The organism is Allobosea caraganae (genome assembly GCF_003351345.1).
GTDB lineage: Bacteria > Pseudomonadota > Alphaproteobacteria > Rhizobiales > Beijerinckiaceae > Allobosea > Allobosea caraganae.
The window spans coordinates 221,998-445,599 of the sequence record NZ_QQTO01000033.1 but is presented as its reverse complement, the minus strand read 5'-3'; the positions used below and the strand labels follow the sequence as shown (position 1 = coordinate 445,599).

Annotated in this window: 206 protein-coding genes and 1 tRNA gene (2 of these 207 cut by a window edge); 86 read left to right on the top strand and 121 right to left on the bottom strand. The window is 67.6% G+C overall.

What is annotated here, in order from left to right; translation table 11 throughout:
- Together DWF00_RS22995 and DWF00_RS22990 are read left to right on the top strand one after the other, a co-directional pair.
- Positions 1 to 23: the 3' end of a hypothetical protein gene (locus tag DWF00_RS22995; RefSeq protein ID WP_114831267.1), read on the top strand. The gene continues 1,753 nt to the left of window position 1, outside the view; the window shows 23 of its 1,776 coding nt (coding positions 1,754-1,776); its start codon lies off the left edge, out of view; its stop codon occupies positions 21 to 23.
- On the top strand, positions 13 to 726 hold the full coding sequence (locus DWF00_RS22990; RefSeq protein WP_114831266.1) for a CatB-related O-acetyltransferase: 714 nt from the start codon (positions 13 to 15) through the stop codon (positions 724 to 726). Before DWF00_RS22995 ends, DWF00_RS22990 begins: the two co-directional genes overlap by 11 nt.
- On the opposite strand, the gene DWF00_RS22985 is transcribed toward DWF00_RS22990, so the two are convergent.
- Genes DWF00_RS22985 through aspS form a run of 5 tightly spaced genes read right to left on the bottom strand, consistent with a single transcriptional unit; the run spans position 698 to position 5,179 of the window.
- Entirely contained in the window at positions 698 to 1,759 is a 1,062-nt protein-coding gene (locus DWF00_RS22985; protein ID WP_114831265.1) for an acyltransferase family protein, read from the bottom strand. The two genes, DWF00_RS22990 and DWF00_RS22985, sit on opposite strands and share 29 nt — an antisense overlap.
- The gene (locus DWF00_RS22980) at positions 1,756 to 2,676 is read right to left on the bottom strand and encodes a glycosyltransferase family 2 protein (protein WP_114831296.1); all 921 of its coding nucleotides are present in this window, start codon (positions 2,674 to 2,676) and stop codon (positions 1,756 to 1,758) included. Before DWF00_RS22980 ends, DWF00_RS22985 begins: the two co-directional genes overlap by 4 nt.
- Positions 2,677 to 2,719: 43 nt before the next feature.
- On the bottom strand, positions 2,720 to 3,022 hold the full coding sequence (locus DWF00_RS22975) for a hypothetical protein (RefSeq protein WP_114831264.1): 303 nt from the start codon (positions 3,020 to 3,022) through the stop codon (positions 2,720 to 2,722).
- A gap of 9 nt (positions 3,023 to 3,031) precedes the next feature.
- The gene (locus DWF00_RS22970) at positions 3,032 to 3,397 is read right to left on the bottom strand and encodes a hypothetical protein (RefSeq protein ID WP_114831263.1); all 366 of its coding nucleotides are present in this window, start codon (positions 3,395 to 3,397) and stop codon (positions 3,032 to 3,034) included.
- Positions 3,398 to 3,403: 6 nt separating this feature from the next.
- Complete coding sequence (aspS, locus tag DWF00_RS22965) at positions 3,404 to 5,179, bottom strand: aspartate--tRNA ligase (protein ID WP_114831295.1); 1,776 nt, start codon at positions 5,177 to 5,179, stop codon at positions 3,404 to 3,406.
- A 180-nt stretch (positions 5,180 to 5,359) separates the two neighbouring features.
- On the opposite strand from aspS, the gene DWF00_RS22960 reads away from it, so the two are divergent.
- Complete coding sequence (locus DWF00_RS22960) at positions 5,360 to 5,629, top strand: hypothetical protein (protein WP_147283766.1); 270 nt, start codon at positions 5,360 to 5,362, stop codon at positions 5,627 to 5,629.
- A gap of 156 nt (positions 5,630 to 5,785) precedes the next feature.
- Complete coding sequence (rnd, locus tag DWF00_RS22955) at positions 5,786 to 6,925, top strand: ribonuclease D (protein ID WP_114831261.1); 1,140 nt, start codon at positions 5,786 to 5,788, stop codon at positions 6,923 to 6,925.
- A gap of 12 nt (positions 6,926 to 6,937) precedes the next feature.
- Here rnd and DWF00_RS22950 read toward each other — a convergent pair whose 3' ends face one another.
- Positions 6,938 to 8,356 carry a Ppx/GppA family phosphatase gene (locus DWF00_RS22950; RefSeq protein WP_245974225.1) on the bottom strand — a complete coding sequence of 473 codons (1,419 nt, stop codon included), beginning with the start codon at positions 8,354 to 8,356 and terminating at the stop codon, positions 6,938 to 6,940.
- A 91-nt stretch (positions 8,357 to 8,447) separates the two neighbouring features.
- Entirely contained in the window at positions 8,448 to 10,637 is a 2,190-nt protein-coding gene (locus DWF00_RS22945; protein ID WP_114831293.1) for an RNA degradosome polyphosphate kinase, read from the bottom strand.
- A 254-nt stretch (positions 10,638 to 10,891) separates the two neighbouring features.
- Between DWF00_RS22945 and DWF00_RS22940 the strand changes: the two genes are divergently transcribed.
- A complete protein-coding gene (locus tag DWF00_RS22940) occupies positions 10,892 to 12,124 on the top strand; it encodes an acyl-CoA desaturase (RefSeq protein WP_114831260.1) in 1,233 nt (410 codons plus the stop codon).
- Positions 12,125 to 12,139: 15 nt separating this feature from the next.
- On the opposite strand, the gene DWF00_RS22935 is transcribed toward DWF00_RS22940, so the two are convergent.
- The 4 genes from DWF00_RS22935 to DWF00_RS22920 all read right to left on the bottom strand — a co-directional run bounded on the left by DWF00_RS22935 (position 12,140) and on the right by DWF00_RS22920 (position 15,017).
- Entirely contained in the window at positions 12,140 to 12,493 is a 354-nt protein-coding gene (locus DWF00_RS22935) for a gamma-glutamylcyclotransferase family protein (RefSeq protein WP_114831259.1), read from the bottom strand.
- A gap of 14 nt (positions 12,494 to 12,507) precedes the next feature.
- On the bottom strand, positions 12,508 to 13,221 hold the full coding sequence (locus tag DWF00_RS22930; RefSeq protein ID WP_114831258.1) for a P-loop NTPase family protein: 714 nt from the start codon (positions 13,219 to 13,221) through the stop codon (positions 12,508 to 12,510).
- Positions 13,214 to 14,323 carry an AI-2E family transporter gene (locus tag DWF00_RS22925; protein WP_114831257.1) on the bottom strand — a complete coding sequence of 370 codons (1,110 nt, stop codon included), beginning with the start codon at positions 14,321 to 14,323 and terminating at the stop codon, positions 13,214 to 13,216. Before DWF00_RS22925 ends, DWF00_RS22930 begins: the two co-directional genes overlap by 8 nt.
- Before the next feature lie 163 nt (positions 14,324 to 14,486).
- On the bottom strand, positions 14,487 to 15,017 hold the full coding sequence (locus tag DWF00_RS22920; protein ID WP_114831256.1) for a CDP-alcohol phosphatidyltransferase family protein: 531 nt from the start codon (positions 15,015 to 15,017) through the stop codon (positions 14,487 to 14,489).
- A 333-nt stretch (positions 15,018 to 15,350) separates the two neighbouring features.
- On the opposite strand from DWF00_RS22920, the gene purM reads away from it, so the two are divergent.
- Together purM and purN are read left to right on the top strand one after the other, a co-directional pair.
- Entirely contained in the window at positions 15,351 to 16,424 is a 1,074-nt protein-coding gene (purM, locus tag DWF00_RS22915) for a phosphoribosylformylglycinamidine cyclo-ligase (protein WP_114831255.1), read from the top strand.
- Between the two features lie 53 nt (positions 16,425 to 16,477).
- The gene (gene purN, locus DWF00_RS22910; RefSeq protein WP_245974223.1) at positions 16,478 to 17,041 is read left to right on the top strand and encodes a phosphoribosylglycinamide formyltransferase; all 564 of its coding nucleotides are present in this window, start codon (positions 16,478 to 16,480) and stop codon (positions 17,039 to 17,041) included.
- Here the strand turns inward: purN and DWF00_RS22905 are convergent.
- Complete coding sequence (locus tag DWF00_RS22905) at positions 16,969 to 17,766, bottom strand: helix-turn-helix transcriptional regulator (RefSeq protein ID WP_114831253.1); 798 nt, start codon at positions 17,764 to 17,766, stop codon at positions 16,969 to 16,971. The two genes, purN and DWF00_RS22905, sit on opposite strands and share 73 nt — an antisense overlap.
- Before the next feature lie 218 nt (positions 17,767 to 17,984).
- Here DWF00_RS22905 and DWF00_RS22900 point away from each other — a divergent pair, with 218 nt between their 5' ends.
- Positions 17,985 to 18,707: a glutathione S-transferase family protein gene (locus DWF00_RS22900; RefSeq protein WP_114831252.1), complete on the top strand. Its 723-nt coding sequence runs from the start codon at positions 17,985 to 17,987 to the stop codon at positions 18,705 to 18,707.
- Here the strand turns inward: DWF00_RS22900 and DWF00_RS22895 are convergent.
- Both DWF00_RS22895 and DWF00_RS22890 read right to left on the bottom strand, forming a co-directional pair.
- Entirely contained in the window at positions 18,691 to 19,050 is a 360-nt protein-coding gene (locus DWF00_RS22895; RefSeq protein WP_114831251.1) for a hypothetical protein, read from the bottom strand. The genes DWF00_RS22900 and DWF00_RS22895 overlap by 17 nt on opposite strands.
- A 106-nt stretch (positions 19,051 to 19,156) precedes the next feature.
- A complete protein-coding gene (locus DWF00_RS22890; RefSeq protein WP_114831250.1) occupies positions 19,157 to 21,244 on the bottom strand; it encodes a molybdopterin-containing oxidoreductase family protein in 2,088 nt (695 codons plus the stop codon).
- Here DWF00_RS22890 and DWF00_RS29170 point away from each other — a divergent pair.
- The 3 genes from DWF00_RS29170 (at position 21,218) to DWF00_RS22880 (ending at position 23,000) form a co-directional block, all read left to right on the top strand.
- Positions 21,218 to 21,484, top strand: a complete 267-nt coding sequence (locus DWF00_RS29170) for a hypothetical protein (RefSeq protein WP_147283765.1) — start codon at positions 21,218 to 21,220, stop codon at positions 21,482 to 21,484. The two genes, DWF00_RS22890 and DWF00_RS29170, sit on opposite strands and share 27 nt — an antisense overlap.
- Positions 21,484 to 22,305 (top strand): MipA/OmpV family protein, encoded by an 822-nt coding sequence (locus tag DWF00_RS22885; protein ID WP_114831249.1) that lies wholly within the window; start codon positions 21,484 to 21,486, stop codon positions 22,303 to 22,305. The genes DWF00_RS29170 and DWF00_RS22885 overlap by 1 nt, the downstream gene beginning before the upstream one ends.
- Positions 22,306 to 22,703: 398 nt before the next feature.
- Positions 22,704 to 23,000 (top strand): hypothetical protein, encoded by a 297-nt coding sequence (locus DWF00_RS22880; protein WP_147283764.1) that lies wholly within the window; start codon positions 22,704 to 22,706, stop codon positions 22,998 to 23,000.
- Between the two features lie 49 nt (positions 23,001 to 23,049).
- On the opposite strand, the gene ndk is transcribed toward DWF00_RS22880, so the two are convergent.
- On the bottom strand, positions 23,050 to 23,472 hold the full coding sequence (gene ndk, locus DWF00_RS22875; protein ID WP_114831247.1) for a nucleoside-diphosphate kinase: 423 nt from the start codon (positions 23,470 to 23,472) through the stop codon (positions 23,050 to 23,052).
- Between the two features lie 221 nt (positions 23,473 to 23,693).
- Between ndk and DWF00_RS22870 the strand changes: the two genes are divergently transcribed.
- Complete coding sequence (locus DWF00_RS22870) at positions 23,694 to 24,086, top strand: DUF2147 domain-containing protein (protein ID WP_181832801.1); 393 nt, start codon at positions 23,694 to 23,696, stop codon at positions 24,084 to 24,086.
- A 159-nt stretch (positions 24,087 to 24,245) separates the two neighbouring features.
- On the opposite strand, the gene DWF00_RS22865 is transcribed toward DWF00_RS22870, so the two are convergent.
- From DWF00_RS22865 to gatB, 4 genes are all read right to left on the bottom strand, one after another.
- On the bottom strand, positions 24,246 to 24,953 hold the full coding sequence (locus DWF00_RS22865) for a glutathione S-transferase N-terminal domain-containing protein (protein ID WP_114831246.1): 708 nt from the start codon (positions 24,951 to 24,953) through the stop codon (positions 24,246 to 24,248).
- Between the two features lie 114 nt (positions 24,954 to 25,067).
- Entirely contained in the window at positions 25,068 to 25,556 is a 489-nt protein-coding gene (locus DWF00_RS22860) for a GNAT family N-acetyltransferase (protein WP_114831245.1), read from the bottom strand.
- 69 nt (positions 25,557 to 25,625) lie between these two features.
- Complete coding sequence (locus DWF00_RS22855) at positions 25,626 to 26,132, bottom strand: GNAT family N-acetyltransferase (RefSeq protein ID WP_114831244.1); 507 nt, start codon at positions 26,130 to 26,132, stop codon at positions 25,626 to 25,628.
- Positions 26,133 to 26,136: 4 nt separating this feature from the next.
- Positions 26,137 to 27,618 carry an Asp-tRNA(Asn)/Glu-tRNA(Gln) amidotransferase subunit GatB gene (gene gatB, locus DWF00_RS22850; RefSeq protein ID WP_114831243.1) on the bottom strand — a complete coding sequence of 494 codons (1,482 nt, stop codon included), beginning with the start codon at positions 27,616 to 27,618 and terminating at the stop codon, positions 26,137 to 26,139.
- Positions 27,619 to 27,865: 247 nt separating this feature from the next.
- On the opposite strand from gatB, the gene DWF00_RS22845 reads away from it, so the two are divergent.
- The 3 genes from DWF00_RS22845 to DWF00_RS22835 all read left to right on the top strand — a co-directional run bounded on the left by DWF00_RS22845 (position 27,866) and on the right by DWF00_RS22835 (position 33,250).
- Positions 27,866 to 29,038: an efflux RND transporter periplasmic adaptor subunit gene (locus tag DWF00_RS22845; protein WP_114831242.1), complete on the top strand. Its 1,173-nt coding sequence runs from the start codon at positions 27,866 to 27,868 to the stop codon at positions 29,036 to 29,038.
- A gap of 251 nt (positions 29,039 to 29,289) precedes the next feature.
- Positions 29,290 to 32,484, top strand: a complete 3,195-nt coding sequence (locus DWF00_RS22840) for an efflux RND transporter permease subunit (protein WP_114831241.1) — start codon at positions 29,290 to 29,292, stop codon at positions 32,482 to 32,484.
- A gap of 49 nt (positions 32,485 to 32,533) precedes the next feature.
- On the top strand, positions 32,534 to 33,250 hold the full coding sequence (locus DWF00_RS22835) for a glycine-rich domain-containing protein (protein ID WP_181832800.1): 717 nt from the start codon (positions 32,534 to 32,536) through the stop codon (positions 33,248 to 33,250).
- A 302-nt stretch (positions 33,251 to 33,552) separates the two neighbouring features.
- On the opposite strand, the gene gatA is transcribed toward DWF00_RS22835, so the two are convergent.
- From gatA to DWF00_RS22820, 3 genes are all read right to left on the bottom strand, one after another.
- A complete protein-coding gene (gatA, locus tag DWF00_RS22830; protein WP_114831240.1) occupies positions 33,553 to 35,067 on the bottom strand; it encodes an Asp-tRNA(Asn)/Glu-tRNA(Gln) amidotransferase subunit GatA in 1,515 nt (504 codons plus the stop codon).
- A gap of 84 nt (positions 35,068 to 35,151) precedes the next feature.
- Positions 35,152 to 35,439, bottom strand: a complete 288-nt coding sequence (gatC, locus tag DWF00_RS22825) for an Asp-tRNA(Asn)/Glu-tRNA(Gln) amidotransferase subunit GatC (protein WP_114831239.1) — start codon at positions 35,437 to 35,439, stop codon at positions 35,152 to 35,154.
- Between the two features lie 198 nt (positions 35,440 to 35,637).
- On the bottom strand, positions 35,638 to 36,336 hold the full coding sequence (locus DWF00_RS22820; protein WP_114831238.1) for a metal-dependent hydrolase: 699 nt from the start codon (positions 36,334 to 36,336) through the stop codon (positions 35,638 to 35,640).
- A 123-nt stretch (positions 36,337 to 36,459) separates the two neighbouring features.
- Here DWF00_RS22820 and ade point away from each other — a divergent pair, with 123 nt between their 5' ends.
- Genes ade through DWF00_RS22805 form a run of 3 tightly spaced genes read left to right on the top strand, consistent with a single transcriptional unit; the run spans position 36,460 to position 38,798 of the window.
- Positions 36,460 to 38,160: an adenine deaminase gene (gene ade, locus DWF00_RS22815; RefSeq protein WP_114831237.1), complete on the top strand. Its 1,701-nt coding sequence runs from the start codon at positions 36,460 to 36,462 to the stop codon at positions 38,158 to 38,160.
- Positions 38,161 to 38,218: 58 nt separating this feature from the next.
- A complete protein-coding gene (locus DWF00_RS22810; RefSeq protein ID WP_114831236.1) occupies positions 38,219 to 38,497 on the top strand; it encodes a type II toxin-antitoxin system ParD family antitoxin in 279 nt (92 codons plus the stop codon).
- Complete coding sequence (locus DWF00_RS22805) at positions 38,460 to 38,798, top strand: type II toxin-antitoxin system RelE/ParE family toxin (RefSeq protein WP_114831235.1); 339 nt, start codon at positions 38,460 to 38,462, stop codon at positions 38,796 to 38,798. Before DWF00_RS22810 ends, DWF00_RS22805 begins: the two co-directional genes overlap by 38 nt.
- A gap of 1 nt (position 38,799) precedes the next feature.
- Here the strand turns inward: DWF00_RS22805 and DWF00_RS22800 are convergent, their stop codons facing one another.
- From DWF00_RS22800 to DWF00_RS22780, 5 genes are all read right to left on the bottom strand, one after another.
- Positions 38,800 to 39,780, bottom strand: a complete 981-nt coding sequence (locus tag DWF00_RS22800) for an Ldh family oxidoreductase (RefSeq protein WP_114831234.1) — start codon at positions 39,778 to 39,780, stop codon at positions 38,800 to 38,802.
- Positions 39,777 to 40,706 (bottom strand): hydroxyacid dehydrogenase, encoded by a 930-nt coding sequence (locus tag DWF00_RS22795; RefSeq protein WP_114831233.1) that lies wholly within the window; start codon positions 40,704 to 40,706, stop codon positions 39,777 to 39,779. Before DWF00_RS22795 ends, DWF00_RS22800 begins: the two co-directional genes overlap by 4 nt.
- Positions 40,707 to 40,708: 2 nt before the next feature.
- On the bottom strand, positions 40,709 to 41,764 hold the full coding sequence (locus tag DWF00_RS22790; RefSeq protein ID WP_114831232.1) for a YeiH family protein: 1,056 nt from the start codon (positions 41,762 to 41,764) through the stop codon (positions 40,709 to 40,711).
- Positions 41,765 to 41,857: 93 nt separating this feature from the next.
- Entirely contained in the window at positions 41,858 to 43,048 is a 1,191-nt protein-coding gene (locus DWF00_RS22785; RefSeq protein ID WP_114831291.1) for a UxaA family hydrolase, read from the bottom strand.
- Positions 43,049 to 43,358: 310 nt separating this feature from the next.
- The gene (locus tag DWF00_RS22780) at positions 43,359 to 43,646 is read right to left on the bottom strand and encodes a UxaA family hydrolase (protein WP_114831231.1); all 288 of its coding nucleotides are present in this window, start codon (positions 43,644 to 43,646) and stop codon (positions 43,359 to 43,361) included.
- Positions 43,647 to 43,733: 87 nt separating this feature from the next.
- Here DWF00_RS22780 and DWF00_RS22775 point away from each other — a divergent pair, with 87 nt between their 5' ends.
- The 3 genes from DWF00_RS22775 to ruvX all read left to right on the top strand — a co-directional run bounded on the left by DWF00_RS22775 (position 43,734) and on the right by ruvX (position 46,110).
- Positions 43,734 to 44,498 carry a GntR family transcriptional regulator gene (locus DWF00_RS22775; protein ID WP_245974206.1) on the top strand — a complete coding sequence of 255 codons (765 nt, stop codon included), beginning with the start codon at positions 43,734 to 43,736 and terminating at the stop codon, positions 44,496 to 44,498.
- Positions 44,499 to 44,562: 64 nt separating this feature from the next.
- Complete coding sequence (locus tag DWF00_RS22770; RefSeq protein WP_245974204.1) at positions 44,563 to 45,567, top strand: tripartite tricarboxylate transporter substrate-binding protein; 1,005 nt, start codon at positions 44,563 to 44,565, stop codon at positions 45,565 to 45,567.
- 54 nt (positions 45,568 to 45,621) lie between these two features.
- The gene (ruvX, locus tag DWF00_RS22765; protein ID WP_114831229.1) at positions 45,622 to 46,110 is read left to right on the top strand and encodes a Holliday junction resolvase RuvX; all 489 of its coding nucleotides are present in this window, start codon (positions 45,622 to 45,624) and stop codon (positions 46,108 to 46,110) included.
- A gap of 62 nt (positions 46,111 to 46,172) precedes the next feature.
- Here the strand turns inward: ruvX and DWF00_RS22760 are convergent, their stop codons facing one another.
- Both DWF00_RS22760 and DWF00_RS22755 read right to left on the bottom strand, forming a co-directional pair.
- Positions 46,173 to 46,490, bottom strand: a complete 318-nt coding sequence (locus DWF00_RS22760; protein WP_114831228.1) for a hypothetical protein — start codon at positions 46,488 to 46,490, stop codon at positions 46,173 to 46,175.
- Between the two features lie 128 nt (positions 46,491 to 46,618).
- Positions 46,619 to 47,050 (bottom strand): hypothetical protein, encoded by a 432-nt coding sequence (locus DWF00_RS22755; protein WP_114831227.1) that lies wholly within the window; start codon positions 47,048 to 47,050, stop codon positions 46,619 to 46,621.
- Between the two features lie 310 nt (positions 47,051 to 47,360).
- On the opposite strand from DWF00_RS22755, the gene DWF00_RS22750 reads away from it, so the two are divergent.
- From DWF00_RS22750 to DWF00_RS22740, 3 genes are all read left to right on the top strand, one after another.
- Complete coding sequence (locus DWF00_RS22750) at positions 47,361 to 48,284, top strand: AEC family transporter (protein ID WP_114831226.1); 924 nt, start codon at positions 47,361 to 47,363, stop codon at positions 48,282 to 48,284.
- A gap of 121 nt (positions 48,285 to 48,405) precedes the next feature.
- Positions 48,406 to 48,702 carry a hypothetical protein gene (locus tag DWF00_RS22745; RefSeq protein WP_114853076.1) on the top strand — a complete coding sequence of 99 codons (297 nt, stop codon included), beginning with the start codon at positions 48,406 to 48,408 and terminating at the stop codon, positions 48,700 to 48,702.
- Positions 48,703 to 48,888: 186 nt separating this feature from the next.
- On the top strand, positions 48,889 to 49,146 hold the full coding sequence (locus tag DWF00_RS22740; protein WP_181833311.1) for a hypothetical protein: 258 nt from the start codon (positions 48,889 to 48,891) through the stop codon (positions 49,144 to 49,146).
- A 109-nt stretch (positions 49,147 to 49,255) separates the two neighbouring features.
- On the opposite strand, the gene dprA is transcribed toward DWF00_RS22740, so the two are convergent.
- The 6 genes from dprA to panB all read right to left on the bottom strand — a co-directional run bounded on the left by dprA (position 49,256) and on the right by panB (position 54,522).
- Positions 49,256 to 50,461 carry a DNA-processing protein DprA gene (dprA, locus tag DWF00_RS22735; RefSeq protein ID WP_114831289.1) on the bottom strand — a complete coding sequence of 402 codons (1,206 nt, stop codon included), beginning with the start codon at positions 50,459 to 50,461 and terminating at the stop codon, positions 49,256 to 49,258.
- Positions 50,462 to 50,476: 15 nt separating this feature from the next.
- Positions 50,477 to 51,100, bottom strand: coding sequence for a glycerol-3-phosphate 1-O-acyltransferase PlsY (plsY, locus tag DWF00_RS22730; RefSeq protein ID WP_114831223.1), 624 nt, complete (start codon positions 51,098 to 51,100; stop codon positions 50,477 to 50,479).
- Between the two features lie 32 nt (positions 51,101 to 51,132).
- A complete protein-coding gene (pyrC, locus tag DWF00_RS22725; protein WP_114831222.1) occupies positions 51,133 to 52,425 on the bottom strand; it encodes a dihydroorotase in 1,293 nt (430 codons plus the stop codon).
- 1 nt (position 52,426) lies between these two features.
- The gene (locus DWF00_RS22720) at positions 52,427 to 52,669 is read right to left on the bottom strand and encodes a hypothetical protein (RefSeq protein ID WP_114831221.1); all 243 of its coding nucleotides are present in this window, start codon (positions 52,667 to 52,669) and stop codon (positions 52,427 to 52,429) included.
- A 5-nt stretch (positions 52,670 to 52,674) separates the two neighbouring features.
- On the bottom strand, positions 52,675 to 53,619 hold the full coding sequence (locus DWF00_RS22715) for an aspartate carbamoyltransferase catalytic subunit (RefSeq protein ID WP_114831220.1): 945 nt from the start codon (positions 53,617 to 53,619) through the stop codon (positions 52,675 to 52,677).
- Between the two features lie 81 nt (positions 53,620 to 53,700).
- A complete protein-coding gene (panB, locus tag DWF00_RS22710; RefSeq protein ID WP_114831219.1) occupies positions 53,701 to 54,522 on the bottom strand; it encodes a 3-methyl-2-oxobutanoate hydroxymethyltransferase in 822 nt (273 codons plus the stop codon).
- Positions 54,523 to 54,724: 202 nt separating this feature from the next.
- On the opposite strand from panB, the gene topA reads away from it, so the two are divergent.
- Entirely contained in the window at positions 54,725 to 57,403 is a 2,679-nt protein-coding gene (gene topA / locus DWF00_RS22705; protein ID WP_114831218.1) for a type I DNA topoisomerase, read from the top strand.
- Positions 57,404 to 57,423: 20 nt separating this feature from the next.
- On the opposite strand, the gene DWF00_RS22700 is transcribed toward topA, so the two are convergent.
- The 6 genes from DWF00_RS22700 to DWF00_RS22675 all read right to left on the bottom strand — a co-directional run bounded on the left by DWF00_RS22700 (position 57,424) and on the right by DWF00_RS22675 (position 65,226).
- Positions 57,424 to 57,663: a hypothetical protein gene (locus tag DWF00_RS22700; RefSeq protein WP_245974202.1), complete on the bottom strand. Its 240-nt coding sequence runs from the start codon at positions 57,661 to 57,663 to the stop codon at positions 57,424 to 57,426.
- Positions 57,664 to 57,751: 88 nt separating this feature from the next.
- The gene (locus DWF00_RS22695) at positions 57,752 to 58,837 is read right to left on the bottom strand and encodes a DUF2778 domain-containing protein (RefSeq protein ID WP_114831216.1); all 1,086 of its coding nucleotides are present in this window, start codon (positions 58,835 to 58,837) and stop codon (positions 57,752 to 57,754) included.
- A gap of 435 nt (positions 58,838 to 59,272) precedes the next feature.
- Positions 59,273 to 59,998 (bottom strand): endonuclease/exonuclease/phosphatase family protein, encoded by a 726-nt coding sequence (locus DWF00_RS22690; protein WP_114831215.1) that lies wholly within the window; start codon positions 59,996 to 59,998, stop codon positions 59,273 to 59,275.
- Between the two features lie 20 nt (positions 59,999 to 60,018).
- On the bottom strand, positions 60,019 to 61,449 hold the full coding sequence (locus DWF00_RS22685; protein WP_114831214.1) for a phospholipase D-like domain-containing protein: 1,431 nt from the start codon (positions 61,447 to 61,449) through the stop codon (positions 60,019 to 60,021).
- A gap of 283 nt (positions 61,450 to 61,732) precedes the next feature.
- Positions 61,733 to 62,680 (bottom strand): ring-cleaving dioxygenase, encoded by a 948-nt coding sequence (locus tag DWF00_RS22680; protein WP_114831213.1) that lies wholly within the window; start codon positions 62,678 to 62,680, stop codon positions 61,733 to 61,735.
- A gap of 221 nt (positions 62,681 to 62,901) precedes the next feature.
- Positions 62,902 to 65,226, bottom strand: a complete 2,325-nt coding sequence (locus DWF00_RS22675; RefSeq protein ID WP_114831212.1) for a bifunctional salicylyl-CoA 5-hydroxylase/oxidoreductase — start codon at positions 65,224 to 65,226, stop codon at positions 62,902 to 62,904.
- 228 nt (positions 65,227 to 65,454) lie between these two features.
- Here DWF00_RS22675 and DWF00_RS22670 point away from each other — a divergent pair, with 228 nt between their 5' ends.
- Genes DWF00_RS22670 through DWF00_RS22645 form a run of 6 tightly spaced genes read left to right on the top strand, consistent with a single transcriptional unit; the run spans position 65,455 to position 70,888 of the window.
- Complete coding sequence (locus tag DWF00_RS22670; RefSeq protein ID WP_114831211.1) at positions 65,455 to 66,210, top strand: SDR family NAD(P)-dependent oxidoreductase; 756 nt, start codon at positions 65,455 to 65,457, stop codon at positions 66,208 to 66,210.
- Positions 66,211 to 66,213: 3 nt separating this feature from the next.
- Positions 66,214 to 66,756, top strand: coding sequence for a MarR family winged helix-turn-helix transcriptional regulator (locus tag DWF00_RS22665; RefSeq protein WP_114831210.1), 543 nt, complete (start codon positions 66,214 to 66,216; stop codon positions 66,754 to 66,756).
- Positions 66,753 to 67,586, top strand: coding sequence for an enoyl-CoA hydratase family protein (locus DWF00_RS22660; RefSeq protein ID WP_114831209.1), 834 nt, complete (start codon positions 66,753 to 66,755; stop codon positions 67,584 to 67,586). The genes DWF00_RS22665 and DWF00_RS22660 overlap by 4 nt, the downstream gene beginning before the upstream one ends.
- 1 nt (position 67,587) lies before the next feature.
- Positions 67,588 to 68,787 carry an acyl-CoA dehydrogenase family protein gene (locus tag DWF00_RS22655; RefSeq protein WP_114831208.1) on the top strand — a complete coding sequence of 400 codons (1,200 nt, stop codon included), beginning with the start codon at positions 67,588 to 67,590 and terminating at the stop codon, positions 68,785 to 68,787.
- A gap of 1 nt (position 68,788) precedes the next feature.
- Positions 68,789 to 70,432 (top strand): benzoate-CoA ligase family protein, encoded by a 1,644-nt coding sequence (locus DWF00_RS22650; protein ID WP_114831207.1) that lies wholly within the window; start codon positions 68,789 to 68,791, stop codon positions 70,430 to 70,432.
- A 54-nt stretch (positions 70,433 to 70,486) separates the two neighbouring features.
- The gene (locus DWF00_RS22645) at positions 70,487 to 70,888 is read left to right on the top strand and encodes a RidA family protein (RefSeq protein ID WP_114831206.1); all 402 of its coding nucleotides are present in this window, start codon (positions 70,487 to 70,489) and stop codon (positions 70,886 to 70,888) included.
- Positions 70,889 to 70,974: 86 nt separating this feature from the next.
- Here DWF00_RS22645 and cysN read toward each other — a convergent pair whose 3' ends face one another.
- The 4 genes from cysN to DWF00_RS22625 all read right to left on the bottom strand — a co-directional run bounded on the left by cysN (position 70,975) and on the right by DWF00_RS22625 (position 75,300).
- Positions 70,975 to 72,606: a sulfate adenylyltransferase subunit CysN gene (cysN, locus tag DWF00_RS22640; RefSeq protein ID WP_114831205.1), complete on the bottom strand. Its 1,632-nt coding sequence runs from the start codon at positions 72,604 to 72,606 to the stop codon at positions 70,975 to 70,977.
- On the bottom strand, positions 72,606 to 73,508 hold the full coding sequence (gene cysD / locus DWF00_RS22635; RefSeq protein ID WP_245974199.1) for a sulfate adenylyltransferase subunit CysD: 903 nt from the start codon (positions 73,506 to 73,508) through the stop codon (positions 72,606 to 72,608). The genes cysN and cysD overlap by 1 nt, the downstream gene beginning before the upstream one ends.
- A 4-nt stretch (positions 73,509 to 73,512) precedes the next feature.
- Entirely contained in the window at positions 73,513 to 74,346 is an 834-nt protein-coding gene (locus DWF00_RS22630) for a phosphoadenylyl-sulfate reductase (protein ID WP_114831203.1), read from the bottom strand.
- A gap of 168 nt (positions 74,347 to 74,514) precedes the next feature.
- Complete coding sequence (locus tag DWF00_RS22625; RefSeq protein WP_114831202.1) at positions 74,515 to 75,300, bottom strand: SDR family oxidoreductase; 786 nt, start codon at positions 75,298 to 75,300, stop codon at positions 74,515 to 74,517.
- Positions 75,301 to 75,638: 338 nt separating this feature from the next.
- Between DWF00_RS22625 and DWF00_RS22620 the strand changes: the two genes are divergently transcribed.
- The 6 genes from DWF00_RS22620 (at position 75,639) to DWF00_RS22595 (ending at position 81,460) form a co-directional block, all read left to right on the top strand.
- Positions 75,639 to 76,820, top strand: coding sequence for an ABC transporter substrate-binding protein (locus tag DWF00_RS22620; protein ID WP_114831201.1), 1,182 nt, complete (start codon positions 75,639 to 75,641; stop codon positions 76,818 to 76,820).
- A gap of 116 nt (positions 76,821 to 76,936) precedes the next feature.
- Entirely contained in the window at positions 76,937 to 77,791 is an 855-nt protein-coding gene (locus tag DWF00_RS22615; RefSeq protein ID WP_114831200.1) for a branched-chain amino acid ABC transporter permease, read from the top strand.
- Positions 77,792 to 77,794: 3 nt separating this feature from the next.
- Positions 77,795 to 78,826 carry a branched-chain amino acid ABC transporter permease gene (locus tag DWF00_RS22610; RefSeq protein ID WP_114831199.1) on the top strand — a complete coding sequence of 344 codons (1,032 nt, stop codon included), beginning with the start codon at positions 77,795 to 77,797 and terminating at the stop codon, positions 78,824 to 78,826.
- Positions 78,823 to 79,575 (top strand): ABC transporter ATP-binding protein, encoded by a 753-nt coding sequence (locus DWF00_RS22605; RefSeq protein ID WP_114831198.1) that lies wholly within the window; start codon positions 78,823 to 78,825, stop codon positions 79,573 to 79,575. The genes DWF00_RS22610 and DWF00_RS22605 overlap by 4 nt, the downstream gene beginning before the upstream one ends.
- Positions 79,568 to 80,338, top strand: coding sequence for an ABC transporter ATP-binding protein (locus tag DWF00_RS22600; protein WP_114831197.1), 771 nt, complete (start codon positions 79,568 to 79,570; stop codon positions 80,336 to 80,338). Before DWF00_RS22605 ends, DWF00_RS22600 begins: the two co-directional genes overlap by 8 nt.
- Positions 80,339 to 80,353: 15 nt before the next feature.
- On the top strand, positions 80,354 to 81,460 hold the full coding sequence (locus DWF00_RS22595; RefSeq protein ID WP_114831196.1) for a 5-methyltetrahydropteroyltriglutamate--homocysteine S-methyltransferase: 1,107 nt from the start codon (positions 80,354 to 80,356) through the stop codon (positions 81,458 to 81,460).
- Between the two features lie 194 nt (positions 81,461 to 81,654).
- On the opposite strand, the gene DWF00_RS22590 is transcribed toward DWF00_RS22595, so the two are convergent.
- From DWF00_RS22590 to DWF00_RS22555, 8 genes are all read right to left on the bottom strand, one after another.
- A complete protein-coding gene (locus tag DWF00_RS22590) occupies positions 81,655 to 83,226 on the bottom strand; it encodes an ABC transporter substrate-binding protein (protein ID WP_245974197.1) in 1,572 nt (523 codons plus the stop codon).
- Positions 83,227 to 83,243: 17 nt separating this feature from the next.
- Positions 83,244 to 83,999, bottom strand: coding sequence for a polysaccharide deacetylase family protein (locus DWF00_RS22585; protein WP_114831195.1), 756 nt, complete (start codon positions 83,997 to 83,999; stop codon positions 83,244 to 83,246).
- Positions 83,996 to 84,808 carry a polysaccharide deacetylase family protein gene (locus tag DWF00_RS22580; protein WP_114831194.1) on the bottom strand — a complete coding sequence of 271 codons (813 nt, stop codon included), beginning with the start codon at positions 84,806 to 84,808 and terminating at the stop codon, positions 83,996 to 83,998. Before DWF00_RS22580 ends, DWF00_RS22585 begins: the two co-directional genes overlap by 4 nt.
- Before the next feature lie 226 nt (positions 84,809 to 85,034).
- Entirely contained in the window at positions 85,035 to 86,702 is a 1,668-nt protein-coding gene (locus tag DWF00_RS22575; RefSeq protein WP_114831193.1) for an ABC transporter ATP-binding protein, read from the bottom strand.
- Positions 86,702 to 87,517: an ABC transporter permease gene (locus DWF00_RS22570; RefSeq protein ID WP_114831192.1), complete on the bottom strand. Its 816-nt coding sequence runs from the start codon at positions 87,515 to 87,517 to the stop codon at positions 86,702 to 86,704. Before DWF00_RS22570 ends, DWF00_RS22575 begins: the two co-directional genes overlap by 1 nt.
- Complete coding sequence (locus tag DWF00_RS22565) at positions 87,514 to 88,458, bottom strand: ABC transporter permease (RefSeq protein ID WP_114831191.1); 945 nt, start codon at positions 88,456 to 88,458, stop codon at positions 87,514 to 87,516. The genes DWF00_RS22570 and DWF00_RS22565 overlap by 4 nt, the downstream gene beginning before the upstream one ends.
- Before the next feature lie 29 nt (positions 88,459 to 88,487).
- Positions 88,488 to 90,044, bottom strand: a complete 1,557-nt coding sequence (locus DWF00_RS22560; RefSeq protein ID WP_114831190.1) for an ABC transporter substrate-binding protein — start codon at positions 90,042 to 90,044, stop codon at positions 88,488 to 88,490.
- A gap of 39 nt (positions 90,045 to 90,083) precedes the next feature.
- Positions 90,084 to 90,959, bottom strand: coding sequence for an alpha/beta hydrolase (locus DWF00_RS22555; protein ID WP_114831189.1), 876 nt, complete (start codon positions 90,957 to 90,959; stop codon positions 90,084 to 90,086).
- Between the two features lie 131 nt (positions 90,960 to 91,090).
- Here DWF00_RS22555 and DWF00_RS22550 point away from each other — a divergent pair, with 131 nt between their 5' ends.
- Positions 91,091 to 91,708: a GntR family transcriptional regulator gene (locus DWF00_RS22550; protein WP_181832799.1), complete on the top strand. Its 618-nt coding sequence runs from the start codon at positions 91,091 to 91,093 to the stop codon at positions 91,706 to 91,708.
- Positions 91,709 to 91,720: 12 nt separating this feature from the next.
- On the opposite strand, the gene DWF00_RS22545 is transcribed toward DWF00_RS22550, so the two are convergent.
- Together DWF00_RS22545 and DWF00_RS22540 are read right to left on the bottom strand one after the other, a co-directional pair.
- Entirely contained in the window at positions 91,721 to 93,283 is a 1,563-nt protein-coding gene (locus tag DWF00_RS22545; RefSeq protein WP_114831287.1) for an ABC transporter substrate-binding protein, read from the bottom strand.
- A gap of 89 nt (positions 93,284 to 93,372) precedes the next feature.
- On the bottom strand, positions 93,373 to 94,515 hold the full coding sequence (locus tag DWF00_RS22540; protein ID WP_114831187.1) for a C45 family autoproteolytic acyltransferase/hydolase: 1,143 nt from the start codon (positions 94,513 to 94,515) through the stop codon (positions 93,373 to 93,375).
- An 83-nt stretch (positions 94,516 to 94,598) separates the two neighbouring features.
- Between DWF00_RS22540 and DWF00_RS22535 the strand changes: the two genes are divergently transcribed.
- Both DWF00_RS22535 and aptA read left to right on the top strand, forming a co-directional pair.
- Positions 94,599 to 95,483: a GntR family transcriptional regulator gene (locus DWF00_RS22535; protein ID WP_114831186.1), complete on the top strand. Its 885-nt coding sequence runs from the start codon at positions 94,599 to 94,601 to the stop codon at positions 95,481 to 95,483.
- A gap of 111 nt (positions 95,484 to 95,594) precedes the next feature.
- Positions 95,595 to 96,932, top strand: coding sequence for an omega-aminotransferase AptA (gene aptA / locus DWF00_RS22530; protein WP_114831185.1), 1,338 nt, complete (start codon positions 95,595 to 95,597; stop codon positions 96,930 to 96,932).
- 116 nt (positions 96,933 to 97,048) lie between these two features.
- Here aptA and DWF00_RS22525 read toward each other — a convergent pair whose 3' ends face one another.
- Entirely contained in the window at positions 97,049 to 98,593 is a 1,545-nt protein-coding gene (locus DWF00_RS22525) for an ABC transporter substrate-binding protein (RefSeq protein WP_114831184.1), read from the bottom strand.
- Between the two features lie 80 nt (positions 98,594 to 98,673).
- Complete coding sequence (locus DWF00_RS22520; RefSeq protein WP_114831183.1) at positions 98,674 to 99,825, bottom strand: C45 family autoproteolytic acyltransferase/hydolase; 1,152 nt, start codon at positions 99,823 to 99,825, stop codon at positions 98,674 to 98,676.
- A 99-nt stretch (positions 99,826 to 99,924) separates the two neighbouring features.
- Between DWF00_RS22520 and DWF00_RS22515 the strand changes: the two genes are divergently transcribed.
- The 4 genes from DWF00_RS22515 to DWF00_RS22500 all read left to right on the top strand — a co-directional run bounded on the left by DWF00_RS22515 (position 99,925) and on the right by DWF00_RS22500 (position 104,673).
- Positions 99,925 to 100,806: a GntR family transcriptional regulator gene (locus DWF00_RS22515; protein ID WP_181832798.1), complete on the top strand. Its 882-nt coding sequence runs from the start codon at positions 99,925 to 99,927 to the stop codon at positions 100,804 to 100,806.
- Positions 100,807 to 100,925: 119 nt separating this feature from the next.
- Positions 100,926 to 101,699, top strand: coding sequence for an enoyl-CoA hydratase/isomerase family protein (locus tag DWF00_RS22510; RefSeq protein WP_114831181.1), 774 nt, complete (start codon positions 100,926 to 100,928; stop codon positions 101,697 to 101,699).
- Between the two features lie 187 nt (positions 101,700 to 101,886).
- Positions 101,887 to 102,882 carry a D-2-hydroxyacid dehydrogenase family protein gene (locus tag DWF00_RS22505; RefSeq protein ID WP_245974195.1) on the top strand — a complete coding sequence of 332 codons (996 nt, stop codon included), beginning with the start codon at positions 101,887 to 101,889 and terminating at the stop codon, positions 102,880 to 102,882.
- 165 nt (positions 102,883 to 103,047) lie between these two features.
- Positions 103,048 to 104,673 carry a GMC family oxidoreductase gene (locus DWF00_RS22500; RefSeq protein ID WP_114831180.1) on the top strand — a complete coding sequence of 542 codons (1,626 nt, stop codon included), beginning with the start codon at positions 103,048 to 103,050 and terminating at the stop codon, positions 104,671 to 104,673.
- 5 nt (positions 104,674 to 104,678) lie between these two features.
- Here the strand turns inward: DWF00_RS22500 and DWF00_RS22495 are convergent, their stop codons facing one another.
- Positions 104,679 to 105,653 (bottom strand): Bug family tripartite tricarboxylate transporter substrate binding protein, encoded by a 975-nt coding sequence (locus tag DWF00_RS22495; protein WP_114831179.1) that lies wholly within the window; start codon positions 105,651 to 105,653, stop codon positions 104,679 to 104,681.
- Positions 105,654 to 105,941: 288 nt separating this feature from the next.
- Between DWF00_RS22495 and DWF00_RS22490 the strand changes: the two genes are divergently transcribed.
- The gene (locus DWF00_RS22490; RefSeq protein WP_114831178.1) at positions 105,942 to 106,919 is read left to right on the top strand and encodes a Bug family tripartite tricarboxylate transporter substrate binding protein; all 978 of its coding nucleotides are present in this window, start codon (positions 105,942 to 105,944) and stop codon (positions 106,917 to 106,919) included.
- A 164-nt stretch (positions 106,920 to 107,083) separates the two neighbouring features.
- Here the strand turns inward: DWF00_RS22490 and eutC are convergent, their stop codons facing one another.
- Both eutC and DWF00_RS22480 read right to left on the bottom strand, forming a co-directional pair.
- Positions 107,084 to 107,869 (bottom strand): ethanolamine ammonia-lyase subunit EutC, encoded by a 786-nt coding sequence (gene eutC, locus DWF00_RS22485; RefSeq protein WP_114831177.1) that lies wholly within the window; start codon positions 107,867 to 107,869, stop codon positions 107,084 to 107,086.
- Complete coding sequence (locus tag DWF00_RS22480) at positions 107,866 to 109,254, bottom strand: ethanolamine ammonia-lyase subunit EutB (RefSeq protein ID WP_114831176.1); 1,389 nt, start codon at positions 109,252 to 109,254, stop codon at positions 107,866 to 107,868. Before DWF00_RS22480 ends, eutC begins: the two co-directional genes overlap by 4 nt.
- A 280-nt stretch (positions 109,255 to 109,534) precedes the next feature.
- Between DWF00_RS22480 and DWF00_RS22475 the strand changes: the two genes are divergently transcribed.
- The 8 genes from DWF00_RS22475 (at position 109,535) to DWF00_RS22445 (ending at position 114,062) form a co-directional block, all read left to right on the top strand.
- The gene (locus DWF00_RS22475) at positions 109,535 to 110,365 is read left to right on the top strand and encodes a class I SAM-dependent methyltransferase (protein ID WP_114831175.1); all 831 of its coding nucleotides are present in this window, start codon (positions 109,535 to 109,537) and stop codon (positions 110,363 to 110,365) included.
- Positions 110,366 to 110,490: 125 nt separating this feature from the next.
- Positions 110,491 to 110,976 (top strand): pyridoxamine 5'-phosphate oxidase family protein, encoded by a 486-nt coding sequence (locus DWF00_RS22470; RefSeq protein WP_114831174.1) that lies wholly within the window; start codon positions 110,491 to 110,493, stop codon positions 110,974 to 110,976.
- Between the two features lie 28 nt (positions 110,977 to 111,004).
- Entirely contained in the window at positions 111,005 to 111,247 is a 243-nt protein-coding gene (locus DWF00_RS22465; protein WP_147283763.1) for a hypothetical protein, read from the top strand.
- A gap of 149 nt (positions 111,248 to 111,396) precedes the next feature.
- Entirely contained in the window at positions 111,397 to 111,558 is a 162-nt protein-coding gene (locus tag DWF00_RS29570) for a hypothetical protein (protein WP_181832797.1), read from the top strand.
- A gap of 124 nt (positions 111,559 to 111,682) precedes the next feature.
- The gene (locus tag DWF00_RS22460) at positions 111,683 to 112,003 is read left to right on the top strand and encodes a hypothetical protein (protein WP_114831172.1); all 321 of its coding nucleotides are present in this window, start codon (positions 111,683 to 111,685) and stop codon (positions 112,001 to 112,003) included.
- A gap of 315 nt (positions 112,004 to 112,318) precedes the next feature.
- The gene (locus DWF00_RS22455) at positions 112,319 to 112,549 is read left to right on the top strand and encodes a hypothetical protein (protein WP_147283762.1); all 231 of its coding nucleotides are present in this window, start codon (positions 112,319 to 112,321) and stop codon (positions 112,547 to 112,549) included.
- A gap of 169 nt (positions 112,550 to 112,718) precedes the next feature.
- The gene (locus tag DWF00_RS22450; RefSeq protein WP_114831170.1) at positions 112,719 to 113,402 is read left to right on the top strand and encodes an aspartate/glutamate racemase family protein; all 684 of its coding nucleotides are present in this window, start codon (positions 112,719 to 112,721) and stop codon (positions 113,400 to 113,402) included.
- A gap of 219 nt (positions 113,403 to 113,621) precedes the next feature.
- The gene (locus tag DWF00_RS22445; protein WP_114831169.1) at positions 113,622 to 114,062 is read left to right on the top strand and encodes an NUDIX hydrolase; all 441 of its coding nucleotides are present in this window, start codon (positions 113,622 to 113,624) and stop codon (positions 114,060 to 114,062) included.
- A gap of 4 nt (positions 114,063 to 114,066) precedes the next feature.
- Here the strand turns inward: DWF00_RS22445 and DWF00_RS22440 are convergent, their stop codons facing one another.
- From DWF00_RS22440 to DWF00_RS22415, 6 genes are all read right to left on the bottom strand, one after another.
- The gene (locus DWF00_RS22440; RefSeq protein ID WP_114831168.1) at positions 114,067 to 115,134 is read right to left on the bottom strand and encodes an ABC transporter ATP-binding protein; all 1,068 of its coding nucleotides are present in this window, start codon (positions 115,132 to 115,134) and stop codon (positions 114,067 to 114,069) included.
- 14 nt (positions 115,135 to 115,148) lie between these two features.
- Entirely contained in the window at positions 115,149 to 117,362 is a 2,214-nt protein-coding gene (locus tag DWF00_RS22435) for an ABC transporter permease (protein WP_114831167.1), read from the bottom strand.
- Positions 117,363 to 117,414: 52 nt separating this feature from the next.
- A complete protein-coding gene (locus DWF00_RS22430; protein WP_245974219.1) occupies positions 117,415 to 118,416 on the bottom strand; it encodes an ABC transporter substrate-binding protein in 1,002 nt (333 codons plus the stop codon).
- Positions 118,417 to 118,525: 109 nt separating this feature from the next.
- Entirely contained in the window at positions 118,526 to 119,326 is an 801-nt protein-coding gene (locus tag DWF00_RS22425; protein WP_114831165.1) for an inositol monophosphatase family protein, read from the bottom strand.
- The gene (gene iolG / locus DWF00_RS22420; RefSeq protein ID WP_114831164.1) at positions 119,326 to 120,324 is read right to left on the bottom strand and encodes an inositol 2-dehydrogenase; all 999 of its coding nucleotides are present in this window, start codon (positions 120,322 to 120,324) and stop codon (positions 119,326 to 119,328) included. Before iolG ends, DWF00_RS22425 begins: the two co-directional genes overlap by 1 nt.
- Before the next feature lie 46 nt (positions 120,325 to 120,370).
- Positions 120,371 to 121,171: an SDR family oxidoreductase gene (locus tag DWF00_RS22415; protein ID WP_245974193.1), complete on the bottom strand. Its 801-nt coding sequence runs from the start codon at positions 121,169 to 121,171 to the stop codon at positions 120,371 to 120,373.
- A gap of 115 nt (positions 121,172 to 121,286) precedes the next feature.
- Between DWF00_RS22415 and DWF00_RS22410 the strand changes: the two genes are divergently transcribed.
- From DWF00_RS22410 to DWF00_RS22385, 6 genes are all read left to right on the top strand, one after another.
- The gene (locus DWF00_RS22410) at positions 121,287 to 122,135 is read left to right on the top strand and encodes a MurR/RpiR family transcriptional regulator (protein WP_114831162.1); all 849 of its coding nucleotides are present in this window, start codon (positions 121,287 to 121,289) and stop codon (positions 122,133 to 122,135) included.
- The gene (locus DWF00_RS22405) at positions 122,128 to 124,029 is read left to right on the top strand and encodes a bifunctional 5-dehydro-2-deoxygluconokinase/5-dehydro-2-deoxyphosphogluconate aldolase (RefSeq protein WP_114831161.1); all 1,902 of its coding nucleotides are present in this window, start codon (positions 122,128 to 122,130) and stop codon (positions 124,027 to 124,029) included. Before DWF00_RS22410 ends, DWF00_RS22405 begins: the two co-directional genes overlap by 8 nt.
- A complete protein-coding gene (iolD, locus tag DWF00_RS22400) occupies positions 124,029 to 125,864 on the top strand; it encodes a 3D-(3,5/4)-trihydroxycyclohexane-1,2-dione acylhydrolase (decyclizing) (protein WP_114831160.1) in 1,836 nt (611 codons plus the stop codon). The genes DWF00_RS22405 and iolD overlap by 1 nt, the downstream gene beginning before the upstream one ends.
- Before the next feature lie 17 nt (positions 125,865 to 125,881).
- Positions 125,882 to 126,781, top strand: coding sequence for a myo-inosose-2 dehydratase (iolE, locus tag DWF00_RS22395; protein WP_114831159.1), 900 nt, complete (start codon positions 125,882 to 125,884; stop codon positions 126,779 to 126,781).
- Between the two features lie 130 nt (positions 126,782 to 126,911).
- On the top strand, positions 126,912 to 127,712 hold the full coding sequence (gene iolB / locus DWF00_RS22390) for a 5-deoxy-glucuronate isomerase (RefSeq protein WP_114831158.1): 801 nt from the start codon (positions 126,912 to 126,914) through the stop codon (positions 127,710 to 127,712).
- Positions 127,713 to 127,789: 77 nt separating this feature from the next.
- Positions 127,790 to 128,536, top strand: a complete 747-nt coding sequence (locus DWF00_RS22385; RefSeq protein ID WP_114831157.1) for a transporter substrate-binding domain-containing protein — start codon at positions 127,790 to 127,792, stop codon at positions 128,534 to 128,536.
- A gap of 60 nt (positions 128,537 to 128,596) precedes the next feature.
- Here DWF00_RS22385 and DWF00_RS22380 read toward each other — a convergent pair whose 3' ends face one another.
- The 4 genes from DWF00_RS22380 to DWF00_RS22365 form a co-directional block, all read right to left on the bottom strand.
- Positions 128,597 to 129,292, bottom strand: a complete 696-nt coding sequence (locus DWF00_RS22380; protein WP_114853075.1) for a GntR family transcriptional regulator — start codon at positions 129,290 to 129,292, stop codon at positions 128,597 to 128,599.
- A 220-nt stretch (positions 129,293 to 129,512) separates the two neighbouring features.
- Positions 129,513 to 130,808: a methylaspartate ammonia-lyase gene (locus tag DWF00_RS22375; RefSeq protein ID WP_114829608.1), complete on the bottom strand. Its 1,296-nt coding sequence runs from the start codon at positions 130,806 to 130,808 to the stop codon at positions 129,513 to 129,515.
- Positions 130,805 to 131,668: a metallophosphoesterase family protein gene (locus DWF00_RS22370; RefSeq protein WP_181832667.1), complete on the bottom strand. Its 864-nt coding sequence runs from the start codon at positions 131,666 to 131,668 to the stop codon at positions 130,805 to 130,807. Before DWF00_RS22370 ends, DWF00_RS22375 begins: the two co-directional genes overlap by 4 nt.
- On the bottom strand, positions 131,668 to 133,227 hold the full coding sequence (locus tag DWF00_RS22365; RefSeq protein ID WP_181832668.1) for an ABC transporter substrate-binding protein: 1,560 nt from the start codon (positions 133,225 to 133,227) through the stop codon (positions 131,668 to 131,670). Before DWF00_RS22365 ends, DWF00_RS22370 begins: the two co-directional genes overlap by 1 nt.
- A 162-nt stretch (positions 133,228 to 133,389) precedes the next feature.
- Between DWF00_RS22365 and DWF00_RS22360 the strand changes: the two genes are divergently transcribed.
- Complete coding sequence (locus DWF00_RS22360; protein WP_114829611.1) at positions 133,390 to 134,157, top strand: DeoR/GlpR family DNA-binding transcription regulator; 768 nt, start codon at positions 133,390 to 133,392, stop codon at positions 134,155 to 134,157.
- Positions 134,158 to 134,257: 100 nt separating this feature from the next.
- Here the strand turns inward: DWF00_RS22360 and DWF00_RS22355 are convergent, their stop codons facing one another.
- Entirely contained in the window at positions 134,258 to 134,935 is a 678-nt protein-coding gene (locus DWF00_RS22355) for a GntR family transcriptional regulator (RefSeq protein WP_114829863.1), read from the bottom strand.
- A 189-nt stretch (positions 134,936 to 135,124) separates the two neighbouring features.
- Here DWF00_RS22355 and aroQ point away from each other — a divergent pair, with 189 nt between their 5' ends.
- Positions 135,125 to 135,568 carry a type II 3-dehydroquinate dehydratase gene (gene aroQ, locus DWF00_RS22350; RefSeq protein WP_114829612.1) on the top strand — a complete coding sequence of 148 codons (444 nt, stop codon included), beginning with the start codon at positions 135,125 to 135,127 and terminating at the stop codon, positions 135,566 to 135,568.
- 78 nt (positions 135,569 to 135,646) lie between these two features.
- Here aroQ and DWF00_RS22345 read toward each other — a convergent pair whose 3' ends face one another.
- On the bottom strand, positions 135,647 to 136,318 hold the full coding sequence (locus tag DWF00_RS22345) for a TetR/AcrR family transcriptional regulator (protein ID WP_245974191.1): 672 nt from the start codon (positions 136,316 to 136,318) through the stop codon (positions 135,647 to 135,649).
- A gap of 268 nt (positions 136,319 to 136,586) precedes the next feature.
- Here DWF00_RS22345 and DWF00_RS22340 point away from each other — a divergent pair, with 268 nt between their 5' ends.
- Genes DWF00_RS22340 through DWF00_RS22305 form a run of 8 tightly spaced genes read left to right on the top strand, consistent with a single transcriptional unit; the run spans position 136,587 to position 144,315 of the window.
- On the top strand, positions 136,587 to 137,255 hold the full coding sequence (locus tag DWF00_RS22340; protein ID WP_114829613.1) for an amino acid ABC transporter permease: 669 nt from the start codon (positions 136,587 to 136,589) through the stop codon (positions 137,253 to 137,255).
- Positions 137,256 to 137,265: 10 nt separating this feature from the next.
- Positions 137,266 to 137,907 carry an amino acid ABC transporter permease gene (locus DWF00_RS22335; RefSeq protein ID WP_114829614.1) on the top strand — a complete coding sequence of 214 codons (642 nt, stop codon included), beginning with the start codon at positions 137,266 to 137,268 and terminating at the stop codon, positions 137,905 to 137,907.
- Positions 137,908 to 137,961: 54 nt separating this feature from the next.
- Positions 137,962 to 138,804: a transporter substrate-binding domain-containing protein gene (locus DWF00_RS22330; RefSeq protein WP_114829615.1), complete on the top strand. Its 843-nt coding sequence runs from the start codon at positions 137,962 to 137,964 to the stop codon at positions 138,802 to 138,804.
- Positions 138,805 to 138,830: 26 nt separating this feature from the next.
- Complete coding sequence (locus tag DWF00_RS22325; RefSeq protein ID WP_114829616.1) at positions 138,831 to 139,604, top strand: amino acid ABC transporter ATP-binding protein; 774 nt, start codon at positions 138,831 to 138,833, stop codon at positions 139,602 to 139,604.
- A 60-nt stretch (positions 139,605 to 139,664) separates the two neighbouring features.
- A complete protein-coding gene (locus DWF00_RS22320; RefSeq protein WP_114829617.1) occupies positions 139,665 to 140,687 on the top strand; it encodes a Gfo/Idh/MocA family protein in 1,023 nt (340 codons plus the stop codon).
- Between the two features lie 30 nt (positions 140,688 to 140,717).
- Positions 140,718 to 141,551 carry a shikimate dehydrogenase family protein gene (locus DWF00_RS22315; RefSeq protein ID WP_114829618.1) on the top strand — a complete coding sequence of 278 codons (834 nt, stop codon included), beginning with the start codon at positions 140,718 to 140,720 and terminating at the stop codon, positions 141,549 to 141,551.
- A gap of 11 nt (positions 141,552 to 141,562) precedes the next feature.
- Entirely contained in the window at positions 141,563 to 143,488 is a 1,926-nt protein-coding gene (locus tag DWF00_RS22310) for a bifunctional sugar phosphate isomerase/epimerase/4-hydroxyphenylpyruvate dioxygenase family protein (RefSeq protein ID WP_114829619.1), read from the top strand.
- Positions 143,485 to 144,315, top strand: a complete 831-nt coding sequence (locus DWF00_RS22305) for a 3-oxoadipate:acetyl-CoA acetyltransferase (RefSeq protein WP_114829620.1) — start codon at positions 143,485 to 143,487, stop codon at positions 144,313 to 144,315. The genes DWF00_RS22310 and DWF00_RS22305 overlap by 4 nt, the downstream gene beginning before the upstream one ends.
- A gap of 66 nt (positions 144,316 to 144,381) precedes the next feature.
- Here DWF00_RS22305 and DWF00_RS22300 read toward each other — a convergent pair whose 3' ends face one another.
- The 9 genes from DWF00_RS22300 to DWF00_RS22260 form a co-directional block, all read right to left on the bottom strand.
- Positions 144,382 to 146,424 (bottom strand): hypothetical protein, encoded by a 2,043-nt coding sequence (locus tag DWF00_RS22300; RefSeq protein ID WP_114829621.1) that lies wholly within the window; start codon positions 146,422 to 146,424, stop codon positions 144,382 to 144,384.
- Positions 146,421 to 149,045 (bottom strand): hypothetical protein, encoded by a 2,625-nt coding sequence (locus tag DWF00_RS22295; RefSeq protein ID WP_114853074.1) that lies wholly within the window; start codon positions 149,043 to 149,045, stop codon positions 146,421 to 146,423. Before DWF00_RS22295 ends, DWF00_RS22300 begins: the two co-directional genes overlap by 4 nt.
- Positions 149,046 to 149,050: 5 nt before the next feature.
- The gene (locus tag DWF00_RS22290; protein ID WP_114829623.1) at positions 149,051 to 150,103 is read right to left on the bottom strand and encodes an AAA family ATPase; all 1,053 of its coding nucleotides are present in this window, start codon (positions 150,101 to 150,103) and stop codon (positions 149,051 to 149,053) included.
- Positions 150,100 to 151,737: a trypsin-like serine peptidase gene (locus DWF00_RS22285; protein WP_114829624.1), complete on the bottom strand. Its 1,638-nt coding sequence runs from the start codon at positions 151,735 to 151,737 to the stop codon at positions 150,100 to 150,102. Before DWF00_RS22285 ends, DWF00_RS22290 begins: the two co-directional genes overlap by 4 nt.
- A 17-nt stretch (positions 151,738 to 151,754) precedes the next feature.
- Positions 151,755 to 152,378 carry a hypothetical protein gene (locus DWF00_RS22280; protein WP_210207890.1) on the bottom strand — a complete coding sequence of 208 codons (624 nt, stop codon included), beginning with the start codon at positions 152,376 to 152,378 and terminating at the stop codon, positions 151,755 to 151,757.
- A gap of 50 nt (positions 152,379 to 152,428) precedes the next feature.
- The gene (locus DWF00_RS22275; RefSeq protein WP_181832669.1) at positions 152,429 to 152,692 is read right to left on the bottom strand and encodes a carboxypeptidase-like regulatory domain-containing protein; all 264 of its coding nucleotides are present in this window, start codon (positions 152,690 to 152,692) and stop codon (positions 152,429 to 152,431) included.
- Between the two features lie 16 nt (positions 152,693 to 152,708).
- Positions 152,709 to 153,512, bottom strand: a complete 804-nt coding sequence (locus DWF00_RS22270; RefSeq protein WP_181832670.1) for a trypsin-like serine peptidase — start codon at positions 153,510 to 153,512, stop codon at positions 152,709 to 152,711.
- 96 nt (positions 153,513 to 153,608) lie between these two features.
- The gene (locus tag DWF00_RS22265; protein WP_147283708.1) at positions 153,609 to 155,201 is read right to left on the bottom strand and encodes a S8 family peptidase; all 1,593 of its coding nucleotides are present in this window, start codon (positions 155,199 to 155,201) and stop codon (positions 153,609 to 153,611) included.
- Between the two features lie 26 nt (positions 155,202 to 155,227).
- The gene (locus tag DWF00_RS22260; RefSeq protein WP_147283709.1) at positions 155,228 to 157,231 is read right to left on the bottom strand and encodes a lysozyme family protein; all 2,004 of its coding nucleotides are present in this window, start codon (positions 157,229 to 157,231) and stop codon (positions 155,228 to 155,230) included.
- 377 nt (positions 157,232 to 157,608) lie between these two features.
- On the opposite strand from DWF00_RS22260, the gene DWF00_RS22255 reads away from it, so the two are divergent.
- From DWF00_RS22255 to DWF00_RS22245, 3 genes are all read left to right on the top strand, one after another.
- A complete protein-coding gene (locus DWF00_RS22255; RefSeq protein ID WP_147283710.1) occupies positions 157,609 to 158,625 on the top strand; it encodes a hypothetical protein in 1,017 nt (338 codons plus the stop codon).
- 78 nt (positions 158,626 to 158,703) lie between these two features.
- Positions 158,704 to 160,695, top strand: a complete 1,992-nt coding sequence (locus DWF00_RS22250; RefSeq protein WP_181832671.1) for a S8 family serine peptidase — start codon at positions 158,704 to 158,706, stop codon at positions 160,693 to 160,695.
- 64 nt (positions 160,696 to 160,759) lie between these two features.
- On the top strand, positions 160,760 to 162,796 hold the full coding sequence (locus DWF00_RS22245) for a DNA/RNA non-specific endonuclease (RefSeq protein WP_181832672.1): 2,037 nt from the start codon (positions 160,760 to 160,762) through the stop codon (positions 162,794 to 162,796).
- 261 nt (positions 162,797 to 163,057) lie between these two features.
- On the opposite strand, the gene DWF00_RS22240 is transcribed toward DWF00_RS22245, so the two are convergent.
- The 21 genes from DWF00_RS22240 to DWF00_RS22140 form a co-directional block, all read right to left on the bottom strand.
- A complete protein-coding gene (locus DWF00_RS22240; RefSeq protein ID WP_114829632.1) occupies positions 163,058 to 164,686 on the bottom strand; it encodes an isochorismatase family protein in 1,629 nt (542 codons plus the stop codon).
- 13 nt (positions 164,687 to 164,699) lie between these two features.
- Positions 164,700 to 165,548 carry an MBL fold metallo-hydrolase gene (locus tag DWF00_RS22235; RefSeq protein WP_114829633.1) on the bottom strand — a complete coding sequence of 283 codons (849 nt, stop codon included), beginning with the start codon at positions 165,546 to 165,548 and terminating at the stop codon, positions 164,700 to 164,702.
- Positions 165,549 to 165,561: 13 nt separating this feature from the next.
- A complete protein-coding gene (locus DWF00_RS22230; RefSeq protein WP_114829634.1) occupies positions 165,562 to 166,446 on the bottom strand; it encodes an amidohydrolase family protein in 885 nt (294 codons plus the stop codon).
- A complete protein-coding gene (locus DWF00_RS22225) occupies positions 166,443 to 167,555 on the bottom strand; it encodes a vWA domain-containing protein (protein ID WP_114829635.1) in 1,113 nt (370 codons plus the stop codon). The genes DWF00_RS22230 and DWF00_RS22225 overlap by 4 nt, the downstream gene beginning before the upstream one ends.
- Positions 167,556 to 167,847: 292 nt before the next feature.
- Positions 167,848 to 168,732 carry an AAA family ATPase gene (locus DWF00_RS22220; RefSeq protein WP_114829636.1) on the bottom strand — a complete coding sequence of 295 codons (885 nt, stop codon included), beginning with the start codon at positions 168,730 to 168,732 and terminating at the stop codon, positions 167,848 to 167,850.
- Positions 168,733 to 168,736: 4 nt separating this feature from the next.
- Positions 168,737 to 169,780, bottom strand: a complete 1,044-nt coding sequence (locus tag DWF00_RS22215; RefSeq protein WP_114829637.1) for a xanthine dehydrogenase family protein molybdopterin-binding subunit — start codon at positions 169,778 to 169,780, stop codon at positions 168,737 to 168,739.
- Between the two features lies 1 nt (position 169,781).
- Complete coding sequence (locus tag DWF00_RS22210) at positions 169,782 to 171,533, bottom strand: xanthine dehydrogenase family protein molybdopterin-binding subunit (RefSeq protein WP_114829638.1); 1,752 nt, start codon at positions 171,531 to 171,533, stop codon at positions 169,782 to 169,784.
- 14 nt (positions 171,534 to 171,547) lie between these two features.
- Entirely contained in the window at positions 171,548 to 172,030 is a 483-nt protein-coding gene (locus tag DWF00_RS22205; RefSeq protein ID WP_114829639.1) for a (2Fe-2S)-binding protein, read from the bottom strand.
- A gap of 10 nt (positions 172,031 to 172,040) precedes the next feature.
- Positions 172,041 to 172,862: an FAD binding domain-containing protein gene (locus tag DWF00_RS22200; protein WP_114829640.1), complete on the bottom strand. Its 822-nt coding sequence runs from the start codon at positions 172,860 to 172,862 to the stop codon at positions 172,041 to 172,043.
- Between the two features lies 1 nt (position 172,863).
- Entirely contained in the window at positions 172,864 to 173,316 is a 453-nt protein-coding gene (locus tag DWF00_RS22195; RefSeq protein ID WP_114829641.1) for an SRPBCC family protein, read from the bottom strand.
- Positions 173,317 to 173,318: 2 nt separating this feature from the next.
- Complete coding sequence (locus DWF00_RS22190; protein ID WP_114829642.1) at positions 173,319 to 173,756, bottom strand: SRPBCC family protein; 438 nt, start codon at positions 173,754 to 173,756, stop codon at positions 173,319 to 173,321.
- Positions 173,757 to 173,767: 11 nt separating this feature from the next.
- Positions 173,768 to 176,665 carry a flotillin family protein gene (locus tag DWF00_RS22185; RefSeq protein WP_114829643.1) on the bottom strand — a complete coding sequence of 966 codons (2,898 nt, stop codon included), beginning with the start codon at positions 176,663 to 176,665 and terminating at the stop codon, positions 173,768 to 173,770.
- Positions 176,666 to 176,847: 182 nt separating this feature from the next.
- The gene (locus DWF00_RS22180) at positions 176,848 to 177,729 is read right to left on the bottom strand and encodes a phosphoenolpyruvate hydrolase family protein (RefSeq protein ID WP_114829644.1); all 882 of its coding nucleotides are present in this window, start codon (positions 177,727 to 177,729) and stop codon (positions 176,848 to 176,850) included.
- A complete protein-coding gene (locus DWF00_RS22175) occupies positions 177,726 to 179,975 on the bottom strand; it encodes an ABC transporter permease (RefSeq protein ID WP_114829645.1) in 2,250 nt (749 codons plus the stop codon). The genes DWF00_RS22180 and DWF00_RS22175 overlap by 4 nt, the downstream gene beginning before the upstream one ends.
- Positions 179,968 to 180,759 carry an ABC transporter ATP-binding protein gene (locus tag DWF00_RS22170; protein ID WP_425453172.1) on the bottom strand — a complete coding sequence of 264 codons (792 nt, stop codon included), beginning with the start codon at positions 180,757 to 180,759 and terminating at the stop codon, positions 179,968 to 179,970. Before DWF00_RS22170 ends, DWF00_RS22175 begins: the two co-directional genes overlap by 8 nt.
- Positions 180,756 to 181,787, bottom strand: a complete 1,032-nt coding sequence (locus DWF00_RS22165; RefSeq protein ID WP_114829867.1) for a branched-chain amino acid ABC transporter permease — start codon at positions 181,785 to 181,787, stop codon at positions 180,756 to 180,758. Before DWF00_RS22165 ends, DWF00_RS22170 begins: the two co-directional genes overlap by 4 nt.
- A 70-nt stretch (positions 181,788 to 181,857) precedes the next feature.
- Positions 181,858 to 182,871 carry a branched-chain amino acid ABC transporter permease gene (locus DWF00_RS22160; RefSeq protein ID WP_114829646.1) on the bottom strand — a complete coding sequence of 338 codons (1,014 nt, stop codon included), beginning with the start codon at positions 182,869 to 182,871 and terminating at the stop codon, positions 181,858 to 181,860.
- Positions 182,864 to 183,721 carry a helix-turn-helix transcriptional regulator gene (locus DWF00_RS22155; RefSeq protein WP_114829647.1) on the bottom strand — a complete coding sequence of 286 codons (858 nt, stop codon included), beginning with the start codon at positions 183,719 to 183,721 and terminating at the stop codon, positions 182,864 to 182,866. The genes DWF00_RS22160 and DWF00_RS22155 overlap by 8 nt, the downstream gene beginning before the upstream one ends.
- 164 nt (positions 183,722 to 183,885) lie before the next feature.
- Positions 183,886 to 185,136: an ABC transporter substrate-binding protein gene (locus DWF00_RS22150; RefSeq protein WP_114829648.1), complete on the bottom strand. Its 1,251-nt coding sequence runs from the start codon at positions 185,134 to 185,136 to the stop codon at positions 183,886 to 183,888.
- A 341-nt stretch (positions 185,137 to 185,477) separates the two neighbouring features.
- Positions 185,478 to 190,046 (bottom strand): Ig-like domain-containing protein, encoded by a 4,569-nt coding sequence (locus DWF00_RS22145; protein ID WP_114829649.1) that lies wholly within the window; start codon positions 190,044 to 190,046, stop codon positions 185,478 to 185,480.
- A 130-nt stretch (positions 190,047 to 190,176) separates the two neighbouring features.
- Positions 190,177 to 190,953: a DeoR/GlpR family DNA-binding transcription regulator gene (locus DWF00_RS22140; RefSeq protein WP_114829650.1), complete on the bottom strand. Its 777-nt coding sequence runs from the start codon at positions 190,951 to 190,953 to the stop codon at positions 190,177 to 190,179.
- 564 nt (positions 190,954 to 191,517) lie between these two features.
- Between DWF00_RS22140 and DWF00_RS22135 the strand changes: the two genes are divergently transcribed.
- The 4 genes from DWF00_RS22135 (at position 191,518) to DWF00_RS22120 (ending at position 195,665) form a co-directional block, all read left to right on the top strand.
- Positions 191,518 to 192,639, top strand: a complete 1,122-nt coding sequence (locus tag DWF00_RS22135; protein WP_114829651.1) for an ABC transporter ATP-binding protein — start codon at positions 191,518 to 191,520, stop codon at positions 192,637 to 192,639.
- Between the two features lie 2 nt (positions 192,640 to 192,641).
- Positions 192,642 to 193,904 (top strand): ABC transporter substrate-binding protein, encoded by a 1,263-nt coding sequence (locus tag DWF00_RS22130; protein WP_114829652.1) that lies wholly within the window; start codon positions 192,642 to 192,644, stop codon positions 193,902 to 193,904.
- 70 nt (positions 193,905 to 193,974) lie between these two features.
- Positions 193,975 to 194,850: a carbohydrate ABC transporter permease gene (locus DWF00_RS22125; protein ID WP_114829653.1), complete on the top strand. Its 876-nt coding sequence runs from the start codon at positions 193,975 to 193,977 to the stop codon at positions 194,848 to 194,850.
- A gap of 8 nt (positions 194,851 to 194,858) precedes the next feature.
- The gene (locus tag DWF00_RS22120; RefSeq protein ID WP_210207891.1) at positions 194,859 to 195,665 is read left to right on the top strand and encodes a carbohydrate ABC transporter permease; all 807 of its coding nucleotides are present in this window, start codon (positions 194,859 to 194,861) and stop codon (positions 195,663 to 195,665) included.
- Positions 195,666 to 195,695: 30 nt separating this feature from the next.
- Here the strand turns inward: DWF00_RS22120 and DWF00_RS22115 are convergent.
- Positions 195,696 to 195,770: transfer RNA gene (locus DWF00_RS22115), tRNA-Glu, on the bottom strand.
- A gap of 118 nt (positions 195,771 to 195,888) precedes the next feature.
- A complete protein-coding gene (recJ, locus tag DWF00_RS22110) occupies positions 195,889 to 197,688 on the bottom strand; it encodes a single-stranded-DNA-specific exonuclease RecJ (protein ID WP_114829655.1) in 1,800 nt (599 codons plus the stop codon).
- Between the two features lie 167 nt (positions 197,689 to 197,855).
- Between recJ and DWF00_RS22105 the strand changes: the two genes are divergently transcribed.
- Positions 197,856 to 199,511, top strand: a complete 1,656-nt coding sequence (locus tag DWF00_RS22105; RefSeq protein WP_114829656.1) for an FAD-binding dehydrogenase — start codon at positions 197,856 to 197,858, stop codon at positions 199,509 to 199,511.
- A 187-nt stretch (positions 199,512 to 199,698) separates the two neighbouring features.
- Here DWF00_RS22105 and DWF00_RS22100 read toward each other — a convergent pair whose 3' ends face one another.
- From DWF00_RS22100 to DWF00_RS22065, 8 genes are all read right to left on the bottom strand, one after another.
- Positions 199,699 to 200,418 (bottom strand): helix-turn-helix transcriptional regulator, encoded by a 720-nt coding sequence (locus tag DWF00_RS22100; RefSeq protein WP_181832673.1) that lies wholly within the window; start codon positions 200,416 to 200,418, stop codon positions 199,699 to 199,701.
- Between the two features lie 22 nt (positions 200,419 to 200,440).
- Positions 200,441 to 201,463 carry an L-glyceraldehyde 3-phosphate reductase gene (mgrA, locus tag DWF00_RS22095; RefSeq protein ID WP_114829658.1) on the bottom strand — a complete coding sequence of 341 codons (1,023 nt, stop codon included), beginning with the start codon at positions 201,461 to 201,463 and terminating at the stop codon, positions 200,441 to 200,443.
- A gap of 275 nt (positions 201,464 to 201,738) precedes the next feature.
- Positions 201,739 to 202,734, bottom strand: coding sequence for a class II fructose-bisphosphatase (gene glpX, locus DWF00_RS22090; RefSeq protein ID WP_114829659.1), 996 nt, complete (start codon positions 202,732 to 202,734; stop codon positions 201,739 to 201,741).
- A gap of 84 nt (positions 202,735 to 202,818) precedes the next feature.
- Positions 202,819 to 204,165, bottom strand: a complete 1,347-nt coding sequence (locus tag DWF00_RS22085) for a homoserine dehydrogenase (RefSeq protein ID WP_114829660.1) — start codon at positions 204,163 to 204,165, stop codon at positions 202,819 to 202,821.
- Positions 204,166 to 204,249: 84 nt separating this feature from the next.
- Entirely contained in the window at positions 204,250 to 205,068 is an 819-nt protein-coding gene (locus tag DWF00_RS22080) for a class I SAM-dependent methyltransferase (protein WP_114829661.1), read from the bottom strand.
- Positions 205,069 to 205,304: 236 nt separating this feature from the next.
- Complete coding sequence (locus DWF00_RS22075) at positions 205,305 to 205,733, bottom strand: hypothetical protein (protein ID WP_147283711.1); 429 nt, start codon at positions 205,731 to 205,733, stop codon at positions 205,305 to 205,307.
- A gap of 88 nt (positions 205,734 to 205,821) precedes the next feature.
- Positions 205,822 to 207,042: an LL-diaminopimelate aminotransferase gene (locus tag DWF00_RS22070; RefSeq protein WP_114829663.1), complete on the bottom strand. Its 1,221-nt coding sequence runs from the start codon at positions 207,040 to 207,042 to the stop codon at positions 205,822 to 205,824.
- A gap of 154 nt (positions 207,043 to 207,196) precedes the next feature.
- Entirely contained in the window at positions 207,197 to 207,538 is a 342-nt protein-coding gene (locus DWF00_RS22065) for a hypothetical protein (protein ID WP_147283712.1), read from the bottom strand.
- 117 nt (positions 207,539 to 207,655) lie between these two features.
- Here DWF00_RS22065 and DWF00_RS22060 point away from each other — a divergent pair, with 117 nt between their 5' ends.
- On the top strand, positions 207,656 to 209,479 hold the full coding sequence (locus DWF00_RS22060; RefSeq protein WP_114829665.1) for a PHA/PHB synthase family protein: 1,824 nt from the start codon (positions 207,656 to 207,658) through the stop codon (positions 209,477 to 209,479).
- A 188-nt stretch (positions 209,480 to 209,667) separates the two neighbouring features.
- Here the strand turns inward: DWF00_RS22060 and DWF00_RS22055 are convergent, their stop codons facing one another.
- Positions 209,668 to 211,029, bottom strand: a complete 1,362-nt coding sequence (locus tag DWF00_RS22055) for an OmpP1/FadL family transporter (RefSeq protein ID WP_181832674.1) — start codon at positions 211,027 to 211,029, stop codon at positions 209,668 to 209,670.
- Positions 211,030 to 211,489: 460 nt separating this feature from the next.
- Between DWF00_RS22055 and DWF00_RS22050 the strand changes: the two genes are divergently transcribed.
- The gene (locus DWF00_RS22050; RefSeq protein ID WP_114829667.1) at positions 211,490 to 212,338 is read left to right on the top strand and encodes a fumarylacetoacetate hydrolase family protein; all 849 of its coding nucleotides are present in this window, start codon (positions 211,490 to 211,492) and stop codon (positions 212,336 to 212,338) included.
- Positions 212,339 to 212,868: 530 nt separating this feature from the next.
- On the opposite strand, the gene argC is transcribed toward DWF00_RS22050, so the two are convergent.
- The 3 genes from argC to DWF00_RS22035 all read right to left on the bottom strand — a co-directional run bounded on the left by argC (position 212,869) and on the right by DWF00_RS22035 (position 215,542).
- Entirely contained in the window at positions 212,869 to 213,801 is a 933-nt protein-coding gene (gene argC / locus DWF00_RS22045) for an N-acetyl-gamma-glutamyl-phosphate reductase (RefSeq protein ID WP_245974189.1), read from the bottom strand.
- A 484-nt stretch (positions 213,802 to 214,285) separates the two neighbouring features.
- A complete protein-coding gene (gene speB, locus DWF00_RS22040; protein WP_114829669.1) occupies positions 214,286 to 215,242 on the bottom strand; it encodes an agmatinase in 957 nt (318 codons plus the stop codon).
- An 18-nt stretch (positions 215,243 to 215,260) separates the two neighbouring features.
- Positions 215,261 to 215,542, bottom strand: coding sequence for a hypothetical protein (locus DWF00_RS22035; protein WP_114829670.1), 282 nt, complete (start codon positions 215,540 to 215,542; stop codon positions 215,261 to 215,263).
- A 455-nt stretch (positions 215,543 to 215,997) separates the two neighbouring features.
- Here DWF00_RS22035 and DWF00_RS22030 point away from each other — a divergent pair, with 455 nt between their 5' ends.
- Entirely contained in the window at positions 215,998 to 216,321 is a 324-nt protein-coding gene (locus DWF00_RS22030; protein ID WP_114829671.1) for a hypothetical protein, read from the top strand.
- Between the two features lie 129 nt (positions 216,322 to 216,450).
- Here the strand turns inward: DWF00_RS22030 and DWF00_RS22025 are convergent, their stop codons facing one another.
- From DWF00_RS22025 to rplM, 3 genes are all read right to left on the bottom strand, one after another.
- Positions 216,451 to 217,203: an SDR family oxidoreductase gene (locus DWF00_RS22025; RefSeq protein WP_114829672.1), complete on the bottom strand. Its 753-nt coding sequence runs from the start codon at positions 217,201 to 217,203 to the stop codon at positions 216,451 to 216,453.
- Positions 217,204 to 217,415: 212 nt separating this feature from the next.
- Entirely contained in the window at positions 217,416 to 217,895 is a 480-nt protein-coding gene (gene rpsI, locus DWF00_RS22020; RefSeq protein ID WP_114829673.1) for a 30S ribosomal protein S9, read from the bottom strand.
- 2 nt (positions 217,896 to 217,897) lie between these two features.
- Positions 217,898 to 218,359 (bottom strand): 50S ribosomal protein L13, encoded by a 462-nt coding sequence (gene rplM, locus DWF00_RS22015; RefSeq protein ID WP_114829674.1) that lies wholly within the window; start codon positions 218,357 to 218,359, stop codon positions 217,898 to 217,900.
- Between the two features lie 317 nt (positions 218,360 to 218,676).
- Between rplM and DWF00_RS22010 the strand changes: the two genes are divergently transcribed.
- From DWF00_RS22010 to DWF00_RS22000, 3 genes are read left to right on the top strand one after another with little or no spacing between them, the layout of a single operon-like run.
- Positions 218,677 to 219,108: a MerR family transcriptional regulator gene (locus DWF00_RS22010; protein ID WP_114829675.1), complete on the top strand. Its 432-nt coding sequence runs from the start codon at positions 218,677 to 218,679 to the stop codon at positions 219,106 to 219,108.
- Positions 219,041 to 219,457: a carboxymuconolactone decarboxylase family protein gene (locus DWF00_RS22005; protein ID WP_114829676.1), complete on the top strand. Its 417-nt coding sequence runs from the start codon at positions 219,041 to 219,043 to the stop codon at positions 219,455 to 219,457. Before DWF00_RS22010 ends, DWF00_RS22005 begins: the two co-directional genes overlap by 68 nt.
- Positions 219,454 to 220,296, top strand: coding sequence for an NHL repeat-containing protein (locus DWF00_RS22000; RefSeq protein WP_114829677.1), 843 nt, complete (start codon positions 219,454 to 219,456; stop codon positions 220,294 to 220,296). The genes DWF00_RS22005 and DWF00_RS22000 overlap by 4 nt, the downstream gene beginning before the upstream one ends.
- Positions 220,297 to 220,465: 169 nt before the next feature.
- On the opposite strand, the gene DWF00_RS21995 is transcribed toward DWF00_RS22000, so the two are convergent.
- Entirely contained in the window at positions 220,466 to 220,882 is a 417-nt protein-coding gene (locus DWF00_RS21995; protein WP_425453171.1) for a PaaI family thioesterase, read from the bottom strand.
- Positions 220,883 to 220,986: 104 nt separating this feature from the next.
- Here DWF00_RS21995 and DWF00_RS21990 point away from each other — a divergent pair, with 104 nt between their 5' ends.
- A complete protein-coding gene (locus tag DWF00_RS21990) occupies positions 220,987 to 221,802 on the top strand; it encodes an enoyl-CoA hydratase (RefSeq protein ID WP_114829679.1) in 816 nt (271 codons plus the stop codon).
- 138 nt (positions 221,803 to 221,940) lie between these two features.
- Here DWF00_RS21990 and DWF00_RS21985 read toward each other — a convergent pair whose 3' ends face one another.
- Positions 221,941 to 222,378: a hypothetical protein gene (locus tag DWF00_RS21985; protein ID WP_181832675.1), complete on the bottom strand. Its 438-nt coding sequence runs from the start codon at positions 222,376 to 222,378 to the stop codon at positions 221,941 to 221,943.
- A gap of 137 nt (positions 222,379 to 222,515) precedes the next feature.
- Between DWF00_RS21985 and DWF00_RS21980 the strand changes: the two genes are divergently transcribed.
- Both DWF00_RS21980 and DWF00_RS21975 read left to right on the top strand, forming a co-directional pair.
- Positions 222,516 to 223,055, top strand: a complete 540-nt coding sequence (locus DWF00_RS21980; protein ID WP_114829868.1) for a CoA-binding protein — start codon at positions 222,516 to 222,518, stop codon at positions 223,053 to 223,055.
- A 24-nt stretch (positions 223,056 to 223,079) separates the two neighbouring features.
- Positions 223,080 to 223,602 carry the start of an FAD-dependent oxidoreductase gene (locus tag DWF00_RS21975; RefSeq protein WP_114829680.1) on the top strand. Its footprint extends 710 nt past the window's final position, so 523 of the gene's 1,233 nt are visible here — the first part of the coding sequence; the start codon lies at positions 223,080 to 223,082; its stop codon lies off the right edge, out of view.

Here is a 223,602-nt window from a genome sequence, read left to right as displayed (position 1 = left end):
ATGTCACAGCCAATGCCGAGTGAGCCCGGGGGCCTTCTGTCGCCCGAAGACGCGCTCTGGCGGCCGGACGCGCTCGCCGCGTGGTGGGCCGGGCTGCCGCAGGGCCCGCGCGGCTTCCTGCGCAAGCGGATCAACCCGGGCAACCAGACGCGGCTGCACCTGGCGCACCTGATCGCAAAACGGCCCGGGCAGATCAGCGCCGGCGCCTATACCTATGGCCGGCCGAAGGTGCGCTTTCCCGAGAGCGGGGCCAAGCTGACGATCGGGCGCTACGGCTCGATCGCCGATGGGGTCGAGATCCTGCTCGGCGGCAACCACCGCACCGAATGGGCGACGACCTATCCCTTCCCTGCCCTGCCCGGGCTCTGGCCCGAGGCAACGGGCATGGACGGCCATGACGCGACGCGCGGCGACGTCAGCATTGGCCACGACGTCTGGATCGGCTCGCAAGCGATGATCCTGTCCGGCGTCACGATCGGCCATGGCGCGGTGATCGCGGCCTGCGCCGTGGTGGTGAAGGACGTCGCGCCCTATGCCATCGTCGGCGGCAATCCGGCCCGCGAGATCAGGAAGCGGCTGCCGGAAGCCGATATCGCGGCGCTTCTCGACGCGCGCTGGTGGGATCTGCCGGAGACCGAGGTCCGGAAACTACTGCCGCTGCTGATGTCGGAGAATGTCGGCGGGCTGGTCGAGCGGATCAGGAGCGGCGCAGCAACCGGCGCTTGAGGCCGAGCGCGGGCTTCTCGACGCCGTACCAGGACAGGGCCGCGACGAGCAGCGTCAGCGCCAGCGCCGGCCAGAGCAGCGCCAGCGCACCCGTTCCCGGCAGCAGCACGACCAAGGCCTGCTGCACCGGCCAGCCATAGAGATAGACGCCATAGGAGAGATCGGCCGGCGGCTCGCTGCGCCGGCGCGTCAGCGCGGGCGCCATGGCCAGCACCAGAACGCCCCAGGCCGTGGTCAGGAACAGGGCCGCCTTATGGGCCGGCGTCGGCGAGAGCAGCGCCGTCAGCACCAGCGCCGCGGCAAGCCCCGCCAGCGAGAGCGGCACACGCTCGCGCCAGAGATAGGCGACGCCGCCGGCGAGGAAGATCAGCGGCAGGCGCAGCGCCGTCTCGACGCCCTTGGGACCGTGCGGCGCGACGATCTCGCGGCCGATCACGGCGAGCGTCAGGAGGATCAGCGCGCCAAGCGCCAGCTCACGCCGGGCCAGCAGGCCGGCAAGCCCAGCGATCAGCACGCCGAGATAGCACAGCGTCTCGTATTTCAGCGTCCAGACCGTGCCCATCGGGAAAGGCAGCGGATTGGCGTCGAAGACGCCGGGCAGCGGCGCAGCGCTCTTGAAGCTGATCAGCGTGCCCGAGATGAAGCGCCAGAGGCCGGGATGGCTAAGATATGAGCCGAGGTCGAGCCGCGTCATGGCGCTGCCGAGCAGGAGCGAGACGGCCAGCGTCGCCGCTATCAGCCCGGGCGCGATGCGCAGCAGGCGGGCGAGGATGTAGTCGCGCCAGCCGCGATTGACATAGCTCATCGTCACCAGGAAGCCGGAAATGGCGAAGAAGCCGTTGACCGCGTGCTCGCCGAGCGTGAAGCCGGTCAGGCGGGCCAGCGGTTCGTCCTCGACGGCTCCAGTCGTGACGCTGAAGGCGTGCGAGACCACGACGGCGAGCGCCAGCAGGAGCCGCAGCAGGCCGAAATTATTGTGCTCGTGGTCGAGCGCGGCGTCGATCGAGCCCTGCGGCGCGGAGACCGGCTTCATGCCGACAGCTCCGGCTTGCCGGCGAGCCCCTGCTGCTCCAGCGCCGTGACGCCGCGCCGCCAGGCCAACGCACCGGCCACCGAACCGGCATGGGCCGACATCTTGTCTCGATTCAAGATCAAGCCGTAACCCACTGCCTTTGCGCCATTTTCAAGGATCGTCCAGGGTGATGGGACCGGCAAGCCGTATTTGGCCGCGACATAGCCATGCGACCAGGCGAGATGCCAGCGCGCCCGGAAGCGGCGGGCCGGATCGGGCCTGCTGGAGCGGCCGCGCGCGTGCCGCACCTGCGCATCATGGACATGGACGAGGGCGTGGCCGGCATCGCGCATGCGGCGGCAGAGGTCGTCGTCTTCGTAGAACAGGAAGATCGCGGGATCGAAGCCGCCGAGCGCGAGAAAGAGCTCGCGGCGGACCAGCAGGCAGGCGCCGGACAGGAACGGCAGGCAGGCATCGCCTTCGGGAATGACCGCAGCCTTGGCCTGGTTCAGATAAGCCGGGGAAAGCAGCGAGCGCGGCTGGACGAAGACCCGGCCCGAGGGCTCGACGACGCGCGGCGCCAGCATGCCGGCATCGGGATAAAGCTCCGCCGCCGCCAGCAGCGCCGCGACCGCGCCGGGCTCGACGACGAGATCGGGATTGACGATCAGGACGAAGGGCGTGGCGCTGGCGGCGACGCCGATATTGTTGGCGCGGCCATAGCCCTCGTTGCGGGCGTTGGCGACGACCGTCGCGCCACGCGCCGCGGCGATCTGGGAGGTCACATCGCTGCTGGCATTGTCGACGACGATGGCTGGGACGCCCTCGCCCGCCAGCGCCTCCAGGCAAGCCGGCAGCACCTCGGCGCTGTCATAGGCGACGACGATCGCGGTGACGTTGTCTCGGAGCGGGGGCAAATCGCGGGCGGAAGGCGACATGCCTGCCTTCTGGCCGGGATCGGCCATGGCAGGCAAGCGGAATTCAGCGCCGGACGGCCAGTTCGCGCAATTCGCGTTGCACACTCAGGCGTTCGAGCGCGTCGCAACGACGCGGGGCGTTGTAGGACTTCACCGCGTAGCCGGCATTGGCCTCGACGAAGCGGCGGCGCTCCTGCGGCGCGAGCCGCGCGATGACGCGGGAGCGGTCGACCCGCACGCCGCAATCATAGCCGCGCGAGACCTGGGCCGCGGCATATTCCGGCGTGCCCGGAATCGGGCCGGCCGTTACGCAACCTGCAAGGCCGAGCACGACCGGGCTGACGGCGCAGAGCTTTGCGAACGACATCGAACAAGCTCAGAAGTCGAAATTGCCGGCGCGGACCTTGGCCATCCTGGCCTTCAGCTCCACCCGCTCATCGGCCGTACAGGCCTGCGGCTTGACGCCCTGGTTGATCGTGTCGGCCTCGGACACGGTGATGTAGGTCGAGCGGGCGCTCGCCAACTGCTCGGCCGTGGCGCCGCGGGTGCGCTCGGTCGCCAGGAACTGCTCCAGCGTGTTGGCGCGCGGATTGCCGGCGCGGCAGGCAGTCGAGCGCGAGACCAGGTTGGCGAACTCGGCCGCCCGGCCCGCGCTCGGGTTGGAGGACGAGACGCAGGCCCCGAGCGGCAGGGCAAGCAGGCAGGCGAGCGCGGCGGTCCGCGCTCCGAACAGGCAAGGCATGGCAGGTCAGCCGTTCTTTTCGGGCAGGTTGAGGCGGATGTGGAGGTCGCGCAGCTGCTTGAGCCCGACTTCCGACGGCGCGCCCATCAGGAGGTCGACCGCCTGCTGGTTCATCGGGAAGAGCGCGACCTCGCGCAGGTTGGTCGCTCCGGCGAGCAGCATGATGATGCGGTCGATGCCCGCAGCCATGCCGCCATGCGGCGGCGCGCCGTACTGGAAGGCGCGGTACATGCCGCCGAAGCGCTCGACCACGGTCTCCTCGCCATAGCCGGCGATCTCGAAGGCCTTCACCATCGCCTCGGGGCGGTGGTTGCGGATGCCGCCGGAGGCGAGTTCGTAGCCGTTGCAGGCGATGTCGTACTGGAACGCCTTGATCGCGAGCGGGTCGTCGTTCTGCAGCGATTCCAGACCGCCCTGCGGCATCGAGAACGGGTTATGCGAGAAATCGACTCGCTTCTCGTCCTCGTTCCACTCGTACATCGGGAAGTCGACGATCCAGGCGAAGGCGAAGGCGTTCTCGTCGATTAGGCCCAGTTCCGAGCCGACCTTGTTCCGGGCCGCGCCCGCAAACTTGTAGAACTTCTCCGGGTTGCCGGCGGCGAAGAAGGCGGCGTCGCCATCCTTCAGGCCGAGCGCCAGGCGAACGGCCTCGACGCGCTCGGGGCCGATATTGTTGGCGATCGGGCCGGCGCCCGCGCCCTCGCGCCACATGATGTAGCCGAGGCCGGGCTGGCCCTCGCCTTGCGCCCAGGAGTTCATCCGGTCGCAGAAGGCGCGAGAACCGCCAGCCGGCGCCGGAATGGCCCAGACCTGGTTCTTCTCGTCTTCCAGAATACGGGCGAAGACCTTGAAGCCCGAGCCGCGGAAATGCTCGGAGACGTCCTGCATCTCCAGCGGGTTGCGCAGGTCGGGCTTGTCGGAGCCATATTTGCGGATCGACTCGGCATAGGGGATGCGCGGCCAGCTCTTGGTCACCGACTTGCCGCCGCCGAACTCCTCGAAGACGCCGGAGATGACCGGCTCCATCGTGCGGAAGACGTCGTCCTGCGTGACGAAGCTCATCTCGACGTCGAGCTGGTAGAACTCGCCCGGAAGGCGATCGGCGCGCGGGTCCTCGTCGCGGAAGCAGGGCGCGATCTGGAAGTAGCGGTCGAAGCCCGCCATCATCAAGAGCTGCTTGTACTGCTGCGGCGCCTGCGGCAGCGCATAGAAATGGCCGGGATGCAGGCGGCTCGGCACCAGGAAGTCGCGCGCGCCCTCGGGCGAGGAAGCGGTCAGGATCGGCGTCTGGAACTCGGAGAAGCCAGAGTTCTTCATGCGGGAGCGGATCGAGTCGACGACCTTGCCGCGCAGCATGATGTTGTTGTGCAGCTTCTCGCGGCGCAGGTCGAGGAAGCGGTACTTCAGGCGGGTGTCCTCGGGATATTCGAGATCGCCGAAGACGGGCAGCGGCAATTCGCCGGACGGGCCGAGCACTTCCAGCTCGGTCGCGAAGACTTCGACTGCGCCGGTGGCGAGGTTGGCGTTCTCTGTGCCGGCAAGCCGCGGCTTGACCTTGCCGTCGATGCGGATGACCCATTCCGAGCGGATCTCCTCGGCCTTGGCGAAGGCGGGCGAATCCGGATCAATCACGACCTGGGTGATGCCGTAATGGTCGCGCAGGTCGATGAAGAGCACGCCGCCATGGTCGCGGATGCGGTGGCACCAGCCGGAAAGGCGCGCAGTGCTGCCGATGTCGCTCTCACGAAGCGCGCCGCAGGTGTGGGAACGGTAGCGATGCAAGGTCACGGCACTCGTCTTTCGGAAATGCAAAAAGGGCCCGCGCAAGGCCGGCCGAAGCTAGGCGCGTAAGCACACGCGCGCGGGCGGCTTGTCAAGAATGGTGGAGGCATCGCATGGTTGTGCCAATCAAGAATCTTCACGGCGCTCGCCGTGAGCGCCCGATGAGAGAGGGCGCAGCAGATGACGTTTGGGAAGACATTCGGCGGGGCGATGGCCCTGGCAGCGACGATCATGCTGGGATCGGCCGGAGCGGAGGCGCAGACACCGGCCTACGAGGCCGGGCTCAGGGTCGCCAAGAGCCGCAGCTACAAGAATCCTGAGTGCTATGCGCGCGTCTTCAGCGAGCATGCCCGCCTGATCAACCACCACACCAAGAAGAACTTCTGGTCGATCAAGGACGGGCCCCGCTTCAGCACCGCGGTCTGGAGCGAGTGCAAGATCAGCAGGTGAACCGGCGCCGGCGGGCCGGCTCACAACCGGCCCGCGCAGCCTTCGGCCGGCCATTACCGGCCTGACGAACAGTGTTCGCGCCAAAGCAATGTCCGGAACGTGCTTCTACAGCAAAAGCCCGTTCCACTTTCGCGGAACATGCTCTAAGCCGCTGACATGAGCCTCATCACCACCACTCAGGACTTGGCCGATGCCTGCGCGCGTCTGGCTCAGCATCCTTTCGTCACGGTCGATACCGAGTTCCTGCGGGAGACGACCTATTATCCCAAGCTCTGCCTGATCCAGCTCGCCTCGCCCGACGAGGCGGTGCTGGTCGATCCGCTCGCGCCGGAGCTCGACCTCGCGCCCTTCCTGGCGCTGATGACCGACGAGAAGGTGGTCAAGGTCTTCCACGCCGCGCGGCAGGACCTCGAGATCGTCTGGATCATCGGCAAGCTGATCCCGACGCCGCTCTTCGACACGCAGGTCGCGGCCATGGTCTGCGGCTATGGCGACTCGGTCGGCTACGAACAGCTCGCCAACGACCTCGCCAAGGCGCGGATCGACAAGTCCTCGCGCTTCACCGACTGGTCGCGCCGGCCGCTGACCGAGGCCCAGCTCGTCTACGCCGAATCCGACGTGACGCATCTGCGCGCGATCTACCTGGCGCTGGCGGAGGACCTCGCGGCGAGCGGGCGCGAGAGCTGGGTGGCCGAGGAGATGGCCGTGCTGAATTCGCCCGGCACCTACGAGGTCAAGCCGGAGAACGCCTGGCAGCGCCTGAAGGGCCGCATCCGCAAGCCGAAGGAGCTGGCTCTGCTGATGGAGGTCGCAGCCTGGCGCGAGCGCGAGGCGCAGAGCCGCGACGTGCCGCGCCAGCGCGTGCTCAAGGACGACGCCATGATGGACATCGTCCAGCGCGGGCCGCGCTCGGTCGAGGCGCTGGCCGAGCTGCGCTCGGTGCCGAACGGCTTCGAGCGCTCGCGCGCCGGCGGCGAGGTGCTGGCGGCGATCGAACGCGGCAATGCGCTCGATCCCAAGACCCTGCCGCGGCTGGAGCGCGAACGCGGCCGGCCGAGCAACGGCGCGGTGCTCGACCTGCTCAAGGTGCTGCTCAAGGCGACCGCCGATGCCGAGCGCGTTGCGCCCAAGATCATCGCCTCCTCCGACGATCTCGAGGCGATCTCCTTCGACGACGAGGCCGACGTGCCGGCCCTGCAGGGCTGGCGCCGCGAGGTTTTCGGCGAGAAGGCGCTGGCGCTGAAGAATGGCGGGCTCAGCCTGAAGATCGTCCGGGGCCGCGTCACGGTGGCGTGACGCAGCTTCGGCTCAGCCGGCCCGCACCTCGGGCTCCCGGCCGAGCAGGCGCGCGAGCTGCTTCAGGCGGCCCATGACGCGGTCGCTCGCGAGCGCCTTCAGGTCGTCGGGCATGCGCAGCACGAGCCGGCGGTCGACGCAGGTCAGCGAGACCCGCGGCAGGATCTCGGGCATGCCGGCCGAGAGCAGGTAGGCGACACGGAAGGCGCTCGCTAGAATCTGCGACTTCTCCAGCAGGCGCGGCGTCAGCAACCGGCGCAGGCCGGACGCCATCAGCGTGTCGCTCTTGGCGCCGGCATAGCGGTGGAAGACCGTCAGCGCCAGGAAGGCGCGGCCGGCATGGTCGACGCCGCTGAAGGCGGCATGCGCGATCACGTTCAGGCTCTGCTCGCCGCGATAATCCGGATGGGCGCGCCAGCCGATGTCGGAGAGCAGGCAGGCGGCGTCCTGCAGGCGCCGGTTGGCGCGGTCCTCGTGAAAGCCAGCGCTGGTGACGAGCCTGTCGATCCAGCCGATCAGGTCGGCGGCGTGGCGCGGATCGCGGGAGCGCAGCTGGTTGTAGTCCTGGGCGCCGCGCAATAGCGGGTCGACCTTGCGCTCGCGCTCGGGCAGCTGATCGTGCAGCAGGCCCTCGCGCACGCCGCTCGCCGAGATCACCACGGCGCGCGGCCGGCCGCGCTTGATCAGCAGGTCGAGGGTCAGAGCGCCATAGGCCAGCAGCGGACGGCGGGCCGAGGAGACGGCGTCGATCGATTCGAGCATCGACGAGTCGGCGCGCTCGACCAGGCGGGCGAACTCGGCGACGTCGCGGGCCGGCACGGTGTAACCGTGCATCACGCTGAGCGGATAGCCGGATTGGTGCTGGTGCAGCGTCGCCAGCGCGCGCCAGGTGCCGCCGACGGCGAAGAAATCCTTGCCGCGCATGGCGGCAAGCTGCGGCAGGTGGTCGAGCTCGTCGCGGACGATCTTCTCGGCCAGCTTCAGCGAGCCCTTGGAGCGGTCCATCAGTGCCAGGCCGCCGATCGGCAGGCTGACGCCCTCTCCCGCCCTGTCGCCATCGACGGCGATCAGTTCGAGCGAGCCGCCGCCGAGGTCGCCGACCACGCCATGCGGCTCGGCAAAGCCGGAGATCACGCCGAGCGCCGAGAGATAGGCCTCGCGATTGCCGGAGATCAGCTCGATCGGCTGGCCGACCGCCTTCTCGGCCTGGGCGATGAAGTCATGGCCGTTGGCGGCGTCGCGCGCGGCTGCGGTGGCGATGACGCGGATCGTGCCGACATGCATCGCCTCGCACAGGATGCGGAAGCGCACGAGCGCCTCGAGCGCCTTCGCCATCGCGTCGTCGGCGAGGCGCCCGGTGGTGGCGACGCCACGGCCTAGCCCGGCCATCTCCTTCTCGTTGAAGACCTGCGCGGGCGAGCGCGACAGCATCTCGTAGACGACGAGGCGGACGGAGTTCGAGCCGATATCGACGATGGCGAGGGTCTCGCCAAGGCTCAACCGACCCGGCACCAGGGCCAGGTCAACCCTTTCGGCCACGGCGCGCAAGGCTGCGAGGGCTGGAACTGGAGAGGGATTTTCCACGGCCGGACAAGCTCGGATTCGTCATGAAGTAATTATGGGCGTTGAACGACTCGTCGCTCGGCGGCGGGACAATGCGTTGCGAGCCGCCGTCGGGCAAGATGGTCCAGCTCTGCTCGTTGTCGAGGAAGTTGGCCAGCATGATCTGCTCGAGCAATTGCTGGTGCACGGTCGCGTTCAGGATCGGCGTCAGCGCCTCGACGCGGCGGTCGAGATTGCGCGGCATCAGGTCGGCCGAGGAGATGTAAAGTTTGGCCTTGGGCGAAGGCAGGCCGTTTCCGGCGCCGAACGCGTAGATGCGGGTATGTTCGAGGAAGCGGCCGACGATCGACTTGACCCGGATTCTCTCCGACAGGCCGGGTACGCCGGGACGAAGGCAGCAGATGCCGCGCACGACGAAGTCGATCTCGACGCCGGCCTGGCTGGCATCATAGAGCGCATCGATGATCTCGGGGTCGACCAGCGAGTTGCACTTGCCCCAGATCGCGCCCTTGCGGCCGGCCTTGGCATGAGCGACCTCGCCGGCGATGTCGTCGAGCAGGCGCTGCTTCAAACCGACCGGTGAGACCGACATCTTCTCCAGCTCGGCCGGCTCGGCATAGCCGGTGATGAAGTTGAAGACGCGGGCGACGTCCTGGCCCATCACCGGGTCGGCGGTGAAGAAGGAGACGTCGGTGTAGATCCGCGCCGTGATCGGGTGGTAGTTGCCGGTCGCGATATGGCAGTAGCTGACGAGCTGGCCGGCCTCGCGCCGCACCACCATCGAAAGCTTGGCGTGGGTCTTGAGCTCGATGAAGCCGTAGACGACCTGAACGCCGGCGCGCTCCAGGTCCTTGGCCCAGCGGATGTTGGCCTCCTCGTCGAAGCGGGCCTTGAGTTCGACCAGCGCCGTCACCGACTTGCCCGCCTCGGCCGCCTCCTGCAACGCGCGCACGATCGGCGAGTTCGACGAGGTGCGGTAGAGCGTCTGCTTGATCGCCACGACGTTGGGATCATGCGCCGCCTGCTGCAGGAACTGCACGACGACGTCGAAACTCTCATAGGGGTGGTGGACGATCAGGTCCTTCTGGCGGATGGCGGCGAAGCAATCGCCGCCATGCTCGCGGATGCGCTCGGGAAAGCGCGCGTTGTAGGGCTTGAACTTCAGGTCGGGCCGGTCGACGCCGACGAGCTGGGAGAGCTCGTTCAGGCCGATCATGCCCTCGACCTGGTCGATCTCGTCCTGGTCGACCTTGAGCTCGCGCACGATGAGCTGGCGCAGATGGACCGGCATGCCGATGCTGACCTCGAGCCGGATCACGACGCCACGGCGGCGCTGCTTCAGCATGGTCTCGAAGACGCGGACCAGGTCCTCCGCCTCCTCCTCGATGTCGAGGTCGGAATCGCGGATGACGCGGAAGGAGCCGGTGCCCTTGACGTCATAGCCGGGGAAGAGCTTGCCGATGAAGAGCGCGACCGTGTCTTCCAGCGTGATGAAGCGGTGGCCGCCATCGCGCCCGAGATCCGGCAATTCGATGAAGCGGTCGATCTTGCCGGGGACGCGGATCAGCGCGTCGAGCTGGCGGCCGTCGCTGGTGCGCTCCAGGGCGAGCGCGATGGTGAAGCCGAGGTTGGGGATGAAGGGGAACGGGTGCGCCGGGTCGATCGCCAGCGGCGTCAGCACCGGGAAGACGTAGTGGAGGAAATGGTCCTCGAGCCAGGTGCGCTGCTGCGGGCGGATGTCCTGCGGCCCGAGCAGGACGATGCGGTTCGCGTGCAGCTCGCGCTTGAGCTCGACCCAGCGCGCCTGCTGGTCGGCGGTGAGCGCCGAGGTCGCCCTGGCGATCTCGATCAGCTGCTCCGCCGGCGTCAGCCCGTCCTGGCTACGCGTGATCACGCCGGCCTTGAGCTGCTCGCGCAGGCCCGAGACCCGGACCATGAAGAACTCGTCGAGGTTGTTGGCCGAGATCGAGAGGAAGCGCAGCTGCTCCAGCAGCGGGTGGTTGCGATTCGAGGCCTCTTCCATGACCCGGCGGTTGAACTGGAGCCAGGAGAGCTCGCGGTTCATGAAGCGGGCGGGCGAATGGCGCAGGGCGAGCTCGGGTTCGGGCGCAGCCTCCGTGGCTTTCAGGTCCGAGGGCTCGATATTCATGCGCTTCACCGCCGTTCTGGATGCTACTCTGGCCACGTCGGTCTCCTGTCGGACCTTGAATACATCCTAGCGTGACGGTTCCGTGACAAGCGAGTGCGTTTCGCGTGGCGGCCCGGCCTCCCCGGCGCGTGGTCCTGCGTGCGGCGAGAGGCCATCTTGCGCAGGGCGCATCGCTCCTGTTTGGTAACCGGAGCCGGCGAAGCGGGAGGCTTCGCCGTGGCGACACGATCCCGATACTCCCGAACGAGGACCGCTTGAGCGACAGTAGCATTCCGCATGACGATGGCGACATCGTCTATCCGGCCGCCATACCCTTCGTGCTGGTCCACCTGGCCTGCTTCGGAGCGATCTGGAGCGGCGTGACCTGGACCTCGGCCTGGCTCGCGATCGGGCTCTACTGGCTGCGCATGTTCGCGGTGACCGGCGGCTATCACCGCTATTTCTCGCACCGCTCCTACAAGACGAGCCGCATCGGGCAGTTCGCACTGGCCTTCCTGGCGCAGTCGACGGCGCAGAAGAGCGTGCTCTGGTGGGCCTCGAAGCACCGGCACCACCACCGCTACGCCGATACCGAGCATGACGTGCATTCGCCGGTGCTGACCTCCTTCGGCTATTCGCATGTCGGTTGGGTCTTCAGCAAAGGCCATGACCGCTTCGACGACACGAGCATCCAGGACCTGACCCGGTTTCCGGAGCTGCGCCTGCTGCACCGGTTCGAGCTGGCCCCGGCCGTTCTGCTGGCGCTGGCCTGCTTCGCGATCGATGGCTGGGCCGGGCTCGTCGTCGGCTTCTTCTGGTCGACGGTCGCGGTCTATCACGCGACCTTCTGCATCAACTCGCTCGCCCATGTGCATGGCGACAAGGACTATGTGACCGGCGACGAGAGCCGCAACAACTGGTGGCTCGCGATCATCACCATGGGCGAAGGCTGGCACAACAATCACCACGCCTATCAGTACAGCGTGCGCCAGGGTTTTCGCTGGTGGCAATGGGACCCGACCTATTACCTGATCCTCGGCCTGTCCAAGCTCGGCCTGGTCTGGGACCTGAAGGCGCCGCCGCAGGCCGTGGTCGAACGCTCGCAGGCGCTGCCGCCGCGGGTGATCGAGCGCTCGGCCGAGCGGCTGGCGGCCTCCGTCCCGCTCGACCGGGTCGTCACCGCCTTCCGCGAGGCCTATGCGGCGAGCCCCGGCCTGGCCGACCTGCACCTGCCCACGATGACGCTGGCCGACCTCAAGGCGGCGCTCGCCGACATGCAGCACCGCGCCGGAGACAGGCTGGCGGCAATGCAGCAGCAGGCCCAGGACGCCGTGGCGCAATGGCACCTGCCGAGCCGAGAGGAGCTCAGCGAGAAGGCGGCGGCGATGTTCGTGCGCACGCCCTCGCTCGACGCGATCGCGGCCCGCGCGCATGAGCTGCTGATCGAGGCGATGCATGCGCGGCTGGTTGCGGTACCTGCTCAGGCGGCTCCAGGCGCAAGCGCTTAAGGGACGGCCCGCGCCTCACCCTTCCGCGCGAATATAGACGAACGCCTCGATGCCGGATTTGAGCGTCACCGCCACCCGCTTGTAATCGGAGACCTCGTAACTGTCTGCAGCGGCGACCTCCGCCGGCGTGATGCGGAAGACGGTGCCTTCGACCTCGTCGGCCGGATTGCCGCTGCGCGCCAGGATCGGGTGATGCGTCTCGCCGCTGGTGGCGACGACGTCGGAGTCCTTGATTTCGACCATCGATCGCGAAAAGCCGACCAGCGCGTCGTCATGGCCTTCGAGCTCGCGGCCGAAGGTGGCGAGCTGGACGTTGCGCTGGCGCAGCGTGCCATACGAGAACAGCCAGATATTCGCGTCAGCCGGCATCCCACCCTCCCCGGTCAATCCACATCCTGCGGAAACAGCTGCGCCAGAACCTCGCCCGCCAGTGCGCGGGTGACGCGGCGGCCGCGCTCCAGCGAGAGCCGGTCGAGCGCATCGACGATGGCGCGCGCGGCGGCGAAGGAGCGCTCCATGCGCAGCGTCAGCGCCTCGATGATGCCGGTGTCGACGACGAGTTGGCGGTCGATGAAGAGCTTGACCAGCAGCGCCCGCAGCAGCGCGTCGTCAGGCGGGTCGATCGTCGCATGCGGCGCGAGCCTGAGCCGCGAGAGCAGGTCCGGCACGCGCACGCCCCAAAGGTCGGGCGCGGTGCGCGCCGTCAGCAGCAGGAAGCCGCTCTTGGCCTTGACCGCGTTCAGCAGATGGAACAAGGCGGCCTCATCGCGCGGCCCTAAATCGCAATCCTCGACGACGAGCGCGCCGCCCGAGACCAGATGCGGCACGTTCGCCTCGGTCACCTCGGTGACCGGCACGGTCCAGGCATGGGCGCGCGCGGCCCAGATGGCGGCGAGATGGGTCTTGCCTGCGCCCTCCGGCCCGACCAGGCGCAGCCAGGCATCGGGCCAGTTCGGCCAGGATTCGACCAGGCCGTAGGCGGCCTCGTTCGAGGGGCCGACGAGAAAATCCTCGACGCCGTGGCGGCTGTCGACCGGCAGGTCGAAGGCGAGTTGGCGCGGGCGACCGGGAGAAGCGGGCTTCGGCGGCTCAGACATCGGCCTCGAGGCGCTTGTGGATCTCGGCCGCCTTCACGGCGTCGCCACCATGATAGATGTTGCTGGCGAGATATTGTCGGAGCGCGAAGCGGCAGAGAACGCCGATGACCGCCGCCAGCGGCACTGCCAGCAGCAGGCCGACGAAGCCGAACAGCGTGCCGAAGGCGAGCAGCGCGAACATCAGCCAGACCGGGTGGACGCCGATCGAGTCGCCGACGAATTTCGGCTGGAAGATGTTGCCTTCGAGGAACTGACCGATGCCGAAGACGGCGAGCGTCGCCAGCGGCCAGGTCCAGTCCGGCCAGAACTGCACCGTCGCGACGCCGACCGAGAGCACGAGCCCGGTCAGCGAGCCGACGAAGGGGATGAAGGAGAGGAAGCCGCTGATGATGCCGATCAGCGCGCCGAAATTGACGCCGAGCAGGCTGAGGCCAATGGCGTAGAACAGGCCGAGCAGCAGGCAGACCAGCGCCTGGCCGCGCAGGAAGCCGGCGATCGCCGTGTCCATTTCGTGCAGCAGGCCGCGAATGGTCTCGCGATGGTCAAGCGGCAGCCAGCCATCGACGGTCGCGCACATCCGGTCCCAATCGACCAGCAAGTAGAAGGTGATGACCGGGGTCAGCACCAGGAGCGAGAACACGCCGACGATCGCGGTGCCGCCGGTCCAGAGCGATTGCAGGACGCTGCCGAGCCAGCTCGTCGCGGAGCCGACGAGATTGCCGAGCGAGCTTTGTGCGTCCTCCGCCAGCTTGGTACCGCCGAAGCGCTCGATCAGCGGCGCGCCGCGTTCGAGGATCAGCGCCTGCAGCTTGGCTGCGTCACCAGGCAGGCGCGCGACGAGGCCCGTGAGCTGCTGTGCCAGCAGCGGCGCGAGCAATACGAGCGCGAGCACGAAGATCAGGATGAAGACGACGAGGATGATGATCGTCGCCGTCAAGCGCCCTACGCCGGCGCGCTCCAGCCGGTCGGCCAGCGGATCGAGCAGATAGGCCAGCGCCAATGCCGCGATGAAGGGCAGCAGGACCTCGCGCAGCAGCACGAGCAGCAGCACGAGCGTCACGAGCGAGACCAGCCAGAAGCCGATTTGACGCTGCAATGTCATGATCAGGAGGCCCCCAGCAGATCCGGCATCGCGTTATGGTCCGCACTCCCATGAAATCATGAGAGCATGATGTCGTCCGACCGGCTCCCGCCCCTCGGCATCATGGCCGAGACATGGTGAGCGCCGGGCGGGGTTCCAAGCTGCCTCCTCTTGGCGGCAGCGATCAGGCCGCCATATGGCGCAGCCAGAAGGCGAGATAGGCCGCCATCGAGCCGAGCGTCAATATGGCGACCGCGAGCTGGCCGAGCTCGCGCGCCGGGCCGGGATCGACGCCGAAGGCCGCGCTGCCGAGCACGAGGGCGGCGAAGATGACCTGAGCCGCCGTGTTGAGCTTGCTGACGAGGAAGGGCGCCATGACGAGCGGCTTCGCCATCACCCAGGACAGGATCACGGCCGAGACGATCATCAAGTCGCGCGAGACGACCAGGATGACCAGCCAGACCGGAATGACGCCGACCATGGCGAGCGTGATGTAGATCGAGACGATCAGCGCCTTGTCGGCGATCGGATCCAGGTAGCCGCCAAGCTCGCTGGCCATGCCGAAGCGCCTGGCCAGGATGCCGTCGAGCGCGTCCGAGATGCCGGCGATGACGAAGAGCGCGAAGGCGGCCTGCCAGCGCTGATTGACGATCATCAGGATGACGAGCGGCACGAGAATGAGCCGGCCGATCGTGATCAGATTGGGAAGCGTCATCGAGGATTCGCCGGCTCCTTCTCGCGAGAGATTAAGAGATGCAATCGCAAAACGCGAACTGCGTAGCGTATGACCCGCGCCGTCATCCCGGACCGAGCCCCCGGGTCCGGCCCATGGCCGGCCCGAGGACAGGCTCCGCGGAGCTCCGGGATCCATCCTAGAGCGCCGAGCCCTACGATGGATCCCGGGACTGCGCTTCGCTTGCCCGGGATAACGGCGGAGGGTGGGCAACGGCGAAGTTATCGACATAAGCACGCGGTAATCGGCCCTTCGCGCTTGCAAGGCTAGGCAGGCTTGCCTATCGCTCGCCCCGGAACAAGGAAGGCGGATCGCATGAGTAAACCGGGCGCGAACGGACTGACCTATGCGCAGGCGGGCGTCGACATCGACGCCGGCAACGCGATGGTCGACGCCATCAAGCCGCTGGTGCGGGCGACGCGCCGGCCCGGCGCCGATGCCGAGATCGGCGGTTTCGGCGGGCTGTTCGACCTGAAGGCGGCCGGGTTCAGCGACCCTATCCTGGTCGCGGCCAATGACGGCGTCGGCACCAAGGTCAAGATCGCGATCGAGAGCGGGCTGCACTCGACGATCGGCATCGACCTCGTCGCGATGTGCGTCAACGACCTGATCGTGCAGGGCGCCGAGCCGCTGCTCTTCCTCGACTACTACGCCACCGGCAAGCTCGACCCCAAGGTCGGCGTCGAGATCGTGCGCGGCATCGCCGATGGTTGCCGGCAGGCCGGCTGCGCGCTGATCGGCGGCGAGACCGCCGAGATGCCCGGCCTATACGCCGAGAAGGACTACGACCTCGCCGGCTTCGCCGTCGGCGCGGCCGAGCGTGGCTCGCTGCTGCCGCGTGCCGACCTGGTGCCCGGCGACGTCGTCTTCGGCCTGCCCTCCTCCGGCGTGCATTCGAACGGCTATTCGCTGGTCCGGCGCATCGTCGCACTGTCGGGCCTGGGCTGGGACGCCCCTGCCCCGTTCGCTCCGGAGACCAGCCTGGCCGAGGCGCTGCTGGTGCCGACGCGGATCTACGTGAAGCCGCTGCTGCAGGCGCTGAAGGCGACCGACGGCATCAAGGCTCTCGCGCACATCACCGGCGGCGGCTTCCCCGACAACATCCCGCGCGTGCTGCCGGACGGGCTCGGCGTGGCGCTCGATCTCCCGGCGATCCCGGTGCCGCCGGTGTTCTCCTGGCTCGCCAAGGTCGGCGGCGTCGTCGAACGCGAGATGCTGCGCACCTTCAATTGCGGCATCGGCATGATCGTCGCGGCCGAGGCGGCCAAGGCCGACGAGGTCGAGGCGGCGATGAAGGCGGCGGGCGAGCAGCCGGTGCGGCTCGGCGAGATCGTCCCGGCGACCGAGGGCAGCGAGGCGGTCAGCTATCGCGGGGCGCTCAAGCTGTGACTTCGGCTACGCGAAAGCGGAGCGCGATCCTGATCTCGGGCCGCGGCTCCAACATGATCTCGCTGATCGCGGCGGCGAAAGCGGCCGACTTCCCGGCCGAGATCGCGCTCGTGCTCTCCAATCTGCCGGATGCCGGCGGGCTGGCGCGGGCAGCCGAGGCCGGCATCGCCATCGCCGCGGTCGACCATCGCCCCTTCGGCCGGGATCGCGAGGCCTTCGAGCGCGCGATGGACGAGGTGCTGCGCGTCAACCAGATCGAGCTCGTCGTGCTCGCCGGCTTCATGCGCGTGCTGACGCCCTGGTTCGTGACGCGCTGGCAGGGCCGGCTGATCAACATCCACCCCTCGCTGCTGCCGCTGTTTCGCGGCACGCATACGCATAGGCAGGCGCTCGATGCCGGCGTCGGCGAGCATGGCTGCAGCGTGCATTTCGTCGTGCCGGAGCTCGATGCCGGCCCGGTGATCGCGCAGGCCAAGGTGCCGGTCCTGCCGGGAGACGACGAGGACGCGCTCTCGGCCCGCGTCCTCGAGCAGGAGCACAAGCTCTATCCGCTGGCGCTCGCCGAGGTCGCGAGCGGCCGGGCGGTGCTTGCCGGTGACGCGGTCATCCGGCGCTGATCGGCGCAGTCGGCCTCGCCCCTTGCCGCGCGCCGCGCCTCGGCTTCGGCCTCTTCCGTACGCCAACGCTTCAGGAGATCGGCCCGGCGCGCCGGGTAGCGCTCCTCGCGCAAGTCGAGCTCGGCGATGCGGTCGGTGCGGAAATGGCGGAAGGCCTGGCGCAGCTCGCACCAGGCGATGACGAGGCGAACGCGCTCATAGAAGGTCAGGCCGATCGGCCAGATCATCCGCTGCGTCTCCTGCCCGGCCTCGTCGCGATAGCGCACCGAAATCTTGCGCCCGAGGCGGATCGACGCGCGAATGCCGGCGACATCGACCTGGTCGACCGGCATGTCCGGGCCATAGGCCGGCGCAAACAGCGCGCCGTCGAGCAGGATCGGCTTCAGATGCGCCGGCAGCACGGCCGCGACCTTGCTGACCACATCCTCCGCCGCGCGCGCCAGCACCGGGTCGGCGCGCTCGGTCAGCCAGCGCATGCCGACGAGCACGGCCTCGATCTCGTCGGGCGAGAGCATCAGCGGCGGCAGGTCGAAGCCGGCGTCGAGCACATAGCCGATGCCGGCCTCGCCGCGCACCGGAACGCCCTGGCGCAGCAGAGCGCCGATGTCGCGGTAGATGGTGCGGACGGAGACGTCGAGCTCCGAGGCCAGCGTCTCGGCCGTCACCGGGCGGCGGCGGCGGCGAAGGCCCTGGATCAGATCGAGCAATCGTTCTGCGCGTTGCATGGCGAAGTTCCCACCGATCGGTTTCGGGAGGACAATGCTCTAACGGTCCTGACAACAATTGTCAGCAGTGTGTCAGGAGAGCCCGATCGGCCGGGCAGCTTGCGCAGTGCGGCAAAAAGCGGGTACCGGTCGGCACGAAGAAGACGCGTCAGAACAAAAGCTTAGGGCGGCCCACGGTCCTGCCGGATGGGAAAGCTGCTCTAAAGGGGGGACTTCGGATGATCACGCTGCATGTTTTCGGACCCGGCTTCGGCCTGCCCGACCCGAGCCCGTTCTGCATGAAGGCGGACCTGCTGCTGCAGATGTCGGGGCTGCCCTTCGAGCGCAAGCGCGGCAACATGCGGCGCGCGCCCAAGGGCAAGCTGCCAGTGATCGTCGATGACGGCTTCACCATCGCGGACTCGACCTTCATCAGGCTGCATCTCGAGCGCAGGCACGGCGTCGATCTCGACAAGGGCCTGACGCCCGAGCAGCGCGGCACCGCCTGGGCGGTGGAGAAGATGCTGGAAGACCATCTCTACTGGATGGTGGTCCAGGAGCGCTGGACCAACGAGGCCAATTTCGACCGCGGCCCGCGGCATTTCTTCCAGGCCGTGCCGGCGCCGCTGCGGCCCATCGTCATCAGCATGATCAAGCGCAAGGTCCGGCAGAACCTGCATGCCCATGGCATGGGCCGCTACAGCCCTGAGGAGCGGCTGGAGCTGGCGCGGCAAGCTGTCGGCGCCGTCGCCGCCATCCTCGGAGAGCGGCGCTACCTGATGCGCGAGGAGCCATGCTGGGCCGACGCGACGGTCGGCGCCTTCATGGTCGCGTCCTTGAGCCCGGTCTTCGAGTCGCCGCTGCGCGGCGTCATCGAAGACCACCCGAACCTCGTCGCCTACGCGGCGAGGATCAGGGAGCGCTATTTCGCCGACCGGGACGGCGTCAGAGCGGCCGCTTGAGCTTGCACTGGTCGATGAAGCCCAGTCCCTTGGCGCGGGCCGAGTCGTTGAAATAGCCGGTATCGCGGAAGGCCTGGATCTCGTCCTTGGTCATCGCGCTGACCGTGCCCTTGGCGTAGCAGCTGCAGGCCGAGTGCACCGCCTCGCGGGTCGTGCTCATCAGGCGGGCCTGATTGTAGAGGCAGGCGTCGAAGGCGCGCAGCTGGATCATGTAGGGCGTCAGGTTCTTCGCCGTCGGGTCCGGCGGCGGCAAGGGAGCGGAGCTGCTCGCGGCATGGGCCGAAGCTCCCATCAGCATCAAACCACCGGCCAGCAAGGCCGCACCCATCCGCCGCATCATCATGTCTTGAGCCCAATCCTCGAAAACCGCCTACCCGGCAAAGATTATGCCGCGGCGCATGCGGCGCGGATGGTCCACAGCGCTCCATAAACGTCAAGAGCACTTGGCGTCACGCTCGCTTGATCCAGACCTTGTTGTCGTGGAAGGCCGCGCCGCCGAAGGGGGCGACGGCATCGGCGCCGGTGATCGTGTTGATGCCGCGGCCATGCCTGTGGGCGGCATTGGGCCAGATCGATTCGGCGATGACGACGCCGCGGACCATGCCCTCGAACAGCACCGCCTTGAGGTGGACGCTGCCGCGGCGGTTGCCGACGATCACCTCGTCGCCGGCGGCGACGCCGAGAGGCGCGGCGTCGTCGGGATGCAGCATCAGGGTCGGGGCGCCCTCCTTCTTCCTGGAACTCGGCGTCTCGGTGAAGGTCGAGTTCAGGAAGCTGCGGGCCGGACTGGTGGCGAGCCGGAACGGATGGGCCTCGTCGGCGCCTTCCAGCACGTTCCAATGGTCGGGCAGGACCGGCATCTGCTGATATGGCCCGACCGGCCCGTCATTGCTGTTCGGCACCTTCGGCCAGTCCGGCTTGAAGCGGAACTTGCGGTCGCGGTAGCCGAAGCCGTCGATGTAATGCGCCGTGGCGAAATCAGGCTGGATGTCTTTGAAGTCGTTGGTGATCAGCTCAGCCAGCGTGCCGCGACCGCTCTCCTGCAACGTCCAGTCGGCGAGTTCGCGCGGGCTCATCGCAAAGCCGCGATGCTCGGCGCCCAGACGCGCTGCGAGGCCAGAGATCACCTCATGGTTCGAGCGGCACTCGCCGGGCGCATCGACCAGCTTGCCGCCCCACATGATGTGCTGGTGGCCACCGCCCTGGTAGATGTCGTCATGCTCCATGAACTGCGTCGCCGGCAGCACGATATCGGCCATGGTGGCGGTCTCGGTCATGAACTGCTCGTGCACGACGGTGAAGAGGTCGTCGCGGGCGAAGCCCTGCTTGACCAGCTCCTGCTCGGGCGCGACCGAGACCGGGTTGGTGTTCTGGATCAGCAATGCCTTGACCGGGCCGCCCTGCCGCAAGGCCTCGGCATCGCCGGTGAGCACGCGGCCGATCTGCGACTGGTCGAGCTGGCGGATCGTCGGATCGAGCTTGTCCAGCCCCTCAATCAGGCCCTTGCGCCATTTGTAGATGCCGCTGTTGCTGTGGAAGGCGCCGCCGCCTTCGTATTGCCAGGCGCCGGTCACGGTCGGCACGCAGAGCGCGGCATGCATGTTGACCGCGCCGTTGCGCTGCCGGGCGAAGCCATAGCCGAGCCGGAAGAAGCTCTTCTTGCGGGTGCCGACGAGTGCCGCGAATTCCTCGATCTGCGCGACGCTAAGGCCGGTGATCGCCGCCGCCCATTCCGGCGTGCGGCTGGCGAGATGCGCCTCCAGCTCGTCCGGCGCGTCAGTATGGCGGGCGAGATAGTCGCGGTCGGCATGGCCGTCGCGGAACAGCGCGTGCATCACGGCGCAGGCAAGCGCGCCATCGGTGCCGGGCCGCAGCACCAGCGCCAGATCGGCCTGGGCCAGGGTCGGGTTGTGGTAGATGTCGATCGCGACGATCTTGGCGCCGCGCTCCTTCCGCGCCTTGATGGCGTGGTGCATGACGTTGACCTGGGTGTGCACGGCATTCGTGCCCCAGATCACCACGCAATCGGACTTGGCCATCTCGCGCGGATCGGGCCCGGCGAGGCGCCCGGTGCCGGCGATGAAGCCGGTCCAGGCCATGGTGGTGCAAATCGTCGAATACTGGCCCGAGTAGCGCTTGACGTTCCGCAGCCGGTTGATGCCGTCGCGCATCACCAGACCCATCGTGCCGGCATAGTAATACGGCCAGATCGCCTCCGAGCCGCGCTCGGCCTCGATGGCTAGGAAGCGCCGGGCGATCTCGTCGAGCGCCTCGTCCCAGGAGATGCGCTCGAAGGCGCCCGAGCCCTTCGGCCCGGTGCGGCGCAGCGGGTGGAGCAGCCGGTCGGGATGGTGGATGCGCTCGGAGTAGCGCGCGACCTTGGCGCAGATCACCCCGTCGGTGTAGCTCTGGCGCTTGCTGCCGCGGATGCGGCCAATGCTGCGCCCGTCGATGACCTCGACCTCGAGCGAGCAGGCCGAGGGACAATCATGCGGGCAGACCGAGGGCAAATGCGCGATGCGTGGCAGTTCCGTCATCCAAGTTTCCTAGAACAGGAACAGGGAAAGCGGAAGGCGGCTTTGCTCCGGCGCAGGGCCAAGCTGCCGCAAGGGCATGGCATTCGCGTCCAAACCTCTGGAAAAATATCGAAATCCGGCTGGCATTATTTCGGTTTATCTGCGTTCGATCGCCGTCCCATCAACCGCTGGTTAAGGTCAATGATTCAGATTGTCGGCATCCTGTTCGCCAAAGGCGCCTCGGCGCTGGAGTCCGACTAATGCGTTGCGTTGCGTACCTGGCGGGCCTTGCGGCCTGTCTCGCCCTGTCGTCTCCTGACCGCGCCCAGGCGCAGTCGAGCGACTATACCACCCTCACCTCGCCGCAATCGGCCCAGAACTGGTACCTGACGGTCGGCGCCGGGCTGCGCTACCAGCCCGATTATACCGGCTCGGACGATTACGTCTTCCGCGCCCGGCCGATCATCTCGCTCGGCCGCGGCCTGAAGAGCACCTGGTGGTCGGCCGAGGACGATCCGACGCTCACCATCGGCTTCTTCTCTGGCCAGGGCTGGCGCGTCGGCTTCTCCGGCGAGCTGCTGTGGAAGCGCAAGGCCGACGTCAACCCGGCCCTGGTCGCTGTGCCCGAGACCAAGTTCGGCGCCGAGGCCGGCGGTTTCGTCGAGTTCTACCCGACCTCCTGGCTGCGCGCCCGCGCCGACCTGCGCCGCGGCATCGTCGCGCATGACGCGCTCGTCGCCGACTTCAAGCTCGACGCCTTCCAGCGCATCGGCGCCTGGACGATCGGCGCCGGCCCGCGCATGAGCGTCGTCGGGGCCGACTACCTGCGCACCTATTACGGCTCCTACACCGCCGGCGGCGGCGGCCTGCTCAAGCGCTTCAACGCCGGCGTGCACACGGTGGGCGCCATCGCCCAGGCGACCTATAACTGGACCGACCAGATCTCGACGACGGCCTATGTCGAGTACAAGTACCTCGTCGGCGACGCGGCCCAGGCCCCGATCGTCAAGACCTGGGGCTCGCGCAACTCCTTCACCTTCGGCGTCTCGGCGAGCTACGCCTTCGACACCGGCTTCCGGTAAGGCGGCCAAGCTCTCGGCGGCTATTATGGCAACGGGGACGACAAGTCGTCCCCGTTCCTGCGACCCGGCAATGGCCACCCGGGATCATGTTGCCCAGACTGAAGATAGCCTAGGTTTCCTGACGTATTGGATGAATTCGCGCGGCTAGTTCAGGCTCGCGAATGTGCAATAGGTCACAGACTTTGCTTCGGGCGTAGACCTTAAGAGCCAGACGGTGCGGCGCTGACACCGTGCCGACATATTGACAAAGTATTACCGCCGCGCACAAAGTTTTGGCGTTCGAAGATCAGAACGCAGGCAATCGCGATCTAGTTTGGCTAAAGATCGTGCACCGTGACGTCGTAGGGGGCACTATGTACCGCGGCAAAGGTCATATAGTCCTTCGTGATAGCAGGACCGTGACTGTCGGTTACCAATACGACAGATCAAAGAAGTCCGGCGTCTGGGAAGGTACGTTAACCGGCGATATGAGACTGCTGGAACGCGGCGTCTTCTTCGACGCAATTGCGCTGATCTGTGTCAGCGGCACGATCATCGATCTCAAGATCACGACTTATAGTGACACGCTGGCGACCTTCAAGGGCGTCACCCGGGCGCAGCCTGTGACGCGAAGCGGCGCTCCGTTGCGGCTGCTGGCGGAGCGGGCGCATGTCGCGCCCCGGGCTCGAAGCGTGCGCGACTGGCTTCGCGCCTAATTCAAACTCTGAAGTGCCGCCGGGCGCCTGCGCCCGGCGGCTTCTCAGCTCAGCCGACGATCTCATTGCCGGCAAAGAACTGCGCGATCTCGAGCGCGGCGGTCTCCGGGGCATCGGAACCATGGACGGTGTTCTCGCCGACCGACTCGGCGAAGAGCTTGCGGATGGTGCCCTCGGCGGCGTTGGCCGGGTTGGTGGCGCCCATCACGTCGCGATAGGCCGAGATGGCGCTCTCGCCTTCCAGGACCTGCACGACGACCGGGCCGGAGGTCATGAACTCGACCAGCTCGCCGAAGAACGGGCGCGCGGCGTGGACGGCGTAGAAGGTCTCGGCCTGGGCCTTGGTCATCTGGATGCGCTTCTGCGCGACGATGCGCAGGCCGGCCTTCTCGATGACCGCGTTGACCGCGCCGGTGAGATTGCGCCGCGTCGCGTCGGGCTTGAGAATGGAGAAGGTACGCTGGACAGCCATCGTTGAATCCTTGGGAACAAGCAGGGAAAAGTGGCGCGCTTATAACTGCGGCGCTACCGGGCCACAAGGCGCGGCGACGGCCTGAAACGCTTGAAAGCGAAGCTGAGCCGGCTCCCGCAAACATCCCCGTCCCCTATCGGCAGCTTGAAGCCACATCGCGTTCGGATATAGTTCATATCTGAACCATGCGGTCACAGCTGGTCATAACAAGGGAGGAAGGCATGGCTACCATTTCGCGCGCCGGCGGGGCGCGGCTTCTCGGCTTCGCGGCCCTCATGCTCGGTTTCAGCGGCCCGACGCTGGCGCAGGACGTCACCGGCACCTGGCTGCGCGACAGCGGCGCCTCGCGCGTACGCTTCCAGAAGTGCGGCGAGGCGATGTGCGGCACCATCGCCTGGCTGAAGGACCCGACCGGCCCGGCCAAGCTCGGCCAGCGCATCTTCTACGACATGAAGCCCGACGGCACGGGCAAATGGAGCGGCAGCGCCTTCAACCCCGAGGACGGCAAGACCTATTCCGGCACGATGACGCTCGCGGGCGACGCGCTGACAACCTCGGGCTGCGTGCTCGGCGGGCTGATCTGCCGCTCGGTGAAGTGGTCGCGGTCGAATTGAGGCGCGGCGTAGCACCCTCCAACTGACCAACCTCCCCGTCATGGCCGCCTTTATGGCGACCATCCACGTCTTTGCTTGCCATAAACGTTCAAGACATGGGTGCCCGGCACAAGGCCGAGCATGACGGCAGAGGGTGTTGTTCCGCGAAGCGGGCTTACCTCAACGCGCCTTCTGGCCGAACAGGACCGCCTTTTCCTCGGGCGTGCTGATGCCGGCCGGGTTGCGCAGCTCGGCGCCGACTGCGATGCCGCGCTGGACGGCCGGGCGCGCCTGCATGGTCTCGAGCCAGCGCGCGACGTTCGGGAACTGCTTGATGTCCTGGCCCTGGCGCTCCCAGCCGCGGGCCCAGCCGATGCAGGCCATGTCGGCGATCGAATACGCACCGCAAATGTAGTCGCGACCTTCGAGCCGGCGGTTGAGCACGCCGTAGAGCCGGTTCGCCTCGTTGGTGTAGCGCTCGACGGCGTAGGGGATCTGCTCGGGCGCATAGAGGCGGAAATGGTGGGTCTGGCCGAGCATCGGACCGAAGCCGCCCATCTGCCAGAACAGCCATTCCTCGACGGCGACGCGGCCGCGCTCGTCGGCCGGATAGAATTGTCCGGTCTTGCGGCCGAGGTACTGCAGGATCGCGCCGGATTCGAAGACCGTGATCGGCTTGCCGTCCGGCCCCTCGGGATCGATGATCGCCGGCATGCGGTTATTCGGCGAGAAGGCCAGGAATTCCGGCTTGAACTGGTCGCCCTTGCCGATGTTCACCGGCACGATCGTGTAGGGCAGCCCGCATTCCTCCAGCATGATCGTGATCTTGAAGCCGTTCGGCGTCGGCCAATAGTAGAGTTCGATCGGCTGGGTCTGGCTGGCGGACATGAGGCTCTTCCTGTCGCGGTTGCTCGGCGACAGGTTTAGGCTGCTTCCGATGATGCTGGAAGCCGCGCAGCCCGCTCAGGCCGCGGGCTCGCCATGTCGTGAAGGCGTGCGCCATCACACCACGATCTTGAAGCCCTCGTGACTCTGGTCGAAGCCGAGGTTGCGGTAGAAGCGGTGCGCGTCGAGGCGCGACTTGTTCGAGGTCAGCTCGGCCACCTCGGCGCCCCTGCCCTTGGCGAAGTCGATGGCAAACGCGATCATCACCGCGCCGATGCCCATGCCGCGGCATTCCGGCGCGACGTGGACGCTCTCGAACTTGGCGCGCTTGCGGCCACGCGAGACGATGCCGGGGATGAGCGTGACCTGGAAGGTGCCGATCACCTCGCCCTCGCGCTCGGCGACGAAGAGCGTGTTGTCGGGGCTGGCGGCGATCTCGTCGAAGGCGTGCTCGTAGGACGGATGGGCCGCCTCGGCCTCGATCTCGGCCGGCGTCAGCGTCTGGGTGGCGGCGCCGAGCATGATCAGAGACGCCACCCGCCTGATATCCTCGCGCCTGGCAGGGCGGATGGTGATCTCGGACGGGTCGGTCTTGGTTCCGCTCATGGCGCAGGCTCCTTCAGGCAGCATCGCGCCGGCTTTAGAGCATGATCTGCGCCGGCGGAACCGTCCGCCTCAATCGGCGAACAACCGCTTGGCCATCATCAGGGTATTGGGCGTGTCCTCGCGCCCGTCGAACCGGGCCGAGCGCTGCAGGAAGAAGCCCATGCGCTCGTAGAAGGCGATGGCGGGCTCGTTCTGCAGCTCGACCTCCAGCCGCGCCACCGGCGCCTGCGGGAAATGCGCCAACGTGACCTGCAGCAGGGTGCGGCCGATGCCGACGCCCTGATAGATCGGCAGGACGTAGAGCCTTGTCAGCAGCGCCGCCCGGTCGCGCTCGCGCCGCGCCGAGGAGGTCGCGATGATCTCCTCGCCGACCTGCGCGACGAGAAAGGCCTCGTCCTCGCGGTCGAGCTGCGCGCTCAGGTTCTCCAGCGAATGCCAGGCATTGGTGATCTCGGCGACGCGCTGCCAGCCATAGATGCCATCATAGGTATCGTGCCAGGTCTCGACCAATAGCGCGCGAACGGCCGGAAGATCGGCCGCGACCGCATCGCGGATGATGAGCCCGTCTGGCGTCACGCGTTTACTCGATGCCCAGCTTCTTCTTCAGGATGTCGTTCAGCGCCTGCGGATTGGCCTTGCCGCCCGAGGCCTTCATCGCCTGGCCGACGAACCAGCCGAGCATGGTCGGCTTCAGCTTGACCTGCTCGACCTTGTCCGGGTTGGCCGCGATGATCTCGTCCACCGCCTTCTCGATCGCGCCGGTGTCGGTGACCTGCTTCATGCCGCGGGCCTCGACGATCTGGCGCGGGTCGCCGCCCTCGGACCAGAGGATCTCGAACAGGTCCTTGGCGATCTTGCCGGAGATGACGCCCTCGCCGATCAGGTCGACGAGCCCGCCGAGCTGCGCGGCCGAGACTGGCGACGATGTCACGTCCTGGCCTTCCTTGTTCAGGCGGCCGAAGAGCTCGTTGATGACCCAGTTGGCGGCAGCCTTGCCGTCGCGCCCCTTGGCGACCGCCTCGAAATAATCGGCCTGCTCGCGCTCGGCCACCAGCACCGAGGAATCATAGGGCGAGAGACCGTATTCGGCGATGAAGCGCGCCTTCTTGGCGTCGGGCAGCTCCGGCAGATGGACCTTCAGCTCGGCGACGAAGGCGTCGTCGAATTCGAGCGGCAGCAGGTCGGGATCGGGGAAGTAGCGGTAGTCATGCGCCTCTTCCTTGGAGCGCATCGAGCGGGTCTCGCCCTTGCCGGGATCGTAGAGGCGGGTCTCCTGGTCGATCTTGCCGCCATCCTCGATGATGCCGACCTGACGGCGCGCCTCGACCTCGACCGCCTGGCCGATGAAGCGGATCGAGTTGACGTTCTTGATCTCGCAGCGCGTGCCGAGCGGCTCGCCCGGGCGGCGCACTGAGACGTTGACGTCGGCGCGCAGGTTGCCCTTCTCCATGTCGCCGTCGCAGGTGCCGAGATAGCGCAGGATGGTGCGCAGCTTGGTGACAAAGGCGCGCGCCTCGTCGGCCGAGCGCAGGTCGGGCCGCGAGACGATCTCCATCAGGGCGACGCCGGAGCGGTTGAGGTCGACGAAGCTCATCGTCGGATGCTGGTCGTGGATCGACTTGCCGGCATCCTGCTCGAGGTGCAGGCGCTCGATTCCGACCGTGATCTGCTCGGTCGGCGACAGATCGACGACGATCTCGCCCTCGCCCACGATCGGGCTCTTGTACTGGCTGATCTGGTAGCCCTGCGGCAAGTCGGGGTAAAAATAGTTCTTGCGGTCGAAGACCGAGCGGTTGTTGATGCGCGCGTTGAGGCCAAGGCCGGTGCGGACCGCCTGGCGGATGCATTCGGCGTTGATCACCGGCAGCATGCCGGGCATCGCGGCGTCGACAAGGCTGACATGAGCGTTCGGCTCTGCTCCAAAGGCGGTGGAGGCGCCGGAGAAGAGCTTGGCATTGGACGTCACCTGGGCATGGATCTCCATGCCGATGACGATCTCCCAATCGCCGGTGGCGCCCTTGATCAGCTTCTTGGGGTCGGCGGGGCGGGCATGCGCGTTCATTGCGGTCTTCCGGCTCGAAATGTGTCGCGTATCGGTTAAGACCTCGGGAGGCGGGCGGCAAGCCTCAGTTATCGTGCGGGTGCTGTTGCCATCCTGTCACCCCGTGGCGGGAATGTTGCTTATCTGTCGTCATTCGGCGCCCGTGTCGAGTGACGGAACTTGACAATCGTCAGCGCCGCCCATTTGGTGCAGCGCACGATTGGAAACCTGTCTCGGTTGTGCCGATCCCGCTATCCGGAGTTTTTCCATGTCTGTTCGCCTTGCACGGAGCCTTGCACTCGCCACCATCGCGGCCGCGGCCGCCATGTCGGTCGGCGCTGCGTCCGTAGGCGTTTCCTGGGCCCAGGGCGCGCCGCCGGCTCCCACGGTCCAGATTGCGACGCCGCTGGCCAAGCGCGTGACCAACTGGGACGAGTTCACCGGCCGCTTCGAGGCGCGCGACCAGGTCGAGATCCGGGCGCGCGTCTCCGGCTTCCTCGACAGCATCCATTTCAAGGATGGCGAACTGGTCAAGAAGGGCGACCTGCTCTTCACCATCGACCAGCGGCCCTACCAGCTCGCGGTCGACGCGGCACGCGCCGAGGTCGCCCGCACCGCGGCGCAGGTCGATCTGGCCAAGAACGAGGTCGAGCGTGCCGAGGGCCTGACGCAGAACCGTACGATCACCGCCCGCGACATCGACCAGCGCCGCGCCAATCTCAACGGCGCCCTCGCCCAGCAGCAAGCGGCCGAGGCCAATCTGAAAACGGCCGAGCTCAACCTCGAATGGACGCAGGTGCGCGCGCCGCTCGCCGGTCGCATCTCGAACAAGCGCGTCGATGCGGGCAACCTGATCGCCGGCGGCCAATCGGGCGCGACGCTGCTGACGACGATCGTCTCGGTCGATCCGATCAACTTCACCTTCGACGCGTCCGAGGCCGACTACCTGCGCTATTCGCGCCTCGCGAGCGCCTTGCGGCAAAACGCCAACCGCGAGCAGGGCAGCCCGGCCCAGGTCCGGCTGTCGGATGAGAAGGAGTGGAAGCGCAGCGGCAATATCGACTTCGTCGACAACGCGCTCAACGCCCGCTCCGGCACGATCCGCGGCCGCGCCGTGTTCGAGAACAAGGACCAGTTCCTGACGCCCGGCACCTTCGGCCGCCTGCGGCTCTTCGCCGGCGAGACCGACGCGCTCCTGGTTCCGGACGCGGTCATCGTCTCCGACCAGGCCAGCAAGATCGTGCTGACGGTCGGAGCCGACAACAAGGTCGTGCCGAAGCCGGTCACGCTCGGTCAGATCAGCGATGGCCTTCGCGTCATCACCCAGGGGCTGACCAAGGACGACAAGGTCATCGTCAACGGCTTAGCCAGCCCGATGGTGCGGCCCGGCGCGACGGTCGCGCCGCAGCCGACCGAGATCAAGGTCGCCGCGACCAATTGACGGCCTGACGGCCCGCGCCTTCAACAACGGCTGCGGACGGTCTTGTCCGTTCGCCCTGCCCAAGTCTCTTTAGCGCAATCCCGGACGGGAAACCGGTCTCCACTTTCCCTGGAATTGCTCCAGAGCATGATGCCGAAAAGTGGGAACCGGTTTTCGGACGACATCATGCTCTCACTCTTTGTTGTAGAGACGGATTCAGATTTTAGGTCGAACCGACCTGAAATCATCCGGCTCTAGGCCAGGACCAAACCATGTTTCGCTTCGCGCATTTCTTCATCGATCGCCCGATCTTCGCGACCGTTCTCTCGATCCTGCTGACCATCGCCGGCGCCATCGCGCAGCGTAACCTGCCGATCGCCGAATATCCCGAGATCGCGCCGCCGACGGTCACGATCACCGCGACCTATCCGGGCGCCTCGGCCGAAGTCGTCGCCGCGACCGTCGCGGCGCCGATCGAGCAGGAGGTCAACGGCGTCGACGACATGCTCTACATCTCGTCGCAGTCGACCGGCGACGGACACCTCACGATCAGCGTCGTCTTCAAGGCGGGCACCAATGTCGACCAGGCCCAGGTGCTGGTGCAGAACCGCGTCTCGGCGGCCGAGCCGCGCCTGCCGCAGGACGTGCGCACGCTCGGCCTCCAGGTCCGCAAGGCCTCGCCCGACTTCCTGATGGTCATCCACCTGCTGTCGCCGGACGGCTCGCGCGACCAGCAATACGTCTCCAATTACACGACGCTCAACGTGAAGGACGTGCTGACGCGCGTCGACGGCGTCGGCGACGTCCAGGTCTTCGGCGCGCGCGACTTCTCGATGCGGGTCTGGCTCGATCCGGCCAAGGTCGCGTCGCGCAACCTGACGGCGGGCGATGTCGTCGCCGCGATCCGCGCTGCCAACGTCCAGGTCGCGGCGGGCGCGATCAACCAGCCGCCGGCAACGTCGGACCGCGCCTTCCAGCTTTCGGTCAACACGCTCGGGCGCCTCACCAGCATCGACGAGTTCTACAACATCGTCGTGCGCTCGGATGCCGATGGCGGCACGATCCGCCTCCGCGACGTCGCCCGCGTCGAGCTCGGCGCGCAGGACTACCTGTCCAACTCCTATCTCGACAACAAGGAAGCCGTCGCGATCGGCGTCTTCCAGCGTCCGGGCTCGAATGCGCTGGCGGCATCCGAATCGCTGATCAAGACGATGCAGGAGCTGTCGAAGAACTTCCCGTCCGGGGTCGAGTACAGGATCGTCTACAACCCGACCGAGTTCATCGCGGAATCGGTCTCGGCCGTGGTGCAGACGCTGCTCGAGGCGATCGCGCTCGTCGTCATCGTGGTGATCCTGTTCCTGCAGACCTGGCGCGCCGCGATCATCCCGATCATCGCGATCCCGGTTTCGCTCGTCGGCACCTTCCTGGTCATGAGCGCGGTCGGAATCTCCTTCAACTCGATCTCGCTCCTGGCGCTCGTGCTGGCGATCGGCATCGTCGTCGACGACGCGATCGTCGTGGTCGAGAATGTCGAGCGCTATCTGGCGAAAGGCATGAGCGCCAAGGACGCGGCGCACAAGACGATGGACGAGGTCGGCGGCGCCCTGCTCGCGATCGCGCTCGTGCTCTGCGCCGTGTTCATCCCGACCGCCTTCATCACCGGCCTGCAAGGCACGTTCTACCAGCAGTTCGCCGTGACGATCGCAGCTTCGACGGCGATCTCGTGCTTCGTCTCGCTGACCTTGTCGCCGGCGCTGTCGGCGCTCCTGCTGAAGCCGCACAGCCACGAGGAGCCGAAGGGCTTCTTCGCGGCGCTCACTGCGCCGCTGCGCTGGTTCTTCAAGTATTTCAACAAGGCCTTCGACTGGCTCTCGCGCAGCTATGGCGCGGTGACCTCGCGCCTGATCCGTTTCGGCGTCGTCATGCTGCTGATCTACGCAGCCCTGATCGCGGTCGCCGGCCAGCGCCTCGTGTCGATTCCGACGGGCCTGGTGCCGCAGCTCGACCGCGGCTACTTCATCGCCGTCTTCCAGCTGCCGGCGGGCTCGTCTTTGCCGCGCACCGATGCGGTCATCCGCAAGGCGACCGATCTGATGCTGGCGCGGCCCGGCGTGGCCCATGCCGTCGCCTTCGCCGGTCTCGATGGCGCGACCTTCACGCTGGCGCCCAATGCCGGCGTCGCCTTCGTCACGCTCACCGACTTCAAGGAGCGGGCCAAGGCCGGCCTCACCACCCAGGGCATCATCAACGACCTGCGCGGCCAGTTGGGGCAGATCGGCGAGGCCTTTGCCCTGGTGATCGAACCTCCGGCCGTTCCCGGCATCGGCAATGGCGGCGGCCTCAAGGGCTATGTCCAGGATCGCAGCGGGCGCGGCCTGGCGGCGCTCGAGGGCGCAACCTGGGCCGTGGCCGGCACGGCCGGCCAGAATCCAGGCATCCAGCAGCCTTTCACCCTGTTCTCGACCAAGACGCCGCAGATCTACGCCGATATCGACCGGACCAAGGCCGAGATGCTCGGCGTGCCCGTGACCCGCGTGTTCGAGACGCTCTCGGTCTATATGGGCTCGGCCTATGTCAACGATTTCAACATCCTCGGCCGTACCTTCCGGGTGACGGCGCAGGCCGACAATCCCTACCGGCTCGACATCCGCGACGTCGCCGCGTTGAAGACGCGCAACGCCGATGGCGAGATGGTGCCGATCGGCTCGGTCGCGACCTTCTCCGACACGACCGGCGCCTATCGCGTGCCGCGCTACAATCTCTACCCGGCCGCCGAGGTGCAGCTTTCGATGGCGCGCGGCTTCTCGACCGGCCAGGGCATCGCCGCAGTCGAAAAGATCGCGGAGCAGGTGCTGCCGGCCGGTTTCGGCTTCGAATGGACCGAGATCGCGCTGCAGGAGAAGCTCGCCGGCAACACGGCCATCATCGCCTTCGGCCTCGCCGTCGTCTTCGTCTTCCTGCTGCTGGCTGCTCTGTACGAGAGCTGGACCCTGCCGCTCGCCGTCATCCTGATCGTGCCGATGTGCATTCTCGCGGCCATGATCGGCGTCGGCTACAAGGGCTTCGACCGCAACGTGCTGGTCGATATCGGCCTCGTCGTGCTCGTCGGCCTCGCGGCGAAGAACGCGATCCTGATCGTCGAATTCGCCAAGCAGGCCGAGGACGAGGGCATGAGCCGGCGCGAAGCCGCGATCGCGGCAGCCAAGACCCGGTTGCGGCCGATCCTGATGACCTCGCTCGCCTTCATCCTCGGCGTGCTGCCCTTGACGATCTCGATCGGCGCGGGTGCGGAAATGCGTCAGGTGCTCGGCGTCGCGGTGTTCTCGGGCATGATCGGCGTCACCGCCTTCGGCCTGCTGTTCACGCCGGTGTTCTACGTGATGGTGCGCTGGCTCGCCGGGCTCTTCGAGAAGAAGAAGCCCGCGGCAACCGAACTTCATGGGGATGCGCACGCGCCGCATGCATGATCAAATACGCCCCACGCCGGTCGGCGCGGGGCGTATTTGAGGGGCGGCGATGCTGGGCTGGGTGATGTTCGCGCTCGCGTTGGGCGGCGCGGCCTTCGTCGCGAAGGTGGTCTGGCCGGCGCATCAGCGCCTGAAGCGGGCCGAGTTCATTCGCGGCTACGCTTGGCCGCCCGGCCTGCTCGACAAGCTGCAGGCGCATTATCCAGGCTTCTCCCGCAAGGAGACCGCACTGGTCGCGAACGGGCTGCGGCAGTTCTTCCTGGCCTATCTCAACTCCGGCGAGCGCTACGTCGCGATGCCGTCGCAGGTCGCCGACGAGCTCTGGCACGAATTCATCCTCTACACCCGCGCCTATCAGGAGTTCTGCGGCAAGGCCTTCGGCGCCTTCCTGCACCACACGCCGGCCGTCGCGCTCGCGCCCGGCCGCACGCGCGACAATTCCGGCCTGAGGCGGGTCTGGTGGCAGTGCTGCAAGGAGGAGAACATCGACCCGCGCAATCCGACGCGGCTACCGCTGCTCTTCGCGCTCGACACCAAGCTCAAGATTCCGAACGGCTATCTCTACCACCCCGATTGCGAGCAGCTGCGCCGCAACGGCAAATCCGGCTCGCAATGCGGCGGCGATTTCTCGGACAGCTCGATCGATGGCGGCACTGATGGCTTCGGCGATGGCGGGAGCAGCAGCAGTAGCGATGGCGGCGGGGATGGCGGGGGAGACAGCGGCGGGGGTGATGGCGGCGGCTGCGGAGGCGGTGGCGGCGATTGAGCTGCCTTCCCTTCTCCCTCTTGCGGGAGAAGGTGGCTCGGCGAAGCCGAGACGGATGAGGGGTCGCGCGACGACAGCAGCGTCGGTGCATGACATCCTCGGTTACTGGATAGGACAGCGCGACCCCTCATCCGCCCCTGCCGGGGCACCTTCTCCCGCAAGAGGGAGAAGGGAAGAGGCGCTGCGTCGGCGTGTAAGGGAAGTCTCCCTCCAATCTCAAACAAGAGAAAAGGGCCGCTGACGCGCCCTTCCCTCATCCGACCCGGCTTCGCCAGCCCACTTTCTCCCCCGAGGGAGAAAGGTTAGGCCCACCAGCGCTCCGGCACGGTGAAGCGGCCGGCGGCCTCCTCGATGACCTGGCCGATCGAGAACAGCGTCTCCTCGTCGAAGGGCCGGCCGATGAGCTGCAGGCCGAGCGGCAGCCCCTGCGAGTCGCGCCCGGCGGGCACGGCGAGGCCCGGCAGGCCGGCCATGTTCACCGTCACCGTGAAGATGTCGTTCAGGTACATCTCGACCGGATCGGCCGAGCCCTTCTCGCCGATGCCGAAGGCGGCTGACGGCGTCGCCGGCGTCAGCACGGCGTCGATACCGGCCGAGTAGACATCCTCAAAGTCGCGCTTGATCAAGGTGCGGACCTTCTGCGCCTTGAGGTAGTAGGCGTCGTAATAGCCGGCGGAGAGCACGTAGGTGCCGATCATGATGCGGCGCTTGACCTCGGCGCCAAAACCCTCGGCGCGGGTCTTCTCGTACATCTCGACGATGTCCTTGCCCGGCACGCGCAGACCGTAGCGGACGCCGTCATAGCGAGCGAGGTTGGACGAGGCCTCGGCCGGGGCGACGATGTAATAGGCCGGCAGGGCGTATTTCGTGTGCGGCAGCGAGATGTCGACGATCTCGGCACCAGCCGCCTTGAGCCAGGCGATGCCCTGCTGCCAGAGCGCCTCGATCTCGGGCGACATGCCGTCGAGACGATATTCCTTCGGGATGCCGATCTTCATGCCCTTGACCGAGCGGCCGACGGCCTTCTCGTAATCCGGCACGGGCATATCGACCGAGGTCGTGTCCTTGGGATCGTGGCCGGCCATGGAGCGCAGCATCACGGCGCAGTCGCGCACCGTCTTGCCGATCGGCCCGGCCTGGTCGAGCGAGGAGGCGAAGGCGACGATGCCCCAGCGCGAGCAGCGGCCATAGGTCGGCTTGATGCCGACCGTGCCGGTGAAGGCGGCCGGCTGGCGGATCGAGCCGCCGGTATCGGTCGCGGTCGCGGCGAGGCAGAGATCGGCGGCGACGGCCGAGGCCGAGCCGCCCGAAGAGCCGCCCGGCACGAGATAGCTGCCCTCGATCGAGCCGGCAGCCCCTGCCCCGACATTCGAGCCGCTACGGCGCCAGGGGTTGACGACGTTGCCGAAGGCGCTGGTCTCGTTCGACGAGCCCATGGCGAACTCGTCGTTGTTGAGCTTGCCGAGCATCACGGCGCCATCGCGCCAGAGCTGGCCCGACACCGTCGATTCATAGGCCGGCACGAAATTGCCGAGGATCTTCGAGCAGGCGGTGGTGCGCACGCCCTCGGTGGCGAAGAGGTCCTTGATGCCGAGCGGCAGGCCTTCGAGCGGGCCGGCCTCGCCCTTGGCGAGCTTGGCGTCCGAGGCCGCGGCCTGCTTCAGCGCATGCTCCGGCGTCTCCAGCACATAGGCGTTGAGCGCGCGCGCCTTCTCGACCGAGGCGATATGGGCCTGGGTCAGCTCGGTGGCGGAGAAGGTCTTGGCCTTGAGGCCGTCGCGGGCCTCGGTCAGCGTCAGGCGGGTGAGATCGGTCACGTTTGAATATCCGGTCGGCTGAATGGGAAGCGACCCCGGTCGTGCTTCGCGCGTCCGGGGTGGTCGAATGAGCGCTTCAAGCGCTCATTCGACCACCTTCGGCACCATGAAATAATCGTCTTCGGAGACGGGCGCGTTGGCGACGATGCGATCGGCGATCTCGCCGTCGTTCACGACGTCCGCGCGCTGCGCCATCGCCATCGGCGTGACCGAGGTCATCGGCTCGATACCGGTGACATCGACCTCGTCCAGCTGCTCGACGAAGCCGAGGATGGCGTTGAGCTCGCCTTGCAGCTTGGGCAGCTCGGACTCCGGCACGGCGATGCGCGCGAGATGCGCGACGCGCTTGACGGTGGCGAGATCGACCGACATGGCAGGCTCCTGGAAACTTTGGCGCCAAAGGCGCTGAAACTCACCAGCGCTATAAGGCGGCGGCTGTTTGCCCGCAACAATGCTGCGTCGTTAAACGAGGAAACGCGGGAGCCCTCTCTTGAGCTGCGCCTGCCCCCCGTCATTGCGAGCGTAGCGAAGCAATGACGGTGGAGGCTGCCCGCGCCTTGTCCGGTTACATCAGAGCGTAACCGCCTCGCCCTTCTTCGGCACCACGGCCTGGACATTGCTGTCCTTCAGCGCCGCGACGAAGGCATCGGCATTCTGGTCGATGATCGGGAAGGAGCCGTAATGGCAGGGGATCGCGACCTTCGGCTTGACGAAGCGGGTCATCGCCAGCGCGGCGACCTTGCCGCCCATGGTGAAGCGGTCGCCGATCGGGCAGATGCAGATCTCGACGCCGTGGATCTCGCTCAGCAGCGCCATGTCGCTGAAGATGTCGGTGTCGCCCATGTGCCAGAGCGTCTTCTCGCCCTGGGCCTTGATGATCGCGCCATTGGCTGAGCCGAGCGGGAAGCCGACGCCGGCCTCGACCAGCCCGGCCGAATGATCGGCCCGGACCAGCGTCACGGAGAAAGCGCCGAGATCGATGGTGCCGCCGGTGTTCATCGGCTCGAACGCCTTCAGGCCCTTCGAAGCCAGGTACATGCACAGGTCGAAATTGCTGACGACCGTCGCTCCGGTGGCTTCGGCGATCGAGAGCGTGTCGCCGATATGGTCGCCATGGCCGTGGGTGACGACGATGTGGCTGATGCCCTGCGAGATCTCGGCGACATTGCCCTCGAAGGCGGGGTTGCCGGTGAAGAACGGATCGATCAGCAGCGAGGCGCCGGCAAGATCGACGCGAAAGGCTGATTGGCCGTACCAGGTCAGTTTCATCTCAGGGTCTCCAGCGGCACGAGAATAGCGGCTTATCTAGGCCCGTTCGAGCGCGACACCAAGTCGACTTTGCCGGCGGGCGCGTGCAGGCTCGCCCTCACGATTCCACGCCGGGGTGACGCCATGACCGACGCTGCAACGCTGTCCCGCCGCATCGCCCAGGGCCGCGGCGACGAGCCGGCCGACCTCGTCATTCGCGGCGCGAAGCTGCTCGACCTCGTCACCGGGGCGCTGGTCGAAAGCGATATCGCGCTTTGCGGCGACACCATCGTCGGCACCTATGGACGCTACGAGGGCCGCGAAAGCTTCGATGCGACTGGCCTCATCGCCGTGCCAGGCTTCATCGACACGCATCTGCACGTCGAATCCTCGCTGGTGACGCCGCTCGAATTCGAGCGCTGCGTGTTGCCGCATGGCGTCACCACCGCGATCTGCGACCCGCACGAGATCGCCAACGTGCTCGGCAGCGAGGGCATCGAGTACTTCCTGCGCTGCGCCGAGGCGATGCGGATGGATTTGCGCGTGCAGCTCTCGAGCTGCGTGCCGGCGACGCATCTGGAGACGGCCGGCGCCGAGCTGACCGCGGCCGACCTCGTCAAGCTGATGAACCACCCCAAGGTCATCGGCCTCGCCGAGTTCATGAACTTCCCCGGCGTGCTGCATCGCGATCCCGGCTGCCTCGCCAAGCTGGAGGCCTTCTCGCATCGCCATATCGACGGCCACGCGCCGCTGGTGCGCGGCATGGACCTGAACGGCTACCTCTCAGCCGGCATCCGCACCGACCATGAGACCACGACTGCCGACGAAGCCCGCGAAAAGCTCGCCAAGGGCATGGCGATCCTGATCCGCGAAGGCTCCGTCTCGAAGGACCTGCATGCGCTGATCCCCCTGATCAGCCGCGACGCCTCGCCCCTCCTGGCCTTCTGCACCGATGATCGCAACCCGCTCGACATCGCCGAGGAAGGCCATCTCGACTACATGATCCGCACGGCGATCGCTGAAGGAGCGGACATTCTCGCGACCTATCGCATCGCGACGCTCTCGGCCGCGCGGAATTTCGGCCTGTTCGACCGCGGCTTCATCGGGCCGGGCAAGCGCGCCGATATCGTGCTGGTCGAGGATCTCGCCGCCTGCCGGGTGAGCCAAGTCTTTGCCGGCGGCAGGCTGGTCGAGGACGCGCTCTTCGCCGACCGCAAGCCGGTCTCAGCCGTCGGTCTCGGCAGCGTCAAGAGCCGGGCGCTGATGGAGGCCGATTTCAAGGCTTTGGCGCGCACTGGCGAGACGCCGGTGATCGGCGTCGTGCCGGGCCGGATCATCACCGAGCGCCTCGCCATGACCCTGCCCTCGAGCGATGGCGAGGCCCTGCCCGATCTGGCGCAGGACGCGGTCAAGGTCACGGTGATCGAGCGCCATGGCAGGAATGGCGGCAGCGCGACGGGCTTCGTCCACGGCTTTGGCATGAAGCATGGCGCCATCGCCTCCTCGGTCGGCCATGACAGCCACAACCTCTGCATCGTCGGCGTCGACGCGGCCTCGATGGCCGCGGCCGCGAACCGGCTGATCGAAATCGGCGGCGGCTTCGCCGTGGCCGATGGCGGCAAGGTCACGGCCGAGCTGGCGCTGCCGGTGGCCGGGCTGATGAGCGACCAGCCGTTCGAGACGGTGCGCCACGGTTTGGAAGGCTTGCGAGCGGCCGCAAAGGCGCTTGGCGTCGTGCTGGCCGAGCCGTTCCTGCAAGTCGCCTTCCTGACCCTGCCGGTGATCCCGCATTTGAAGATCACGGATAAGGGGCTGGTGGACGTGGATCGATTCGATTTTGTGTGAGGTCAGGTTGCCGCCAGAATGACTTTGTCATACTTTGTCTGGAAGTAGGAGGCACAGCATGACCCGAACAAGCCGGCCCATGACAGTGACGCTTGGCGAGATGCAGGCCAAGGTCGAAGCCCGCGTCGCTTCCGGCGATTACGCATCGGCCAGCGAAGTCCTTCGCGCCGGCCTGCGCGCGCTGGAACGCGAAGAGCGCGAGTTCGACGCCATTCTGAAGGCCAAGGTCGAGGAGGCTCTCGCCGATCCGCGGCCATCGATCCCTGCCGAGGAGGTTTTCGCAGAGCTTCGCGCGTTGCATGCGAGCCGTGTGGCGGCGAAACGTGAGAAGGTTTGAGGTCCACTTCTCACCAAGCGCCAGACAGGACCTCCGCGAAACCTATCTCTGGGTCGCAGAACACAGCAGCGAGGAGACCGCACTTCGCTTCGTCACGCGCACAGAGACCGTATGGGCCGGCCTCGCCCACTTTCCGAAACGTGGAACGCGCAGGGACGACCTGCTTCCGGGCATGCGGGTATTTGGCCTTGACCGCCGCGTGACCGTCGCGTTCCGCATCGACGGAAACCGAGTCACCATCCTGCGCGTGCTTTATGGCGGCAGAGATTTAGGCCAAGCGCTGGATAACGATGGTCGCTAACTCACGCAGAAATTAGGATTTCCTCCGCAACCTCAATCCCTTGTGCCTTGGCCTTCTCACGCAGATTCAGGCGCCTGACGCCCGGCAGGCGCGTGCCTTCCTGCTCCTCGATTGCGTGCGCCAGGAGTTTCATGCGCTCGGCGAACCAGTTGCCGCCCATGCCCGCGGGGTCGATCGCGAGGATGAGCTGGCCGGTATCGGGCGGGCCACCCTTGTCGTCGATGAAGGGGGAGGCCTGGAAGGCGAAATGGGTGCCGACCAGGGCGGCGGCGAGGATCTCGACCATCATCGCCAGCGTCGCGCCCTTGGCGTCGCCGAGCGGGACCATGGTGCCGGCGAGCGCGGCGGCGGCATCGGTGGTCGGCTTGCCGTCGACGTCGAGCGCCCAGCCCTCTGGGATGCTCTCGCCCTTCTGCCGAGCGGCGACGATCGGGCCGCGCGCGACCTTCGACAGCGCCATGTCGATCACGACCGGCTCGCGGCCGGCGAGCGGCGCGGCGAAGGCGATCGGATTGGTGCCGAAGACCGGCTTCGAGCCGCCCCAGGGCGCGATGGCAGCGGGCGTATTGGCGAAGAGCAGCGCGACCAGCCCCTGCTCCGCCAGGCGCTCGACATGCAGGCCGGCAGCGCCGCAATGGCTGGAGCGGCGGATCGGCGCGGCGACGATGCCCTGCTGGCGCGCGAGTTCGGGAAGCTCGCTCACGGCGAGGTCGATCGCCGGGTAGGCGAAGCCATGGGCGGCATCGATCGCCAACACGCCCGGCTTGGGCCGACGCGCGATCGGCACGGCCTGGCCATCGATCTTGCCGGCCTTCAGCATGGCGAGATAGGTCGGCACGCGCGACAGGCCGTGGCCCTTCAGGCCATCGGCCTCGGCCATGACCAGCGCCCAAGCGACGGAGGCGGCGTTGGCCGGCGAGGCGCCGGCCTGCGTGAAGAGTTCGGCGACCCTGGCCTCGGCCTGTTCCAGCGAAAGCTTCACAGCCGACCCTCCAGTGCCGCCATGACGCGCTCGGCGACGAGGCCGGAGACGCGGCCATTCGATTCGACGGTGTTGCCGGCGATATGTGGGGTCAGGATCAGGTTCGGCGTGCCGGCGAAGAGCTTGGCGCCGCCGCGCAGCGGCTCCTCGGCGAAGACGTCGAGCGCCGCGCCGCCAAGCTTGCCGCCCTTCAACGCCGCGACCAGCGCTACCTCGTCCATGACGCCGCCACGGGCGGCGTTGACCAGCACGGCATCCGATTTCATGCGGGCGAAGGCGTCCTTGCCGATCAGGCCCTTGGTCTCGGGCGTCAGCGGCAGGTGGATGCTGATGACGTCGGAGGTTGCCAGCAGCGCGTCGAGCTCGAGCCGCTCGGTATTCTGCCAGACCGGATCATCGGCCGCGACATAGGGATCATAGGCGGCGATGGTCATGCCGAGCAGCCTTGCATGCTGCGCGGTGTCGCGGGCGATGGCGCCGAAGCCGACGAGCCCGAGCCGCTTGCCGGCGATCTCGCGGCCGATCAACTGGGTCTTGGGAAACTCGCCGGCCAGCATCGCCGCATTGGCGAAATAGGCGCCGCGCAGGAGCGTCATGGCGGTGCCGATGACGTATTCGACCACCGAGAGGCTGTTGGCACCAGTCGCCGGGAAGACCTTGATCTCGCGGGCGGCACAAGCGGCCATGTCGATATTGTCGAGCCCGACGCCGAGCCGGCCGACGACCTTCAGCTTCTTGGCCGAGTCGAGCATCGCGCCGCGCACCTGCGTCTGGTTGCGCACGATCAGGGCTGGGACGCCGGCGACCAGCTTCGCCAGCTCGGCCGACTTGTCGAAGAGGTCGGGATCGTGATGGACCTTATAGCGCGCCTTCAGCGCCTCCACCGCGGCCTCGTCCATGAATTCGGTGATGACGATGTCGGTCATACTCAGCCTAACGCGAGGAGGCCGCCGGTGACGACCACGAGGATCACGAGAGAGGTTCCGGTCACCAGCGCGAGATGGCGCCAGCCGAGCCGGGCCATCGCGGCGATGGAGGTGCCCAGGCCCAGCGCCGCGATGGCGATCAGCAGACCCCAGCGCGAGGCTTCGAGCAAGCCCGCGCGGATCGGCGGATAGATGCCCGCCAGCGCCGGCTGCATCGCCAGCACGCTGTTGAGCAGGCACAAGGCCAGGAAGACGATGGCGAAGACCGGCACCGGCACCTTGGCATGCCCGCCGACCTTGCCGGCGCCGTCGCGCGCCAGCCACCAGCCGACGATCAGCACGGCCGGCAGCAGCATGAAGACGCGGAAGAGCTTGACGATGACTGCGGCGTTGGCCGCCTCGTCCGAGACCGACTGGCCGGCGCCCACCACTTGCGCGACGTCGTGGATGGTGGCGCCGAGCATGATGCCGGTCTGCTGGGCGTTGAGGCCGAGCCAGACGCAGATCAGCGGGTAGCCCAGCATCGCCAGCGTCGAGAGCGCGTTCATGGCGATGACGGTGAAGGCGACGTCGGCCGATTTGCCCTTGTAGTCGGGCACGACCGTCGCCGTCGCCAGCGCGGCCGAGGCGCCGCAAACGGCGGTGGCGACGCCGGCAAGCGCGCCGGTGCCGCTCTCGCGGCCGAGCCAGCGCGCCAGCAGGAAGCCGGAAACGACCGTGAGCGCCATGCCGGCGACGACGAGCAGCGCAGTCGAGAGGCCGAGCGCGATGATGTCGCCGAGCGCGATGCGCAGGCCGAGCAGCGCGATCGCCCAGCGCAGCAGCTTCTTGACGCAGAAACTCATGCCCGGGACGAAGCGCGGCGCATTGGCAAGCGGGTGCAGGAGCATGCCGAGCACCAGCGCGATCACCACCGAGGGGATGCCGATCTGCGATCCCAGCAGCGTCTTCAGCGCCGGCTCGGCATAGTCGGAGGCGATGGCGACGACGACCGACAGCACGATGCCGTCGACGAGCGGGCGCCAGGCGCTGAGCGGGGAAGAGGTCGCGGCGGTCAAGAACGCGCTCCGGGCTCGTTCATTCAGGAATCGAAGGCGGCAGGAATCGAAGGCAGGGCGGCCCGGCGGGCCGCCCTGCCCGTTAGCGGGTCGTCAGGCCGAGCGATAGAGCTTGGTCATCGAGAATTCGCGGTGACCAAGTGTCTCGGCGGCGGTGAGGCGGCCATTGGCGGTGCGCACGATGTTCTGGATCAGCGCGTCGCCGGCCTGCGGGATGGTGAGGTCGCGGCGCAGGATGCCGGAGACGTCGACGTCGATATGCTCCGGCATGGTCCGCATCGTCTTCGGGTTGCCGGTGATCTTGATCACGGGGACGATCGGGTTGCCGATGACGTTGCCCTGTCCGGTCGGGAAGGTGTGGACGACATAGCCGCCGGCCGCCATCAGGGTCACGCATTCGGCCGCGGCCGAGGAGGTGTCCATGTAGTACAAGCCCGGCCCGCTCGCCGGGGTCTGCGCCGGCTCGAGGATGTCGATGAACTTGCACTCGCGGCCGATCTTCTCGAGGTTGCCGAGCGCCTTTTCCTCGATCGTGGTCAGGCCGCCGGCGATGTTGCCCTTGGTCGGCTGCGAATCCGAGAGGTCGTCGGTCTTGTGCGCCTCGATGACGTCGTCCTGATAGGCCTTCCACATCTTGTACCAGCGCTCGCCGATTTCGGGCGCCGCCGCGCGCGCCTTGCAGAGATGCTCGGCGCCGGTGATCTCGGAGGTCTCGCCGAAGACGCCGTAGACGCCGCGCGGGATCCATTTGTCGTACATGTTGCCGACGGTCGGGCAGGAGGACAGGCCGGTCGTGGTGTCCGACTCACCGCATTTGGTCGAGACCCAGAGCTCCTCGATGCCGCATTTCTCACGCTGCAGCTCGGTCGACCACTGCACGAACTCCTTGGCGACATAGGACGCCTTGGCGATGGTGGCGATGTCGCCATGGCCTTCGATGCCGAAGCCGACCACCGGCTTGCCGGTCTTGGCAATGCCGTCGACGACGATCTTGGTCCAGCCATCCTCGATGCCGATGACGATGACGGCCGCGACGTTCGGGTTGGCGCCGGTGCCGATCAAGGTGCGGAAGTGGATCTCGAGATCCTCGCCGAACTGCAGGCGGCCATAGGCGTGCGGAATCGCCAGCGTGCCCTTGATGTTGTTGGCGACGGCCTCGCAGGCGGCGTTGGAGAGATCGTCGAGCGGCAGCAGCAGCACGTGGTTGCGCACGCCGACGCGGCCGTTCTCTCGGCGCCAGCCGTGGAAGGAATCGAGGCTGCGGCCGGTGGGACGCCTGACCATCGGGGCCTTGAACTCGGGCGCCTCGATCTTGCGGCCCTTGATGCGGCCGAGCTTGCCCTTCACGAGGTCGAAATTGGCGACGATCGACATGGCGTTTCCTCTCTTCTTATCGGGTGGCTCGACCGATCAGGGAGCCGATGGTGTCTGGCATTAGGCGGGGAACCACCGCGTCATCCCGGCCGCAGCGAAGCGGAGCGCCGGGATCCATCGTAAAGCTCCGGAGCCCTACGATGGATCCCGGAGCGGCGCGGCTTCGCCGCTTGTCCGGGATGACGGTGTGCTTCCTTGCGAACTCATGGGAAAAACCTGCTCACCAGCGCTTGGTCTTGGCGTTGTGGACGTGCAGGTGCTCGCCCTGCCTGATGTCGGCGACGGCCTTGCCGATGTCCTGGCCGTATTTCCAGATCGTATCGCCCGACTTGATGTCCTTGAGCGCGACCTTGTGGCCGATCGGGATGTCCATCTTGGCGGTCAGGCGGAAATCGGAATTATCGTGCGTGACGACGCCCAGCATGTCGGTCCCGGCCTTGAGGCCCTCGACGACGACGACGCCGACCGTGTCCTTCTTTTCGTGCACCAAGAGATGGGGCTTGCTCATGGATGGCCTCCTTCGGTCCTCGCGGCAGGAATGCAGCGCCTCTCGACGGGGCTCGACCTGCGCCTCGCCAAGTCTTATATAAGACACATGAGTGTGCACAAGCTCGAAAACGCGGGACGAGGCGGCGACGCCGGCATGGCCGAGCCGCTCGGCTTCCGGCCGCTCTACCGGCAAGTGAAGGCGATCTTCGTGCGCCGGCTGGTCGACGGCGTCTGGGCGCCGGGCGAAGGCCTGCCGAGCGAAGGGCAGCTCGCGGCCGAGATCGGCGTCAGCCAGGGCACGGTGCGCAAGGCGCTGGACGAGCTCGCGGCCGAGAATCTGGTCGTGCGCAGGCAGGGCCGCGGCACCTTCGTCGCCGAGCATGACGAGCGCCGCATCCTGTTCCAATTCTTCAAGCTGGTGCCGGACAATGGCGAGCGCCGCTTTCCGGATAGCACGGTGCTAAGCGCCGAGACCGGCCTCGCCGATGCCGCCGAGCAGGCGGCGCTCGACCTCACGGCCAAGGACAGGGTCATCCGCGTCCGGCGGCTGCGCTCCTTCGAGACCGTGCCGCTGATCGTCGAGACGCTCAGCCTGCCGCAACGGCTCTTCCCCGGGTTGGAGGCCGGCCCGATCCCGAACAACCTCTACAGCCTCTACGCGGCGCGCTATGGCATTACCATCGCCCATGCCCGCGAGCGCCTGAAGGCTGTCGCACTCAATGCGGACGATGCCGGCCTGCTCGGCGTCGCCGCCGGCTCGCCCGCGCTCCAGATCGACCGGCTCGCGCTGGCGCTCGACGGCATGCCGGTCGAGCGCCGCCTCAGCCTTTGCCTGACGGAGGAGGCTCACTACCTGTCGGATCTACGCTAGCTCCGAAACGGAGCTGCGCTCATAAAAGCCGCCGCAGAGCGGTTCATCACAACCGGAGGAACGAATGATCGCCAAGATGCTCACGCATGAGACGACCAGACGCGTTGCGCTTGCCGGCTTGCTGGCGGTGGGGCTCGCGGGCCCGGCCATGGCGCAGAACTTTCCCGCGAAGCCGCTGACCCTGATCGTGCCCTTCGCCGCCGGCGGGCCGAGCGACGTGATCGCCCGGCTGCTCGCCGACCATATCGGCCGCACGCTGAGCCAGCAGGTCGTGGTCGAGAACGTCGCCGGGGCCGGCGGCACGGCCGGCGCCAAGCGCCTCGCCTCGGCCGATGCCGATGGCTACACGCTGCTGATCCACCATCTTGCTCTCGCCGCAGCGCCCTCGCTCTACAGCAATCTCGGCTATGACACGCTGACGGCCTTCGCGCCGGTCGGGCTGGTCAATACCGGGCCGATGGTGGTGGCGGGCAAGCTGGCGCTGCCGCCGGTCGACGGCAAGGCGTTCTTCCCCTTCGCCAAGGCGCAGGCCGACAAGCTGACCATCGCCCATGCCGGCGTCGGCTCGAACTCGCATCTCTGCGCCGTGCTGATGTCGCAGGCCCTCAGTGCCAAGTTCGCGCAGGTCGCCTATCGCGGCACCGGCCCGGCCATGAACGACCTCGTCTCCGGCCAGGTCGACATCCTCTGCGACCAGTCGACCACCGCCGTGCCGCAGGTCCAGGGCGACAAGATCCGCGCCTATGCGGTGACCTCGACCGGGCGGCTCGACGTGCTGCCGAACACGCCGACGGCGCGCGAGATCGGCACCGATCTCGAAATGACGATCTGGCACGGGCTCTATGCACCCAAAGGCACGCCGGGGCCGGTGCTGGACAAGCTCAACGGGGCACTCAAGGCGGCATTGAAAGACCCGACGGTGCTCGACCGCTTCAAGGCCGTCGGCACCAACGCCTTTCCCGAGGCCGAATGGACCCGCGACGCCCACGCCAAGCGCTTCGGCGACGAGGTGGCAAAATGGGCCGTTTCGCTCAAGGCCGCCGGCGTGACGTTGCAGAGCGCGAACTGAACCCCTGATGCCGCACCGCTCGCATCAGCGGGCGGTGCGTGCTACTCGCGCCGCATGTCAGCCAATCTGGTGCCGCTCGAAGCCTTCCTTGACCTGCCCGACCATGCACGGCTGCTGGGGCTCGACCTCGGCACCAAGACGATCGGGCTCGCCCTCTCCGATGTCGAACGCCAGATCGCGACGCCGCTGGAGACGATCAAGCGGGTCAAGTTCGGGCTCGATGCCGCCGCGCTCCTGAAGATCACGCAGAAGCATGCGGTCGCCGGGCTGGTCATCGGGCTGCCGCTCAACATGGACGGTTCGGAGGGGCCGCGCGTGCAGTCGACCCGCGCCTTCATCCGCAACCTCGCCCCCCTCACCGCCCTGCCGATCGCCTTCTGGGACGAGCGGCTCTCGACCATGGCCGTGACCCGGACCCTGCTCGACGCCGACGCCTCGCGGGCCAAGCGCGCCGCCGTCGTGGACAAGATGGCCGCCGCCTACATCCTCCAGGGCGCGCTCGACCGGCTGATGCGGATGCCTGCCGCCGATCCCGAAAGCTGACATGGAAACGCCGCCGCGGATCGCTCCGCAGCGGCGTAAATTCCGATCCGGCGCAGCCTCGGCTACGGAATCACGTAGCCGCGCTTGATCGCCTTCTTCTGCGCGTCGCGGTGGTTCTTCACGGCCTGCTTCTGGTCATCCAGGCTCATGCCCGCCATCGGGTTGCGTTGCTGGCGTTGGCCACGATCGAAGCGATCGCCGCGGTCAAAGCTGCCGCGCCGGTCAAAGCCGTCCTGGCGCTCGTTACGGCGCTCGTAGCGGTCGCCGCGATTGCTATACGGATCGCGGCCATAATACTGGGCCGAAGCCTGTCCCGACCACAGCACGCCGGACGCAACCAGCCCCAGCCCGGCCAGAACGGCCTTGCGAACAAAACCCATCGAATTCCCCCCAAGATGCAAAAGCCATCGGTGCGGCAGGTCTACGCCGCAACCTGCTACCGGACTGCTACCGGGAACGCCGGATCTATCGATCCGGCGCTCGATTTCGGTCCAGCTACATTATGCGCTCAGCGATAGCTGCCGCCGGCGGGATCGCGGATATTGTCCGGGATGTAGCCATAGCCGTAGCGCGGAGCGTAGTAGCGGGCGCGCGGCGCGTAGACGACCGGCGGCTCGGCATAGACCGGTGCATAGCCATAGCCGGGCTCGTCGTAGTAGCCGTCATTGTAGTACGGATCGGCATAGGCCCGGCGATTGGCCGCGATCGCAGCCGCGCCGAGAACGCCCAAGCCGACGCCCGCGGCAATTGCCGCGCCGCGATTGCCGCCGCGATGCCAGCCACGGCGGTAATACTGGCTGTAATCGGCCGGCGCCTTGTCGAGGCGGCTGGCGTCGAAGCCGACCTTGCGCTGCTCGGCGAAGGCCGGCGTCACGAGTGCGGCCGAGCCGATGGCGGTGGCCGTCAGAACCGCGATGGCGGCTGTCTTGAACGAAGCCATGTCTGATCTCCTATGGTCCTCAGGTTCGAGGCCCCCTCTTCACGCGAAGCGGAATGCGCTTCGCTTGAAAGAGCCTCGGCCAGAACTTGAGCGCAGCATCGGGCCGATCGGTTGAATGCGGCCTGAACCAATCGCGGCGGGATTGCGGCGGGCGCAGGCCCGTGCCGATTGGAAGCGCTTGTTCAGTGCTCGCCGCCATGAGAGGTGTGGCCACCTTTCGACGCCGGCTCCATCTTTCCCAACCCCCACTCCCCTGGATTGTTCCCCACCCTGCCCCAGCGGCAGCAATCCGCGCCCGCCAGATCCCCGCATGACTCCCATCATCAACAGCCTGATCGCCATCTTCCTCGTGCTCGCGACCGGCTGGGCGCTGAAGGCCCGCGGCTTCGTCTCGCCGGGGCATTGGTCCGGGGTGGAGCGCCTGACCTACCAGGTGCTGTTTCCGGCCGTGGTGATCCACACGCTGGCGACCGCGGACCTGAGCAAGCTGCCGGTGCTGGCGATGGGGCTCGCCCTGGTCTGCGCCATCCTGATCGTCTCCGGCGGCCTCCTGGCGACGCGGGTGCTGCTGGAGCGCGGCGGCATCAAGGGACCGGCCTTCACCTCGATCCTGCAGGGCTCGGTGCGCTGGAACACCTTCGTCGCCCTGGCGCTGGCGGCCGGCCTGCACGGCCGCGAGGGCGCGGCGCTGATGGCGATCGCGGTCGCGGCGATGATCCCGCTGCTCAACGTGCTCTGCGTCATGGTATTGGCGCGCTATGCCGGCGGCAGGCCGATGAGCACGAGCGAGACGATCCGCTCGATCGCGGTCAACCCCTTCATCTGGTCGTCGGCGGTCGGCCTCGCGCTCAACCAGGTGCAGTGGATGCTGCCGGCCGCGCTGACGAGCTATGTCGACATCCTCGGCCGCGCCTCGCTTGGCGTCGGCCTGCTCGTCGTCGGCGCCGGGCTCGACCTGCACCGGCTGCGGCAGCCCAACTTCGCCCATGGGCTCGCCATCTTGCTCAAGCTCGTGGTGATGCCGGTGCTGGCCTGGGCGCTGGCGCGGCAGTTCGGTATCTCCGGCCCGGCGCTGACCATCACGGTGATCGCCGCCGCGGTGCCGACGGCGACGGCCGCCTATTTCCTGGCGCGCGACATGGGCGGCGACGCGCCCCTCATGGCCGAGATCACCACGATGCAGACCCTGCTCGCACTCGCCACCCTGCCCGTTGCGGTGCTGCTGCTCGGATAATCCGGTTGCGCCCGGAATATCATGCACGCAAAGATTGCGTTACGCATCGTTATCGGCAATTGTCTGGAAACGACACTGCCGCAGGCGGGCCATTCGCGCTCGTTGCGAGGGGCCTATCGTCATGAACCCGCGAAACCAGAAACCGGCTCAAGCGGCCGAAACCATCAATGAAAACAATGCCATGCCATCGGATCCGCAGATACCGAATCCGGCACGGCGCACGCTGACCGAGATGAGCCCGGCAGAGCGGAATCGATTTCAACTCCAGGTTGCCGAATATACCGAGAGCATCTGCGCCGACCTGCGGGCGATGGCCCAAGCGGCCGAGCTGGACGGACTCGCCTACTTCATCGACATGGCGCGGCTCGAGGCATCGGTCCAGGTGGAGAGCCGCCAGGCCCGCGCCGAATCGGGCTAGAGCAGCGCACCGAAAAGTGGAATCCGGTTTCGGAACAATCCGATGCTAGATCAAATTGCCAGGTCGCCGATTCTGCGTCCGAAAGGACGCCGGCGATCTTGGCCCGCGGCACATACCATTCCTTAAACCAAAAGTTGCATCATTGGCCACATACAGCCAGTGAGGTATGCGATGCCGCCCGAAAGCATGAGCGACGCCGTTCGCGTCCAGAGCGAGACCGGGTCCTTCGGCACGCCGCCGAGGCCAGCCAATGATCCGCTGGGCTGCCACGCGACGCAGCCGCACGCGCAATGGCTGCGCTCGGAGGCCGCCGGTCATATCGAACAGCTGCTCGGCGAGCTCGGCAGCATGGCCCGGGCAGCCGAGCTGCGGCACCTGTTCTATCTGCTCGACATGGCCCGGCAGGAAGCAGGCACCCAGGCGCAGCGCTGGCAGCGCGGCTAGATCGCCGTGCGTCCTACCGGACGCAAAGTGGCGATCTAGGCTTTTGTTATTGCATCGGATTGTTCCGAAAACCGGATTCCACTTTTCGGTCCGATGCTCTAGCCTGAGGTCAAACCGCGCGGGTCAGCGCACCGCCGGGATGGCGCAGGACGGTGCCGTCGAGTTCGAGCTCGACAAGTGCGCGGCTCACCTCCCGCACTGGGCACCCGCTGGCGCGAACCAGATCGTCGATCGAGACGGGGGCCGAGCCGAGCAGGCCCAGCAGGCTGATGCGGATATCGCGCGGGCCGGCCTCGGGCCGCGTCGCGGGCTCGGCCCAGGTCGCTGCGGTGGCGAGCGCCGCCAGCGGCGCCGACGCGATCTCGGGCAGATCGAGCTCGTCCCAGAGCGATTCGGGCGCCTCAGAGCCGCCATCCTCGCGCATCAGCGTCAACTCCGATGGGAACGGTGCCTCAAGGCTCAGCAACGGCGTCAGCGCCTCGATGACATGGGCAGCCTCGGCGCAGAGCGTCGCGCCTTCGCGGATCAGGTGATTGCCGCCCTCGGCGCGCGGATCGAGCGGCGAGCCCGGCACGGCGAAGACCTGCCTGCCCTGCTCGTTGGCGAAGCGCGCCGTGATCAGCGAGCCCGACTTGCGGGCGGCCTCGACCACCACCGTGCCGAGCGACAGCCCCGAGACCAGCCGATTGCGGCGCGGGAAGTCGCGCCCGCGCGGCGCCCAGCCGAGCGGCATCTCGCTGACCGCCGCGCCGGTGCCTTGCAGGCGCTCGAACAGCCCGAGATTCTGCGGTGGATAGACCTCGTCGAGCCCGCCGGCCAGCACCGCGACCGTGCCGGTTTCCAGGCTGGCAGTGTGCGCCGCCGTATCGATGCCGCGGGCCAGCCCGGAGACCACGACGAAGCCGGCCTCGCCAAGCTCCTGCGCCAGCCTGGCCGTGAACTTCATCCCGGCGGCCGAGGCGTTGCGCGAGCCGACCAGCGCCACGCAGGGACGCAGGAGCGTCGCCCCCTCGCCCAATACGGCAAGCAGCGGCGGCGCTGAGTCGATCGCCTGCAACGGTATGGGGTAGTCGGGCTCGCCCAGGGCGATGAAACGCGCGCCGAGCCGGCGCATCGCCTCGAATTCACGCTCGGCCTCGGCGATGGTGCAGATACGGATTCTGCGTCCGCTCTCCCGCGCCAGATCGGGCAAGGCATCGAGCGCAGCCGCGGCACTGCCAAAGCGGTTGGTCAGGGCGCGGAAAGTGCGCGGGCCGATGCTCTCACTGCGGATGAGGCGCAGCCAATCGAGGCGCTGGCGATCGGTGAGCGCGATGCCAGCCATTCCGCCTCAGCCCTTCTGGCCGATCTTGCCCTCGCTGCCGGCGAGCAGGCGCTTGATGTTCTCACGGTGCATGAACCAGAGCAGCAGGGTCAGCACACCCATCAGCAGCGCCGCCATATGCAGCCCCGCCCAGAACCAGAGCAGCAGCGGCGTCAGCAGGCTGGCGACGAACGCCGAAAGCGAGGAATACCGGGTGAGATAGGCGGTGCTGAGCCAAAGCGCGGCGAAGACCAGCGCGATCGAGAGCTTCACGCCGATCAGGATGCCGAGATAGGTCGCGACGCCCTTGCCGCCTCTGAAGTTCAGCCAGACCGGGAAGAGATGGCCGAGGAAGGCACCGAGCCCCGCAACCAGCCCCGCCTCGCGCGAGCCGAAGAGGTAGGTTGCGAGAACGACCGCGACCGTGCCCTTCAGCATGTCGCCGAGCAGGGTCAGCGCCGCCAGCTTCTTGTTGCCGGTGCGGAGCACATTGGTCGCGCCGATATTGCCCGAGCCGATGCTGCGCAGGTCGGGTCCGCCGGAGAGCCGCGTCAGCACGATGCCGAAGGGGATCGAGCCCAGCAGGTAGCCGATGACCAGGGCCGCCAGAATCACGGGCCAGGACAGGCCCAGGTTCACCAATTCCGGCATGCCGCTCCCCGCTCCGCCGCCACGTTCCTAGCCTAGACCGGCTCGGCCTCGTAGACCACTGCGCCTGCGACCAGCGTCGCCTGGACGATGCCCTGCAGGCGCGCCTCGTCGAAGGGCGAGTTCTTGGCGCGCGACTTGAGCTTGCGCTTGTCGACGACATAGGGCGCATCGGGATCGAGCAGGATCAGGTCGGCGGGCGCGCCGACTGCCAGCTTGCCGCAGCGCAGCCCGAGCAGTTCGGCCGGCCGCGACGACAGCGCCGCCAGCAGGGCCGGCAATTCGATCTGACCGGCATGGAGCAGCCGGAGCGAGGCTGAGAGCATGGTCTCGATGCCGAGCGCGCCGTTGGCGGCCTCGCTGAAGGGCTGGCGCTTGGTCTCGACGTCCTGCGGGTCATGATCGGAGACGATCACGTCGATCACGCCCTCGGCCAAAGCCTCAACCATGGCGAGGCGCTCGTCCTCATGGCGCAGCGGCGGCGAGACCTTGCAGAAGGTGCGGTAGTCGCCGACGTCGTTCTCGTTCAGAGTCAGGTTGTTGATCGAGACGCCGCAGGTGATGCGGACGCCCTCGGCCTTGGCCCGGCGCACCAGCTCGACCGATTCGGCACAGGAGATCATCGCGGCGTGGTAGCGCGCGCCGGTCGCCCTTGCGAGGCGGATGTCGCGCTCCAGCATCATCGTCTCGGCCTCGACCGGAATGCCCGGCAGGCCCTTGCGGCTGGCGAATTCGCCCTCGTTCATCACGCCATCGCCGCGCAGGTCGGGGTCCTCGACGTGGTTGATCAGCAGCGCGTCGAAATCGCGCGCGTAGATCATGGCGCGGCGCATCACCTGCGGGTTCTTCACGGCCTTGGCGCCGTCGGTGAAGGCGACGGCGCCGGCCTCGAGCAGCAGGCCGAACTCGGTGATCTCCTTGCCGGCGATGCCCTTGGTCAGGGCCGCCGCCGGCAGGACGTTGACGATCGCCTTGTCGCGGGCGCGGCGCTTGATGAAGTCGATGATGGCCGGATCGTCGATCGGCGGGTCGGTATCCGGCCGGCAGACGATGGTGGTGACGCCACCGGCCGCGGCGGCCTGCGAGCCGGTGCCGAGCGTCTCGCGGAACTCGGCGCCGGGTTCGCCGAGATAGGCGCGCAGGTCGACGAGGCCGGGCGCGACCACGAGGCCGCCGGCATCGAGCCGCTTCACGCCCTCGCCCGTCGCCGGGGCCTCGCCCCAGACCACGTCGGCGATGACTCCGCCGCGCAGCAGGAGCGCGCCACGCTGCTGCCGGCCCGAAGCCGGGTCGACCAGCAGGGCGTTGACGATCGCAAGCTCGCGCATCTCAGGCATTGTCGCGTCGAAGCTCCGCTTTAGCGTCTTGTTTCTGCGTGAACAGCATCGTCCAGAACGCCACCAGCCCCCAGAAGAGCAAGCAGAGCAGCGCCCCGGAAATGACGATGAACCAGGTCCAGCCGGCGCTCGGATCGGCGAAGAGGAAGCCGCTCGCGCTTACCAGGTAGAGCCCGACGAAGACGTAGCGCGCCCGGCGCATCTGTCGCAGCAGCCAGCCAAGAAAAAGGTCCATCGACCTCAGCCATTGGGCAGATGCTGTGCGAGCGCGTCGAGCACCGCCATGCGCACCGCCACGCCCATCTCGACCTGCTCGCGAATCAGCGATTGCGCGCCGTCGGCGACCTCCGAGGAGATCTCGACGCCGCGATTCATCGGGCCGGGATGCATGACCAGCGCATCGGGCTGAGCGAGCGCGAGCTTTTCGCGGTCGAGCCCGAAATAGCGGAAATATTCCTTCGACGAGGGGACGAACGCGCCGTGCATACGTTCGAGCTGGAGCCTGAGCATCATCACGATATCAGCGCCTTCCAGGCCCTTCTTCATGTCGGTGAAGACGGAAAGGCCCATGCGTTCGATGCCCGCGGGCAACAAGGTCGAGGGCGCAATGAGTCTGACTTTCGCGCCAAGCGCGTTGAGCAGGATGATATTGGAGCGCGCCACCCGGGAATGCAGGATATCCCCGCAGATGGCGACAGTGAGGCCGGCGATGCGACCCTTGTTGCGGCGGATGGTGAGCGCGTCGAGCAACGCCTGCGTCGGGTGCTCGTGGGCGCCGTCGCCGGCGTTGACCACGGAGCAGTCGACCTTGCGGGCCAGCAGGTTGACCGCGCCGGCGGCGTGATGGCGCACGACGAGGATGTCGGGCCGCATCGCGTTCAGCGTCGCGGCGGTGTCGATCAGCGTCTCGCCCTTCTTCACCGAGGAGGACGCGACCGACATGTTCATGACGTCGGCGCCGAGCCGCTTGCCGGCGAGCTCGAACGAGGCCTGCGTGCGCGTCGAGGGCTCGAAGAACAGGTTGATCTGGGTGCGGCCGCGCAGGGTCGCGGTCTTCTTCTCGACCTGCCGCGAGAGCGCGACATAGGTCTCGGCCCGGTCGAGCAGCGCCTCGATATCCAAATGCGACAGACCCTCGATCCCGAGGAGATGGCGGTGCGGATAGAGCGGCGCTGGCGATGTCATTTGAAGACCGCTGTGTAAGCGCGAGTCGCGGCCCACGCAAGCGGAAGCACCGGCCTCAGGCAAGCTTTTCCAGGAGAGTTCTCATTCCGGCTTCAAGGAGTAGACATGGCTCTCGCTGGGGAACTGCCGCGCCTTGACCTCATCGGCATAGGCCGAGACCGCATTCCTGACCGCCTCGGCCAGATTGCCGTAGGTCTTGACAAACTTTGGCACGCGCCCGGTCAGGCCGAGCATGTCGTCGAGGACGAGGATCTGCCCGTCGCAGGTGACTGAGGCGCCGATGCCGATGGTCGGCACGTCGACGCGGCGGGTGATTTCGGCCGCCAGCGGCTCCGAGACGGCCTCGACCACCAGCGAGAAGGCGCCGGCCTGCGCGACCGCTTCGGCATCAGCGAGAATCGCCGGCCATTCCGCCTTGCTGCGTCCCTGCGCCTTGAAGCCGCCGAGCACGTTGACCGCCTGCGGGGTGAGCCCGACATGGCCCATCACGGGAATGCCGCGCTCGACCAGGAAGCGGACGGTCTCGGCCATGCGCACGCCGCCCTCGAGCTTGACCGCGCCGCAGCCGGTCTCCTTGAGGACGCGCGCAGCATTGCGCAGGGCCTGCTCGCGGCTTTCCTCGTAGCTGCCGAAGGGCAAATCGACCACGACGAGCGCCTTGCGAGTCGAGCACATCACGGCCTGCCCGTGCAGGATCATCATCTCCAGCGTCACCGGGACGGTGCTGTCGAAGCCATAAACGACCATGCCGAGCGAGTCGCCGACCAGGATGAAATCGGCGAATTCGTCGACGATCGCCGCCATCGGCGCGGTATAGGCGGTCAGCGAGACGATCGGTTCGCCGGATTTGCGCTGGCGGATATCCTGCGCGGTCACCCGTCTGGTCTGTGCTTGCGACGACACGGTGCCCTCCCCATCTTGGTTGCCGACGCTGGTAACGGGTCCGTCCGGCGCCGAAAAGCACAATCGGCGTTTGACAGAGCGGACGGCCTGAACCACCTTCGCGCGCAATTCCGAACCTGCAGCAGCGCCCCGGCGCCAAGCTCGGCCGAGCAGGCACGTTGCGTGCTTGCCCCGCCCTTTGCCCTACGAGACTGAAACCGCCATGAAGCTCCTCGTCGTCGAGTCGCCGGCCAAGGCCAAGACGATCAACAAATATCTCGGCTCCGACTACGAGGTTATCGCCTCGTTCGGGCATATCCGTGACCTGCCTGCGAAAGACGGCTCGGTCGATCCCGAAGCTGATTTCAAGATGCTCTGGGAGATCGAGGGGCGCGGCGCCAAGCAGGTCGCGGAGATCGTCAAGGCGGTCAAGGGTGCCGAAAAGCTCATCCTCGCGACCGACCCGGATCGCGAGGGCGAGGCGATCTCCTGGCACGTGCTGGAGGCGTTGAACGAGAAGCGAGCGCTGAAGGGCATCCCGGTCGAGCGCGTCACCTTCAACGCCGTGACCAAGGACGCCGTGCAGAAGGCGCTGGCCAATCCGCGCCAGATCGACCAGGCGCTGGTCGATGCCTATCTCGCCCGCCGGGCGCTCGACTATCTCGTCGGCTTCACGCTCTCGCCGGTGCTCTGGCGCAAGCTGCCCGGCGCCCGTTCGGCCGGGCGCGTGCAGTCCGTGGCGCTGCGCCTGGTCTGCGACCGCGAGCGTGAGATCGAGGCCTTCCGGGCCCGCGAATACTGGTCGCTGGTGGCGACGCTCGCGACCAAGACCGGCGCGACCTTCGACGCGCGGCTCGTCGGCGCCGACGGCAAGAAGATCACGAGGCTCGACATCGGCACCGGCGCCGAGGCCGAGGCCTTCAAGGCGGCGCTGGAGACGGCCCTGTTCAACGTGGCCGAGGTCGAGGCCAAGCCGGTCAAGCGCCACCCCTACCCGCCCTTCCAGACCTCGACGCTGCAGCAGGAGGCATCGCGCAAGCTCGGCATGGCCCCGGCCCGCACCATGCAGGTGGCGCAGCGGCTCTATGAGGGCGTCGACATCGGCGGCGAGACCGTCGGCCTGATCACCTATATGCGGACCGACGGCGTCGACATGGACGGCAGCGCCATCACCGCCGCCCGCAGCGTCATCGGCAAGGAGTTCGGCAACCAATACGTCCCGAGCGCCCCGCGCAAGTACACGGTCAAGGCCAAGAACGCGCAGGAGGCCCACGAGGCGATCCGCCCGACCGATCTCGCCCGGCTGCCGGCCATGGTCGCGCGCCAGCTCGAACCGGAGCAGGCCAAGCTCTACGAGCTGATCTGGATCCGCACCATCGCGAGCCAGATGGAATCGGCCTCGCTGGAGCGCACCACGGTCGATATCGCCGCGAAGGTCGGCGCCCGCCTGCTCGACCTGCGCGCCACCGGCCAGGTCGTGCTCTTCGACGGCTTCCTGAAGCTCTACCAGGAAGGCCGCGACGACGAGGAAGACGAGGACAGCAAGAAGCTGCCGCCGATGGCGGCCGGCGACCCGCTCGAAAAGCGCAACATCGCCGCCGACCAGCACTTCACCGAGCCGCCGCCGCGCTTCTCCGAAGCGAGCCTGGTCAAGCGCATGGAAGAGCTCGGCATCGGCCGGCCCTCGACCTATGCCGCGACGCTGGGGACGCTGCGCGACCGCGAATACGTCCGCATCGATAAGAAGCGGCTCGTGCCCGAGGACAAGGGCATGCTGGTCACCGCCTTCCTCGAAAGCTTCTTCAAGCGCTATGTCGAGTTCGACTTCACGGCGAGCCTGGAGGAGAAGCTCGACCGCGTCTCCAACGCCGAGATCGACTGGAAGGCGCTGCTGCGCGAGTTCTGGGAGGAGTTCACCAAGGCGATCGCCGGCACCAAAGAGCTACGCGTCACCGAGGTGCTGGAGGCGCTGAACGGCGTGCTCGGCGAGCACATCTTCCCGGCCAAGGGCGATGGCAGCGATCCGCGCACCTGCCCGACCTGCGGCACCGGCCAGCTCTCGCTCAAGCTCGGCAAGTTCGGCGCCTTCGTCGGCTGCTCGAACTATCCGGAATGCCGCTTCACGCGGCCCCTCTCCGTCCCCGCCAATGACGGCGAGGCAACGGCCGAGGGCGGCCAGGGCACGCCCGGCGTGCGCATCCTCGGCAAGGACCCGGTCACCCAGCAGGACGTCACGCTGCGCGACGGCCGCTTCGGCCCCTATGTCCAGCTCGGCGAGGGCGAGAAGCCGAAGCGCCAGAGCCTGCCCAAGGGCATGAGCGCGGCAGCCGTCGACCTCGACAAGGCCCTCGCCCTGCTGGCGCTGCCTAAGGAGGTGGCGAAGCATCCCGAGAGCGGCGAGCCGATCCTGGTCGGCATCGGCCGCTACGGCCCTTACGTCCAGCACGGCAAGACCTACGCCAATATCGACAAGGACGACGACGTCCTCCAGCTCGGCGGCAACCGCGCCATCGACCTGATCGTCGCCAAGGAGAGCGGTGCCGGCGGCGGGCGCTTCGGCAGAGGTGCAGCCGTGCCGGGCCGCGATCTTGGCGAGCATCCCGGCGGCGGCAAGCTCGTCGTGCGCGCCGGCAAGTACGGCCCCTACGTCAACTGGGGCAAGGTCAACGCGACCCTGCCCAAGACGATGACGCAGGAGAGCCTGACGCTCGAACAGGCGGTCGAACTGGTCAACGCCAAGGCCGAGGCCAGCGGCGTGAAGGGCGGCGGCACGAAGGCCAAGGCGGCAAAGGCCCCGGCGAAGAAGCCCGCGGCCAAGGCCGCAACTGCAAAGGCCGCAACCGGAAAGGCTGCCGCCAAGCCGAAGGCTGCGGCAAAGCCCAAAACGGCGGCGAAGGGCTAAGGCCCGGCGGGAGCCGCGCGTTAGCGCGACTTCCGGCGCAGATGGCAGATCTGCACCCGCCCGCCGCGGCCATCCGCGTGCCATGCGCAGCCGGCATTGCGCGGCTCGCGGCGATACAAATGGATGATCGCGCGATTGTTGCGATCATAGGTCCGGTTAGAGAAATCATGCCCGCCGACGCGGACATTGCGGCCGAAACGGACCTCCGACAGCGCGGGCGTGGCCGAGCCCAGGACCGTGCAGCCGAGCGCGAGCAACAAGCTGGCTAGCGGCGCAACAGCCCTGAACCGAGATACCGCGCCCATGGCCTTCTCCAAACGCTGATGCGGGATCGCCGCCGCCCGGCACTCACAGGCTGGCGACGACCACCAGGCGCTTCACCTCGCCGCGCAGATAGGCCTGCAGGAACTTGTCATAGTCTCTGAAGGAGACGCAGCCGTTCGAGTCGCCGCGCGGCCCGAGCAGGTAGGTATGCGTCAGCAGGCCGGCGCGGCCATGGATCTTGCCGCTGCCGCCGACCGGATTGAGCCGCAGCGCCCGCACGCCGTGGAACAGCGCCTCGCGCTCGGTCAGGTCGTAGACATGCGGCGGCGTCACGCCCTGCATCCGGACATGGGCGAAGCGGGGGTCGTCCATTTTGTCGCCGAGGCCGGAATGCGCCTCCAGCCGGTCGCCATTGGGCATGTAGACGGTCTTCGCCGAGATGTCGTAGATCGCGGTCGCCTGGGCCGAGACGGGCGCCGCCGAACTTGGCAGCGTCGGGCTGAGCTTGCGGCCGCGGGAGCGGTCAACGACGTCATCCTCCGGCGCGGCATAGGCCAGGGCCGGGCCCGACGAGCGCTGCACGCCAAAAAGCTTCTCGAAGAAGGAGCGATTGTCCTCGGCTTGCGCCGCCGGGGCGGCAGCCGTCCGCGTCCGACGCGAGAGCGGGCGCTCGGCGACGCGCGGAGCCTCGGGTGAGGCCGGCGGTGTCAGGTCGGAGGGGCGCGGCACCGGCACGGGCGCGCCCTGGGCAAGCCTCGCCGCCGGTTCCAGCGCCGGCAAGGGTAGCGACGGCGCGCTGTCCGGCTCCTCCGCCGCGGCGGCAAACTGCTCGACTGGAGCTGCGGGCGCAGGCGACGCCGACTGGAAGCCGGCGCCGAGCGGCGCGGCCTCATTGAGCGGGCGCGGCGCATGGCCAAGCGAATAGCCAGGGTCGAGCAACGGATCGTAGCGCCCGGCCGAGGCGACCACCTTCGGCGGCGCAAGCACCGGCGTGAGCTCGCGGACGGCGGATTCCCGGGGGGCCTGGCTATTGTCGCGGACCACGATGCCGATCAGAGCGGCGATGCCGAAGGCCAGGACGAGGAACACCACCCTGGGGAAGCGCGAGCGGCGTCGATAATAGCGAGAGCGCGAGGCGAAGCTGCGTTGCCGATAAGTCGTGTCTCTCATACGCGGCACTCTCGGGATACTCGGATACTCCTTCCCGCCCCCGACGCGCGTCGACACCCGCCCCACTCGCGAGGTCGCGAGCGAGCCGTCCTGCCGGCCCGACTATCAGTAAAGGGAAGCCCCAAACGTCGTTCGATTCATAAGGCGCGCGCTTGGTTAATCACGCGTGAACCACGATCATCTTTTTTGAGGCACGCATTTTCAGCGGCACCGCCATCGTCCCGTCCCGGAATGGGCGCTTGAAGCCGGTCGGTTGGGCAGGATTTGGGCGTTGGCGCGGCGGGCTCGGGTCACGGAGACCGTTTGAGACTTCGCTGGCGTGAGTCGGCTGCCGTGGCCGCCGAGAACCGGAGCGGAGCGGACTTCATGTCCGTGAGCACCGGAAGCGCAGGCGGCCGCGTCAGACGGCCTCGCCAGTAGAGGTCTCAAATGGTCTCAAGCCGCCGCCTTGCGAAAGGAGGCACTGACCGCGTCGAACTCCACCTTCGCCTTGAGCGGCAGATGGTCGGAGGCCTTGCGCGAGAGCGGCGTGTCGTGGACGGCGAGCTCCGTGATCAGCCCCTGCGGCCAACCCAGGATCCGATCGAGCGAGAGCATGGGGCGCTGCGAGGGGAAGCTCGGCAAGGGCAAGGCGCCGCCGAAATAGGGCTCGAGCACGTTGAGCGCCGATTTGCGGCTGCGGCGCCATTCGTTGAAATCGCCGAGCAGGATCGTCGGCATCGGGGTCAGCTCAAGGAAGGCGCGCAGGAGCACGTTGGCCTGGTCGACGCGCGAGCGCCGGAGCAGGCCGAGATGCGCCGCGATGACGCGGAACTTGCCCTCGCCAAGATCGAGCTCGGCCACGACGGCGCCGCGCGGCTCCAGCCCCGGCAGGGTCAGGCGGAAGCGGCGGTAATAGGCCGGCTCGCCGCGCACGAGCAGGGCGTTGCCGTGCCAGCCATGGCCGTCGACATGGTCGGACTGCACGAGGAGGTGCAGGCCGGTTTCCTTTTGCAGCACTATAGGGTCGAGCAAGCCGATGCGCTGTCCGAAGCGGCGGTCGACCTCCTGCAGCGCGACGAGGTCGGCGCCGATCTCGCCGAGCACGCCGATGATGCGGCCGGGCCGCACCAGCCGGTCGGTACCGCGGCATTTGTGGATGTTGTAGGATGCGACCTTCACCTTGGCCTCGGCATGGCGTGCTACAGATAAGGCATGAGCAGCCGTGCGGCGGCGTCACGAATCTTGACGATGCCCCATCTGGCGTCGATCTCGGCCATCATGATGGGGTCGGTCAGCTTGCGGTCGATAGCGGCGCCAAGGCGCCCTGCCAAATCACTATCATGAAACTCGACTGTGAGCTCAAAGTTCAGCCGCAGGCTGCGGGCGTCCCAATTAGCGCTGCCGACCAGGCACCAGGCATCGTCGACGACCATAAGCTTGGAATGGTCGAAGGGTGGCGGCGAGCGCCAGAGGCGGCAGCCCATTTTCAGCAGGGGGCGGATATGGGCGTAGACGGCCCAGCCGACGAGGCGATGGTTGTTCCGTGCCGGCAGGACGATGTCGACGGTGACGCCGCGCAGGGCCGCCAATTGCAGGGCCGTGAGTAATTGCTCGTCCGGCAGGAAATAGGGCGTCGCGATCCTGATCGAGCTCTTCGCCGAGCTGATCGCGGCCAGCAGCACGAGCACGAGCTGGTCGACGCTCTGGTCGGGGCCGGACGCGATCGCGCGGGCCGGAGCGGCGCCATGCGCGTCATAGGCCTGCGCACTCCAGACCGGATCGTCGAGCGTCTCGCCCGTGGTGAAGGACCAATCGTCCTGAAAGCTCGCGGCGATCTGATTGACGACAGGGCCCTCGATGCGGAAATGCACGTCGCGAACCGGCTCCGCCGGTTGCGTCGCCAGCAGGTTCTCCGCCCCGATATTGAGGCCGCCGATGAAGGCGGTCCGGCCGTCGATGACCATGATCTTCTTGTGCAGCCTGAGATCGAGAAGCGGCATCTTCCAGGGCAAGAGCGAATGCAGGTATCGGGCCACGGGCACCCCGGCCCGGTGCAGGCGGTGATAGGCGGCCGAGTGCAGGAAGCCGCCGCCGAAGCCGTCGATCAGCACCCGGATCGCGACGCCGCGCTGATGCGCCCGCGTGAACGCCGCGATGAACCTTTCGCCGGCCTCGTCCGTGCGGAAGATGAAGGTGGCGAAGACGATGCTGGTCTGCGCGGCCTCGATGGCTTCGAGCATCCGCGGATAGGCTTCGTCTCCGCAATGCAGGATGTCGGTGACGCGGCCCGGCTCGCTGTCGATGCCGGTGATCTTGTCGACGGCGGTGAGCAGGCTGTGATCGGTCTTGCGTGCCCTGCCCTTAAGCGCGACGTCCGGCCTCACGCCGCCCTCGGCGCCGCGCAGACGCTGCGCCCGGCGTTTGACGCGGTTGATCCCGAGCAGGAAGTACAGGAACGGCCCGAAGAAGGGCGAGAGCCACGCGAGGCCGATCCAGCCGATCGCCGCCGCGACCTCGCGCTTCTTGAACAGGGCATGGAGCGTCACCGCGCCGGCGCTGGCGAAATGCGCGATCGTGAGGAGCAGGGCCCCGTGGTCGAGCAGGGGCGTGGCGAGCGCAGCGGCATCCATGTCGCTGATGGCGTACTACGAATCCGGCCGGCTGTAAGCTCGGGTCTCCTTCTCTCCTCGGGGGAGAAGGTGGCAGCGCGAAGCGCTGACGGATGAGGGAAGTCAGGCGTAAAACATGACGACGCCCGCGACCTGCCCCCTCTCCCCCTGCGGGAGAGGGTTGGGGTGAGGGGGCGCGCAACGCTTGCCGGTCTTCGTCCGTCAAGACCGCCAGCGATTCCGACCTGCGCGACCCCTCATCCGCCCCTTCGGGGCACCTTCTCCCGCAGGGGGAGAAGGGAAGTCAGAGCGGCTTCAGGCCCGCCTCGATCTGCGCCCGCTTCGCCTCGAGGAAGGGCGGCAGCGAGAGCTTCTCGCCCATCGTCTCGGCCGGCTCGTCGGCGGAGAAGCCGGGCTCATCGGTGGCGATCTCGATCAGCACGCCGTTCGGCTCGCGCAGGTAGAGCGAGCGGAAGTAGAAGCGGTCGACCTTGCCGCTATTGGGATAACCGGCCGCACGCAGCCGCTCGGCCCATTCGTCGTAATCGCCGAAGGTCGGCGTGCGCAGCGCGAGATGGTGCACGCCACCCGCCCCTTCCCGCGCCTGCGGCAGGCCGGGCTCGACTGCGACGTGAAGTTCCGCCGCCGGGCCGCCCTCGCCCACGTTGAAGACGTGGATGTCGCCGGCGGCATGGGCCGCGTCGCGATAGTTCGAAGCGCGCTCCAGGCCAAGCAGCTGGGTCAGCACGGCCTCAGTGCGTTCGAGCTGCGGCACCGAGATCGTCACCGGGCCGAGGCCGCGGATCTGATGCTCGGCCGGGACCGGGCTCTTCTCCCAGATGGCGAAGGGGATGTTGCCGCCATCGGCGATCAGCGTCAGGCGCTGGCCTTCCGGATCCTCGAAATCGAGTGCGGCGCGGCCGTTGATGCTGCGGATCTCCGAAGCCTTGACGCCGGCCGCGGTCAGCCGCTCGCGCCACCATTGCAGCGAAGCCTCGTTGGCGACCCGCAGCGAGGTGCGGACGATCGCGTGCGTGCCGCGCTTGGCCGGAGGCGCCGGCCAGTCGAAGAACGTCAGGTCGCTGCCGGGTGAGCCGGCGCCATCGGCATAGAACAGGTGATAGGCGGTGGTGTCGTCCTGGTTCACCGTCTTCTTGACCAGGCGCATGCCGAGCGTCTCGACATAGAAGCGGCGGTTCAGCGGCGCATTGGCCGAAATCGCGGTGACGTGGTGGATGCCCGTGAGCTTCATCGCTGACCTCATGATCTCCGGCGGGCCGAGATGACCCGCGCTTGGTCCCTGAGATAGCGGCTCTACCGCCGCATGCTAGCCGGTGTGCGCCAAGCACGACATTGCAGCAGCGCAATGAAACGGTCCGATGAAGCCGCCACGTCATTGCGAGCGCAGCGAAGCAATCCAGGGGAGTGCGTGAGGCCCCTGGATTGCTTCGCTGCGCTCGCAATGACGATGTCTCAATGCGACTGCGCGTGGGCGCTCGGCTTGGCCTTGAGCTTGAGCTCGGTCAGCTCCTCACGCTCGCGCGGCGTGTTGCGCATGAGCTGGTCCTTGCCGGGCTGGTATTGCACCGGCTGCGGGATATCGACCCCGTACCAGGCCGCCGCGCGCAACACGAAGGACGGATCGGCCAGATGCGGCCGGCCGAGCGCGACGAGGTCGGCCCGGCCCGAGGCGACGATGGTGTTGACCTGATCGGCCGTGGTGATGTTGCCGACGCACATCGTGGCGATGCGCGCCTCGTTGCGGATGCGATCCGAGAACGGCGTCTGGAACATGCGGCCATAGATCGGCCGGCTGTCATTGACGGTCTGGCCGGTGGAGACGTCGACGAGGTCGCAGCCCTCCCCGGCGAAGGCGGCGGCGATCGCGACCGAATCTTCGGCCGAGAGGCCGCCGGCCTTCCAGTCGGTGGCGGAGACGCGCACCGACATCGGCTTCTCGCGCGGCCAGACCTCGCGCAACGCGCGGAAGACTTCGAGCGGATAGCGCAGCCGGTTCTCGACCGAGCCGCCATACTCATCGGTGCGGTGGTTGGTCAGCGGCGAGAGGAAGCTCGCCAGCAGGTAGCCATGGGCGCAGTGCAGCTCCAGCATGTCGAAGCCGGCGCGCTCGCCACGCTGCGCCGCCGCGACGAACTCGTCGCGGACGCGGTCCATGTCGGCGCGGGTCATCTCGCGCGGGACCTGGCTCTCGGGGTAGTAGGGCAAAGGCGAGGCCGAGATGATCGGCCAGGCGCCCTCCGCGAGCGGACGGTCCATGCCGTCCCACATCAGCCTGGTCGCGCCCTTGCGCCCGGCATGGCCGAGCTGGAGGCAGAACTTAGCCGACGAATTGGTGTGGACGAAGTCGACGATGCGGGTCCAGGCGGCTTCCTGCGCATCGGTGAAGAGCCCGGCGCAACCGGGCGTGATGCGGGCATCAGCGGCGACGCAGGTCATTTCGGTGACGATCAGGCCGGGGCCGCCCACGGCCCGCGAGCCGTAATGCATCAGGTGCCAGTCGCCCGGCATGCCCTCTTCGGCCGAATACTGGCACATCGGCGAGAGCACCATGCGGTTGGCGATCTCCAGTTCGCGCAGCTTGAACGGCTGGAAGGCGGGGGGAACCGGCCTGCCGTCGCGCTTGCGGCGCGCGTCGGGACCGACCTCTTCGGCTACCAGCTCGTCAATGGCGGCAACGAAGTCCGGGGCGCGCAAAGCGAGGTTATCATAGGTGATCGCCTTGGAGCGGGTCATCAGGCCGAAGGCGAAGCGCAGCGGGTCGAAATCCCAGAAGCGGCTGAGCTGCTCGAACCAGACCAGCGAGACGTCGGCGGCATGCTGGGTCTTCTCGACCTCCTCCCGGCGGGTGCGCTCATAGAGCGCGAGCGCATCAGTGACATCGAGCTTGGCCGCACCGAAGGCGCGATGCAGCGCGATCGCGTCCTCCATCGCCAGCTTGGTGCCAGAGCCGATCGAAAAATGCGCCGTCGCCTTGGCGTCGCCGATCAGCACGACGTTCTCCGAGACCCAGCGCTCGCAACGGATCATCGGGAAGTTGCGCCAAAGCGAACGGTTGGTGACCAACTTGTGGCCCTGAAGCTCCTCGGCGAAGACGCCCTCCAGGAAGGTGGCCGAGGCTGCCTCGTCCATGCCCTCCAGCCCGGCCCTGGCGAAGGTCTCTGGGTCGGTCTCCAGCACCCAGGTCGAGCGGCCGGCCTCGTACTGGTAGCAATGGGCGATGAAGAGCCCGTGCCCGGTCTCCTTGAAGAAGAAGTTGAAGGCGTCGAAAGGGCGGGTCGAGCCCATCCAGGTGAACTTGTTCGGGCGAAGATCGGTCTCGGGCTTGAAGCGCTCGCGCCAGCCTTCGCGGATGCGGCTGTTGATGCCGTCGGCGGCGACGACGAGGTCGAACTCGCGCTTCAACAGCTCGATATCGGCGGCCTCCTCACCGAACTTGAGGGTGACGCCGAGCTGGCGCGCCCGCTCCTGCACCAGCATCAGCAACGAGCGGCGCGAGCAGCCGCAGAAGCCGTTCCCGGACACGCGATGGACGCTGTCCTTGAAATGGATTTCGATGTCGTCCCAATAGGCGAAGTTGTCGACGATCGCCCGGTAGCTCACGGCATCCGCCGCCTTGAACATGTCGAGCGTCTGATCGGAGAAGACGACACCGAAGCCGAATGTGTCGTCGGCCTGGTTGCGCTCGAAGACCGTGACGTCGAGCGCCGGCCAGTCGCGCTTCATCAGGAGCGCGAAATAGAGCCCAGCAGGCCCGCCGCCGACCACCGCGATACGCATCCGCGCTCTCCCAAATTGCGATCTGAATTTATTTTAAGCCTGAAATAATTTCTTCTCAAGAGGCTTGCGGCCGGGCAACGCGAATCCGCGCCTCAACCGAGCAAATTTCAGCGAGAAGCGGGTAGAAGGCTCGCCACCCTCTGCGTGTCTCTCAGCGCAGCCGCATTCACAACCAGCTTGCAAATTCCTTTAGACCTAAAATATATTCCAGGCAGGAGGAGCGGCGGCATGGATCTGGCGGGACGGCATACTCTGGTCACCGGCGGCGGGCGCGGCATCGGCCGCGCCATCGCCGCGGCGCTGAAGGCAGCCGGCGCGCGCGTCGCGATCATCGGCCGGGACGAGGCCATCCTGCAAGCGGCCGTTGCCGGCGGCACCGCCGATGCCTATGCAGCCTCCGACGTGCGCGACGAGACGGCCATCGCAGCGGCGATGGCGGAACTCGCCAAGCCACAGCCCTTCGACATCGTCATCGCCAATGCCGGTGCGGTCGAGACCGGGCCGTTCATGAAGAGCGATGCCGAGCGCTTCCGGCGCATGCTCGAACTCAACCTGATCGGCACGGTCAACGTCTTCCACGCCGCCCTGCCCGGCATGGTCGAGCGCCGGGATGGCCGCCTGATCGCCATCGCCTCGACCGCCGGCCATCGCGGTTATCCCTACGTCTCGGCTTACGTCGCAGCGAAGCATGCGGTTGTCGGGCTGGTGCGCTCGCTGGCGCTGGAGACGGCGCGCACGGGCGTGACCGTCAACGCCGTCTGCCCCGGCTATACCGATACCGACATGGTCGCGGGCGGCGTCGCGGCGATCACGGCCAAGACCGGCAAGTCGCAGGAGCAGGCGCTGGCCGAACTGGTGAAGGACAACCCGCAGGGCCGGCTGGTCCAGCCGAAGGAGGTCGCGGCTGCCGTGCTCTACCTCTGCGGCGCGGCAAGCGCCTCGGTCACCGGCCAGTCGCTGCTGATCAATGGCGGGGAGTTTTAGAGCATGGAAACGCCCGCCCCCGGCTTCGTGCTCGACCGCGAGACCAAGGCCAATGAGCGCCCCGGCGATCACAAGGACGAGCTGCGGCTCTGGCTGCGGCTGCTGACCTGCTCGACCCTGATCGAGACCGAGATCCGCAACCGGCTACGCGAGGAGTTCAAGACGACGCTGCCGCGCTTCGACCTGATGGCGCAGCTGGAGAAATCCACGACCGGCATGACGGTCGGCGAGGTCTCCCAGCGGCTGATGGTCTCGAACGGCAACGTCACGGCGGTGGTCGCAGGGCTGCTCGCCGATGGCCTGGTCGACAAGCGCCCGGCGGCGCAGGACCGGCGCGTGCAGGTGCTGACGCTGACCGCGCTCGGGCGCAAGAGCTTCAAGGCCATGGCGGAGCGGCACGAGGGCTGGATCGCAGAGCTCTTCGCCGGGCTCGACCATGTCGAGATCAGCCAGCTCTTCCGCCTGCTCGGGCAGACCAAGGGCTCGCTGCACCAGGCCATCAAGCGCCGCGCCGATCAGGCGAATGGCGAAGGAGACAGCGCATGAGCGCCGCCAACGCCACGACCCTGCCGCTCAGCGATTTCAAGCCGGAGCATTTCGAGCTTTCGGTCGCTGGCAAGCTCGCGACTGTGACGCTGAACCGGCCGGAGAAGAAGAACCCGCTCACCTTCGAGAGCTATCGCGAGCTGACCGATTTCTTCCTCGCGGCGCAGAAGGAGGAAGAGGTCAAGGCGATCGTGGTCACCGGCGCCGGCGGCAACTTCTCCTCGGGCGGCGACGTGTTCGAGATCATCGGGCCGCTGGTCGCGATGGAGACCAAGGACCTGCTCAAGTTCACCCGGATGACCGGCGAGCTGGTCAAGGCCATGCGCGCCTGCCCGCAGCCGGTCATAGCCGCCATCGACGGAATCTGCGCCGGCGCCGGCGCGATCATGGCGATGGCCTCCGACATCCGGCTCGGCACGACTGACGCCAAGATCGCCTTCCTGTTCAACCGCGTTGGCCTCGCCGGCTGCGACATGGGCGCCTGCGCGATGCTGCCGCGCATCATCGGCCAGGGCCGCGCCGCCGAGCTGCTCTATACCGGCCGCGTGCTGCGCGGCGAGGAGGCGGAACGCTGGGGCTTCCTCAACCGGCTCGTCGCCAAGGAGGCCGTGCTCGCCGAGGCTCAGGCACTCGCGGCCGAGCTGGCCGATGGCCCGACCTTCGCCAACGCCATGACCAAGCGCATGCTCGAAATGGAATGGGCGATGTCGGTCGAAACCGCAATCGAGGCCGAGGCCGTGGCGCAGGCCTTGTGCATGCAGACCGAGGATTTCGCCCGCGCCTACCATGCCTTCGCCGCCAAGCAGAAGCCGGTCTTCGAGGGCAATTGAAATGGTCTCCCTTGGCATCGGTATCCTTGGCGACACGCTCGACTGGCCCTTCTTCGAGGACCGCCACCGCGCCTTCGCCGAAGAGCTCGCCGCCTGGGCCGACGCCACGCTGCCCGGCCTGCCGCATGACGATGTCGACGCCGCCTGCCGGGCGCGGGTGAAGGCGCTGGGCGAAGCCGGGTTCCTGAAGGCCGTGGTGCCGGCCGCCCATGGCGGGCTCACCGAGGCGCTCGACGTGCGCACGCTCTGCCTCGCCCGCGAGACGCTCGCTGCGCGCGATGGGCTGGCCGATTTCGCCTTCGCCATGCAGGGGCTCGGCACCGGCTCGATCAGCATCGCCGGCTCCGAGGCGATGAAGACCCGCATCCTGCCCGGCGTGCGCGACGGCAAGCGGATCTCGGCCTTCGCGCTCTCGGAGAAGGAGGCGGGCTCGGATGTCGCGGCCATGGCCACCACAGCCACGCCCGACGACAACAGGCATGTCCGTATCGACGGCGAGAAGACCTGGATCTCGAATGGCGGCATCGCCGACCACTACGTCGTCTTCGCCCGCTCCGGCGAGGCGCCGGGCGCGCGGGGCTTATCCGCCTATCTGGTCGAGGCCGATACGCCCGGCCTGAGCATCACCGAGCGCATCGACGTGATCGCGCCGCATCCGCTGGCGACGCTGCGCTTCGATTCCTGCCGCATCCCGGTCGAGAACCGCATCGGCGGTCCCGGCGACGGCTTCAAGGTGGCGATGGCGACGCTCGACATTTTTCGCTCGACGGTCGGCGCCGCCGCGCTCGGCTTCGCAAGGCGGGCGCTGCACGAAACGGTGTCGCATGCGAATGCGCGCAAGCTCTTCGGCGGTACGCTCGGCGACCTCCAGCTCTCGCAGGCGGCCATCGCCGACAGCGCGGCCGAGGTCGATGCCGCCGCCCTGCTGGTCTACCGCGCCGCCTGGACCAAGGATAAGGGCGCGGCCCGTGTCACCCGCGAGGCGGCTCTGGCCAAGCTCGTCGCCACCGAGAACGCCCAGCGCGTCATCGACCGCGCCGTGCAGATCCATGGCGGGCTCGGTGTCACCAAGGGCGTCAAGGTCGAGGAACTCTACCGGGAGATCAGGGCGCTGCGGATCTACGAGGGCGCCAGCGAAGTCCAGAAGATCGTGATCGCGCGCGACCTGTTGAAGACGCACGGCAGAAAGCCAGGGGAATGAGATGAACACCGCGGATTTCGTGCGGTCGGGGCATCAAGACAGCTTCGCGCGGGACAATCTGCCGCCGCGCGAGAGCTGGCCCGACCTGCTTCTGGAAGAGGCCGGCCTGGACTATCCCGAGCGGTTGAACGCCGTCACCGAACTGCTCGACCGCCATGTCGCGGACGGGCGCGGCGAGCGCATCGCGATCGTCTCCGACCATGCAAGCTGGAGCTATGCCGAGCTCGCCGAGCAGGTGAACCGCATCGCCAACGTGCTGACCCGCGACCTCGGCCTCGTGCCGGGCAACCGCGTGCTGCTGCGCGCCGCCAACACGCCGATGATGGTCGCTTCCTATCTGGCGGCGATCAAGGCCGGCGGCGTCGTGGTCGCGACCATGCCGATGCTGCGGGCAGGCGAATTGGCCTACCCGATCAGGAAGGCGCAGATCGCGCTGGCGCTCTGCGATCATCGGCTGGTCGACGATCTGAAGGCTGCGCAGAAGCAGGCGCCGGAACTCACGCGCATCGTCACCTGGGGCGGCGGCACGCAGGGCGATCTGGAGGCGTTGGTCGCGCAGGACGGCTATGAGCTTTTCGAGGCCGCCGACACCGCCCGCGACGATGTCTGCCTGATCGGCTTCACCTCGGGCACCACAGGCGAGCCCAAGGGCACGATGCATTTTCACCAGGACCTGCTGGCGATCTGCGACTGCTATGGCGCGCGCGTGCTGAAGGCCTCGCCCGAAGACCGCTTCATCGGCTCGCCGCCGCTCGCCTTCACCTTCGGGCTCGGCGGGCTCGTGCTGTTCCCGATGCGGATCAGCGCCGCGATGGTGCTGCCCGACAAGGTCGCGCCGCCCGATCTCATCACTGCGATCGAACGCCATAAGGCGAGCGTCTGCTTCACCGCGCCGACGGCCTATCGCGCCATGCTCGACAAGCTGGAAGGGCGCGACATCACCTCGCTGCGCATCTGCGTCTCGGCCGGCGAGAACCTGCCCAAGGCGACCTTCGACGCCTGGAAGACCGCGACCGACCTGCCGCTGATGGACGGCATCGGCGCGACCGAGATGCTGCACATCTTCATCGGTGCACCGCGCGAGGCGATCCGCCCTGGCTCGACCGGCCTGCCGGTGCCCGGCTACGAAGCCAGGATCGTCGATGCCGAGGGCAAGGAGGTGCCGGACGGCACGCCCGGCCGCCTCGCGGTGCGCGGCCCGACCGGCTGCCGCTATCTCGCCGATGCGCGCCAGGGAAAGTACGTCGAGAAGGGCTGGAACATCACCGGCGACACCTATCTGCGCGATGCGGACGGCTATTTCTGGTACCAGGCCCGCTCGGACGACATGATCATCTCGGCCGGCTACAACATTGCCGGACCGGAGGTCGAGGCCTGCCTGCTGATGCACGAGGCCGTGGCCGAATGCGGCGTGGTCGGCGCGCCCTGCCCCGATCGCGGGCAGATCGTGAAGGCCTATGTCGTGTTGCGCGCCGGATTGCGCGGCGATCCTGCGCTGGTCAAAACCTTGCAGGAGCACGTCAAGGCCGCTATCGCGCCCTATAAGTACCCTCGCGCCGTCGAGTTCGTCGCGGCACTGCCCAAAACCCCGACCGGCAAGCTCCAACGCTTCGCCCTGCGCCAGATCGCGCGCGGCGAGGCTTAAGCGCCTGCCCCTCCAAGAAACGGCCTAACGGCCCAAAAGACCGAGGCAACGCCCATGTCCAACGATTCCCGCGCCATCCTGCCCGAGGGCTGGCCCGTGCCGCGCGGCTATGCGAACGGCATGGTCGCGCAGGGGCGCGTGCTGGTCACCGGCGGGCTCGTCGGCTGGGACAAGGACGGCGTCTTCGCCGAGGGCTTTTTGGGCCAGCTCCGCCAGACGCTGGTCAACATCAAGGCGGTGGTCGAGGCCGGCGGCGGGCGCATGGAGGATATCGTGCGGCTGACCTGGTACGTCACCGACATCGCGACCTACCGCGCCAGCCTGAAGGAGATGGGGCCGGTCTACCGCGAGGTGCTTGGCCGGCATTTCCCGGCCATGGCGGTGGTGCAGGTCGTGGCGCTGGTCGAGCCGCAGGCGCTAATCGAGATCGAGGCGACAGCAGTGATTTCGGGCTGAAACGTCATTGCGAGCGCAGCGAAGCAATCCAGAGGGAGTGCGTGAGGCCCCTGGATTGCTTCGCTGCGCTCGCAATGACGATTAGGTCAGATCCCCGCGCCGTCGCGCAGCGTCGCCGAGGGGTGCTTGCGCCAGAGATGGGCATGCAGCGCCCGCAGCGACGGCCGCAACGCGATGTCGCCCAGCGCCAGCGCGCCCGAGAGATCGGCGCGCCCGGTCAGCGCAAAGGCTGCGGCGAACAGGCCGGCCGTGCTGAGCACGCGCCAGCTCACCGTGCTCCACCACAGACGCCGCTCCGGCGTGCCGCGCCGGCCGACCAGGCGAATGGCGGCCTGCCGCGCGCGGCCAAGCGCGCCCTCCTCCGGCAGCGGCTCGTCGCGGCCCGGCCGCGCCTCCGCCGCGACGAAGCCGAAGGCCACCGTCTCGTTGCTGATGCGGTCGAACAGGATGAAGCCGCCGAGTTCGCGGCTGTCATCATAGGGCAGCGCCACCAGCGGCCGGTCGAAGCGCAGGGTCGCAAGCCCGATGCCGTTCATGAGCAGGCTCTGCGCCGGAACGGGCTTGAAGCCCTCGATGTCGATGCTGTGATGCAGCGTCTCGACCGTGGCGTTAACCGCCTGCGTGCCGAGCTTCAGGGCGAACTGGCCGCCTTCCAGCATGGCGCGCTCGCCGGTCCAGAGCAGCTTCGCCTTGAGCTCGCGGCGCACCGGCAACGGCGCATCGGTCGCGACGAGGAGATCGCCACGCGAGATGTCGATCTCCTCGGTCAGCGTCAGCGTCACTGCCTGGCCGGCGGCGGCATTGCTGGTGTCGCCGGCGGCGCCGATGACGCGCGCGACCTTGCTCTGGCGCCCCGAGGGCAGCACCGTGACCGGATCGCCGACGCGGATGCGGCCGCGCACCGGCGTGCCGGCATAGCCGCGGAAATCGAGATCGGGCCGGTTGACCCATTGCACCGGCAGGGCAAAACCGTCCTCTCCTCGCGCCGCCTCGGCAACCGCCACGGTTTCGAGGAAGGGCAGCAGCGCCGGCCCGTCATGCCAGGGCATGGCCTTGGACGGGCGCATGACGTTCTCGCCATCGCGGGCCGAGACCGGGATGAAATGGACGGAGGCGAAGCCGAGGCTCTTCACCGCCTCGCGGTAATCGGCGGCGATGCGCTGGAACACCGCCTCGTCATAGCCGACGAGGTCCATCTTGTTGACGGCGACCACGACGTGGCGGACACCGACCAGCGAGACGATGAAGGAATGCCGGCGCGTCTGCGGCAGCAGGCCCTTGCGAGCGTCGATCAGGATGATGGCGAGATCGGCGGTCGAGGCGCCGGTCGCCATGTTGCGGGTATATTGCTCGTGGCCGGGCGTGTCGGCGACGATGAAGCTGCGCTTCTCCGTGGCGAAATAGCGGTAGGCGACGTCGATGGTGATGCCCTGCTCGCGCTCGGCCGAGAGCCCGTCGACCAGCAGGGCGAAATCGGGAGCCGCTCCTTGCGTGCCGAACTTCTTCGAGTCGCTGTCGAGGGCGCTGAGCTGGTCGTCGAAGACCGCCCCGGCCTCGTAGAGCATGCGGCCGATCAGGGTCGACTTACCGTCATCGACCGAGCCGCAAGTGATGAAGCGCAGCAGCGACTGCTGGCCGACGCCGGTGAGGCCAGAGGCATCGTTGGCGGGAAGCGGAGCGGCGGCGCTTGGGCGCTTCTTCTCGACGGCCAGACCCATCAGAAATAGCCTTCCTGCTTCTTCTGTTCCATCGAGCCGGCGCCATCATGGTCGATGACGCGGCCCTGGCGTTCGGAGGCGCGCGAGGAGCGCATCTCGGCGATGATGTCGGTGAGGTTGGCGGCCTCGCTCTCGACCGCGCCGGTCAGCGGATAGCAGCCGAGCGTGCGGAAGCGGACCATGCGGGTCTCGACGACCTCACCGGGCAGCAGTTCCATGCGCTCGTCGTCGCGCATGATCCAGGCGCCGTCGCGGCGCACGACCGGGCGCGGCGCGGCGAAATAGAGTGGCACGACCGGGATGTTCTCGAGTGCGACGTAGTCCCAGATGTCGCGCTCGGTCCAGTTCGAGAGCGGGAACACGCGAAAGCTCTCGCCGCGATGCTTGCGGGTGTTGAAGAGCTGCCAGGGCTCGGGGCGCTGGTTCTTCGGGTCCCAGCGATGCTCGGGCGAGCGCAGCGAGAAGACGCGCTCCTTGGCGCGGCTCTTCTCCTCGTCGCGGCGGGCGCCGCCAAAGGCCGCGTCGAACTTGTGGAGGTCGAGCGCCTGCTTGAGGCCTTGCGTCTTCATCACGTCGGTATGGACGCGCGAGCCGGAAGCGAAGGGGCCGATGCCGGCCTTCACGCCCTCCTGGTTGATGTGGACGATCAGGTCGAGCCCGAGCCGCGAAGCCGTCTCGTCCCGGAAGGCGATCATCTCGCGGAACTTCCAGGTCGTGTCGACATGGAGCAGCGGGAAAGGCGGCTTGGCCGGATAGAAGGCCTTCATCGCCAGATGCAGCAGGACGGCGGAATCCTTGCCGATCGAATAGAGCAGCACCGGCTTGTCGCAGGTCGCGACGACCTCGCGGATGATAAAGATCGCCTCGGCTTCGAGCTTCTGGAGATGGCTGAGCTGGATCATGTTCTTATGCCTCCGCCGGCTCGGGCGCCTTGGCGCGCACCAGCTTGCCGTCGGCGCCGACATGCAGGCCGCATTCCTTGGCAGCGTCGTCCTCCCACCACCAGCGCCCGGCGCGCTCCGGCTCGCCAGGCGCGATGGCGCGGGTGCAGGGCTGGCAGCCGATCGAGACGAAGCCCTTTTCGTGCAGTGGGTTGAGCGGGATCGCTTCCGCCTTGGCGAAGGCGAGCGCCCGCTCGCGCGACCAGTCGAGCAGCGGGTTGAACTTGATCAGCCCGCGCTCGGCCTCGGCCTCGGCAAGCTGGACGCCGCCGCGCGCGGCCGACTGGTCGGCGCGCAGGCCGGTGACCCAGACATCCGCCCCCGCGAGCGCGCGCCCAAGCGGCTCGACCTTGCGGATGTCGCAGCAGGATTTGCGGGCATCGCGCGACTGATAGAAGCCGTTGATGCCGTTCTGGCGAACGTAGAGCTCTATCGCCTCATGGCGCGGGTAGAAGGGCCGGATCACCACGCCATAGCGCCGCTCGGTCTCCTCCCACAGCGCATAGATCTCGGGAAACAGCCGGCCGGTATCGAGCGTGACGATCTCGATGGGCAGTTTCGCGCTGGCGATCAGATGGGTGAGGACCTGATCTTCCAGGCCGAAGCTGGAGGTGAAGACGATGCGGCCAGGGGCGGTCGCAACGAGGCCTGCCAGCCGGCCCGCGGCATCCGCCGCGTCGAACGCGCGCACCAGCCCCGCCGCCCGCTCCCGCAAGGTGGTTTCGCTATGGATGGCGCTCCCGGACTCAGTTTTCAGCCCGTCCGAGCGCCGATCGGAGACGAGCTGGTCCAAGGCCATGACACACGTCAGCGTTCGGTAAATCGAACACTTCAGCTATACCCGCAGGCCCTAATGATCAATTCACAGGCAGTAGCGTGGTTTTTCTTATTTCACGTCGAAAGTAGAAGAACCTTCCAGGGAAGCGGCAGAATCGGCTTTCGCGGCCGATTCTGCCGCATGAGGTGGTCAGATCCCGCGCGTCGCGCCGCCGTCGATCCTGATCTTGGCGCCGGTGACATAGCTCGCGCGCTCGCTGGCGAGGAAGGCGACGACGTCGGCGAATTCCTTCGGCGTGCCGTAGCGCCCGGCGGGAATCGTGGCGCGCGAGGCGGCGGCGGTCTCCTCGATGCTCTTGCCGGCGCGGTCGGCGGCGGCCTGGTCGAGCTGGGCGACGCGCTCGGTCTGGATGCGGCCGGGCATCACGACGTTGACGGTGACGCCTTGCGAAGCCACCTCGCCGGCCAGCGTCTTCGACCAGGCGAGCACGGCCGAGCGCACGCCGTTCGAGAGCGCGAGCCGCGGGATCGGCTGCTCGACGCCGGACGAGGTGATGGTGATGATGCGGCCCCAGCCGCGCTCGGTCATGCCGGGCAGGAAGGCCTGGGTGAGGTGGAACAGGTTGGCGGCCATCGACTCGAAATAGGCGAGCCAGTCGGCGCGGGTCGCCTCCCTCGCCTCCTTCGGCGGCGGGCCGCCGGAATTGCCGATCAGGATGTCGATGCCGCCGGCATGTTCGAGCACGCCGGTCAGCGTCTCCACGGAGTTGATGTCGGAGAGGTCGAGGCTGGCGGCGACGATGCGGCCGCGCGCGCCCTCGGAGCATTCGTCGATCCAGGCGTCGATCGCCGCCGTGTTGCGGGCGGCGGCGATCACGGTCGCGCCCTCCTCCGCGAGGGTGCGGGCGATGGCCGCGCCGAGGCCGCGGCTGGCGCCGAGCACGAGGGCGCGCTTGTCGTGAAGTCCGAGATCCATGATTCCCTCGTATGTGCGAGACGCGATGGCGCCGAAGGCCCGTCGCGATGGCAATTGGTGCCAGCGCGATCGAAACAATTCCTGCTACAGAACGCCGCCCAGGGGCAATGCCCGGCCGAGCCGTGATCCGCGTGCAGATGGCGATAGTGCCGCCTAGCGGGCCGTTTGCCTGTCAGAAAGACGACAAGCTTGGAACTGCCTGGCAGCTTCCAGCAGCAAGCCGCATAATCGTCACCGGCATCGCCTATCGACCCAATTGACAGGTCCGCGCAATCAGCCGAAAACCTGTGCGATTTCAGAATAATAGTGCGATAATCGCACAATTTAGGGAGAGCTCGATGACATCCAGATTTGCCTTCACGCGCCGGGCTGCCATCGCGCTCGGCGGCGCACTCATGCTCGCCGGCGGCCCGGCCCTGGCGCAGGAGACGGTCAAGATCGGCCTGATCCTGCCGATGACCGGCCCCTTCGCCTCGACCGGCCGCCAGATCGAGGCTGCGGCCAAGCTCTACATCGCCGAGAAGGGTGCGACCGTCGCCGGCAAGAAGGTCGAGCTCATCGTCAAGGACGATACCGGCACGCCGGACGTGACGCGGCGCATCGCGCAGGAGCTGCTGGTCAACGACAAGGTCAGCTTCCTCGCCGGCTTCGGCCTGACGCCGCTCGCCTTTGCCGTCGCGCCGCTGGCGACGCAGTCGAAGACGCCGATGATCGTGATGGCGGCGGCAACCTCCTCGATCACCGAGCAGTCGCCCTTCATCGTCCGCACCAGCTTCACCCTGCCGCAGGTGACGATCGGCATCGCCGACTGGGCGGCCAAGAACGGCGTCAAGAAGGCGATGACGCTGGTCTCCGACTACGGCCCGGGCATCGATGCCGAGAAGGCCTTCAAGGACCGGCTGACCGCAGCCGGCGGCGAGGTGACCGGCGAGGTCCGCATCCCGCTGCGCAACCCCGATTTCGCGCCGTTCCTGCAGCGCGTCAGCGACGCCAAGCCCGACGCGCTCTTCGTCTTCGTGCCGTCCGGCGTCGGCTCGCAGTTCATGAAGCAGTTCGTCGAGCGCGGGCTCGACAAGTCGGGCGTGCGCCTGATCGCCACCGGCGACGTCACCGATGACGACATCGTCGACAGCATGGGCGACGTCGCCCTCGGCACGATCACCACGCACCACTACTCGGCGAACCATAACTCGCCCGAGAACAAGGCCTTCGTCGCCGCCTTCACCAAGGCCGCCAACGTGCGCCCGAACTTCATGGCCGTCGGCGGCTGGGACGGCATGCACCTGATCTACGAGGCGCTGAAGAAGACCAACGGCGCGACCGATGGCACGGCGCTGGTCGAGGCGATGAAGGGCATGAGCTGGACGAGCCCGCGCGGCCCGATCTCGATCGACGCCAAGACCCGCGACATCGTCCAGAACGTCTATGTCCGCAAGATCGAGAAGGTCGACGGCCAGCTCTACAATGTCGAGTTCTCGACGTTCGAAGCGGTTCCGGACCCGGTCAAGGCCGGCAAGTGACCGCCGAAGGCGGTCATCCCGGACGCGGCGAAGCCCGATCCGGGATCTCTGGACGAGAAGGCGCCCCGTTCGGCGCCTTCTCCTGATCGATTGAAGCAGTACCGGAGCCCGTCCCCTTGCTGACCATCCTGTTCGACGGGATCGCCTATGGCATGCTGCTCTTCGTGCTGGCGGCGGGGCTTGCCGTCACGCTCGGGCTGATGAACTTCGTCAACCTCGCCCATGGCGCCTTCGCCATGGCCGGGGGCTACGCCACCGTCGTCCTGATGAACCGGTTCGGTGTGCCGTTCCTGGCCTGCCTGCCGCTCGCCTTCCTGTTCAGCGCCGCACTCGGCCTGCTCTTCGAGCGCACGCTCTATGTCCGGATGTACGAGCGCAGTCATCTCGACCAGGTGCTGTTCTCGATCGGCCTGGTCTTCATGGCGATCGCCGCGACCGACTACCTGATGGGCTCGTCGCAGCAGAACATCCACCTGCCCGCCTATCTGCAGGGCCGGATCACGATTGGCGGCGTCGGCATCGGCATCTACCGGCTGTTCCTGGTGGTGGTCTGCGGGCTGATGGCGCTCGGCCTGCAATGGATCCTGGCGAAGACGCGCTTCGGCAGCCAGCTGCGCGCCGCCGTCGACGACAGGCGCGTGGCGCGCGGGCTCGGCATTCCCGTGGTCAAGGTCTTCGCCATCACCTTCGCCTTCGGCTCGGGGCTGGCGGGTCTGGGCGGGGCGCTCGGTGCCGAGATCGTCGGGCTCGACCCGACCTTCCCGCTCAAGTTCATGCTCTACTTCCTGATCGTGGTCACGGTCGGCGGCACGTCGAGCCTGACCGGCCCGTTCCTGGCGGCGCTGCTGCTTGGCGTCGCCGACGTGATGGGCAAGTACCTCGTGCCGCAGCTCGGCGCCTTCATCATCTACGCGATGATGCTGGCCGTGCTGATGATCAGGCCGCAAGGCCTGTTCGCGCGGGGACGCTGAGCCATGCTCCAGTCCAATCCGGCCCCGCAGCAGGACGCCAAGCCAGTGCTTGGCCCCGCCGCCTTCCTGAAGGCGAAGGCCGCCTGGCGCTGGCCTGAATTTCTGTTCTGGATCAGCGCCTTCGCCTTGATTCTTCTGCTGCCGAATCGCCATCTCCTGCTCAACGAGATCGCGATCCTCGGCCTGTTCGCACTCTCGCTCGACCTGATCCTCGGCTATGCCGGCATCGTCTCGCTCGGGCACGCCGCCTTCTTCGGCGTCGGCGCCTATGCGGCCGGGCTGCTGACCAAGTACGGCGTCACCGAGCCGGTGAGCGGGCTCGTGCTCTCCGGCGTTGCAGCAGGCTTCGCCGGCTTCCTCGCCAGCTTCATGATCCTGCGCGGCACCGACCTGACCCGGCTGATGGTGACGCTTGGCGTGGCGCTGATCTTCCACGAGATCGCCAACCGGCTCGACTGGCTCACCGGCGGCGCCGACGGCCTGCTCGGCGTCGCGCCCGGGCCGATCCTCGGCCGGTTCGACTTCGATTTCGCCGGGACGACCGCCTATGTCTACAGCCTGACCGTGACCTTCCTGCTCTTCCTCGCGGCGCGGCGGATCGTCCATTCGCCCTTCGGCCTGTCGGTGAAGGCGCTGAAAGACAACCGCCTGCGCGCAGCCACGATCGGCATCGCGCCGAACCGCCGGCTGATCGCGATCTACACGCTCGGCGCGGTCTATGCCGGCATGGCCGGGGCGCTGCTGACCCAGACCACCCAATTTGTCTCGCTGGAGGTGCTCGACTTCGCCCGCTCGGCCGATGCCCTGCTGGTGCTGGTCATTGGCGGCTCCGGCTATCTCTATGGCGGGCTGATCGGCGCCATCGCCTTCAAGCTGATGAAGGACACGCTCTCGGCGATGACCCCGGCCTACTGGATCTTCTGGATGGGCTTCATCCTGGTGATCCTGGTGCTGATCGGACGCGACCGGCGGATGGCCGGGCTGGCCCGCCCCTTCGCGCCGCTGCTGCGGCTGCTCGGGGCTCGGCGGCCATGAACCCGGCGCTGCGCACCATCGGCCTCGGCAAAAGCTTCGGCGGCTTCAAGGCCAACGCCGACGTCTCGCTTTCGGTGAAGCAAGGCGCCCGACATGCGCTGATCGGCCCCAACGGCGCCGGCAAGACCACCTTCATCAACCTGCTGACCGGCGTGCTGCCGCCAAGCGCCGGCACGATCTGGCTGAATGGCGAGGACGTCACCTATGCCAGCCAGCAGGGTCGCGTGCGGCGCGGTATGGCCCGCACCTACCAGATCAACCAGCTCTTCGCCGAGCTGACGCCGATCGAGACGGTCAGCCTCGCCATCGCCGAGCGCCAGGGCACGGGCGCGCGCTTCTGGTCGCGGGTCGGGGCCGATAGCGCGGTGATCGATGAGGCCGAGGCGCTGCTCACCCGCATGCAGTTGGGCGCGATGATGACGCGGCGCACCTCGACGCTGCCTTATGGCAAGCAGCGCCTGCTCGAGATCGCGCTCGCCATGGCCTGCAAGCCAAAACTGCTGCTGCTCGACGAGCCCGCCGCCGGCGTGCCGGAGGACGAGCGCCACGACGTGCTCGACAGCGTCGCGGCGCTGCCGGAGGACGTGACGGTCCTGCTGATCGAGCACGACATGGAGCTGGTCTTCTCCTTCGCGGACCGCATCTCGGTGCTGGTGCAGGGCGCGCTCTTCGCCGAGGGCACGGTCGACGAGATCTCGAGCGATCCGCGCGTGAAGGCGGTCTATCTCGGGGAGGACGCGCATGTCTGACCTCCTCGTCATCGAGAACCTCGTCTCCGGCTATCGCGACGCCGTCGTCATCAACGGCCTGTCGCTCTCGCTCGAAGCCGGCCAAGCGCTCGCCCTGCTCGGCCGCAACGGCACCGGCAAGACCACGCTGATCGACAGCATCATGGGCCTGACCCGGCATGTCTCGGGCCGCATCAGCTTCAATGGCGAGGACATCACCCGGTTCGCGCCGGAGCGGCGCGCGGCGGCCGGCATCGGCTGGGTGCCGCAGGAGCGCAACATCTTCCGCTCGCTCACGGTCGAGGAGAACCTGACCGCCGTGCAGCGCGGCAGCGCCTGGACGGTCGAGCGGGTCTACGCGATGTTCCCGCGGCTGGGCGAGCGCAAACGCAATCTCGGCAACCAGCTCTCCGGCGGCGAGCAGCAGATGCTGGCCGTGGCGCGGGCGCTGATGCTCGACCCGAAGCTGCTCTTGCTCGACGAGCCGCTGGAGGGCCTCGCCCCGATCATTGTCGACGAATTGCTGGCCGCCATCGCCAGGTTGATCCGCGAGGAGAAGCTGACCGTGATCCTGGTCGAGCAGAAAGCGCGAAAAATCCTGCCGGTGACAGACCGGGCCGTGATCCTCGACCGCGGCGCGATCGTGCATGCCGCCACATCCGCCGAGTTGCTGGCCGACGAGGCCGCCATGGCAGCACATCTCTCCGTCGCCGAGCGCCCGGCCCGGCCGAGACGTTCAACCAACCCGGTCCCGCCCGACGCGACCGGACACAACGCTCCCTGACCTGAGGAAACGAGCATGACCAAGACCATCCCCCCCTTCCGCGCCGACATGGTCGGCAGCCTGCTGCGCAGCGCGCCGCTGAAGGACGCCCGCGAGAAGCACGCCGCCGGCACCATGGACGACGCCGCCTTCAAGGCGATCGAGGATGCGGAGATCCGCAAGCTCATCAAGAAGCAGGAGGCGATCGGCCTGCAGGGCATCACCGATGGCGAGTTCCGCCGGGCCTACTGGCATTTCGACTTCATGGAGGAGCTCGACGGCGTCGACGCGATCACCGCCGACTCAGGGATGAACTTCAAGGGCGGCGTCGGCATCTCGAAGTCGCTGCGGATCACCGGCAAGATCGGCTTCTCCGGCCATCCGATGGTCGAGCATTTCCGCTTCCTGCGCGACAACGTCTCGACCGGCTCGACGCCGAAGATGACCATTCCCGGACCGAGCATGCTGCACTATCGCGGCGGCCGGAAGATGATCAACATGGGCGTCTATCCGGAGATGGACGCGTTCTACGGCGATGTCGGCAACGCCTATAACAAGGCCGTGCACGCCTTCTACGATGCCGGCTGCCGCTATCTCCAGCTCGACGACATCTCCTTCGCCTATCTCTGCGACCCCGAGCAGCGCGAGATGCTGCGGGCGCGGGGCGACGACCCAGACCATCAGCCCGAGATCTATGCCGGCATGGTCCAGACGGCGCTGAAGGACAAGCCGAAGGACCTCGCCATCACCATGCATCTCTGCCGCGGCAATTTCCGCTCGACCTTCATCGCGTCGGGCGGCTACGAGCCGATCGCGGACGTGCTGTTCAACACCATGCCGGTCGACGGCTACTTCATGGAATGGGACAACGACCGCTCGGGCGGCTTCGAGCCGCTGCGCTTCCTGCCCAAGGGCAAGCACGTCGTGCTCGGCCTGGTGACCTCGAAGACCGGCGTGCTGGAGAGCAAGGACGACCTCAAGCGCCGCATCGACGAGGCCTCAAAGTATGTTTCGCTCGACCAGCTCTGCCTCTCGCCGCAATGCGGTTTCGCCTCGACCGAGGAGGGCAACACGCTGGCCGAGGACGAGCAGTGGAAGAAGCTCGAGCTGATCGTCGAGACGGCGCGGGAGGTTTGGGGCTGAGGGCTCCTTCCTTCTCCCTCTTGCGGGAGAAGGTGGCTCGGCGAAGCCGAGACGGATGAGGGGTCGCGCGACGATGGCCGCGCGGCGCCTCTGACAAACTCAACGAGCAAGGGCGGCGCGACCCCTCATCCGGCGCTTCGCGCCACCTTCTCCCGCAAGGGGAGAAGGGAAAGCCGCGCCATCCCGCCCCCTCCTCAGTTCACCGACACACCCCAGAACCGCGGCTTCTGGCCGGGCCAGCCCTCGAACCCAACCACGTTCCTGCGCACAGCGGTCGAGCTGACACGGGTGCCCCAGACCACCATCGGCATGTCGTCGAGGTAGAGGCGCTGCAAATCGTCGTAGAGGGCCTGGCGCTTGGCGGCATCGCTCTCGGCGAAGAGGCTTTTCAGCAAGTCGCGCGCCTTGGGATTGTCCCAGGGCTTGTCGGCCTGGCGGGCCTTGTCGCCGGTGAAGCGCTCGACGATGAAGAGCGGGTCGAGATAGGGCGTGACGTTCCAGACCATCATCTGGTAGCGCCCGGCATAATAGCGCTCGAACTGCGCGCCGAACTCCAGCACCTCGACATCGGCGTTGAGCCCGACCTCGCGCAGCATCGCCTGCACGTAGATCGCGGTGTCGGCCATTACGGCGTTCTGCTTGTTGGTCAGGATGACGATGCGTTCGCCCTTGTAGCCGGCAGCGGCGATCAGCGCCTTGGCCTTGGCGGGATCGAACTCGGCACCAGTCTTCTGCACCGGGCCGTAGAAGGCGCTCGTCGCCGGGATCAGCGAGGCGGAGGCCGGCACCTTGCCGTCGAAGAGCGCGCCGGACAGGCTCCCGCGGTCGATCGCATAGTTGATCGCCTGCCGAATGCGCTTGTCGGCGAGGACCGGGTCGCGGGTCTGGAGCGGCAGGGCGTAGATCGCGGCGAGCGGCGTCGTCAGCACGGTGACGGAGGGGTTCTGCTGCAACTCCTTGACCTGGTTGCTGTCGGCCTCGGGCCAGAGGTCGATCTTGCCCTGGAACAGGGCGAGCTTGGTCGATTGCGCATCCGGGATCAGCTCGATGCGGACCTTCTCGACCTTAGCGATCTTGGCCCCGGCGAGCCCGTCCGCCGCCTCGCTGCGCGGCTTGTAGCCGTCGAAGCGCGAGAGCTCGACGAACTGGCCCTTGCGCCATTCCGACAGCTTGAACGGGCCGGTGCCGATGGCGGCGATCCAGTTACCCTCAGCATCGACGGAAGCCGGGTGGGCGATGCCGGTCGAGTCGCAATCGGCCCGCGCCATGGCGCTGAGCAGCGCGCCGCTCGGGCTGGCGAGATGGAAGGCGACATGGCCGTCGTCGAGCGCCTGCACGCTCTCGACCTTGATCGCGTTCGAGCCGTCAAAATTGCCGCGGCAGGGCCAGGCCGATTTCGGATCGAGGAAGCGCTGCCAGGTCCAGACGACCTCCCTTGCGGTCAGCGGCGCGCCATTGTGGAAGGTGATGCCGTCGCGCAGCGTGAAGGTGTAGGTCTGCTTGTCGGCGGAAACCTCGATCTTATCGGCCAGCATCGGCGCGACGCTGCCGTCGCTGCGCCAGGCGACGAGCCCCTCATAGACGTTCTGCAGCACGCTGCCGGTCGAGATGTCCGGGCTCTTGCCCGGCATCAGGCCGCGGATGTCGGCGTTGATCACCGTGCGCAGCGTCTGCGCCGAGGCGGCTCCCGCCAGCAGCACGGAGCCGATGAGGATAGCCAGGGCGGCGCGCTTGCGGCGGCCCGGCACGCACCCAAATACCATCATGATCTTCTCCCGATCTCTCAATTCGTAAGCGTTTGCTCGGCCGCATCGCGGCAAAGAACGGGAGTCGCGCCCCGCTTTTCAGCGAGCCGCACGAGCCGCTCCAGCATGGGCAGGCGCGCCGCGCGGCCGATGCCGATATCGGCGCGGGGATGGAAGGTCAGGCAGGCATAGCCGTCGACGCCGAGCAGCGCGGTCAGCTCTTCGCCGAGCAGCGCCTCAGCGCGGTCCTGCGTGACGCGGCGGCGGAAATGGGTCGCGTCGGTCAGGCCTTCGGAAATGGGCAGCTCGACCATGCCGGCGCCACCGTACTGCGCGAGCGAGTACGGCGCGTCGTCGTCGAGGAAGCTCGAATCGTAGCGATAGCCGAGCCGTTGCAGGATCGGGATGGTGCGCTCGGAGAGCGTTCCGGTCGGCGAGCGGAAGCCGATCGGCGCCGTACCGGCAAGGCGGCTCAGGAGGTCGTGGGCCTCTTCGATGACCGCGTCCTCGTCCGCACCCAGCTTGGAGTGGTCCTCGAAGGCGCGGCCGTTGCTGGCGAGCTCGTGGCCGTCTTTCAGGCAGCGCTCAAGCAAAGCCGGGATGCGCTGCGCCTCGCTGGAGGGCCAGAAGAAGGTCGCCTTCAGGCCGTAGTCGCGGAGCGCATCGAGCACGCGGGAAAGCCCGATGCGGTAGGTGTAGCGGCCATGGGCGTCGCGGCCGAATATCTCGGCTTCGGGGATGGTCGCGGCTTCCGGGCCGATGCCGTGGACGTTGACGGTGAGGAGAAGGCTCATTGGCGCGGCTCCCGCCAGGTTGCGGGATTGGCCAGGCAATGGTCGGCGATCTCGTTGCAGGTCATGAAGCGGGTGCCGGGCTTCGCCTTGGCATAGGCGAGGAAGCGGTCGACCGCCGCCGCGCGCGCCGGCGTGCCGGAGCCGCCGCCGGCTTTCGGATGGACGGTCAGGTGGACATAGCCGTCGCGGCCGCTGATCGCGTCGAATTCCTGGACGAAGTTGCGCTCGACCTCGGAGGCCAGCGCGCCGCCGGTGAAGTACATCGGGAAATCGTCGAGCGAGACGGTGTTGTTGGGCACAACCGCGAAGCCGTCATCGAGCAGGTAAGGCAGGTCCTCGTCCTTCTCGCTGGCGTCGTAGCGATAGCCGAGGCGGCGCAAGGTCGGCAGCGTCAGCTTGCTCTTGCGGCCGGAGGGCGAGCACCAGCCGACCGGGGCCTCGCCAGTGACATCGGTCAGGATGCGATGGGTCTTCTCCAGCAGCTCGGGCTCGCGCTCGCCGAGGTCGAAGCCCTCGTGCTGGTAGCCATGGGCCGCGATCTCGTGGCCGGCCGCGTGCATCTTGCGGAAGGGCTCGGGCCAGTGCTCGGCGTCATAGCCGCAGCAGAAGAAGGTCGCCTTGATGCCGTGGCGATCGAGCATGTCGAGATAGCGGTCGACGCCGCGGCGCAGCGCGTAGTTGCCGCGGCTGTTGATGCCGAGCGCGTTCTGGCCGCGCCCGGCCTCGACGGCGGGGCCGTCGACATGGATGGTCACGCAGATCACGGCCTCAGCGCCGCCGGGCCAGCGCGGCTTGTTCGTACTCGTCATCTCGTAGGCTCCGGACCGATATCTCTGCAGTGCAGGAAGGGACGCAGGAAACCCCTCCCCCTTGTGGGGAGGGGCTTGGGGTGGGGGTCGAAAAGTCGGAGCGATTGCCTCTCCGATCTCCCCGCCCCGCCGGTACAAGCAGCGCCGCACCCCGTCATTCGCCCCCCATCCCCCTACCCTTCCCCACAAGGGGGAAGGGAGGAGCCTTCCCGTTCAACGTTTCGCGTCAGGTCCGGGCCGCTTCGCCCGCGCCGTCCGACAGGCGCCAGAACAGGCGCACGCCGCCATCGCCCGTACTCTCCAGCCCCGGCACAGCCGAGAGCAGCTTGCGGGTGTAGTCGTGGCGCGGGTTGTCGAAGATCGCGTCGCGGCTGCCTTCCTCGACGATCCGGCCCTCGTGCATGACGATGACCCGATCCGCGACCTGCTCGACCACGCCGAGGTCATGGCTGATGAACAGGCAGGAGAAGCCGTGCTTGCGTTGCAGCTCGGCGAAGAGCTCCAGCACCTGGGCGCGCACGGTGACGTCGAGGGCCGAGACCGGCTCGTCGGCGATGACGAAGCTCGGCCGGCGCACCACGGCCCGTGCGATCGCGATGCGCTGGCGCTGGCCGCCGGAGAGCTCGTGCGGGTAGCGGCTGGCGAAGCCTTCGGCGAGGCCGACCTCGGTCAGCACCTCCTGCACGCGCCTGGCCTTCTCGGCCCTGGCCATGCCGGGCACGAGCCGGAGCGGCTCGCCGACGAGATCGCCGATCGTCATGCGCGGGTCGAGTGAGGAATACGGGTCCTGGAAGACCATCTGGCAGTTCAGCCGGTAGTCCCAATAGGCCGTCTCGCTCCTGTCGATCGGCTTGCCGTTGAAGCGGATCTCGCCGCCGCTCGGCTTGACCAGCCCGGCGATGGCGCCGCCGAGCGTGGTCTTGCCGGAGCCGGAGCCGCCGACCACGGCGACGACCTCGCCCGGCTGGACGTCGATGCTGACGCCGTGCAGGGCGCGCTTGGGCGCCTCCTTGCGGAAGAAGCCCTGGCGGCCGCCATAGTCGACCGTGAGGTCACGCACCGAGACGATCGGCGTGTCCGCCTTCGGCAGATCGCGCACCGGGCCGCGCAGCGGCATCGCCGCGAGCAGCTTGCGGGTATAGGGATGCTGCGGCCGGGCGAGCAGGTCCTGGGCCAGGCCCTGCTCGACCACGTCGCCCTGCTGCATCACGATGATGCGGCTGCAATAGCGCGCGATCATGCCGAGATCGTGCGAGATCATCAGCACGGCCGTGTTGTTGGCCTTGGTCAGGTCGACCATCAGCTCCAGCACCTCGCGCTGGACGACGGCGTCGAGCGCCGTGGTCGGCTCGTCGGCCAGCAGCAGCGCCGGCTTCAGCAGCATCACCGAGGCCAGCATGATGCGCTGACGCATCCCGCCGGAGAACTGGTGCGGATAGGAGGTCAGCGCGCCCTCGGGATCGCGGATGCCGATGCGCCTGAGCATGTCGAGGATCAGCGCCTTGCGCTCGGCGGCGCTGAGCCTGCGATGCAGCGCTAGGCCCTCGTCGAGCTGCTGGCCGATCAGCATCGACGGGTTGAGCGAGGTCATCGGCTCCTGGAAGACCATGCCGACGCGGGCACCGCGCATCTCGCGCAGCGCCTTCGGCGCCATGGTCATGACGTCATGGCCCTCGAAGCGGATCGCGCCGGAGATACGGCGCACCGCCGGCGGGATGAAGCCCATGATGGCGCGGGCGGCGAGCGTCTTGCCCGAGCCGGATTCGCCGACGATGCCGACCATCTCGCCGGGCGAGACCGAGAAGCTGACATCGTTGACGACGCGCTTGCCGGTCGAGTTGATCGCCAGCGTCAGCTTGTCGACGCTGAGCAGCGGCGTGCTGTTCTCGGCCATCACATCCCCCTCATGCGCGGGTCGAGCCTGTCGCGGACGGCATCGCCCAGAAGGTTGATGCCGAGCAGGGTGAGCGAGATGCACAGGCCCGGGAAGATGCCGAGCCACACCGCCTGGCCGATATAGGGCCGGCTACCGGCGAGCATGTTGCCCCATGTCGGGGCCGGCGGTGGCACGCCGAGGCCGAGGAAGGAGAGCGCGCTCTCGGCCAGCAGCACATAGCCGAACATCGAGGTCGCCAGCACGGTCAGCGGCGCGATGCAGTTCGGCAGGATATGCCTTGCCATCGTGAAGAGCTCGGAATTGCCCATCACGCGCGAGGCGGCGATGAACTCGCGCTCGCGCAGCGAGAGCACGGCGCCGCGGACGATGCGGGCGACCGAAGGCGTGTAGGCGATGCCGAGCGCGGCGATGATGCCGTATTTGTTGGCGCCGAGCACGGCGAGCAGGCCGAGCGCCAGCAGGATGCCGGGGAAGGCCAGCAGCGCGTCGTTGAAGGCCATGACGATGCGGTCGAACCAGCCGCGGACATAGCCGCTGACCACGCCGATCGCGGTGCCGAAGACGACGGCCAGCGTCACGGTGAGCAGGCTGATCCAGGCGCTGGTCGCGGCGCCGGCCATCAGGCGGCTGCCGACGTCGCGGCCGAACTCGTCGGTCCCGAGCCAATGCGCGGCGCTGGGCGCGGCGAGCTTGGCGCGGAAGCTGAGCTGGAGCGGATCGTAGGGCGTCCAGACCGCGCCGATCAGCGCGACGACGATCAGCGTGCCAATCAGGAATCCGCCCAGCAGGGCGTTGGGTGCGAGCCGTTTCATTGCGCCGTCACCCTTGGATCGAAGATGGGATAGCACAGGTCGATCACCAGATTGACGACGACATAGGTGAAGGCGACGAAGAGCAGGCAGCCCTGGATCACGGGGTAATCGCGGGCGAAGATCGAATCGACCAGCAGCCGGCCGAGGCCGGGAATGGTGAAGACGGTCTCGACCACGGCGATGCCGCCCAAGAGGTTGCCGAGCACGAGGCCGATCAGCGTCCAGGTCGGGCCGAAGGCGTTCTTGAAGGCGTGGCGCCAGAGCACAGCGCCTTCCGACAAGCCCTTGGCGCGGGCATGGGTGATGTAGTCGAGCCGGAGCACCTCTAGCGTCGAGGCGCGCGCCATGCGCAGCAGGACGCCGATCTCGTGCAGGAACAGCGTCATGATCGGCATGACGAGGTAGAGGATGCCGCGCGTCGCATCCTCGCTGATCGAGACGTAGCCGACGACCGGAAGCCACTCGAGCTTGAGCCCGAAGAAGAGCAGCAGCAGCAGGCCGAGCCAGAAGGTTGGAATCGAGAGCAGCAGCGTCGCCAGACCGACGAGGCCGAGGTCGAGCGAGCTGTTCTGGCGCCAGGCAGCGATGACGCCGGCCGGCACCGCGACGAGGACGGCCAAAAGGACCGCGACGAGCACGATCTGCGCGCTGATCCAGAAGCGCTGCAGGATCAGCGGCAGCACCGCCTGCTGCGAGGAGATCGACTGGCCGAGATCGCCATGCAGCAGGTTGCCGAACCAGATGCCGAACTGGACCGGCAGGCTCTTGTCGAGGCCGAGCCGGCCCCGGAGGTCAGCGAGGCTGGCGGGGTCGGCGAGGTCGCCGAGCATGAGCTGCGCCGGGTCGCCCGGGATCAGCCGGATCAGGACGAAGACCGACACCGCCACGATCAGCAGCGTCGGCAACGCCATCAGGATGCGCGTCAGCGCGAAGCGAAGCATGCGGTCCCCTCCCCGTCAGCCCAGCGGGTTCAGTTGGCGACGCCGACTTCCCAGAGGCGCAGCTTCGACATCCACGGCTTGACGCCGGAGACCCGCTTGGAATGAGCGACGATGTCGACGTCGTTATGGGTGAAGATGGTCGGCACCTGCTCGATGAAGCGCTTGTGCAGGTCGTCGAAGATCTTCTGGCGCTCAGTGACGTCGGCAACGACCATGCTCTTGTCGATCAGGGCGAGCGCCTCGGGGTCTTCCCAGACCTTGCGCGGCTGCTTGTCCTTCGGCCCGGAGATCTGCTCGAAGCCGAGTGCGGGGTCGAAGCGGCCGGAATAGGAGAAGGCCTCCATCTGGTAGTTGCCCTTGTTGTAGCGGTCGAGCTGCGTCGCCCACTCCAGGACTTCGATGTCGGCGTTGATGCCGACCGCCTGCATCATCTGCTGGGCGATGACGGCCGTGTTGAAGCTCGGCGCGGTCGAGCGCTTGTTGGCGAGGATGGTGATCTTCTCGCCCTTGTAGCCGGCCTCCTGGAGCAGCTTCTTGGCCAGCGCCGGGTCGTATTTGAAGCCCTGCTTCTCGGCCTCGCCGAAGTACTTCGAGGTCATGTAGATCGGCGAGTTGTTGGGCTGGCCGAGATTGTTGGTGACGTTGGCGACGAGCTCGGGGAAGTCGATCGAGGCCGCGATCGCCTGGCGCAGCTTGACGTTCTTCAGCACAGGGTCGCGCGTCTGAATGATCATGCCGTGCCGGACCGGGTTGGTGCCGGTCACGACGTTAAGCTTCGGATGCGCCTTCAACTCGGCGGCGTCGATCTCGGGCACCGAGGCGATGTCGAGCGAACCGGCCATCAGGCCGGCCTTCACGGTCGCCGCGTCAGGGATGACCATGAACCTGGCTTCCTTGACCAGCGGGCGCTTCGACCCGAGCATGCCGTCGCGCGTGGCGCCCTTGGGCGAGACATAGCCCTCATAGGCGAGAAGCTGGATCGACTGGCCGCGCTTCCATTCGCCGAGCTTGAACGGGCCGGTGCCGATCGGCTTGTCCCAGCTGCCATCGGCCTTGACCGAATCCTTGTGGATGATGGCGGTGCCGCCGCAATCGGTGCGGGCGAGCGTGTCGAGGAAGAGCGCGTTCGGCGCGTTCAGCTCCATGACGAAGGTGTTGGCGTCCGGCGCGGTGGCCGAGACGACCTTGAGCCCGTTGCGGCCGTCGAGATCGCCGAGGCAGCGCCAGTCGGTCTTCGGATCCATGTAGCGGGTCCATGACCAGAGCACGTCGGCCGAGGTGAGCTCGGCGCCGTTGTGGAACTTGACGCCCTTGCGCAACGTGAAGGTGTAGGTCTTGCCGTCCTGGGAAAGATCGACCTTCTCGGCCAGGAGCGGGCCGACCGAGCCGCCCTCGTCATAGCCGACGAGGCCCTCGACGATGTGGAGGACGACCGTGTCGGTGTTGTCGTCGCGGTTCACGCCCGGGTTGGACGAGCGCATGTCGGCGTTGAGCACGGCAGTGAGCGTTTGGGCCTGAACAGCGTGGACTTGGAAAGTTCCGGCCGAAAGGGCCAGGGCGAAGGCGGAAGCAAGAATACGGTTCATCGACGATCCCCTGTTTTTTGATATTTTAGACTTGTTGTCTCACGCGGCCTTGGCACGGCGCGCCTGCAATACGCCGGCCAGGAAATCCTGGACCCGCGGCAGGGCCTTTGGGCCGTCATGCGGCATGTTCGGCACCAGGTCGAAGCGCACGGCGATGCCGTGCTCCTCGAAGGATGTCTTCAGCGCGGCGAGGCGCTCGGGCCGGTTCTTGCCGGCATGGTTGGCGTCCGGCATCCAGTTGCGGCCGCCTTCCTTGTGGGTGATCTCCCAGGTCTCGAGATCGGCTGCACCAACGATCATCTGCACCGGCACCTTGGCGATGGCCGCGGGGTCGATCTCCAGGCCGAAGAGCTCCTCGACGTTGCGGGTGCCGACCCAGAAGTCGCGGGTCGGGTCGAGCAGCGTCACCGAGCCGGGCGCGCCGACCGTGCAGGCCCAGAGCCGCTGCGGGTGGAACATCAGGAAGCGATGGGCGAAATGGCCGCCGCCGGAATAGCCGAACAGCGCGAACTTGTCGGACTTGAGCCCGTAATGCGCCACGACCTCGGCGACCATCTCGATCAGGACCTGATCGTAGCGGATGTCGCCCTCGCGCATGTACTTGAAGCCGTCGCGGTTGCCGTCGCCGCGCACGCCGATCGGGAAGAGCGGCGCCAGGATGATGCAGTTGTTCCAGCGGGCGAATTCGGCGAAGCCGTCGCGATAACCGACGAAGCCGCGGCCGGTGCCGTGCATGGTCACGACGATCGACGGCTCCTCGCCCTGCCCGAGGGTCGGCGGCACGTAGAGGCAGTAGCTGAAGCGCGGATCGTATTTGCAGGCGATGACCGGCGTGCTTTCGAGATCGTACATCGCATGGCCGCGGGCGGCCGCATCGGACTCGGGCGCTTCAACCGTCGCGGGGGCAGCAGTCATCGGACTTCCTCAATTGGCAGTTAAATTGGCGCCAATTTAGTTGCATAGTCGACGAAGTCTGGCAAGCTGCCCATACGGCCTGCTAGCCGGCGCATGGCCGGATGGGCTAGGGAACAGCCATGACGAGCGTGATGCGGAAGCGGAAACAGAAGCGGGCCCTGGCCGGCGAGATCGCCGAGGCGATCCGCTCGGGCGGCTATCGCGGGGGCGAATGGCTGCGCCAGATCGACCTCGAGGAGAAGTTCTCCGCGACGCGTTTCGACGTCCGCGCCGCGCTCGACGAGCTCGTCGTGCTCAAGGCGATCGAGCATGTGCCCAATCGCGGCTACCGCGTCGCCGAGATCGACACCGCGACCCTGCGCCATATCCGCGAGACGCGCGTCGTCATGGAGACGGCGGCGGTGCCCAACATCGTCGCCGCGGTCGACGCCCCCACCCTCGCCCGGCTGCGCGACCTCGCCGAGCAGTTCTCGGCCGCGGCCCGCGAGGGCACGCGCGCCGACCAGAGCCGGGTGAACAGCGAGTTCCATCACCTGATGTATCATCTCAGCGGCAATCCCGTGATGGAGGAGATGATCTGGAACCTGCGCGACCGCTCGCGCGGCTCGAATGTCACGGTCTGGATCTCGCACGAGGCGCTCCTTCGCAGCGACCGCGACCATCACGCCATGCTGGAGGCGCTGGAGGCGCGCGACGCCGCGCGCCTCACCGAGCTGATCTCCGGCCATATCCTCAGGAACGACCCATGAGGGCATCGCCGGCTAATCGGCGACGCTGACCTCCCAGAGCCGCGGCTTCGACAGGATCGAAGGCTGGTAGCCCTTGACCTTCTTGCTGAAGACGCCGGCGTCGAGGCCGTTATAGAGCATCACCATCGGCACCTGCTCGATGAAGCGCTTGTGCAGCTCGTCGAACAGCTTCTGGCGCTCGGCCTTGTCGGAGACGACCATCGACTTGTCGAGCAGCGCCAGTGATTCCGGATCGTCCCAGACCTTGCGCGGCTGCTTGTCCTTGGGACCTGCGATCGACTCGAAGCTCAGAGAGGGGTCGAGGCGCGCCGAATAGGGGAACGCCTGCATCTGGTAGTTGCCCTTGTTGTAGCGGTCGAGCTGCGTCGCCCATTCCAGCACTTCGATGGTGACGTTGAGGCCGACCGCCTGCAGCATCTGCTGGGCGATGACGGCGGAATCGAAGCTCTGCGGGTAGCGCTTGTTGGCGAGCATCACGATCGGCTCGCCCTTGTAGCCGGCCTCCTGGACCAGCTTCTTCGCAGCGGCCGGATCGAATTTGTAGCCCTGCTTCTCGACCGGGCCGTAATAGGCCGATTTCAGCGGCACGATCGAGTTGTTCGGCTTGCCGAGGCCATCGGTGACCGCCGCGACGACTTCGGGCACATCCAGCGCCATCGCGATGGCCTGGCGCAGCTTGAGGTTCTGCAGCAGCGGATCGCGCGTCTGGATCAGCAGGCCGACCAGGCCCATGGTCGAGACGACCCCGACCTCCACCTTGGGATTCTTGCGCAGCTCGGCGACCTCGCTATTGGCGACGTCGGGGACGATGTCGATGTCGCCCCGCAGCAGCGCGGCCTTGGCGGTCGAGCTATCGGGGATGATCAGGAAGCGGACCTCGTCGACCAGCGGGCGCTTGCCGCCGGTGTAGCCGTCGATCTTGCCGGGCAGGCTGGCATAGTCGGCGAAGCGCTCGAGCCGGATGTACTCGCTGCGCTTCCACTCGCCGAACTTGAACGGGCCGGTGCCGATCGGCTTGTCGAAGCTGCCATCGGCCTTGACCGAATCCTTGTGCATGATCCCGGTCATGCCGCAATCGGTGCGGGCGATGTTGGCGAGGAAGAGCGCGCTCGGCGTATCCAGCTTGAACACGACCGTCGCCGGATCCGGCGCCGTCACGGACTCGACCTTGGCCCGGCCGCGCCCGTCGAATTCCGAGAGGCAGCGCCAGTCGGTCTTCGGCTCCATGTAGCGGTTCCAGGACCAGAGCACGTCGGCCGAGCTCAGCTCCGCGCCGTTATGGAACTTGACGCCCTTGCGCAGGGTGAAGGTGTAGGTCTTGCCATCCGGCGAGACGTCGACCTTCTCGGCAAGGAGCGGCTTGACCTCGGCATCGTCGCCATAGGCGACGAGCCCCTCGACCATATGAAGCACGACCGCGTCGGTGTTGTCGTCGCGGTTCACGCCGGGGTTGATGCTGCGGATATCGGCGTTCTGCTGCACCTTGATGATGGATGCCGCCAGCGCCGGGCCTGCCATCAGGGCAGCCAGGGCGGCGCCCGCGAAGGCGGCCGCCGCAATCGGTCTCAAAACCATGATCACTCCTCCGTCTTTCTGCGTTTCAGATTGCCCGGCGCGGGCCGCCCTCTCCGGTCTCCGCGCCGCGCAAACCTACTTCTCCAACGTCATTCGGCTGCGACCGCCAGCGTGACCGGCTCCTCGGTCAGGCTGTAGCGGGTGAACTGGCGGTTCAGCGCCGGCAGCGGCGCGACTTCCATGATCCCGCGCGCCGGCTGCATGATCACCATCGAGACCGTGGCCGAGAGATTGCCGGTCTCGTTGGGACGTGGCGGCCGGCAGACGGCGTAAGGCGTCAGGAAATCGTCGAAGAGCGCATTCTTCAGGTCATCGACGCTCAGCTTGCGGCCGGCTTCGTTCAGCAGCTTCTTGACGCGCCAGTCGCGATAGAAGCTCTCGGGCACGCGCGGCGTGCCGGTATCGGTGATCTTGGTTAGCGCGATCTGGCCAACCCAGTGGTTGGCGTGCACGATTAGGCCATCCTCGGGATAGATCGGGAAGGCGGCATCCGGCGCGCATTCGAAGTCGATGGCGAAGCCGGCGACGGTCGAGAGCATCATGTTGTTGGAGCAGGACTTTGGCGTTGCCGCGACCGCCTTCATCGCCATGGCGAAATGCTCCTGCTCCAGCACCTTGCGCCGGATCAGCGCCAGCGGCACGCCGACCTGCGTGAAGTCGCGCTCGCATTCGAGGTAGTTGGCGGTGATCGAGACGCCGGCCGCGTTCATGCCGCAGCGTGCGAGGCCGCCGGCCTCGACGAAGGTGAGGAAATCCGGGCCGTCGTCGCGGCGCACGCGCAGCACGATCGCGGTCTCGGCGCACTCGGCCTTCCAGTCCCAGTTCTGGCCGTGGATCAGCTCGCCGGTGGCGCTGCGCTCCGGCATGATCACCGCGCCGGTGCAGCCGTCGTCGAGCTCCTCGCCGGCCTCGACGGGCTTGGCCTTCTCCAGCCGAGCCTTGGCCACGACCTCGGTGCGGGCGTTGATCATCACGATGTCTTCGAGCGTGACGCCGGCACCGTCGGCGATGCCGCGCATCTCCTCGACATAATGGGCGCCAAAGGCCTCGATCTCGCGGGCGAAGGCGTCGATCAGCCGGGTCTTGGCGGCGGCGTCATAGCCGAGCTCGGTGAGCTGGCCGCCATAGAGCTCGATCGAGCGCTTGACGCGCTTGGTCACGGCGGCACCATGCTGGCGGCCGCGCTCATAGGGCGTGCCGGAGACATCGACGAAGGGAAAGGGTTCAACCATTGGCAGGGCCTCCTCGCGCGTACTGGCGTACCGCCGAAAAGAAATGTATTTCATCTTGATCTAAGACAGGCAAGAGCATTTTCATGGCAAACCCGACCCGGCTTCAGCGCGAGATCGCGGAGGCCATCCTGCAAATGGCGCGCGATGATGGGCTGGAGGCCGGCACCTGGCTCAACGAGAACAGCACGGCCAAGCGCCTGAACGTCTCGCGCACGCCGGTGCGCGCCGCGATCGACCATCTCGCCGAGCAAGGCTTCGTGCGCCGCCATTCCAACAAGGGCGTCGAACTGGTCGCCCTGCCCGGCGTCGCCAGCGACGCGAATGCGACGCCGGATGCGACCGAGCTTGCTTTGGTCAAGCTGGCGCATGACCGCGAGGCCGGGCTGATCGCAGACGAGATCTCCGAGATGGAGGTGATGCGGCGCTACGAACTCGGCCGGCCGGAGGTGCAGCGCCTGCTCGCCCGCCTCGCCGATCTCGGCATGATCGAGCGCAAGCCGGGCTATGGCTGGCGCTTCCTGCTGGCGCCGCGCGACCTCTCCGTCCACGACGAAGCCTACCGCTTCCGGCAGATGATCGAGCCGATGGCACTGCTGGAGCCCGGCTTCCGGGTCGAGCCAGGCTGGATCGACGAGATGCGCTCGCGCCATCACGAGACGCTGAAGCGGCCGTGGCGGGACAGCTCCGCCATCTCCTTCTACGAGATGAATGCCGATTTCCACGAGGGTCTGGCGGAGGCCTCCGGCAACCGCTTCATCCATGCCGCGATCAAGCGGCAGAACCAGCTCCGGCGCCTCTCCAATTATGACTGGATCTTCGGCTTCGAGCGCGTCGAGGTGAACTGCACCGAGCACCTGCAGATGCTCGACTATGTCGAGGCTGGCGATCGCGAGGTCGCCTCGGCCCTGATGCGGCGGCATCTCCAGCGCGCCAGCCTGCTGCGCGGTCCGGACGGCAAGCCGAGTTGAGGGCTGCCGTAAGGCCACTATCCTCTATTGTCTTTTCTTTTATTAAAACACACTATCCGGCACCGCCTCGGCGCTGCCGGTGCGGCAATCCCTGCGCGCCGGAGACCAGACATGCCAGCCACAGCCCTTCGCAGCGAAGCCGAGCGCGGCAATGAGCCGGACGCGTTCTGGATGCCGTTCACGCCGATGCGCGCCTTCCGGCAGGATCCGATCCTGTTCGACCGCGCCGAGGGCATGCATTACATCACGCCGGAAGGCCGGCGCGTGCTCGACGGCATGGCCGGGCTCTGGTGCGTCAATGCCGGCCATGCCCAGCAGCACATCGTCGAGGCCATCCGCGAGGCGGCCGGCCGGCTCGACTTCGTCTCCTCCTTCAAGATGAGCCACCCGGCAGCGCAGGCCTATGCAGCCCGTCTCTGCGATTTCGCGCCGGAGGGGCTCGACCATGTCTTCTTCGTCAATTCCGGCTCGGAGGCGGTCGACACGGCGCTGAAGATCGCCCGCGCCTATCATCATGCGAGGGGCGATGCGCGCCGGACCAAACTGATCGGCCGGGCCAAGGGCTATCACGGCATGGGCTTCGGCGGGCTCTCGGTCGCCGGGCTCGGCCGGCAGAAGCGCGGCTTCGGGCCGCTGCTGCCAGAGGTGGCGCACCTGCCTTTGCCCTATGATGCCGGCCTTGCCTTCTCGCTCGGCCAGCCGGAGCGCGGCGCGGCCTATGCCGAGGATCTCGAAAAGCTGCTCGACGTGCATGACCCGCTCAGCGTCGCCGCGGTGATCGTCGAGCCGGTGATCGGCTCGGGCGGGGTCTATCCGCCACCAAAGGGCTATCTCGAGCGCCTGCGCGCGATCTGCGACAAACACGGCATCCTCCTGATCTTCGACGAGGTCATCACCGGCTTCGGCCGGCTCGGCGCCCCCTTCGCGGCGCAGGCGCTCGGCGTCACGCCCGATATCATCACCTGCGCCAAGGGCATGACCAATGGCTCGGTGCCGATGGGCGGCGTCATCGTCTCCGGCGATGTCTACGGCGCCTTCATGGCCGGGCCGCCCGACGTAATCGAGCTGTTCCACGGCTACACCTACTCGGCCCATCCCCTCGCTTGCGCTGCCGGCCTGGCGACGCTCGACGTCTTCGCCGAGCAGGGCATCATCGCGCAGGCCAAGGCGAGTTCGGTCACCTGGCAGGCGCGGGCGCACCAGCTGAAGGGCGCGCCGCATGTGGCCGACATCCGCACGCTCGGCCTGCTCTGCGCGATCGAGCTTTCGCCGAAGCCAGGTGCGGCCGGAACGCGCGGCGCGGCAGGGGCGAAGGCCTGCCTCGATGCCGGCGTGCTGGTGCGCGGCTCGGGCGACACGATCGTGCTGTCGCCGCCGCTGATCATCTCGCAGAGCGAGATCGACGAGGTTTTTGGCGTGATCGAGGGCGCGCTGGCGACGCTGGACTGAGACGCCCTCCCCGTCATGGTCGCCCTTGTGGCGACCATCCACGTCTTCGCCCGTCGCATGCGGTCGGTAAGACGTGGATGCTCGGGACAAGCCCGAGCATGACGGCGGCGGCTGGACTACCGCTTCAGGCTGACTTCCCAGGCCCGAACGCGCGACTCCCACGGCACGAAGCCATCGACACGAGCCGTCGAGGCCCAGGCCTCGACCGAATTGAACAGCATCACCAGCGGCGCGTCGGCGATCATGCGCTTGTGCAGGTCGTCGAAGATCGCCTGGCGCTCGGTGACGTTCTCGATCTTCGAGGCCTTGTCGAGCAGCGCGATCACGGCGGGATCGTCCCAGACCTTGCGCGGCTGGTCGGCCTTGGGGCCGGTGAAATGCTCGAAGCTCAGCGCCGGGTCGAGCCTGGCCGAATAGGAATGGACCATGAGCTGGTAGTTCCCCTTGAGGAACCGATCCATGTGGGTCGCCCATTCGACGACGTCGATATCCGCGTTGACGCCGACCGCCTGGAACATCGACTGCAGCACCACCGCGATGTTGAAGCTCGGCGAGGATTTTCGGTTGTTGGTGGTGATCTTCAGCCGCTCGCCCTTGTAGCCGGCCTCGGCGAGCAGCTTCTTCGCCTGTGCCGGATCGTACTGGTAGGAGAGGTTCTGGACCTCGCTATGGTAGGTCGACTTGGCGTGGATGGTCGAGTTGTTCGGCTTGACGTCGAGATCGGAGATGATCGCGACGAGCTGGCCGAAATCGATCGCGGCCGCCAGAGCCCGCCGCATCGCCGGCTTCCTGAAGACAGGATCGTTGGTCTGGAAGAGCAGCGCATGGCGCGCCGCGGTCGGCACGGTCTGGACCTTGATGCCGGGCTCCTTGCGCAGGGCCGCGACATCGGAGCTGAGCACCTCAGCGATATCGATCTGCCCGGATTGCTGGCCGGCCTTGACCGAGGATGAGTCAGGCACGATCAGAAACTTGACCTCCGGCACGAGCGGGCGCTTGCCACCGGCGAAGCCGTCGAGCCCGCCGGGCAGCGACTGGTAGCCGTCGAACTTCGTCAGCACGATCTGCTGGCCGCGCTTCCACTCGCTGAACTTGAATGGGCCGGTGCCGACCGGCTTGTCCCAGCTGCCATCGGGTTTGAGCGAATCCTTGTGAATCACGGCGGCGCTGCCGCAATCGGTGCGGGCGAGCGAGAACAGGAAGAGCGCGTTCGGCTCGTTGATGCGCATGCGCACGGTGGTGGGCGAGACCGCCTCGATCGCCTCGACCTTGAGCCCGTTGCGGCCGTCGAAATCGGCGAGGCAGCGCCACTCCGTCTTCGGGTCCATGTAGCGCTGCCAGCTCCAGACCACATCTTCGGCGGTCACGGGCGCGCCGTTATGGAAGGTCAGGCCCTTGCGCAGCGCGAAGCTGTAGGTCAGCCCATCCGGCGAGGTCTCGATCGTCTCGGCCAGCATCGGGCCGACCGTGCCGCCCTCGCGATAGGCGACGAGCCCCTCGACCATGTGCAGCGTCACGGCGTCGGTATCGTCGTCGCGGTTGACGCCGGGGTTGATGCCACGGATGTCGGCCTTGAGCGCGACGGTCAGCGTCTGCGCCGCGAGCGGCGTGGCACCGAGGCCGGAGAGAACGGCAAGCGCGGCGAGCCAAGTGCGTGTCATGACGAGCACCCTTCCCTTCTGATCCGATGCATTTTCTTCACGCGAACCGGCCTCCACTTCGCTCGAAAATGCTTTGGCGATCACGCCGCGACTTCGACGGCGACCGGATCGTCCTTGAGGCTGTAGCAGGTGAAGTTGCGGTTCAGCGCCGGCAGCGGCGCGACCTCCATGATGCCGAGCCCAGGCTCCATCAGGATCATCGCGACGCTCGCCGTCAGGTCGCCGGTGGCCCCAGTGCGGGGCGGGCGGCAGACGGCATAGGGCGTCAGGAAATCGTCGAAGAGCGCGGCCTTGAGGTCCTCGCGGGTCAGGAAGCGCTGCGGCTCGGTCAGGAGCTTGCGCACGCGCCAGTCGCGGTAATGGCTGTCGGGCGAGGATGAGAGGCCGGTATCGCGCAGCTTGGTCAGCGCGACCGGGCTGATCCAGTGGTTGGCGTGCACGATCAGGCCATCCTGCGGGTAGACGGGGAAGGCCTCGTCCGGCGCGCATTCGAAATCGATGGCGAAGCCGCTGTTCTGGCTCAGCATCATGTTGGTCGAGCAGGCTTTCGGCGTCGTCGCGACGAACTTCATCGACAGCGCCAGATGCTCCTGCTCCAGCGCCTTGCGGCGGATCAGCGCCAGCGGCACGCCCTCCTGGCAATAGTCGCGGTCGCTGCGCAGGTAGTTGCCGGTGACGCAGATGCCGGCCGAATTCATGCCGTGGCGGCCGAGCCCACCGGCCTCAACGAAGGTCAGCACATCCGGCCCGTCCTCGCGGCGGATGCGCAGCACGATTGCGGTCTCGGCGCATTCGGGCTGCCAGTCCCAGTTCTGACCCTGGATGATGCCGCCGCTCCAGCTGCGCTCGGGCAGGATGATGGCGCCGGTGCAGCCATCGGCCATCTTCTCCTCGTCCTCGTCGTCATCCTCGATGGGACGCGAGGCGAGCAGCCGGGCCTTGGCGACGACCTCGGTGCGGGCGTTGATCATGATGATCGCGTCGAGCTCCAGCCCCGCGCCATCGGCGATGCCGCGCATCTCCTCGAGATAGGCGCCGTCGAAGGCGGCGATGCTGCGGCTGAACTCGGCGATCAACTGCTCGCGCTGGCCCGGGCGCAGGTCGAGCTTGTCGAGCTGGCCGGAATAGAAGCGCGCGCTGCGGCGTACCCGCTCAGTGACCGCCGTGCCATGCTGCCGGCCGCGTTCATAGGGCGTGCCGGACACCGAGACGAAGGGAAACGGCGCGATCATCCACAGGCCTTGTGTTTTTTGCATCAACGTTGTGCATGGAGCCATCGCCAAACGTAGCTGTCAATGGCAAGAAGATATTACTCTGGGGAGATGCCTTCCGTGCCGAGCGGGTTACATCACGAAATCATCGGCGACATCTTGCGGCTCGGCCGCGACGAGGCCTGGGCCGTTGGGGTGCAGGTCGGGGAGAAGCCGCTGGCCGGCCGGCTCGGCGTGTCGCGCACGCCGGTGCGCCGGGCGCTGATCGACCTCAGCGAGCGCGGCATCCTCAGGCGCGAGCCCGGCGCCGGCTTCAAGCTCAACCGCCCGATCGATGCGGCGGTGATCGAGCAATGCGGCGAGGAGGCGGCCGGCAATGGCGACCTCTACCAGAAGCTCCTGATGGAGCGCTCCTCGGGGCTGATCGGCGAGGAGGTCACCGAGAACGCGCTGATCGCGCGCTTCAACAGCTCGCGCGGCGATGTCCGCCGGGCCTTGCAGAAGCTCGCGGCCGAGGGCGTGGTCCAGCGCCAGCGCGGCCATGGCTGGCGCTTCAGCGAGAGCCTCGACACGCCGCAGGCGATCCTCGAGAGTTACGCCTTCCGCGAGGCGGTCGAATGCGCGGCGCTCGGCCAGCTCGACTACCGGATCGACCGGGCCGAGCTGGAGCGGATGCGCGGCGCCCATCAGGCGCTGATGGCAAAGCCGGCGGCCGAGATCGCGCCCGACGCCTGGTTCCAGGTCAATGCGCATTTCCACGAGACGCTGGCCTCATGGTCGCGCAACCGCTTCTTCCTGCAAGCAGTGAAGCGGCAGAACATCTTGCGGCGCATGCATCAATTCGCCGATTTCCCGCAGCTGACACTGGGGCAGATCGCGCAATCCTGCGAGGAGCACCTCGCCATCCTCGACGCGCTCGCCTCAGGCGACCGGCGGCGGGCGGCGACCCTGCTCTCGGCCCATCTGCGCCAGGCGGCGCAGGACTGGCATAATCCCGGCTGAAAACCACAGCGCGATTACCGGGCGATTGCGGGACGCGCAAAAATGCTTTGCGGACTGCCCCGTTTCCGCCGCACCTGCCCAGCGCCTAACCTGCGGCCGCAGCCAGCCGAAGGACGACGATGAGCTACAAGCATTTCCAGGTCGAGGTCAGCGAGTTCATCGCCACCGTGACCTTCAACCGCCCGCCCGTGAATGCGCAGAACCGCGAGACGCGCGAGGAGGCGATCCGCATCTTCGACCAGCTCAGCGACCGCGACGACGTCCGCGTCGTCATCCTGACCGCAGCCGGCAAGACCTTCTCGGCCGGGGCCGACGTCAAGGAGCGCGTCGGGCTGGTGCAAGAGCCGGGCGACTACATCTCCCATAACCGCGTCGCCCGCGAGTTCTTCTACGCCGTCGCCGATTGCACCAAGCCGGTGATCGCGGCCGTGAACGGCCCGGCACTCGGCGCCGGCTTCGCGCTGATGCTGGCCTGCGACATCATGCTGGCGACCGATACCGCCTATGGCTCGATGCCCGAGGTCGATGTCGGCCTTTCCGGCGGGCAGAGCTTCGTCATGGAGCATTTCACCAAGTCGAAGGCGCGCTACCTGTACTTCACCGGCACGCGCGTGACGGCGCAGGAGCTCTACCGGCTCGGCATCATCGAGAAGGTCGTGCCGGTGGAGGAGCTGATGCCGGCGGCGCTGGAGATCGCCCGGATCATCGCGGCCAAGAGCCCGCTCGCCGTGCAGGGCGCCAAGCGCGGCTTCAGCACCACCGCGGAGATGCCGGTGCGCGACGGCTATCGCTACGAGCAGACGATCACCGTTGCGCTCTCTCATACCGAGGATGCGAAGGAGGCGCAGCGCGCCTTCGTCGAGAAGCGCAAGCCCGTGTTCAAGGGGCGGTAATTCCCGCTCGAACAACCGCAGCCCTCATCCTGAGGAGCGGACTTTAGTCCGCGTCTCGAAGGATGGTCCAGTGCGCGCTGGACCATCCTTCGAGACGCGCTTCGCGCTCCTCAGGATGAGGGCTGTGGTTCCTTAAAGCCGTTTAGATCCGCCGTCTGCCGCATTGCGGCTGGCGGCGAAGCGCGACATGCTGCCCCGCCCCGTGCTGGGGCGGGGGACGACCGAGATGCCCACCTGCGTGATCCTGGACGACTACCAGAACGTCGCCCTCGCCTCTGCGGATTGGAATGGGCTGCGGCAGCGCATCGCCATCCGCGTCAGCAACGACACGGTCGCGGGCGACGCGCTGATCGCACTGCTCGCGGATGCCGAGATCGTCGTGATGATGCGCGAGCGCACGCCCTTCCCGGCCGAGCTCTTCGCCGCCCTGCCCAAGCTGAAGCTGCTGGTCACCACCGGCATGCGCAACGCCTCGATCGATTTCGCAGCGGCGGCCCGCCACGGCGTCACGGTCTGCGGCACGGCGAGCGCGCCCGGCACCACGGCCGAGCTGACCTGGGGGCTGATCCACGCGCTAATGCGCGCGATCCCGGCAGAGAACGCGAATTTCCATGCCGGCGGCCCCTGGCAGACCAGCGTCGGGCGCGACCTGCGCGGCGCGACGCTCGGCGTGATCGGGCTCGGCAATCTCGGCCAGCGCGTCGCGCGCGTCGGCGTCGCCTTCGACATGCGCGTGCTCGGCTGGAGCCGCTCGCTGACCGAGGAAACGGCGAAGTCACTCGGCGCCGATCGCGCCGCGACATTGCACGACCTGCTGAAGCAGTCCGACATCGTCAGCATCCATGTGCCGCTGAATGCCGGCACGCGCGGGCTGATCGGTGCGGCCGAGTTCGCGGTGATGAAGCCGACGGCGCTGCTGATCAACACCTCGCGCGGACCGATCGTCAATGAGGCCGCGCTGATCGAGGCGCTGACGGCCGGCCGGATCGCCGGCGCCGGCCTCGACGTCTTCGATGTCGAGCCGCTGCCGGGCGATCACCCTTTGCGCGGCCTGCCCAACCTGATCGCGACGCCGCATCTCGGCTACGTCACCCAGGCGAACTACCGTGCCTATTTCACCGGCGTGGTCGAGGACATCGCGCGATGGCTCGATAACGACCCGGTGCGCGTGATCACGGGCTGAGGCTTGCTCGCGCCCGGCGCTAGCTGGCCGATCTCCTCGTCAGTGCGGTTTTGCACATATCGCAAGAATGCTTCCCGGCCGCGTTCGTTGCCGGCTCGGCATGGTCCGGCTAGCGCTCGCGCTGCTATAGCTGGTCCGCCAGCGGATCTTGACGAACGGGACGCCATGCCAGAGCGCAGAAGCATCGGAACCTTCGACCATATCGTGATCGGCGCCGGCTCGGCCGGCTGCGTGCTGGCGAACAGGCTGTCAGCCGACCCGCGCCGCAGCGTGCTGGTGCTGGAGGCTGGCGGCGACGACAACTGGATCTGGTTCCATATCCCGGTCGGCTATCTCTACGCCATCGGCAATCCGCGCGCCGACTGGCTGTTCCAGACCGAGCCGCAGGCCGGGCTCGGCGGCCGGGCCCTGCCCTTTCCGCGCGGCAAGGTCGTCGGCGGCTGCTCGGCGATCAACGCGATGATCTACATGCGCGGCCAGGCGGCCGACTATGATGGCTGGCGCCAGCTCGGGCTCTCCGGGTGGGGCTGGGACGACGTGCTTCCGCATTTCCTGGCGCATGAGGACCATATCGATCCGCCAAACGGCCTGCACCGCTCCGGCGGCGAGTGGCGCGTCGAGAACCCGCGCGTGCGCTGGGACGTGCTCGACGCGATCCGCGATGCGGCTGAGGCCGCGGGCATCGCCCGGATCGCCGATTTCAACTCCGGCGACAATGCCGGCTCGGCCTATTTCCAGGTCAACCAGAAGCGCGGCCGGCGGATGAGTGCCTATCGCGCCTTCCTCAAGCCGGTGCTGAGCCGGCCCAATCTGAAACTGGAAACCGGCCTGCTGGTCGAGCGCATCGTCGTCAGGGACGGCAAGGCAGTCGCAGTCGAGTTCTCGCGCGGCGCCGAGAAGCTTCGCGCCGAGGCGAGCGGCGAGATCGTGCTCAGCGCCGGGTCCTTCGGCTCGCCGGCGATCCTGGAGCGCTCGGGCATCGGCGACGGGGCGCGGCTGCAGGAACTCGGCATCGAAACGCAGCGGCATCTGCCCGGCGTCGGCGAGAACCTGCAGGACCATTTGCAGATCAGGCCGGTCTACAAGGTCGAGGGCGTGCGCACACTCAACACCGACTATGCCAAGCTCTGGCGCCGGCCGCTGATGGCGCTGGAATATGCCGCCTTCCGGACGGGGCCGCTGACCATGGCGCCCTCGCAGGTCGGCGCCTTCGCCAAATCATCGCCGGACTATGCCACCGCCAATCTCGAATTCCACTTCCAGCCGCTCTCGCTCGATAAATGGGGCGACGGGCTGCACAAGTTCGGCGCCTTCACCGCCAGCGTCTGCAACCTCAGGCCGTCGAGCCGTGGCAGCGTGCACCTGAAGGCGGCGGATGCCGTGCAGCAGCCGGCGATCACGCCGAACTATCTCGATACCGACGAGGACAAGCAGGTCGCGGTCGATGCGCTGAAGCTGGCGCGCCGGATCGTGGCGCAGGCGCCGCTCGCCCGCTTCCATCCGCAGGAATACCTGCCCGGCGCGGAGGCCAGCTCCGACGAGGCGCTGCTGGATGCCGCCGCCAAGTACAGCACGACGATCTTCCACCCGGTCGGCACCGCCAGGATGGGCCGCGACGATGATCCGATGGCCGTGCTCGACGAGCGCCTGCGCGTGCGGGGCGTCGATGGCCTGCGCGTGGCCGACGCCTCGGTGATGCCGCGCATCACTTCGGGCAATACGGCGGCGCCGACGATGATGATCGCCGAGAAGGCTGCAGCGATGATCAGGGAAGACGCGCAGGCACGCTAAGGCGCCTACTCCACCTTGACGCCCGCCACATCGATGATCCGCTTCCACTTGCCGCGCTCGGTCTCGATCACCGCCTGAAGCTCGGCCGGGGTGCCGCCGGTCGGGAGCATGCCCTGCTCCTCGAAGTGCCGCCTGATCTCGGGCAGCGCCAGAATCTCGTTCACCGCCGCGTTGAGCCTGGTCACGGCCGCATCGGGCACACGCGCTGCCGTGGTGATGTAGAGCAGCGTGAAGGCGTCATAGCCCGGCAGGCCGTCCGCGATCGGCGGCAGGTTCGGCTCCAGCGAGACGCGCTCCGCCGTAGAGACGCCGAGCGCCCGGAGCTTGCCATCGCGCACCTGCGGCATCATCGCGGTCAGCGAATCGATCGCGCAATCGACGCGGCCGCCGACGAGGTCGAGCAGCGCCGGGCCGGAGCCACGATAGGGCACATGGACCATGTCGATGCCGGCCATGGTCTTGAACAGCTCGACGGCGAGATGGCTGGCCGAACCCGGGCCGTTGCTGGCGAAGTTGAGCTTGTCCGGATTGGCCTTGGCATAGGCGATGAACTCGACCGTGGTGTTGGCCGGCACGGAAGGGTTGACCACGAGCACGCTCGGCAATTGCGCGACATGGACGACCGGGCGAAAATCCTTCATCGCGTCATAGGGCAGGTTTGCGTAGAGGAACGGATTGGTCATCTGCACGCCGGGCGTGGCGATGACGATCGTATGGCCGTCGGGCTCGGCCTTGGCGGCGGCATCGGCGCCGATCGAGCCGGCGAGCCCCGGCCGGTTCTCGATGACGAAGGCGACGCCGAGCACGCGCCGGAGTTCCTCGGCCAGGAGCCGCGCCGCGACATCCGAGCCGCCGCCAGCGACGAAGGGCACGATGAAGCGCACCGGCTTGGACGGCCAGGCCTGGGCCATGGCCGGGCCGGACGCTGCGGCAGTGAGCGTGGCGCCTGCGCCAGCCAGAACTTGGCGACGATCGAGCATGGTTCATCCTCCGCATGCGGCTCTTGTTGGCGGCAGAGCTAACAGCGGCAACATGCGCGCGAACATCGCCAGGCGGCGTCGAGCAGGTGTGCGGCAGATGAAAAGCTGCGGCTTATGCCACTGCCGGTTGCGGCGCTTTCGCAGGGCGCAAACCTGCCCTTCGCTTGGTGACGATGGTTGCGCTGCGGCAGCCTCGGTAACGTTCGTTCGCCGAAACGCATCGGGCCGCCAAGCAACGAGCGGCCGACGTCCGGCTGAGGAAACGCTCTCGAGGAAAGGATCCGGCCGATGATCGGGCGTATCGTCTTGGCCCTGCTCGTCCAGTTGGCCGTGCTTCTGCCCGCCGCCGCGCAGGGCAGCGCCGACGGCTTCCCCAGACAGCTGATCAAGATCATCGTGCCCTACCCGCCGGGCGGCTCGACCGACCCGGTGGCACGCACAGTCGCCGAGGAGCTGCGCGCCCGCTTCAACCAGCCGGTCATCGTCGAGAACAGGCCGGGCGCGGCCGGCTCGATCGGAACCGACGCGGTCGCGAAGGCCGATCCCGACGGCTACACCGTGCTGTTCCACACCTCGGTGATCACGGTCGATCCGAGCTTCAAGAAGCACCTGCCCTATAACGTGAGCAAGGATTTGCGGCCGCTCGCCCAGGTCGCGATCGGCCCCTACCTGCTGGTGACGCATCCCTCGCTGCCGGCGAAGACCGTCGCCGAGTTCATCGCCTATGCCAGGGCCAATCCAGGCAAGCTCAATTTCGGCTCGGCCGGCCAGGGCTCGTCGGGCCACCTGATCGGCGAGCTCTTCGGGCTGCAGACCGGGATCGACATGGTGCATGTCCCCTTCCGCGGCGGCGGCCCCTCGATCCAGGCGCTGATGGGCAACGAGGTGCAGTTGCTGTTCGACACCGTCACCGCCTCGCGCGCCCTGGCCGAAGGCGGGCAGATCAAGGCGCTCGCCGTGACCAGCCCGGAGCGCTCGCCGCTGATGCCGGAAATGCCGACCATGCGCGAGAGCGGCATGAGCCAGGGCTTCGAGCAGGTCTACTGGCTCGGCTTCTTCGTGCCGGCGGCGACGCCGGAGCTGATCGTGACCAAGCTGAGCGATGCGATCATCGACATCGTCAAACAGCCGAAGATCCAGGACTGGATGAAGCTGCAGGGCCTGGTGCCGCGCGCGCTCGGCCCGGCCGCGTTTAAGACCGTGGTCGAGCGCGACATCGAGACCTGGCGCACCGTGATCCGCGACGCGAAGATCGAGGCGCAATAGCCGGGTTCGAGGCTTTGCACCCTCGGCCCTCATCCTGAGGAGCGGGCTTCAGCCCGCGTCTCGAAGGATGCTTCCTGTGGGCGCTGTCATCGCGAGCTGGATCATCCTTCGAGACGCCGCTGCGCGGCTCCTCAGGATGAGGGCTGTAATTTCCGTTAGGCGCTTCAGGCCGGCGGCAGCTTGTCTGGCGTCACCGCCTCCAGCGCGAGATCGCTTTCATCCTTCAGGTCGACGCCCGTCAGCGAGCGGCGGAAGGCTTCCGCGATCAACCAGGAGAGCTTGAACGCAGCCTGCTCATAGCTCAGCCCGCCGGGGCGGATGTTCGAGATGCAGTTGCGCGCCGCATCGCTCAGGCCGGGCCGCGGCGCGAAGGTGAGATAGGCGCCGAGCGAATCCGGCGAGGACAGGCCGGGCCGCTCACCGATCAGGACTGCGACGGCCCGAGCGCCAAGCGCCTCGCCGACCTCATCGCCCAGGGCGACGCGGGCCTGGCTCGCGATGACGAGCGGAGCGAGGCGCAATCCCTGGCGCCGCAGCAGCGGCAGGAGCCCGGCGATAAACGGCGCGGCGTTCTGGTGGATCGCGGTCGAAGAGAGGCCATCGGCCACGACGAGCGCGAGGTCGAAATCGCCTCGACGCCCGGCCAGCGCCACCCGGCTCTCTGCCGACAGCCGCCGTCCAAGGTCGGGCCGCCTGAGATAGAGGTCGCGCGAGGGCGCGGCGCTCTCGACCTGCACGGTCTCGACCGGCAGGGTCGCCAGCGCCGTCGCGACCTCCTCCGCCCGAAACGGAATATGCACGGCGTCGCGGGCCTGCGCATGGGCGAGGCCGAAGCGCAGCACCTCGCGCGTCGGCAGCGAGGCGCCGGAGCGGCCGAGGCCGATGCGGGCCGGAGTCAGCCGGGCCAGCGCGGCCCAACGCTCGGCGAGCGGGAGCGGCTCGTCGCTCATGCCGCCCTGCCTTGCACCGCCGCCAGCAGCGCCTGCCGGCCGCGCCCCGTGCTCAGCTTTCCAGCCGCGTCGGTGATCTCCATGCGGCGCAGCCAGGCCTCGAACTCGGGCGCGCGCTTCAGGTCGAGCACCTCGCGGATGTAGAGCTGGTCGTGGAAGGAGGTGGACTGGTAGTTCAGCATCACGTCGTCGGCGCCGGGCACGCCCATGACGAAGTTGACGCCGGCGGTGCCGAGCAGGGTCAGGAGCGTGTCCATGTCGTCCTGATCGGCCTCGGCATGGTTGGTGTAGCAGATGTCGCAACCCATCGGCACGCCCATGAGCTTGCCGCAGAAATGGTCCTCCAGCCCGGCGCGGATGATCTGCTTGCCGTCATAAAGGTATTCCGGGCCGATGAAGCCGACGACCGTGTTGACCAGCAGCGGGTCATAGGCGCGAGCCACCGCATAGGCGCGCGCCTCCAAGGTCTGCTGGTCGACGCCGTGATGGGCGCCGGCCGAGAGCGCCGAGCCCTGGCCGGTCTCGAAATACATGACGTTGTCGCCGACCGTGCCGCGCTTCAGCGAGCGCCCCGCCTCCATGCCCTCCCTCAGCAGGGCGAGCGAGACACCGAAGGAATCGTTGGCCTTTTGCGTGCCCGCGACCGACTGGAAGACGAGATCGACCGGCGCGCCCTGCCCGATCAGCGCGATGGCGCTGGTGACATGGGTCAGCACGCAGCTTTGCGTCGGGATATCGAAGCGACGGATCAGTTCGTCGAGCAGGCGCAGCAGGTCGCCGATGGCAGCAGGGCTGTCGGAAGCCGGGTTGATGCCGATCACCGCGTCGCCGCAGCCATAGAGCAGGCCATCGACGATCGAAGCGAGGATGCCGGCGGCATCGTCGGTCGGATGGTTGGGCTGGAGCCGCACGGCCATGGTGCCGGGCAGGCCGAGCGTGTTGCGGAACCGCGTCACCACCCGGCACTTGCGCGCGACCAGGATGAGGTCCTGGTTGCGCATGAGCTTCGAGACCGCCGCCGCCATCTCCGGCGTCACGCCGGGAGCAATCCCGGCGAGAACCTCCGTCGTTGCAGCTTCGGAGCAGAGCCAGTCGCGGAATTCGCCGACCGTCAGCGCGGCAATCGGCGCGAAGGCAGCGGCGTCATGCGTGTCGAGGATCAGGCGGGTGACCTCGTCCTGTTCGTAAGGGACCAGAGCCTCGCTCAGGAAAATCCGCAGCGGCAGATCGGCGAGCGCGATCTTCGCCGCCATGCACTCCTCCATGCTGGCAGCGGCGAGGCCGGCCAGCATGTCGCCCGAGCGCAGCGGCGTCGCCTTCGCCATCACCTGCTTGAGGTCGGCGAAGACATGGGTCTGCCGTCCGACCGTGACGCGATACGCCATTCTGCCCGTCTCCACTGCGGCGCCATGCTAGTGCGGATACGGGCCCAGGCAAATCGCAACGCCGCGGCTTCAAAGGTTTGGATCGCATAAACCGCGCCGTCATCGCTGCTCAGCGCCGATACCTGCTTCGTGACCTAGATCACAGTCCCGGTCCGGCCCTGGGAGCTATCATGCGGTAACCGCGTTTCTTCCAGGCAGCGCGGCCCGCCACAGTCTCATCGCGACTGGCGGCGCGTCTGGGCTCGGCGGAGCGCAGGCCACCATGAACCCAGGAGTGCGATTGACTGCCGAGACGATCACGCTGACCGAGGAGAAGGAGACCCTTCTCATCACGCTCTACGGCAAGGCGGGCGAGAGCCACCTGCCCGATTCCCTGCTGAAGGACCATTTTGCCGCCGAGGCCGTCAGCAAGATCGACTACGACTTCTCCAAGCTGAAGCTCGATCGCGACTTGATGATCGGCGTCGCCATGCGCGCCCATATCCTCGACGGCTGGACGCGCGAATTCCTCAAGCGCTATCCCGACGCGACCGTGCTGCATCTCGGCTGCGGGCTGGACAGCCGCGTCTTCCGCATCGATCCCGGCCCCGGCATCCGCTGGTTCGACGTCGACTACCCCGAGGTCGTGGCGCTGCGCCGCAAGCTCTATCCGCAGCGCGACAACTACACGCTGATCGGCTCCTCGGTGACCGACCCGGCCTGGCTTGAGGCGATCCCGCAGGACAAGCCGACAATGATCGTCGCCGAAGGGCTCCTGCCCTACCTCCTGCCGGAGGAGGTGCACCGGCTCCTGCAACGGCTGACGGCGCATCTGCCGCGCGGAGAGCTCGCCTTCGACGGCTACAGCAACCTCGGGCTAAAATTCCTGCGCAACCTGCCCTCCGTCCGGGCAACCGGGGCGAAGCTGCTCTGGCCGCTCGACGATCCGCGCGAGCTGGAGCAGCAGGTGCCGAAGCTCAGGCTGCTGAACGAATTCCTCGCCTATGACCCGAAGGGCTACGACCCCGAGCAGGTCTCGCGGATGTCCTGGCTGGCGCGCCTGACGATTCACGTCTTCGCAATGATCCCGCCCCTCGCCCGCATGGGGCGGTTGCTGCACTACCGCTTCTGAGCCGCTTCGGATGACGCCGACCGTGCCAGGCTGCCGCCGGCGCTCGCCGTCCGGCCTCGCCGCAGATTTGGTCGGAACTGTTGTCCGGTTCGACGGTTCTCCCTGGCAATCACGGAGGACATCGCATGAGCCATCATTCCGACCAGGACCACGCCTGGGACCTCATGGAGAAGATCGGGCTGTGCATGCTGGTGACGCATGACGGCACAGGCGACGCATTGCGGGCACGGCCGATGAGCGCCCATGTTGTGCGCGACGAGGAGGCCGTCTTCTTCCTGAGCGATGCGCGCCATCACAAGGACGACGAGATCGAGATCAACCAGAATGTCTGCCTCGCCTTCGCCGATACGGACGGGCAGGCCTATGTCTCGGTGACCGGAACCGCGAACGTGCTCGACGACCGCGCCAAGATCGGCGAGCTCTGGTCGACCGCAGCCAAGGCCTGGTGGAAGAGCAAGGACGACCCGAACATCCGCGTCCTGCGCGTCATGCCCTCGATGGCCGAGTTCTGGGACAGCCCGGGCAAGCTGGTGACGACGGTGAAGATGGCCGCGGCCGCCCTGACCGGCCACCGGCCGAGGCTCGGCGAGAACCGCAAGGTCGCGCTCTGATGGTCCCCGGCACGCAGGAGAGACGGATATGAGATTGCTGGTTCACCTGGTCGGCGCCTGGATCGCGAGCGAGGCCGCCGCCGGCCGCTATCCGCGCCCGGTCGCGATCGGCCTTGCGATGCTGGTCTCCCGCCTGGGGCCGCCGACCATCGCGGCCACCCTCGCGACACTCGCCTTCAAGAGCCTGCGCGACGGTGGCGCTTTCGACGGCGTGCTCGCGCCACGGGCCGCCCCTCGGCGCCGCGCAGCCGCCGCCCGGCGCAGCGCTTAGGTCCCGAGCGGCACGTCCGGGCGGATTCTCGGCGACATCTTTCCTAAAGGCAGTTGCCAATGTCGCGAATTGTCATAAAAATCCGATGGAAAGATGGAACCATTCTTGCGTAGCGGCGTTTGCGGCCAAAACGTGGGGAGGAGCGGGTCATGAACGGGGTGGTGTTGAGTTCCGCGTTGGTACTGGTGGGCGGCATGTCCACCGTCATCTTGGGCGGCATTCCCGCCCACGGCCTGTTCGCCGAACTCGTCTGGGCGACGCTGGCGCTGGCCGGGATCATCACCGTCGCCGGCATCGAAGCCTCCAGCTAGTTTCTCCCCAAGAGCCCGTCCGAGCACTCCGCGGCAACTGCCGTTCCGGAGGGTTTTGCCGGCGGCCTCAATCAAGCCGAGCTTCCGTGCTGTTTAGGGGCTTCACCAGCGTGGGAGGCTCGTCGTGAACACAGCCAATCTCCAGCTCGAAGGCCTGCTGATCGCCGTCGCCGAACTGAGCCGCCTGCTGGTCCGCAAAGGTCTCGTCGAGGCGTCCGAGGTCGAGCAGGCGCTCGCCACCGCCGAGGCGAGCCTGCGCGCCGACCTGCCGCGGATGGGGCAGCTCAGCGGTAGCAATGTGGAGGCCGTCTGCTTCCCGATCCGCTTCCTCAGCGCGGCCCTGCGGGCGAAAGGCGGCGCACCGCTCGCCTTCTCCGAACTGGCCTGCCAGGTCGGGCAGTCGAAGCCGTCGCGCCCCACGCCCTTGCCGCGGCCGCTTCTCTAGATCGCCGTGCGTCCTATCGGACGCAAAGTGGCGATCTAGGCTTTTGTTATTGCATCGGATTCTTCCGAAAACCGGATTCCACTTTTCGGTCCGATGCTCTAGATCGCCGTGCGTCCTTTCGGACGCAAAGTGGCGATCTAGGCTTTTGTTATTGCATCGGATTTTTCCGAAAACCGGATTCCACTTTTCGGTCCGATGCTCTAGTTCCAAAGCTCAAGGCGCCGCCGCAAGTCGGGGCGTCGGCCATCGCAAATTCCAGCCATCACACATTCATGGAGCTGGCCTATCGGATCCGCGCATTCGATGAGGGCCGCCATGGCAGCACGTTGGACACTCGGAACGCCGCCGGTGCGCAAGGCAATGAGCGAGACCGTCGAGGTGACCGATGGCGACCGCGTCGAGCGGGCCCGCTTCCGGCGCCCCGCCAGCGAGGGAGCCGAATTGCGGAACGTGGGCTGGCTCTGCGAAGACGGCCGGCCGCTCGACTGGCAGCCCACGCATTGGCGGCCGATCCTGCCGAAGCCGCCGACCTTCGTGCTGGATTGAGCAGGCGGCGCGCGCCGACAATCTTCAACCGATTGCGCTGCGCCGCTGCCCCGCTAGATCGTCGTGCGTCCTACCGGACGCAAAGTGGCGATCTAGCCTTTTGTTATTGCATCGGATCTTTCCGAAAACCGGTGCCCACTTTTCGGCATCATGCTTTAGAGTTCGGATCATGACCGAGCGCGACCTTCGAAGCCAAGCCGCCTCCCGGCTGGTCCTGATCAACCCCAACACGAATGCGGCCACGACCGAGGCGATGCGCGCCATCGCGCAGGAGGCGGCGCCCGACGGGGTCGTGGTCGAGGGGCTGACGGCGCCGCATGGCGCGCCGCTGATCACCCATGCGCAGGCGCTCGCCGTTGCCGGCGAGGCGGTGCTCGCCCTGGCTGAGGGGATCGCCGCCGCGCCGCCGGCTGGCGTCATCGTCTCGGCCTTCGGCGACCCGGGGCTGGAGGCGCTGCGCCGGCGCCTGCCCTGCCCCGTCACCGGCATCGCCGAGGCCGCGATGCTGGAGGCTGCGGCCGGAGGGCGCAGCTTCGCCGTGGTGACGACGACGCCCGATCTCGTCGCCTCGATCGAGGCGATGGCGATCGCCTATGGCCATGGCCCGCGCTTTCGCGGCGTCGCGCTGACCAAAGGCGACGTCCATGCCGTGATGAGCGACCCGCAGCGGCTCGTCGATGCGCTCGCGGAGGCTTGCGGCGAGGCCATCGACAGGTGGCAGGCGCAGGCGCTCGTCATCGGCGGCGGCCCGCTGGCACAGGCCGCGAAGGCCCTTTCCGGGCGCTTCGGCGTCCCCGTCGTCGCGCCGATCCCGGCTGCCGTGCGGCTGGCGCTGCTGCGCCAGGTGAAATAACCCCGCGCGCGCTCCGCATATCCAGCGGGACGAGGCCATTGCAGCGAAACGCCCGGCAAAGCCGGCTGGGCGCCAGCGCGCCTGTGGGAAATTATGGTGTTTTGTCGATTATTTTGCGTGGACGCGGCCAAAGCTGTCATCATGGGCTTTCAACCGCGAAGTCTAGACATTAAGTCTCGCGACACCTCGATTTCCCCAGCGACGAAATGCCTCCAATCGATGAAGAAGGCGAAGCGCCCGTCCGGCGCGCCCCGCGTTCAGGTCGGCGCGCTGCCGATCCGCCGAGCGGCAGATGGCTCGGTCGAAATCCTGCTCGTGACCTCGCGCACGACGCAGCGCTGGGTCGTGCCCAAGGGCTGGCCGGTGAAGGGGATGAAGGACCACGACGCCGCGGCGCGCGAGGCCTATGAGGAGGCCGGCGTCGTCGGCAAGATTGAGAAGAGGTCGAGCGGCAGCTTTTCCTATTGGAAGCGCCTGCCCGACAGCGTCGTGCTTTGCGAGGTGAAGCTCTACCGGCTGGAGGTGGAGCGCCAGCTCGTCGCCTGGCCCGAGCAGGGCCAGCGGCGCAGCCAATGGTTCAAGCCGAACGACGCCGCCGACCTCGTCGACGAGGCGGAGTTGCGGGTAGCGATCAGGGCGCTGGCGACCGGGGCCGGCTGAGGCGTCAGGCTGGCGGGATCAGCGTCACGCCCGACTTGGCGAAGGAGAGCCAGACCGGGGCGCCCTGCTCCAGCATCTCGGGATGGCCGTGCTGGATGACGAAGAGGTCGCCGACCGGCGTGTCGACGACGATGTCGAGATGGTTGCCGAGATAGGCGCATTTGCGGATCGTGCCGGGCAGGACCGAAGCATCCTGAACCTTGGACAGGAGCAGGCTTTCCGGGCGGATCGCCACCTTCGCCGGCCCGGGCTGAAGCTCGCGCGAAGGCAATGGCACGGTCGCGGGACCGATCGCGACGCTGGCCTGCCCGTCCGCGACGGACTTGATCGTGACATCGATCAGATTGGCGTCGCCGATGAAGTCGGCGACGAAGGCGTTGGCCGGGCGCTCGTAGAGATCGCGCGGCGAGCCCTCCTGCGCGATGCGGGAATTCGACATCACGATGATGCGGTCGGAGACGGCCAGCGCCTCCTCCTGATCATGGGTGACATAGGCGACGGTGAGGTTGAGGTTCTGCTGCAGCTCGCGGATCTCCTCGCGGACGCGCCGGCGCAGCTTGGCGTCGAGGTTGGAGAGCGGCTCGTCGAAAAGCAGGACCTGCGGCTCCAGGACCAGGGCCCGCGCCACCGCGACGCGCTGCTGCTGCCCGCCCGAGAGCTCGGACGGGTAGCGGTTCTCGAAGCCCTTCAGGCCGACGAGGGCGAGCTTGGCCATGGCCATCTCGCGCGCCACCTCCTTGCCAAGGCCCTTCACCGTCGGGCCGTAGGCGGCGTTCTCGAGGACGCTCATATGCGGGAAGAGCGCGTAGGACTGGAAGACCATGGAGACGTCGCGGTCGGCGGCCGAGAGCTTGGTGACGTCCTTGCCGCCGATCAGGATCTGGCCTTCGCTGGCGATCTCGAGTCCGGCGATCATGCGCAGGGTCGTGGTCTTGCCGCAGCCGGAGGGGCCGAGCAGCGTGACCAGCTTGCCGGCCTCGATGGTGAAGTTGACGTTGTCGACCGCGGTGACGCTGCCATAGCGCATGCTGACATTGCGGAATTCGACGGATGCGGGGCCGGCTTTTGCCATGATTTTTCTGTCCTTTATCCGATCGCGGGAGCAGGTGCCGGCGTCGCCGCCACGGGGGCGGCGACGCGCCGGCCGAGCTTGCGTTCGCCGACGCCAAGCTGGATCAGGCCGATGCCGGCGGCCATGAAGACGATGAGCACCGAGGAATAGGCGATGGCGAGGCCGAACTCGCCGGCCTCGACGCGCCCGACGATATAGGCGGTCGAGAGGTTGTACTCGGCCGAGACCAGGAAGATCACGGCGCTCACCGCCGTCATGCTGCGCACGAAGCTGTAGATCAGCGCCGCGACGAGCGCCGGCCGCAGCAGCGGCAGCACGACGCGCCAGAGCGTGGTGAAGCTGCGCGCCCGCAGGGTCGTCGAGGCCTCGTCCAGGCTCTTGTCGATCTGCGACAGCCCGGCGATGCCGGAGCGGACGCCGACCGGCATGTTGCGGAAGACGAAGGTGATGACGAGGATCAGGCCGGTGCCGGTGATCTCGATCGGCGGCACGTTGAAGGCCAGGATATAGGAGACGCCGAGCACCGTGCCGGGAATGGCGAAGCTCAGCATGGTCGCGAATTCGAGCAGGTGGCGGCCGCTGAAGCGCTGGCGCGTCAGGAGATAGGCGGTCAGCAGGCCGATGATCGCGGTGAGCGGCGCCGAGATCGCGGCGAGCTTGATCGTCGTGAAAAACGAGTTCCAGGCCGAGCCGTCGAAATAGAGGCCGCGGCTGAAATCGATCGAGAAGCCGGTCTTGTAGTGCTCCAGCGTCGGCGTGTAGTCGCGCCCCATCGTCTTGACGAAGCCGCCGACCAGGATGACCAGGTAGATCACCGCGGTCAGCGAGACCCACGGCACGATGACCAGCCCGGCGAGCCAGGTGACGCGGCGCGGCAGCGGCGTCGGCAGGCCGGAATCGCCCTTGCCGGTCACGGTCGTATAGGACTTGCCGCCGAGCCAGCGCCGCTGGATCCAGAAGGCGCCGAGCGTGAAGGCAAGCAGCACGAAGGCCAGTACCGCGGCCTGGCCCTGGTTATGGGCGGCTCCGACGACCGCGAAGAAGATCTTGGTCGAGAGCACCTCGAAATTGCCGCCGAGCACCAGCGGGTTGCCGAAATCCGCCATGCTCTCGACGAAGCCGAGCAGGAAGGCGTTGGCGATGCCGGGCTTGAGCAAGGGCCAGGTCACGGTGCTGAACGTCGCCCAGCGCTTGGCGCCGAGCGTCTGCGACGCCTCCTCCAGGCTCGGGCTGATGCCCTGGACGACGCCGATCAGGACCAGGAAGGCGATCGGCGCGAAGGCCAGGACCTGCGCCAGAAGAATGCCCGGCAAGCCGTAGATCCAGCGCGAGCGCGGGATCGCGAACCACTCATAGAGCAGGTTGGAGAACAAGCCGGAGCGGCCGAAGAGCAGGATCAGCGCAAGGCCGATGACGAAGGGCGGCGTGATGATCGGCAGCACCGTCAACAGGCGCATGACGCGCTTGCCCGGCATGCCCGTGCGCAGGATCAGCAGCGCGCAGGCGAGCCCGAGCAGCGTGGTGGTGACGCCGGTCAGCACGGCCAGGATCAGCGTGTTCCAGGCGACGCCGCAATTGGTGTTCGCGGTGACGCAGCCGAGCCCCCAGATCGACGCGCTGAAGAGGCGCTCGAAGAAGGCGGCCGGCGCGAAGGCGCCGGCCTGGTCGACCAGCGCGCTGCGCAGGATCGTGATGACGGGATAGAAGATGAAGAGCCCGATCAGCAGCACGATGATGCCGATCGAGGAGGTGGTGAAGATATCGCCGCGGCAGATGCCGCGATAGGCGAGCCCATGGCAGAGCAGCAGCAGCAGCGAGAGCACGGTCAGGAAGGCGCCGAAGCCCATGCCGCCCTGCGCCGTATCCGCGCCGCCGCCACCAAGCAGGGCGGCCAGCGTCGGCAAGCCCTGCCCCTTCAGCGTGATGGCGAAGCCCTGCGCGAAGAACAGCGCGAGCCCCGCCAGTCCAGCGCCGATCAGAATCCGGCCGACGGAGGCGGCGTTGCTGCGGCCGAGCTGGAGCGTCGCGAGCACGAGCAGCGCGCCGATCGGCAAGAGCCAGGGCGCGGTGCCCGACAAGGCCAGCGCAAGCGCGCTGCCGGCCTTGCCGAACGGATAGCCCGCAAGCCAGCCGAACTCGGTCAGGCTCATGCCATCGGGCAGGTACCAGGGGATGATGGCATAGCCGAGCCAGCCGAGCAGCAGCACAAACCGTGTCACGGGGCGCATCTTTCCGACCTCTTATTATTTTATTGTTCAGCCGCTTGTTGTGCCGGAGCGATCACTTCGGCAGGGGCTTGACCTCCTTGTCCCACTTCGTGAGCAGCCGGGTGCGTTCGGCCGAGGAGCCGTATTTGACGAAGTCGTAGTTGATCAGCTTCATCTCCGACATCTTCGGAGCCTGCGGGGGAACCACGGCGTTCTTGTTCGACGGCACCTGGTAGGACTTCGCCGGGGCGGCCAGCGCCTGGGCGGCGGGGGTCAGCGCCCAGTCGTAGAACTTCTTGGCGTTGTCGAGATTGCGCGCCCCCTTGATGATCGACATCGAGCCGATCTCGTAGCCCGTGCCCTCGCAGGGGGCGACAGCCTTGATCGGGTCGCCCTGGACGGCGAACACGACGGCGTCATGGATGAAGACGATGCCGACGGCCGTCTCGCCCAGGCTCGCGGCCTTGGCCGGGGCCGCGCCGGACTTGGTGTACTGGCTGATGTTCTTGTGCAGGGCCTTGAGATAGTCGAAGCCCTTATCCTCGCCCATGAGCTGAACGATGGTCGCGAGCATGTTATAGGCCGTGCCCGAGGAGTTCGGGTCGGCGACCTGGACGTCGTCCTTCAGCTTGGCGTCGAGCAGGTCGGCCCAGCATTTCGGCTCGGCCAGGCCCTTCTGCTTGATCTGCTGCGTGTTGAAGCCGAAGCCGAGCGCGCCGGCATAGATGCCGATGGTGCGCTTCTGAGCCGCCCGCCACTGCGCCAGGGACCAGTCCTGCATGTCCTTGTTGGCAGCCGACTCGTATTCCTGGGTGAGCCCCTCTTCAGCGGCCTGGAGATGGGGATCGCCTGTGCCGCCCCACCAGATGTCGCCACGCGGGTTGGCCGATTCGGCCTTGAGCTGGGCATAGATCTCACCGGCCGACTTGCGGGTCATCGCGACCTTGATGCCGGTCTCCTTCTCGAAGGTGGTGCTCATGGCGCGGCACCATTCTTCCTGGACGCCGCAATACATCACCAGCGAGCCCTGCGCCTGGGCCGGAGCCGCGACGAACGCGGCACCAGTTGCGAGCATGGCCAAGGCACTGGCCCGAAGCCATTGATATCCCTGCATTGTCTTCCTCCCGTCTAGGTTTGTTCTTGGTCTTGTCGTTGGCTTGATAGTGATGCTTTGTCGGCAAAGGTCAATTAGTCTTATGCCGGCTTATTATCCCCGTGATCTGCTCCAGTTCGCGCGTCAGGCCAGGCGTGCAGCACAGGACCGGATTGCCCTCGGCGATGCCCTCCCCGCTAAAGAAGTCGTTGACATCGGCGCCGGCCTCGCTGGCGATCACCAGGCCGGCGGCGACGTCCCAGGCATTGATGTGCAGCTCGGCATAGGCCTCGGTCCGGCCGTTCGCGACATGGCAGATGCCGAGCGCCCCCGAGCCGCCGCGCTTGACCGAGGCGCCGACGCCAAGGCCGCGCCCGACCATGGCGAGATAGGTCTCGTTGGCAATGCGGGTGGACCAGCCAAGCTCGATATAGGCCCGGCCGATATCGGTCGCGCCGGAGACCTTGATCGGCTCGCCGTTCATCGTCGCGCCCTGCCCGCGCCGGGCGATATAGACCTCCTCCAGCGCCGGGGCCGAGATGATGCCGATCTCGGGCACGCCGTTGAGCAGAAGGCCGATCGAGACGCACCAGTTGCGGTCGCCGCGGGCGAAGTTCGAGGTGCCGTCGATCGGATCGATGATCCAGACCGCGTCGGCCGCCTCGCCACCGCCCTCCTCGCCGATCACGGCATCATCCGGGAACAGCACGGCGAGGCGCTCGCGCAGGAACTCCTCGACCGCGCCATCGGCCACGGTGAGCCAATCCTGCGCGCCCTTCATGGTGATGCCGAGGCTGTCGCGCTTGTTGAAGTAATCGAGCGCGAGCTGGCTGGCCTCCTGGACGAGGCCAAGCACGGCGAACTGGCGAAGGTCGAGTTCGGCCGGCGTCATCAGAGCGTGTCCAGGGCGACTGCGACAGGCTTGCCGGTGCGCTTCGATTCGGTCGCGGCGTCGGCAAGGATCTGGGCCTTCAGCCCGTCGAGGCCGGTCGGCACCGGCGGCTTGCCACCGCGGCACGCCACGATGAAGGCGTCGAGCTCGGCGCGGTAGGCGGCGGCATAGCGCTCCAGGAAGAAGTTCTGGACGGGATCAGCGCGGAAGCCCGCCCCGGTCGCGATCTCCACCGTGGTCTCGTGGATGTTGCCGGCGCGCAGCATGCCCTTCGAGCCATGCACCTCGATACGCTGGTCGTAGCCATAGGTGGCGCGGCGGGAGTTCGAGATCTGGGCGATGCGGCCGCTCGCGGTACGCATCAGCACGGCGGCGGTGTCGACATCGCCGGCCTCGCCGATGGCGGGGTCGACCAGGGCCGAGCCAACAGCGAAGACTTCGACCGGCTCCTCGGCGAGGAGGAAACGCGCCATGTCGAAGTCGTGGATCATCATGTCGCGGAAGAGCCCGCCAGAGCGCTTGACGTAGTCGACCGGCGGTGGCGAGGGATCGCGCGAGATCACGCTGACGATCTCGATCGCGCCGGCATCGCCCTGGCGCAACCGGCTCTCCAGCGCGGCAAAGTTCGGGTCGAAGCGGCGGTTGAAACCGATCATCAGCGGCTTGCCGGACTGCGCCACCACCTTGAGGCAGCGGCGGATGCGCTCGGCGTCGAGATCGACCGGCTTCTCGCAGAACACGGCCTTGCCGGCCGAGACCGCGGCTTCGATCAGGTCGGCATGGGTGTCGGTCGGCGTGCAGATCAGCACGGCGTCGAGCGTCGCGTCCGCAAGGATGGCGTCAGCCGTCGCGACCTTGGCACCAGCTGTGGCCGCGAGCGAGGCAGCCGCCTCGGCCGAGGCGTCGGCCACCGAAACCAGCGTCGCGTCGGCTCTCGCCGCGACGTTCAACCCATGAATCCGGCCGATCCGCCCGGCACCCAGCAATCCAAATCGCATTGTCGTCTATCGTCCTGAAGTCATGATTGAGTGACCCCGGACCGCATCAATCATGCGCGCCGAGGATGGTCTGATCGAAGTCGATATTGGCGCCGGTCATCAGCCCCGATTCGCCGGAGGCCAGATAAGCGACGGCCTTGGCGACCTCGCGCGGATCGATGAGGCGGCCGAAGGGCCGTCCGGCGGCGGCCTTGTCGAGCCAGCCATCCTGCGCGCCGTGGCGCAGGCGCATGATCGCATCCTCGCCCGGCGTCGCCATCCAGCCGATATTGAGGCCATTGACGCGAATGCGGTGTGACATCAGCCCGTAGGCCGCGTTCTTGGTCAGCGCCGCCAGCGCGCCCTTGGAGATGCTGTAGGCCGAGAGGAAGGGCTGGCCGCCATGGGCCGACATCGACTGGATGTTGACGATCGCGCCCTCGATCTTGTCCCGGCGCATCAGCGTCGCGGCATCCTGGATCAGGAAGAACGGCGCCGTCAGGTTGACCGCCATGATGCGCTCGTAGAGCTCCGGCGTCGTATCGAAGATCGTGCCGCGATCAGTGTCGCCGGCCGCGTTCACCAGGATATCGAGCCGGTCGAAGGCGCGCTCGGCCGCCGGGACGACGGTCCGGACGGCTTCGAGGTCGGCAAGGTCGACCACGTGGAAGCGCGCTTCGCAGCCCCCGGCCGTCAGGCTCGCCGCGACCGCCTCGCCACGCTCGCGATTGCGGCCGGTCAGCAGCAGGCCGCGCGCCCCGCGAGCGGCGAATTCGCGCGCGATGGCCTCGCCGAGGCCTTGACTGCCGCCGGTGACGATGGCGACCTTGCCATTCAGCTCCCGGCTGTAGACGGATGATTCCGGCACCTGACGCGTCGCTCCCATCATCGATACGGCATAAATTTTTTGTTCTTCTTGACTATTGGAATAAACATTCCATTCTCCGCCAGCGCAAGTCAAGGCCACCGGCAACCGGGATAGCATGTCGTCGCAATTTCAGCAGGAGCCGCCCCGGCGGGACTTCGACAGCTTCGTGGCGCTCGTTCGCGAGCGCGGCCCGCAATTGCCGAAAAGGCTGCGGCAGGTCGCCGACCATGCGCTCGCCAATCCCGACGACATGGCGTTGAACACCGCCTCGCAAATCGCTGAAAAGGCTGGCGTTCAGGCGTCCACGCTGGTGCGCTTCGCCCAGGCGCTGAACTATTCGGGCTTCAGCGAGCTGCAACAGGTCTTCCGCTCTCGGCTGCGCGAGCAATTGCCGGATCACCGCGAGCGGCTGGCGGCCCTGCGGGACGAGGGAGCCGCCGGCCCCAACATGGCGCAGGTGCTGCTCGACGGCTTCGTCCAGGCGAGCCAGACCTCGCTGACCCGGCTGCAAGCGACCATCAGCCACGATGCGGTCGACCGCGCGACTACCCTGCTCGCCGAGGCACAGACGATCATCCTCGTCGGCGCGCGCCGGATGTTCCCGGTCGTGTCCTACCTCGCCTATGCCTTCGGCAAGGTCGGCATACGCTGCGTGCTGGTCGACAACGTCGCCTCGCTCGGCCCGGAGCAGGCGGCCATCGCCAGGGCCGGCGACGTCGTGCTCGCGGTCAGTTGCGCACCCTATTCGCCGGCGACGATCGATATCGCGGCGCAGGCCCATGCGCGCGGCGTGCCCGTCATCGCACTCACCGACAGCGCGCTCAGCCCGCTGGCCGAGCGCTGCACGCTCTGGCTCGAAGTCAAGGAAGCCGATTACGGCGCCTTCCGCTCCGTCGCCGCCACCTTCGCGCTGGCGATGACGCTCGCCGTCGGCACCGCCGAGAAAGCCCGCCCCGATGCCTGATCCCACACTCGACCTGATCTCGATCGGCCGCTCCTCGGTCGATCTCTACGGCCAGCAGATCGGCGGCCGGCTCGAGGACATGGGCAGTTTCAGCAAGGCCGTGGGCGGCTGCCCGACCAATATCGCCATCGGCACGGCACGGCTCGGCCTGAAATCGGCGGTGATCACCCGCGTCGGCGACGAGCAGATGGGTCGCTTCATCCTGGAGCAACTCGGGCGCGAAGGCGTCGAGACGGCCGGCGTCGTCATCGATCCCAAGCGCCTGACCTCGCTCGTCATCCTCGGCGTGCGCGACGAGAAGACTTTTCCGCTGATCTTCTACCGCACCGACTGCGCCGATGCGGCGCTGAGCGAGAGCGAGATCAATGAGGCCTTCATCGCCTCTGCGAAGGCCGTGGTGGTCACCGGCACGCATTTCGCCATTCCCAATGCCGCCGCGGCACAAAAGAAGGCGATCGGCTTCGCCCGCAAGCATGGCCGCAAGGTCGTGTTCGATGTCGACTACCGGCCGAACCTCTGGGGGCTGGCCGGCCACGGCGCCGGCGAGGAGCGCTATATCCGCTCGGACAGCGTGACCCAGCACCTGCAGGCGATCCTGCCGGATTGCGACCTGATCGTCGGCACCGAGGAGGAGCTGCATGTCGCCGGCGGCTCGGAGGATACGCTCGCCGCGATCCGCAGCATCCGGGCGCTGAGCGCGGCGACCATCGTCTGCAAGCGCGGACCGATGGGCTGCGTGGTCTTCCCGGCTGCGATTCCCGCCTCGATCGAGGACGGCATCAAGGGGCCGGGCTTCCCGGTCGAGGTCTACAACGTGCTCGGCGCCGGCGACGCCTTCATGTCCGGCTTCCTGCGGGGCTGGCTGCGCGACGAGCCGGTCGAGACCTGCTGCGCCTGGGCCAATGCCTGCGGCGCCTTCGCCGTGTCGCGGCTGCTGTGCTCGCCGGAGAGCCCGACCTTCCCGGAGCTGCAATATTTCCTGGCGAAGGGTTCGTCGCACCGCGCCCTGCGCCACGACGTCGACATCAACCACATCCACTGGGCGACGACCCGCCTGCCGCAATCGGCAACCCTGATGGCGCTGGCGATCGACCATCGCAGCCAGCTCGAGGACATGGCCGACGAGGCCGGCGTGCCGCGCGAGCGCATCGCCCCGTTCAAGCAGCTTGCGGTCGAGGCCGCCGCGCGCGTCGCCGATGGACGGCCGGGATTCGGCATGCTGCTCGACGGCCGCCATGGCCGCGAGGCGCTGTTCCGGGCCGGCGACCACGGCTTCTGGATCGCCCGGCCGCTGGAAGTGCCAGGCTCGCGGCCGCTCAAGCTGGAGACGGACGAGGCCGGCTCGCTTGGCGCGGAGCTGGCCGAATGGCCGGTCAGCCACATCGCCAAGTGCCTGTGCTTCTACCACCCGGACGACGGCGCTGCGCTCAAAGCCGAGCAGGAGCGCGTGCTGAAGCGCGTGGCGCTGGCCTGCCGGCAGGTCGGCCGCGAATTACTGGTCGAGATCATCGCCTCCAAGCACGGCCCGCTCAGTGACGACACGATGGCGGCCGTGATGCGCCGGCTCTACGAGATCGGTATCAAGCCTGACTGGTGGAAGCTCGAGGGCCAACCATCGCCCGCTGCCTGGGCCGCCATCGACCAAGCCATTGCCGATAACGACCCCTATTGCCGCGGCGTCGTACTGCTCGGGCTCGACGCGCCGGCCGAGGAGCTGGAGCAGGCGTTCCGGCAGGCGCAGACCGCCAAGTCGGTGAAGGGCTTCGCCGTCGGCCGCACCATCTTCGGCGAACCGGCGCGGGCCTGGCTCGCCGGCAAGATCGATGACGAGGCGGCGACAGTGATGATGGCGCAGCGCTTCGCGCAGCTCGTCGCCGCCTGGGAGAAACGCTGATGAGCACGATCAGGCTCACCATGGCGCAGGCGCTGGTCCGGGCGCTCGCCGCGCAGAAGACGGTGATAGACGGCGAGACGCTGCCGCTCTTCGCCGGAGTCTGGGCGATCTTCGGTCATGGCAATGTTGCTGGCCTCGGCGAGGCGCTGCACGGCATCCGCGACAGACTGCCGACCTATCGCGCCCATAACGAACAGGCGATGGCACATTCGGCGATCGCCTTCGCCAAGGCCTCGCGCCGGCGCCGGATGATGGCGGTGACGAGCTCGATCGGCCCCGGCGCGACCAACATGGTCACCGCCGCCGCCGTCGCGCATGTCAACCGCCTGCCGCTGCTGCTGCTGCCGGGCGACGTCTTCGCCGGGCGCCGGCCCGACCCGGTGCTGCAGCAGATCGAGGATTTTGGCGACGGCACGATCTCGGCCAACGACTGCTTCAAGCCGGTCTCGCGCTATTTCGACCGCCTGACCCGGCCGGAGCAGCTCATCCCCGCCTTCGAGCGCACTATCGCCGTACTGACCGACCCGGCCGAATGCGGGCCGGTGACGCTGGCCCTGTGCCAGGACGTGCAGACCGAGGCCTATGACTATCCCGCGAGCTTCTTCCGCGAGCGGATCTGGCGGCCGCGGCGGACACGGCCCGATGAGGGCGAATTGGCCGAGGCCGTCGCGCTGCTGAAGGCCGCGAAGAAGCCCTTCGTCGTCACTGGGGGCGGCGTGCTCTTCAGCGAGGCGGAAAGCGCGCTGGCGCAGTTCTGCGAGGCGCATGGCCTGCCGGCCGGCGAGACCCAGGCTGGCAAGAGCACCCTCCCCGCTGCGCATAAGCTCAACCTCGGCGCGATCGGCGTCACCGGCACGGGCGCAGCCAATGCGCTGGCCGAGGAGGCCGATGTCGTGCTGGCGGTCGGCACGCGGTTGCAGGACTTCACCACCGGCTCGCGCACGCTCTTCAACCCTGACTGCCGGATCATCGGCCTCAACGTGCAGCCCTTCGATGCGGGCAAACACGGCGCGCTGCCACTGATCTGCGATGCGAAGGCTGGGCTGGCCGAACTCGACGCGGCGCTCGCCGGCCATCGCGCGCCGCAGGCGTGGAGCGCGAAGGCCGAGGCCGCACGCGCCGATTGGCTGAAGGCGGCCGAAGCCCATACCGCGCCTGGCAACCAGCCCCTGCCGAGCGACGCGCAGGTGATCGGCGCGGTGCAGCGCTGGAGCGAGCCGTCCGACGTCGTGGTCTGCGCCGCCGGCGGCCTGCCCGGCGAATTGCACAAGCTCTGGCAGCCTGGCGCGGCCGGCGGCTACCACATGGAATACGGCTATTCCTGCATGGGCTACGAGATCGCCGGCGGACTCGGCGTGAAGATGGCCGATCCCTCGCGTGAGGTCGTCGTCATGGTCGGCGACGGCTCCTACCTGATGATGAATTCCGAGATCGCGACCTCGATCATGCTCGGCCTGAAGCTGACCATCGTGGTGCTCGACAATCGCGGCTTCGGCTGCATCAACCGGCTCCAGAATGCGACCGGCGGCGCTTCCTTCAACAACCTGCTGGCGGATGCCCGGCACGAGACCCTGCCGGAAATCGACTTCGCCGCGCATGCGGCCTCGCTCGGCGCGCTGGCGCAGAAAGTCGCGGGCGTGGCCGAACTCGAAGCCGCGCTGAAGGCCAGCCGCAGCCACGCGCGCACCAGCGTCATCGTCATCGACACCGACCCGCTGATCTCGACCGGGGATGGCGGCCATTGGTGGGATGTCGCGGTGCCGGAGGTTTCCGCGCGCGCCGAGGTGAAAGCCGCCCGCGAGCGCTACGACGCCGCGCTGAAGCAGCGAGCCTGAACGAAGGACCTGAGACCATGACGATCCGCATCGGCGCCAATCCCATTGGCTGGTCGAATGACGATTTGCAGGAGATCGGCGGCGCGACCTCGCTCGAAACCTGCCTTGCCGAGGCTCGGCAAGCCGGGTTCGAGGGCATGGAGCTCGGCCACAAGTTCCCGCGCGAACCCCAGGCGCTGAAGGCGGCGTTGGCGCCGTTCAACATGGCCTGCATTTCCGGCTGGTATTCGGCCGAACTGCTCAAGCGCGATGCGATTGAGGAGATGCGGCACCTGCGCCCGCATCTCGACCTGCTCAAGGCGGTGGGCTCGACCGTGCTCGTCTTCGCCGAGACCTCGAACGCGATCCATGGCGACCGCTCGAAACCGCTTTCGCAGCGACCGGTGCTGCAGCCTGACGAATGGAAGCAGTTCGGCGAGCGGATCACGCAAGTCGCCGAACGGACGCTCAGTGAAGGCGTTCGGCTGGTCTACCACCATCACATGGGCACGATCGTCGAGAGCGAAGCCGATATCGACGCCTTCATGGCGGCGACCGGTCCGGCCGTGCACCTGCTGCTCGATACCGGCCACGCCACATGGGGCGGCGCCGACCCGGCAAAGCTCGCGACGCGCTATCGCGAGCGCATCAGCCATGTCCACGCCAAGGACGTGCGCAAGCCGGTGATGGAGCAGGCCCGCCGGGAGGGCTGGAGCTTCCTCGACGCCGTGCTCGGCAAGGGCTCCGAGCTTGGCGTCTACACGGTGCCGGGCGATGGCATGGTCGACTACCCCGCCGTCTTCCGGGCCCTGCCGAGCTATTCCGGCTGGGTCGTGGTCGAGGCCGAGCAGGACCCGGAAAAAGCACATCCCCTGACCTATGCCACTAAAGGGGTAATCCATTTGAAGTCGAGCCTGAAGGAGGCTGGACTGATCTAAGTGCGGAACAATTCAAGATCAGTGAAGTTTGAGCCAAGTTCTACGATTTCTGACCACAGATTCTCCATTTTTACCACAAAACTTGACCTGAACTGAGCTCACCTCACGTGGAATGCTCCAGAGGCTGTCTATGTCGAAGCTGCTCATCAAGCCATCCGCACCGGACCGGGATGGCAGGATTCACGAAGTCACCCCACAGACGGCCGGATGGGACTATGTCGGCTTCGAGGTCTATCGCCTCACTGAGGGCCAGGAACTCTCCCGCGACACGGGCAGCCGCGAGGTCTGCATCGTGCTGCTCTCGGGCACGGCTGCGGTTCGGTCAGGCGACAGGGAGTTCGGCGAGATCGGCGGGCGCGCCTCGCCCTTCGAGCCCGATCCCTGGTCCTTCTACGTGCCGGCACGGGCCAGTTGGAGCGTCACGGCGCGCGGCCCCTGCGAGCTTGCCGTCTGCTCGGCGCCCGGGCAGCCCGGCCTGCCGCCACGCGTCATCGCGCCGAAGGACGTCGCCAGCGCGACGCGCGGCCAGGGCAGCAACACCCGCCATGTCCGCAACATCCTGCCCGAGACCGAAGCCGCCGAGAGCCTGCTCGTGGTCGAGGTCATCACGCCCTCGGGCAATTGGTCGAGCTACCCGCCGCACAAGCACGACCGGGACCGGCTGCCACATGAATCGCAGCTCGAAGAGACCTATTACCACCGCCTCTCGCCGCCGCAGGGCTTTGCCCTGCAGCGCGTCTACACCGACGACCGCTCGCTCGACGAGACGATCGCCGCCGAGGATGGCGATGTGGTGCTGGTGCCCGAGGGCTACCACCCGGTCGCGGCGCCGCATGGCTACGACCTCTACTACCTCAACGTCATGGCCGGGCCGAAGCGCATCTGGAAATTCGTCGACGACCCCGCGCATGCCTGGATCGTCAAGACCTAGGGTCGCGGACGGGGCTATGGTCAGCTAGGCTGCGGCGCCGGCCATCCGCGCAGGCGAATCCACAGCGAGAGACCATCATGCAGTTCCGGCCCGATATCGGCACGCTCTCCCCTGCCGTCCTCAGCGAGCTTGCCCCAGGCGGCGTCCTGCGCGCCGGCATCAACCTGTCGAACTTCCTGCTGGTCACAGGCCGGACGGCGGATGGCGACCCGGTCGGCGTCTCGCCCGACATGGCGCGGGCCGTCGCCGATAATCTCGGCGTCGCCATACGCTATGTGCCCTATGCCTCGCCGGGCCTGCTGGCCGACGACGCGACGCAGGACAGATGGGATATCGGCCTGATCGGCGCCGAGCCGCAGCGCGCGGAGGTGATCAGCTTCACGCCCGCCTATACCGAGATCGAGGCGACCTATCTGGTGCCGGCCGGATCGCCGCTGAAGCGCATCGCCGATGTCGACGCTGAAGGCATCCGCATCGCGGTCACCGGCCGGGCCGCCTACGGGCTCTGGCTGGAGCGCAATATCGCCAAGGCCAAGCTCGTGCGCTCGGACACGTTGGACGAGGCCTTGAAGGACTTCGTCGACCAGAAGCTCGATGCGCTCGCGGGGCTGAAGCCGCGGCTGATCACCGACCTCCAGCAGGTTCTGGGCGCGACGATGCTGGAAGGCCATTTCATGACGGTCCAGCAGGCGATCGGCACCCCAAAGGCGAAGGGCGCCGCGCTCGACTACCTGACGAAATTCGTCGAGGCCGCCAAGGCCTCGGGCTTCGTCGCCGGGCTGATCAGCAAGCACGGCGTCGACGGCCTGAGCGTGGCGTCCTGACGGCGGATCGCTTTTGACGAAGGGGCGGAGGTTGCCGACGACGCAGGCTGCCCGCCGGCTCTACTCGAACAGGTCGGCGTGCTCGGCTTCGATGCGCGGCAGGGTGCGCAGGATTTCGGCGAGGTGGTTGCGGATCTCGGCGGCGGCCCGCTCGCCGTCGCGCGCGTCGATCGCCGCCATGATGGCGCGGTGCTGCTCGATCAGCGGCAGCATCGCGCTGCGGTCGGCGATCGTGAGCTGGCACAGCCGGTCCATGTGGGACTTGATGTCGCGCAGCGCCTCCCAGGCCAGCGGGCAGCCGGCGCCGTCGCAGAGCGCGGCGTGGAACATCTCGTCGTAGCGCTGGAAGCTCGCGTGGTCGTCGGCCAGGGCGAAGTGCTCCTGCATCGCCAAAAGCCCGGTGATGCGCTCGCGCACGCCGCCGTCGAACGAGGCGCAGGCGCGCTGCACCACCGCCGTCTCGACCGCCTCGCGCACGAAGCGCGCCTGCATCATCCGGCTCACCGAGATCTTCGCGACGACGGTGCCGCGCTGCGGCAGGACCTGCACCAGCTTCGTCCTGGCAAGGCTGATCAGAGCCTCGCGCGCCGGCTGCCGCGAGACGCCGTGGCGCTCGGCGATGTCGGCCTCGGACAGCCGCGTGCCAGGGCGCAGCTCCATCGCGACGATCGCGCGCTTCAGCTCGGATTCCAGTTGCAGCGCGGTCGAACCCTTCTCGTTGCCGGCGCTCAACACGTGCTCCTCCTTGGCAGCCATATCTGCGCCAACCAAACTGCCATACGATAACATGCCGCGAAATGCCATTGGCGACAACCGAACTAAAGGACATACCGACGTGTGTCCGCCGAAAGCAAGCCTGTTTGCCTGGAGATGAAAATTCGCAGTCGCAGAGGGCGATGACCGGCGAATATTTCTAGGATCGGACAATCAGCGCCGAGATCCGATCACCTTCCCTCTCGGGACGCCATGCGAGCGCTCACGCCGGGCGAGCGAATGGACCATGTCCCGGGAATTCCGAGGCAGGCTGGCGTTGGCCCCCGCCGTGTTCCGAGATCGCCAGTGCTCGCGCCATCTCGTTTCGCACGATCATGAGGCCTTCGTCGCCGCCGAGCCCCGGCTTGGCCAGCATCACCTCGGGGCGGAACGCCAGGCCGATATGGGAGCTGACGCGCGCCGACTGATCGGTCTCGTTGGCGCTGCCGCCCAGGCAGAACGCCATGCCATGCACGCGGCAGGCGGAGATCGCGCTCATGCTGCCGGTGATGCAGCCGAGATCGGGCATCTTGATGTGCAGGTAGTCTCCGGCGCCGGCAGCGGCGAAGGCGGCGAAATCCTCGAGCCTGTTGCACCATTCGTCGACGCCGATGCGCAGGCTGCGCCCCCTGCGCCGCATTGCGGCGGTCAGCTCGACATAGACCTCGATCTGCTCTTGCCGGCTCGCGGCCAGCCATGGGCACTCGATGCGCAGCGCGAACGGCGCGGCGGCGTCGGCGAGCCGCTCGAGGAAATCGAGCAGATGCGCGTCGGGCGCGCGGAACAGCCGGCCCAGATTGCCGCTCATGTCGAATTGCAGGGTGGGATGATAGTCCGGCTCGCCGAGCGCCTGGATGCGCGCGGCCATGCGCCTGATATGGCCGAGCAGCGCCTCGCCGGCCCGCCCGAGATGCCTGTCCGGATCGGTGATGAAGCTGTGCGGCAGCACGTCGACGCGCTTCAGGATCAGGCGGTCGAGCGCCTCGTGATCGTCCATGGCGGCGCAGGCCAGCAGCAGCGGCGTCTCGCGCGGGTCCGGCAGGTTGTATTCCGCGCAGATCAGCCGGGCCATCGGCTGCCGCCGCGCCAGCGATGCCGCGTGCAGGAGCGCCTGCCCGAGGCCGTAGCGGATCGCGACCGGCCAGGGCTCGCCATTCTCCCTGGCGGCATCGAAGCTCTCCGCAAGTCCACGCCAGCCGAGAGCATCAGTGCCGACCAGCCGGTCGCGGAGTTCCGTGCCGAGCCATGGCAGAACGCGATCGGGAGCAAAGGGCCCTTCCCTGCCGGCCGATCCGGCATAGGCGACGTCGACGCAATCGCCGAAGCCGATCTGCCCGTCTTCGAGCCGGAGCATGATCGACAGGCTTTCCGCGGGCTGGACGATCCGGGAGAAGCCCGGGGTGCGGGGTGCGCCCTTCCACGAGAAGCCATCGGCAACCGCGCCGGCGCGGAGCGCGGCGGCATCGATGTGGAAATGGCCCGCGCACCCCTTCGCGAGTAGTACTTCCGTGATCTTCATGGCTGGCTCGCCTCGTTCAGTTCCGGCCAATGACGCGGCGCTTCGCCATGAAGCGCGGCGAGGTGCACCGGGTCGACGGCAAGGGCGGGCTGCGTCGCGACATGGGCGAAGCTGGCATCCTCGCCATCGAGCGAGAGCGCAACGAAGCCGGGGCTGCGCTGCGCGAAGGGCTCCAGGTCATGGCTGGCGCGGCCGACCAGCGCGGTGCTCGGCAGCCATAGCTGTGGCGTGCCGCCCAGGACGACCGAGCGGTGGTGGTGATAATGCCCGGAGACGACGAGCCTCACCCGGCCCCGCTGCGTCGCAGCCGTGAGCCTGGCCTGCGCGGCCCGGCCGACGCAGTTGGGCACCTCCGCTTCGGAGCTCGTCCAGACGGCGAGCGGCTTATGCAGCACCAGCACGACCGGCCTCTGCCCGGCGTCGCGCATGACGTCGTCGAGCCAGGACCATTGCTCGTCCTCGCGGGCGAGACCGGTTCCGAAGAGCTGAGCGTTCAGACCGACGATGCGCCAATCGGCGATGTCGATGGCGAAGCGGTCGGTGCCGTGGGTGGCGAGGAAGGCTTCGACGCGCCCGGCGGTGACGGATTGTCCCATCCACGGCTCGGCGACGTTGTCGCCCACGTCGTGGTTGCCGGGGATGAGGCGGACATCGCCCGGCAGGCCCGCCACGGCCGCCGCGGCGAAGGCCCGGTCATCGGCATCGTCGCAATCGTCGAAGACGAGGTCGCCGGCGACGATCGTGGCGGCCAGCGCCAGGGCTGTGATCTCGCTCCTCACATGGTGCCAGGCCGGCACCGTATAGGCCCGGCGGCGCGACAGATGCGGGTCCGAGAGGAGTGCGACGACAGCGCGCGCCATCAGCCCGCCCTCATGTTGTCGGGCCCGAAATCCATCTGATGGGCGGGGTATGGCCGCCAGTCGAGGTCCGCGCGCAGGCCGTAGAACATGTTCTGCATGAAGAGCAGGACCATCGGCGGATCCTCCCATTCGAGGATGTCGAGCATGCGCGCATGCATGCGCCGTCGCTCAGTCAGGTCGCTCGTGCCGGCGATCCCTTTGCAGAGGCCGTTGAATTCCTCGTTGAACCAGCTGTCCTCGGTGCGCTGCAAAGCGCTGTCAGGTCCGAAATTGCGGACCATGCCGGCCAGCGGATCCGGGAAGAGCATGACCGAGGAGTAGTTGTACATGCCGGAGCCGGGCCGGCGGTACCATTGGGCGTAGTTCTCGACCATTTCGATCTGGACGTTGACGCCGACCGCCTGCCACATCCCGACGAGGGCCTCCGTGGTCTGGCGCTCGGCCAGGTAGTAGGTGCCGGTCGTCCTCAGGGCGATCGGCTCGCCGCGATAGCCGGATTCCTGCACGAGCTTGCGGGCGAGGTCGGGATCGAAGACCGGCGCGCGCCGCTTTTCGTCATAGAGCGCCCCATAGCTCGGGGACTGGAGCCCGTTCGGGATCGTGGTCTTGCCGAGCCAGATCGTGTCGACGAGGAGCTGGCGGTCGACGGCGAGGCTCAGCGCCCGCCGCAGCCTGACGTCGCGCAGTTGCGGATTGTGCTTGGCGTCGAGGATGACCATGCGGGTCACGTTCGAGCCGGCCTCGACGACCTTGAAGCCGCGGCGGCCCTCGATCTCCGTGACGGCGTCGGGGGTGACGTCGGTGGCGATGTCCCAATCGCCCGCGAGAAGGCCGGCGAAGCGCGCCGCCATTTCCGGGACGGCGCGGAAGTTCACCCCCGCCAGTGGGGGCCGCCCGCCCCAGTACTCGTCATGGGCGGTGAGCTTGATGCCGTAGTCGCGCCTCACCTCGGCGATGCGGTAGGGGCCGGTCCCGACCGGCCGCATGGCCCAGCTCTGCCAGTTCGGCGCGGCGCGGAAGGCGGCGGCGCTGATGATCTGGCCGCCCCAGGCCGCGATGCGCCGGTCGAAGACCGGATCGTCGGTGTTGGTGATCAGGCGGACCGTGCGCTCGTCGATTTTCTCGGCGCGCTCGAAGGTCGGCAGGAAGCCCTTGGCCGAGGACCGGCCGGGCGCATTCGGCCCCATCAGCCGCTCCTCGCCGAGCGAGACCAGCACGTCCTCGGCCGTCAGCTCGCGCCCGTCATGGAACTTGACCCCCTGGCGCAGGCTGAACTCCCAGGTCCGGGCATCGCGCTGCGACCAGCGCTCGGCCAGGGCGCCGCGCACTGCCAGGTTGTTGCGGTAGTCGAGCCCGAGCAGGCCCTCGAACACGTTGTACTCCGTGCGGTACCAGACGGAGGTGGTGCCGGGCGTGTCCATCGGCTCCATGGTCGGCGGCAGCGCCTGGGACGCGACCGTAACCGTCCGGCGCGCCTGGGCCCGGGCGCGCGGCGCCGCCGCGAGCGCGATGGCGCCGGCACCCGTGGCGAGAAGCGTGCGGCGTGAGATTTGGCTCATGGCGTCCTCCATCTGAAGTCCCGGCATGGCTACGGGGGCCGCTTGACCTGTCGATGACAGAATGTGACTGGTTATGCCGTCTATTGACCGCTTCATCCGCGCCCGTTCGCCCATGCGAGCAGAAGCGGCCAGGGAACACCGAGCGATGCAGGGAATTGAGCGATGCTTGCCAGCGCCAGACAACAGCGGATTCTGGAACTCCTGAGCGCGGTCGCGGAGGTGGAGGTCGCGGCCCTCGCCGCCGACCTCGGCGTGTCGATCGAGACGGCCCGCCGCGACCTCGTGGCTCTCGAGCAACGGCGGCTCCTGCGCCGGGTTCATGGCGGCGCCGTCGCCCTGCCGCCTCCCAACCTGCCCCCGGTCCAGTTCCGGATGGACCAGGCCGCCGGCGCGAAGGCCGACATCGTCGAGGCGGCGCTGCCGCTCATTCCAGCGGGCAGCCACATCTTCCTCGGAGCGGGATCGACGATGCTGGCGCTTGGAAAGCGCCTCGCCGACCTGCCGGTCCGGACCACCTTCGTGACGAACATGATCGACATCGCGGTGGCCTTGCGCCGGGGCGTCCACGACGTGCACCTGACCGGGGGCGAGATGCACCCGGACACGCATGCGCTCGGCGGGCCGGAGGCGCTGCGCTTCCTCGAGAACCGGCTCTTCGACCTCGCCGTCACCGGCGCCGCGGCGATCGACGCCGAGCATGGCGTGATGGGGCCGACCACCGCCCATGCGGCGATTACCGACATCCTGCGCCGGCGGGCGCGCCGCCGCATGGTGCTGAGCGATCACTCCAAGTTCGGCCGCAGCGACCGCTACCGCCAGGGCGACCTTGCGGAGATCGACGTGCTGGTCACCGACAGGCGCCCGCCCGAGCCGTTCCCGGCGCGGCTCGCCGCGGCCAAGGTCGAGCTCGTCATCGCGCGGCCCCGCTAGAGCCGGATGTCTCTCATCCAAGAGTTAGAGCATGATGTCAGCCGAAAACCGGTGCCCACTTTTCGGCATCATGCTCTAGGCACGCCAAGCCCGCTCACGGTCAAATGAGGCGGTGTTGGAAGGCGAAGTCGAGGCAGCCATGGATGTGGCGCTCCAGGATCGCGTCGGCCTGGGCCGCATCCCGGCTCAGCGCGCATTCCAGCAAGGCCCGGTGCTCGTCGGCGGCGACCGGGCCGCGGAAGATCACGAAGACCATCTGGTAGCGCAGGTAGCGATCGTAGATGCCCGAGTGAAGCTCCAGCAAAGCCTTGGAACCGCAGGCCGAGACGAGCGCCTGATGGAACTCCCAGTCGTAGCGCTTCCATTGCTGGGTCTTGGAATCGTCGCCGGCCAGGAGGCTCGCCTCCATCCGCGCCAGCTTGTGATGGGCCGCGACGACGCGGCCCTCCCATTCCATGTCGCCTGCCTGAAACGACTTCACCAGCGCGTCCTTCTCGATCAGCAGGCGCAGCGCAGCGATCTCCTTCAGATCCTCGGCCGAGCAGGGCGCGACCTGGAAGCCGCGCTGCCCTTCCGCCGTAACCAGCCCCTCAGGCGTAAGTCGGCTCAGGATTTCGCGCAGGGTGCTGATGCCGACGCCATAGACCGGGCGCAGCTTTTCCAGGGTAAGGCGCTGCCCCGGCCGCAACCGCCCGAAGACGATGTCCGAGCGGATCCGCTCATAGGCCTGTTCGCCCGTCGAGATGGGCGCGAGCTCGTCGCCCACCATATCCGTCATCACGTCCGCCATGCTGCTGCACTCGCACCTTTGCGGGGACCGATACTACGAGGCGCGGCCTTCACAAAGCAGGATGGTCGCGCCCGTCAGGGCAAATCCATATCACCAGATGATTTTTATATTATCAGTTGATCTCTCTTTGGCCAGATGTGATCATCAGCTCTGGGCTGGGGCGGCAGGAATACGCGCATGGGCAATCGCATCTACGTTCTCAACGGCCCGAACCTTAACCTGCTGGGCCAGCGCGAGCCGGCCGTCTATGGCACGACCACGCTCGACGAGATCCGCCAGCGCTGCGTGGACAAGGCCGGGGCGCTCGGCTTCGAGGTCGATTTCCGCCAGACGAATTTCGAGGGTGCCCTGGTGGAGAGCGTGCATCAGGCGCGCATCGAGGCCTGCGGCATCATCATCAATCCGGCAGGCTACACCTTCACTTCGGTCGCGCTTCTCGATGCGCTGAAGATGTTCGACGGCCCCAAGATCGAGCTGCACATCTCGAACGTCCACGCCCGGGAAAGCATCTACCACAACTCGCTGATCTCCCGGACCGCGACCGGCATCATCGTCGGCTTCGGCGCGGCCGGGTACGAGCTGGCCATCCAGGCCATGGCCGGGATGGCCAGGCGAAGCTGAGGCCCGCGCACTCACGCCATGGAACCGCTCTTCGCCCCGGCAGAAACGAGATCGATGGCGCGCCGGCGGCCGGGTCCATCAACTGGCGAGCATGCGCAGCACCGTGTCGATGGTGCTCGCCCGCCGGCGCTCGCGGGCGCCCGGCGCGCCCATGTCATGCCCGAAGACCTGCCGGATGCTCGCCCGATTGGAGACGTTGTAGAAGCTGAGCGCGCTGATCGTCAGGTGGATGTCGATCGGGTCGAGCCCCTCGCGGAACGCGCCTTCGCGCCGGCCGCGCTCGTAGATCTCGCGGATCATGTCGATCACGGAGAGGTTGAGCTCGCCGATCTTGGCCGAGTTCTCCAGGTGCCGGGCATGGTGGATGTTCTCGACCATGACGAGCCGGACGAAGTCCGGGTTGTCGGCGTGGTAGTCGAAGGTGAAGCCCGCCAGCGTCGCGATCGCCTCGCGCGGCGGCAGCACTGCCAGATCGAGGCTGCGCTCGAAATTGCGGATGCGGGCGTACATCTCTTCGAGGACGGCGCGGTAGAGCCCCTCCTTGTCGCCGAAATAATAGTAGATCATGCGCTTGCTGGTCGAGGTCTTGGCCGCGATCTCATCGACCCGCGCGCCGCTCAGCCCGTTCTCGACGAACTCGGCGCGCGCGACCGCAAGGATGTTGCGCCGGACGCCCTCGGGATCCTGGGTCCAGCTCGCCGCCTTCCTGCCGCCTGCCCCGCGGGGCTTGGCCGGAGTCATCTCTTCCATGTCGAACCTTCCGGCCGCGGCCATCGTTCCATCGGGAGCGATGGGAAATGGACCATGCAGTTAATTTGACTTGACCAATTGAACCAGTTCGTACAATTAACATCGATCAGCGCTCGCGCAACCTCTTCTGCCGATCGCGATCAAAGCGTCCAAGACGGGGCGCCGCTGCCGAAACGGGACTTGCCGAGACGGGACTTGCCGAGACGGGACTAGCAATGACGGGACTTGGACCGACCCAGCCAGAAGGTCGGCCGTTCAGGGAAACGCCATGAACTACAAGCTCGACTTCACGCCGGTACTGGACGGGCTGCCAAGCCTGCTCATCGCTTGCCTCGGCACGTTCGCGCTGGCGCTGGGCGGCATGGTCCTCGCCATCATCATCGGCATTGGCGGCGTGATGCTGCGCGATTCCCGCATCGCGCCGGTGCGCTGGTTCATCAAGTCCTTCGTCGAGGTGATCCGCAACACGCCGTTCCTGGTGCAGATCTACTTCATCTATTTCGCGCTGCCGCTGGCTGGCCTCAGGCTCGACCCGACGCCCACCGCGATCATCGCGCTCGGCATCAATGGCGGCGCCTATGCGATCGAGATCATCCGCGGCGGCGTCCAGTCGATCGGCAAGGGGCAGATCGAGGCGGGCCTCGCACTCGGCCTGCACAAGGCGCAGGTCTTCCGGCTGATCGTGCTGAAGCCGGCGCTGCGGGCGATCTTTCCGTCGTTGACCAGCCAGTTCGTGCTGCTGACCCTGACGACCAGCATCGCCTCGGCGATCTCGGCCTACGAGCTGACCTCGGTGGCTCAGCAGATCGAGACCTCGAGCTTCCGCAGCTTCGAGGTCTACGGCGTCGTGACCGTGTTCTACCTCGTCATCTCCTGGCTGATGATGCGCTTCTTCGGGATGATCTCGACGCGCTATTTCAGCTATCCGGTCAAGTGAGGAGGGCGTCATGGGCTCAGACGAATTCCTCTTCCTCCTCGCCGGCCTGAAATGGACCGTGGCCCTGTCGGCCGTCGGCTTCCTCGGCGGCGGCATCGCCGGGCTCGCCGTCGCGCTGGCTCGGACATCGGAGATGCCGCTGCTGGAGCGCGTGACGGCGGGCTACATCGCGCTGTTCCAGGGCACGCCGCTCTTGATGCAGCTCTTCGTCGTCTACTACGGGCTGGCCCTGATCGGGCTCAAGCTCGACGCCTGGGTCGCGGTGTCGATCGGCTTCACGCTGCATGCCAGCGCCTATCTCGGCGAGATCTGGCGCGGCTCGATCGAGGCGGTGCCGAAGGGCCAGACCGAGGCCGCCAAGGCGCTGAGCCTGAACTACGTCTCGCGGATGAAGGACGTCATCCTGCCGCAGGCGATCCGCATCTCGCTGCCCGCGACCATCGGCTTCCTCGTCCAGCTGATCAAGGGCACGTCGCTCGCCGCCATCGTCGGCTTCACCGAGCTGACCAGGGCCGGAAACATCATCTCGAACCAGATATTCGCGCCGCTGCTCGTCTTCGGGATCGTCGGCGTCCTCTACTTCATCATGTGCTGGCCGCTCTCGCTCTATGGCGCCCGGCTGGAGCGCCAGTTCGCTGCGACCACACGCTAGCGCCTTACCCAATCACCAAGGCCTCAAGGCCATTTCAACCGAGGGAGAGAGATCATGAAGAAGCAAGCCAAGGGACTGCCCAGCCGCCGCCACCTGCTGCTCGGAGGCGCGCTTGCGCTCGCCGCGCCGGCGCTGCTCTCGCACTCCGCATTCGCGATCACGCCGGCCGAGATCAAGGCGAAGGGCAAGCTCGTCGTCGGGATCCAGGGCGACAACCCGCCCTGGGGTTTCGTCACCAGCGGCGGCAAGCAGGACGGTTTGGACGCCGATATCGCGACGCTGTTCGGCAAGGAGCTCGGCGTGCCTGTCGAGTTCGTGCCGCTCGAGGTCAACAACCGCATCCCGGCGCTGACCACGGGCCGCGTCGACGTGCTGTTCGCGACCATGGCCATGCTGCCCGAGCGCGCCAAGGCGGTGCAGTTCTCCAAGCCCTATGTCGCCAACACGATCGTGCTGATCGGTCCGAAGAAGGACACGATCAAGACCAACGAGGACATGGGCAAGTTCACCATCGGCGTCGCCAAGGGCGCGGCGCAGGACACGCAGGTGACCAAGAACGCGCCCTCCACCACGACGATCCGGCGTTATGACGGCGATGCGCCGAGCATCCAGGCGCTGGTCTCCGGCCAGGTCCAGGCGCTCGGCGGCAATATCTTCTACATGCAGCGCATCGAGCAGGCCCGCCCGGGCGAGTTCGAGAACAAGCTCGAATTCCAGAACCTCTACAACGGCGCCTGCACCCGCCTCGGCGAGAAGGAGATCAACGCCGCGATCAACACCTTCGTCGACAAGATCAAGGCCAATGGCGAGCTGCAGAAGATCTACGACAAGTGGATGAAGGTCCCCGTCCACAAGTTCCCCGACAGCCTCGAAGGCATCGCCTTCACCGCCAGCTGAGCGGCAGAATGGATCGGAGCCCTGAGATGACAAGCCAATCCTCGCATGCGCAAGCAGCGGACGGCGCCATGATCAGCATGGCCGGCGTCGAGAAATGGTATGGCGACTTCAAGGCTCTGACTGACATCAACCTGTCGGTCCGCACAGGCGAGAAGATCGTCCTGTGCGGGCCGTCGGGCTCCGGCAAATCGACGCTGATCCGCTGCATCAACCATCTCGAGGCCTATCAGAAGGGCGAGATCCGCGTCGACGGCATCCTTCTCGGCGACAGGGCCAAGACGATCGACGCGATCCGTCGCGAGGTCGGCATGGTGTTCCAGCACTTCAACCTGTTCCCGCACATGACAGTTCTCGACAACTGCATGCTGGCGCCGATGCGCTCGCTGCGCGCCAGCAAGGCGGAGGCCGAGGCGACCGCCCGCCGGCTGCTGGCCCGCGTGAAGATCCTGGAACAGGCGGAGAAATATCCGGCCCAGCTCTCCGGCGGCCAGCAGCAGCGGGTGGCGATCGCCCGCGCGCTCTGCATGCAGCCCAAGATCATGCTGTTCGACGAGCCGACTTCCGCGCTCGACCCGGAGATGGTCAAGGAGGTGCTCGACACCATGATCGGCCTGGCCGAGGAGGGCATAACGATGATCTGCGTCACCCACGAGATGGGCTTTGCCCGCCAGGTCGCCGACCGCGTGATCTTCATGGCGAGCGGCGCGATCGTGGAGGAAGCGCCGCCGGCCGAGTTCTTCACGGCGCCCCGGCACGAGCGCACCCGGCAGTTCCTGGGTGAGATCCTCCGCAAGCATTGAGTATTGCAAGCAGCGCTGCCGCTCCAACCGCCTGACAGGCAAGTCGTCGAGGAGACCGAAATGGGTGACGTGGAAAGAAGGCCGCTTCAACTCGGCATCCTCGGCGCGGCGAATATCGCCCGCGCCTTCACCAGCGGCGTCGCGCCGTCGACGACCGTGAAGGTCGCGGCCGTCGCCAGCCGTGATGCGGCGAAGGCCGAGAGCTTCGCTGGGGAGTGCGGCATCCCGCGCTTCCATGGCTCTTACGAGGCCCTGCTGGCCGACCCGGCGATCGACGCCATCTACAATCCGCTGCCGAACTCGCTCCACGCCGAATGGTCGATCCGCGCCATGGAGGCGGGCAAGCACGTGCTGTGCGAGAAGCCGCTCGCGACCAGCGCTTCTGATGCCCGCGCCATGTTCGCAGCCGCGAAGCGCCTCGGCCGTCATCTGGTCGAGGCCTATCCCTATCGCGCCCAACCGCAGACGCTGAAGCTGCGCGAATTGCTGGCCGCAGGCGCGATCGGCAAGGTCCAGCTGATCCGCTCCAGCTTCGGCATCACCTTCTCCGACCCGAACAATATCCGCCTGAGGCCCGATGTCGGCGGCGGTGCGCTGCTCGATGCCGGCAGCTATGCGGTCAGCCTCGCGCTCCTCGCCGCCGGCGAGCGGCCGGAGCGGGTCAGCGCGACGGCGCGCTGGAGCGAGACCGGCGTCGATCTGAGCACGGTCGCGACGCTGGAGTTCCCAGGCGGCGCATTGGCGCAGATTTCCGCCAGCTTCGCCACGGCGTTTCATCGTCATGCGCTGATCGCGGGCGATGGCGGCACGATCGAGACGACCTATCTCAACCATCCGCCGGTGGGCGGGCCGCCAATCCTGACGGTGCGGCGCGGCACGACCAACCTGGTCGCCCCGGAGATCGTCGAGGTCGCACCCGGCAACGGCTTCCGGGCCGAGGCGGAGTCGTTCGAGCGGCTCCTGCGGCACGGCCCCGAACAATGGACCGGCGCGACGCCGGCGGAATCCATCGACATCGCGCTGACGCTGGACGCGATCCTCGCAAGCGCCCGCTCCGGCGCCGCCGTGCGCGTGGGCGCCTAGGGCAGCCGGCAATTCGAAAGCGCGTTCGCCATGATCCGCGGCACCACCAAGCTCATCGTCCATCTCGGCTACCCGACCGAGGCGTTCAAGGCTCCGATGATCTACAACCCCTATTTCGAGAAGCACGGCATCGACGCCGTCGTGGTGCCGATGGGCTGCAAGGCGGAGGACTATGTCCGGTTCCTGAAGCTGGTCTTCAAGCTCTCCAACATCCACGGCGCGCTCGTCACCATGCCGCACAAGGTGACGACCATCTCGCTGCTCGACGAGGTGCTGACGACGGCGAAGGTGGCGGGTTCCTGCAACGCCGTGCGCCTGGGGCCGGACGGCAAGCTGGTCGGCGACATGTTCGACGGCGAGGGCTTCGTGCGCGGCGTCCTGCGCAAGGGCCGCAAGCTCGCCGGCGCCCGGGTGCTCGTGGTCGGCTGCGGCGGCGTCGGCTCCGCCATCGCCGCGTCTCTGGCCAAGGCTGCCGTCGCAGAGCTTGCGCTGTTCGACGCCTACGCCCCGCTGGCCATCGGCCTCGCCGAGCGCTTGCACCTGCACTATCCGCTGCTCCAGGTCACGACCGGCTCCGCGGACCCGAGCGGCTTCGATATCGTCGTCAACGCAACCCCGCTCGGCATGAAGGCGGGCGACCCGCTCCCGATGGACGTCAGCCGGATCGCGCCGACGACATTCGTCGGCGAGGTTGTGATGGCGCAGGAAGTCACCCCGTTCCTCGATGCGGTCCGCGCGCGCGGCTGCGAGTTCCAGATCGGCGCCGACATGCTCTTCGAGCAGATCCCGGCCTATCTCGAGTTCTTCGGCTTCCCGACGACCACGCCTGACGAGCTCCGCGCAGTCGCGCGGGTCAGCTATTAGGAGATGCGCGCATGATCCCGTCGATCGCCACCGTCTGCGTCTCCGGAACGCTCCAGGAGAAGCTCGAAGCCATCGCCGCGGCCGGTTTCACCGCGGTCGAGATCTTCGAGAACGACCTCATCGCCTTTCCCGGCTCGCCGGCCGATGTCAGGCGCATCTGCGCCGACCTCGGCCTGACCATCGTCACCTGCCAGCCCTTCCGCGATTTCGAGGGCATGCCGGACGCGAGGCGGGCGCGCACCTTCGACCGGGCCGAGCGCAAGTTCGACCTGCTGCAGGAACTGGGCACCGACCTGCTCTTCGTCTGCTCCAGCGTCTCGCCCGAGGCGCTCAGCGGCATCGACCGGCTCGCCGCCGATTTCGCCGAGCTCGGCGAGCGGGCGGCCAAGCGCGGCCTGCGCGTCGGCTACGAGGCGCTGGCCTGGGGCCGGCACGTCTACGACTACCGCGACGCCTGGGAGATCGTGCGCCGCGCCAACCATCCCCAGGTCGGCATCGTCCTCGACAGCTTCCACATCATGTCGCGCGGGCTCGACCTCGCGACCATCGGCACGATCCCGCGCGACCGCATCTTCATGGTGCAGATGGCCGACGCGCCCCTGCTGCAGATGGACCATCTCTCCTGGAGCCGGCACTGGCGCTGCCTGCCCGGCCAGGGTGAGTTCGCCCTGCCCGACTTCATGAAGGCGCTGGTTTCGACTGGCTTCGACAGCTACCTGTCGCTGGAGATCTTCAACGACCGCTTCCGCGCCGGCTCGGCCCGCTCGGTCGCGCTCGACGGCCACCGCTCGCTGCTCTGGCTGCTCGACGAGACGGCGCGCCAGGTCGGCAAGCCGATGCCGGGCGCGCCGGCCATGCCGCCGCCGGCTCCCGTCGAAGCGGTCGAGTTCATCGAATTCGCCGTCGTCGAAAGCGAGAAGGGCGGGTTCGAGCGCCTGCTGCGCGCGCTCGGCTTTACCAGGACCGGCTCGCATCGCTCCAAGGACGTCGACCTCTGGCGGCAGGGCGACATCCGCATCATCCTGAACAGCGACGAGGACGGCTTTGCCCATAGCTACCAGATCACCCATGGCTCCTCGGTCTGCGCCATCGCCCTGCGCGTCCCCGACGCGCGGGCCGCGACGCAGCGGGCCAAGGCGCTGCTCGACGTGCCGCATGCCGGCGCGGTGGGACCGGGCGAGCTCGACATTCCCGCCGTCCGCGGCGTCGGCGGCAGCCTCGTCTATTTCCTCGACGGCGGCTCGGCGCTCGGACGCTGGTCGGAGGTCGATTTCGTGCCGACGGGCGAAAGCGAGCAAGCGGCCGGGCTGATCGCGGTCGACCACATCTCGCAGACCATGCAGTACGAGGAGATGCTGACCTGGCTGCTATTCTACACCTCGCTGTTCGATGCCGGGAAAACGCCGAGCCAGGCGGTGATCGATCCCGGTGGCGTGGTCCAGAGCCAGGTCGTCGAGAGCGGCGTCGGCGCGGCGCCGGGCAGCGGCCTGCGCCTTGTCCTCAACGGCTCGCAGAGCCACCGCACCATGTCGGCGCGCTTCGTCACCGACTTCTTCGGCTCGGGCGTGCAGCATATCGCGCTGGCGACGAAAGACATCCGCGCCACGGTGGCGCGGCTCGCCGCCAATGGCGTGGCGATGCTGCCGATCCCCGAGAACTACTATGACGACCTCGAAGCCCGGGCCGATCTCGACCATGCCGAGATCGCCGCGCTGAAGGCGCTCGACATCCTCTACGATCAGGACGCGCACGGCACCTTCCGGCAGGCCTATACGGCGACGCTCGATGGTGGCTTCTTCTTCGAGATCATCCAGCGCGACGGCTATCGCGGCTATGGCGCCGCCAATGCCGGCATCCGCCTGACCGCGCAGGCCAGGCTCGCCCGTCCGATCACGGTCCCGGGCGGCCTCCCCCACGCACAGGGGTCGGCGACATGACCACCCCCTGCATCATCACCGTCGCAATCACCGGCTCGCTGCCGACCAAGCGCGACAACCCGGCGGTGCCGATCTCGATTTCCGAGCAGGTCGAGTCGACGCAAGCTGCGTTCGAGGCCGGCGCGACGCTGGCGCATTGCCATGTCCGCACCGACGAGGGCACGCCGACCTCCGACCCCGAGCGTTTCGGCCGATTGCTGGAGGGCCTGCACCGGCATTGCCCTGGCATAATCGTACAGCTCTCGACCGGCGGGCGTTCGGGCGCCGGGCGCGAGCGCGGCGGCATGATCCCGCTCAAGCCGGACATGTGCTCGCTCTCGACCGGATCCTGCAATTTCCCGACGCGGATCTACGAGAACAACCCGGACCTGGTGGATTGGCTGGCGAGCGAGATGCTCCAGCACGGAGTCAAGCCGGAGATCGAGGCCTTCGACCTGTCGATGATCTTCAAGGCGGTCGAGATGGAGAAGGCCGGCCAGATCAAGGGACCGCTGCATGTCCAGTTCGTCATGGGCGTGAAGAACGCCATGCCGGTCGACCGCGCGGCATTCGAGTTCTTCGTCGCGACGCTAAAGCGGCTCGCGCCGGACGCAACCTGGACCGGCGCCGGCATCGGGCGCGACCAGCTCACCCTGAACCGCTGGTCGCTCGAACTCGGCGGCCATTGCCGCACGGGGCTCGAGGACAATGTCAGGCTCGACCGCAACACGCTGGCGCCCTCCAACGCCGCCCTGGTCAAGCGCGTGGCCGACCTGGCCGGGGAGCATGGGCGCCACGTCGCCTCGGTCGCGGAAGCGCGGAAGCTCTTGCGGCTGCATCAGCTCTGACGATGGACGTGATGCATATGGCAATTCCAGCCTCGGTGATCGAGGCTCTCGCCGGGGAAGCCTCTCTTAATTCGCCCGAACTCCGCTGGGTGGTAGATCGCAGCGTGTGAAGCCCTCATCCACTCGCCGCACCGGGCACCAGGCAGAAAGCCTGGTCCTGTACGCGTCCCGCGACCAGGGGGACAGGGATTGAAGGACGGGCAAGGCTGCCGCCTGGGCTTGCGCGTCGGCAAAGACCGCGATGCTGCGATAGGAATCGTCGCGCAAGTAGACCACGGCGCTGCCGATGCCGGCCCGGCGCGCCCGCGCGATCTCGTCCTGCGCCGCTGCGAGCGAGGCATCTCCGCCGAAGACGATAATGAAATCGTCGCCCGCCGCAGGCGCGGACGGAGCCGCCGGGCTGTCGAGGGGCCGTGCCGTCATCTCGGCAATCGGCGGGCCGGTCGGCGACACCGCCAGCGGCCAGCCCGCAAGCAGCCACGCCTTGTCGAGATCGGTGATCCGGAGCCGACCGTCGAGGCCAGCGGTGGCGAGGTAGCTGCCATCCGCCGAGATCGCCAAATGGGTGATGACGTCGCCATGGCCGGGAAGCGCCACGGTTTGCGCCGTCGCCGGGTCCGCCATCGGATCGTCCGGCAGGCGCACGAGATGGATCGCCCCGTCATTCCCCGCAATGGCGAAGACGTTGCCCCGCGGCGACAAGGCCGCGGCGCTGCTTCGCCAGACGGCGCCGAGCAGGGCGTCGACGATCTCGGATTCCGCGGCTTGGCCGAGGCCGTTCTCCTCGGCGAATTCTCGGAGCCGGGCAGAGGTCACGGGGCCACGAATGCCGTCAACGGCTCCGATCTCGAAGCCGCGTCGAATCAAGGCTCGCTGTATCGAGAGCGTCAACGTCTCCGTCCACGGCCCGCCTCGTCGCTGCACGCGCAATTGCGGCAGGGGATAGCGCTGCAGAACCGGGGCCTCCGTCTCCGTCGCGCCCTCCGCGAGCCGCGCGATATGAATGCCGCCATCCTGGCCGTAGACCATCAGGACGCGGCCGTCCCGTGACAAGGATAGGCCATCCCTGGCAACGATGGTGGCCGGGTTGGGGACCGCGGGACGGCCGCGAACCGTCAAGGCGCCGGCCGGGCGCAACACCCGCAGGGTAAGGTAGTCGCCCGGGTTCTGGCGGTAGAGGTTGATCGTTCCGTTGGCCCCGGCCGTGGCGAAGCGGACGGTGCTGCCAGTCGCGATGTCACGCCCTGCGATGGCGACGACCGCACCGTTATGCAGCAGCGCGATGTCGGCATCGCTAATCGTTTGCCGGATCACGACCGGCGCGCGGCCTGACCAGTTCACGACCCTGACCGCGCCGTTGCCGTAGCCGACGACGAACGCTTCTGCCTCGGGCAGGAGGCGAAATCCGCGCGCCGCGGTGATCGTCGCGTCCACCCCCCAGCGATCGAGAAGGCCGTTGAGCTCTTGCTGCTGAGGATCGTCCTGCCCGCGCGGGTCCTTCGTCAGGACCTGCGACTGCTGAGCCGTTCCCGGGCCACGCCTCGGCGAGAGACCGAATAGCCGGTTCGACAGCGGCAGAACGAGGCCGTCAGGGACAGGGCCGCCATCGGCCTGGTACATAGCGCCGTCGAGGCCGGGCTCCTGCGAAAGCCAGACCGGCCTCGGCTCAGCGCCGTCGAGCGTCGGCGTCAGGGAGACGATCGGCTCGCGCGGGCGGCTGGCGGACTGGCGCGAGACCATGCCGCCCGGCGTCGCGCTGAGGATGGTACCGGAGTGCAGTCCGACGAAGAGCGGCCCGCCGGCTGCGGGGCTCCACGCCAGCGCGCTGATGCCGTCGCCTGGCACAAGCGGGATCGCCGCACCGGCTGGCGGATTATCGGCCGTTACCGCTGCGAGCAGGAGGCTCGTCGCTACGTCCCGCTGCACACGATGCATGAAGAAGCCTATGGCGAGGGCGATCAACAGCGGCGCGACGAGTCCGGCCAGCACGAGGACTAGGCCGCGCACGCGAAGCACCGAGCGCAGCCAGCGCGCCAGACCCGGCTGCTGCTCGCCTCCCCCGTCGGCAACGGTGCTGGCCTGGGTTCCGTCGACGGGCGCGGCCATCATGTCGGACCCGTGCGCGCCGGCGCGCGTGTCGAGGGGGCCGTCACCGTCAGCCGCGGCAGGATTGCGGCCGCGCTCAGCAGGAGGCTGACGATGACGAAGGCAGCGAGCGGCCACCAGGCGCCGATCGGATGCGGGGCCTCGGCCGGCATCGGCCATAGCCAGGAGGCGATGGCGGCCCAAGCAGCGAAGCCGGCGATCCGCCAGAAGCCGCGGCGCAACCAGCGCCTGTTCGCGTCCGCCGCGACCGCGGCTGCGATCGCCGCCGCGTCGACGGGCGGCGGCTCGGGCGTCGTGCCGGCACGCTCGAGCACGACCTCGTCATCGCTCAGTGGCTGGCCGCTCCAGTCCGGCTGCCAGACCGGCAGGTTTCGAAGCTCGGCCAGGGCCGGCCGCGCGCCGGATAGCAGCCCGTCGATGACGCCTTTCGCCATCCTCTGCTCCCGATCGCTCAACTCGGCGAAGGCAGCGATACGAAGCCAGTCCGGCAAGTGGCCGCTGCGAAGCCATGGCAACCCGCAGAGGCGCTCCAAGATGGCTTCGGTGAAGATACGGGGATTGGCCGGCTCGCCGAACCGGCGCAGCCGCTGGCCGAGGCAGAGCGTCAGATCGAAGCGCAACTGCGGGTAGAGGCCGCAGGCGGCGAACCAGAAATAGCCGGCGCCGAGCCAGCGCTGAATCGCTTCGACGACGACCTTCTGCGTCTCCGGGGCGGGCGGGAGGGCGAGGCGAAGCGACAGCAGGCGGTCCTCGTTCCAGAACAGGCTGGGCCGTGGCGGCGTCGGGTCGGGTGCGATCATCGCCGACGCCTCGTCGCACCAGCGCATGATGCGGGCCTGCAGCCGGGTTTCCGCGGCGGCGAGCCTCAGCGCACGGCGCGGCCGGCCCTCAGGCGCAGACGGGGCAAGTCCGAGCGCGAGATCGCCGAGCCCAGTCATGGTCGCGCGGCCGATCGGCGCGTCGAGCGCAAAGGCGAGCCGCATCTCGCGCTCGCCCCATTCGGCCACGGGCGTCGGTGTCAGCAGCATGCGCCGCGGCCAGCAGCGCAACTCGGCGATAACGAAGGGATAGGGGGTCTGTCCGAGCGGTTCGAGCAGTTCCTCCCCGTCGCTGACCAGCACGAGCACCGCATCCGCGTGCAGCTCGCGCAGGCCGCGCAGGTCGAGGGTGCGGCGTGGTCCGCGCCCGGCCTGCGGATCGGCCCGCGCGGTCGCCGTCAGGGAGCGTGGATCGGGCGCGTAGTCATAGGCGGTGAGCGTGACGCCGGCTTGCGACAGGGCCGAGAGCAGCCGCAGCACCCGCGCCCGCTCATGGTCGTGGCGGTGGCGCCGGCGGACCAGGAAGACGAACTCGACCGCCCGGCTGGCCGGACGCATCACGGTGATAAGGTCACCGTCCGAGGCCAGCGTCGCCCGCAGGCTGCGGGCGGCATCGAGCCGTCGTCCGGGACGGTCCTCGCGCAGCCGCAGCAGGCGCCGCGCCGTGCGCGTGCCGTCGAGTTTCGGCGGTGGGTCGAGCCAGGTCTGGAACAGCTCCGGCAACCCCTTTTCGCCGGACCTCGCATTGCGAATGACGTCCCGCCGCAGGCTCGCGGCCGCGCGCAGGCGGTCGTCGAGAAGGCGGTGCCGCAGTGCGGCCCGTCCGGAAAACGCCCAAGCCGCCGCCGGAATCAGGATGGTAAAAGGCAGGAGCACGATCCACCACGGCCAGGACGGGGCAAACGCGCGCGCGGCTGCGGGCGTGGCCAGTGCGGGGCCGGAGGCCTGCGCTTGCGTCCATTGGCGGCTCAGCTGGTCGTCGGTGCCGATCATGGCTTCGAACGAGGCCGTGCCGTCGCCGACCGTGGCGGCCGCCGCTTGCGCGGTATAGTGGGCGAGCGCGAGTGCGCCGAGCCTAGTATGCGGCACGGGTCGGTCGGCGGGAAGCGGGAAGCGACGCAGCATCCGGGCCAGCAGGCTCGCGGGCGGCCCGAGATGCGGCCATTCGCCCGAGAAGCCGATGGCAAGGGCGCGCGGCGTCAAGTCGTCGCCATATTGCTCGATCGCCCGCAGCGTGGTCCTGCGCATGAGCTCATAGGCGGAGGCGTTGCGGCTGTCGCTTGTGGTCTCCGCCATCATCTGGCGCGCCTGATCGTACGGTCCCGGCTCGACCTCCGGCCGGGGGCGTTGCCACGGGCTTCTCTGGGCCTCGACCAGGATGACGACGACGACGAAGCAAGCCAGCAGGATGGCAAGCGAGATGCCGACCCGCCGCCTGGCCAGGTCGGCGATGTCCTTCGTCGAGACCGTGATCCGGCTGCGCAGCCATGTCGTCAGCCGCTCGATCCATCCCGGCCGGGGTTGCGCCTCCAAGTCGCGCAGGACGTCGCGGTAGGCTTCGTCGAGCGCGGCCGCGGCCTCGCTCGTCTCGGCCAGGACCGGCCGCAGGTATTTCAGCCAGAAATCGCGCTGGTCGCCCTCCGGCACCCCGCCGCTGGCATAGGCGGCGATGCTGATCTGCAGGGCGTCGATGCGCTGCTGCGGCGTCACGCGGTAGAGCATCGAACCCATGCCGCTGCGCGCGCGGCCGATCTCGTAACGCGCGATGAGGCGCTCCAGCATCGGTCTGTCGAGCCGGAAACCCATCGCGTTCACGCCTGCTTCGTCAGCATGTCGAGGATCCTGCTGTCGCGTTTGAGCTTGGCGAGGGCGGGCCGCACCACCGCGAGATCGGTGCTCTTCGACACCGCGAGCAGCGCCGCCGCGTCGAGCATCTCGGCGATGCCGGGCTTCTTGTCCGGGTCCTGCCCGCGGAAGTCCAAGAGGAGCTTGACCAGGTCTGCGATGCTCCCGTCGCCGAGATTCCGATCCGGCCGGCCTCTCAGGCCCATTCGTTCGAGCCGGGCCGTCAGACCGCTCGCGATGATCCGCTTCAGGATGTCGCCCTCAGGGAAGTTGATCTCGTGGAAGATGCAGCGGCGCAGGAAGGCGTCCGGTAATTGTCGCTCCTCGTTGGAGGTGATCAGCACCACCGGCCGCAACTCCGGCGACAGCGCATAGCCGGGCGGCGTCTCCGGTGGCGGATCGCCGGGGAATTCCCGGACGCGGAAGCTCATCGTCTCGATTTCATGCAGCAGGTCGTTCGGGAAATCCTTCGACGCCTTGTCGATCTCGTCGATCACCACGACGGAACGTCGCGGCGGGGCGGTCGGCTTCTCCGGATCGGGCCGGTGCTTGCCGCGCAGCAGCGGCGCGACCGCCGCGCTCTCATGCGCCTCGATCAGCGCCCGGCCCAGCGCCTGGAACTCGACATAGTCTCCGACATCGTCGTACAGCGCCGCCTTGGCGACGCCGTCTTGCGTCTCCCGGAGCTGCGCGGCGCGGAAGCGCGAGAGCGCGTCATAGGTGTAGAAGAGCTCACCGGCCTCGGAATTCGACTTCACCGAATGCAGGTACAGGCGGTCGATCCCCAGCCGCCGCGCGATGGCATAGCCGAGTTCCGTCTTGCCGCAGCCCGGCTCCCCGGAGACCAGCAGCGGCCGGCCCAGCGCCAGCGCCACGTCGACGGCGGCGACGACGTCGCCGTCGAGCTGGTAGCCCTTGCCCTTCAAGGTCGGCGCACCGTTTTCGGTGAGCGCGACGGCATCCGCCCGCGCGCCCTCCCTGTCAACATTCCAGATCGCCGCAAACTGGCCGAAACTCATCGCATCTGCTCCCCTGCCGGATTCGGGTCGTCGACCGCGCTGTTGATGTAGGCGACGAGGCTTTCGTCGAGTTCCTTGGCGACCTCCGCGAGCGGCCTCGTCCGGCTCGCGTTGAAGCTGGCGCGCAGCGCCGTTGCGAAGGCCGCGTTCTCGCCCCAGGCCTGCTCCAGCTGCTCGCGCCACTCGTGAAGGTCGTCCCTGTCGATGTCCTCAAAGCGCAGGCAGACGCCGCAATGAGGTGGCGCCTGGCCGACGCACCACAGGTTCTCGAAAGCTTCCCCCAGCCTGCGGCCGGCATCGTCGTCGGGCGTCATGAAGATGACGATCACCTGGATCTTGTCCGGACTGCCGGAAAAGCGGTCGGATACCTTCTTGGCGAAGGCCTCGATCAATTGCCGCTCGGTCTCCGCGGCCCATTCGATGTCGATCGACGTCTGCAGGATGAGGAGGTGGCTGCCCTGCGCTTCGAGTTGCAGCAGCTCGTTCTGGAGGCGCCGCAGCCGCCGCTCGTGCCTGCCGGACGCGGCTCCCTCGAGCTTAGGCCAGCGCGGTGCCGACACGTTCCGCGTCGGCGGCGTGAGACGTCGCTTCAGGGCGCCGATCCGCTTGGTATCGCGACGCTCGGCCGGCCCGTTGAAGATGAGATGCTGCAGACGATCCGCGAAGTATTCTTGGCCGTCGCTTTCCTTGCAGACGATCACATGCACCAGCGGCAGGTCGTCGCCCGGCGGGCTCCAGCGGAGCTCGCCGTTGACCGCGACGATGAGATCGTTCTCTGGATCACTCCGATCCATCAGGCACAGTGCCGCCTGCTTGCGGGAGGTTACGTTGATTGGATTCGGCCGAGTGTTTCGCGCTGGAAGCGGGATGTCGAGGATCAGGTGGGCTAGGGGATGTCCCCTAAGATCATTTGCTATCAGGAGAATGGGGATGGCGCGGCCCTCGCCGGCGCCGTTGCCCCAGTTGTGCAGCGCGACCAAGGCGAAGCCTCTGTTGACGGCGAAGCATGGGCTGCCCGAGGAGCCGACGCGCGTCGACGCGTTGTGGACGACGCGCCGCCCGCCGGCGGCAGCCCCGTCGACGATCATGCCGTCCGCATAGATGAGGCTCTGCTGCACACGCGTCCAGCCCTCGCCCCAGGGATGCTGGAGGATCCACACGTCCTCTCCCGCGACAGGTACGGTCGCGCGAGCCGAGAGTGGAATCCAGCCGCGCTGACGCCCGTCGGCCGCAGGCAGCTCTCCCATCTTCCTGGCGATTCTGATCACCGCGTAGTCGAGATGGGTCGGCGGGAAATCGCCACCCGGCAGGATGTCGCCGGGCGCCGGCTCCCTGGACGTCACCACCTCGGCTATCCGCACGGTCTCGCCCAGCATTGCGTGGCCTCCCGACCCCGGGGTGACATAGTCGAAGCGGCATTCGGCTGCTTCGAAAGCGGCCGCCCTGGCGGCATCGTCGTGCTGCGCCTCGATGAGCGCGCTGACGACGTGATAGTTGGTCAGCACGTAGTCCTTCGAGATCAGGAAGCCGGTGCCGTCGCGGGGGCCGGCGTTCTCGATCGCGCAGATGCTGCGGATGGCCTGCTCCATCGCGGCCGGAATGCCGACAGGATTGCCGCCCGCGAAATCTGGCATGAGCGCCGGCCCGCCGCTCAGCTCACCGGAACGGTCTTGAGAGACGCCGGCAGGGCCCAGGCTGTCTGGCTATCATAGCTTGCCGGCTCCGGCTTGACCGAAATATGGATGTGGTGGTCGTGCGGGTTGGCGCCGGTATAGCGGCGCCAGCCCCAGGCCGGAGCGCCGCCGACGGCGGATGAGTTCGCGATCCGGCGGTTCCAGATGATGTATTTTATGCGCGGATCGCGCTGCTCGCGGAATGCGGCCGCCAGCGTTCCGGCGTCGCAGCCGAGGTCCGGGCTGTGGGTGATGTCCATGGCGGTCACCACGCCGGTCGCGCCGTCCCTGACCCAGGGGTTATGGTCGGAGGCGCTCGACTCGTGCCTGCGATCGCCGATCGTGCCATCGCTGGCCTTGTTGCGGCGCGGCGCCAGCGCATCCACCTGAATCCGCAGCGCGAGCAAGGCCTTGGCGACGCGCCACGCCGTCATCGTCGAAGCTTCGGTCGCCGATGGCGTCGGGTCCGGATCGTCCGGGTCGCCATGCAGGTCGGCATCGGCCTCCGGGCCGATCGCCCGGGCGAGTTCGCTCGCCGGAATCTCGTCTCGGGGATGCGGGGCTGCTTCCGCGTTCAGTTTCGCCGCTTCTTGGTCGCTCATCTGCGTCCTCCCTGGTTGCGTTTGAGGTCTTCCGTTCGTTTGCCACGGCTCTAGTCCACGGCGACCGCCAACTCCTGGGCGACCGCTCCTGTCGTCACCTCCACCTTGCCGGTCCGCCCATCGGGCGCGCGCGCCTCGATGACGAAACGCCCGGGCGGCAGTGCCAGGCGAAACCAGCCGTCTGCGTCGCACCGGATCGCGATCTCCGGCGTCGATGCCGTGCCGCTGGCGACGAAGACGAGCGCCGCACTAGCACCGGCACCATCGGGTGTCGTGACGCGTCCGCGGTGCAGGACAGGCTCGGCATCGCTCACATGCGGCTCATGGCGTTCAGCCGGTCGCGGCGTCCGCCGCGATCCACTCCTGGATTTTCTCGACCACCTCCGGGATGATGCGTGGAGCCGAATTCACCCGCAAGCCGATGCTCGCCGGCGTGCCGCCGAGGCCGTAGGCGTGAATGCCGACGACGATCGGATGCGCGTTCTCGTCCGGGAAAATATAAGACGGACCACCGCTCTGGCCGCCCGACGTATCGACGTCGTAGAAGATGCGCCGAGGCGTCACCGCCTTGATCCGGTTCTTCGCCCAGTAGAGCTCCATGCCGTTGCCGGGGCTGGCCGGGTAGCCGCTGACATTGACCAGAAAATCGGTCAGCTCGGCGTCAGTGAAGGAGCCGACGCGGAAGACCTCCTGATCAGTGAAGAAGGCCTGTTCGAGATGGATCGCCGCGATGTCGAAATCGGCGTCCTGCCGCTCCAGCCATGGCGACAGGGTCGAGAAGCGCGCCGAGACCTTGGAGCCGAAGGGCGCGCGCTCGCGGTCGCGGCCCGAGGTAACCGTGATCTTGTGGGCCCAGCCGCCGAGCTGCTTGCGGTCGTAGACGCAATGCCCGGCCGTGATCAGCGTGCGCGGCCCGACCAACCAGCCGGTGCCGATCGCGCGGCCCCAGGGCGCTTCGATGTCGAGCGCGCAGATCAGCTTCCACGGATAGAGCTCCGTCGACACGATCCGGGTGCGCTCGTCGGCCCCCAGCACTGCTTCCAGACCGGTATCTGCCGGCAACTCGATCGGGGTCGAGCTCTTGCCGACAACGACGCGCCGTTTCACCGTATCCGGCAGCGGTGTCGGTTCCACTGGAGCCTGCGTTACCAGCGTTTCGACCGCCTTAGGCAGCGGTATATCGGATTCGGTGTCGGGCTTGGTTATCGATTCCAGCTTCATCGCAACCCCCTATTTGCTGATCGACATGGCATGCGGCATCAGGATGTCCCGCCCGCCGACCCTGCGCTGCAGGCGTTCGGCCGCGGCCGCAGATGCGTCCGAGGCCTCGCTCTCGGTGCCGGGCTGCGTCGCCGTCAGCAGGGCGAGGCTGACCTCGGCGTCGCGGCGCGACCAGTCGACCGGCAGCGCCGACGCCGCCGGCCCCAGCACGCTGGCGGCTAGGTCGCGAACCGAGGCGCCGCGGGATGGAACCGCCGCCGCGACCGCCGTTTCCTCCGCCCCCTCGCCCAGGCCGTCGTCGAATGAGGCCTTCAGCAGCGCTTCGGCATCGATGATGCCGGCGCCCATCCCGTGCGAATCCCAACCGGCGGGTACACGCGCCGTCATGCGCAGCAGCCGCCGGAACATGGCCTGCACCGTCTCGCCGCGCTTGCGAGCCTCGCCGACCGCCGTCGCGCGGCCGTGATAGGCGAGCCAGCAGGCGGCGACGCCGGCCGTCAGCGCGACGGCGAAGCTCGTGCCCTGCCCCTGGCCGGCATCGCCGGTCTGGGCCGCCGCGCGATAGACGTTCTGGGCCGGAGCGGAGATGTCGACCGCCGATCCGCGGCAGGTGCCCGGCCAGGCCCGGTCATGGGCGTCGATCCCCGCCACCGCGATGCAATCCTCGTAGCGCGCCGGCCAGACCACCTCGGAGACGCAGTTCCCGGCCGCCGCGAGCACGATGACATCGGCCGCGACGGCGCGCCCGAGCGCCCGCCACAACGAGAACGAGGCGATCCCGCCGAGCGACATCGTGATGACATGGGCGCCGTTGGCGACGGCATGGTCGATCGCCTGGGCCGTCGTGACCTGCGACAGCCGCACCACGCTCTGGATCGCCCGGATCGGCATGAGGCTTGCGGCTGGCGCAGTGCCGGAGACGTCGAGCGATTCCGGGCTCACCGCGACGCTCGCCGTGGCGGTGCCATGGGCGGGATTGCCTTCCGGCAACAGCGGATCGGTCGGGTCGGTCGGGGTCTTGCCGTCGCCGAGGAGGTTCAGCGGCTTTACGATCCGGATGCCGATGAGCTCGGCGTGACCGGTCACGCCGGTATCGGGCTGCGCGATGATGATACCCTGTCCCTGGGCCGGCCGGTTCCCGGCCTTCGCCAGGGCCCAGGCGGCCGGTATCGTGATCGCCTCGAGCGCCCAGCGCTTGCGGGACTTGAGCTCGCCCTCCTCGCCGACCCAGCAGCCGGGCAGCAGGTCGGCGCTCTCGGCATCGGCCGGGCCCTCCGGCCCGAGGCGCTGGACCGGCATCACGGCGTGAATGATCTCGGGCTCGACGACGGCGAAGCCGTAGCCGTCGACGATGGCATCCGCTGCGGCGAAGGCCGCCGGCGCGTCGGCGAGCCGATGCTCAGGCAGCACCAGCAGGGCCTCGCCGGCCGCGTTGCGCTGCTCGACCTGCGCACCCAACGCAGCGAGATCGCGCTGCAGGGCCGCGAGAGCCGGGGCCGCCGCTTCGGGCGACGACGGGAACAATGCGAAGCGGGCCGGCAGATCGCCCGACCTGCGTGGCGCCACCGCCGCCGCTACGAGGTTCTCGACTGAGTTCGGCATGGACATCCCCTCGCCCGGCGCTGCGATCAGGCGCCGGCATAGACGGTGAAGCCGAGGCGTGCGTCCATCTCCGGCGAGTAGATGCCGTCGGCCCCGCCCAGCACCTCGGCCTGCCGTTCGCACAGGGCCTTGCGCGTCAGCGGGCCGAAAATGCCCCGAGCGTCGGGCTGAAGCCCGAGCGCCCGCTGCAGCGCCTTGACGCGCTCGCCCTGCGATCCGTGGCGAAGGCGGCGCAGGCTCGGCTTGCCGAGGCTGCCCGCCCTCAGCCGCGCCGCATTGGCGAAGTCGAGGCCGGTCAGCAGCAGCGCCGAGCGCTGCTCGCCATCGGGTGCGCCATCAATCCCCGCCGCCTTGCGGAACCGCTGCCAGACGCCGACATGCTGCCCGCCGGTGAAGCGGCCCGGCAGCGTCAGGCAGCCCGCCGAGGAGAAGCCGACGTTCAGGATGCCTGGATGGATGTTGTCCCCGGGCGTCGCGACCACGAACACGTCGCTGCGATCATAGACGACGTCGGACAGCGAGCGCTGGACCACGACGGCCGATGCTCCCGTCGCGGTCGTCGAAAGGCGCAGCACGCCGGGGATTTCGCCCGGCTTGTTCTTCTTGTGGGTTCCGACGGTGAAGGTGTAGCAGCCGGTCGGCAGGATGTTGCCGGTCAGCCCGCTGAGCGGCGTGCCGGCCCGAGCCTGGTCGAAGCAGTTCAGGACGTATTGAGCGTTCGGCACTGTCGAGGCGCGATAGGCCGAGAAGCGCCGCGTGCTCGGGTGGAAGACGCCGATCACGCAGCGAAACTCGCGATGGTCCGGCCGCTGGTCGATCAGGTCGAGGCTGGCGACGTTCTCCCGATCGCCGCTTGCCAGCGCAGCCCCGCGAATGGCGAGCACGATCGGCTCCTGCAGTGGCTTGAACGCGTTGGCCTCGATCAAGGCGTCGATGTCCTCGCCCATCACCGTGAAGGCCGAGCCTGCCGCCGCCAGGTCGAGATGAGCGTAGTCGGGCTGGTCGCGGTCATCGGGATTCCAGCGCACCGCCCCGATCGTCACGGCCGCCTCGAGCCCCGCCTCGCCGGCGCCCTCGAGCAGCAGCGCCTCGTCGGCATCGTCGCTTTGCTCGATGGCGAGGTCGTCGAGGAGTTCGCCGGCGCGTCCCGGCAGCTCCATCTCTGCCGCCTCGGTCTCGACGGGCGCCGTCAGGCTCTCCAGCAGGCGCTGCTCCTCCAGCCCCGCCAGGAAGAGCTGGGCCTCGCCCTCACGCCGCTCCGCCAGGCTCGACTGCTCGCCCCAGATGCGCTTCATCGCGCGCAGCTCCACCGGAATCCGCCGGAAGGAGACGGCGTCGCCCTGTCGCATCAGCTTGGCGATGGCGCGCATCTCGCGATAGCGATCATCAGACGCGGTGAAGGCCGGACCCCGGTTGAACACGAGGCTGAGCAAGGCGCTGCGGGAGTGCGGATGCAGCCGGTCGAGATTGTCGAGGGCCGAGAACAGCTGCCGGATCAGGCGGGGCAGCTTGGCTTTGTCGAATTGCTCGATCGCGACGGCCCACGACACGGTGATGTCGCTCAGGCTCGCGACCAGCTGCCTGGCCTTGACCACCTTGGCGTCGCGGTTCGGCGCGACGGTCTTGAAGCCGATGGTCTGCGCCAGGCGCTGGAACTCGGTCGCCGGCAGCCGGCTCTGCCATTGCTGGGAGAACTCTGCGGGCGTGTGATAGCCGAGATCGAAGCCGCAGCCGATCGTGATGCCGGAAGAATATCCCGGCCAGACGGGGCGGCCGCGGATGACGCTCTCGTAATAGGCCTTGCCGCCGGTTTCCCAGCGCACCACAAAATCGTAGCCAGCTTGAGAAATCGAGGCGCGGGGATCCGCGGGGACGGGCGTCGCTTCCGTGCCGACCCCATCCGGAGCCGGCTGATCCGCGAGCGCTGCCGCGCCGGGCTCGCGATAGGACAGCGATTCCGCGATGTCGGCGTCGCGGACGCCGCGGAGCAGGCGCTCGACCAAGGGTGATGGGCTGGACGATTCAGGCATCGGACATGCTCCTTACGTCGCCGGGGCAGGTCAACCTTCGGTTGCGTCGGTCGAAAAAAGCCGTTGACGCTGCGGTAAAATCACTTAGATTTTTTACTTGTGCTTCAGCGGAAATTTTACAGAGCAATAGTTCTATCGAACTTTGTTGCATGAACGACATAAATGTCAACAGCAACGACCCCAGAGTAAGCGGTCGAATTTAATGTTTTAATGACATCTACGACAGGTTGAGTGCGGTTGGTCACAGAGGCGCGGCGGATAGTCGGGTATCGCGAAGTGATGACGCGCTAAGAACCTGGCGACACCTGCTGATCTGAGTTGCACGGAATTGCGCGGAGGCTCCGATGGCTGTCTACCGGATTGTGCGGGATAAGGTCGTGTCCGAGGCGGATTTCCAGGCGCATGGCCAGGACATCGCCGAGAGCCTGGGCGGGCTCGATGCCGAAACGGAAACCAAGACGCCTTTCAACCCGATCGGGTTTGGGCTGCCGCTGACGGTGATGATCCGCCACGTCTATACCGGCTGCTTTCCCGAAAGCGGCTTCTTCTCGGGCGGAGACGGCGATGTCGCCGTCGTCTCGGGCGTCAAGGATTTCGACGTGTTCGCGGCCAGTGCGCGGGCACTGAACCTTATCGCCAAGAACCAGAAGGCCGGCGCGCATCTGCACGGGCCGAGCGCGTTCAGCGAGGGGACGACGCTGGTGACCTATTCCCCGGCGGTTCTGGCCAAGTCGATCACCCTGACGGTCGAACTCGCCGTCGCGACCTTCCCCGCGGCCTTCGTCGCCTCCGTCGCCTCGGCCTTCTCGTCGCTCGCCGGGCTGCCGATCCTGATGCCTTATGCCGGCTATCTTCTTGGCGCCGGCCAGCTCGTCAAGATCGGCGGCGATCTCGGCCATTCGCTGCTGGACAAGCCGGTCTTCTCGGTCACGGAGCCGCTCAACTTCAACCTGCCCGGAGCGGAGCCGGCCAGGGCGGATTTCCGCGTGCTGTCCAAGGGGCTGCTGCAGGCGGATCGGTACGACTATGTCGACGGCAAGGGGCTGATCGACCGCGCCAGCCGGCGGCCCTATGACGGCGCCGAGCCCTATATCGTCATCAGCCTCGACGGCGCCGCCGACAAGAGGCTGGAGAAGTTTGCGCCAACCGTCGCCAGCGCGGAGATCTTGCAGCGGTTCTTCCAGATGAAGGACAACCAGCAGGCCGTCATCGAGAGCTTCGTCGAGGGCATGAGGCTGGTTTCGGACCTGAAATACCGCGACCAGGCCGTCGGGCTACAAGCCGAGATCGCCGCAGCGGAGGAAGGCTCGCCGGAGCGCAAGGAACTCGAGAAGCGGCTCGTGGCGGTCGCCAAGAACATCTCCAACCTGACGCTGAAGCCGCCGGGCAAATGATCACCCGGAAAATGTGACAGTGCGCCAGGTGCCGTCCCGCGTCTTGCGCGGCTGCTCTTCGGATCAATGGGAGTGAGCATGGACAAGGGTATCGACACTTACATCTCGCTGCATTTCAAGGACCTCGAGCAGTCGCCCGCGGGCGGCCAGGAGGAGTTTGTCGCGAAGGTCGCGCCGGGCGGGCTCGAGAGCCTCAACACCATGGCCGGCGTCACCTTGCCGGACGGCGTGCCGGCGGATAGCGCGACGGAGGCGACCATCACGGTCCGCGCCGGGCCGGACGGTCAGCGCCGGATGTCGGAGGCGGACAGGGTGCTGGGAATGCAGGCGACGAGGAGGCGCCCGAGCATCCCCGTCCTCATCCAGCTGCGCCAGGCCAATTGGGACCGGGACGTCCCCGGGCTGGAGAAGGGCTCCAGGCTGGGGCGCATCCTCTCGGCGATGGCCGACGAACGGGCGATCAGGACGCTTGCCGAAGACCCGGACGTGATCTCCGTCGAGGCGAGCCGCGGCGGCGGGCTGCCCGAATGCGTTCAGTCCATGCCCTGGATCGGAGCGCCGCTGGCGCATGCGGCGCCGCTGAACCAGCGCGGCGCGGGCGCCATGGTGGCCGTGATCGACGGCGGCATCGACGTGCTGCACGAGGCGTTTCGCGACGGTGCGGGACGCAGCCGCATCCGCGCCGTCTGGGACCAGCGCGACAGCACCGGCCGGGCGCCGAGCGCGGTCGCTCCGATGCTCTATGCCAACCAGACCTACGGCACCTTGCACACCCGGACCGATATCGACCGCTACATCGCCGCTGGCGCAACCCCCGTCAGATTGGGGCGCGATTCGATGGGGCACGGCACCCATGTCGCCTCGATCGCGGCCGGCAGCCCGTTCACGGCCTCATACCGGCCGGCAAACGCGCTGCCCGGCAGCGCGCCGCAGACGGTCGCGTTTCCCGGCGGCGTCGCTCCGGAGGCCGACATCGTGGTGGTCATCCCCAAGCTCGAGGCCGATATCGGCGATCCGCAGAGCCTCGGCTATTCGAAGACGCATATCGATGCACTGGCCTTCATCAGAAGCATGGCCGACGACGCCGGGATGCCCGTGGCGGTCAATGTCAGCCTCGGCATGAATGCCGGCGCCCATGACGGCACCTCGCTACTCGAGCTCGGCTTCGATGCCTTTACCGGCGGCGGGCGCGATCCCGGCTACGTCATCGTCAAATCCGCCGGCAACGAGTTCGGCCATGGCGGGCATGCCTTCGTGCGGCCCTTCCAGGGCGGAATGATTCCGGTCGTCTGGACGACGAAGGCGGCCTCGCGCCGCGAAGACTATCTGGAGTTCTGGTTTCCCTCCAGCGACGACCTCGTCTTCACCATCGTCGCTCCGACCGGGCTGCGCTGCACGGTCGACAGGGGCGCGCCCTCCGCCAGCGCCCATGATGGCCGCGGCGCCTTCTCGGTCTACGCCTCGCTGACCCAATTCCATGCGGATAACGGCGACAGCAAGCTCCTCATCGTGGTCCGCAACAACGCCGGAGGCGCGATCCAGATCGGCGGCGAATGGCGGCTCGAGATCCTCGGCAGGGCGGTGTTCTCGGAGCGCGGGCTTCACGGCTGGGTCGAGCGCGAGGACGCGGCCCGGGCGGTTCACTTCGACACCGGGAGCGTCGACGAGCTGACGCTCAGCATCCCCGGCACGGCCCGGACCGTGATCACCGTGGGCGCCTGCGAGGCGCGCGACCCCCTGGCGCTGTCGCGGAACTCCTCCCGGGGACCAACGCGGGACGAGCGGCTCAAGCCCGAGCTCGTCGCTCCGGGTGTCGAGATCGTCGCGGCGAAAGCAGGAACCACGAACGAGCTTGTCGCCATGACCGGCACCAGCATGGCGGCGCCGCATGTCACGGGCGCAGCCGCGCTGCTTCTCGCGCACCGCGCCGCCAGCGGCGCCGACCAGCTCAACGCCGTCCAGATCAGGGCGGCCCTGAGCCAGAGCCTGAATTCCTATAACGGCCGCTGGCAGGCCGGCTTCGGCAATGGGCGCCTCGACGTGGTCGGCCTGCTGCGCGCCTTCGCGTAGGAATCGAGCGGCCAACGTTTGGAATGATCGACGGCAATCGAGCAGCGAGAGCGGGGACGCCATCATGAAAAGCGAGCGAATTCTGGAGAGGTTGCGCGGGCTCAACGATGAGATCAGGCGGCAGGACCCGCGCCTGCACGAAGAGGGCATGGCGGCCCGCAGCGGGCAGGAAACTGGGACGCTCGAGGGCCTTCCGGGCGGTGCGGTCGAAAGCGCCGTCCACAGCGAGAGCATAGTGATGCGGCGGCTGCGCCCGGTCCTCGCCGTCAAGGGCGGCACGACCGAACTCGCTTTCGCCGATCCGGCCGAGAGCGAACTCTGGAAGGAGCGGCTGGCCGGCGCCAAGGAGCATCTCGACCGCGCGATCCGGGCCGTCGGGCGGGTGGAGTTGCAGGGCGGCAGGCTCGACTGGGTCGGCACCGGCTGGGTGGTCGCCGAGAACGTGCTCGTCACCAACCGGCACGTCGCCCAGGAATTTGCCCAGCGCCGCGGCGAGGGCTTCGCCTTCCGGATGGGCTCGCAGGGGCTGATGAGCGCCCGAGCCGATTTCCTGCAGGAGATCGACAATCCGGCCGCGCTCGAATTCGAGCTGCTGCGGCCTCTGCACATCGAGGAGGAGCCCGGCCCGGACGTCGCCTTCTTCGAGATCAAGCTCACCAGTGGCGACGCCAGGCTGGCCGAGCCAATCAAGCTCTCGGCGACGATCAGGGAGACCCCCGCCGTCGCGACGATCGGCTACCCCGCCTATGACAGCCGGATTCCCGAGCCCGATCTGATGCTGCGGCTCTACGGCAACGTCTTCGACAGCAAGCGCCTCGCGCCCGGCGCGGTGACGAAGATCGAGCAGACGAGGCTCCAGCACAATTGCACCACGCTCGGCGGCAATTCCGGCTCCGTCCTCGTCGATCTCGATAGCGGCCTGGCCGTGGGCCTGCATTTCAGCGGCAGCTTCCTGGCGACCAACTACGCCGTCAGGGCCGATGTGGTCGAGGATCTGCTGCGCCGCGTACGCAGCGGCCGGACGCGACGGGAAACGGCGAACCCGGTCCCGCCCCCGGCACCGCCGGTCCGCAGCAAGGCCGCCGCCCCGCAGGGAGCGTCGGGCTCGGCCAGCCTGACGATACCGCTCACCATCACGGTCTCGCTCGGCGGGCAAGCCGGCCTGGAGCCGCCGGCGCGCCGCTGGAGCGGAGCGCCAACCGAGCCCGATGACGGCGGCGGCGAGAGCGGAGGCGAAGAGGCCAGGCCGGAGGACTACCGCGACCGCGAGGGCTACGCGGCCGATTTCCTGGGCGAAACAGTCCCGCTACCGAAGGTCGAGCGCGCCGCGAGCGACGTACTGACCTACGACAACGAGGGGCAGCAGGACAGCGTCTTGCGCTATGAGCATTATTCGGTGGTGATGAGCCGGTCGCGGCGCCTGTGCTTCTTCAGCGCCACCAATATCGACGGCAACCTGTCGCGCAAGAGCGCCCGCGTCGGTTGGAAATGGGATCCCCGCATCCTGAAATCGCAGCAGATCATGAACGAGTGCTACGGCAACCCGCCGCGCTTCAGCCGCGGGCATATGACGAGGCGGGAGGATCCCGGTTGGGGCGATCCGGTCACCGCCAAGCGCGGCAACGAAGATTCCATGCACGTCACCAATGCGACGCCGCAGATGCAGGCCTTCAATGCGCCGATCTGGCTGGCGCTGGAAGACTACGCGCTCCAGCACGCGCGCGAGGACGACATGAAGATTTCCGTCTTCACCGGTCCCTATTTCAGCGATCACGATCGGCCGATCTATGGCGTCAGGATACCGCTGGCGTTCTGGAAGATCATCGCCTTCATCCATGACGAGACCGGCCGGCTCTGCGCGACCGGCTACGAGATGAACCAGGAGCAGAATCTTCCGTCGGAGGAGGAGTTCGTCTTCGGCGCCTTCACCTCGCCCCAGCTCGGCACAGCGGCGCAGGTGCCGATCCACACCATCGAAATGCGCAGCGGCCTGAATTTCGGCCCGCTTGCGAGCGTCGATCCGCTGACCGGACAGATGGAGGGGATCGGCGAAGCCGAGAGGCCGGGGCTGCTGGCGCTGGAACAGATTCGGTTCATATGAGTGCGCTGGAGGCGCTGAGGCGCGTGCGCTCGCTAACCAATCTGGCCAACGTTGCAGGCGGCAGGCACATCAGGGACACAGTCGGGCGGGTGAAGCGGGCAGTGAGGCCCGCCTGGGTGAGATCCGGCAGCGCTTCGGGAGGCAGCCGTCCGGATGGAGGACCTGCGGCTCGCAGTGGCCTTCGGTGCGCACTTGGCGACCAAGAACCCGAAGCTCGGTACGACCTGGGGTGCTGCGATGCTCCGAAAACGTCCTTGAATCTCAGCCGCTGGTCGCGGCGATCACCGCGTCCACATCGGTCACCACGGCCACGTTCTGGAGCGCGTAATTGACTGAGGCCGTATGCCATTCGGCGTTCATGGTCGAGCAGGCATCCTCCGGCACCACCATGAAATAGCCCTTGTCGGCACCAGTGCGGGAGGTGTGCTCGATCGACATGTTCGTCCAGGCGCCGGTCACGATGACGACGTCGCGGCCGAGCGCCTTGAGCACGGTCTCCAGCCGCGTGCCCTCCCAGGCGCTCATGCGCTGCTTCTCGACGATGTGATCGCCGGCCTGCGCCTCCAGCCCCGGCACCGGCGCGGCACCCCAGCCGCCGCGCACCAGGGCGTTGGCGTCGGCCAGCCCCTCGAAGAGCGGCGCGTTCATGGTGACGCCCGGCGCGCCGGCCTCGACGATGAACCAGACATGGATCACCGGAATGCCGCGCGACCGCGCCGCCTGCGCCAGTCGCACCGCATTGGCGACCGCGTTCTGCTCCCGGCAATGCGCGGGCGAGCCCGAGGAAGCGAAGGCGCCGCCTTCCATGACGACATCGTTCTGCATGTCCTGGATGATGAGCGCGCAGCGTGAGGGATCGAGCCGGTAGCCCGGCGCCGCCTTCTTCACCCCGCTCGCCGCGACGGAAGCCGCGGCGGTGACGTCCGAGATCGGACGCCCGCCTGCGCTGCCGCTATCGGAGCGCGCGCGCTGGCTGCTGCCGACTTTCATATAGGGCTCGAGCCGCGGGCCGATCTTGGTCTCGACTGCGTAGAGAGAATGCGTCGCGGTCAGGAACAGCGTGCGCCAATCCGGTCCGCCCCAGGTCAGGTTGCCGACGAGCTCTGGCACGCGCAGCTTGCCGATCAGCTCGCCCTTGATCGTATAGACCCAGACGCCGCCGGGGCCGCAGACCCAGACATTACCCCGCGCGTCGCATTTCATCCCGTCGGGCACGCCGGGCTCGCTCACTGATGCGATGCCGGAGGCGAAGATGCGGCCGGAGCCGAGGCGCCCGTCCGGCAGGATGTCGAAGACGCGGATATTGTGCTGGACCGTGTCGTTGACGAAGAGCCGGTCCTCGGTCGGGCAGAAGCAGAGCCCGTTCGGCTGGTCGAACAGGTAGCGGTCGACCAGCAGCTCCGGCGCCCCGCCGCCCGGCGGAATCCGGTAGACGCCCTGGAAGCCGAGCTGGCGTGGCCGCTCGACGCCGTAGACCGGCATGCGTCCGTACCAGGGATCGGAGAAGTAGATCGACCCGTCCGACTTCACGCAGACATCGTTCGGGCTGTTGAGCTCCATGCCCTCGAAATGCGAGGCCAGCACCTCGCGACTGCCATCCGGCCGTTCGCGCACCAGTGTCGAGGTAGCGTGCTCGCAAACGATGAGGCTGAGCTCGGCATCGTAGGTCATGCCGTTGCATTTGTTCGCCGGCCGCATGACCTCGCGCACGCCGCCCTTGTCCCAGCGGCGGCGCACGTCGCCGGGCATGTCCGAGAACAGCAGATACTGCTCCCGCGGGTGCCAGACCGGGCCCTCGGTGAACTCGAAGCCGGTGCCGAGCTGGCGCACGGGCGCCCACAGGTCGATCAGCTCGGCGAAGGCGGGGCGGACGGCGACATGGGTTGTCATGGCGGCGCCGGACTCAGGCCGCGAACCAGTTGCGCGCCGGCAGCGACTGCACGACAGGACCGGGGACCGCCATGTCCATGCGGCCGACAACCTGGCCATGGGCGATCTTCGCCGGCTTGTCGTGCACCGGCAGCAGGAACTTGCCGACGGTGAGCAGCTTCTTGATCGCCGCCTTCTCCTCGCGCTTGGAGACGCCGTGATTGCCGGTGGTGCGCGGCTCGTTGGCATGCAGCTCGTGGAAGGGCGTGACGATCTGGTCGTTGAAATCGTAGATCACGTCGCCGCAAATTATGGCGCGGCCCTCTACCGTGTCGACATGGACGTTCATCGAGCCCTCGGTATGGGCGCCGGCAGCCTCGATATAGCAGCCGGGGAAGAGTTCGATCATGCCGGAAAGCTCGAGATCCTCGAAGCGCAGCGCATCGCGCGTATGCAGCCGGTCGATCAGGTGCTTGATGTCGGGCGCGGGATATTGCGGGTGCATCAGGCCGGAGACGGAGTATTCGAGCTCGCGCCGGTTGACGAGGACCGTCGTGTTCATCGGGAAGAGCTCGTCCTTCCCGGCATGGTCGATATGGAGATGGGTGTGCAGGACATAGCGCACGTCGCCCATCCGCACGCCGTATTTGGCGAGCTGGTTCTCGATCATGTTCTCGTGGAACTGGAGGCCGCGCATGCCGAGGCTCTCCATGATCTGGTTGTGGCGATAGCCGGTATCGACGACGATCGGCCAGGGGCCGCCAAGGACCAGGAAGCCATAGGTCGGGACGCGGCGGGTGCGGCCGCAATCGCGCCCCAGCACGAGGAAGCTCGATTCCAGCTCGATATCGCCGTAGTCGAGAATCTTGATTTCGAGCGCCATGGAATTCCTCCCGTCACTTGTCATCGAGGCGGTAGACCCGCCTCGCGGTTTCGTTGAACACTTTGCCGAAGACGCCCTCGGGCACGGCCGCGCGGTGCGCGCCGATCAGCTCGGAATAGGTGGTCCAGAGCTTCTCGATCGGAAAATTGGAGCCGAACAGGCAGCGATCGGCCCCGAACAGGGCGAGTGTCTGCGCGGCGATGAAGGCGATGTGCCCGGCATCGTTGCGACGCAGGAAGGTGCCGAGGCCGGAGAGCTTGCTCGCGATGTTCGGCTGCGCCGCAAGCGAAGTCATGCCGTCGCGCCAGGCGGCGATGCCCTCGGTCGAGAGATCCTCCAGCATGCCGGCATGCTGGAGAACGAAGGTCACGTCCGGGCAGGACGCGGCAAGCTCGGCCGCACCCGCCATCTGATCGGCGAAGACCTGCAGGTCGAAGCTGAAACCGTAATCGGCCAGCCGCCCGATATTGGCGACGAGCCGCGGATCGCGGGCAAGCTCGGGGCCGCCTGCGAAACGGTAGAGCGTATTCTGGTGCCAGTGAATCTGCATGCGCACGCCGCGGACCCGCTCGTTCCGTGCGAGCAGGTCGAGCTGCGGCCTCGCATCCTCGGCGAGCATGTCGGCATAGGCGACGATCGCGATCGGGAAGCCCGCCTTCTCCGAGGCGCGCGAGACGTAATCGACCTCGTCGAGAAAGCGGTCGACCGCCCAGTTCGCCTGGACGTAGACGGCCTGGGTCACACCCTCGGGCCGGGCATCGGCGAGATATTCCGAGACCGGATAGTCGCGCCGGATCGGCTCATAGGGGCCGAAGATGCGCGGCTGCATCGGGCCGAGCAGCCAGGGCAGATCGGCCTGCCGCCAAATGTGGAAATGAGCATCGACGATATCGGTCATGCAGCCTCCGTGCCTCCGAGCGAGAGGATGTGGCGGCAGATCCGCGCCGTGCTGCCGCCATCGGTGAGGCTGTCGAGCATTGGCGCGACCAGCCGCAGCGCCTCGGTCTCCGGCCGGTAGCCGGGATCGGCTGCGAGCGGCGTGAGCCAGTCGATGCGATGGGCCCGCGCCGCAAGCCGCGTCACTGCGTTGACAAGCGCCGCCGGCTCGCCGCGCTCCAGCCCGTCCGACAGCACGATGACGACCGCGCCGCGCGCATAGGAGGCGAAGCGCGGCACGGCGAGGAAGGCCCCCAGCGCGTCGCCGATGCGCGTGCCGCCATCCCAGTCGGCGACCAGCCCAGAGGCCTCGGCCAGGGCCTGCTCGCGCCGGCGCCGGCGCAGCGCCCGCGTGACGCGGCTGAGCCTGGTGCCGAAGGTGAAGACTTCCACACGCGGCGCCGCCTGCACCACGGCATGGGCGAGCGCGAGATTGGCGTCGCTGCGCTGCTTCATCGAGCCGGAAACGTCGATCAGCAGCAGGATCGGCCGGGGCCGGGTGACCCGCCTGAGCTTCTTGAGGTCCATCACTTCGCCGTCATGGCGGATGGCGGCCTTGAGGCTGCGCGCGAGATCGACCATCGGTCCCCGCCGCGCGCCGCGATGGCGATAGCCGCGCCGCCGTGGCAGCGCCGCCGGCAGCGCCCGGCCGAAGCGACGCAGCGTCTCGCTCTCATCGAGCGTCCGCAAGCCACGGATGGAGAGCGCCTCGGCTCCGGTCGCGGCCTGGCCGGTCTCGTTGACCCCCTCGCCGATCAGGACCTCGCGCGAGCCGGAATCCTCCTGGACCGACATGTCCTCGTCGGGCTGCCAATCGTCCTCACCCGGCTCGGCCAACGCGCCAAGAAAATGCATGTCGAAGAGCGCGTCGAAGCGCTCGCGCTGCTCCGGATGGGGGCTGAGCGTGGCGGCGGCCGCCTTGCGAACATGCTCCATGCTGCGCGGCCCGAGCAGCTCGACCGCCATCAGGAAGGAAGTGGTCTGCTCGGGCGCGACCGCGATGCCGTGCTCGCGCAGCAGCGACGGGAAAGCGACGAAAGGCCGGGCTGCGGCGGGGAGCGGCGCGATCATGCCGACGCCCCCTCGATCAGCGGTAGGGCGCGACGCTTCCCGCTCCCTCCCCCCGCTTGCGGTGGGGAGGGTTGGGGTGGGGGGCAGTGCCGCTCGGCGCGACGATGAAGGACGGAGCTCCGGCTTTCCGCCCCCCCATCCCTAGCCCTTCCCCACCGCAAGCGGGGGGAAGGGGACATGGCAGCGCTTTTCGTCATTGCGAGGAGCGCAGCGACGAAGCAATCCAGGGGGACGCAGAGCACTGCCGCCCCTGGATTGCTTCGTCGCTGCGCTCGCAATGACGTCCGGCCCCTCATGCCGCCAGCCCCGGGATGATGAGCGGCAGGCGCGGGCGCAAATGGGCGAGGTCCTCCTCGTCCTTGATCGCGGTGCCGAGCGAGCGGCGAAAAGCCTCCGGCCAGGGCGCGCCGGTCTGCGCCAACGCGGTCGCGGCCTCAGCCCAGTCGACGGCCTCGGCGACTCCCGGCGGCTTGGCGAGCGGCTCCCGCCGGAGCAGCCCGACGGCATGGACGACGGCGCGCGCCGTGCCCTCGGCTACGGCCGAGGAGCGCAGCATGATGATCTGCGCCTCCCGCTCCGGCTCGGGATAGGCGATGTAGTGGTAGACGCAGCGGCGGCGCAGCGCCTCGTGCAGCTCGCGGGTGCGGTTCGAGGTCAGCACCACGACCGGGCGTTCGGCGGCACGCAGCGTCCCGCGCTCGGGAATCGAGATCGAGAAATCGGAGAGGAATTCGAGCAGGAAGGCCTCGAATTCATGGTCGGAGCGGTCGATCTCGTCGATCAGCAGCACGGTCGAGTCCGGCCGGCGCAGCGCCGTCAGCATCGGCCGCTCGATCAGGAAGTCGTCGCGGTAGATGTCGAGCGTCTCCCCTTCGCGGGCTTGCCGGATCGCGAGCATCTGGCGCGGATAGTTCCACTCGTAGAGCGCCGCCGACGCGTCGATACCCTCGAAGCATTGCAGGCGGATGAGCTGGCGCCCGAGGATGCCGGCGAGCGCCTTGGCGGCCTCGGTCTTGCCGACGCCGGGCGCGCCCTCCAGCAGCAGTGGCTTGCCGAGTGCGAGCGAGAGGTAGCCCGCCGTGGCGATGCCGTCATCGGCGAGATACATCGCCGCCTGCAGCGCCTCGGCGAGGGCCTCGGGGCTCGATATCCCGGCGACGGTGGTGCGCAATGCCATGCCGTCACCGCCAGTTCACGGGGCCGCCGCGGCGCGGCCCGGGCTTGACGCCGCCATTGGCCTTGATGCCGCGCAGGATCTTCTCCGGCGTGATCGGCAATTCGTCGACGCGCACGCCGATCGCGTTGTAGACGGCGTTTGCGACGGCGGGCAGCACCGGGTTGGCACACATCTCGCCCGGTCCCTTGCCGCCGAACGGCCCGTCCGGCGCCGGCCGTTCCAGCACGGTAACGTGGTAGGGCGCGATGTCGCCCGGCCCCGGCATCAGGTATTCGTTGAAGTCGCGCGGGCCGTGCTCCGGGTTGGGATAATAGGGCTCAGGCGTCTCGTAGAGCGCGTGGCTCATGCCCATCCAGGCGCCGCCCACAAGCTGCTGCTCCACCATGCGCGGGTTGATGACGCGGCCGAGCTCGTAGGCGCTGGTCATCCTGAGCACCTCGACCTCGCCGGTCTCGTCGTCGACCGTAACGTCGGCGACGAGACAGGCATGGGCGAAGGCGGTGTTCGGGTTCATCTCGCCAGTATCGGCATCGACCGCCGAGAGCGGGATTAGGAAGATGCCGCGCCCGGCGATGGTCTTGCCCTGCTTGAACTGCGCCGCCTGCGCCGTCGCCTTCACCGTGATGGTCTTCGACGGCGCGCCGCGGACATGGATGTTGCCGCGCCCGTCGGTGACGAGATCGGCGGCATTGACCTCCAGCTCCTCGGCGGCCGCCTCGAGCAGGACGCCGCGCGCCTCGCGCGCCGCGACGATGATGGCATTGCCCATGCGGTGCGTGCCGCGCGAGGCGAAGCTGCCCATGTCGTGCGGGCCGGTATCGCTGTCGGCGGTGTCGACATAGACGTCCTCGATCGGCACTCCCAGCGTCTCGGCCGCGATCTGGCGCGAGACCTGCTTCATGCCCTGGCCGAGATCGATGGCCGAGAGCGCGACGGTGAACTTGCCGTCCGGATTGGAATGGATCAGCGCCTGGCTCGGATCGCCGCCGAGATTCATGCCGATCGGATAATTGACCGAGGCCATGCCGCGGCCTTCGTGACGGGCCATCTCAGCGCCTCCTCGTGCCGAAGACCGACGAGAACCGCACCGCGCCATGCTGCGTCTGCGCCGGGGCGGCAGGTGGCGGGGCGGGCGGCGGCGGCGACGGCTGATAGGCCGGCGGTGGCTGGTAGGCCGGGGCCGGCGGATTGGAGGTCTGCGCCGGCTGGTAGGGCGGCAGCGCCGCTATCGGCTGCGCGGACTCGTAGCGCGGCACCTGCGTGGGCTTGGCCCGGCCGTCGCGATCGCCCTCCATCACCGGCTGCTTGCTCAGCGGGATGCGCGCGGTGCCGGCAGGCAGCACCTGGCTCGACGGCGCGTTGCGCGTATCAGGCCGGCCGATCTGGCCGCGCTGGTCGAGCGGCGTCGCTGGGATCAGCGCCCGTTCGCCCACGCCGCCGGTCAGCGATGACTGCCGCTTCGCCTGCTCGGAGAGCGGCCAGTTCGCCTTCTCGGCCACGACCTGCACGCATTCGATCAGCGCGGTATTCTTGGCGACGCGGCGATGCGCCTTCATGTCGCCGTCGCGATAGGCGTTGAGGACGCGGAATTCCATCGGGTCGAGATTCGCCGCCTCGGCGAGCCGGTCCATCTGGACTTCCAGCGCGAAATCCACCGCCGTGACGCCAAAGCCGCGCATCGCGGTGGAGGGGCAGCGGTTGGTGTAGGCGACATAGACGTCGGAGGCGACGTTCGGGATCCAGTACGGGCCCGGCAGATGCGCGGTGCACTTGATCGCGGCATAGCTCGACAGCCGGGTATAGGCGCCGGCGTCGAAATAGCTGCGGATAGAGCGGGCGACGATGCGCCCGTCCCGCATCAGCCCGTCCTTGACGTAGATGCGCTCGGCCCCGCGCGGCGAGCCGTAGAGCATCTCCTCCTCGCGATCGAGCACGAAGCGCACCGGCTTGCCGGTCAGCATCGCGCCGAGCACGGCGAGCGGCTCGGTCAGCGCGTCGACCTTGCCGCCGAAGCCGCCGCCGACCGTGCCGCCGATGAAGTGCAGGCGGTTCGACTCGACATCGACGATCTTGGCCGCGGTGCCGAGCGCGAAGAACAGGCCCTGCGCGCAGGAATGCACGACGAAGCGGCCGTTCTGCTCGGGCGCGGCGATCGAGCCGTTGGTCTCCGTCGGCGCGTGTTCGATCGGAGACATCTGGTAGCGGTGCTCAAGCACCATGTCGGCCTGGGCGAAGGCCTTCTCGACATCGCCGAAGCGCAGCTTCTGGTGGTCGTAGCGCTGGTGATATTCGAAATAGTTGCCCGGATAGGTCTCGTTGACCACCGGTGCGCCCGGCTTCAGCGCCTCCTCGACGTCGAACACGTTCGGCAGCAGGTCGTAGTCGATGCGCACGAGCTGGCGCGCCGCCAGCGCCGCAGCCTCGCTGTCGGCGATGATCGCGACCACCGGCTCGCCCTTGTAGCTGACTTTGTCGACCGCCAGCGACGGTTCGTCGTCCTTGCCGAAATTGATCAGGCTCAGCAGCGTGTTCTTGTTGACCGGCACGTCCGCGCCGCGCAGCACGCGCTTCACGCCCGGCGCCCTTTGCGCGGCGGCGATATCGATCGAGCGGATGCGGGCATGGGCATGCGGGCTGCGCACCACCTTGAGATGCAGCATCCCGTCGAAGGCGTGGTCGTCGAAGTAGCGCGTGCGCCCAGTGACGTGCCCCGGCATGTCCTGCCGCTGCAGCCCCTTACCGATGACGTTGAGGTTGTCGTCGCGCTCGTCGGCGAAGATGTCCTTGCGCATTTCCAGCATGGCAGCCTTCTCCCTCAAGCCCGGCGCGCGCCGGGGGCGCTCGCGGCGGCAAGGATCGCAGCGATGATCGGCTCGTAGCCGGTGCAGCGGCAGATGTTGCCGCTGATGCCCTCGACGACCTCGTCGCGGCTCGGGTTCGGGTTCTTCGCCAGCAGCGCGCGGGCAGCCGTCAGCATGCCCGGCGTGCAAAAGCCGCACTGGGCAGCGAAATGGTCCATGAAGGCGGCCTGCAGCGGGTGGAGGTCCGGGCCATCGGCCATGCCGGACGCCGTCTCGATCTCGCGGCCCTCGCAGGCGACGGAGAGCGTGAGGCAGGCAAGCTGCGGCTCGCCGTCGACCAGCACGGTGCAGACGCCGCAAGTGCCCTGGCCGCAGCCATATTTCGGCGCGAAATCGCCGAGCCCGCGCCGCAGCGTGTTGAGCAGGGTCTCCGGCGCGTCGACGAAGGCGGCGCGGTCGGAGCCGTTGAGCCGGAACTGGACCGGTATCTTGGCCATGCGCGCCTCCCTAGCGGCCGTCGCCGGCCAGCAGCCGGCCGAGATGAACGGGCATGACCTCGCGGCGATACCACTCGCTGGCGATCGCATCGGTCGCCGGCCGGCAGCCTTCCAGCGCCGCCTGCTTGGCCGCCTGGATCGCGCCGGCATCAAGCGCCTTGCCTTCGAGTGCACGCTCGACGCCCCGCGCCCGGATCGGCGTCGGCGCCATCGCGCCATAGGCGACGCGCGCCTGCGCCACCCGGCCACCGGACAGCGGCAGATGAGCCGCGATCGACAACACCGAGATGCCCTTCGGCTTGACGCGGGCGACCTTGCGGAAATGGAACTCACTGGCGTTCTGCGGCCGCGCGAACTGGACCCCGGTCACCAGCCCCTGCCCGCCCCGTTCGCGGGCCGCCAGAAACTCCTCCAGCGGCATCGCCCGGCCCGAGCCGTAGCCCGCCTGGACCACGATCTGCGCGTCCAGCGCGAGCAGCGCGACCGTGAAATCGCCATAGGGCGTATCGGCGAAGAGGTTGCCACCGATCGTCGCCATCGTCCGGATCGCCGGGCCGCCGATCCCGCGCGCCGCCGGATGCAGGAAGGCGAGCTCGCGGCTGGCCAGGACCATCGCCATGGTCACGCCGGCACCGAGTTCGATGCGCGGCCCGCCGGCATTCATCTGCCGGAAGACAGGGTCGACGACGCGCACGAGCGTGCCCTCGGTCAGCCGGCCCTCGTTGACGTCACGCATCACCAGCGTGCCGCCGCCCACCAGCCGGGCGTGCCGGTCTCCCAGCAGGATGCCCGACGCTTCCGACAGGCTGGCGCAGCTTCTCACGTCGAGCATGTCAGGCGTCCTCGCGTGCGAGTTCGGGCAGGCGGCGGACGGCCTCGATCCCGTTGGTGTAGACCTCGTCGCCGACGATCCTCGCTAGCTCGGCTTCCCGTCCCGGCGGCGTGGTGAAGCGGCTCTCCCAGTGCCAGAAGCTGCGATTCCCGTCGGTGACGGGCAACAGCCGGACATGGGCGACGTAGTTGAAGAGCGGGATCGGCGTATCGAGCAGGCAATAGCTGAACGTCATTTCGAGATCGGAGAGCGTGAGCAGTTGCTCGCGCAATTCGCTGCCGTCCTGCAGCGTGAAGCGTCTGATGCAGCCAACCCGGTCGGATGGGTGCCCGCGCTCGATCTCGCTGACCCTGACGATCGGATGCCAGCGCTCATGGCCGTTGAAGTCGCGCAGGACCGACCAGAGCCGGTCCACCGGAGCGTCGATGATCGTGCTGCGGACGACATGGGGCATGGCTATCCCCCGAAAGCGCGCTTGAGGGCGTCGAAACCGCCCTGGAAGACATTGGTGCCAATGCCCGCGACGAGCTCGGCCTCTTGCTCGGGCGCGCAGTCGAAATCGGCCGACCACTCGATGAAAGTGCGCTCCTGGTCGGTGATCGGCGTCAGGCGCAGCGTCGCGACATAGTTGGTCAGCGGCATCGGCGAGTCGAGGATCGCGTAGGTGCAGAACATGTCGTAGTCGGACAGGCCGAGCAGTTGCTCGCGCAGCCGGTCGCCGCTGCGCAGCGAGAAGGCGCGAATGCAGCCGACCTTGTCGGAGGGCTCGCCATTCTCGATCCGGCTCTCGGCGATCCGGGGATGCCAGTTCGGCAGGCCGTTGAAATCGCGCACGCGGGCCCAGACCCGGGCGGCGGGGGCGGCGATGACGCTGGAGGCGTAGACACGGGCCATGGTTCAGCGCCTCACGACTTCTTGCTCGAACCGGCAGCCGGATCGGCGCCCGGTCCAGTGCCCTCGCCACCACCTTCCTTCGGCTTGGCGGGCTGGGCATCCTTGGCGACGCGCTGCAGGTCGGAGGCCTCGCGCATCAAGCCGCCCATCTTGGCGAGGTTGCCGCCCTCGATGCCGATCTCCTTCAGCACCTGGTCGATCATCGGCGCCTGCACCCGGTAGCGCAGGGCCGACTCGATGACCTCGTCGGTCGGAGAGCGCGCCGCGCCTCCCGCGCCGCCACTCGCGCCGGCGCCCGCAAGCCCGTCGACATGGAGGATGCGGATGCCCTCGATCTTCTCGAGGGGCTTGACGCTCTCGCGCACGATGCCCTCGATCTTGTCGAGCAGGCGGCGGCGGAAGAGCCCGTAGCGCGCCCCGTCGCTGAGGACGTTCTCGGCCTCGTAGAGCAGCTTCTGCGCCTCGGCATCGACGGCTCGGCGCACCTTCTCGGCTCCGGCCGCGATGCGCGATTCCTCGGCCGCCTTCTCGGCCAGCAGGACCTCGACGGTCTTGCGGCGCCTTGCGCCCTCGCTCTCGCGGACCGTCTTGACCTGCTCCTCGGCCTCGACCGCCTTGGCGCGGGCGATCTCGGCGCTGGCCTGCGCCGCCGATTCCTCCAGCGACTTGGCATAGAGCGCGATCGCCTTGTCCATCGCGGCGCTCTCGACCTCGCGCTCGCGGTTGATCTCAAGCTTGCGCAGCTCGCGCTGGCGGCCGACGCGGGCCTCGTCGAGCCCCCGGTCGGAGGAGATGCGGGCGCGCTCGACCTCCTCGTTGGAGGCGATCTGGGCCTCTTGCAGCGCCTGGCCGCGGGCGATCTCGAGCTGCTCCAGCGCCTGGCGGCGCTCGATCCGGGCGGCTTCGAGCGCCTGCTCGCGGGCGATGCCGACGGTCTCGACCTGCTGGCTCGCCGTGATCTCGGCCTGGCGCAGCACCTTGTCGGCATCGGTGCGCTCGACCTTCTTGGCCGCGAGCGCGATGGCGCGGTCCTCCTCGGCGACCTCGACCGCCTTCTTCTGGGCGATCTGATGCATCTCGCGGGTCTTGCTCGAGTCGATCCGCTCCTTGTCGAGGCCGAGCTCGGTTGTGATGCGCTGGCGCTCGACCGTGTCGCGACGCTTGAGCTCGGCTGTGTCGAGTTCGGCCGAGCGCTTGATCTCGAGCTCCTTGGTGGCGAGCTCGGCGGCGATGCGCTCGGCCGCATTGACCCGCTCCTGGGCGATGCGGGCGGCCTCGGTCGCCTCGCGCGCCGCGATCTCGGCGGTGTCGATCGCCTGGTTGCGGGCGATCTCCAGATTGCGGACCTCCTCGTCGCGGCGGATGCGTTCGCTGGAGACGGTCTTCTCCTGGCTGATGCGGGCCTTCTCGATCGCCTCGCGGGCCGAGATCTCGGCGGCCTCGATCGCCTCGGTGCGTCCGATCTCCAACAGGCGGGTGCGTTGGTCGAGCGCGATGCGGTCGGCCGCGATCGTGTTCTCCTGCGCGATCCGCGCCTTCTCGATGGCTTCGCGCGCGGCGATCTCGGCTTCGTCGAGCGCCCGATTGCGCGCGATCTGCAGGGCGCGCACGCGCTCCTCCTGGGCGATGCGGGCGGTTTCGACCGATTCGCGCGCCGCGATATCCTCCTCGTCGAGGACACGCGTGCGCTCGATCTCGCGATTGCGGACCTCCTGCTCGCGGCCGATGCGCTCGGCGCTGATCGTGGCCTCCTGCACGATGCGCGCCCGCTCGGTCGCCTCGCGGGCGGCTATCTCGGCTCCTTCCAGCACCTTGGTGCGCTCGATCTCCTTCTGGCGGATATCGCGCTCGGAGGCGATGCGGGCGACGCTGATCGCCTGCTCGTTGGTGATGCGCGCCTTCTCGACCTGCTCGCGCGCGCCGATCTCGGCCTCCTCGACGGCGCGGGTACGGTCGATCTCCTGCTGGCGGATGTCCTTCTCGGAGGCGATGCGCGCCTCGCTGATCGCGCGCTCGTTGGCGATCCGCGACTTCTCGATCTCCTCGCGCGACTGGATCTGGGCCTGCTCGGCCTCGGTGTCGCGGGCGGCGCGCTCGCGGGCGATCTCGGCGCGCTGCACGGCGCGCTTGATCTCGATCTCGCGCTGCTGTTCGAGCCTGGCCCCCTCGCTCTCGCGCTCGATGTCGAGCGCCTGGCGCTCGGCTTCGAGGTTGCGGGTGCGGATGCGGATCATCGCGCCCTGCTCGATGTCGTTGCGCAGCTTCCGCTTGTCCTCGATCTCCTCGATGATCCGCGTCAGGCCTTCCGCGTCGAAGCGGTTGGACGGGTTGAAATATTGCAGGTCGGTCTGGTCGAGATCGGTCAGCGCAACCGATTCCAGCACGAGCCCGTTCTGGTCGAGCGCCTCGGCGGCGGCGTCCTTGACGCGCTGGACATAGGTTCCGCGCTGCTCGTGCATCTCCTCCATCGTCATCTCGGAGGCGACGGTGCGCAGCGCCGAGATGAACTTGCCGGAGAGGAGCGCATTGAGCTGGTCGGGCTGGAGCGTGCGCCGGCCGAGCGTGGCGGCGGCGACCGAGACCGCCTCACGCTGCGGCCGGACCCGGACGTAGAACTCGGCGTCGATGTCGACGCGCATCCGGTCGCGGGTGATGAGCGCGTCGTTGTTCGCCCGCGTCACCGCCAACTGCAGGACGTTCATGTTGACTGGCGTGACGTCGTGGATGATCGGCAGGACGAAGGCGCCGCCATTGATCACGACCTTTTCGCCGAACAGGCCGGTGCGGACGAACGAGACCTCCTTCGACGAGCGTCGATAGAGCCAGTTCACCAGATAGACGATGATGGCGATGACGATCACCGCCACGATCAGCCAGAGGATCAGCGATCCGATCAGTTGCCCTGTCATGGTGACGTTCTCCCCGCCCGAATTCGATTGCCGCCGCGCACCGCCTCAGCCCTCATCCTGAGGAGCGCTCCACAGGAGCGCGTCTCGAAGGATGCTCCAGCGGTCACCGGAGCCTCCTGGAGCATCCTTCGAGACGCGCCTGCGGCGCTCCTCAGGATGAGGGCTGTGGGGCGGACGGACTGTCATGATTTCCTGCTCCTGCCGGCTTTGCGTGCCGGTCTCTTGGTCGCTTGCATGCGGCTGATCTGCTTGAAGGCGCGGGTCCGGTCGCTGATTGCGACCTCGACCGGCAGGCGCTCCATCGAGGACGCGCCATAGAAGCCGTGGCAGTGCCGCGTGTTCTTCATGATGAACTCGGCATCGGCCGGCTCGGCGGCCGGACCGCCATGGACGAGCACGATCACGTCTTTCCTGACCTTGAGCGCCGCGGCCGCCCAGCGGTCGACGAGCGCCGGGCATTCCGCCAGCTTCAGCGCCGTCTCGGCGCCGATCGAGCCACCCGTCGTCAGGCCGAGATGGCAGACGATGATGTCCGCGCCCGCCTTCGCCATCGCCCGCGCATCCTCCTCGCAGAAGACGTAGGGCGTGGTCAGCAGACCCTTCCGGTTGGCAAGCGCGATCATCTCGACCTCGAGCCCATAGCCCATGCCGGTCTCTTCGAGATTCCTGCGGAAGACGCCGTCGATCAGCCCGACCGTCGGGAAATTCTGGACGCCGGCGAAGCCGATCCGCCTGACCTCGTCGAGGAAGACGTCCATGCGGCGGAATGGGTCGGTGCCGCAGACGCCCGCGATGACCGGCGTCTTCTTCACCACCGGCAGCACCTCGGCCGCCATCTCCATGACGATGGCGTTGGCGTCACCATAGGGCATCAGCCCCGACAGCGAGCCTCTGCCTGCCATGCGATAGCGGCCGGAATTGTAGATGACGATGAGGTCGATGCCGCCGGCCTCCTCGGATTTGGCCGAAAGCCCGGTCCCGGCGCCGCCGCCGATGATGGGTTCGCCGGCCGCAACCATGGCCCGGAAGCGCTTCAGCAGGGCGGCCTTATCGAAAACCGTCATGGCCTGCCCCCACCGAGCCGCTCGCGGCGCCGGCCGGCGTGCAGCGTGCGGAACTGCTGCACGAGGGCGGCGGCGAAGGCCGGGTCGTTGATGTGGAGCGGCAGGCGGATGAGCTGGCGGCTGGCGCTGACGCGGACGGTCTGCTCCAGCGCCTGGAACAGCGCCGCATCGGCGGCCGGATCGTGGAAGGGCTTGCCGGGCGCATCCAGCGCCGAGACGCCGAGCTCGGGGATCAGGAAGCGGACCGGCCCCTCCATCAGGTTCAGCCGCTCGCCGATCCAGCGGCCCATGCGCGCGTTCTCCTCCGGATTCGTGCGCATCAGCGTGATCTGCGGGTTGTGCGGATAGAGCGTCCGGCCGCGATAGCGCTCCGGCACCGTCTCGGGCGCGGCGAAGTTCACCATGTCGAGCGCGCCGACCGAGCCGACATAGGGGATGCGCGTGCGGATGATCGCACTGAGGCGATCCTCCGTCGCCGGCAGGATGCCGCCCATCATCATGTCGCAGATTTCGGTGGTCGAGACGTCGATCACTGCGCCAATGAGGCCGGAATCGACGAGCTTCTCCATCCCCCGGCCACCGGTGCCGGTGGCGTGGAAGACGAGCGGCTCCCACTCGGCCCCAAGCAGCTTGCCGACCTGCTGGACGCAAGGGGTGGTGACGCCGAACATGGTCATACCGACGAGCGGCTTCTCCGCCTCCGCCCGCCGCAGCGGCGCCTCGCGCCTGAGTTCGGCCAGCCGCGCCTTCGCCATTGCCGCGATGGCGCGCGCGCCATTGCCGAGCACGACGCGCGAGAGCCGGTTCAGGCCCTGCACGTCGCTGACCGAGTACATCATCGTCATGTCAGTCGGGCCGACATAGTGGCGCACGTCGCCTGCGGCCATGGTCGAGATCATCAGCTTTGGCAGGCCGATGGGCAGGAGCTGCATGGCCGGGGTCGCCATCGCGGTTGCGCCCGAGCCGCCGGCGGAGATCACGCCGATGACGCCCTCCTGCCGGGGCAGCCAGGCCTTGAACGCCTCGGTCATCGCCGCCACCGCAGTGCCACGATCGCCGGATGAGATTCCGGCCGAGCCTCTGGGATGGGCAAGCGCGATCTCCTGGGGCGTCACGTCGCCCCCAGTGCTGCGCCCCGAGGTCGAGAGGTCGACGAGCCGGGTCCTCAGGCCTTCCGAGCGGATCAGGTCGCGAATGAAGCGCAGCTCCTCGCCCTTGGTGTCGAGCGTGCCGGCGACGACCACGTAGGGCTCGCCGGCCGCAGTGGCCGCGAGCGGACGGACATCTGCGAGGCGGCGGCCGTCGAGCGTCGCGAGCGTCGGCCGCGAGATGGTGCGGGCCTGCGCCTCGATGCGGGCCGCCGGCACGGGCTGGGACCAGCGCGTCGGGATCACTGGGTTGGCATTGTAGACGCGGGTCGGCCCAGCAGGTGCGACGGGCGCCGCACCAGCCGGCTGCGTGCCAGCCGCGGCGGGCTGCGGCGCGCCGTCGGTCTCGTCATGGCCGTGACGGCCGACGCCGAGCAGGCGCTGCTGCAATTCGCGGTCGCCTGCGAGCGTCGCCGAGGCGATGATGCGGTTGACCCGGCCGTTGACCATGATCGCGACGGGATCGGACATCTGCGTGGCGACGCCGATGTTCTGCTCGATCATCAGGATGGCGACGTCGCCCTGCTCGGCGAGCCGGACCAGCATCTCCTCGACATGGGCGACGATGACCGGGGCGAGGCCCTCGGTCGGCTCGTCCATGATGAGCAGGCGCGGGTTCATCAGCAGCGCCCGGCTGATCGCGAGCATCTGCTGCTCGCCGCCCGAGAGCTGCGCGCCGCCATTGTTGCGCCGTTCGGCGAGTCGTGGGAACGCCTCGTAGATGCGCTCCGGCGTCCAGGCGCCGCGCTTGCCGCGCTGCATCAGCCGGAGATGCTCGTCGACCGTCAGCGAGCGCCAGAGCCGGCGGCCCTGCGGGACGTAGCCGATGCCGAGGCGCGCCACCTCGGCGGGCGAGCGACCGGCGACCTCCTCGCCGAAGAAGCGGATGGAGCCGCCGCTGATCGGCACCAGCCCCATGATCGCCTTGCACATGGTGGTCTTGCCCATGCCGTTGCGGCCGACGACGGACAGGACGCCATGGTGGAGCGTCAGGTCGACGCCCTGCAGCGCATGCGAGCGACCATAGAAGACGTTGAGCCCGGCGATCTGCAGGACGGGCACGCCCGCGGGGGGCGGAGCCTTGAGGCGTTCAGCCATGGCCGCCCCCGAGGTAAAGCTCCTGGACCTCGGGATCGGACTCGATCTCGTCCGGCCGGCCTTCCTTGAAGATGCGGCCGTTGTGCATCATCGTCACGCTCTCGACGACGCGCAGCGCCACGTCCATGTCGTGCTCGATGATGATGTAGCCGATATGGGCCGGCAACGAGGTCAGGATGGCGACGAGGTCGCGCCGCTCGGTCGGCGAGAGACCCGCCGCCGGCTCGTCGAACAGGACGAAGCGCGGCGCGCCCGAGAGCGCGAGCGCGATCTCGAGCTGGCGCTGCTGGCCATAGGCGAGCTCGCCGACGAGACGGTCCTTCACCGGCGTCAGGTGCACGGCTTCGACAAGGTTCTCAGCGGCGTGGACGAGCGTGTCGTCGCGGCGCGGGCGCAGCAGCGAGAAGCGGTTCCGCGAGACGCCGCGGCAGGCGAGATAGACATTGTCGAGAACCGACAGGCCGGCGAAGAGCGACGAGATCTGGTAGGTGCGCCTCAGACCGCGCCGGATGCGCTCCTGCGGCGGGAAGGCGGTGACGTCCTCGCCGAAGAAGCGGATGACGCCGGAACTCGGCGCGAAATCGCCGGTGATGCAGTTGAACAGCGTCGTCTTGCCGGCCCCGTTCGAACCCAGCACGGCCCGCCGCTCGCCGGGCTGCACCGATAGCGTGATGTCGGAGAGCGCCGCGAGCGCGCCGAAGAGCCGCGAGACGCCGCGCAGCTCGAGCGCGTTCGCCGAGCCCGCCGTGCTTAGCCGCTCATGCATCAGCGGGACCGCGCTCATGACCCGCCCCCTGGCCCGCCGCCGCCGATCCGCATATCGGAGGCGCGCGTATCGCGGCTCCGGAGGTAGCGGTCGCGCAGCCGCTGCCAGATGCCGACGAGCCCATCCGGCGAGAACAGCACGATGACGAGGAAGCCGAGCCCGATGAGCAACTGGTAGCGCTTGCCGTCGAGGCCGACCGCCTCGAGCAGATCGAGCGAGAAGGTGCGCAGCAGGACATAGACCAGCGCCCCGATGAAGGGGCCGATCGGCCGGCTCAGGCCGCCGACCACGGCGATGATGAGAATGTCGACGACCGGCCCGACGCCGGCCGTGCCCGGCGAGATCTGCCGCTGATACCAGACGAGCAGGATGCCGGCGCAGGCGGCGATCACCGCCGCGAAGGCATAGGCGGCGATGCGATGGGCCATGACATCGAAGCCGAGCGCCGCCATGCGCCGCGGATTGTCGCGCGTGCCCTGCAGCGCCAGGCCGAAGGGCGCGCGCGCGACATAGACGACGACGGCATAGGCGAGCGCGGCGCAGCCGAGCGTCAGGAAATAGAACGGCAGGTTGCTGCCCCAGTCGACCCCGAGGAAGACCGGCGGGACGATGCCGTTGAAGCCGCTGAAGCCGTTGAAGATCGTATAGTTCTGCAGCGTCAGGTAGTAGAAGGCCGATCCGATCGCGAGCGTGATCATGATCGTGTAGATGCCCTCGGTCCTGACCGAGAGCGCCCCGCCCACCGTGCCGAACAGTGTCGCGATGAAGATGGCGACCGGCACCGCCATCCACCACGGCCATTTCAGACTGATCTGGACGATGGCGCTGTCGCCGAGGATCGCGACGAGATAGCCGGCGAAGCCGGCGACCGTCATCTGGATCAGGCTGACGATGCCGCCATAGCCGGCGAGGAACATCAGGCTGAGCCCGATCATCCCGAGGATCATCGCGTAGGCCAGGATCTGGATGAGCCAGAACGGGCTCACGACCAGCGGCATGACGAGGAGCAGCCCGGCGACGATCCAGAACGACATGCCCTGCCGCATCAGCCAGTCGCTGAAGCCGTCGCCGGTTGCGGCGCGATGGGGGACAGGGCGTGTCCCGGCGATCGCCACGTCAGCGCCTCACCGCCGCCAGGCCCTGCGGCCGGATCGCCAGCACCACGACCATGATGACGAAGGTCAGCATCACGGCATAGGTCGGCATGTAGACCGAGCCGAACTGCTCGGCGAGGCCGACGATGAGCGCGCCCATCGCCGCCCCGGGGATCGAGCCCATGCCGCCGACGATGACGACGACGAGCGAGGAGAGCAGGATCTTGGTGTCCTCGCCGGGCTGGAGCGACTGGAAAGTGCCGCCAACGACGCCGGCAAGCCCGGCCAAGCCCGCGCCGAAGGCGAAGACCATCATGAAGACGAGCTGGACCCGCACGCCGGTGGCCGAGAGCATGTCGCGGTCGTCGACGCCGGCACGCACCAGCATGCCGACGCGCGTGCGGTTGAGGGCGAGCCACATCAGGACGCCGAGGATGATCGCGCCGATCAGGATCGCGATGCGCACCAGCGGGTAGGTCATCATCACCGCCTCGCCATTGCTGCGCAGCGCGACGACGAAGGGCAATTGCACGGGGCCGGCGAGCCAGTCCGGCGCCGTGACCTGAAACGTGTCGCCGCCATAACCCCAGAGCAGCAGGTCGGCGACGATGATCGAGAGGCCGATCGTCACCAGCGTCTGCCGTAGGTCCTGCCCTTCCATCCAGCGGAAGAGGAGAACCTGCATCAGCAGCCCGGCCAGGCCGACGATCAGGAACGCGGCGATCAGCGCGATGAGCCAGGACCCGGTCAGGTTGCCGATGCTGTAGCCGACATAGCCGCCGAACAGGTAGAGCGAGCCATGCGCCAGGTTGACGTTGCGCATCAGGCCGAAGATCAGCGTGAAGCCGCTGGCGACGAGGAAATAGAGCGCGCCGAGCGTGATGCCGTTGAAGAGCGCGCTGAGGAAGACCCGCTTGCGCCCGAACATCTCCTCCATGCCCGGCGTCCAGACGGAGAAGACGAGCCAGAGCACGAGCGCGGCAACGACCAGGATGATGAGTGACCAGATCGGGCGGCGGGCGAGGAACTCAGCCATGACGCGCCTGCTGCGGCGGTGCGCCGCCGACCATGCGCAGCGCGCGACGGTAATCGCTGGGCGCCATGCCCATATGGGCCGTGAAGAACCGGGTGAAGACGCTCTGGCAGGAGAAGCCGAGCCTGTCGCCGATCACGGTGACGGGATCGCCCGACTGGACGATCCGGTCGAGCGCGGCGTCGAGGCGCACCGTGTTGGAGAAGACGGTCGGCGTGACGCCGATCTGCTGCCGGAACAGCTTGAAGAAATGCGCCCGCGAGAGCCCGGATTCGCGGGCGACGCGGACCAGCGCCCCCTCGGAAGACGGGCGCGCCTCGAGCAGGCGGCAGGCGCGCTGCACGCGCCGGTCGACCGCTCCCTCCGGCGCGAGATGCAGCAGCGAGGAGGCGAGATCGGAGCCGATCGGCTCGCTCGAGGCCTGCGCCAGCGCCATCAGCACGGGCGCCAGGGTGAGTTCGCGGTGTTGGGACAGCAGCATCTCAACGGCCTTGTCACGCCAGGCGGCGAGTTCGCAGGTGACGACGAGTTCGGATGACGGAAAGGCGATGGCGCCCGGCGGCGTCATCGTCTGCTCCGCCAGCCATTCCGGCTTGAGGTAGACGACCAGGAACAGGCCGTATGAACCGCTGACCGCCGGCTGGAAGTTGTGCGGCTCCCACGGATTGATCGCCACGCCCATGAAGGGATCGACGAGGATCTGCCGGCCATTGACGGTGACCAGCCCACGCGAGCCCTCCAGGAAGAAGATCAGGTGCGCTTCCCGGTGGGCGTGCAGCACCAGCGGCCGGTCGAGATCGTAGATCGACACCCGGCCGAAGGGCCCGTGGCAAACCGCGACTGCGCGACTCATGGTTCCTCGCGTAACGATGCCCGGCAGTCAGGCTCGTCCCAGCGGGCAAGCCTTCCCCGAGGCGACCGGCGAACTGGTGCCGGACGGCGTCGGAAACCGGGGCGTGGCAGGGGCGGAGGGGGCGCGCATCTCGCGTTGCCCCCCTCCGCTTAAGCCTCAGCGGCTTATTGCTTGCACTCGGGGTTGGTCCGGGAGGGCAAGCCAACAGCCTTGAAGGCATCCGCCGAAAGGCCCAGCGTCTGAGGCACGTCCGGCACCGTCTTGACGAACCTGTTCGTCAGGTCGCCGTTCGGCAGCTCGGCGACCTCGGTGATGAAGGTCGTCGCGATCGCGTGGCGATTGGCGTCGAGCTTGACCTTGCCGTTGGGCGCGTCGAGCTCCGTCTTGGCGAGTTCGGCACGCAGCTTGGCGCCGCCATCCGAGAGATCGCCGTTGACCTTGCCCATCGCGATCGCCAGCGCATTGAAGGCGTTGTAGTAGTTCGTCGCGAAGAGCGACGGGCTGGCGAAGCGCTTATCGGCCGGGAACGCGTCCTGATAGGCCTTCACCCAGGCCTTCCACTTCGGATCGTCCCATTCGTCGGCGACACCGCTGGAGGTGGGCGTGCCGACGAGCAGGCGCTTGGCGGCGCCGCGCGACGACAGCACCGTCTGGTCGGCCATGATCGAGCCGCCGATGAACTTCGCCTTGCCGCCGGTCTGGCCGTATTGGTTGAGGAAGTTGACCGCATCGCCGCCGCCGAGGCCGAGGAAGACCGCGTCGACATCGTCGGGGATGTTGGCAATGACGGAGCCGAAATCCTTGGTGCCGAGCGGCACCCACTGGCGCTGGGCGATCTGGCCGCCGGCCTTGCAATAGCCGAGCGCGAAGCCGAAGACCTGCGTATAGGGGAAGGAATAATCTTCACCGATCACGGCGATCTTCTTGTAGCCCTTGTCCTTGAAGACGTATTCGCCGAGGCCGGCCATCCATTGCGCGCCGTCGCTGTTGAAGCGGAAGAAATTCGGCGACGGGTTGACATAGGTGGTCTCGAGCGCGCCGGACGAACCGTTGATCATGACGAGGTTCGGCACCGTCTTGCTGTAGTCGCGCATGGCGATGCCCTCGGACCCCGACAGCGGGCCAAGGATCAGCTGAACCTTGTCCTGCTCGACGAGCTTGCGCGCGGCGCGCAGCGCCGAGTCCGGACTGGCGTCGGTCGCGACGATGATGAGCTCGATGTCGCGGCCCGCGATCTTGTTGCCGGCCTGCTTGGCGGCGATCTGCACGCCGCGCACGCCGTCTTCGCCTCCGGATGTCAGCGCGCCCGAAAGCGTCGCCATCACCCCGATCTTGAGTTTTTCCTGAGCCTGAGCGGCACTGGCAGCCGCCACGAGAGAACAGGCCGCGACAGCGGCCAGAAGCGCCTTTCGCATACGTTCACCCTCCCTTTGATGCGGCAGCGCCGAAGGATAGAACGGCGAAGCCGACGGCGGATTTTTGTTTCCGCTCTAAAGTCAGGCTATCACAGGGTGACCGGCTGCCAAGCGCGCGGACATTGCGCACGGTCTGCTTTTTCCCGGGAGCGGCGCAGCGAACATGCTCATCCCGACCTGGGAGGTCGCGAGTGGCCGCACCGTCCGGCACCGCAGATTGCGAATAGGCGGCAAGACGCTGGATTGCCACCTCGCATGTCAAGGCTGCCGCAAGCCCTCTTCGGAATGGAAAGGGCGCCCTTGTGGGGCGCCCTTTCTCTTTGCCGCCCGCCGTGCCCGTCTCAGGCTGCGAAGCGGAAGTCGTCAGCGGTGAGCGCGGCGAGCGCGATGTTGCTGAGCGTCAGCGTGTGGTCCTGGTCCAGCGTGATGACCACGTCGTGGCCGACCTGATCCGCCGCCGCCGTGACCGCAGCAAAATCGGCGAACAACCCAGCAGCGAACTGGATGGTGTCCGAACCCGAGCCGGTCAGCGTGAAGTCACTGATCACGTCACGGCCGAAGCCGGCGGTGAAGACGAAGCTGTCATGGCCCGAGCCGCCCGAGAGCACGTCATCGCCAGCGCCGCCGGTGATGACGTCGTCACCCGAGCCGCCCTTGATCTGGTCGTTGCCGGCGCCGCCGAGGACGATGTCGGCATCCGAGCCGGCGTCGATCACGTCGTTGCCGTCGCCGCCATCGAGCCTGTCGGTGCCCGAGCCGCCGTTGAGCGCATCGTTGCCCTGGCCGCCCGAGACCTGATCGCCACCCGAGCCGCCGTCGACCGTGTCGTCCCCCGCAGCGCCGGCGATCGTGTCGTCGCCTGCGCCGCCCTTCAGCGTATCGTTGCCGGCGCCGCCGTCGAAGCCGTCATTGCCATTGCCGCCAGTCACCACGTCATTGCCCGCGCCGAAGAGCAGCTTCTCGATGTTGCTGAAGCTGTCGCTGCCGATGCCCTCGCCCGAGACGCGGCCCGCGCCGAAGTCGACCGAGACCGGCCCCGTCGCCGCCGAGAGATCGAGCGTGTCGTCGCCGGCTCCGCCGTCGATGAGGTCGTCCCCCGCGCCGCCGTTGAGGACGTCGTTGCCGGCTCCGCCATCGAGATGGTCGTTGCCGAGCCCGCCGATGAGGCGGTTTGCAGCGTCGTCGCCGATCAGGATGTCGTCACCCGAACCGCCGATGACGTTCTCGATGCCGCTGAGTTCGTCGGCGCCGATGCCGTCGCCATTGGCCTCGCCGGCAGCGAGGTCGAGCACGATGCCCGCGGCGTCGCCGGAGTAGTCGGCCGTGTCGATGCCATCGCCGCCGTCGAACAGGTCGTCGCCCGCCCCGCCGATGAGGACGTCGTTGCCGGCACTCCCGATCAGCTCGTCGTCGCCGGCACCGCCCTTGAGGACATCGTCGCCCTCGCCGCCGTCGAGAAGGTCATCGCCCTCGCCGCCGTCGATGGTGTCGTTGCCGGCGGCGCCGTGGACCTCGTCGTCGCCGAGACCCGCCAGGATCACGTCGTCACGCGACGTGCCCGTGATGATGTCGTCGCCCGGCGTGCCGGCCGGCACATCGGCGGTCTTGACGAAATGCACGTCGTCGAGCGCCACGCCGGCGCCCCAGGAGTCGGCGACCCCGGTGTCGATGAACTCCAGCCTGTTCGAGCCGTTGCCGGAACCGCCGACCACGTCGAAGCTGTAGGTCGTCCAGCTGGCGCTGGTCTGCGGCGGCAGGCCCTCGAAGATGACCTCGCCGTTCCACAGCACCCGCACGCCGTCATCGTTTCTGACGTTGTCGGAGTCGGAGAGCGAGAAGCTCACCTTATAGGATGCGCCGGTTTCGACATGGTCGATCGTCTGGCCGAACTTGTTCCTGGCCGCCAGATTTGAGCTATCGAGGTCGATCCAGAACCGGCCATCCTTGGCGTGGACGCCGCCGTAATTGTCCAGGTGCTGCTCGATGCGGTTGACGTTCGTCCAGCCGGCAATGGCCTTGTCGTTGTTGCGATAGCCCCAGTCGGCGCCGCCATTGTAGTCGGCGGATTGGCTGAGATCCTCGAAGCTGCCGTTGACGATGAGGTCGGTGCCGACCGGCACGCCCACCGGCGGCAGCGCGTTGACGGTCAGGCTCAGGGTCGCCGTATCCGTGCCGCCCTTGCCGTCGGAGACGGTGTAGCTGAACGACGCGTCGCCCGAGAAGCCCGCGGCCGGCGTGAAGACGACGTTGCCGTGAGCGTCCAGGGTGACCGAGCCGCCGACGCCTGCCGTGACCGACTGGATGGCGAGCGCATCGCCGTCCGCATCGGTATCGTTGGCGAGAAGGTCGGCCACCGCGATGCTCAGGACGGCACCGGCATCCGTGGAGAAGCCAGCATCATCCGCCGCGACAGGCGCAGCGTTGGTCACGACCTCGGCGATCTTGACGAAGTGGATGTCGTCCAGCGCCGCACCGGCACCCCAGGAGTCGGTGACCCCGGTGTCGATGAACTCCAGCCTGTTCGTGCCGTTGCCGGAGCCGCCGATCACGTCGAAGTTGTAGGTCGTCCAGCTGGCGCTGGTCTGCGGCGGGATGCCATCGAAGATGACCTCGCCATTCCACAGCACGCGCACGCCGTCATCCATTTTCGCATTGTCGGAGTCGGACAGCGAGAACGAGACCCGGTAGGTCGCGCCGGCTTCGACATGAGCGATCGACTGGCCGATCTTGTCAGGGGTCGTGCCCGTCTGCGAATGGTCCATGTCGATCCAGATCCGGCCATCCTTGGCGTTGACGCCGCCGTAATGGTCCCAGTGCTGCTCGATCCGCTTGTTGGCAGTGTTCGTCCACCCAAGGATCTGGCCGTCCTGGTTCCGGTAGCCCCAGTCGCTGGGGCCGTTGCTGCCGGAGGATTCGCTGACATCCTCGAAGCTGCCGTTGACGATCAGGTCGGTGCCAACGGGGATGCCCGGCACGACGGTCAGGTTCACGGCCGTCTCGGTGAAGCCGCCATGCCCGTCATTCGCCAGGAAGGTGAAACTGTCCGCGCCGGTGAAGCCGACCGCCGCAGTGTAGCGATAGCTGCCATCCGCATTGAAGACGAGCGCGCCATGGGCCGGGCCCTCGCCGAGGCTGTAGGCCAGCGCGTCGCCATTGGCGTCGGTGGCCGCGACCCTGCCGCTGAGCGGAATCTCCTGGCTGACGACGAGATTGGCCTCCTCGGCCTCCGGCGCGACGTTGCCCGGAGTCGGCAGCATCGGATCGGCGAGCTTCACGAGATGGACGTCGTCGAGCGTGGCGCCGAAGCTCGCCCCCGCGCCTTCGAAGACGAGTTCGTTCGAGCCGTTGCCGGCCCCGCCGGTAACGATGAAGTGGAGGTCGCTGCCGGTGCTGGCCGGGATGCCCTCATAGATCACCTGGCCGCCCCAGAGCACGCGCACGCCGTCATCGCCCGTCGGCAGGTCGGCCAGCGAGAAGCTCAGGCGGTAGGCAGCGCCGGTCTCGGCGCCGTCGATCTGGTGCGCGAGGACGCCGTCGCCGAAATCGCCAGCGGCGACGAGATCGGTCCCGACCGCGATCGTCGAGGGGGCGGCGAAGCCAGGCGCGCTGGCCAGCACGGCCTGAAGGCCCGGCAGCAGGGCGGCGATTTCGGCATCGCTCCCCTCAACGGCAAGCGCCGCGAGCTGAGCGCCGGTGAGCGTCAACCCGTCGGCGGTGGTGATCGAAGCGGGCTGGTGCGCCGCATCGACACCATCGAGCAGGACGAGCGCGTCGCTGCCGGAGCGGATGATCAGGTTGTTGCCGGCGCGGATGACGGAGATGCCGGCCGGAGCAATCCCGTCGAACCGGATCGTGCTGGTGCTGTCGAGCGAGACCAGGTCGATGCCGTCGCCGGCGCGGAAGACCACCTCGTCGCCGCTCGCGACGATGACGTCGTTGCCGACGCCGCCGGAGAGCACGTCGGCGCCCTCGCCGCCGGAGAGGAAGTCATTGCCGCTGCCGCCGATGAGCTGGTCATTGCCGGCGGCGCCGAAGAGCAGGTCGTTGCCGCCGTCGCCATAGAGCACGTCGTTGCCGCCACCGGCACGGACGATGTCATCGCCCGACATGGCATAGACGACGTCGGCGCCGGCGCCGCCATTCGTCACATCCCATTGATCGGTGCCATAGGCGACATCGGCATTGTTGAGGAGCTTTTCGAGCGCCGGACGGGCCAGTTGCGTATTGTCGTTGATGATGCCGTCAACCCCGAGGTTGAGGGCGTTCTGCACGTCGGCAAGCGTTCCGGCGACGGTCCAGCCGTTCACCTCGAGGCCGGCCGCATGCGCCGCCGCCACCTGCTCCTTCGTGATCAGGCCCATCTGGGGTGCGAGGGCGTCCAGTTCGCCCATCGAGCCATTCGGGTTCGTCACGTTGGCGATTGTCGCGTCAGTGATCCCGTCCGTCAGCCAGACCAGCGGGAAATCGACGTGATACTTGGTCTCCATCAGGTCGCGGAGAACCTTGTGGTCCGTGGCGAAGGTCTGGAAGACGATCCGCTCGGGATCGGCGAAGTCGTTCGCGACGAGTTTCGTGAGCAGGGCGTCGTAGGTCGCATAGCCGGAGCTCTTGGTCTCGATCAGGATCCCGAGCTTCCGGCCGGTTTCGACCTCCATCTCCTTCGTCAGCGTGATGAGCTCCTCGAGGGTGACGATACCCGGCACCGCCGCGCGCACTTCCGCCAGGGTCAAGTTCGCGATGCCGCCGGGAAGGTCGTCATGGTAGCTGACCAGCGCGCCGTCCTTGGTCAGGCGGAAGTCGGTCTCGACGAAGTCCGCCCCGTATTTGAACGCCCACTTGTAGGAGTCCATCTCGTTGTCCGCATAGGGATTGGTGCCACGATGGGCGTAAAGAACGGGCTTGTCAGCCATGGCTTATCTCCAGAAAAGGCAACAGAAGACCGTCCTCGCCGCGGTGCTGCGGCGAGGGTGAAAAACGCGGTGCGGTTCGATCATCGGGCCGCGCCCTTGCGGGCGCGGGGTCATGGGCAAGGGCGACGGGCTACGTCGGCCCCGAACTCTTGATGAACTGGACGCCGGACTGGTCCAGCATCCGTTGAATTCTTTCCGGCGGGTCCGTTTCGCAGAACACCGCGGTGACCTGGTCGATGCGCCCGCCATGGACGTAAGCCGGGCGGGTGAACTTCGAGGAGTCGAGCACGAGGTAGGACTTGCGGCAGTTGCGCAGCATCGCCTCGCGCACGCGCACCTCGTCCTGGGAGAAATCGAGGAGCGAGCCGTCCTCGTCGACCCCGGCGACGCCGAAGATCGCGATGTCGACCTTGTACGAGGCGAAGAACGCGTCGATCGACGGGCCGCAGACGTCGAGGTCGCTGCCGCGCACGGTGCCACCGGCGATCGCCAGCGTGAAATCCGAGCCCCTTGCCACCATCAGGGCGAGCGGCAGGTTGTTGGTCACGACCTTGAGGTCGCGATGGGAGAGCAGCGCCTCGGCGACGATCTGCGGCGTGGTGCCGATGCCGAAGGAGAGCGACGCGCCATCGTGCACATGACTGGCGACGGCGGCAGCGATATTCTGCTTGGCTTCGCGGTTCAGCACGGAACGGTCCTTGAATGCGAGGTTCTTCCCCTGCCCGACGCTCTCGATGCCGCCATGGCGGCGCCGGGCGAGGCCCTGATCGCACAGGGCGATGAGGTCGCGGCGGATCGTCTGCGTGGCGACCGCGAAATGCGCCGCCAACTCCTCGACGGTGATGAAGCCCCGGCTGCGCAGCATGTCGGCGATGGCCGTCTGCCGCCCGTCCGAGCCATTACGCATGCTCAAATGAATGCCCTGTGTGTTCATATGAGTTCTATAGCGCTCGCCGGTGACGCTTTCGCGACGGTGAACGCATTCTTAAAAATTCCCGCGCCCGTCGCTTCCACATGCATATGGCGAGAGTTTCGGCCATCGCCCCGCCGTGGCATCAGGGCGCGGCGCGACGCGTGAAGACACTGTTACGCCGGCAAATATACCGAAAATCGGCGATTATGGTCGGTTTCGAGCTCGCATCGCTTCGCGATCGAATGAAGCGCGAGACGACCCGCCGTCATCTGCGGCGTGCCGCAAGCACGATTGCGGTGCGGTTCTCAAGTCATGCGCGAATGATCAAAAAAATCCAAGAACTCGCTCATTTGAATTTCATATGAACGTCATCGATCTGACGTAGCCACGTCAACGGCACGCCCTACCAGCATACGCTCTTCCCGAAACGGCGCTGCGCCGCCCTCGGAGAGATGCCGTCCGGCGCCATCGATGGCTGCCCGTCCCTTTCACGATCCCTGGGTCACCCGACATCCGAACGTTCCGCCGCACGCCACTCCGTCATCGAGTTTCATTGTCATGTCCGCCTCCTCCTTCCTGAGCATCCAAGGGCTGAGCCGCCGGTTTTCGGCGCGTTCGGGGGTCGGCGAGTTCTCGCTTGCGGTCGAGCGAGGGCAATTCGTGGTGCTGCTCGGCCCCTCCGGCTGCGGCAAATCGACGACGCTCAGGCTGATCGCCGGGCTTGAGACACCGGATGCGGGCCGCGTCGAGATCGACGGGCGCGACGTCACCGCGCTTTCGCCCTCCGAGCGCGGCCTCTCGATGGTCTTCCAATCCTATGCGCTGTTCCCGCATCTCGACGTGGCCGAGAACATCGTCTTCGGGCTGAAGGTGCGCGGCGTCGCGCGGGCCGAGCGCCGACACCGGCTCGACGAGGCGCTGGCCATCACCGGGCTCGAAGGGCTCGAGGACCGCAAGCCGGCCAAGCTCTCGGGCGGCCAGCGCCAGCGCGTCGCTTTGGCCCGCGCCATCGTCGCGGACCACCCGCTCTGCTTGATGGACGAGCCGCTGTCGAACCTCGACGCGCAACTGCGCCACAGCGTCCGGCAGGACATCCGCGCACTGCAGAAGCGGCTGGGCATGACCGTCATCTACGTGACGCACGACCAGACCGAGGCCATGAGCATGGCCGACATCGTGGTGCTCATGCGCGACGGCCAGATCGAGCAGGCCGCCAGCCCGGCCGAAATCTATATGGAGCCCGCGACCGCCTTCGCTGCGAGCTTCGTCGGCACGCCGCCCATGGTGATGCTGCCGGCCGAGATGCTCGACGCCGGAGCCTGCCCCCCCGCCGGGGCGCCCGCGGACATGGTGTTCGGCGTTCGTGGCGAAGACCTCGCGCTTCACCCGGAAGGCCAGGGCCGGCTCGCCGCCCAGGTCGTCGAGCTGGAATTCCTCGGCGCCGAGACTTTCGTCCATCTCGAGGTCGCCGGTCCGGTCCGGCTGATCGCGCGCGTGCCCGGCCGCCCTGCCGTCGTGCCGGGCGAACGCCTCTCCCTCGATTGGCCGCGCGAGGCGACGCACTGGTTCGACCGCGCCAGCGGCCGGCGCATCGCGCGTCCCTCTTCAGCCCTCGCCCCTTCACCCACCGACCGGCCGCAAAGCATGCCGGCCCTCCCCTCAGCAGCGAAAGGTCTCTGATCATGAAATCTCTTCTCGCCGGCCTCCTTCTCGGCCTGGCTGCCGCCGCGACGCCCGCCGCCGCCGCGCCGACCAAGCTCACCATGTATTATCCGATCGCCGTGGGCGGCCCGCTCACCGACGTGGTCGACGGGATGATCAAGGGCTTCAAGACCGAGAACCCGGATGTCGACGTCGAGGCCGTCTATGCCGGCAACTACGACGACACCCGCATCCGCGCGATCTCGGCGATCAAGAGCGGCCAGCCGGCGCAGCTCTCGGTGCTGTTCTCGATCGACGCCTATGACCTGATCGAGCAGGACCTGATCGTGCCCTTCGAGGAGGTCGCGACCTCCGAGGACGACAAGAAGTGGCTCGGCAGCTTCTATCCGGCGCTGATGGCGAACGGCAAGATCGACGGCAAGACCTGGGGCGTGCCGTTCCAGCGCTCGACCATCGTGATGTTCTACAACAAGGACATGTTCCGCGAGGCCGGGCTCGACCCGAACCAGCCGCCGCGCACCTGGGACGAGATGGCGTCTGCCGCCAAGAAGCTGACCAAGGACGGCCGCTGGGGCCTGATGATCCCGACCACCGGCTACGCCTATTGGATGTTCCAGTGCTTCGCCATCGAGAATGGCAAGGAGCTGATGAGCGCCGACGGCACCAGGACCTATTTCACCGATCCGGCCGTCGTCGAGGCGCTCGCCTTCTGGCGCTCGCTCTCGGCCGAGAAGAAGGTCAGCCCGGAAGGCGCGATCGAATGGGGCACGCTGCGCCAGGCCTTCACCTCGGGCCAGACCGCGATGATGTGGCACACGACCGGCAACCTCACCGCCGTGAAGAAGGAAGCCAAGTTCGATTTCGGCGTCGCCATGCTGCCCGCCAACAAGCAGCCGGGATCGCCCACCGGCGGCGGCAACTTCTACCTGTTCAAGCAGGCCAAGCCCGACGAGCGCAAGGCGGCGCTGAAGCTGATCAAGTACATGACCGCTCCGGAACGCGCCGCGCAGTGGTCGATCGCCACCGGCTATGTCGGCGTCAGCCCGGCCTCCTACGAGACCGAGGCGCTGAAGCAGTACGGCAAGGAGTTCCCGCAGGCGATCGTGGCCCGCGACCAGCTCACCGTCGCGATCTCCGAGTTCTCGACCTATGAGACCGGCCGCGTCCGCGACGCGCTGAACAACGCCGTGCAGGCCGCGGTCGTCGGCAGCAAGACCCCGCAGGCGGCGCTGAGCGAGGCCCAGGCCACCGCCGACCGGCTGCTGAAGCCCTTCCAGAAGTAATCTCAACCTGAGCTCGGGGGCGGCCGCGCCGCCCCCGCAGCTTGTTTCGCGGAGATAGATCGTGGCGGACATGACGAGACAGCGGGAGCGCAGGCGCACGGCCCTCTATGGCTGGATGCTGCTGTCGCCAGCGCTCGTCCTGCTCACCACCTTCGCCTTCGCCCCGACCATCGCGACCTTGTGGCAGAGCCTGTTCTCCGCCGGCACGAGACGCCGCCCGGCGGCCTTCGTCGGGCTCGACAACTATGCCGACCTGATCGCCGACCCGGTGTTCTGGCGCGTCCTCGGCAACAACCTCGTCTATGCCGGCGTCACCGTGCCGGCCTCGATCGTCATCGCGCTCGGCATGGCGCTCTGGGCCAATGCCAATATCCCCGCCCGTGCCTTCGTCCGCGTCGCCTATTTCACGCCGACCATGCTGCCGATGATCGCCGCAGCGAATCTCTGGCTGTTCTTCTACACGCCCGGCATCGGCCCCTTCGCACATCTCGGCTTCGGCTCCGTCAATTGGCTCGGCCAGCCCGATACGGCGCTGTGGGCGGTGATCGTCGTGGCGATCTGGAAGGAGGCCGGCTTCTTCATGATCTTCTATCTCGCGGCGCTGCAGACGATCCCGCCGGACCTCAAGGAGGCGGCGCTGATCGAGGGCGCCGGCCGCTGGACCTATACCCGCCGCGTCGTGCTGCCGCTGCTGATGCCGACGACGCTCTTCGTGCTCGTCAACGCGCTGATCAACTCCGTCAGGCTCGTCGACCAGCTCTTCATCCTGACCAAGGGCGGGCCCGACAACGCCTCCAAGCTGATCCTCTACTGGATCTGGGAGCTCGCCTTCTCCTATTTCGACGCGCCGCGCGCCGCGGCGATGACCGTCCTGGTCCTGCTGATGCTCGGCCTCGTCGCGATCGTCCAGTTCGGCCTGATCGACCGGCGGGCACATTACCGATGAGAGCGGCGATGCAGCGCTGGTTCACGCTCGATGCCCTTGGCGCGCTCGTCCTGGCGCTCGCCTGGATATCGCCGCTCGCCTATGCGGTCTGGGCGGCCTTCCACGACGTGCACGCGGCCGTGGGGCTCGACCTCTCCGCGCCCTGGACGCTCGCCAATATCCGCGCGGTCTGGCAGCAGGCGCCCTGGCTCGCCTATATCGTCAACACGATCAAGCTCGTCACCACGGTGCTGATCGGCCAGCTCGTGCTCTGCACGCTCGCCGGCTTCGCCTTCGCCCGCTTCGACTTCCCGGGACGCGGCGTGGTGCTCATCCTCGTCCTGCTGCAGCTCTTCATCCTGCCGGAGGTGCTGATCGTCGAGAACTACGCCACCATCGCCCGGATCGGCCTGTTCGACACCACGCTCGGCATGGGGCTGCCTTATATGGCGAGCGCCTTCGGCATCTTCCTGTTGCGGCAGGCCTTCAAATCCGTGCCGAAGGAGCTCGAGGAGGCGGCGCGCATCGAAGGCTGCTCATGGCTCGGCGTGCTCTGGCGCGTTTATATTCCCGCCGCGCGCCCGGTCTACCTTGCCTACGCGCTGGTCTCTGTCGCGACGCACTGGAACAACTTCCTGTGGCCGCTGATCGTCACCAACTCGCCGCAGACGAGGCCGCTCACCGTCGGGCTCTCGCTGTTCGGGGCGCCCGAAAGCGGCGTCGACATCTCGCTGATCAGCGCCGCGACCTTGATGACCATCGCCCCGCTGGTCCTGGCCTTCATCATCTTCCAGCGCCAGTTCATGCAGGCCTTCCTGACATCGGGCATCAAGTAGCCGCGCGATCCGCAGGGTCTTCCGAGATGATGGCGCGGCCTACGGGAGTCGAACCCGTCTCCCCAGCGTGAAAGGCTGGTGTCCTAACCGATAGACGAAGGCCGCAGGGCTTCGGCTGCAAATCATTGCAACCCATCGGAAGCGGCGCGAGCTATAGTGCGACAGGCCCGGCTCGGCAAGCCCGAGTTTGCCCATCTCTCCGCCATGCACAGCCGATGGCCCGTCAAACCACGCGGGCGAGGTCGAGGATGCGCAATTCGGCCGTCTCGTTGCCGCCCCAGCGGTTGAGCGTGAGGGTGGCGGCGAGGTGCACGGTCTCGCCGCGCGCGGCCAGCAGCGCCTGGCCGAGTGGCTCCTGCGCCGCGCGGAAGGCGATGCCGCCGATCGTGGCGCCGTCACCGCTGCGAAGCTTGATGCGGATATGGCCACCGGTACCGATCTCCCTGACATCGGCCAGGCGATGCGAGGGGAAGACGAAGGCCGGCTCGGGACAGCCGGAGCCGAAGGGGCCGGCCTTCTCGATCTCGGCCAGAAGCCGTGGGTTGGCGCCGCCGGCACTGAGCGCCGCATCGATCAGCAACGCCTCGCCCTCGCGGGCGGCGGCGACTTCGGGCGCCAGGCGCCCGGACAAAAAGGCGTGGAAACCGGCCGCCTGCCCGGCCGCCAGCGTGATGCCGGCCGCCATGGCGTGGCCGCCGCCCTTCAGCGCCAGCCCGGCCTCGACGGCCTGGCGCACGGCGCGGCCGAGATCGACGCCCGCGACCGAGCGGCCGGAGCCGGTCGCTCCGCCCTCCCCGTTCACGGCAAGAGCGAAGGCGGGGCGACGGAAGCGCTCCTTCAGCCTGGCGGCGACGAGGCCGACGATGCCGGGATGCCAATCGGGCGACGACGCGAGCAGGACGGCGAGCTCGGGCTCGCTCATCAGCGCGTGATCGGCCTGAGACACCGCCTCCTCGACTGCGCGCTTCTCGATCTCCTGCCGCTCCTGGTTGAGCCGGTTGAGCTCGGCGGCGATGCTGCGGGCCTCGACCTCGTCATCAGTCAAAAGCAGCCGCGCGCCGAGCGCCGCATCGCCGATGCGCCCGCCGGCATTGATCCGCGGGCCGAGCAGGAAGCCGAGATGCCAGGGCTGGACCGGGCCGTCGAGGCCGGAGACATCGAGCAGCGCCGCCAGGCCGGGGCGCGTACGGCCGCGCAGCATCGCGATGCCCTGACGGACGAAGGCGCGGTTCAGGCCCTTCAGCGGCACGACGTCGGCAACGGTGGCGAGGCCGACGAGATCGAGCGTCGCCAGCAGGTCGGGCTCGCTCCGCGTCGTCCAGAAACCCTGCCGGCGCAGGACGCGGTTGGTCGCGACCAGCGCGAGGAAAACGACGCCGGCGGCGCAGAGATGGCCGAGGCCGGAGAGGTCGTCCTGCCGGTTCGGGTTCACCAGCGCCGCGACCTCGGGCAGGTGCTCGGGCGCCTGGTGATGGTCGAGCACGACGATGTCGAGCCCGAGGCGGCGCGCTTCGGCCAGCGGCTCATGGCTGGTCGTGCCGCAATCGACCGTGACGAGCAGCGTCGCGCCCTCGCCCGCCAGCATGCGGATGGCCTCGCTGTTGGGGCCATAGCCCTCTATCAGCCGGTCGGGAATGTGGATGCGCGGGCGGGCGCCGGCCTCCTTGAGAAAACCGGCGAGCAAGGCGGCCGAGCAGGCGCCGTCGACATCGTAGTCGCCGAAGATCGCGACCTGCTCGCCGCTAGCGGCGGCGTGCGCCAGGCGCTCGGCGGCTTCGTCCATGTCGACCAGCGTCGAGGGATCGGGCAGAAGGTCGCGCAGCTTCGGTTCGAGATAGCGCTGCGCATCCGCCGCCTCGACGCCACGGCCGGCCAGCACGCGCGCGACGATGTCGGGAATGCCCTCGACCTGCGCCAGCGCCTCGGCCCGGCCGAGCCCGGCGGCATCGAGCCGGTCGCGCCAGAGCCGGCCGAGCACGGACCGGGCGACGCCGAGAAACGGGCGCTGGGCGATGACGTTCATGTCATTGGGGTCGCGCAGCGCGGCGCCCTCGTCAACAAGAACCACCCTACTTGTGACAGCCGTCCACTGCACATCTTTGAGCGCATGATGTGATCCGAAAACCGGTGTCCACTTTTCGGCATCATGCTTTAGTGCCTCAACCAGAACAAAACAGGGGAACGCCTGCCATGCCTGATGACGCGGATGTCATCGTCATCGGAGCCGGCCTGGCCGGGCTCGTCGCCACCGCAGAGCTTGCCGACGCCGGCCGCAAGGTGATCCTGCTCGACCAGGAGCCCGAGCAGTCGCTCGGCGGCCAGGCCTTCTGGTCTTTCGGCGGCCTGATGCTGGTCGATTCAGCCGAACAGCGGCGCATGCGCATCCGCGATTCGCGCGAACTCGCCTGGCAGGACTGGCAGGGCTCGGCCGGATTCGACCGGCCTGAGGACGAATGGCCGCGGCGCTGGGCGCTGGCCTATGTCGATTTCGCCGCCGGCGAGAAGCGCTCATGGCTGCACCAGCAGGGCATGCGCTGGTTCCCCGTGGTGGGCTGGGCCGAGCGCGGCGGCGCGCTCGCGACCGGGCACGGCAACACGGTGCCGCGCTTCCATGTGACCTGGGGCACGGGGCCTGGCGTGCTCGAACCTTTCCTGCGCCGGGTGAAGGAGGCAGAGGCGAAGGGGCTGGTCTCGCTGCGCTTCCGGCATCGCGTGACGGGGCTCCCGACGAGCGGCGGGGCGATCAACGGGGCCGAGGGCGAAATCCTCGCATCCAGCGAGGTGGCGCGTGGCGAAGAGAGTTCGCGAGAGGTCGCCGGTTCCTTCGCGCTGAAGGCGCAAGCCGTGATCGTCACCTCCGGCGGCATCGGCGGCAATCACGATCTCGTCCGGCGGCAATGGCCGCAGCGGCTGGGCGAGCCGCCCAAGCGCATGCTCTCGGGCGTGCCGGCGCATGTCGACGGCGAGATGCTCGGCGTCGCGGAGGCCGCAGGCGGGCGGCTGATCAATGGCGACCGGATGTGGCACTATGTCGAGGGCATCCATAACTGGAGCCCGCTCTGGCCGGGGCACGGCATCCGCATCCTGCCCGGCCCGTCCTCGCTCTGGTTCGATGCCCGCGGCAACCGGCTGCCGGTGCCCTGCCTACCCGGCTTCGACACGCTGGCGACGCTCGACCACATCATGAAGACCGGGTTCGACTATTCCTGGTTCGTGCTGACGCGCAGCATCATCGCCAAGGAATTCGCGCTCTCCGGTTCGGAGCAGAACCCCGACCTGACCGGCAAGAGCTGGCGCAAGGTGATCGAACGCGCGACCAAGGGCATTCCCGGCCCGGTCCAGGCCTTCATGGACAAGGGCGAGGATTTTATCGCCGAGAGCGATTTCTCCCGGCTGGTCGCGCGGATGAACGCGCTCAGCGGCGACGATCTGCTCGACGAGGCACATCTGCGCGGGCAGATCGAGGCGCGCGACCGCGAGATCGACAATCCCTTCGGCAAGGACCTGCAAATGACCGCGATCCGCGGCGCGCGGGCCTATCTCGGCGACAGGCTGATCCGCACGGCCAAGCCGCACCGCATCCTCGACCCGGCGCATGGCCCGCTGATCGCGGTGCGCCTCAACATCCTGACGCGGAAGTCGCTCGGCGGGCTGCTGACCGACCTGTCGTCGCGGGTGCTCGGCGCGAATGGCGAAGCCCTGCCCGGCCTCTACGCAGCTGGCGAAGCGGCGGGCTTCGGCGGCGGCGGCCTGCACGGCTACCGCGCGCTCGAAGGCACCTTCCTCGGCGGCTGCATCTTCTCGGGCCGGATCGCCGGGCGGGAGGCGGCGAAGGCGGTGGGGTGAACCCTTCCGTCTCTCCGAATAAAAAGGCCGCCGCTCTCGCGAGCGGCGGCCAGGAGTCGACGCCGTTTGCGTGATCCGGACCCGCGCCTGGTCATGCGCGATGCCGGATGCGGCGGCGATAGGTACGGCGACCGCTTGAGCGAAAACGTCCGGCCAGGATATTCCCTGTTCAGATAGGTTCTGCAGATCAGAGCAGCATGTTGCCGCAAAGACGCGCCACCGCCTGGGCGCGGGTCTTGGCGCCGAGCTTGCGCTTGGCGTTCTCGACATGGGCATGGGCCGTCGCCTGCGCGATGCCGAGCTTCTCGGCGATCTCCGCATCCGACAGGCCGTCGGCGACGAACCACAGGCAGTCCCGCTCGCGGGCCGTCAGCGCCGGGAATGGCAGCGGCGGCTCGGCCAGGGCCGCCATGCGGTCATGCGCCATCACGGCCGCAAGCGTGATCGCCTGCAGCTGCCGCGGCGACAAGTCGAAGCGTTCGAGGCCGAAGCTGACGATGCCGAAGCGGCCATTCGGCTCATGGCAGGGCACGGCGAAACCGTCCGCTATCCCGACCTCCCGCGCCACGGCGAGGCCGCGCCAGTTCTCGAGATCGCCGAAGCCCGGATCGCTCCAGCGAAAGGCCGAATGGCGGCGCGCCGGGGCGAGGATGACCGGGTTGCCGCGATCCAGCTTTTCGCGCGCGTAAGCGTCGAGCCATCCCGGCACCGAGAACTGCGCATAGAGCCGGCGCTTGGCGACGAGCCTCGGCACGGCCATGGCCTGCGAGTTCGGGAACGAGCCGGCGAAGAAGCCCCTCGCACCCAACGGCGCGAGGGCATCCCGCAAGACGAGCCCGGCGGCTTCCGGAGTCGCTGCTGCAGCCAGGCCGGAGATGAGCTCCAGGGCCAGGTCTATGGCCGACATGACCGGGCCCGGGCCCGAGCTCTCAGCGTTCCGCCGAGGCGGCCCAGATGTTGACGCCGCCCTCGCCGGCATGCTGGTCGATCAGCTTGAGCTCCTCGGCCGTGAAGGAGGGCTTCGCCAGCGCCGCGACGCAGTCGGCGACCTGCTCCGGCCGGCTCGCGCCGATCAGCGCCGAGGTGACGCGGCCGCCGCGCAGGACCCAGGCGATCGCCATCTGGGCGAGGCTCTGGCCGCGGCTGGCGGCGATGTCGTTCAGCGCCTTGATGCGGCGCAGGTTGTCGTCGCTGAGGAAGCCGTCGCGGAACGAGGGCGCCTTCTTGCCGGCGCGGCTGCCCTCGGGCACGCCGCCAATGTACTTGTTGGTCAGCATGCCCTGGGCGAGCGGCGAGAAGACGATCGAGCCGATGCCCTCCTCGTCGAGCGTGTCGAGCAGCTTGTCCTCCTCGATCCAGCGGTTGAGCATCGAATAGCTCGGCTGATGGATCAGGCAGGGCGTGCCGAGGCGGCGCAGGATCGCGGCGGCTTCGCGGGTGCGCTGCGAGTTGTAGGAGGACAGGCCGACATAGAGCGCCTTGCCCTGGCGCACAGCGGTGTCGAGCGCGCCCATCGTCTCTTCGAGCGGCGTGTTCGGGTCGAAGCGGTGCGAGTAGAAGATGTCGACATAGTCGAGCTTCATCCGCTTCAGGCTCTGGTCGAGGCTGGAGAGCAGGTACTTGCGGCTGCCCCACTCGCCATAGGGGCCGGGCCCCATGCGATAGCCGGCCTTGGTCGAGATCACCAGTTCGTCGCGATGGTCGGCGAAGTCCTGGCGCAGGATCTCGCCGAAGGCGGTCTCGGCCGAGCCGGGCGGCGGGCCGTAATTGTTGGCGAGGTCGAAATGGGTGATGCCGAGGTCGAAGGCCGTGCGGCAGATGGCGCGGCCGGTGTCGTGCGGCGTGGTCTCGCCGAAATTGTGCCAGAGGCCGAGCGAGATCGGCGGCAGCATCAATCCGCTGCGGCCGCAGCGGTTATACTTCATCGTGTCGTACCTGGTCGCGCTGGCCATTGTTTCCCCCCGGAATCCGGTTCTCAAGTCAGGCCGGCATTGTCCTGATGCAGCAGGTAAAATCCACCGCCATTGCGGGAACAGCGGCGATGACGCCTCGGCATGGCCAAGCTGCCGGGAACCTCAGCCCTCATCCTGAGGAGCCGTGAAGCGGCGTCTCGAAGGATGCTCCAGAGAGCACTGGAGCATCCTTCGAGACGCGAGCTAAAGCTCGCTCCTCAGGATGAGGGCTGAGGGTGTTCTGGGCCGCGAAGCGGGCAGGCGCCGCCCTGCCCTTAGTCGAGCTTGAACTTGCCGAACTCGCGGTGCTCGCCATAGATGCGGCGGACCGTGCCGGTGATCGAGCGGTAGACGATGGTCTCGGTCTCGATGACGTCCTTGCCGAACTTGACGCCCGAGAGCATGCCGCCATCGGTGACGCCGGTGGCGGAGACGATGACGTCGCCCGAGGCCATTTCCGACATGTCGTATTTCTTGTTGGGGTCGAGGACGCCCATGCCGTGGGCGCGGACCCGCTTCTCCTCGGTGTCGAGGATCAGCCGCCCCTGCATCTGGCCGCCGACGCAGCGCAGAGCCGCAGCCGCGAGCACACCCTCGGGTGCGCCGCCAATGCCGAGATAAAGGTCGATGCCGGTCTTCTCCGGCTCGGTGCAGAAGATCACGCCGGCGACGTCGCCGTCGGTGATCAGGCGGATGGAGGCGCCGGTCTTGCGCACGGCCTCGATCAGCGCGGCGTGGCGCGGCCGGTCCATGATCAGCGTCGAGATCTCATGCGGCTTGACGCCCTTGGCCTTGGCCAGCGCGTTGATGTTGTCGGCCGGTGAGGCGTCGAGATCGATCACGCCCTGCGCATAGCCGGGGCCGACCGCGATCTTGTCCATGTAGACGTCGGGCGCATAAAGCAGCTGGCCGGCGCCGGCCATGGCCATGACGGCGATCGAGCCGGGCATGTCCTTGGCGCAAAGCGTGGTGCCCTCGAGCGGATCGACCGCGATATGCACCTTAGGGCCAGTGCCGAGGCCGACCTTCTCGCCGATGAAGAGCATCGGGGCCTCGTCGCGCTCGCCCTCGCCGATGACGATCTCGCCGTCGATCGGCAGGCGGTTGAGTTCGCGCCGCATCGCATCCACCGCCGCCTGGTCGGCCGCCTTCTCGTTGCCGTGGCCGCGCAGGCGGGCGGCGGAGACGGCGGCGCGCTCGGTGACGCGCACCAGCTCCATCGAGAGAAAGCGTTCGATGATCTGGGCGGAGGAGATCGTCAGTTCGGACATGCGGCGGTTCCCTTTATCTGGCGTCGGGGCATTTGGCGGCAGGCAGTTGAACGGCAGCCTAACAGACTGCCCGAGCCCACTGCCCTATTCCCGTTCGATCCTTATCACCTGCGGCGGCTCGGCAATGTGACCATCGGCCGTGACCTTCTCCAGCGCGGCGCGGATCGCGGCCTCGCTGGTGGCGTAGGTGATCAGCACGACCGGCACCGGCGCCCCGGAGCGGCCGCCTGGATCGCGCGCGACGGCGGCTTCGGAGCGGCGCTGGACGATGCTCTCCAGCGAGATGTCGGCCTCGGCCATGCGGGTGGCGATCGCGGCCGCCGCGCCGGGGCGGTCGGCAACGGCGAGGCGCACGTAATAGCCGCCCTCATGGCGCTGCATCGGCGCGCGCGTCGGCTGCTCCAGGCGGGCGATCGGCAGGCCGAAGGGCAGCCCGGCAGTGCCGCGCGCGACATCTGCGATATCGGCGACGACGGCGGAGGCGGTCGGGTCGCCGCCGGCGCCGGGGCCGACCAGCGTGATCTCGCGGACGGCGTCGGCGTCGATGGTCACCGCGTTGGTGACGCCCATGACCTGCGCGATGGCGGAGGATTTCGGCACCATGGTCGGGTGCACGCGCTGCTCAATGCCGGTCTTGGTGCGTTCGGCGACGCCGAGCAGCTTGATGCGGTAGCCGAGCTCGTCGGCCATCTTGAGGTCGAGCGGCGCGATCGAGGAAATGCCTTCGACATGAATCGCTTCGGCGTCGATCTTCGTGCCGAATGCGAGGCTGGTCAGGATGGCGAGCTTATGGGCGGTGTCGTAGCCCTCGACGTCGAAGGTCGGGTCGGCCTCGGCATAACCCAGGCGCTGCGCGTCCTTCAGGCAGGCCTCGAAGGTCAGCCCCTCCTGCTCCATGCGCGAGAGGATGTAATTGCAGGTGCCGTTGAGGATGCCGTAGAGCCGGGTGACGTTGTTGCCCGAGAGCGCCTCGCGCAGCGTCTTCACCACCGGGATGCCGCCGGCCGACGAGGCCTCGAAGGCGAGCGCGACGCCCTTCTCCTCGGCCAGCGTCGCCAATGCGACGCCATGATGGGCGAGCAGGGCCTTGTTGGCGGTGACGACCGATTTTCCAGCCGAAAGCGCCGCCTCGACCGCCGCCTTGGCCGGGCCGTCGGAGCCGCCGATGAGTTCGACCAGGCAGTCGATCTGCGGCGAGCGGGCGAGCTCGACCGGATCGTCGAACCAGGCGAGGCCGGAGAGGTCGATGCCGCGGTCGCGGCTGCGGTCGCGGGCGGAGACGGCGGTGATGCGCACCGCGCGGCCGCAGCGGGCGGCGAGCGCGTTCTCCTGGCGTCGCAGGATGCGCAGCACCGAAGTGCCTACCGTACCGAGGCCAGCGACACCGATGCGCAAGGGGGCAAGACCGGAGGAAGAAGCGAGCGTCGTCATGCCGCCGGGGTCGCATGCGGCAACGGACGAGTCAACGGAGGCGGCGCGCAAGGCGGCCCCGAGCGCTTCGCGGCGCCGTCGGGCTCAGGGACGCAGCGCCGTGACGACGAACGCCTTCACCTGCCCCTCGATCGGCTCGCTGCCGAAGCGGCGCGTCAGGGCCTCGGCCGCAACCCGGGTCGCCGCCTCCAGCCCATCGCCGGGCGAGCGCGCCTCGATCTCGCTGCGCAAGGGCGTGCCCTGGCAGAAGGCGGTCGCGACCTCCTGGGCAGAATGCGCCCGGCACGTCCGGCTCAGCGCCTCGATCATGACGGCGTGGAAGCCGGCCTCAGTGAGTTCCTCCCGGATGCGCTCGGGATCATGATAGCCATGCGGCGTCCGCTCGATGAAGCGCGGCGGATCCTCCGGGAACAGCGCCTGCACCGCGTCGGAGACGACATGCGGGAATTCGTTCGCCGCCATCCCGTCCCAGGCGTTGAAGAGGTAGTGCCCGCCGGGCCTCAGCACCCGGAGAGCCTCGCGATAGGCCTGCACCTTGTCGGGGAAGAACATCACGCCGAACTGGCAGGCGACGAGATCGAAGCCCTTGTCCCCGAACGGCAGCAGGCTGGCGTCAGCCTGGCGCCAAAGGATGGCGGCATCCGCCCCCTGCCGCGCCGCGGCACGGTCGAGCATCGCCTGATTGAGGTCGGTGGCGGTGATCTGCGCCTCGCCGTTCAGTCTGGAGGCCATGGCGCGGGTCAGCGCCCCCGTGCCGGCGGCGATCTCGAGAATCGCCCGCGGCTTCAGCCTGGCGACGCGCCCGGCGAGATCGTCGGCATAGGGCTCGAAGATCAGCGGAACCAGCAGGCGATCGTAGATTTCCGGGATAGGGCCGGCGAAGAGCTTGTCTGAGGTGGCCATGCACGCTCCTCCGCGACAGGACGATCGATCATCGCGCCAGCGGCCCGAAGCCCGTCGCAAAGCGGGACCGGGATCGCGCCATCATAGGCCGGCTCCTCCCGTGACTGCAGCGTAAGAAGCGCGACCCAGCCTGCCTAGATCGCCGTGCATCCTATTGGACGCAGAGCCGCGATCTAGGCCTTTGTTATTGCATCGGATCTTTCCGAAAATCGGATTCCACTTTTCGGTCCGATGCGCTAGTCGAAGCGGCAGACCACTTCCGCCGCGAGCCGGCGCAGCTTGCCCTCGCCGAAGGTGAGATGCAGGCGCAGGGCCTGCCTGCCGAAGGCGGTCGTCTTGATGGTGCGCAGCGCTTCCAGCGTCTCGCCGGTCCAGGTCGTGGCGTTCTCGATCTGCGGCTGCCAGAACCAGGGCTTGGGCGGCACGATCTCGATCGTATTGATGACCTGCTCGGCCTCGGCCTGTGCCATGCCGAGCGGCAAATAGCGGCTGGCGATCTCGGTGTCGTCGCCGCCGCACTCGCCGGAGCGGGTCGCGGTCAGGACGTCAGCGACCAGCTGCGACTTCGTCTCCGGCGTGCGGCCGCGCGAATAGTCGAAGGTGGTGACGAAGCAGACCAGCGCGAACAGGCCCAGGACGATGCCGATCAAGCGGCCTTTAGACATGCCGAGCCCCTGCCCTGAACGATCAGCCCCGCTCCCGTCTTAGAGCGCGAAGGCGCCGGGCGGAAGCGGGAATGATGGAGCAGGCTCTTCACCCAGCCTTCGGCATCTGGATGACGTTGTGCAGCGTCTGGTCGGCGGTCTTCAGGAAGCGGCCGACATTGCGCGCCGCCTGGCGGATGCGCTGCTCGTTCTCGACGATGGCGATGCGGACGAAGTCGTCGCCATGCTCGCCAAAGCCGATGCCGGGCGCGACCGCGACCTCGGCCTTCTCGATCAGCAGCTTGGAGAACTCCAGCGAGCCGAGATGGCGGAACTTCTCGGGGATCGGCACCCAGGCGAACATCGAGGCCTGCGGCGCCGGGAAATCCCAGCCGGCCTTGCCGAAGCTCTCGACCAGCGCGTCGCGGCGCTTGCGGTAGATGTCGCGCATCTCGCGGATGCAGTCGTCGGGGCCGTTCAGCGCAGCGGCGGCGGCAACCTGGATCGGCGTATAGGCGCCGTAGTCGAGATAGGATTTGACGCGTGCCAACGCCGCTAGCAGGCGCTCGTTGCCGACGGCGAAGCCGATGCGCCAGCCGGCCATGGAGAAGGTCTTCGACATCGAGGTGAACTCGACCGTGACGTCCATCGCGCCCGGCACCTGCAGCATCGAGGGCGGCGGGTCGTTCTCGTCGAAATAGACCTCGGCATAGGCAAGGTCCGAGAGCAGGATGAGATCGTGGCGCTTCGCGAAGGCGACGAGGTCGCGGTAGAAGTCGAGCGAGGCGGTATAGGCGGTCGGGTTCGCCGGATAGCAGGTGACGAGCGCGATCGGCTTCGGCACCGAATGCAGGATCGCCCGCTCCAGCGCCGGGAAGAAGGCCGGGGTCGGCTCGGCCGGGACCGAGCGAATCACGCCGCCCGCCATCAGGAAGCCGAAGGCGTGGATCGGGTAGCTCGGATTGGGCACCAGCACGACGTCGCCCGGGCCGGTGATGGCCTGCGCCATGTTGGCGAAGCCCTCCTTCGAGCCGAGCGTGGCGACGACCTGCGTGTCCGGGTTGAGCTTCACGCCGAAGCGGCGCTCGTAGTAATGCGCCTGGGCGCGGCGCAGGCCGGCAATGCCCTTGGAGGCGGAGTAGCGGTCGGTGCGCGGCTTGCCTGCGGTCTCGACCAGCTTCTCGATGACGTGCTTCGGCGCCGGCAGGTCCGGGTTGCCCATGCCGAGGTCGATGATGTCGACGCCCTTAGCTCGCTCGGCTGCCTTGATCTTGTTGACCTGTTCGAAGACGTAGGGCGGCAGTCGTTTGATGCGGTGGAAATCGGTCATTTCGAACAGGTCCTTCGCCGAGGTCGGCTTTCCCTTTTTAGCACGCGGGTCAGATTTTTGCGCGGGCAGTCCTTAGCACCGCATCTTTCGTCAGGGCAGTCCCAAAAACGCAAGATTCAACGAAAGGCCCAACTCTTGGCCGGGAAGCAACACCTCACGGAACGGCAGCGGGCGCCGGCGGCGGGGTGGTGCCGAGCTGCTTGGCCTGATTGCCGGCGGCCTCGTTGGAGATGCGCTTGGCCTCCAGGTCGGTTTCGAGCTTCTTGAAATCGGCGACCGGCTTGCGCGGCGCGGCGCGGGTCACGGCGCTGCCGACAGGGATGTAATCCGCCTCGGCCTGGCGCGCCTCCTTGACGAAGGCCTTCGATTCCTGCGGCGTGGTCGCGAAACCGGTCGCCTCGGCGATGTCCTTGCCGCAGCCGGACAGGACCAGGCCCTGCGCCGCCACCGCCAGCAGGAGCGCCAGGCGCCGTGTCATATTGATGTGGGACGACATGAACTGGCCCGGCACGTTGCAAAATTCGCTTTTTCTACCATATCGGTTAGGTCCTTAATGGGACCAAAATGGGGAGCCAAGTGCTCTCGCATAAGAAACGGCCAAGGGAGAAGAGCCATGTGCCCGCCAGCGGACGACAAGTCGAAGGGGGCGAACGGCCCGGACGACACGCTGGCGCCCGATTTCGACCTCCTCGCCCAGAACATGGGCCGCCTGATGGAAGAGGCCGGCAAGGTCACCGCCGCCTATCTCAAGCCGATCGAGCGCGGCGAGGCCAAGACCGGCGCGGCCGACGAGGCCAGCGAGATGGTCAAGACCATCGGCCGCGTCGCCGAGCGCTGGATCAGCGACCCGCGCAAGATCATCGAGGCGCAGGCCTCCCTGACCAGCGACTTCATGAACCTGTGGAGTTCGACGCTGAAGCGCGCCGGCGGCGAGGAGGCCCCGGCCGTGGCCGAGCCCGACAAGCGCGACGCGCGCTTCGCCGATCCAGACTGGTCGGCCCACCCGATGTTCGACTTCATCAAGCAGGCCTATCTGATCGGCTCGCGCTGGGCCGAGTCGATGGTCGACAAGGCCGAGGACCTCGACCCGCATACGCGTGAGAAGGCGCGCTTCTACGTCAAGCAGATCGCGAGCGCGCTCTCGCCTTCGAACTTCGTCGCCACCAACCCCGAATTGCTGCGCGAGACCTTGCGCCAGAACGGCGAGAACCTGGTGCGCGGCATGAAGATGCTGGCGGAGGACATCGAGGCCGGCAAGGGCGAGTTGAAGATCCGCCAGTCCGACGCGCACGCCTTCGAGGTCGGCGTCAACATCGCGACCACGCCCGGCAAGGTGATCTTCCGCAACGAGATCATCGAGCTGATCCAGTACGCGCCCTCGACCGAGACGGTCTTCAAGCGGCCGCTGCTGATCGTGCCGCCCTGGATCAACAAGTTCTACATCCTCGACCTCAACGCCGATAAGAGCTTCATCCGCTGGTGCGTGGCGCAGGGGCTCACCGTCTTCTGCATCTCCTGGGTCAATCCGGACGAGCGCCACGCCGCCAAGGATTTCGAGAGCTACATGCGCGAGGGCATCTTCGCGGCGCTCGACGCGATCGAGCAGGCGACCGGCGAGAAGAGGGTGACCACGATCGGCTATTGCGTCGGCGGCACCCTGCTCGGCGTCGCCCTCGCCTACATGGCCGCGACCAAGGACAAGCGCATCGAGAGCGCGACCTTCTTCACGACGCAGGTCGACTTCTCCAAGGCGGGCGAGCTCTCGGTCTTCGTCGACGAGGAGCAGATCAAATCCGTCGAGGAGCAGATGGCGCAGCGCGGCTATCTCGACGGCTCGCGCATGGCCGGCGCCTTCAACATGCTCAGGCCCAACGACCTGATCTGGTCCTACGCGATCAACAACTACCTGAAGGGCAAGGTGCCGACGGCGTTCGACCTGCTCTACTGGAATGCCGATTCGACGCGCATGCCGGCGGCGAACCACTCCTTCTACCTGCGTAGCTGCTATCTGGAGAACAGGCTCTCCAAGGGCGAGATGCGGATCGGCGGCAAGGCGCTCGACCTGAAGCAGGTGACGATCCCGATCTACAACCTCGCCGCCAAGGAAGACCACATCGCCCCGGCTCAGTCGGTCTTCCTCGGCTCGCAGCGCTTCGGCGGGCCGGTGGAGTACGTGATGGCGGGCTCGGGCCACATCGCCGGCGTGATCAACCCGCCGGCCAAGATGAAGTACCAGTACTGGGCCGGCGGCTCGCTCACAGGCTCGTTCGAGGACTGGGGCAAGGGCGCGAGCGAGCATCCGGGCTCGTGGTGGCCGCATTGGGTCGAATGGATCAAGGCGCAGGCGCCCAAGCAGGTGCCGGCGCGCGAGCCCGGCAGCGGCAAGCTCGCGGCGCTCGAGGATGCACCGGGGAGCTATGTGAGGATCAAGGTGTAGGCTGCGCTCGCCACACCACTCTCCCCGTCATGGTCGGGCTTGTCCCGACCATCCACGTCTTCGCTGATGAAGGATCGGGGCCAAGACGTGGATGCTCGCCACAAGGGCGAGCATGACGGCGAGGTTTACAAGGCCGAATAAAAAAGCCGGCCCAAAGGCCGGCTTTTGCTTGCCGAAATGGCAGTCGCTCAGTTCTTGCGGACTACCGGGCGAACCGGGATCGTCTCCGTCGGGTCGTCCCAGCGATAGGTGATGCCGGCCGAGACGACATGGACCTGGGGCTTGGCCTCTGCCGTATAGAGCACGGCGCCCTGCTGCGGGTGGGAGCCGGAATAGTTCACGCTCGCGTTCTGGACGTGGATGTAGGTGTAGCCGAGGTCGAGCTTGATCTTGTTGGTGACCTGATAGCTCAAGCCGGCCGACAGCCAGAGGCGGTCATTGTCCGAGATGAAGACCGTGCGGTTGTCGTCGTTCACGGCCGAGAGCTCGTAGCCGACGCCGGCGCGCAGGGTCAGGTCGCGGTTGTACTTATATTCGACGCCGGCCGAGAAGAACCAGCTGTCGTCGTACTGGAAGTTCAGGCTGGTGAAGGGCACGCCGAAATTGCTGGCGACGATCGGGATGCGGCGGAAGCGGCTCCAGTTCGTCCACTCGATGCCGAGATGAGCCTGCCACTGATCGTTGATGACCTGGGAGAGGCCGAACACGACCGAGTCGGGCAGGTTGAGGTTGGCCTTGATCGGGTTGGACCCGACACCCAGGATCGGCGCAACCGCGACCGGGGTCTTGAACGTCCCCTCCAGCGTATGGTGGATCATCGAGCGGTAGGCTAGGCCGATATTGGTTCCCTGCCACGGCGTCAGCGTCACGCCGAGCTTGTAGCCGAAATCGATCGAGTCGCCTTCGAGGATGGTGTTCGGCGCGGTGGCGGTGACGGCCGCGGCCTGCTTCAGGTTGGTCTTGAAATACTGGACCTGCACGGCAGCGCCGACGGCGAGCCAGTCATTCACCTGGTAGCCGATCGTCGGCGAGACGTTGAACGTCACGACGCGGGCCGAGCGGCCATAGATCTGAGCCGCATTGAACTGATTGTCGGGCTTCGAACGCAGGCCGTAGGGCGTGCCGGTGGTCATGCCGATCCAGAGGCGGTCGGTCAGCTGCCACGCCGAGTAGGAGGCGGAAACGATGGCACCGTCCCCGCCGATCTCGCCCGTGCCCAGCGGGCTGCCACCAACGGCCGTGATCGGAGCGGTTCCACCGCCGGGCAGCCGAACCCGCGTCGGGGATGTCGGGTCGTAGCTGGCGCTGGGCGCGATATAGGTGAGGTTCCAGTTGCTGTTGCGACCCGGGAACATGGTGATCGTGGCCGGGTTCCAGGCCATCGCGCCCATGCCGATGCCGCCCGAGGCCGCGCCGGCGAAGGCCATGCCGAGACCCTCGGCGCTCGCGCCGCTGCGCAGCGAGAAGGAGCTGGCCGAGGCGGCGCCGGCAGCGAGAAGAGCAGCGACCGAAACGGTTGCGGCGGCAGTGTAGCGAACGAAGCTCTTCATCGAAGATCCCATCCCCGGGGTTGGTTGGCGTTTCTTTCAGGCAAATCACCTGCTTCGATGACGAGCATGCCGTGCGCGGTTTGTTGCCGCAATCCCGCCTTGAATGCCGCAAAAACGCCATCAGCCTTGATGTTAACGCTTCGTCATCCCTGAAATCGCGCAAAAAGAGCCGTTTTTCGCGGGTGAGTGGAGAAAGCAGTGCGAAAAATATCGTTTACATACGAACTATCGCAGGTTTTTGGGCATGATGCTCCGAAACCGGGCAGCGCCGCCTCTTGCGCGATCAGGGCGCTTTCGTGGCAATCGTTGTATTCCCGCAACAATCTTGCGGCCCACGCCATGCAGCCGAGCCATGCGCCGGAACGGGCTTGCCTCTGAAGGGCCACCCGCACAGGATCGCGCCGCATCACCGGAGCCTCCGCAGGACGCTCTTTATATCGATTGAAACGGGGGAAACGACGTGAAACTGGTTCGTTATGGCGCGTTCGGCGCCGAGAAGCCGGGTCTGCTCGACGCCAACGGGACGCTGCGCGACCTGTCCGGCAAGGTCGACGACATTGCGGGCAAGGCGCTGACCGCGGCCTCGCTGGCGAAGCTCAAGGCGCTCGACCCCGCCACGCTGCCCGCCGTGCCGGGCTCGCCGCGAATCGGCGCCTGCGTCGGCGACGTGCGCAACTTCATCGCGGTCGGCCTGAACTTCGCCGACCATGCGGCCGAGACCGGCGCGGCGATCCCGGCCGAGCCGATCCTGTTCAACAAGGCGCCGAACTGCATCGTCGGCCCGGATGACGACGTCATCATCCCGAAGGGCTCGGTCAAGACCGACTGGGAGGTCGAGCTGGCGATCGTGATCGGCGATGGCGGCTCCTACATCGCCGAGAAGGACGCGATGGCGGCGATCGCCGGCTTCTGCGTCTGCAACGACGTCTCCGAGCGCGAATACCAGATCGAGCGCGGCGGCCAATGGGCCAAGGGCAAGGGCTGCCCGACCTTCGGCCCGCTCGGCCCCTGGATGGTGACGACCGACGAGATCGCCGACGTGCAGAATCTCGGCATGTGGCTCGATGTCGACGGCGTGCGCGTCCAGAACGGCTCGACCAAGACGATGATCTTCGGCGCCGCCTATCTCGTCCACTATATCAGCCAGTTCATGCAGCTCGACCCGGGCGACGTCATCACCACCGGCACGCCGCCCGGCGTCGGCCTCGGCTTCAAGCCGCCGCGCTTCCTGAAGGGCGGCGAGGTCGTGACGCTCGGCATCGAGGGCCTCGGCACCCAGAAGCAGAACTTCGTGCCCTACAAGGGCTGAGGGCTACGCGCATACCGGAGGGCGGCCGTCGCGTGTGGCCGCCCTTTGCATTTTCAGACTTCTCACCTGGACTTTCCTCAGCCCTTATCCTGAGGAGCCGCGAAGCGGCGTCTCGAAGGATGCTCCAGATAGCTCCGGCGCCTGCTGGAGCATCCTTCGAGACGGCCCTCCGGGCCTCCTCAGGATGAGGGCTCAGTTTGCCCACCTATCTTCAGGCCGCACATAAAAAGACGCCGTCATGGCTGCTTGACCCAGCCATGACGGCGTTCGTGTCCACGCCGCGAATTATGTCGCTCAAGCCTGCCGCAAGTGCTGCACAAGCGGCGCAGACGAGTTCCGTAAAGCGATTGAGGCTCTCACGCTTCCCCAACGGCTACTCCCATTTGGGATGTATCCCTGCGGTATGGTGCGTCGATCAAGTATATGTGAACGGCCAGCCATAAAATGCTGTGCCGGCTCATCCTTGCAGCCACCCAGGCAAAAGGCCCGGCTTTTGGCCGAGCCTTGCGGATTCCGGCCGAGAGGCGGTTTCAGCCTTCGGCCAGCCCCAGCATCAGGCGGATGTTCTGCACCGCCGCGCCCGAGGCGCCCTTGCCGAGATTGTCGAGCTTGGCGACGAGCACGGCCTGGCCGAGATCGTCGCTGCCGAAGACCCGCAATTCGAGCTGGTTGGTGTCGTTGAGCGATTCTGGCTCGAGCTTGCCGCTCGCGTCGGCGGGCAGGACCTTGACGTAGGTCGAGCCGGCATAGCGCTCGGCGAGCGCGGCGTGGAGATCGGCGACCTTGGGCTTGCCCGGCAGCGTGTCGAGATGCAGCGGCACCGAGACCAGCATGCCCTGCCGGAAATTGCCCACGGACGGCACGAAGATCGGCCGCCGCTCCAGCCGCGAATAGACCTGCAGCTCGGGCAGGTGCTTGTGCTTGAGGCCAAGGCCATAAAGCTCGAAGGCCGGCGCGGAACCCGCCTCGTGGGCCTCGATCATGCTCTTGCCGCCGCCGGAATAGCCGGAGACCGCATTGACCGTGACCGGGTGGTCCTGGGCGATCAGCCCGGCATCGATGAGCGGCCGCAGCAGCGCGATGCCGCCGGTCGGGTAGCAGCCGGGATTGGAGACCCGGTTGGCGTTGGCGATCTTGTCGGCATGGCCGGGCGCGAGCTCGGCGAAGCCGTAGACCCAGCCCGGCGCGACGCGATGGGCGGTGGCGGCATCGACGATCTTGGGCGAGGCCGAGCCGAGCTCATCGGCAAGCGCCACCGATTCCCTGGCGGCATCGTCGGGCAGGCAGAGCACGACGAGGTCGACGCCGGCCATCATGTCCTTGCGGGCGACCGGATCCTTGCGCTTCTCGGGGGCGATGCTCTTGACCACGACCTCCGGCAGCGCCGCGAGCCGGTCGCGGATGCCGAGACCGGTGGTGCCGGCTTCGCCGTCGATGAAGATGGATTTCAGGTTCTGGCTCATCATGGCCCCCGAAGCGCACTGGCGCGGATTGGTTGGTCGGCTTCAGACATAAAAAAACCGCGCTCCAGGCGCGGTCGCGGACGTTTCGGACTTCAGCCGAGCGTCATCGCGGGCGCGCCGGGGCGGCCTGTTCACTGCGACGTCGGGTCGGGTTCGCGATCATGGCGCCGTATATGTGCGCGGATGCCGGAGCTGTCAATGATTTCCGTGACGCGGGAGCCCTCTCCTGTAAGGAGAGGGTTGGGTGAGGTGTCGGCCGCTGGACGCTGTAGCCGTGACCTGACCGCCGCTCCACTGTCATTGCGAGGAGCGCAGAGACGAAGCAACCTAGGGGGACCGGGTGAACGAGACCCCCTGGGTTGCTTCGCTGCGCTCGCAATGACGGGGGTTCAGCCTCGCTGGTCCAACGGCCTACACCTCACCCTGCCCTCTCCTTACAGGAGAGGGTTCCCCGCGCCCTACTCGGCTCGGTGACGGAAGCGCCTCAACCCGCCTTCTTCAGCGCCAGCGCCTGGATGTAGTGCTGCGCCACCGCCGCGCCCGCGATCGCGGTGGCGTCGGCATGGTCGTAGGGCGGCGAGACCTCGACGATGTCCATGCCGCGGAAATCGAGGTCGCGGATGGCCCAGACCATGCGCAGCGCCTCGGCCGCGGTGAAGCCGCCGGCGACCGGCGTGCCGGTGCCGGGCGCGAAGGCGGGGTCGAGCGCGTCGATGTCGAAGGTGAGATAGGCCGGCACCGAGCCGACCCGCAGCTTGATGCGCTCGATCACGCCGGCGACGCCGAGCTCGTGCGCCTCGTAGGCGTTGAGCACCTCGATGCCGCAATCGCGCGGCGCGACCGTGCGGATGCCGACCTGGATCGAGCGCTCGACGTCGATCAGGTCCTCGCGCACCGCCTCCAGCATGAAGGTGCCATGCGAGATCGCGCCGACGCCGTCATCCCAGGTGTCCTGATGCGCATCGAACTGCACCACCGCGAGCTTGCCGTGGCGGGCGACATGGGCGCGCAGCAGCGGCAAGGTGATGAAATGGTCGCCGCCGAGCGTGACCAGATGCGCGCCGGTGGCGATGATCGCGGCCGCCTGGTGCTCGATCGCCTTGGCGCAGCCCTGGAGATCGCTGCGCGGCAGCAGGCAATCGCCGTAATCGACGGCCGAGAGATGCTCGAACGGATCGATGCGCGAGGGATATTGCGCATCGCCGTCGAAGATCGCGCTGACGCGGCGCAGCGCCTGCGGCCCGAAGCGGGTACCCGGCCGATTGGAGACCGCGAGGTCGAAGGGCACGCCCCAGATCACCAGATCGCAGCCGGAGACGTCCTTGCTGTAGCGGCGGCGCATGAAGGAGAGCGCGCCGGCATAGGTCGGGTCATGAGCCGGGCCACGCCTGTCGCCGGTGAAGGCGTGGTCGATGGTCGGGGTGTCGGCGGGTTCGGTCATTCTCGTTCCATCGCAATGTCAGCGCCGGCCGGCCGCGAGCCAGACATAGAGGCACCAGGGCAGGATCAGCGCGAGCCCCGTCAGGACCAGCCGCAGCGTGGTCCAGGCGACGGGATAGTTGAGGGCGCGCCCATCGAGCTCGGGCACGCCGTGGATCAGGCCGAGCGCGAAGGCCGGCGCCAGGAAAATGAACAGCGCCCGGCTGACGCGCCAGCCGCGCGGCTGCTCGGTACGCGACAGCGCGAGCAGCGCGGGGACGGCGATCATACCGAAGGCGATGAGGACGAGCAGGATGCGCATGGCGGGCCGGGCGGGAGCAGGAGGCAGGGATTTAGCATGAAGCGCCGCGCGCTTCAGCCATTGGGAGGCGGCATCGCAGCCGATTCTGTCGTTTCATGAGCGCAACCAGCAACATTGCCAAGCGCGTTCTCCCCTTCTCCCCCTGCGGGAGAAGGTGGCCCGCCGCAGGCGGGTCGGATGAGGGGTCGCGCGACGATAGCAGCGTCGGTGTGTGACATCCTCGGTTATTGGAAAGGGCAACGCGACCCCTCATCCGCCCCTGCCGGGGCACCTTCTCCCGCAAGGGGAGAAGGGACGAAACGCACGGCTTCGTGAAGCCCGCCTCAGAATCATCGCAGAGTTTCGAACTAAAGCCACAAGATCGTCGATTTGCCCCCCGCATCCTTGCCTGTCCCTGCCATCCAGACAGGGCGAGATAGCCTTGATCAATCGATATCGCGGCTTCGGAGGCTGATATGAAGAAGACACTGGTTGCAGCGGCGTTCGCCCTGACCCTGGCCGGCGGGAGCGCCGCCCTACTCTCCCCGGCTTTGGCCAACACGGCCTGGCTGGATTCCACATCGGGCACGAGCGCCCGGATCATCACCGTAGCCGCCACCGCGACTCCGCAGAAGACCCAGACCCTGGTTACCCCGCAGCCGCAGGCGCCGCAGGAGTATCCAAAGTACCATGACTCGCAGACGGCGACCTACATCAACCCGGGCGCCAAAGCCGCTCCATGCCACTTCACCCAGGCTCAGGTCGAAGGAGTCATGAAGCAGGTGGAAGTCTGCGATTGACCTTCACGCCGGGCCACTCGGGCCTGCCCGAGGCCCGCTATCAAGGGCGGAGCCGGCTTTCGCCGACTTCGCCACCAAAGCTTCTCCTACCGCGCCGTGGCCGCTGACCCCTTGGGCCGTCGGCGCCGCTCAGCGCCCGCCGCCGACCCGGACGATCGAGCCGACCATGTAAGAGGCGGCCTCGGACAGCACGAACAGCACGGCCTCGGCGATCTCCTCCGGCTGCGCGGCGCGCTTCAGCGGGATCGTCGGCGCGATGCGCGCGACGCGGCCGGGCTCGCCGGACGAGACGGCGTGGATGTCGGTCTCGGTCATGCCCGGTGCCACCGCATTGACCCGGATTCCGGCCGGGGCCAGCTCCTTTGCAAGACCGATGGTCAGCGACTCGATCGCCCCCTTGGAGGCTGCGTACCAGACGAACTCGTCGGGCGCGCCCAGGCCGGCGGCGATCGAGGAGATGTTGACGATCGCCCGGTTCTTAGCCGCCCCGTTGGCGAGCAGGGCGCGGGCGGCCTCGCGCGCGACCAGGATGGCGCCGGTGACGTTGACGTCGATGCAGGTGCGGATCACCTGCGCATCGGCCTCGGCCAGCTTGCTGCTGGGGCCGGTGATGCCGGCATTGTTGACGACATGGGTCAGCGGCCCCAGCGCCGCCTTCGCCTCGGCGAAGATGCGGGTGATGTCGGCCTCGCTTGCCATGTCGCCCTGGACCGCGACCGCCCTGGCGCCCGCCGCCGCGCAGGACGCGACGACCTTCGCCGCAGCCGCCGCATCGCTCTGATAGTTCACCGCGACGTCGTAGCCGCGCTGCGCGGCCATGATGCAGGTCGCGGCTCCGATGCCGCGGCTGCCGCCGGTGACGAGAAGAACGGGACGCGGCATGGAATCTTCCTTTGCTTCGAAGCGAGCCCTCATCCTGAGGAGCCGCTTTAGCGGCGTCTCGAAGGGTGCTCCAGCAGACGCGGGAGCCTCCTGGAGCATCCTTCGAGACGCGCTTCGCGCTCCTCAGGATGAGGGCTGTGGGAGACGCATCCAATACGAAAAGGGCGGCTCTTGCGAGCCGCCCTCTTGCATAGCGTGAAGGACTGAAACGATCAGCGCTTCGAGAACTGGAAGCTGCGGCGAGCCTTGGCGCGGCCGAACTTCTTGCGCTCGACGACGCGCGAGTCGCGGGTCAGGAAGCCTTCCTTCTTGAGCGGGCCGCGAAGCTCGGGCTCGTAGAAGGTCAGGGCCTTGGAGATGCCGTGGCGCACCGCGCCGGCCTGGCCGGAGAGACCGCCGCCCTTGACCGTGACGATGACGTCGTACTGGGTGGCGCGGTCGACCAGCAGCAGCGGCTGCTGCAGGATCAGGCGCAGCACCGGACGGGCGAAGTAGACCTCCTGATCACGGGTGTTGACCGTGATCTTGCCCGTGCCGGGCTTGATCCAGACGCGGGCGATGGCGTTCTTGCGCTTGCCGGTGGCATAGGCGCGGCCCTGCGCATCGATCTTCTTGACGTGGACGGGAGCCTCGGGCTGGGTGGACTTCGCCACCTGGCCGAGCTGCTCGAGAGACTGAAGAACCTCGGCCATTGTCAGACCCTCGCATTCTTGCGGTTGAGCGCGGCGACGTCGAGCGCCTCGGGCGACTGGGCGGCGTGGGGATGCTCGGCACCCTTGTAGACGCGCAGGTTGCCGAGGATCTGGCGGAAGAGCGGGCCACGCGGCAGCATGCGCTCGACGGCCTTCTCGACGATCCGCTCCGGGAAGCGGCCTTCGAGAATGAACTTGGCGGAACGCTCCTTGATGCCACCGATATAGCCGGTGTGGTGGTAGTAGATCTTCTGATCGCGCTTGCGCCCGGTCAGGACCACCTTATCGGCGTTGATGACGATGATGTTGTCGCCGCAATCGACATGAGGGGTGTAGGCGGCCTTGTGCTTGCCGCGCAGACGCATCGCCACAACAGAGGCGAGACGGCCGACGACCAGCCCGGAGGCATCGATCACTACCCACTTCTTCTCGACGTCGGCGGGCTTGAGCGAGATGGTCTTCATCGCGGCACCCCTTCGGTTTGCTTGAGAGAAACGACAAGCCGCCGGAGACCGGCGGCGCTGTGGGGCGGTGGATAGGTCCAATGGCCCTAGGTGTCAAGCGTGATACGCGGGCCTCAACGCAGAAAACCGCATTGTTTTCAGAGCAGTGGCTGAAACGGTATCCAGATACCGTAATCCATCACGGCTATCCTGACCTTCTGCCACAGGATCGTGATCGCTTGCCCGACCAGCCGGCCTGCGTTTGCGCAGTCAGCCGCTTGACTTAGAGCGCGCTCGAACCCGTAGCAGAACCAGCGTCGTGACGAACAAGGCAAACCATGAAGATCGGTGACCTCGCCAGGCGCACGGGACTGTCAGCGCATACGATCCGCTACTACGAGCGGATCGGGCTGCTGCCGCGCGCACCGCGCGATGCATCGCGCCAGCGCGGCTATGACGCCTCGATCCTGACCTGGATCGCGTTTCTCGGCCGTCTCAGGACGACCGGGATGCCGATCCGGGACATGCTGCGCTACACGCATCTGCGCGAGCGCGGCCCAGGCACACTGGACGAGCGCCGGATCCTGCTCGAAGCGCACCGCGCCAAGGTCCGGGCTCACCTCGCCGAGCTGCAGGACTGCCTTGCCGTCCTCGACACCAAGATCGCCGGCTATGCCGGCCCCGACACGGTGGAGATGGACAATGACGCTACCACGGACCAACGAACACGAGCGGTTCGAGAGGGGCTTGCGCGCCCTCTCCGAGATTGACGGCCATGCCGGCGAGAAGGTCGTCGCGCAGCTCGCCGACATCGCCCCGGATTTCGCGCGCTACCTGATCGAGTTCCCCTTCGGCGACATCTATTCGCGCCCGGGCCTCGACCTCAGGAGCCGCGAGATCGCGACCATCGCGGCGCTGGCTGCGCTCGGCAATGCCGCGCCGCAGCTGAAGGTACATATCGAGGCGGGCCTGAATGTCGGGCTCAGCCGCGACGAGATCGTCGAAATCCTGATCCAGATGGCGGTCTATGCCGGCTTCCCTGCCGCGTTGAACGGGCTCTTCGCCGCGAAGGAGGTCTTTGCGGCTCGTGGGCTTTCCGGACAGGAGCGCGCGGCATGATGATGTCCCTCTTTCGCGCGGCCTTCGCCAGCGGCATCGTCGCCCTCGGCATGGCGGCCCTTCCGGCTCCCTTTGTCACGCCGGCGAGCGCCCGAGACAGCGCGCCGGCTGCGATCCCCGAAAAACTCTGGAGCGGCTTCAGCTCCCCGGTCGGCATGGGCTTTGACGCGGCCGGGAATCTCTATGTCGCGGAATGGAGCGCGGGGCGCATCGCGCGGATCGACCCGCGGGGCAATCGCTCCGTCTTCGCCGATGGGCTTTCCGGCCCATCCGGACTGGCGGTCGGGCCCGACGGCGCGGTCTATGTCGCGTCCTATTCCCGCGACGAGATCTATCGCTTCGCCCCTGACGGCTCCCGCAGCGTTCACGTCACCGGGCTGGCGACGCCCGCCGGGATCGGCTTCGACCGCGCCGGCAGGCTGCTCGTCGCCAACCGGCGCACCAACCAAATCCTGGCGGTGGGTGGAAACGGCCAGCTCGTCGCGGTGATCGATGGGCTGAACACCCCGGTCGGGGCCGTGCAGACGCCGGATGGCGGCCATGTCGTCTCCAATATCGGCGGCGGCGTCACGATCCTGCGCCCGGACGGCAGGCGCATCGAGGCCGGCTCCGCCTTCGCCACCCCCGGCCCGGGCGTCGTGGTGACCAGGGAAGGACGCGTCTTCGTCGTCGATTACGGTGGCACCACGGTCCGGGAAATCCTTCCGGACGGGAGCAGCCGCGCCGTCGCCGACGGCTTGAGAAGCCCGGTCGGGCTCGTCCTGGCTCCGGATGGCCGCTCCCTGCTCACCGCCGCCTGGGGCGACGGGACGATCTATCGGATTTCAATTCCTGATTAGGGTGGTTTCCGATCAGCTCTCCCCGTCATTGCGAGGAGGCGCAGCCGACGAAGCAACCCAGGGGGACCGGGTGAGCGAGACCCCCTGGGTTGCTTCGCTGCGCTCGCAATGACGGCGCGGGGCCGAAGCGATTCCATCTGATCGGAAAGCGCTGCGGGGTTCAGGCCTTTCAACGCTCGGCCGGGATCGAATAGGTCCCGGTCGCGTGGCAGACGAGGTCGCTCTCGCCCTGAGACGTGAGCAGCACCTCGCCGACCGCCAGCCGCTTGCCGAGCTTGAGCAGCCTCGCCTCGGCGATAAGGGCGCTCTGGCCCGGCTTGCGCAGGAAGTTGTAGTTGAGGCTCGTCGTGACCGCGAGCTCGACCGGGCCGATCTGGGCGAGGATCGCGACGTAGAGCGCGAGGTCCGCCAGCGCCATCATGGTCGGGCCCGAGATCGTGCCGCCCGGGCGCAGGAGCCGCTCGTGATAGTCGCAGCGCATCCGGGCCGTCATCGGCCCGACCTCCTCGATGAAATAGGTGCGCCCGCCATAATGGATCTGCGGGAAGACCTTATCGAGAAAGGCCTCCAGTTCGGAGACGCTCATGCGGGTGGTCATCGTGCGGAAAACCGGAGGCTGGCTGCGACTGCCTCCCCTTGCAGCATGACCGTCGGGCTCCGACAATAGGCAGGGATGCGAAAGGCCGAGCCATGAACCTGCACCACAAGCCAGATGCGGCCCCATTCCTGCTGCGCGAGGATGCCGACGGCATCGCCACCTTGACCCTCAACCGCAGCCCCTCGCGCAACCCGCTGAGTGAAGGCATGCTGGCGGCGCTGAGCGAGGCTTTCGCCACCATCGCCGGGGATCGTTCGGTGCGCGTCGTCATCCTCGCAGCCGATGGCCCGGTCTTCTCGGCCGGGCACGACCTGAAGGAGATGAGCGCGCATCGCGCCGATTCCGATCGCGGCCGGGCCTATTTCAAGGACGTGCTCGGGCGCTGCTCGGCGATGATGCAGCAGATCACCGCCCTGCCCCAGCCGGTCATCGCCGCGGTCGAGGGCACGGCGACGGCGGCCGGCTGCCAGCTCGTCGCGACCTGCGATCTCGCGGTCGCGGGCGACGGCGCGCGGTTCTGCACGCCCGGCGTCCATATCGGCCTGTTCTGCTCGACGCCGATGGTGGCGCTCTCGCGCAACCTCTCGGCCAAGCACGCCATGGAGATGCTGCTGCTCGGCGAGATGGTGCCGGCTGACGAGGCTATGCGGATGGGGCTGGTCAACCGCGTCGTGCCCGCCGGCGAGGCGCCCGGGGAGGCGCGCCGGCTCGCGGCGGTGATCGCCTCGAAATCGCCAGCGACGGTCAAGATCGGCAAGCGCGCCTTCTACGAGCAGCGCGAGATGAGCCTCGCCGCCGCCTATGACCACGCCTCGGCCGTGATGGTCGAGAACATGCTGGCGCGAGATGCCGAGGAGGGTATCGGCGCCTTCATGGAGAAGCGCCAGCCGGTCTGGCGGGGCGAGTAGCTGATATTGCTGGAAGGCGGAGCTCTAGAAGGAGCCGCACGCGGGTCTGGCCAGGCCTCCGCGTGCGGCCGAATGCTTGCGGTCAAACGCCAGCGCGAATTCTGGCCGCCCGGCTGAGCCAGCCGGACGGAACGCGCGTCAGACGATCGCCGGGTTGGACTGCGGCGCCTCTTCCGGGAGCGCCTGAGCCTCGCCATGATGGTCGTGAGGCTGCGGGTTGGCCGGAAGCTGCAGCACGGTCACCGCCTGTCCCTCGGACAGGCTGGTCACCATGATCACCTGCCCGTCGGGCAGTTCGAGCGCATCATGATGCGCGTAGGGCTTGTCCAGATCGACCTGGCGGAAGCGAGCGACCTTCGCCGCGATCTTGCGGTGCGGCAGGAAGCCGACCACCCGATCGCATTCGATGTCGTTGTCGAAAGCCAGCTCCGTGCCGGGCATCACGCAGACAGCGACATCAGGTTGACCGACGGCGCAGAAGCCGCGTGTGCTCGAGTTGGCGAAGCTCGTGCTCTTCAGCACATCGCCAACCTTCGCGGGAGTGGACATAACATGGTGCAGACTATAATCGCACATGACAGACCCTCCTTTCACGATGAACGCCGGGGTTGCCCCCCGAGCGGACCTTATTGGACCAAAAAAGCGTGGCGAACCTGTGTTCGGGAGGGCGCAATCACGCCTTGTTCGCCGCGTTCACAGATCACGTTTTCAGGATGCCGGCCGTGAACCACGATTCCTATGACGATGCGCTTATCCGCCGCATCCTGCGCGAGGTGAAGACCATCGCCCTGGTCGGTGCCTCCGCCAACGAGGCGAGGCCGAGCTGGATCGTCACCAAATACCTGCTCGACCGCGACTATGACGTGATCCCGGTCAATCCCGGGCTCGCCGGCCAGACCCTGTTCGGCAAGACGGTCTACGGCTCGCTCAAGGAGATCCCGAGGCCAATCGACATGGTCGAGATCTTCCGCAACTCGGAGGCCGCCGGCCCGATCACCGACGAGGCGCTTGCGCTAGAGCCCTTGCCCAAGGTCATCTGGATGCAGCTTTCGGTGCGTAACGACGCGGCGGCGGCGCGAGCGGAGGCCAGGGGCGTCACCGTGATCATGAACCGCTGCCCGAAGATCGAGTACGGGCGGCTCTCCGGCGAGATCGGCTGGCAGGGCATCAATTCGCGGATCATCTCGAACAAGAAGCCGCAACTAGCCGGCAAGGGTTTCCAGAAGCTGACGATCAACCGGCCGGGGACCTGATCCGGCGAGACATTGGAGACGGCGATGCGCGAGGAGACCACGACCTGCTGCATCGCCGGGGGCGGCCCGGCCGGGATGATGCTCGGCTTCCTGCTGGCGCGGGCGGGGATCGACGTCATCGTGCTGGAGAAGCACGCCGACTTCCTGCGCGACTTCCGCGGCGACACGATCCATCCCTCGACGCTTGAGCTGATGCATGAGCTCGGCCTGCTCGACGAATTCCTGAAGCTGCCGCACAACAAGGAGCGCCAGATCGTCGCCCGTTTCGGCGAGGACGAGGTCACGATCGCCGATTTCAGCCATCTGCCGGTCAAGGCGCCCTATGTCGCCTTCATGCCGCAATGGGATTTCCTCGATTTCCTGGCCGACCATGGCAAGGCCGAGCCGCATTTCCGGCTGCTGGTGAACGCCAAGGCCGAAGGGCTGATCGAGACTGGCGGACGCGTCGCCGGCGTCAACGTCTCGACGCCGGAGGGGCCGCTGACGATCAAGGCCGACCTCGTCGTCGCGGCGGATGGGCGCCGCTCGGACCTGCGCGCTGCCTCCG

Bases quoted from the DNA above. Each gene is read 5' to 3' on its own strand.
- DWF00_RS22990 (WP_114831266.1), top strand. From the start codon at position 13: ATGCCGAGTGAGCCCGGGGGCCTTCTGTCGCCCGAAGACGCGCTCTGG.
- DWF00_RS22985 (WP_114831265.1), bottom strand. From the start codon at position 1,759: ATGAAGCCGGTCTCCGCGCCGCAGGGCTCGATCGACGCCGCGCTCGAC.
- DWF00_RS22980 (WP_114831296.1), bottom strand. From the start codon at position 2,676: ATGTCGCCTTCCGCCCGCGATTTGCCCCCGCTCCGAGACAACGTCACC.
- DWF00_RS22975 (WP_114831264.1), bottom strand. From the start codon at position 3,022: ATGTCGTTCGCAAAGCTCTGCGCCGTCAGCCCGGTCGTGCTCGGCCTT.
- DWF00_RS22970 (WP_114831263.1), bottom strand. From the start codon at position 3,397: ATGCCTTGCCTGTTCGGAGCGCGGACCGCCGCGCTCGCCTGCCTGCTT.
- DWF00_RS22960 (WP_147283766.1), top strand. From the start codon at position 5,360: ATGACGTTTGGGAAGACATTCGGCGGGGCGATGGCCCTGGCAGCGACG.
- rnd (WP_114831261.1), top strand. From the start codon at position 5,786: ATGAGCCTCATCACCACCACTCAGGACTTGGCCGATGCCTGCGCGCGT.
- DWF00_RS22950 (WP_245974225.1), bottom strand. From the start codon at position 8,356: ATGCTGTCGCGCTCGCCCGCGCAGGTCTTCAACGAGAAGGAGATGGCC.
- DWF00_RS22945 (WP_114831293.1), bottom strand. From the start codon at position 10,637: ATGAATATCGAGCCCTCGGACCTGAAAGCCACGGAGGCTGCGCCCGAA.
- DWF00_RS22935 (WP_114831259.1), bottom strand. From the start codon at position 12,493: ATGCCGGCTGACGCGAATATCTGGCTGTTCTCGTATGGCACGCTGCGC.
- DWF00_RS22930 (WP_114831258.1), bottom strand. From the start codon at position 13,221: ATGTCTGAGCCGCCGAAGCCCGCTTCTCCCGGTCGCCCGCGCCAACTC.
- DWF00_RS22925 (WP_114831257.1), bottom strand. From the start codon at position 14,323: ATGACATTGCAGCGTCAAATCGGCTTCTGGCTGGTCTCGCTCGTGACG.
- DWF00_RS22920 (WP_114831256.1), bottom strand. From the start codon at position 15,017: ATGACGCTTCCCAATCTGATCACGATCGGCCGGCTCATTCTCGTGCCG.
- purM (WP_114831255.1), top strand. From the start codon at position 15,351: ATGAGTAAACCGGGCGCGAACGGACTGACCTATGCGCAGGCGGGCGTC.
- purN (WP_245974223.1), top strand. From the start codon at position 16,478: ATGATCTCGCTGATCGCGGCGGCGAAAGCGGCCGACTTCCCGGCCGAG.
- DWF00_RS22905 (WP_114831253.1), bottom strand. From the start codon at position 17,766: ATGCAACGCGCAGAACGATTGCTCGATCTGATCCAGGGCCTTCGCCGC.
- DWF00_RS22900 (WP_114831252.1), top strand. From the start codon at position 17,985: ATGATCACGCTGCATGTTTTCGGACCCGGCTTCGGCCTGCCCGACCCG.
- DWF00_RS22895 (WP_114831251.1), bottom strand. From the start codon at position 19,050: ATGATGATGCGGCGGATGGGTGCGGCCTTGCTGGCCGGTGGTTTGATG.
- DWF00_RS29170 (WP_147283765.1), top strand. From the start codon at position 21,218: ATGCGCGATGCGTGGCAGTTCCGTCATCCAAGTTTCCTAGAACAGGAA.
- DWF00_RS22890 (WP_114831250.1), bottom strand. From the start codon at position 21,244: ATGACGGAACTGCCACGCATCGCGCATTTGCCCTCGGTCTGCCCGCAT.
- DWF00_RS22885 (WP_114831249.1), top strand. From the start codon at position 21,484: ATGCGTTGCGTTGCGTACCTGGCGGGCCTTGCGGCCTGTCTCGCCCTG.
- ndk (WP_114831247.1), bottom strand. From the start codon at position 23,472: ATGGCTGTCCAGCGTACCTTCTCCATTCTCAAGCCCGACGCGACGCGG.
- DWF00_RS22870 (WP_181832801.1), top strand. From the start codon at position 23,694: ATGGCTACCATTTCGCGCGCCGGCGGGGCGCGGCTTCTCGGCTTCGCG.
- DWF00_RS22865 (WP_114831246.1), bottom strand. From the start codon at position 24,953: ATGTCCGCCAGCCAGACCCAGCCGATCGAACTCTACTATTGGCCGACG.
- DWF00_RS22860 (WP_114831245.1), bottom strand. From the start codon at position 25,556: ATGAGCGGAACCAAGACCGACCCGTCCGAGATCACCATCCGCCCTGCC.
- gatB (WP_114831243.1), bottom strand. From the start codon at position 27,618: ATGAACGCGCATGCCCGCCCCGCCGACCCCAAGAAGCTGATCAAGGGC.
- DWF00_RS22845 (WP_114831242.1), top strand. From the start codon at position 27,866: ATGTCTGTTCGCCTTGCACGGAGCCTTGCACTCGCCACCATCGCGGCC.
- DWF00_RS22840 (WP_114831241.1), top strand. From the start codon at position 29,290: ATGTTTCGCTTCGCGCATTTCTTCATCGATCGCCCGATCTTCGCGACC.
- DWF00_RS22835 (WP_181832800.1), top strand. From the start codon at position 32,534: ATGCTGGGCTGGGTGATGTTCGCGCTCGCGTTGGGCGGCGCGGCCTTC.
- gatC (WP_114831239.1), bottom strand. From the start codon at position 35,439: ATGTCGGTCGATCTCGCCACCGTCAAGCGCGTCGCGCATCTCGCGCGC.
- DWF00_RS22820 (WP_114831238.1), bottom strand. From the start codon at position 36,336: ATGAAACTGACCTGGTACGGCCAATCAGCCTTTCGCGTCGATCTTGCC.
- ade (WP_114831237.1), top strand. From the start codon at position 36,460: ATGACCGACGCTGCAACGCTGTCCCGCCGCATCGCCCAGGGCCGCGGC.
- DWF00_RS22810 (WP_114831236.1), top strand. From the start codon at position 38,219: ATGACCCGAACAAGCCGGCCCATGACAGTGACGCTTGGCGAGATGCAG.
- DWF00_RS22805 (WP_114831235.1), top strand. From the start codon at position 38,460: ATGCGAGCCGTGTGGCGGCGAAACGTGAGAAGGTTTGAGGTCCACTTC.
- DWF00_RS22795 (WP_114831233.1), bottom strand. From the start codon at position 40,706: ATGACCGACATCGTCATCACCGAATTCATGGACGAGGCCGCGGTGGAG.
- DWF00_RS22785 (WP_114831291.1), bottom strand. From the start codon at position 43,048: ATGGTCAGGCGTCCCACCGGCCGCAGCCTCGATTCCTTCCACGGCTGG.
- DWF00_RS22780 (WP_114831231.1), bottom strand. From the start codon at position 43,646: ATGAGCAAGCCCCATCTCTTGGTGCACGAAAAGAAGGACACGGTCGGC.
- DWF00_RS22775 (WP_245974206.1), top strand. From the start codon at position 43,734: ATGAGTGTGCACAAGCTCGAAAACGCGGGACGAGGCGGCGACGCCGGC.
- DWF00_RS22770 (WP_245974204.1), top strand. From the start codon at position 44,563: ATGATCGCCAAGATGCTCACGCATGAGACGACCAGACGCGTTGCGCTT.
- ruvX (WP_114831229.1), top strand. From the start codon at position 45,622: ATGTCAGCCAATCTGGTGCCGCTCGAAGCCTTCCTTGACCTGCCCGAC.
- DWF00_RS22760 (WP_114831228.1), bottom strand. From the start codon at position 46,490: ATGGGTTTTGTTCGCAAGGCCGTTCTGGCCGGGCTGGGGCTGGTTGCG.
- DWF00_RS22755 (WP_114831227.1), bottom strand. From the start codon at position 47,050: ATGGCTTCGTTCAAGACAGCCGCCATCGCGGTTCTGACGGCCACCGCC.
- DWF00_RS22750 (WP_114831226.1), top strand. From the start codon at position 47,361: ATGACTCCCATCATCAACAGCCTGATCGCCATCTTCCTCGTGCTCGCG.
- DWF00_RS22745 (WP_114853076.1), top strand. From the start codon at position 48,406: ATGAACCCGCGAAACCAGAAACCGGCTCAAGCGGCCGAAACCATCAAT.
- DWF00_RS22740 (WP_181833311.1), top strand. From the start codon at position 48,889: ATGAGCGACGCCGTTCGCGTCCAGAGCGAGACCGGGTCCTTCGGCACG.
- plsY (WP_114831223.1), bottom strand. From the start codon at position 51,100: ATGCCGGAATTGGTGAACCTGGGCCTGTCCTGGCCCGTGATTCTGGCG.
- pyrC (WP_114831222.1), bottom strand. From the start codon at position 52,425: ATGCGCGAGCTTGCGATCGTCAACGCCCTGCTGGTCGACCCGGCTTCG.
- DWF00_RS22720 (WP_114831221.1), bottom strand. From the start codon at position 52,669: ATGGACCTTTTTCTTGGCTGGCTGCTGCGACAGATGCGCCGGGCGCGC.
- DWF00_RS22715 (WP_114831220.1), bottom strand. From the start codon at position 53,619: ATGACATCGCCAGCGCCGCTCTATCCGCACCGCCATCTCCTCGGGATC.
- topA (WP_114831218.1), top strand. From the start codon at position 54,725: ATGAAGCTCCTCGTCGTCGAGTCGCCGGCCAAGGCCAAGACGATCAAC.
- DWF00_RS22695 (WP_114831216.1), bottom strand. From the start codon at position 58,837: ATGAGAGACACGACTTATCGGCAACGCAGCTTCGCCTCGCGCTCTCGC.
- DWF00_RS22685 (WP_114831214.1), bottom strand. From the start codon at position 61,449: ATGGATGCCGCTGCGCTCGCCACGCCCCTGCTCGACCACGGGGCCCTG.
- DWF00_RS22680 (WP_114831213.1), bottom strand. From the start codon at position 62,680: ATGAAGCTCACGGGCATCCACCACGTCACCGCGATTTCGGCCAATGCG.
- DWF00_RS22675 (WP_114831212.1), bottom strand. From the start codon at position 65,226: ATGCGTATCGCGGTGGTCGGCGGCGGGCCTGCTGGGCTCTATTTCGCG.
- DWF00_RS22670 (WP_114831211.1), top strand. From the start codon at position 65,455: ATGGATCTGGCGGGACGGCATACTCTGGTCACCGGCGGCGGGCGCGGC.
- DWF00_RS22665 (WP_114831210.1), top strand. From the start codon at position 66,214: ATGGAAACGCCCGCCCCCGGCTTCGTGCTCGACCGCGAGACCAAGGCC.
- DWF00_RS22660 (WP_114831209.1), top strand. From the start codon at position 66,753: ATGAGCGCCGCCAACGCCACGACCCTGCCGCTCAGCGATTTCAAGCCG.
- DWF00_RS22655 (WP_114831208.1), top strand. From the start codon at position 67,588: ATGGTCTCCCTTGGCATCGGTATCCTTGGCGACACGCTCGACTGGCCC.
- DWF00_RS22650 (WP_114831207.1), top strand. From the start codon at position 68,789: ATGAACACCGCGGATTTCGTGCGGTCGGGGCATCAAGACAGCTTCGCG.
- DWF00_RS22645 (WP_114831206.1), top strand. From the start codon at position 70,487: ATGTCCAACGATTCCCGCGCCATCCTGCCCGAGGGCTGGCCCGTGCCG.
- cysN (WP_114831205.1), bottom strand. From the start codon at position 72,606: ATGGGTCTGGCCGTCGAGAAGAAGCGCCCAAGCGCCGCCGCTCCGCTT.
- cysD (WP_245974199.1), bottom strand. From the start codon at position 73,508: ATGATCCAGCTCAGCCATCTCCAGAAGCTCGAAGCCGAGGCGATCTTT.
- DWF00_RS22630 (WP_114831203.1), bottom strand. From the start codon at position 74,346: ATGGCCTTGGACCAGCTCGTCTCCGATCGGCGCTCGGACGGGCTGAAA.
- DWF00_RS22625 (WP_114831202.1), bottom strand. From the start codon at position 75,300: ATGGATCTCGGACTTCACGACAAGCGCGCCCTCGTGCTCGGCGCCAGC.
- DWF00_RS22620 (WP_114831201.1), top strand. From the start codon at position 75,639: ATGACATCCAGATTTGCCTTCACGCGCCGGGCTGCCATCGCGCTCGGC.
- DWF00_RS22610 (WP_114831199.1), top strand. From the start codon at position 77,795: ATGCTCCAGTCCAATCCGGCCCCGCAGCAGGACGCCAAGCCAGTGCTT.
- DWF00_RS22605 (WP_114831198.1), top strand. From the start codon at position 78,823: ATGAACCCGGCGCTGCGCACCATCGGCCTCGGCAAAAGCTTCGGCGGC.
- DWF00_RS22600 (WP_114831197.1), top strand. From the start codon at position 79,568: ATGTCTGACCTCCTCGTCATCGAGAACCTCGTCTCCGGCTATCGCGAC.
- DWF00_RS22595 (WP_114831196.1), top strand. From the start codon at position 80,354: ATGACCAAGACCATCCCCCCCTTCCGCGCCGACATGGTCGGCAGCCTG.
- DWF00_RS22590 (WP_245974197.1), bottom strand. From the start codon at position 83,226: ATGATGGTATTTGGGTGCGTGCCGGGCCGCCGCAAGCGCGCCGCCCTG.
- DWF00_RS22585 (WP_114831195.1), bottom strand. From the start codon at position 83,999: ATGAGCCTTCTCCTCACCGTCAACGTCCACGGCATCGGCCCGGAAGCC.
- DWF00_RS22580 (WP_114831194.1), bottom strand. From the start codon at position 84,808: ATGACGAGTACGAACAAGCCGCGCTGGCCCGGCGGCGCTGAGGCCGTG.
- DWF00_RS22575 (WP_114831193.1), bottom strand. From the start codon at position 86,702: ATGGCCGAGAACAGCACGCCGCTGCTCAGCGTCGACAAGCTGACGCTG.
- DWF00_RS22570 (WP_114831192.1), bottom strand. From the start codon at position 87,517: ATGAAACGGCTCGCACCCAACGCCCTGCTGGGCGGATTCCTGATTGGC.
- DWF00_RS22565 (WP_114831191.1), bottom strand. From the start codon at position 88,458: ATGCTTCGCTTCGCGCTGACGCGCATCCTGATGGCGTTGCCGACGCTG.
- DWF00_RS22560 (WP_114831190.1), bottom strand. From the start codon at position 90,044: ATGAACCGTATTCTTGCTTCCGCCTTCGCCCTGGCCCTTTCGGCCGGA.
- DWF00_RS22555 (WP_114831189.1), bottom strand. From the start codon at position 90,959: ATGACTGCTGCCCCCGCGACGGTTGAAGCGCCCGAGTCCGATGCGGCC.
- DWF00_RS22550 (WP_181832799.1), top strand. From the start codon at position 91,091: ATGCGGAAGCGGAAACAGAAGCGGGCCCTGGCCGGCGAGATCGCCGAG.
- DWF00_RS22545 (WP_114831287.1), bottom strand. From the start codon at position 93,283: ATGGTTTTGAGACCGATTGCGGCGGCCGCCTTCGCGGGCGCCGCCCTG.
- DWF00_RS22540 (WP_114831187.1), bottom strand. From the start codon at position 94,515: ATGGTTGAACCCTTTCCCTTCGTCGATGTCTCCGGCACGCCCTATGAG.
- DWF00_RS22535 (WP_114831186.1), top strand. From the start codon at position 94,599: ATGGCAAACCCGACCCGGCTTCAGCGCGAGATCGCGGAGGCCATCCTG.
- aptA (WP_114831185.1), top strand. From the start codon at position 95,595: ATGCCAGCCACAGCCCTTCGCAGCGAAGCCGAGCGCGGCAATGAGCCG.
- DWF00_RS22525 (WP_114831184.1), bottom strand. From the start codon at position 98,593: ATGACACGCACTTGGCTCGCCGCGCTTGCCGTTCTCTCCGGCCTCGGT.
- DWF00_RS22520 (WP_114831183.1), bottom strand. From the start codon at position 99,825: ATGATCGCGCCGTTTCCCTTCGTCTCGGTGTCCGGCACGCCCTATGAA.
- DWF00_RS22510 (WP_114831181.1), top strand. From the start codon at position 100,926: ATGAGCTACAAGCATTTCCAGGTCGAGGTCAGCGAGTTCATCGCCACC.
- DWF00_RS22505 (WP_245974195.1), top strand. From the start codon at position 101,887: ATGCTGCCCCGCCCCGTGCTGGGGCGGGGGACGACCGAGATGCCCACC.
- DWF00_RS22500 (WP_114831180.1), top strand. From the start codon at position 103,048: ATGCCAGAGCGCAGAAGCATCGGAACCTTCGACCATATCGTGATCGGC.
- DWF00_RS22495 (WP_114831179.1), bottom strand. From the start codon at position 105,653: ATGCTCGATCGTCGCCAAGTTCTGGCTGGCGCAGGCGCCACGCTCACT.
- DWF00_RS22490 (WP_114831178.1), top strand. From the start codon at position 105,942: ATGATCGGGCGTATCGTCTTGGCCCTGCTCGTCCAGTTGGCCGTGCTT.
- eutC (WP_114831177.1), bottom strand. From the start codon at position 107,869: ATGAGCGACGAGCCGCTCCCGCTCGCCGAGCGTTGGGCCGCGCTGGCC.
- DWF00_RS22480 (WP_114831176.1), bottom strand. From the start codon at position 109,254: ATGGCGTATCGCGTCACGGTCGGACGGCAGACCCATGTCTTCGCCGAC.
- DWF00_RS22470 (WP_114831174.1), top strand. From the start codon at position 110,491: ATGAGCCATCATTCCGACCAGGACCACGCCTGGGACCTCATGGAGAAG.
- DWF00_RS22465 (WP_147283763.1), top strand. From the start codon at position 111,005: ATGAGATTGCTGGTTCACCTGGTCGGCGCCTGGATCGCGAGCGAGGCC.
- DWF00_RS29570 (WP_181832797.1), top strand. From the start codon at position 111,397: ATGAACGGGGTGGTGTTGAGTTCCGCGTTGGTACTGGTGGGCGGCATG.
- DWF00_RS22455 (WP_147283762.1), top strand. From the start codon at position 112,319: ATGGCAGCACGTTGGACACTCGGAACGCCGCCGGTGCGCAAGGCAATG.
- DWF00_RS22450 (WP_114831170.1), top strand. From the start codon at position 112,719: ATGACCGAGCGCGACCTTCGAAGCCAAGCCGCCTCCCGGCTGGTCCTG.
- DWF00_RS22445 (WP_114831169.1), top strand. From the start codon at position 113,622: ATGAAGAAGGCGAAGCGCCCGTCCGGCGCGCCCCGCGTTCAGGTCGGC.
- DWF00_RS22440 (WP_114831168.1), bottom strand. From the start codon at position 115,134: ATGGCAAAAGCCGGCCCCGCATCCGTCGAATTCCGCAATGTCAGCATG.
- DWF00_RS22435 (WP_114831167.1), bottom strand. From the start codon at position 117,362: ATGCGCCCCGTGACACGGTTTGTGCTGCTGCTCGGCTGGCTCGGCTAT.
- DWF00_RS22430 (WP_245974219.1), bottom strand. From the start codon at position 118,416: ATGCTCGCAACTGGTGCCGCGTTCGTCGCGGCTCCGGCCCAGGCGCAG.
- DWF00_RS22425 (WP_114831165.1), bottom strand. From the start codon at position 119,326: ATGACGCCGGCCGAACTCGACCTTCGCCAGTTCGCCGTGCTTGGCCTC.
- iolG (WP_114831164.1), bottom strand. From the start codon at position 120,324: ATGCGATTTGGATTGCTGGGTGCCGGGCGGATCGGCCGGATTCATGGG.
- DWF00_RS22410 (WP_114831162.1), top strand. From the start codon at position 121,287: ATGTCGTCGCAATTTCAGCAGGAGCCGCCCCGGCGGGACTTCGACAGC.
- DWF00_RS22405 (WP_114831161.1), top strand. From the start codon at position 122,128: ATGCCTGATCCCACACTCGACCTGATCTCGATCGGCCGCTCCTCGGTC.
- iolD (WP_114831160.1), top strand. From the start codon at position 124,029: ATGAGCACGATCAGGCTCACCATGGCGCAGGCGCTGGTCCGGGCGCTC.
- iolE (WP_114831159.1), top strand. From the start codon at position 125,882: ATGACGATCCGCATCGGCGCCAATCCCATTGGCTGGTCGAATGACGAT.
- iolB (WP_114831158.1), top strand. From the start codon at position 126,912: ATGTCGAAGCTGCTCATCAAGCCATCCGCACCGGACCGGGATGGCAGG.
- DWF00_RS22385 (WP_114831157.1), top strand. From the start codon at position 127,790: ATGCAGTTCCGGCCCGATATCGGCACGCTCTCCCCTGCCGTCCTCAGC.
- DWF00_RS22380 (WP_114853075.1), bottom strand. From the start codon at position 129,292: ATGGCTGCCAAGGAGGAGCACGTGTTGAGCGCCGGCAACGAGAAGGGT.
- DWF00_RS22375 (WP_114829608.1), bottom strand. From the start codon at position 130,808: ATGAAGATCACGGAAGTACTACTCGCGAAGGGGTGCGCGGGCCATTTC.
- DWF00_RS22370 (WP_181832667.1), bottom strand. From the start codon at position 131,668: ATGGCGCGCGCTGTCGTCGCACTCCTCTCGGACCCGCATCTGTCGCGC.
- DWF00_RS22365 (WP_181832668.1), bottom strand. From the start codon at position 133,227: ATGAGCCAAATCTCACGCCGCACGCTTCTCGCCACGGGTGCCGGCGCC.
- DWF00_RS22360 (WP_114829611.1), top strand. From the start codon at position 133,390: ATGCTTGCCAGCGCCAGACAACAGCGGATTCTGGAACTCCTGAGCGCG.
- DWF00_RS22355 (WP_114829863.1), bottom strand. From the start codon at position 134,935: ATGACGGATATGGTGGGCGACGAGCTCGCGCCCATCTCGACGGGCGAA.
- aroQ (WP_114829612.1), top strand. From the start codon at position 135,125: ATGGGCAATCGCATCTACGTTCTCAACGGCCCGAACCTTAACCTGCTG.
- DWF00_RS22345 (WP_245974191.1), bottom strand. From the start codon at position 136,318: ATGGAAGAGATGACTCCGGCCAAGCCCCGCGGGGCAGGCGGCAGGAAG.
- DWF00_RS22340 (WP_114829613.1), top strand. From the start codon at position 136,587: ATGAACTACAAGCTCGACTTCACGCCGGTACTGGACGGGCTGCCAAGC.
- DWF00_RS22335 (WP_114829614.1), top strand. From the start codon at position 137,266: ATGGGCTCAGACGAATTCCTCTTCCTCCTCGCCGGCCTGAAATGGACC.
- DWF00_RS22330 (WP_114829615.1), top strand. From the start codon at position 137,962: ATGAAGAAGCAAGCCAAGGGACTGCCCAGCCGCCGCCACCTGCTGCTC.
- DWF00_RS22325 (WP_114829616.1), top strand. From the start codon at position 138,831: ATGACAAGCCAATCCTCGCATGCGCAAGCAGCGGACGGCGCCATGATC.
- DWF00_RS22320 (WP_114829617.1), top strand. From the start codon at position 139,665: ATGGGTGACGTGGAAAGAAGGCCGCTTCAACTCGGCATCCTCGGCGCG.
- DWF00_RS22315 (WP_114829618.1), top strand. From the start codon at position 140,718: ATGATCCGCGGCACCACCAAGCTCATCGTCCATCTCGGCTACCCGACC.
- DWF00_RS22310 (WP_114829619.1), top strand. From the start codon at position 141,563: ATGATCCCGTCGATCGCCACCGTCTGCGTCTCCGGAACGCTCCAGGAG.
- DWF00_RS22305 (WP_114829620.1), top strand. From the start codon at position 143,485: ATGACCACCCCCTGCATCATCACCGTCGCAATCACCGGCTCGCTGCCG.
- DWF00_RS22300 (WP_114829621.1), bottom strand. From the start codon at position 146,424: ATGATGGCCGCGCCCGTCGACGGAACCCAGGCCAGCACCGTTGCCGAC.
- DWF00_RS22295 (WP_114853074.1), bottom strand. From the start codon at position 149,045: ATGGGTTTCCGGCTCGACAGACCGATGCTGGAGCGCCTCATCGCGCGT.
- DWF00_RS22290 (WP_114829623.1), bottom strand. From the start codon at position 150,103: ATGAGTTTCGGCCAGTTTGCGGCGATCTGGAATGTTGACAGGGAGGGC.
- DWF00_RS22285 (WP_114829624.1), bottom strand. From the start codon at position 151,737: ATGCCAGATTTCGCGGGCGGCAATCCTGTCGGCATTCCGGCCGCGATG.
- DWF00_RS22280 (WP_210207890.1), bottom strand. From the start codon at position 152,378: ATGAGCGACCAAGAAGCGGCGAAACTGAACGCGGAAGCAGCCCCGCAT.
- DWF00_RS22265 (WP_147283708.1), bottom strand. From the start codon at position 155,201: ATGCCGAACTCAGTCGAGAACCTCGTAGCGGCGGCGGTGGCGCCACGC.
- DWF00_RS22260 (WP_147283709.1), bottom strand. From the start codon at position 157,231: ATGCCTGAATCGTCCAGCCCATCACCCTTGGTCGAGCGCCTGCTCCGC.
- DWF00_RS22250 (WP_181832671.1), top strand. From the start codon at position 158,704: ATGGACAAGGGTATCGACACTTACATCTCGCTGCATTTCAAGGACCTC.
- DWF00_RS22245 (WP_181832672.1), top strand. From the start codon at position 160,760: ATGAAAAGCGAGCGAATTCTGGAGAGGTTGCGCGGGCTCAACGATGAG.
- DWF00_RS22240 (WP_114829632.1), bottom strand. From the start codon at position 164,686: ATGACAACCCATGTCGCCGTCCGCCCCGCCTTCGCCGAGCTGATCGAC.
- DWF00_RS22235 (WP_114829633.1), bottom strand. From the start codon at position 165,548: ATGGCGCTCGAAATCAAGATTCTCGACTACGGCGATATCGAGCTGGAA.
- DWF00_RS22230 (WP_114829634.1), bottom strand. From the start codon at position 166,446: ATGACCGATATCGTCGATGCTCATTTCCACATTTGGCGGCAGGCCGAT.
- DWF00_RS22225 (WP_114829635.1), bottom strand. From the start codon at position 167,555: ATGATCGCGCCGCTCCCCGCCGCAGCCCGGCCTTTCGTCGCTTTCCCG.
- DWF00_RS22220 (WP_114829636.1), bottom strand. From the start codon at position 168,732: ATGGCATTGCGCACCACCGTCGCCGGGATATCGAGCCCCGAGGCCCTC.
- DWF00_RS22215 (WP_114829637.1), bottom strand. From the start codon at position 169,780: ATGGCCCGTCACGAAGGCCGCGGCATGGCCTCGGTCAATTATCCGATC.
- DWF00_RS22210 (WP_114829638.1), bottom strand. From the start codon at position 171,533: ATGCTGGAAATGCGCAAGGACATCTTCGCCGACGAGCGCGACGACAAC.
- DWF00_RS22205 (WP_114829639.1), bottom strand. From the start codon at position 172,030: ATGGCCAAGATACCGGTCCAGTTCCGGCTCAACGGCTCCGACCGCGCC.
- DWF00_RS22200 (WP_114829640.1), bottom strand. From the start codon at position 172,862: ATGCTCGACGTGAGAAGCTGCGCCAGCCTGTCGGAAGCGTCGGGCATC.
- DWF00_RS22195 (WP_114829641.1), bottom strand. From the start codon at position 173,316: ATGCCCCATGTCGTCCGCAGCACGATCATCGACGCTCCGGTGGACCGG.
- DWF00_RS22190 (WP_114829642.1), bottom strand. From the start codon at position 173,756: ATGGCCCGTGTCTACGCCTCCAGCGTCATCGCCGCCCCCGCCGCCCGG.
- DWF00_RS22185 (WP_114829643.1), bottom strand. From the start codon at position 176,665: ATGACAGGGCAACTGATCGGATCGCTGATCCTCTGGCTGATCGTGGCG.
- DWF00_RS22180 (WP_114829644.1), bottom strand. From the start codon at position 177,729: ATGACGGTTTTCGATAAGGCCGCCCTGCTGAAGCGCTTCCGGGCCATG.
- DWF00_RS22175 (WP_114829645.1), bottom strand. From the start codon at position 179,975: ATGGCTGAACGCCTCAAGGCTCCGCCCCCCGCGGGCGTGCCCGTCCTG.
- DWF00_RS22170 (WP_425453172.1), bottom strand. From the start codon at position 180,759: ATGAGCGCGGTCCCGCTGATGCATGAGCGGCTAAGCACGGCGGGCTCG.
- DWF00_RS22165 (WP_114829867.1), bottom strand. From the start codon at position 181,787: ATGCGGCAGGGCATGTCGTTCTGGATCGTCGCCGGGCTGCTCCTCGTC.
- DWF00_RS22160 (WP_114829646.1), bottom strand. From the start codon at position 182,871: ATGGCTGAGTTCCTCGCCCGCCGCCCGATCTGGTCACTCATCATCCTG.
- DWF00_RS22155 (WP_114829647.1), bottom strand. From the start codon at position 183,721: ATGAGTCGCGCAGTCGCGGTTTGCCACGGGCCCTTCGGCCGGGTGTCG.
- DWF00_RS22150 (WP_114829648.1), bottom strand. From the start codon at position 185,136: ATGCGAAAGGCGCTTCTGGCCGCTGTCGCGGCCTGTTCTCTCGTGGCG.
- DWF00_RS22145 (WP_114829649.1), bottom strand. From the start codon at position 190,046: ATGGCTGACAAGCCCGTTCTTTACGCCCATCGTGGCACCAATCCCTAT.
- DWF00_RS22140 (WP_114829650.1), bottom strand. From the start codon at position 190,953: ATGCGTAATGGCTCGGACGGGCGGCAGACGGCCATCGCCGACATGCTG.
- DWF00_RS22135 (WP_114829651.1), top strand. From the start codon at position 191,518: ATGTCCGCCTCCTCCTTCCTGAGCATCCAAGGGCTGAGCCGCCGGTTT.
- DWF00_RS22130 (WP_114829652.1), top strand. From the start codon at position 192,642: ATGAAATCTCTTCTCGCCGGCCTCCTTCTCGGCCTGGCTGCCGCCGCG.
- DWF00_RS22125 (WP_114829653.1), top strand. From the start codon at position 193,975: ATGACGAGACAGCGGGAGCGCAGGCGCACGGCCCTCTATGGCTGGATG.
- DWF00_RS22120 (WP_210207891.1), top strand. From the start codon at position 194,859: ATGCAGCGCTGGTTCACGCTCGATGCCCTTGGCGCGCTCGTCCTGGCG.
- recJ (WP_114829655.1), bottom strand. From the start codon at position 197,688: ATGAACGTCATCGCCCAGCGCCCGTTTCTCGGCGTCGCCCGGTCCGTG.
- DWF00_RS22105 (WP_114829656.1), top strand. From the start codon at position 197,856: ATGCCTGATGACGCGGATGTCATCGTCATCGGAGCCGGCCTGGCCGGG.
- DWF00_RS22100 (WP_181832673.1), bottom strand. From the start codon at position 200,418: ATGTCGGCCATAGACCTGGCCCTGGAGCTCATCTCCGGCCTGGCTGCA.
- mgrA (WP_114829658.1), bottom strand. From the start codon at position 201,463: ATGGCCAGCGCGACCAGGTACGACACGATGAAGTATAACCGCTGCGGC.
- glpX (WP_114829659.1), bottom strand. From the start codon at position 202,734: ATGTCCGAACTGACGATCTCCTCCGCCCAGATCATCGAACGCTTTCTC.
- DWF00_RS22085 (WP_114829660.1), bottom strand. From the start codon at position 204,165: ATGACGACGCTCGCTTCTTCCTCCGGTCTTGCCCCCTTGCGCATCGGT.
- DWF00_RS22080 (WP_114829661.1), bottom strand. From the start codon at position 205,068: ATGGCCACCTCAGACAAGCTCTTCGCCGGCCCTATCCCGGAAATCTAC.
- DWF00_RS22075 (WP_147283711.1), bottom strand. From the start codon at position 205,733: ATGTCTAAAGGCCGCTTGATCGGCATCGTCCTGGGCCTGTTCGCGCTG.
- DWF00_RS22070 (WP_114829663.1), bottom strand. From the start codon at position 207,042: ATGACCGATTTCCACCGCATCAAACGACTGCCGCCCTACGTCTTCGAA.
- DWF00_RS22065 (WP_147283712.1), bottom strand. From the start codon at position 207,538: ATGTCGTCCCACATCAATATGACACGGCGCCTGGCGCTCCTGCTGGCG.
- DWF00_RS22060 (WP_114829665.1), top strand. From the start codon at position 207,656: ATGTGCCCGCCAGCGGACGACAAGTCGAAGGGGGCGAACGGCCCGGAC.
- DWF00_RS22055 (WP_181832674.1), bottom strand. From the start codon at position 211,029: ATGAAGAGCTTCGTTCGCTACACTGCCGCCGCAACCGTTTCGGTCGCT.
- argC (WP_245974189.1), bottom strand. From the start codon at position 213,801: ATGAGCCAGAACCTGAAATCCATCTTCATCGACGGCGAAGCCGGCACC.
- speB (WP_114829669.1), bottom strand. From the start codon at position 215,242: ATGACCGAACCCGCCGACACCCCGACCATCGACCACGCCTTCACCGGC.
- DWF00_RS22035 (WP_114829670.1), bottom strand. From the start codon at position 215,542: ATGCGCATCCTGCTCGTCCTCATCGCCTTCGGTATGATCGCCGTCCCC.
- DWF00_RS22030 (WP_114829671.1), top strand. From the start codon at position 215,998: ATGAAGAAGACACTGGTTGCAGCGGCGTTCGCCCTGACCCTGGCCGGC.
- DWF00_RS22025 (WP_114829672.1), bottom strand. From the start codon at position 217,203: ATGCCGCGTCCCGTTCTTCTCGTCACCGGCGGCAGCCGCGGCATCGGA.
- rpsI (WP_114829673.1), bottom strand. From the start codon at position 217,895: ATGGCCGAGGTTCTTCAGTCTCTCGAGCAGCTCGGCCAGGTGGCGAAG.
- rplM (WP_114829674.1), bottom strand. From the start codon at position 218,359: ATGAAGACCATCTCGCTCAAGCCCGCCGACGTCGAGAAGAAGTGGGTA.
- DWF00_RS22010 (WP_114829675.1), top strand. From the start codon at position 218,677: ATGAAGATCGGTGACCTCGCCAGGCGCACGGGACTGTCAGCGCATACG.
- DWF00_RS22005 (WP_114829676.1), top strand. From the start codon at position 219,041: ATGACGCTACCACGGACCAACGAACACGAGCGGTTCGAGAGGGGCTTG.
- DWF00_RS22000 (WP_114829677.1), top strand. From the start codon at position 219,454: ATGATGATGTCCCTCTTTCGCGCGGCCTTCGCCAGCGGCATCGTCGCC.
- DWF00_RS21995 (WP_425453171.1), bottom strand. From the start codon at position 220,882: ATGAGCGTCTCCGAACTGGAGGCCTTTCTCGATAAGGTCTTCCCGCAG.
- DWF00_RS21990 (WP_114829679.1), top strand. From the start codon at position 220,987: ATGAACCTGCACCACAAGCCAGATGCGGCCCCATTCCTGCTGCGCGAG.
- DWF00_RS21985 (WP_181832675.1), bottom strand. From the start codon at position 222,378: ATGTGCGATTATAGTCTGCACCATGTTATGTCCACTCCCGCGAAGGTT.
- DWF00_RS21980 (WP_114829868.1), top strand. From the start codon at position 222,516: ATGCCGGCCGTGAACCACGATTCCTATGACGATGCGCTTATCCGCCGC.